The organism is Pseudomonas sp. JE3303, assembly GCF_056312565.1.
Window position 1 is genome coordinate 169,204 of the sequence record NZ_JBWGIF010000002.1, and the last position, 226,564, is coordinate 395,767.

General features: G+C 64.3%; 205 protein-coding genes and 3 pseudogenes (2 of these 208 running past the window's edge). 133 read left to right on the plus strand and 75 right to left on the minus strand.

Features of this window, described 5'->3' with window-relative positions; translation table 11 throughout:
- The 4 genes in view from hisD to AC0ZZU_RS04240 are tightly spaced (at most 2 nt apart) and all read left to right on the plus strand, a layout consistent with a single transcriptional unit that may run on beyond the window.
- Positions 1-1,253, plus strand: partial view of a histidinol dehydrogenase gene (gene hisD, locus AC0ZZU_RS04225; protein WP_476339298.1) — the 3' portion only. Its footprint begins 73 nt before the window's first position; 1,253 of the gene's 1,326 nt are visible here — the last part of the coding sequence; its start codon lies off the left edge, out of view; the stop codon is at positions 1,251-1,253.
- Between the two features lie 2 nt (positions 1,254-1,255).
- Positions 1,256-2,314, plus strand: coding sequence for a histidinol-phosphate transaminase (gene hisC / locus AC0ZZU_RS04230; protein ID WP_476339299.1), 1,059 nt, complete (start codon positions 1,256-1,258; stop codon positions 2,312-2,314).
- Complete coding sequence (locus AC0ZZU_RS04235; protein ID WP_476339300.1) at positions 2,289-3,542, plus strand: CynX/NimT family MFS transporter; 1,254 nt, start codon at positions 2,289-2,291, stop codon at positions 3,540-3,542. The genes hisC and AC0ZZU_RS04235 overlap by 26 nt, the downstream gene beginning before the upstream one ends.
- On the plus strand, positions 3,529-3,834 hold the full coding sequence (locus AC0ZZU_RS04240; protein WP_476339301.1) for a GIY-YIG nuclease family protein: 306 nt from the start codon (positions 3,529-3,531) through the stop codon (positions 3,832-3,834). The genes AC0ZZU_RS04235 and AC0ZZU_RS04240 overlap by 14 nt, the downstream gene beginning before the upstream one ends.
- Here the strand turns inward: AC0ZZU_RS04240 and yejK are convergent.
- Positions 3,815-4,822 carry a nucleoid-associated protein YejK gene (gene yejK / locus AC0ZZU_RS04245; RefSeq protein ID WP_476339302.1) on the minus strand — a complete coding sequence of 336 codons (1,008 nt, stop codon included), beginning with the start codon at positions 4,820-4,822 and terminating at the stop codon, positions 3,815-3,817. The genes AC0ZZU_RS04240 and yejK overlap by 20 nt on opposite strands.
- A gap of 394 nt (positions 4,823-5,216) precedes the next feature.
- On the opposite strand from yejK, the gene AC0ZZU_RS04250 reads away from it, so the two are divergent.
- The gene (locus tag AC0ZZU_RS04250; protein WP_158459438.1) at positions 5,217-5,498 is read left to right on the plus strand and encodes an HU family DNA-binding protein; all 282 of its coding nucleotides are present in this window, start codon (positions 5,217-5,219) and stop codon (positions 5,496-5,498) included.
- A gap of 51 nt (positions 5,499-5,549) precedes the next feature.
- Here the strand turns inward: AC0ZZU_RS04250 and rlmF are convergent, their stop codons facing one another.
- From rlmF to AC0ZZU_RS04275, 5 genes are all read right to left on the minus strand, one after another.
- Positions 5,550-6,500 carry a 23S rRNA (adenine(1618)-N(6))-methyltransferase RlmF gene (gene rlmF, locus AC0ZZU_RS04255; RefSeq protein WP_476339303.1) on the minus strand — a complete coding sequence of 317 codons (951 nt, stop codon included), beginning with the start codon at positions 6,498-6,500 and terminating at the stop codon, positions 5,550-5,552.
- A 175-nt stretch (positions 6,501-6,675) separates the two neighbouring features.
- Positions 6,676-9,522: a valine--tRNA ligase gene (locus tag AC0ZZU_RS04260; RefSeq protein ID WP_476339304.1), complete on the minus strand. Its 2,847-nt coding sequence runs from the start codon at positions 9,520-9,522 to the stop codon at positions 6,676-6,678.
- A gap of 112 nt (positions 9,523-9,634) precedes the next feature.
- Positions 9,635-9,967 carry a DNA polymerase III subunit chi gene (locus AC0ZZU_RS04265; RefSeq protein WP_476339305.1) on the minus strand — a complete coding sequence of 111 codons (333 nt, stop codon included), beginning with the start codon at positions 9,965-9,967 and terminating at the stop codon, positions 9,635-9,637.
- A gap of 5 nt (positions 9,968-9,972) precedes the next feature.
- The gene (locus AC0ZZU_RS04270; RefSeq protein ID WP_476339306.1) at positions 9,973-10,401 is read right to left on the minus strand and encodes a DNA polymerase III subunit chi; all 429 of its coding nucleotides are present in this window, start codon (positions 10,399-10,401) and stop codon (positions 9,973-9,975) included.
- Positions 10,402-10,451: 50 nt separating this feature from the next.
- A complete protein-coding gene (locus AC0ZZU_RS04275; protein WP_476339307.1) occupies positions 10,452-11,945 on the minus strand; it encodes a leucyl aminopeptidase in 1,494 nt (497 codons plus the stop codon).
- Positions 11,946-12,218: 273 nt separating this feature from the next.
- Here AC0ZZU_RS04275 and lptF (AC0ZZU_RS04280) point away from each other — a divergent pair, with 273 nt between their 5' ends.
- Both lptF (AC0ZZU_RS04280) and lptG read left to right on the plus strand, forming a co-directional pair.
- The gene (lptF, locus tag AC0ZZU_RS04280; protein ID WP_476339308.1) at positions 12,219-13,334 is read left to right on the plus strand and encodes an LPS export ABC transporter permease LptF; all 1,116 of its coding nucleotides are present in this window, start codon (positions 12,219-12,221) and stop codon (positions 13,332-13,334) included.
- Positions 13,327-14,388, plus strand: coding sequence for an LPS export ABC transporter permease LptG (gene lptG, locus AC0ZZU_RS04285; protein ID WP_476339309.1), 1,062 nt, complete (start codon positions 13,327-13,329; stop codon positions 14,386-14,388). Before lptF (AC0ZZU_RS04280) ends, lptG begins: the two co-directional genes overlap by 8 nt.
- Before the next feature lie 48 nt (positions 14,389-14,436).
- On the opposite strand, the gene AC0ZZU_RS04290 is transcribed toward lptG, so the two are convergent.
- From AC0ZZU_RS04290 to arcD (AC0ZZU_RS04340), 11 genes are all read right to left on the minus strand, one after another.
- Positions 14,437-14,925 (minus strand): RDD family protein, encoded by a 489-nt coding sequence (locus tag AC0ZZU_RS04290; RefSeq protein WP_476339310.1) that lies wholly within the window; start codon positions 14,923-14,925, stop codon positions 14,437-14,439.
- A gap of 94 nt (positions 14,926-15,019) precedes the next feature.
- Positions 15,020-15,232 (minus strand): cold-shock protein, encoded by a 213-nt coding sequence (locus tag AC0ZZU_RS04295; RefSeq protein WP_010220199.1) that lies wholly within the window; start codon positions 15,230-15,232, stop codon positions 15,020-15,022.
- A gap of 352 nt (positions 15,233-15,584) precedes the next feature.
- Positions 15,585-16,706 (minus strand): glycine cleavage system aminomethyltransferase GcvT, encoded by a 1,122-nt coding sequence (gene gcvT / locus AC0ZZU_RS04300; protein WP_476339311.1) that lies wholly within the window; start codon positions 16,704-16,706, stop codon positions 15,585-15,587.
- A gap of 87 nt (positions 16,707-16,793) precedes the next feature.
- Complete coding sequence (gene gcvP / locus AC0ZZU_RS04305; RefSeq protein WP_476339312.1) at positions 16,794-19,652, minus strand: aminomethyl-transferring glycine dehydrogenase; 2,859 nt, start codon at positions 19,650-19,652, stop codon at positions 16,794-16,796.
- A 9-nt stretch (positions 19,653-19,661) separates the two neighbouring features.
- A complete protein-coding gene (gene gcvH / locus AC0ZZU_RS04310) occupies positions 19,662-20,045 on the minus strand; it encodes a glycine cleavage system protein GcvH (protein WP_476339313.1) in 384 nt (127 codons plus the stop codon).
- Between the two features lie 271 nt (positions 20,046-20,316).
- Complete coding sequence (locus AC0ZZU_RS04315) at positions 20,317-21,825, minus strand: sigma-54-dependent transcriptional regulator (protein ID WP_476339314.1); 1,509 nt, start codon at positions 21,823-21,825, stop codon at positions 20,317-20,319.
- A gap of 95 nt (positions 21,826-21,920) precedes the next feature.
- Complete coding sequence (locus tag AC0ZZU_RS04320) at positions 21,921-22,280, minus strand: DUF5064 family protein (protein WP_476339315.1); 360 nt, start codon at positions 22,278-22,280, stop codon at positions 21,921-21,923.
- A 27-nt stretch (positions 22,281-22,307) separates the two neighbouring features.
- On the minus strand, positions 22,308-23,243 hold the full coding sequence (gene arcC, locus AC0ZZU_RS04325; protein WP_476339316.1) for a carbamate kinase: 936 nt from the start codon (positions 23,241-23,243) through the stop codon (positions 22,308-22,310).
- Between the two features lie 66 nt (positions 23,244-23,309).
- Positions 23,310-24,320, minus strand: coding sequence for an ornithine carbamoyltransferase (locus AC0ZZU_RS04330; protein WP_476339317.1), 1,011 nt, complete (start codon positions 24,318-24,320; stop codon positions 23,310-23,312).
- A gap of 10 nt (positions 24,321-24,330) precedes the next feature.
- Complete coding sequence (gene arcA, locus AC0ZZU_RS04335; RefSeq protein WP_476339318.1) at positions 24,331-25,587, minus strand: arginine deiminase; 1,257 nt, start codon at positions 25,585-25,587, stop codon at positions 24,331-24,333.
- A 33-nt stretch (positions 25,588-25,620) separates the two neighbouring features.
- Positions 25,621-27,048 carry an arginine-ornithine antiporter gene (gene arcD, locus AC0ZZU_RS04340; RefSeq protein ID WP_476339319.1) on the minus strand — a complete coding sequence of 476 codons (1,428 nt, stop codon included), beginning with the start codon at positions 27,046-27,048 and terminating at the stop codon, positions 25,621-25,623.
- Between the two features lie 422 nt (positions 27,049-27,470).
- Between arcD (AC0ZZU_RS04340) and arcD (AC0ZZU_RS04345) the strand changes: the two genes are divergently transcribed.
- Entirely contained in the window at positions 27,471-28,898 is a 1,428-nt protein-coding gene (arcD, locus tag AC0ZZU_RS04345) for an arginine-ornithine antiporter (protein ID WP_476339320.1), read from the plus strand.
- Positions 28,899-28,910: 12 nt separating this feature from the next.
- Here arcD (AC0ZZU_RS04345) and AC0ZZU_RS04350 read toward each other — a convergent pair whose 3' ends face one another.
- The 6 genes and pseudogenes from AC0ZZU_RS04350 to gap form a co-directional block, all read right to left on the minus strand.
- A complete protein-coding gene (locus AC0ZZU_RS04350) occupies positions 28,911-29,330 on the minus strand; it encodes a YbaN family protein (RefSeq protein WP_476339321.1) in 420 nt (139 codons plus the stop codon).
- A 56-nt stretch (positions 29,331-29,386) separates the two neighbouring features.
- A complete protein-coding gene (locus tag AC0ZZU_RS04355; protein WP_476339322.1) occupies positions 29,387-29,980 on the minus strand; it encodes a biliverdin-producing heme oxygenase in 594 nt (197 codons plus the stop codon).
- Positions 29,981-30,182: 202 nt separating this feature from the next.
- Positions 30,183-32,779 (minus strand): annotated as a pseudogene (locus AC0ZZU_RS04360) (TonB-dependent receptor).
- Between the two features lie 117 nt (positions 32,780-32,896).
- Positions 32,897-33,859 carry a FecR family protein gene (locus AC0ZZU_RS04365; protein ID WP_476339323.1) on the minus strand — a complete coding sequence of 321 codons (963 nt, stop codon included), beginning with the start codon at positions 33,857-33,859 and terminating at the stop codon, positions 32,897-32,899.
- 94 nt (positions 33,860-33,953) lie between these two features.
- Positions 33,954-34,466, minus strand: a complete 513-nt coding sequence (locus tag AC0ZZU_RS04370; protein WP_476339324.1) for an RNA polymerase sigma factor — start codon at positions 34,464-34,466, stop codon at positions 33,954-33,956.
- Positions 34,467-34,531: 65 nt separating this feature from the next.
- A complete protein-coding gene (gap, locus tag AC0ZZU_RS04375) occupies positions 34,532-35,533 on the minus strand; it encodes a type I glyceraldehyde-3-phosphate dehydrogenase (RefSeq protein WP_476339325.1) in 1,002 nt (333 codons plus the stop codon).
- A 262-nt stretch (positions 35,534-35,795) separates the two neighbouring features.
- On the opposite strand from gap, the gene edd reads away from it, so the two are divergent.
- The 10 genes from edd to AC0ZZU_RS04425 all read left to right on the plus strand — a co-directional run bounded on the left by edd (position 35,796) and on the right by AC0ZZU_RS04425 (position 47,580).
- A complete protein-coding gene (edd, locus tag AC0ZZU_RS04380) occupies positions 35,796-37,622 on the plus strand; it encodes a phosphogluconate dehydratase (RefSeq protein WP_476339326.1) in 1,827 nt (608 codons plus the stop codon).
- Positions 37,619-38,578 carry a glucokinase gene (locus AC0ZZU_RS04385; protein WP_476339327.1) on the plus strand — a complete coding sequence of 320 codons (960 nt, stop codon included), beginning with the start codon at positions 37,619-37,621 and terminating at the stop codon, positions 38,576-38,578. The genes edd and AC0ZZU_RS04385 overlap by 4 nt, the downstream gene beginning before the upstream one ends.
- An 81-nt stretch (positions 38,579-38,659) precedes the next feature.
- Positions 38,660-39,385, plus strand: a complete 726-nt coding sequence (locus AC0ZZU_RS04390) for a response regulator (protein ID WP_476339328.1) — start codon at positions 38,660-38,662, stop codon at positions 39,383-39,385.
- Entirely contained in the window at positions 39,366-40,820 is a 1,455-nt protein-coding gene (locus tag AC0ZZU_RS04395) for an ATP-binding protein (RefSeq protein ID WP_476339329.1), read from the plus strand. The genes AC0ZZU_RS04390 and AC0ZZU_RS04395 overlap by 20 nt, the downstream gene beginning before the upstream one ends.
- Positions 40,821-40,960: 140 nt before the next feature.
- On the plus strand, positions 40,961-42,223 hold the full coding sequence (locus tag AC0ZZU_RS04400; protein WP_476339330.1) for an ABC transporter substrate-binding protein: 1,263 nt from the start codon (positions 40,961-40,963) through the stop codon (positions 42,221-42,223).
- A gap of 169 nt (positions 42,224-42,392) precedes the next feature.
- Entirely contained in the window at positions 42,393-43,301 is a 909-nt protein-coding gene (locus AC0ZZU_RS04405; protein ID WP_476339331.1) for a carbohydrate ABC transporter permease, read from the plus strand.
- Positions 43,294-44,130 (plus strand): carbohydrate ABC transporter permease, encoded by an 837-nt coding sequence (locus AC0ZZU_RS04410; RefSeq protein WP_476339332.1) that lies wholly within the window; start codon positions 43,294-43,296, stop codon positions 44,128-44,130. The genes AC0ZZU_RS04405 and AC0ZZU_RS04410 overlap by 8 nt, the downstream gene beginning before the upstream one ends.
- Before the next feature lie 4 nt (positions 44,131-44,134).
- A complete protein-coding gene (locus tag AC0ZZU_RS04415; protein WP_476339333.1) occupies positions 44,135-45,253 on the plus strand; it encodes an ABC transporter ATP-binding protein in 1,119 nt (372 codons plus the stop codon).
- An 18-nt stretch (positions 45,254-45,271) separates the two neighbouring features.
- The gene (locus AC0ZZU_RS04420) at positions 45,272-46,609 is read left to right on the plus strand and encodes a carbohydrate porin (RefSeq protein ID WP_476339334.1); all 1,338 of its coding nucleotides are present in this window, start codon (positions 45,272-45,274) and stop codon (positions 46,607-46,609) included.
- 116 nt (positions 46,610-46,725) lie between these two features.
- Entirely contained in the window at positions 46,726-47,580 is an 855-nt protein-coding gene (locus AC0ZZU_RS04425; RefSeq protein ID WP_476339335.1) for a D-hexose-6-phosphate mutarotase, read from the plus strand.
- Here AC0ZZU_RS04425 and hexR read toward each other — a convergent pair.
- Positions 47,573-48,433: a DNA-binding transcriptional regulator HexR gene (gene hexR / locus AC0ZZU_RS04430; RefSeq protein WP_191622486.1), complete on the minus strand. Its 861-nt coding sequence runs from the start codon at positions 48,431-48,433 to the stop codon at positions 47,573-47,575. The two genes, AC0ZZU_RS04425 and hexR, sit on opposite strands and share 8 nt — an antisense overlap.
- A 213-nt stretch (positions 48,434-48,646) precedes the next feature.
- Between hexR and zwf the strand changes: the two genes are divergently transcribed.
- Genes zwf through AC0ZZU_RS04445 form a run of 3 tightly spaced genes read left to right on the plus strand, consistent with a single transcriptional unit; the run spans position 48,647 to position 51,508 of the window.
- Entirely contained in the window at positions 48,647-50,116 is a 1,470-nt protein-coding gene (zwf, locus tag AC0ZZU_RS04435) for a glucose-6-phosphate dehydrogenase (protein WP_476339336.1), read from the plus strand.
- Entirely contained in the window at positions 50,103-50,816 is a 714-nt protein-coding gene (pgl, locus tag AC0ZZU_RS04440; protein ID WP_476339337.1) for a 6-phosphogluconolactonase, read from the plus strand. Before zwf ends, pgl begins: the two co-directional genes overlap by 14 nt.
- Before the next feature lie 17 nt (positions 50,817-50,833).
- Positions 50,834-51,508 (plus strand): bifunctional 4-hydroxy-2-oxoglutarate aldolase/2-dehydro-3-deoxy-phosphogluconate aldolase, encoded by a 675-nt coding sequence (locus AC0ZZU_RS04445; protein WP_476339338.1) that lies wholly within the window; start codon positions 50,834-50,836, stop codon positions 51,506-51,508.
- 85 nt (positions 51,509-51,593) lie between these two features.
- On the opposite strand, the gene leuA is transcribed toward AC0ZZU_RS04445, so the two are convergent.
- The 3 genes from leuA to xseA all read right to left on the minus strand — a co-directional run bounded on the left by leuA (position 51,594) and on the right by xseA (position 55,838).
- Complete coding sequence (gene leuA, locus AC0ZZU_RS04450) at positions 51,594-53,267, minus strand: 2-isopropylmalate synthase (protein ID WP_476339339.1); 1,674 nt, start codon at positions 53,265-53,267, stop codon at positions 51,594-51,596.
- Between the two features lie 360 nt (positions 53,268-53,627).
- A complete protein-coding gene (locus AC0ZZU_RS04455; RefSeq protein WP_476339340.1) occupies positions 53,628-54,455 on the minus strand; it encodes a peptidoglycan DD-metalloendopeptidase family protein in 828 nt (275 codons plus the stop codon).
- Positions 54,456-54,458: 3 nt separating this feature from the next.
- Positions 54,459-55,838: an exodeoxyribonuclease VII large subunit gene (gene xseA / locus AC0ZZU_RS04460; protein ID WP_476339341.1), complete on the minus strand. Its 1,380-nt coding sequence runs from the start codon at positions 55,836-55,838 to the stop codon at positions 54,459-54,461.
- 115 nt (positions 55,839-55,953) lie between these two features.
- Here xseA and AC0ZZU_RS04465 point away from each other — a divergent pair, with 115 nt between their 5' ends.
- The 3 genes from AC0ZZU_RS04465 to guaA all read left to right on the plus strand — a co-directional run bounded on the left by AC0ZZU_RS04465 (position 55,954) and on the right by guaA (position 59,733).
- Positions 55,954-56,544: a sugar ABC transporter ATPase gene (locus tag AC0ZZU_RS04465; protein ID WP_476339342.1), complete on the plus strand. Its 591-nt coding sequence runs from the start codon at positions 55,954-55,956 to the stop codon at positions 56,542-56,544.
- A 62-nt stretch (positions 56,545-56,606) separates the two neighbouring features.
- Positions 56,607-58,076, plus strand: coding sequence for an IMP dehydrogenase (guaB, locus tag AC0ZZU_RS04470; protein ID WP_476339343.1), 1,470 nt, complete (start codon positions 56,607-56,609; stop codon positions 58,074-58,076).
- A 79-nt stretch (positions 58,077-58,155) separates the two neighbouring features.
- Positions 58,156-59,733 carry a glutamine-hydrolyzing GMP synthase gene (gene guaA, locus AC0ZZU_RS04475; RefSeq protein ID WP_476339344.1) on the plus strand — a complete coding sequence of 526 codons (1,578 nt, stop codon included), beginning with the start codon at positions 58,156-58,158 and terminating at the stop codon, positions 59,731-59,733.
- Between the two features lie 138 nt (positions 59,734-59,871).
- Here the strand turns inward: guaA and AC0ZZU_RS04480 are convergent, their stop codons facing one another.
- Positions 59,872-61,005 (minus strand): methyl-accepting chemotaxis protein, encoded by a 1,134-nt coding sequence (locus AC0ZZU_RS04480; protein ID WP_476339496.1) that lies wholly within the window; start codon positions 61,003-61,005, stop codon positions 59,872-59,874.
- A pseudogene (locus AC0ZZU_RS04485) lies at positions 60,991-61,872 on the minus strand (cache domain-containing protein); the annotation flags it as partial. The pseudogene AC0ZZU_RS04485 and the gene AC0ZZU_RS04480, both read right to left, overlap by 15 nt.
- 496 nt (positions 61,873-62,368) lie before the next feature.
- On the opposite strand from AC0ZZU_RS04485, the gene AC0ZZU_RS04490 reads away from it, so the two are divergent.
- The 7 genes from AC0ZZU_RS04490 to tadA all read left to right on the plus strand — a co-directional run bounded on the left by AC0ZZU_RS04490 (position 62,369) and on the right by tadA (position 67,804).
- Positions 62,369-62,620, plus strand: a complete 252-nt coding sequence (locus AC0ZZU_RS04490) for a FitA-like ribbon-helix-helix domain-containing protein (RefSeq protein WP_476339345.1) — start codon at positions 62,369-62,371, stop codon at positions 62,618-62,620.
- An 830-nt stretch (positions 62,621-63,450) separates the two neighbouring features.
- Positions 63,451-63,684, plus strand: coding sequence for a hypothetical protein (locus tag AC0ZZU_RS04495; protein WP_476339346.1), 234 nt, complete (start codon positions 63,451-63,453; stop codon positions 63,682-63,684).
- A 104-nt stretch (positions 63,685-63,788) separates the two neighbouring features.
- On the plus strand, positions 63,789-64,079 hold the full coding sequence (locus AC0ZZU_RS04500; RefSeq protein ID WP_476339347.1) for a DUF3077 domain-containing protein: 291 nt from the start codon (positions 63,789-63,791) through the stop codon (positions 64,077-64,079).
- Positions 64,080-64,220: 141 nt separating this feature from the next.
- Positions 64,221-65,132 (plus strand): hypothetical protein, encoded by a 912-nt coding sequence (locus AC0ZZU_RS04505; protein WP_476339348.1) that lies wholly within the window; start codon positions 64,221-64,223, stop codon positions 65,130-65,132.
- Positions 65,104-65,814: a Fic family protein gene (locus AC0ZZU_RS04510; protein WP_476339349.1), complete on the plus strand. Its 711-nt coding sequence runs from the start codon at positions 65,104-65,106 to the stop codon at positions 65,812-65,814. Before AC0ZZU_RS04505 ends, AC0ZZU_RS04510 begins: the two co-directional genes overlap by 29 nt.
- 128 nt (positions 65,815-65,942) lie before the next feature.
- Positions 65,943-67,325 carry a multicopper oxidase family protein gene (locus tag AC0ZZU_RS04515; RefSeq protein WP_476339350.1) on the plus strand — a complete coding sequence of 461 codons (1,383 nt, stop codon included), beginning with the start codon at positions 65,943-65,945 and terminating at the stop codon, positions 67,323-67,325.
- On the plus strand, positions 67,325-67,804 hold the full coding sequence (gene tadA / locus AC0ZZU_RS04520) for a tRNA adenosine(34) deaminase TadA (RefSeq protein WP_476339351.1): 480 nt from the start codon (positions 67,325-67,327) through the stop codon (positions 67,802-67,804). Before AC0ZZU_RS04515 ends, tadA begins: the two co-directional genes overlap by 1 nt.
- A 140-nt stretch (positions 67,805-67,944) precedes the next feature.
- On the opposite strand, the gene mltF is transcribed toward tadA, so the two are convergent.
- Entirely contained in the window at positions 67,945-69,402 is a 1,458-nt protein-coding gene (gene mltF, locus AC0ZZU_RS04525; RefSeq protein ID WP_476339352.1) for a membrane-bound lytic murein transglycosylase MltF, read from the minus strand.
- 231 nt (positions 69,403-69,633) lie between these two features.
- Between mltF and purL the strand changes: the two genes are divergently transcribed.
- Both purL and AC0ZZU_RS04535 read left to right on the plus strand, forming a co-directional pair.
- Complete coding sequence (gene purL, locus AC0ZZU_RS04530; RefSeq protein WP_476339353.1) at positions 69,634-73,533, plus strand: phosphoribosylformylglycinamidine synthase; 3,900 nt, start codon at positions 69,634-69,636, stop codon at positions 73,531-73,533.
- Positions 73,534-73,535: 2 nt separating this feature from the next.
- The gene (locus AC0ZZU_RS04535; RefSeq protein ID WP_476339354.1) at positions 73,536-73,847 is read left to right on the plus strand and encodes an NGG1p interacting factor NIF3; all 312 of its coding nucleotides are present in this window, start codon (positions 73,536-73,538) and stop codon (positions 73,845-73,847) included.
- Between the two features lie 25 nt (positions 73,848-73,872).
- Here AC0ZZU_RS04535 and tatC read toward each other — a convergent pair whose 3' ends face one another.
- From tatC to tatA, 3 genes are read right to left on the minus strand one after another with little or no spacing between them, the layout of a single operon-like run.
- Positions 73,873-74,637 carry a twin-arginine translocase subunit TatC gene (gene tatC, locus AC0ZZU_RS04540; RefSeq protein ID WP_476339355.1) on the minus strand — a complete coding sequence of 255 codons (765 nt, stop codon included), beginning with the start codon at positions 74,635-74,637 and terminating at the stop codon, positions 73,873-73,875.
- Complete coding sequence (tatB, locus tag AC0ZZU_RS04545) at positions 74,634-74,924, minus strand: Sec-independent protein translocase protein TatB (RefSeq protein ID WP_476339356.1); 291 nt, start codon at positions 74,922-74,924, stop codon at positions 74,634-74,636. Before tatB ends, tatC begins: the two co-directional genes overlap by 4 nt.
- Complete coding sequence (gene tatA / locus AC0ZZU_RS04550; protein ID WP_476339497.1) at positions 74,924-75,154, minus strand: twin-arginine translocase TatA/TatE family subunit; 231 nt, start codon at positions 75,152-75,154, stop codon at positions 74,924-74,926. Before tatA ends, tatB begins: the two co-directional genes overlap by 1 nt.
- 143 nt (positions 75,155-75,297) lie before the next feature.
- Between tatA and gspK the strand changes: the two genes are divergently transcribed.
- On the plus strand, positions 75,298-76,263 hold the full coding sequence (gene gspK / locus AC0ZZU_RS04555; protein WP_476339357.1) for a type II secretion system minor pseudopilin GspK: 966 nt from the start codon (positions 75,298-75,300) through the stop codon (positions 76,261-76,263).
- 30 nt (positions 76,264-76,293) lie between these two features.
- On the opposite strand, the gene AC0ZZU_RS04560 is transcribed toward gspK, so the two are convergent.
- The gene (locus tag AC0ZZU_RS04560) at positions 76,294-78,354 is read right to left on the minus strand and encodes a PhoX family protein (RefSeq protein ID WP_476339358.1); all 2,061 of its coding nucleotides are present in this window, start codon (positions 78,352-78,354) and stop codon (positions 76,294-76,296) included.
- A 231-nt stretch (positions 78,355-78,585) separates the two neighbouring features.
- Between AC0ZZU_RS04560 and AC0ZZU_RS04565 the strand changes: the two genes are divergently transcribed.
- From AC0ZZU_RS04565 to AC0ZZU_RS04620, 12 genes are read left to right on the plus strand one after another with little or no spacing between them, the layout of a single operon-like run.
- Positions 78,586-80,226, plus strand: a complete 1,641-nt coding sequence (locus AC0ZZU_RS04565; protein WP_476339359.1) for a bifunctional UDP-sugar hydrolase/5'-nucleotidase — start codon at positions 78,586-78,588, stop codon at positions 80,224-80,226.
- Positions 80,223-80,648 carry a pilus assembly protein PilZ gene (locus tag AC0ZZU_RS04570; RefSeq protein WP_476339360.1) on the plus strand — a complete coding sequence of 142 codons (426 nt, stop codon included), beginning with the start codon at positions 80,223-80,225 and terminating at the stop codon, positions 80,646-80,648. The genes AC0ZZU_RS04565 and AC0ZZU_RS04570 overlap by 4 nt, the downstream gene beginning before the upstream one ends.
- A 3-nt stretch (positions 80,649-80,651) precedes the next feature.
- Positions 80,652-82,607: a type II secretion system secretin GspD gene (gene gspD / locus AC0ZZU_RS04575; RefSeq protein WP_476339361.1), complete on the plus strand. Its 1,956-nt coding sequence runs from the start codon at positions 80,652-80,654 to the stop codon at positions 82,605-82,607.
- Positions 82,607-84,055, plus strand: a complete 1,449-nt coding sequence (locus AC0ZZU_RS04580) for a GspE/PulE family protein (RefSeq protein WP_476339362.1) — start codon at positions 82,607-82,609, stop codon at positions 84,053-84,055. Before gspD ends, AC0ZZU_RS04580 begins: the two co-directional genes overlap by 1 nt.
- Before the next feature lie 2 nt (positions 84,056-84,057).
- Positions 84,058-85,260 (plus strand): type II secretion system inner membrane protein GspF, encoded by a 1,203-nt coding sequence (gspF, locus tag AC0ZZU_RS04585; RefSeq protein ID WP_476339363.1) that lies wholly within the window; start codon positions 84,058-84,060, stop codon positions 85,258-85,260.
- Between the two features lie 14 nt (positions 85,261-85,274).
- A complete protein-coding gene (gene gspG, locus AC0ZZU_RS04590) occupies positions 85,275-85,709 on the plus strand; it encodes a type II secretion system major pseudopilin GspG (RefSeq protein ID WP_476339364.1) in 435 nt (144 codons plus the stop codon).
- Positions 85,710-85,712: 3 nt separating this feature from the next.
- Complete coding sequence (gene gspH / locus AC0ZZU_RS04595; RefSeq protein WP_476339365.1) at positions 85,713-86,150, plus strand: type II secretion system minor pseudopilin GspH; 438 nt, start codon at positions 85,713-85,715, stop codon at positions 86,148-86,150.
- Complete coding sequence (locus AC0ZZU_RS04600; protein ID WP_476339366.1) at positions 86,147-86,515, plus strand: type II secretion system protein; 369 nt, start codon at positions 86,147-86,149, stop codon at positions 86,513-86,515. The genes gspH and AC0ZZU_RS04600 overlap by 4 nt, the downstream gene beginning before the upstream one ends.
- Positions 86,512-87,102 carry a prepilin-type N-terminal cleavage/methylation domain-containing protein gene (locus AC0ZZU_RS04605; protein ID WP_476339367.1) on the plus strand — a complete coding sequence of 197 codons (591 nt, stop codon included), beginning with the start codon at positions 86,512-86,514 and terminating at the stop codon, positions 87,100-87,102. Before AC0ZZU_RS04600 ends, AC0ZZU_RS04605 begins: the two co-directional genes overlap by 4 nt.
- A complete protein-coding gene (locus AC0ZZU_RS04610; protein ID WP_476339368.1) occupies positions 87,099-88,196 on the plus strand; it encodes a GspL/Epsl periplasmic domain-containing protein in 1,098 nt (365 codons plus the stop codon). The genes AC0ZZU_RS04605 and AC0ZZU_RS04610 overlap by 4 nt, the downstream gene beginning before the upstream one ends.
- On the plus strand, positions 88,193-88,579 hold the full coding sequence (gspM, locus tag AC0ZZU_RS04615; RefSeq protein ID WP_476339369.1) for a type II secretion system protein GspM: 387 nt from the start codon (positions 88,193-88,195) through the stop codon (positions 88,577-88,579). The genes AC0ZZU_RS04610 and gspM overlap by 4 nt, the downstream gene beginning before the upstream one ends.
- Complete coding sequence (locus AC0ZZU_RS04620) at positions 88,576-89,235, plus strand: hypothetical protein (RefSeq protein ID WP_476339370.1); 660 nt, start codon at positions 88,576-88,578, stop codon at positions 89,233-89,235. Before gspM ends, AC0ZZU_RS04620 begins: the two co-directional genes overlap by 4 nt.
- Before the next feature lie 3 nt (positions 89,236-89,238).
- On the opposite strand, the gene AC0ZZU_RS04625 is transcribed toward AC0ZZU_RS04620, so the two are convergent.
- From AC0ZZU_RS04625 to AC0ZZU_RS04640, 4 genes are all read right to left on the minus strand, one after another.
- The gene (locus AC0ZZU_RS04625) at positions 89,239-93,783 is read right to left on the minus strand and encodes a hemagglutinin repeat-containing protein (protein WP_476339371.1); all 4,545 of its coding nucleotides are present in this window, start codon (positions 93,781-93,783) and stop codon (positions 89,239-89,241) included.
- Positions 93,784-93,810: 27 nt separating this feature from the next.
- Positions 93,811-95,499: a ShlB/FhaC/HecB family hemolysin secretion/activation protein gene (locus tag AC0ZZU_RS04630; RefSeq protein WP_476339372.1), complete on the minus strand. Its 1,689-nt coding sequence runs from the start codon at positions 95,497-95,499 to the stop codon at positions 93,811-93,813.
- A 157-nt stretch (positions 95,500-95,656) separates the two neighbouring features.
- Positions 95,657-96,199 (minus strand): L,D-transpeptidase family protein, encoded by a 543-nt coding sequence (locus tag AC0ZZU_RS04635; protein ID WP_476339373.1) that lies wholly within the window; start codon positions 96,197-96,199, stop codon positions 95,657-95,659.
- A gap of 20 nt (positions 96,200-96,219) precedes the next feature.
- Complete coding sequence (locus AC0ZZU_RS04640) at positions 96,220-96,774, minus strand: NUDIX hydrolase (protein ID WP_476339374.1); 555 nt, start codon at positions 96,772-96,774, stop codon at positions 96,220-96,222.
- Between the two features lie 132 nt (positions 96,775-96,906).
- Between AC0ZZU_RS04640 and AC0ZZU_RS04645 the strand changes: the two genes are divergently transcribed.
- The 5 genes from AC0ZZU_RS04645 to purT all read left to right on the plus strand — a co-directional run bounded on the left by AC0ZZU_RS04645 (position 96,907) and on the right by purT (position 100,148).
- Positions 96,907-97,506, plus strand: a complete 600-nt coding sequence (locus AC0ZZU_RS04645) for a CoA pyrophosphatase (protein WP_476339375.1) — start codon at positions 96,907-96,909, stop codon at positions 97,504-97,506.
- Between the two features lie 45 nt (positions 97,507-97,551).
- Entirely contained in the window at positions 97,552-98,076 is a 525-nt protein-coding gene (locus AC0ZZU_RS04650) for a gamma carbonic anhydrase family protein (protein ID WP_476339376.1), read from the plus strand.
- Between the two features lie 2 nt (positions 98,077-98,078).
- The gene (locus AC0ZZU_RS04655) at positions 98,079-98,276 is read left to right on the plus strand and encodes a DUF1289 domain-containing protein (RefSeq protein ID WP_158464840.1); all 198 of its coding nucleotides are present in this window, start codon (positions 98,079-98,081) and stop codon (positions 98,274-98,276) included.
- A gap of 59 nt (positions 98,277-98,335) precedes the next feature.
- Positions 98,336-98,812 carry a preQ0 transporter gene (locus tag AC0ZZU_RS04660; RefSeq protein ID WP_476339377.1) on the plus strand — a complete coding sequence of 159 codons (477 nt, stop codon included), beginning with the start codon at positions 98,336-98,338 and terminating at the stop codon, positions 98,810-98,812.
- A gap of 154 nt (positions 98,813-98,966) precedes the next feature.
- Positions 98,967-100,148, plus strand: coding sequence for a formate-dependent phosphoribosylglycinamide formyltransferase (gene purT, locus AC0ZZU_RS04665; RefSeq protein WP_476339378.1), 1,182 nt, complete (start codon positions 98,967-98,969; stop codon positions 100,146-100,148).
- 28 nt (positions 100,149-100,176) lie between these two features.
- Here purT and AC0ZZU_RS04670 read toward each other — a convergent pair whose 3' ends face one another.
- From AC0ZZU_RS04670 to AC0ZZU_RS04680, 3 genes are all read right to left on the minus strand, one after another.
- Complete coding sequence (locus tag AC0ZZU_RS04670; protein ID WP_476339379.1) at positions 100,177-101,478, minus strand: MFS transporter; 1,302 nt, start codon at positions 101,476-101,478, stop codon at positions 100,177-100,179.
- A gap of 263 nt (positions 101,479-101,741) precedes the next feature.
- Positions 101,742-102,947, minus strand: coding sequence for a transporter associated domain-containing protein (locus tag AC0ZZU_RS04675; RefSeq protein WP_476339380.1), 1,206 nt, complete (start codon positions 102,945-102,947; stop codon positions 101,742-101,744).
- A gap of 10 nt (positions 102,948-102,957) precedes the next feature.
- On the minus strand, positions 102,958-103,770 hold the full coding sequence (locus AC0ZZU_RS04680) for a cytochrome C assembly family protein (RefSeq protein ID WP_476339381.1): 813 nt from the start codon (positions 103,768-103,770) through the stop codon (positions 102,958-102,960).
- A 197-nt stretch (positions 103,771-103,967) separates the two neighbouring features.
- Here AC0ZZU_RS04680 and ffh point away from each other — a divergent pair, with 197 nt between their 5' ends.
- The 11 genes from ffh (at position 103,968) to AC0ZZU_RS04735 (ending at position 113,313) form a co-directional block, all read left to right on the plus strand.
- Entirely contained in the window at positions 103,968-105,344 is a 1,377-nt protein-coding gene (ffh, locus tag AC0ZZU_RS04685; protein ID WP_476339382.1) for a signal recognition particle protein, read from the plus strand.
- 230 nt (positions 105,345-105,574) lie between these two features.
- Positions 105,575-105,826, plus strand: a complete 252-nt coding sequence (gene rpsP / locus AC0ZZU_RS04690) for a 30S ribosomal protein S16 (protein ID WP_158459523.1) — start codon at positions 105,575-105,577, stop codon at positions 105,824-105,826.
- Positions 105,827-105,831: 5 nt separating this feature from the next.
- Positions 105,832-106,368 carry a ribosome maturation factor RimM gene (rimM, locus tag AC0ZZU_RS04695; RefSeq protein WP_158459524.1) on the plus strand — a complete coding sequence of 179 codons (537 nt, stop codon included), beginning with the start codon at positions 105,832-105,834 and terminating at the stop codon, positions 106,366-106,368.
- A 3-nt stretch (positions 106,369-106,371) separates the two neighbouring features.
- Entirely contained in the window at positions 106,372-107,124 is a 753-nt protein-coding gene (gene trmD, locus AC0ZZU_RS04700; protein ID WP_158459525.1) for a tRNA (guanosine(37)-N1)-methyltransferase TrmD, read from the plus strand.
- A 42-nt stretch (positions 107,125-107,166) separates the two neighbouring features.
- A complete protein-coding gene (gene rplS / locus AC0ZZU_RS04705) occupies positions 107,167-107,517 on the plus strand; it encodes a 50S ribosomal protein L19 (protein ID WP_158459526.1) in 351 nt (116 codons plus the stop codon).
- A 187-nt stretch (positions 107,518-107,704) separates the two neighbouring features.
- Positions 107,705-108,601 (plus strand): site-specific tyrosine recombinase XerD, encoded by an 897-nt coding sequence (gene xerD, locus AC0ZZU_RS04710; protein WP_476339383.1) that lies wholly within the window; start codon positions 107,705-107,707, stop codon positions 108,599-108,601.
- A 152-nt stretch (positions 108,602-108,753) separates the two neighbouring features.
- On the plus strand, positions 108,754-109,503 hold the full coding sequence (locus AC0ZZU_RS04715; protein WP_158459528.1) for a thioredoxin fold domain-containing protein: 750 nt from the start codon (positions 108,754-108,756) through the stop codon (positions 109,501-109,503).
- An 83-nt stretch (positions 109,504-109,586) separates the two neighbouring features.
- Positions 109,587-110,891: a homoserine dehydrogenase gene (locus tag AC0ZZU_RS04720; protein WP_476339384.1), complete on the plus strand. Its 1,305-nt coding sequence runs from the start codon at positions 109,587-109,589 to the stop codon at positions 110,889-110,891.
- Positions 110,892-110,952: 61 nt separating this feature from the next.
- A complete protein-coding gene (gene thrC, locus AC0ZZU_RS04725; RefSeq protein WP_476339385.1) occupies positions 110,953-112,362 on the plus strand; it encodes a threonine synthase in 1,410 nt (469 codons plus the stop codon).
- Positions 112,363-112,513: 151 nt separating this feature from the next.
- Entirely contained in the window at positions 112,514-112,954 is a 441-nt protein-coding gene (locus AC0ZZU_RS04730; RefSeq protein WP_476339386.1) for a response regulator, read from the plus strand.
- Between the two features lie 77 nt (positions 112,955-113,031).
- Positions 113,032-113,313 carry a DUF3509 domain-containing protein gene (locus AC0ZZU_RS04735; protein WP_158459532.1) on the plus strand — a complete coding sequence of 94 codons (282 nt, stop codon included), beginning with the start codon at positions 113,032-113,034 and terminating at the stop codon, positions 113,311-113,313.
- Between the two features lie 151 nt (positions 113,314-113,464).
- Here the strand turns inward: AC0ZZU_RS04735 and AC0ZZU_RS04740 are convergent, their stop codons facing one another.
- Both AC0ZZU_RS04740 and AC0ZZU_RS04745 read right to left on the minus strand, forming a co-directional pair.
- Positions 113,465-114,346, minus strand: coding sequence for a TIGR02285 family protein (locus AC0ZZU_RS04740; RefSeq protein ID WP_476339387.1), 882 nt, complete (start codon positions 114,344-114,346; stop codon positions 113,465-113,467).
- Between the two features lie 24 nt (positions 114,347-114,370).
- Complete coding sequence (locus AC0ZZU_RS04745) at positions 114,371-115,570, minus strand: CaiB/BaiF CoA transferase family protein (RefSeq protein ID WP_476339388.1); 1,200 nt, start codon at positions 115,568-115,570, stop codon at positions 114,371-114,373.
- Positions 115,571-115,700: 130 nt separating this feature from the next.
- On the opposite strand from AC0ZZU_RS04745, the gene AC0ZZU_RS04750 reads away from it, so the two are divergent.
- From AC0ZZU_RS04750 to AC0ZZU_RS04835, 18 genes are all read left to right on the plus strand, one after another.
- A complete protein-coding gene (locus AC0ZZU_RS04750) occupies positions 115,701-116,243 on the plus strand; it encodes a YaeQ family protein (protein WP_476339389.1) in 543 nt (180 codons plus the stop codon).
- Positions 116,244-116,272: 29 nt separating this feature from the next.
- Complete coding sequence (gene recJ, locus AC0ZZU_RS04755) at positions 116,273-117,982, plus strand: single-stranded-DNA-specific exonuclease RecJ (protein ID WP_476339390.1); 1,710 nt, start codon at positions 116,273-116,275, stop codon at positions 117,980-117,982.
- A 105-nt stretch (positions 117,983-118,087) separates the two neighbouring features.
- Positions 118,088-119,194 carry an NADH:flavin oxidoreductase/NADH oxidase gene (locus AC0ZZU_RS04760; protein ID WP_476339391.1) on the plus strand — a complete coding sequence of 369 codons (1,107 nt, stop codon included), beginning with the start codon at positions 118,088-118,090 and terminating at the stop codon, positions 119,192-119,194.
- A 531-nt stretch (positions 119,195-119,725) separates the two neighbouring features.
- Entirely contained in the window at positions 119,726-120,454 is a 729-nt protein-coding gene (locus AC0ZZU_RS04765; RefSeq protein ID WP_476339392.1) for a tellurite resistance TerB family protein, read from the plus strand.
- A 128-nt stretch (positions 120,455-120,582) separates the two neighbouring features.
- On the plus strand, positions 120,583-122,205 hold the full coding sequence (locus AC0ZZU_RS04770; protein ID WP_476339393.1) for a methyl-accepting chemotaxis protein: 1,623 nt from the start codon (positions 120,583-120,585) through the stop codon (positions 122,203-122,205).
- A 4-nt stretch (positions 122,206-122,209) separates the two neighbouring features.
- Positions 122,210-122,731 (plus strand): chemotaxis protein CheW, encoded by a 522-nt coding sequence (locus tag AC0ZZU_RS04775; protein WP_476339394.1) that lies wholly within the window; start codon positions 122,210-122,212, stop codon positions 122,729-122,731.
- Positions 122,728-123,984, plus strand: a complete 1,257-nt coding sequence (locus tag AC0ZZU_RS04780) for a CheR family methyltransferase (RefSeq protein WP_476339395.1) — start codon at positions 122,728-122,730, stop codon at positions 123,982-123,984. Before AC0ZZU_RS04775 ends, AC0ZZU_RS04780 begins: the two co-directional genes overlap by 4 nt.
- Positions 123,981-124,646 carry a chemotaxis protein CheW gene (locus tag AC0ZZU_RS04785; RefSeq protein ID WP_476339396.1) on the plus strand — a complete coding sequence of 222 codons (666 nt, stop codon included), beginning with the start codon at positions 123,981-123,983 and terminating at the stop codon, positions 124,644-124,646. Before AC0ZZU_RS04780 ends, AC0ZZU_RS04785 begins: the two co-directional genes overlap by 4 nt.
- Positions 124,643-126,928, plus strand: coding sequence for a response regulator (locus AC0ZZU_RS04790; RefSeq protein ID WP_476339397.1), 2,286 nt, complete (start codon positions 124,643-124,645; stop codon positions 126,926-126,928). The genes AC0ZZU_RS04785 and AC0ZZU_RS04790 overlap by 4 nt, the downstream gene beginning before the upstream one ends.
- Positions 126,925-127,938, plus strand: a complete 1,014-nt coding sequence (gene cheB / locus AC0ZZU_RS04795) for a chemotaxis-specific protein-glutamate methyltransferase CheB (protein ID WP_476339398.1) — start codon at positions 126,925-126,927, stop codon at positions 127,936-127,938. Before AC0ZZU_RS04790 ends, cheB begins: the two co-directional genes overlap by 4 nt.
- A gap of 51 nt (positions 127,939-127,989) precedes the next feature.
- Positions 127,990-128,994, plus strand: a complete 1,005-nt coding sequence (locus AC0ZZU_RS04800; RefSeq protein ID WP_476339399.1) for a diguanylate cyclase domain-containing protein — start codon at positions 127,990-127,992, stop codon at positions 128,992-128,994.
- Positions 128,995-129,129: 135 nt separating this feature from the next.
- Positions 129,130-130,225, plus strand: a protein-coding gene (gene prfB, locus AC0ZZU_RS04805) for a peptide chain release factor 2 (protein ID WP_476339400.1) whose coding sequence is annotated in 2 segments (ribosomal slippage) — positions 129,130-129,201 and positions 129,203-130,225 — 1,095 coding nt in all. Because the reading frame shifts where the segments join, the coding sequence is not laid out codon by codon here.
- Between the two features lie 70 nt (positions 130,226-130,295).
- The gene (gene lysS / locus AC0ZZU_RS04810) at positions 130,296-131,798 is read left to right on the plus strand and encodes a lysine--tRNA ligase (RefSeq protein ID WP_476339401.1); all 1,503 of its coding nucleotides are present in this window, start codon (positions 130,296-130,298) and stop codon (positions 131,796-131,798) included.
- Positions 131,799-131,993: 195 nt separating this feature from the next.
- Positions 131,994-132,698 carry a TetR/AcrR family transcriptional regulator gene (locus AC0ZZU_RS04815; RefSeq protein WP_476339498.1) on the plus strand — a complete coding sequence of 235 codons (705 nt, stop codon included), beginning with the start codon at positions 131,994-131,996 and terminating at the stop codon, positions 132,696-132,698.
- 30 nt (positions 132,699-132,728) lie between these two features.
- Positions 132,729-133,274: a hypothetical protein gene (locus AC0ZZU_RS04820; RefSeq protein WP_476339402.1), complete on the plus strand. Its 546-nt coding sequence runs from the start codon at positions 132,729-132,731 to the stop codon at positions 133,272-133,274.
- Positions 133,275-133,297: 23 nt separating this feature from the next.
- The gene (locus AC0ZZU_RS04825; RefSeq protein WP_476339403.1) at positions 133,298-134,575 is read left to right on the plus strand and encodes a flavohemoglobin expression-modulating QEGLA motif protein; all 1,278 of its coding nucleotides are present in this window, start codon (positions 133,298-133,300) and stop codon (positions 134,573-134,575) included.
- On the plus strand, positions 134,547-135,470 hold the full coding sequence (locus AC0ZZU_RS04830) for an alpha/beta hydrolase (RefSeq protein WP_476339404.1): 924 nt from the start codon (positions 134,547-134,549) through the stop codon (positions 135,468-135,470). Before AC0ZZU_RS04825 ends, AC0ZZU_RS04830 begins: the two co-directional genes overlap by 29 nt.
- On the plus strand, positions 135,467-135,793 hold the full coding sequence (locus AC0ZZU_RS04835) for a hypothetical protein (RefSeq protein WP_476339405.1): 327 nt from the start codon (positions 135,467-135,469) through the stop codon (positions 135,791-135,793). The genes AC0ZZU_RS04830 and AC0ZZU_RS04835 overlap by 4 nt, the downstream gene beginning before the upstream one ends.
- Before the next feature lie 385 nt (positions 135,794-136,178).
- Here AC0ZZU_RS04835 and lptF (AC0ZZU_RS04840) read toward each other — a convergent pair whose 3' ends face one another.
- The 3 genes from lptF (AC0ZZU_RS04840) to AC0ZZU_RS04850 form a co-directional block, all read right to left on the minus strand.
- Positions 136,179-136,964: a lipotoxin F family OmpA-related lipoprotein LptF gene (lptF, locus tag AC0ZZU_RS04840; RefSeq protein WP_476339406.1), complete on the minus strand. Its 786-nt coding sequence runs from the start codon at positions 136,962-136,964 to the stop codon at positions 136,179-136,181.
- Positions 136,965-137,014: 50 nt separating this feature from the next.
- Positions 137,015-137,428, minus strand: a complete 414-nt coding sequence (locus AC0ZZU_RS04845) for a DUF4398 domain-containing protein (RefSeq protein ID WP_158459554.1) — start codon at positions 137,426-137,428, stop codon at positions 137,015-137,017.
- A 219-nt stretch (positions 137,429-137,647) separates the two neighbouring features.
- A complete protein-coding gene (locus AC0ZZU_RS04850; protein ID WP_476339407.1) occupies positions 137,648-137,992 on the minus strand; it encodes a pilin assembly protein in 345 nt (114 codons plus the stop codon).
- A gap of 183 nt (positions 137,993-138,175) precedes the next feature.
- Here AC0ZZU_RS04850 and ppc point away from each other — a divergent pair, with 183 nt between their 5' ends.
- The 7 genes from ppc (at position 138,176) to AC0ZZU_RS04885 (ending at position 145,322) form a co-directional block, all read left to right on the plus strand.
- The gene (gene ppc / locus AC0ZZU_RS04855) at positions 138,176-140,803 is read left to right on the plus strand and encodes a phosphoenolpyruvate carboxylase (RefSeq protein ID WP_476339499.1); all 2,628 of its coding nucleotides are present in this window, start codon (positions 138,176-138,178) and stop codon (positions 140,801-140,803) included.
- A gap of 257 nt (positions 140,804-141,060) precedes the next feature.
- Positions 141,061-141,711: an adenylate kinase gene (gene adk, locus AC0ZZU_RS04860; RefSeq protein WP_476339408.1), complete on the plus strand. Its 651-nt coding sequence runs from the start codon at positions 141,061-141,063 to the stop codon at positions 141,709-141,711.
- An 87-nt stretch (positions 141,712-141,798) separates the two neighbouring features.
- Positions 141,799-142,473, plus strand: a complete 675-nt coding sequence (gene tsaB / locus AC0ZZU_RS04865; protein ID WP_476339409.1) for a tRNA (adenosine(37)-N6)-threonylcarbamoyltransferase complex dimerization subunit type 1 TsaB — start codon at positions 141,799-141,801, stop codon at positions 142,471-142,473.
- Between the two features lie 130 nt (positions 142,474-142,603).
- Positions 142,604-142,891, plus strand: a complete 288-nt coding sequence (locus tag AC0ZZU_RS04870; protein ID WP_476339410.1) for a hypothetical protein — start codon at positions 142,604-142,606, stop codon at positions 142,889-142,891.
- A 3-nt stretch (positions 142,892-142,894) separates the two neighbouring features.
- Complete coding sequence (locus AC0ZZU_RS04875) at positions 142,895-143,764, plus strand: DUF72 domain-containing protein (RefSeq protein WP_476339411.1); 870 nt, start codon at positions 142,895-142,897, stop codon at positions 143,762-143,764.
- A gap of 31 nt (positions 143,765-143,795) precedes the next feature.
- The gene (locus AC0ZZU_RS04880; RefSeq protein WP_476339412.1) at positions 143,796-144,626 is read left to right on the plus strand and encodes an isocitrate lyase/PEP mutase family protein; all 831 of its coding nucleotides are present in this window, start codon (positions 143,796-143,798) and stop codon (positions 144,624-144,626) included.
- Between the two features lie 6 nt (positions 144,627-144,632).
- Complete coding sequence (locus tag AC0ZZU_RS04885; RefSeq protein WP_476339413.1) at positions 144,633-145,322, plus strand: extensin-like domain-containing protein; 690 nt, start codon at positions 144,633-144,635, stop codon at positions 145,320-145,322.
- Between the two features lie 2 nt (positions 145,323-145,324).
- Here AC0ZZU_RS04885 and AC0ZZU_RS04890 read toward each other — a convergent pair whose 3' ends face one another.
- The gene (locus tag AC0ZZU_RS04890; protein WP_476339414.1) at positions 145,325-145,945 is read right to left on the minus strand and encodes an energy transducer TonB; all 621 of its coding nucleotides are present in this window, start codon (positions 145,943-145,945) and stop codon (positions 145,325-145,327) included.
- A gap of 95 nt (positions 145,946-146,040) precedes the next feature.
- Here AC0ZZU_RS04890 and AC0ZZU_RS04895 point away from each other — a divergent pair, with 95 nt between their 5' ends.
- Positions 146,041-146,823: a class I SAM-dependent methyltransferase gene (locus AC0ZZU_RS04895; RefSeq protein WP_476339500.1), complete on the plus strand. Its 783-nt coding sequence runs from the start codon at positions 146,041-146,043 to the stop codon at positions 146,821-146,823.
- A 30-nt stretch (positions 146,824-146,853) separates the two neighbouring features.
- Here AC0ZZU_RS04895 and AC0ZZU_RS04900 read toward each other — a convergent pair whose 3' ends face one another.
- On the minus strand, positions 146,854-147,495 hold the full coding sequence (locus tag AC0ZZU_RS04900; RefSeq protein ID WP_476339415.1) for a TetR/AcrR family transcriptional regulator: 642 nt from the start codon (positions 147,493-147,495) through the stop codon (positions 146,854-146,856).
- A gap of 173 nt (positions 147,496-147,668) precedes the next feature.
- On the opposite strand from AC0ZZU_RS04900, the gene AC0ZZU_RS04905 reads away from it, so the two are divergent.
- Both AC0ZZU_RS04905 and AC0ZZU_RS04910 read left to right on the plus strand, forming a co-directional pair.
- The gene (locus AC0ZZU_RS04905; protein WP_476339416.1) at positions 147,669-148,769 is read left to right on the plus strand and encodes an efflux RND transporter periplasmic adaptor subunit; all 1,101 of its coding nucleotides are present in this window, start codon (positions 147,669-147,671) and stop codon (positions 148,767-148,769) included.
- A gap of 6 nt (positions 148,770-148,775) precedes the next feature.
- On the plus strand, positions 148,776-151,844 hold the full coding sequence (locus tag AC0ZZU_RS04910; RefSeq protein ID WP_476339417.1) for an efflux RND transporter permease subunit: 3,069 nt from the start codon (positions 148,776-148,778) through the stop codon (positions 151,842-151,844).
- A gap of 69 nt (positions 151,845-151,913) precedes the next feature.
- Here AC0ZZU_RS04910 and AC0ZZU_RS04915 read toward each other — a convergent pair whose 3' ends face one another.
- The 3 genes from AC0ZZU_RS04915 to plsB all read right to left on the minus strand — a co-directional run bounded on the left by AC0ZZU_RS04915 (position 151,914) and on the right by plsB (position 155,610).
- Complete coding sequence (locus AC0ZZU_RS04915) at positions 151,914-152,603, minus strand: DUF4197 domain-containing protein (RefSeq protein ID WP_476339418.1); 690 nt, start codon at positions 152,601-152,603, stop codon at positions 151,914-151,916.
- Positions 152,604-152,635: 32 nt separating this feature from the next.
- Entirely contained in the window at positions 152,636-153,034 is a 399-nt protein-coding gene (locus AC0ZZU_RS04920; RefSeq protein WP_476339419.1) for a YbaY family lipoprotein, read from the minus strand.
- Positions 153,035-153,135: 101 nt separating this feature from the next.
- Entirely contained in the window at positions 153,136-155,610 is a 2,475-nt protein-coding gene (plsB, locus tag AC0ZZU_RS04925; protein ID WP_476339420.1) for a glycerol-3-phosphate 1-O-acyltransferase PlsB, read from the minus strand.
- Between the two features lie 223 nt (positions 155,611-155,833).
- On the opposite strand from plsB, the gene AC0ZZU_RS04930 reads away from it, so the two are divergent.
- Positions 155,834-156,043 carry a cold-shock protein gene (locus tag AC0ZZU_RS04930; protein ID WP_476339421.1) on the plus strand — a complete coding sequence of 70 codons (210 nt, stop codon included), beginning with the start codon at positions 155,834-155,836 and terminating at the stop codon, positions 156,041-156,043.
- Between the two features lie 101 nt (positions 156,044-156,144).
- Here AC0ZZU_RS04930 and AC0ZZU_RS04935 read toward each other — a convergent pair whose 3' ends face one another.
- From AC0ZZU_RS04935 to AC0ZZU_RS04950, 4 genes and pseudogenes are all read right to left on the minus strand, one after another.
- Complete coding sequence (locus tag AC0ZZU_RS04935) at positions 156,145-156,519, minus strand: hypothetical protein (RefSeq protein WP_476339422.1); 375 nt, start codon at positions 156,517-156,519, stop codon at positions 156,145-156,147.
- 16 nt (positions 156,520-156,535) lie between these two features.
- Complete coding sequence (locus AC0ZZU_RS04940; RefSeq protein ID WP_476339423.1) at positions 156,536-157,348, minus strand: putative RNA methyltransferase; 813 nt, start codon at positions 157,346-157,348, stop codon at positions 156,536-156,538.
- Positions 157,348-158,499 (minus strand): succinyl-diaminopimelate desuccinylase, encoded by a 1,152-nt coding sequence (gene dapE, locus AC0ZZU_RS04945; protein ID WP_476339424.1) that lies wholly within the window; start codon positions 158,497-158,499, stop codon positions 157,348-157,350. The genes AC0ZZU_RS04940 and dapE overlap by 1 nt, the downstream gene beginning before the upstream one ends.
- Before the next feature lie 172 nt (positions 158,500-158,671).
- Positions 158,672-161,268 (minus strand): annotated as a pseudogene (locus tag AC0ZZU_RS04950) (glycosyltransferase); the annotation flags it as partial.
- Positions 161,269-161,522: 254 nt separating this feature from the next.
- Here AC0ZZU_RS04950 and tcdA point away from each other — a divergent pair.
- On the plus strand, positions 161,523-162,344 hold the full coding sequence (gene tcdA, locus AC0ZZU_RS04955; RefSeq protein ID WP_476339425.1) for a tRNA cyclic N6-threonylcarbamoyladenosine(37) synthase TcdA: 822 nt from the start codon (positions 161,523-161,525) through the stop codon (positions 162,342-162,344).
- Here tcdA and AC0ZZU_RS04960 read toward each other — a convergent pair.
- The 4 genes from AC0ZZU_RS04960 to AC0ZZU_RS04975 all read right to left on the minus strand — a co-directional run bounded on the left by AC0ZZU_RS04960 (position 162,323) and on the right by AC0ZZU_RS04975 (position 165,425).
- Positions 162,323-162,733, minus strand: coding sequence for a SufE family protein (locus tag AC0ZZU_RS04960; protein ID WP_476339426.1), 411 nt, complete (start codon positions 162,731-162,733; stop codon positions 162,323-162,325). The two genes, tcdA and AC0ZZU_RS04960, sit on opposite strands and share 22 nt — an antisense overlap.
- Positions 162,730-163,935 carry a cysteine desulfurase gene (locus AC0ZZU_RS04965; protein WP_476339427.1) on the minus strand — a complete coding sequence of 402 codons (1,206 nt, stop codon included), beginning with the start codon at positions 163,933-163,935 and terminating at the stop codon, positions 162,730-162,732. The genes AC0ZZU_RS04960 and AC0ZZU_RS04965 overlap by 4 nt, the downstream gene beginning before the upstream one ends.
- A 64-nt stretch (positions 163,936-163,999) precedes the next feature.
- Positions 164,000-165,034, minus strand: coding sequence for a 2,3,4,5-tetrahydropyridine-2,6-dicarboxylate N-succinyltransferase (gene dapD, locus AC0ZZU_RS04970; protein WP_476339428.1), 1,035 nt, complete (start codon positions 165,032-165,034; stop codon positions 164,000-164,002).
- A gap of 43 nt (positions 165,035-165,077) precedes the next feature.
- Positions 165,078-165,425, minus strand: a complete 348-nt coding sequence (locus tag AC0ZZU_RS04975) for an ArsC family reductase (RefSeq protein WP_476339429.1) — start codon at positions 165,423-165,425, stop codon at positions 165,078-165,080.
- A 777-nt stretch (positions 165,426-166,202) separates the two neighbouring features.
- On the opposite strand from AC0ZZU_RS04975, the gene AC0ZZU_RS04980 reads away from it, so the two are divergent.
- A complete protein-coding gene (locus AC0ZZU_RS04980) occupies positions 166,203-167,849 on the plus strand; it encodes a Na+/H+ antiporter (protein ID WP_476339430.1) in 1,647 nt (548 codons plus the stop codon).
- 24 nt (positions 167,850-167,873) lie between these two features.
- On the opposite strand, the gene dapC is transcribed toward AC0ZZU_RS04980, so the two are convergent.
- Genes dapC through map form a run of 3 tightly spaced genes read right to left on the minus strand, consistent with a single transcriptional unit; the run spans position 167,874 to position 172,597 of the window.
- A complete protein-coding gene (gene dapC / locus AC0ZZU_RS04985) occupies positions 167,874-169,070 on the minus strand; it encodes a succinyldiaminopimelate transaminase (RefSeq protein WP_476339431.1) in 1,197 nt (398 codons plus the stop codon).
- A gap of 22 nt (positions 169,071-169,092) precedes the next feature.
- Complete coding sequence (locus AC0ZZU_RS04990) at positions 169,093-171,792, minus strand: [protein-PII] uridylyltransferase (protein ID WP_476339432.1); 2,700 nt, start codon at positions 171,790-171,792, stop codon at positions 169,093-169,095.
- 22 nt (positions 171,793-171,814) lie between these two features.
- The gene (gene map, locus AC0ZZU_RS04995) at positions 171,815-172,597 is read right to left on the minus strand and encodes a type I methionyl aminopeptidase (protein WP_476339433.1); all 783 of its coding nucleotides are present in this window, start codon (positions 172,595-172,597) and stop codon (positions 171,815-171,817) included.
- A gap of 291 nt (positions 172,598-172,888) precedes the next feature.
- Between map and rpsB the strand changes: the two genes are divergently transcribed.
- From rpsB to ispD, 23 genes are all read left to right on the plus strand, one after another.
- The gene (gene rpsB, locus AC0ZZU_RS05000) at positions 172,889-173,626 is read left to right on the plus strand and encodes a 30S ribosomal protein S2 (RefSeq protein ID WP_158459585.1); all 738 of its coding nucleotides are present in this window, start codon (positions 172,889-172,891) and stop codon (positions 173,624-173,626) included.
- Positions 173,627-173,812: 186 nt separating this feature from the next.
- Positions 173,813-174,676 (plus strand): translation elongation factor Ts, encoded by an 864-nt coding sequence (gene tsf / locus AC0ZZU_RS05005; RefSeq protein ID WP_476339434.1) that lies wholly within the window; start codon positions 173,813-173,815, stop codon positions 174,674-174,676.
- A gap of 180 nt (positions 174,677-174,856) precedes the next feature.
- Entirely contained in the window at positions 174,857-175,600 is a 744-nt protein-coding gene (gene pyrH, locus AC0ZZU_RS05010) for a UMP kinase (RefSeq protein ID WP_158464820.1), read from the plus strand.
- On the plus strand, positions 175,597-176,154 hold the full coding sequence (gene frr, locus AC0ZZU_RS05015; protein ID WP_476339435.1) for a ribosome recycling factor: 558 nt from the start codon (positions 175,597-175,599) through the stop codon (positions 176,152-176,154). The genes pyrH and frr overlap by 4 nt, the downstream gene beginning before the upstream one ends.
- A 14-nt stretch (positions 176,155-176,168) precedes the next feature.
- Positions 176,169-176,924: a polyprenyl diphosphate synthase gene (gene uppS, locus AC0ZZU_RS05020; protein WP_158459589.1), complete on the plus strand. Its 756-nt coding sequence runs from the start codon at positions 176,169-176,171 to the stop codon at positions 176,922-176,924.
- The gene (locus tag AC0ZZU_RS05025) at positions 176,924-177,739 is read left to right on the plus strand and encodes a phosphatidate cytidylyltransferase (protein ID WP_476339436.1); all 816 of its coding nucleotides are present in this window, start codon (positions 176,924-176,926) and stop codon (positions 177,737-177,739) included. The genes uppS and AC0ZZU_RS05025 overlap by 1 nt, the downstream gene beginning before the upstream one ends.
- Positions 177,736-178,926 (plus strand): 1-deoxy-D-xylulose-5-phosphate reductoisomerase, encoded by a 1,191-nt coding sequence (ispC, locus tag AC0ZZU_RS05030; RefSeq protein WP_476339437.1) that lies wholly within the window; start codon positions 177,736-177,738, stop codon positions 178,924-178,926. The genes AC0ZZU_RS05025 and ispC overlap by 4 nt, the downstream gene beginning before the upstream one ends.
- A gap of 57 nt (positions 178,927-178,983) precedes the next feature.
- Positions 178,984-180,336: a sigma E protease regulator RseP gene (rseP, locus tag AC0ZZU_RS05035; RefSeq protein WP_476339438.1), complete on the plus strand. Its 1,353-nt coding sequence runs from the start codon at positions 178,984-178,986 to the stop codon at positions 180,334-180,336.
- Between the two features lie 76 nt (positions 180,337-180,412).
- A complete protein-coding gene (gene bamA, locus AC0ZZU_RS05040; protein ID WP_476339439.1) occupies positions 180,413-182,773 on the plus strand; it encodes an outer membrane protein assembly factor BamA in 2,361 nt (786 codons plus the stop codon).
- Between the two features lie 62 nt (positions 182,774-182,835).
- Positions 182,836-183,321, plus strand: a complete 486-nt coding sequence (locus AC0ZZU_RS05045; RefSeq protein WP_374039636.1) for an OmpH/Skp family outer membrane protein — start codon at positions 182,836-182,838, stop codon at positions 183,319-183,321.
- A gap of 2 nt (positions 183,322-183,323) precedes the next feature.
- Positions 183,324-184,382 (plus strand): UDP-3-O-(3-hydroxymyristoyl)glucosamine N-acyltransferase, encoded by a 1,059-nt coding sequence (lpxD, locus tag AC0ZZU_RS05050; RefSeq protein WP_476339440.1) that lies wholly within the window; start codon positions 183,324-183,326, stop codon positions 184,380-184,382.
- Positions 184,383-184,495: 113 nt separating this feature from the next.
- On the plus strand, positions 184,496-184,936 hold the full coding sequence (fabZ, locus tag AC0ZZU_RS05055) for a 3-hydroxyacyl-ACP dehydratase FabZ (RefSeq protein ID WP_158459596.1): 441 nt from the start codon (positions 184,496-184,498) through the stop codon (positions 184,934-184,936).
- Positions 184,933-185,709 (plus strand): acyl-ACP--UDP-N-acetylglucosamine O-acyltransferase, encoded by a 777-nt coding sequence (gene lpxA, locus AC0ZZU_RS05060; protein WP_476339441.1) that lies wholly within the window; start codon positions 184,933-184,935, stop codon positions 185,707-185,709. Before fabZ ends, lpxA begins: the two co-directional genes overlap by 4 nt.
- A 1-nt stretch (position 185,710) precedes the next feature.
- Positions 185,711-186,838: a lipid-A-disaccharide synthase gene (gene lpxB, locus AC0ZZU_RS05065; protein ID WP_476339442.1), complete on the plus strand. Its 1,128-nt coding sequence runs from the start codon at positions 185,711-185,713 to the stop codon at positions 186,836-186,838.
- On the plus strand, positions 186,839-187,468 hold the full coding sequence (gene rnhB, locus AC0ZZU_RS05070; protein WP_476339443.1) for a ribonuclease HII: 630 nt from the start codon (positions 186,839-186,841) through the stop codon (positions 187,466-187,468).
- A 90-nt stretch (positions 187,469-187,558) separates the two neighbouring features.
- On the plus strand, positions 187,559-191,083 hold the full coding sequence (gene dnaE, locus AC0ZZU_RS05075; protein WP_476339444.1) for a DNA polymerase III subunit alpha: 3,525 nt from the start codon (positions 187,559-187,561) through the stop codon (positions 191,081-191,083).
- 98 nt (positions 191,084-191,181) lie between these two features.
- Positions 191,182-192,129, plus strand: a complete 948-nt coding sequence (locus AC0ZZU_RS05080; RefSeq protein ID WP_476339445.1) for an acetyl-CoA carboxylase carboxyltransferase subunit alpha — start codon at positions 191,182-191,184, stop codon at positions 192,127-192,129.
- A 232-nt stretch (positions 192,130-192,361) separates the two neighbouring features.
- Positions 192,362-193,645, plus strand: a complete 1,284-nt coding sequence (tilS, locus tag AC0ZZU_RS05085) for a tRNA lysidine(34) synthetase TilS (protein WP_476339446.1) — start codon at positions 192,362-192,364, stop codon at positions 193,643-193,645.
- Between the two features lie 273 nt (positions 193,646-193,918).
- Complete coding sequence (locus AC0ZZU_RS05090) at positions 193,919-195,547, plus strand: CTP synthase (RefSeq protein WP_476339447.1); 1,629 nt, start codon at positions 193,919-193,921, stop codon at positions 195,545-195,547.
- Positions 195,548-195,551: 4 nt separating this feature from the next.
- The gene (gene kdsA, locus AC0ZZU_RS05095) at positions 195,552-196,397 is read left to right on the plus strand and encodes a 3-deoxy-8-phosphooctulonate synthase (protein WP_476339448.1); all 846 of its coding nucleotides are present in this window, start codon (positions 195,552-195,554) and stop codon (positions 196,395-196,397) included.
- 154 nt (positions 196,398-196,551) lie between these two features.
- Positions 196,552-197,841 (plus strand): phosphopyruvate hydratase, encoded by a 1,290-nt coding sequence (gene eno / locus AC0ZZU_RS05100; RefSeq protein WP_476339449.1) that lies wholly within the window; start codon positions 196,552-196,554, stop codon positions 197,839-197,841.
- Between the two features lie 174 nt (positions 197,842-198,015).
- Positions 198,016-198,294 carry a cell division protein FtsB gene (gene ftsB, locus AC0ZZU_RS05105; RefSeq protein WP_158459606.1) on the plus strand — a complete coding sequence of 93 codons (279 nt, stop codon included), beginning with the start codon at positions 198,016-198,018 and terminating at the stop codon, positions 198,292-198,294.
- The gene (gene ispD / locus AC0ZZU_RS05110) at positions 198,291-198,998 is read left to right on the plus strand and encodes a 2-C-methyl-D-erythritol 4-phosphate cytidylyltransferase (protein ID WP_476339450.1); all 708 of its coding nucleotides are present in this window, start codon (positions 198,291-198,293) and stop codon (positions 198,996-198,998) included. Before ftsB ends, ispD begins: the two co-directional genes overlap by 4 nt.
- A gap of 3 nt (positions 198,999-199,001) precedes the next feature.
- Here the strand turns inward: ispD and AC0ZZU_RS05115 are convergent, their stop codons facing one another.
- Entirely contained in the window at positions 199,002-199,904 is a 903-nt protein-coding gene (locus AC0ZZU_RS05115) for a LysR substrate-binding domain-containing protein (RefSeq protein ID WP_476339451.1), read from the minus strand.
- A gap of 105 nt (positions 199,905-200,009) precedes the next feature.
- On the opposite strand from AC0ZZU_RS05115, the gene AC0ZZU_RS05120 reads away from it, so the two are divergent.
- The 8 genes from AC0ZZU_RS05120 to rpoS all read left to right on the plus strand — a co-directional run bounded on the left by AC0ZZU_RS05120 (position 200,010) and on the right by rpoS (position 207,085).
- Positions 200,010-201,122: an S-(hydroxymethyl)glutathione dehydrogenase/class III alcohol dehydrogenase gene (locus AC0ZZU_RS05120; RefSeq protein WP_158459609.1), complete on the plus strand. Its 1,113-nt coding sequence runs from the start codon at positions 200,010-200,012 to the stop codon at positions 201,120-201,122.
- Between the two features lie 8 nt (positions 201,123-201,130).
- Positions 201,131-201,985, plus strand: a complete 855-nt coding sequence (fghA, locus tag AC0ZZU_RS05125; protein ID WP_476339452.1) for an S-formylglutathione hydrolase — start codon at positions 201,131-201,133, stop codon at positions 201,983-201,985.
- A gap of 71 nt (positions 201,986-202,056) precedes the next feature.
- The gene (ispF, locus tag AC0ZZU_RS05130; RefSeq protein ID WP_158459611.1) at positions 202,057-202,530 is read left to right on the plus strand and encodes a 2-C-methyl-D-erythritol 2,4-cyclodiphosphate synthase; all 474 of its coding nucleotides are present in this window, start codon (positions 202,057-202,059) and stop codon (positions 202,528-202,530) included.
- On the plus strand, positions 202,527-203,585 hold the full coding sequence (gene truD / locus AC0ZZU_RS05135; protein ID WP_476339453.1) for a tRNA pseudouridine(13) synthase TruD: 1,059 nt from the start codon (positions 202,527-202,529) through the stop codon (positions 203,583-203,585). The genes ispF and truD overlap by 4 nt, the downstream gene beginning before the upstream one ends.
- Positions 203,573-204,322, plus strand: a complete 750-nt coding sequence (gene surE, locus AC0ZZU_RS05140) for a 5'/3'-nucleotidase SurE (RefSeq protein WP_158459613.1) — start codon at positions 203,573-203,575, stop codon at positions 204,320-204,322. Before truD ends, surE begins: the two co-directional genes overlap by 13 nt.
- Positions 204,323-204,360: 38 nt before the next feature.
- The gene (locus AC0ZZU_RS05145; RefSeq protein ID WP_476339501.1) at positions 204,361-204,999 is read left to right on the plus strand and encodes a protein-L-isoaspartate(D-aspartate) O-methyltransferase; all 639 of its coding nucleotides are present in this window, start codon (positions 204,361-204,363) and stop codon (positions 204,997-204,999) included.
- A gap of 116 nt (positions 205,000-205,115) precedes the next feature.
- Positions 205,116-205,973: a peptidoglycan DD-metalloendopeptidase family protein gene (locus tag AC0ZZU_RS05150; RefSeq protein WP_476339454.1), complete on the plus strand. Its 858-nt coding sequence runs from the start codon at positions 205,116-205,118 to the stop codon at positions 205,971-205,973.
- A 104-nt stretch (positions 205,974-206,077) separates the two neighbouring features.
- Complete coding sequence (gene rpoS / locus AC0ZZU_RS05155; RefSeq protein ID WP_476339455.1) at positions 206,078-207,085, plus strand: RNA polymerase sigma factor RpoS; 1,008 nt, start codon at positions 206,078-206,080, stop codon at positions 207,083-207,085.
- 469 nt (positions 207,086-207,554) lie between these two features.
- Here the strand turns inward: rpoS and fdxA are convergent, their stop codons facing one another.
- Both fdxA and mutS read right to left on the minus strand, forming a co-directional pair.
- A complete protein-coding gene (fdxA, locus tag AC0ZZU_RS05160) occupies positions 207,555-207,878 on the minus strand; it encodes a ferredoxin FdxA (protein ID WP_158459616.1) in 324 nt (107 codons plus the stop codon).
- A 139-nt stretch (positions 207,879-208,017) separates the two neighbouring features.
- Positions 208,018-210,585, minus strand: a complete 2,568-nt coding sequence (mutS, locus tag AC0ZZU_RS05165) for a DNA mismatch repair protein MutS (RefSeq protein ID WP_476339456.1) — start codon at positions 210,583-210,585, stop codon at positions 208,018-208,020.
- A gap of 286 nt (positions 210,586-210,871) precedes the next feature.
- Between mutS and AC0ZZU_RS05170 the strand changes: the two genes are divergently transcribed.
- From AC0ZZU_RS05170 to recX, 3 genes are all read left to right on the plus strand, one after another.
- Entirely contained in the window at positions 210,872-211,354 is a 483-nt protein-coding gene (locus AC0ZZU_RS05170) for a CinA family protein (RefSeq protein ID WP_476339457.1), read from the plus strand.
- A 103-nt stretch (positions 211,355-211,457) separates the two neighbouring features.
- Positions 211,458-212,531 carry a recombinase RecA gene (recA, locus tag AC0ZZU_RS05175; protein WP_476339458.1) on the plus strand — a complete coding sequence of 358 codons (1,074 nt, stop codon included), beginning with the start codon at positions 211,458-211,460 and terminating at the stop codon, positions 212,529-212,531.
- Between the two features lie 8 nt (positions 212,532-212,539).
- Positions 212,540-213,007: a recombination regulator RecX gene (gene recX, locus AC0ZZU_RS05180; RefSeq protein WP_476339459.1), complete on the plus strand. Its 468-nt coding sequence runs from the start codon at positions 212,540-212,542 to the stop codon at positions 213,005-213,007.
- A gap of 2 nt (positions 213,008-213,009) precedes the next feature.
- On the opposite strand, the gene AC0ZZU_RS05185 is transcribed toward recX, so the two are convergent.
- Both AC0ZZU_RS05185 and AC0ZZU_RS05190 read right to left on the minus strand, forming a co-directional pair.
- Positions 213,010-214,128: an LOG family protein gene (locus AC0ZZU_RS05185; RefSeq protein ID WP_476339460.1), complete on the minus strand. Its 1,119-nt coding sequence runs from the start codon at positions 214,126-214,128 to the stop codon at positions 213,010-213,012.
- A 191-nt stretch (positions 214,129-214,319) separates the two neighbouring features.
- Complete coding sequence (locus AC0ZZU_RS05190) at positions 214,320-214,739, minus strand: quorum-sensing-regulated virulence factor family protein (RefSeq protein ID WP_158461784.1); 420 nt, start codon at positions 214,737-214,739, stop codon at positions 214,320-214,322.
- Between AC0ZZU_RS05190 and AC0ZZU_RS05195 the strand changes: the two genes are divergently transcribed.
- The 4 genes from AC0ZZU_RS05195 (at position 214,738) to AC0ZZU_RS05210 (ending at position 216,832) form a co-directional block, all read left to right on the plus strand.
- Positions 214,738-214,869, plus strand: a complete 132-nt coding sequence (locus AC0ZZU_RS05195; protein WP_476339461.1) for a hypothetical protein — start codon at positions 214,738-214,740, stop codon at positions 214,867-214,869. The genes AC0ZZU_RS05190 and AC0ZZU_RS05195 overlap by 2 nt on opposite strands.
- Before the next feature lie 71 nt (positions 214,870-214,940).
- Entirely contained in the window at positions 214,941-215,651 is a 711-nt protein-coding gene (locus AC0ZZU_RS05200; protein WP_476339462.1) for a tRNA-uridine aminocarboxypropyltransferase, read from the plus strand.
- 92 nt (positions 215,652-215,743) lie between these two features.
- Positions 215,744-216,394 (plus strand): response regulator transcription factor ErdR, encoded by a 651-nt coding sequence (gene erdR, locus AC0ZZU_RS05205; protein ID WP_476339463.1) that lies wholly within the window; start codon positions 215,744-215,746, stop codon positions 216,392-216,394.
- A 75-nt stretch (positions 216,395-216,469) separates the two neighbouring features.
- Positions 216,470-216,832, plus strand: coding sequence for a diacylglycerol kinase (locus AC0ZZU_RS05210; RefSeq protein WP_476339464.1), 363 nt, complete (start codon positions 216,470-216,472; stop codon positions 216,830-216,832).
- A 3-nt stretch (positions 216,833-216,835) separates the two neighbouring features.
- Here the strand turns inward: AC0ZZU_RS05210 and finR are convergent, their stop codons facing one another.
- On the minus strand, positions 216,836-217,762 hold the full coding sequence (gene finR / locus AC0ZZU_RS05215; RefSeq protein WP_476339465.1) for a LysR family transcriptional regulator FinR: 927 nt from the start codon (positions 217,760-217,762) through the stop codon (positions 216,836-216,838).
- 119 nt (positions 217,763-217,881) lie between these two features.
- On the opposite strand from finR, the gene fpr reads away from it, so the two are divergent.
- Entirely contained in the window at positions 217,882-218,661 is a 780-nt protein-coding gene (gene fpr, locus AC0ZZU_RS05220) for a ferredoxin-NADP reductase (protein ID WP_158461789.1), read from the plus strand.
- Between the two features lie 70 nt (positions 218,662-218,731).
- Here fpr and tsaA read toward each other — a convergent pair whose 3' ends face one another.
- The 5 genes from tsaA to rimO all read right to left on the minus strand — a co-directional run bounded on the left by tsaA (position 218,732) and on the right by rimO (position 222,672).
- Positions 218,732-219,427 (minus strand): tRNA (N6-threonylcarbamoyladenosine(37)-N6)-methyltransferase TrmO, encoded by a 696-nt coding sequence (tsaA, locus tag AC0ZZU_RS05225; RefSeq protein ID WP_476339466.1) that lies wholly within the window; start codon positions 219,425-219,427, stop codon positions 218,732-218,734.
- Positions 219,428-219,433: 6 nt separating this feature from the next.
- Positions 219,434-219,895, minus strand: a complete 462-nt coding sequence (locus AC0ZZU_RS05230; RefSeq protein ID WP_476339467.1) for a YehS family protein — start codon at positions 219,893-219,895, stop codon at positions 219,434-219,436.
- Positions 219,896-219,942: 47 nt separating this feature from the next.
- Positions 219,943-220,653 carry an rRNA pseudouridine synthase gene (locus AC0ZZU_RS05235; protein WP_476339468.1) on the minus strand — a complete coding sequence of 237 codons (711 nt, stop codon included), beginning with the start codon at positions 220,651-220,653 and terminating at the stop codon, positions 219,943-219,945.
- A 141-nt stretch (positions 220,654-220,794) separates the two neighbouring features.
- Positions 220,795-221,250: a GNAT family N-acetyltransferase gene (locus AC0ZZU_RS05240; RefSeq protein ID WP_476339469.1), complete on the minus strand. Its 456-nt coding sequence runs from the start codon at positions 221,248-221,250 to the stop codon at positions 220,795-220,797.
- Between the two features lie 84 nt (positions 221,251-221,334).
- Positions 221,335-222,672 (minus strand): 30S ribosomal protein S12 methylthiotransferase RimO, encoded by a 1,338-nt coding sequence (gene rimO, locus AC0ZZU_RS05245; protein WP_476339470.1) that lies wholly within the window; start codon positions 222,670-222,672, stop codon positions 221,335-221,337.
- A gap of 235 nt (positions 222,673-222,907) precedes the next feature.
- Between rimO and AC0ZZU_RS05250 the strand changes: the two genes are divergently transcribed.
- Entirely contained in the window at positions 222,908-224,806 is a 1,899-nt protein-coding gene (locus AC0ZZU_RS05250) for a potassium transporter Kup (protein ID WP_476339471.1), read from the plus strand.
- Between the two features lie 2 nt (positions 224,807-224,808).
- Here the strand turns inward: AC0ZZU_RS05250 and AC0ZZU_RS05255 are convergent, their stop codons facing one another.
- On the minus strand, positions 224,809-226,092 hold the full coding sequence (locus AC0ZZU_RS05255) for a virulence factor family protein (RefSeq protein WP_476339472.1): 1,284 nt from the start codon (positions 226,090-226,092) through the stop codon (positions 224,809-224,811).
- Positions 226,092-226,564, minus strand: the 3' portion of a protein-coding gene (gene mprF / locus AC0ZZU_RS05260) for a bifunctional lysylphosphatidylglycerol flippase/synthetase MprF (protein ID WP_476339473.1). The gene runs 2,170 nt beyond the window's last position; only the last 473 of its 2,643 coding nucleotides appear in the window; its start codon lies off the right edge, out of view — the gene reads right to left on this strand; the stop codon is at positions 226,092-226,094. Before mprF ends, AC0ZZU_RS05255 begins: the two co-directional genes overlap by 1 nt.

The window sequence follows — 226,564 nt, forward strand, 5'->3', positions numbered from 1 at the left end:
TGAGCTGGGAGAGCGTGTCCGATGAGGCGGTCAACCAGCGTGTCCTGGACATCATCAAGGCCGTGCGCGAGCGTGGCGATGCCGCGCTGGTGGAGTTCACCCAGCGTTTCGATGGCGTACCGGCCACCCGCATCAGCGACCTGATCCTCGACCGCGAGCGTCTTGAGCTGGCCCTGACTCGTATCACTCCTGCCCAGCGTGAAGCCCTGGAACTCGCTGCCAACCGTGTGCGCAGCTATCACGAGCGGCAGAAGCAGGACTCCTGGCAGTACACCGAGGCCGACGGCACGGTGCTGGGCCAGAAGGTCACGCCGCTGGACCGGGCGGGCCTGTATGTGCCGGGCGGCAAGGCGTCCTATCCTTCGTCGGTACTCATGAACGCCATCCCGGCCAAGGTCGCAGGCGTTGGCGAAGTCGTCATGGTGGTGCCGACCCCCCGTGGAGAGATCAACGAACTGGTGCTCGCGGCCGCCTGCATCGCCGGCGTCGACCGCGTGTTCACCGTCGGTGGCGCCCAGGCGGTCGCGGCCCTGGCCTATGGCACCGAGAGCGTGCCTCAGGTCGACAAGATCGTCGGGCCAGGCAACATCTATGTGGCCACTGCCAAGCGCCATGTGTTCGGCCAGGTCGGCATCGACATGATCGCCGGTCCTTCGGAAATCCTCGTCGTCTGTGACGGCCAGACCGATCCGGACTGGATCGCCATGGACCTGTTCTCCCAGGCCGAACACGACGAAGACGCCCAGGCCATCCTGGTCAGCCCGGACGCCGAGTTCCTCGACCGGGTCGCGGCCAGCATCGACAAGCTGATGCCTACCATGGAACGTGCAGAGATCATCCGTACGTCCATCAATGGCCGGGGCGCGTTGATTCACGTCCGTGACATGCAGCAGGCCATGGACGTGGTGAACCGCATCGCGCCCGAGCACCTGGAGCTGTCGGTGGCCGACCCGCAGGCCTGGCTGCCGCACATTCGCCACGCCGGCGCGATCTTCATGGGCCGCCACACCAGCGAAGCCCTTGGCGACTACTGCGCAGGCCCCAACCACGTGCTGCCGACTTCCGGCACCGCGCGGTTCTCGTCACCGTTGGGCGTGTATGACTTCCAGAAGCGTTCGTCGATCATCTTCTGCTCCGAGCAGGGTGCCTCCGAGCTGGGCCGGACCGCCTCCGTCCTGGCCCGTGGCGAGTCGCTGACCGCCCACGCCCGCAGCGCCGAATACCGCATTCTCAACGACAAGAAAGGGAACTGAGCATGAGTCGATTCTGGAGTCCCTTCGTCAAGGACCTGGTGCCCTACGTGCCGGGCGAACAGCCCAAGCTGGCCCGGCTGGTGAAGCTCAACACCAACGAGAACCCCTATGGTCCGTCGCCCAAGGCGCTGGAAGCCATGCGCGCCGAGGTCAACGACAACCTGCGCCTGTACCCGGACCCGAACAGCGACCGCCTCAAGCAGGCCGTGGCGGACCATTACGGCGTGAAACCTGCGCAGGTGTTCCTGGGCAACGGCTCGGACGAAGTGCTCGCGCACATCTTCCACGGCCTGTTCCAGCAACAGGGCCCGCTGCTGTTCCCTGACATCAGCTATAGCTTCTACCCGGTGTACTGCGGCCTGTATGGCATCCCGTTCGAGCAGGTGCCACTGGACGAGCAGTTCCAGATCCGCGTCGAGGACTATCGCAAGCCCAATGCCGGGATCATCTTCCCCAACCCCAACGCACCCACCGGTTGCCTGCTGGCGCTGGACGCCATCGAGCAGTTGCTCGAGGCCAACCGGGATTCGGTGGTGGTGGTCGATGAAGCCTATATCGACTTTGGTGGCGAGACGGCCATCAGCCTCGTGGACCGCTACGACAACCTGCTGGTCACCCAGACCCTGTCCAAGTCGCGCTCGCTGGCGGGGCTGCGGGTAGGGCTGGCGGTCGGGCATCCGGACCTGATCGAGGCGCTGGAGCGGATCAAGAACAGCTTCAACTCCTACCCCCTCGACCGCATGGCGATCGTCGGCGGCGCAGCGGCGTTCGAGGATCAGGCGTATTTCGAAGCGACCTGCCGCAAGGTGATCGACAACCGCGAGGTAGTGGTCAAGGAGCTGACCGCGCGTGGTTTCGAGGTGCTGCCTTCGGCGGCCAACTTCATCTTCGCCCGCCATCCCCAGCAGGATGCAGGCGAGCTGGCAGCCCGACTGCGTGAACAGGGCGTGATCGTGCGGCACTTCAAGCAGGCGCGGATCGCCCAGTTCCTGCGGATCACCATCGGTACGCCTGAGATGAACCAGGCGCTGCTGGATGCGTTGGCTACCGATGGCCGATGAACTCCTGATCGACGCCGAGGCTGACGACGAAGCGGTCCAGCGCCAGCCTCTGCTGGTGCGCCAGCCCTGGCTGTTGCTGCTGGGCCTGGTTCTGGTGGCGCTGAACCTGCGCCCGGCGCTGTCGAGCATGGCGCCGCTGCTGGGGCAGGTCTCCTCGAGCCTGGGCCTGAGCGCTGCGCAAGCCGGGCTGCTGACGACCCTGCCCGTGCTCTGCCTTGGGCTGTTCGCGCCGCTCGCGCCTATCCTGGCCCGTCGCTTCGGCAGCGAGCGGGTCATCCTTGGCATCCTGCTGACACTGGCTGCAGGGATCCTGGTGCGCAGCACGCTGGGCGTCGCAGGGCTGTTCCTGGGCAGCATCCTCGCCGGCGCCAGCATCGGCGTGATCGGGGTGCTGCTGCCGGGCATCGTCAAGCGTGACTTCCCCCAGCACGCCGGTACGCTGACCGGCGTCTACACCATGGCCCTGTGCCTGGGTGCAGCGATGGCCGCCGGTGCCACGGTGCCGCTGGCCCAGCACTGGGACGACAGCTGGGCGGTCGGGCTGGGCTTCTGGGTGCTGCCGGCGTTGCTGGCGATGCTGTTCTGGTTGCCCCAGGCGCGCCAGGGCCATGGGGCGCACCGCGTGGCCTATCGCGTGCGTGGCCTGCTACGCGACCCACTGGCCTGGCAGGTGACGCTGTACATGGGCCTGCAGTCATCGCTGGCCTACATCGTCTTCGGCTGGCTGCCCTCGATCCTCATCGGACGTGGCTTGAGCCCGACCGAAGCGGGCCTGGTGCTGTCGGGCTCGGTGATCGTCCAATTGGTGAGCTCGCTTAGCGCACCCTGGATTGCCACCCGTGGCAAGGACCAGCGCCTGGCCATCGTGATCGTCATGCTGGTCACCCTGGCAGGGTTGTTCGGATGCCTCTACGCGCCGCTGGAGGGGTTGTGGGGCTGGGCGGTGCTGCTGGGCCTGGGGCAGGGCGGGACATTCGCCCTGGCGCTCACCTTGATCGTGCTCAGGTCCGGGGACGCGCACGTGGCCGCCAACCTGTCGAGCATGGCGCAGGGGTTTGGCTACACGCTGGCGTCCATGGGGCCGTTCGCGGTGGGGCTGGTGCACGACCTTACAGGTGGCTGGGATGCCGTCGGCTGGATTTTCGCGGTGTTGGGCGCAGGCGCCATCGCGTTCGGGCTCAAGGCCGGGCGGGCATTGCATGTGCAGGTCGTCAGTGAGCGGGTCTGAGGCCATTGCCGCCATTGAGCCCAAGGCCTGGTTCGTCTACCTGGTAAGGGCGGCCAACGGCTCGCTGTATTGCGGCATCAGCGATGACCCCAGGCGCCGCTTCGCCGCCCACCAGAAGGGCCGCGGTGCGCGTTACTTCAAGACCAGCCCCGCACAGGCGCTGGTCTACGTCGAGCAATGGCCTGACAAGGCCGAGGCGCTGCGCCAGGAGCGCCTGGTGAAGAAGCTGCGCAAGACCGCCAAGGAGGCGTTGGTCGCCTCCTGGCCGGGGTTCAGTCCTGACGGCGCTTGAGCTGGTCGATCAGCTGGGTCGGCAGTCCCTTGATCACCAGGGTGCCGGCTTCTTCGTCGTACTCCACCTTCGAGCCCAGCAGATGCGCCTCGAAGCTGATCGATAGCCCTTCGGCCCGCCCGGTGAAGCGGCGGAATTGATTGAGCGTGCGCTTGTCGGCCGGGATCTCCGGCGACAGGCCGTAGTCCTTGTTGCGGATATGGTCGTAGAAGGCCCGCGGGCGCTCCTCGTCGATCAGCCCGGACAGTTCGGTGAGGGTCACTGGCTCGCCGGCCTTGGTCTGGCTGGTGGCATAGTCGACCAGGACCTGGGTTTTTTCGCGGGCAGACTCTTCGGGCAGGTCCTCGCTTTCCACGAAGTCACTGAAGGCCTTGAGCAGGGTGCGGGTTTCGCCTGGGCCGTCCACGCCCTCCTGGCAGCCGATGAAGTCACGGAAGTATTCCGATACCTTCTTGCCGTTCTTGCCCTTGATGAACGAGATGTACTGCTTGGAACTCTGGTTGTTCTTCCACTCTGACAGGTTGATGCGCGCGGCCAGGTGCAGTTGGCCCAGGTCGAGGTGGCGCGAGGGGGTCACGTCCAGCTCGGCGTTTACCGCTACGCCCTCGCTGTGGTGCAGCAGCGCAATGGCCAGGTAGTCGGTCATGCCTTGCTGGTAGTGGGCAAAGAGCACATGGCCGCCCGTGGACAGATTGGATTCTTCCATGAGCTTTTGCAGATGTTCGACCGCGGTACGGCTGAACGCGGTGAAGTCGCGCTCCTCATCCAGGTACTGCTTGAGCCAGCCGCTGAACGGATGCGCGCCAGATTCGGCGTGGAAGAATCCCCAGGCCTTGCCCTGCTTGGCGTTGTAGCTGTCGTTGAGGTCGGCCAGAAGGTTTTCGATGGCGTCGGACTCGTTGAGCTCACGGTCGCGTGCGTGCAGCACGGCGGGGGTGCCATCGGGTTTCTTGTCGATCAGGTGGACGATGCAATGACGGATCGGCATGGGATTCTCGGCTGAAAGGGGCCCCTGCGGGGCCGCGCTGCAAAGTCCGCCAGTTTACCCCAGGGCGAGGGCGGTACAGTGGATGGATGTTGGCAGAAATGCCGGTTGTAGATTTTTTGACCAGTTTTACCGTTTTTTTCGGCCAAACCCCCGAAAAACCTACACAAAAGCGAGGTCGGCTGCGGATATTTGTCTGTTCCTGTGTTAGCTTTGCCCGGTCTTGTGCCCCCTTGTGGCGCATTGCTGGCAGCTGCTGAGCGTCAGGTCGAACCAATTGCGGATTTGCGTATCTTACATACGCGATCGCCAAGGCCCGTCGGACTATCGTGGTGCGGGCCAGAGACCTACGTAGCAGCTGCTTATCTACTGAATTTGATAGGGAAGGAACACCACCATGGCATTGACCAAAGACCAACTGATTGCCGACATCGCCGAAGCGATCGATGCGCCGAAGACCACCGCGCGCAACGCCCTGGAGCAACTGGGCCAGATCGTCGCTGACCAACTGGAAAACGGCGCTGAAATCACTCTGCCAGGCATCGGCAAGCTGAAAATCTCCGAGCGTCCTGCCCGTACCGGCCGCAACCCTTCGACTGGCGCCGCCATCGAAATCGCCGCCAAGAAAGTCGTCAAGTTCGTTCCTGCCAAGGTCCTGACCGACGCCGTCAACAAGTAAATTGTTGAAGCTTCGCTGAAGCCGCGCCCGGCTCGACCGGGCGCGGCTTTTTCATGCCTTGCGTTTTTGCCCGAGCCAGTCCTGGCGTTGGGCGCTGTCCTGGAAGCTCCAGGCGACCATGCGGCTCTGTTTCTGCCCTTGGCCCATCTCCACCACACGCTGGGCCTTGACCCCGGCCTTCTTCAGCGCGGCCTCGATACCCGGCAGGTTGCTGGCCTTGGACACCAGGCTGGTGAACCACAGCACCTGGCTGCCCAGCTGGGCGCTCTCGCCGATCAGCTGCGTGACGAAGCGGATCTCGCCCCCCTCGCACCAGAGCTCGTTGTTTTGCCCGCCAAAATTGAGCACCGGCAGCTTGCGCTTCGGGTCGGCCTTGCCCAGCGCCTTCCATTTGCGCTGGCTGCCCCGGGTGGCTTCTTCGCGCGAAGCGTGGAAGGGCGGGTTGCACAGGGTCAGGTCGTAGCGTTCATCGTCCTTGAGCAGGCCGAGCAGGATGTGCTTGCGGTTGTCCTGCTGGCGCAGGGTGATGGCTTTGTCCAGGCCGTTGGCCTGGACGATCGCCTTGGCCGCGCCCAGGGCGATGGCATCGATGTCCGAACCGAGAAAGCGCCAGCGGTAGTCGCTGTGGCCGATCAGCGGGTAGATGCAGTTTGCCCCTACGCCGATGTCCAGCGCGCGCACCTGGGGGCCTCGGGGAATCTCGCCGCCGTTGTCCTCGGCCAGCAGGTCGGCCAGCACGTGCAGGTAGTCGGCGCGGCCAGGGATGGGCGGGCAGAGGTAGTCGGCGGGAATGTCCCAGTGGGCGATCCCGTACTGCGCCTTGAGCAAGGCGCGATTGAACACGCGCACGGCTTCGGGGTTGGCGAAGTCGATGCTGGGCTTGCCGTAGGGGTTGGTGATCATGAAGCGGCCGAGGTCGGGGAGGCTCTTGATCAGCGCGGGAAAGTCGTAGCGGCCTTGATGGCGGTTGCGGGGATGCAGGGTGGGCTTGGTGGTGGTCATGGGGAGTCCGGGGAGCGTGTGGACCTTGGGGCCGCTTTGCGGCCCATCGCGGCACAAGGCCGCTCCCACAGGTTGGGCGGTATCTGCTATCTGGAGCAAGCCACCACAACCAGTGGGAGCGGCCTTGTGCCGCGATCGAGGGCGTCGCCCTCGCCAGTCACACCGCGATCAAAAATTACAGCGCGGCAATCCGTGCATGCTGCTCGGTGAAGTTGGCCAACGCCTGTTCAGCTTCGGCAAGCTTCGCGCGCTCCTTGTCGATCACGGCCGGTGGGGCCTTGTCGACAAAGGCGGCGTTGGACAGCTTGCCGCCCACGCGCTGCACTTCACCCTGGAGACGCTGGATCTCCTTGTTCAGTCGCGCAAGCTCGGCATCCTTGTCGATCAGGCCTGCCATCGGTACCAGCACCTGCAGGTCGCCGACCAGGGCGGTGGCGCTCAGTGGTGCTTCGTCCTGCTCGCCCAGCACGGTGAAGGATTCGATCTTCGCCAGCTTCTTGAGCAGCGCTTCGTTCTCCTGCAGGCGGCGCTGGTCTTCGCTGCTGGCGTTTTTCAGGTACAGCGACAGTGGCTTGCCAGGGCCGATGTTCATCTCGCCGCGGATGTTGCGCACGCCAAGCATCAGCTCCTTGAGCCACTCGATATCGCCTTCGGCGGCGGCATCGATGCGGCTTTCATCGGCCACCGGCCAAGGCTGCAGCATGATGGTCTTACCCGTGCTGCCTGCCAGCGGCGCCAGGCGCTGCCAGATTTCCTCGGTGATGAACGGCATGAACGGATGCGCCAGGCGCAGCGCGACTTCCAGCACACGCACCAGGGTGCGGCGAGTGCCGCGGGCGCGTTCAACCGGGGCGTTCTCGTCCCACAGTACCGGCTTGGACAGTTCCAGGTACCAGTCGCAGTACTGGTTCCAGATGAACTCATAGAGCGCCTGGGCGGCCAGGTCGAAGCGGAACTGCTCCAGCTGGCGCGTCACTTCGGCTTCGGTGCGCTGCAGCTGCGAGATGATCCAGCGATCAGCCAGCGACAGCTCGTAGGCCTCGCCGTTCTGGCCGCAGTCCTCGCCCTTGTCCAGCACATAGCGGGCAGCGTTCCAGATCTTGTTGCAGAAGTTGCGGTAGCCTTCGACGCGGCCCATGTCGAACTTGATGTCGCGGCCGGTCGAGGCCAGCGAGCAGAAGGTGAAGCGCAGGGCGTCGGTGCCGTAGCTGGCGATCCCCTCGGGGAACTCGGCCTTGGTCTGCTTGGCGATCTTCTCGGCAAGCTTGGGCTGCATCATGCCGCTGGTGCGCTTTTCGAGCAGCGCGTCGAGGGTGATGCCGTCGACGATGTCCAGCGGGTCGAGCACGTTGCCCTTGGACTTGGACATCTTCTGGCCCTGGCCATCACGCACCAGACCATGCACGTAGACTGTCTTGAACGGTACCTGCGGGGTGCCGTCCTCGTTCTTCACCAGGTGCATGGTCAGCATGATCATCCGGGCGACCCAGAAGAAGATGATGTCGAAGCCGGTGACCAGCACGTCGGTGGAGTGGAAGGTCTTGAGGAACTCGGTCTGCTGTGGCCAGCCCAGGGTGGAGAAGGTCCACAGGCCCGAGCTGAACCAGGTGTCGAGCACGTCGTTGTCCTGGTTCAGGACGACATCCGCGCCCAGGTTGTGCTTGGCGCGGACTTCTTCCTCGCTGCGCCCGACATAGACCTGGCCGGCCTCGTCGTACCAGGCCGGAATGCGGTGGCCCCACCACAACTGGCGGCTGATGCACCAGTCCTGGATGTCACGCATCCAAGAGAAATACATGTTCTCGTACTGCTTGGGCACGAACTGGATCTGGCCGTCTTCGACAGCGGCGATCGCAGGTTCGGCCAGCGGCTTGGTGGACACGTACCACTGGTCGGTCAGCCACGGCTCGATGATGGTGCCAGACCGGTCGCCCTTCGGCACTTTCAATGCGTGGTCGTCGACGCTGACCAGCAGGCCCGCCGCGTCCATGTCGGCAACGATCTGCTTGCGCGCGACAAAGCGGTCGAGGCTGGCGTACTGGGCGGGCAGGGTGGTGTCGAGGGTGTCGTTGACACTGCCGTCGAGGTTGAACACCTGGGCGTTGGCCAGCACCAGGGCATTCTTGTCGAAGATGTTGAGCAGCGGCAGGTTGTGGCGCTTGCCGACTTCGTAGTCGTTGAAGTCGTGGGCCGGGGTGATCTTCACGCAGCCGGTGCCGAACTCGGGGTCGCAATACTCATCGGCCACGATCGGGATGCGACGGCCAACCAGCGGCAGCTCGACAAACTTGCCGATCAGTGCCTGGTAGCGCTCGTCGTTCGGGTTGACCGCGACGGCGGCATCACCGAGCAGGGTTTCCGGACGGGTGGTGGCGACCACAAGGTAATCCAGGCCTTCGGCGGTCTTGGCGCCGTCGGCCAGCGGGTAGCGCAGGTTCCACAGATGGCCCTTCTCGTCGTGGTTTTCCACTTCGAGGTCGGAAATCGCCGTGTGCAGCTTGGTGTCCCAGTTGACCAGGCGCTTGCCGCGGTAGATCAGGCCGTCCTCGTGCAGGCGCACGAAGGCTTCCTTGACCGCCTCGGACAGGCCGTCGTCCATGGTGAAGCGCTCGCGGCTCCAGTCCACGGACGAGCCCAGGCGGCGGATCTGCCGGCTGATGTTGCCGCCCGACTGCTCCTTCCATTCCCAGACCTTGTCGAGGAACTTCTCGCGGCCCAGGTCATGACGGCTCTGCCCCTTGGCCTCGAGCTGACGCTCGACCAGCATCTGGGTCGCGATACCGGCATGGTCGGTGCCCGGCTGCCACAGGGTATTGCGGCCCTGCATGCGGCGGAAGCGGATCAAGGCGTCCATGATCGCGTTGTTGAAACCATGGCCCATGTGCAGGCTGCCGGTGACGTTCGGCGGCGGGATCATGATGGTGTAGGAGTCGCCTGCACCTTGTGGGGCGAAATAGTTCTCGGACTCCCAGGTGTTGTACCAGGAAGTTTCGATGGCGTGCGGCTGGTAGGTCTTATCCATGCGCGGCGGGACCCTATGGCATTAATTCAGGAAAGCCGGGAAGTATAGCGAAGGAGCAGGCTGCAAGCGACAGCCTGGTATCAGGGTGGGGCGTCAGGCCCCCTGCAACCGCTCAGGGCTTGAGCAGGCGCTCGAGGCGAGCGGCGAGGCGGCGCTTGATCTCGGTTTCGATATGCGGGGTGAAGTCGTTGATCACGTCCTGCATGATCAGCTGCGCGGCGGCGCGCAGTTCGCTGTCCAGGTGCAGCAGGGTGTCCTGGCGGCGGGTCTGGGGATCGTCGGCGGGCGCCTCGGTCATCGCTGGCTCCTCGAGCAAAAGAGGAATCTCCTCCACCGTTTCGGTCAGCAGGGGAGGTTGCAGGTCGGCGTCGCCCAGCAATTGGCGGATCGACTCGAGGTCATCGAGCAGGTGGGCGGATTGGGGCATGGCAGTGGGCTTGTCCATCTTCGTCAAAGTCGCTGTAAGCGGTGGTCCTGCAGAGCATAGCCCTGTTCACGATAGAAACGGAACCGCTCGCGCGCGGCCTGGCGGATGCCGGGCTCCTCCACGACGATCTCGGCGACCCGCTCGAACTGGCCGACAAACGCCGGCACGTCGGGGCCGAGGTTGATCAGCAGGTCACTGTGCCGTCCTGCATCCAGGCCGATGCCCAGCGCGACCGTCGCATCCTCATGAGTCTCGGCATGATCGTGGGGCACGAAGGCTTCGCCCCTGAATCGCCACAGCAGTGCGTCCAGCTCATCACGCTGGGCGGCATCATGGCAGTGCAGGTAGACCCGGTGGCCAAGGCGCCAGGCCTTCTCGCACAGCTTGCAGGCGAACTCCAGCCGCGCCGGCAACGAGTCGGTGGGCAGAATATAGAAGTCGACTTTGCTCATCGTTCAAGGAATGCCGGCCGGCACCGCCAAGGCAGCGCCGGCACTGCGCATCAGGCGCCAGCGCGATCGAGCAGGTACTGGGTCAGCAGGGGCACCGGGCGGCCAGTGGCGCCCTTGTCCTTGCCGCCGCTGGTCCAGGCGGTGCCAGCGATGTCCAAGTGGGCCCAGTCATAGGCCTTGGCAAAGCGCGACAGGAAGCAGCCCGCGGTGATGCTGCCGGCCTTCGGCCCGCCAATGTTGGCGATGTCGGCGAAGGGGCTGTCCAGTTGCTCCTGGTATTCGTCGAACAGCGGCAGTTGCCAGGCGCGGTCGTCGGCACGCTTGCCGGCGTCGAGCAGTTGGCTGACCAGTTCGTCATTGTTGCCCATCAGGCCCGAGGTGTGGCTGCCCAGGGCAACGATGCAGGCGCCGGTCAACGTGGCGATGTCGATTACCGCCTGCGGCTTGAAACGCTCGGCGTAGGTCAGTGCGTCGCACAGCACCAGGCGGCCTTCGGCGTCGGTGTTGAGGATTTCGACGGTCTGCCCGCTCATGGTGGTGACGATGTCGCCAGGGCGGGTAGCGCCGCCGCTCGGCATGTTTTCGGCACAGGCCAGCAGGCACACCAGGTTGATCGGCAGCTGCAGCTCGAGGACCGCGCGCAGGGTGCCGAAGACGCTGGCGGCGCCGCCCATGTCGTACTTCATCTCGTCCATGCCGGCGCCAGGCTTGAGGCTGATGCCGCCAGTGTCGAACGTGATGCCCTTGCCGACCAGCACGATGGGCTTGTCACCCTGCTTGCCGGCCTGGTAGTTGAGCACGATCAGACGTGGTGGCTGGTCGCTGCCCTGGCCCACGGCGTAGAAGGCGCCCATGCCCAGGTCCTTGATCTGCTTCTCGTCGAGCACCTCGACCGTCAGCGCCGCGAACTCGTCGCCCAGGCCCTTGGCCTGCTCGGCAAGGAAGCTCGGGTGGCAGATGTTCGGCGGCAGGTTGCCCAGGTCACGGGTAAGGCGCATGCCGCTGGCGATGGCGGTGGCGTGCCTGACGGCGCGCTCGACCTCGGCTTGCCCGGCCTTGTCGGCGAGCAGGGTGATCTTTTTCAGCGCGCGGGGCTCGGCCTTCTTGCTCTTGTAGCGGTCGAAGACGTATTCGCCGTCCTGCAGGGTCTCGGCCAGCAGGCGGTACTTGCCGTAGTGGCCGTCACGGCCGGTGACCGCGATATCGTCGATGGCCAGCACGGCATCGGTACCGCCCAGGGTTTTCAGCACACCCGCCACGCTCGTCACCAGCTTGCGCCAGCTGCGGTCGCCCAGGGCTTCTTCCTTGCCGCTGCCGACCAGCAGGACGCGCTCGGCCTTCAGGCCCGGCAGGTTGTGCAGCAGCAGGGTCTGGCCCGGCTTGCCGGCCAGGTCGCCGCGCTTGAGCAGCGTGCCCAGGGCACCACCGGTGGCTTCGTCGACAGCCTTGGCCGTGGCGCCGAGCTTGCGGCCCTCGCCGACGGCGATGACCAGGGTAGCGGTCTTGATGGATGCCGCGGCTACGCTTTTTACAACCAGTTCCATGTAGAGGTCCCCGAAAGTTCTGTCAGTTGGCGCTGTCTGTGCAGGGCCTGGCCGCGCGTGCGGGCCAGTGGAAAAGCGCCCAGTTTGAGCCCCTCGCGGCCCTGGTGACAAGCCCGGCCTGCATGCGCGTGCGGCGCCAAGTGACAGGCGCGGCCAATCACAGGATAATGCGCGCACTTTACATGGAGGTTCGCCTCGGCGAACCAGCAATGGTCTTGGCTGTCTGTACCCTTTGTTTGGCTGTCCGAGCCTGACAACCCAGGAGTGTCTGGTTTGATCGTCTTCCGTTATCTGTCCCGCGAGGTCCTGGTGACCTTGAGCGCCGTCAGCGCCGTGCTGCTGGTCATCATCATGAGCGGGCGCTTCATCAAATACCTGGCCCAGGCGGCCCAGGGCATCCTTGATCCGGGCGTGCTGTTCCTGATCATGGGCTATCGCCTGCCGGGCTTCCTGCAGTTGATCCTGCCGCTGGGACTGTTCCTCGGCATTCTGCTGGCGTACGGCCGGTTGTACCTCGAAAGCGAGATGACCGTGCTGTCGGCCACCGGCATGAGCCAGCAGCGGCTGCTGGCCATCACCCTGGCCCCGGCCACGCTGGTCGCGCTGCTGGTGGCCTGGCTGAGCCTGAGCCTGGCCCCGCAGGGCGTGTCCCAGGTAGCGCAGATCATCAACCAGCAGGACGCGCTGACCGAGTTCGACACGCTGGTGCCGGGCCGCTTCCAGACCTTGCGGGACGGCACTCGGGTGACCTACACCGAGGACCTGTCGGACGACCGCGTCAACCTGGCTGGGGTGTTCATCTCCGAGAAGCGCTTCAACCAGGACAAGACCAAGGACCGCGCGCCTTCGGTACTGGTCGCCGAGAAGGGCCACCAGGAAGTCCAGGCTGATGGCAACCGCTACCTGATTCTCGAGAACGGCTACCGCTACGACGGCAACCCGGGCCAGGCCGGCTACCGCGCCATCAAGTACGACACGTATGGCGTGCTGCTGCCCAAGCCCGAGGTCAGCGAAGAAGTGACCGAGCGCGAGGCCATCCCGACCTCGCAGCTGTTCGGCGCGACCGACCTGCGCGAACGCGCGGAGCTGCAGTGGCGCCTGTCGCTGCCACTGCTGGTGTTCATCGTGACCCTCCTGGCGGTACCACTGGCCCGGGTCAACCCGCGCCAGGGCCGCTTCCTCAAGCTGCTGCCCGCGATCCTTCTGTACATGGCCTACCTGACAATGCTGATTTCCGTTCGCGGCGCCCTCGAGAAGGGCAAACTGCCGATGTCCATCGGCATATGGTGGGTGCACGGCCTGTTCCTGCTCATCGGACTGGTCCTGCTGTACTGGGAACCCCTGCGCCTCAAGCGCGCCGCGCGCCGTGCCGAGGTGACCCATGGTTAAGCTGGACAACTACATCGGCAAGAGTGTGCTGATGGCGATCCTGGCGGTGCTGGGGATCATTCTAGGCCTGGCCTCGCTGTTCGCCTTCATCGACGAGATGGGCGACATCAGCGACACCTATACGCTGCTGGACGCCGGCAACTTCGTGCTGTTGACCGCGCCACGCCGCCTGTACGACATGCTGCCGATGGCGGCCCTGATCGGCTGCCTGATCGGCCTGGGCAGCCTGGCCAGCAGCAGCGAGCTGACCATCATGCGCGCGGCCGGGGTTTCCATCGGCCGTATCGTCTGGGCGGTCATGAAGCCGATGCTGGTGCTGATGATCGTCGGCCTGCTGGTGGGCGAATACCTGGCTCCCGTCACCGAGAACAAGGCCCAGGCCGAGCGTTCGCTGGCGCAGGGCGGCGGTGAGGCGCAGAGCTCCAAGCGCGGCATGTGGCACCGCCAGGGCGAGGAGTTCGTGCACATCAACTCGGTGCAGCCCAATGGCCTGCTACTGGGTGTTACCCGCTACCGTTTCGACGAGCAGCGGCACATGGTCACCTCGAGCTTCGCGCGCCGGGCGCAGTACCAGGAAGACCACTGGATGCTCAGCGACGTCAGCACCACGCACTTCCGGGGCGACCATACCGAAGTGGTGAACGCGCCTGAAGAACGCTGGGACGTGTCGGTGAGCCCGCAGTTGCTCAACACCGTCATTCTGGCCCCTGAGTCGCTGTCGATCACGGGTCTGTGGGACTACATCCACTATCTTTCCGACCAAGGCCTGAACAATGCCCGCTACTGGCTGGCATTCTGGACCAAGGTCCTGCAGCCAGCGGTTACCGCCGCGCTGGTGCTGATGGCGATCTCCTTCATCTTCGGGCCGCTGCGTTCGGTGACCCTGGGCCAGCGAGTATTCACCGGCGTCCTGGTGGGCTTTGTATTCCGCATCGCGCAGGATCTGCTCGGACCCTCCAGCCAGGTGTTCGGCTTCCCGCCGTTGCTGGCCGTGGTGATCCCGGCAGGGATCTGTGCATTGGCCGGGGTATGGTTGTTGCGCAGGGCTGGCTGACTGCACGGCATGCTCATGAAAAACCGACCTCTGGGTCGGTTTTTGCATTCAGGCCTTTCGCTTCGGCACCCGCACCAACTGGGTTTCGGAATAGATGTCATGCCATGCGCGCTTGCGCTTGTCAGCGATCGACCACGCAAACCCGAGCCCCAGGCAGGCCCACGAGCCAATCGCCACCACGAAGCGCAACAGCGCCTGCCACAGGCTGATCGCCGTGCCGTCAGCGTTCTGCACGCGAATGCCCCATACCTGCATGCCCAAGGTCTGTCCGCCATGGGTCCAGAACTTGGCAAAGAAACCAAACAGCACGAACAGCAGCACGGTGGACAACAAGGGGTCTGCATCCAGGGCACCGGCGTCGGTCAGCGCGCGCATGCGCTCGGCGCCGATCACGGCCATCTGGACGAGCTTGTAGACCCCTGCGGTCACGATCAGCAGCGCGGTACACAGCAGCAAGTCATAGAACATCGCAGCGAGGCGGCGCCCCAGTCCGACGGCAGGGAACTCGCCCTTGGGGTGCAGCATTTGCTTGGGCATGCGATACGGTTCCTTGCACAAAACGCCCATTCTACGAAATCGCAGGCACAAAAAAGCCCCTGTCGTTGCCGGCAGGGGCTTTTTCTCGGGAAAATCAGGCTTCCGCGATAACTTCGTCAGCCTGCATGCCTTTTTGGCCCTGCACGGCGATGAAGGTGACTTTCTGGCCTTCTTTCAGGCTCTTGAAGCCGTTGCCCTGGATGGCGCGGAAGTGCACGAACAGATCCGGACCGCTTTCAGGAGTGATGAAACCAAAACCTTTCTCGTCGTTAAACCACTTGACGGTACCGCTCTGACGTTGGGACATTGTCTTATTTCCTTTGGAACTCAAGTAATAACAGCAGAAGTAATAACAGCTTCTTCCTGAAAGGGAAGACTACTGGCTGGGTTGCAGGAAAGTAAGAGACGTCGAACGGGTTGTAGCAAAACTCGGCGCTACTGCCCAGGTCACGAACCGTAGCGACCCATGCAAACACAGTGGAGTGACTCTACGCTAACTTCATCGACAAAGACAACCCCTGGGAATGGATGCTTCAAGGGCTTTTTTTCAAGTGTCAAAGAATTGCCGCACACGGCGTGGCGCCTGCGTTTGCGCCATGTTCGAAAAGTATTGGGGCAGGTTCGCAAACGAATATGCAAGCCTGCCCCGCAGCGGTGCATCAGCCGCGATAATAACGTTGTGCGACAAATGGCATCCGGCTGACTTTCAAGGCAACTCGTTTACCCCGAACCAATGCCCACAATGGTGTATCAATGGCGGCATGTTCGCTGTTCACATACCCCATCGCAATAGGGCCGGATAGTGTAGGGCCGAAGCCGCCGCTGCACACTTGGCCAACAACCTGGCCTTGCTCATCGACGATCTCGGCGCCTTCGCGCACAGGCGTGCGTTCCTGAGGCAACAATCCGACGCGTTTGCGCGCAACGCCGTTTTGTTGCTGGGCAAAGATCGTCTCCGCACCCGGGAAGCCCCCAGGACGGGCACCATCGGCGCGGCGCGCCTTGGACAGCGCCCAGAGCAGGCTGGCCTGCACCGGAGTGGTCTGGCTGTCCATGTCGTGGCCATACAGGCACAGCCCGGCTTCGAGGCGCAGCGAGTCACGCGCGCCCAGGCCGATGGCGGCCACTTCAGGCTCGGCCAGCAGGCGACGGGCCAGGGCGTCGGCGCCGGCGGCAGGCACGGAGATCTCGAAGCCGTCTTCGCCGGTGTAGCCCGACCGGCTGATATAGCATTCCTGGTCCAGCAGCACGACCTTCCTGAACTGCATGAATGTCATCCCGGCAACTTCCGGCGCCAGGCGCTGCAATACCGAAGCCGCCGCAGGCCCCTGCAGGGCCAGCAGGGCGCGTTCCTCGAACAGTGGCACGATCTCGCATTGCTCGCCGACGTGCTGGCGCAGGTGGGCCAGGTCCTGGTCCTTGCAGGCCGCGTTGACCACCAGGAACAGCTCGTCGTTGCCCAGGTTGGCGACCATCAGGTCATCGAGGATGCCGCCACTCTCGTTGGTGAACATGGCGTACCGCTGCATGCCCACCGGCAGGTCGATGATGTCGACCGGCACCAGGGACTCAAGGGCCTTGGCGGCCTGGGGGCCGGTCAGGCGGATCTGGCCCATGTGCGACACATCGAACAGCCCGGCGCTCTCGCGGGTATGCAGGTGTTCCTTCATGACGCCCAGCGGGTACTGGACCGGCATCTCGTAGCCGGCGAACGGGACCATGCGCGCGCCCAGCTCCAGGTGCAGGCCGTGCAGCGGGGTCTTGTGCAGTGTTTCGGACATCGTTGACTCCTAAGGTTTGCGAACCGACGGAATATCTGGCCAGGCCAGGCCAGGCCGGCATGCCGGGCCTGGCCCTTGCTGACGGACTCAGGCGTCCTGGTAGCTCTCGATCGACGGGCAGGCGCAGACCAGGTTGCGGTCGCCGAACACGTTGTCGACCCGGCCTACCGGCGGCCAGTACTTGCTCTCCACCAGGCTCGACAGTGGATACACCGCCTGCTCGCGGCTGTAGCCATGACGCCACTCGCCCACCAGCTCCGCGGCGGTGTGCGGAGCGTTTTTCAGCGGGTTGTCATCCTTGTCGAGGCTGCCGCTCTCGACCGCGCGGATCTCTTCGCGGATGCGGATCATCGCGTCGCAGAACCGATCGAGCTCTTCCTTGGCCTCGCTCTCGGTCGGCTCGATCATCAAGGTGCCGGCCACCGGGAACGACATGGTCGGCGCATGGAAGCCGAAGTCGATCAGGCGCTTGGCGACGTCATCGACGCTGATGCCGCTGCTGTCCTTGAGCGGGCGCAGGTCGAGGATGCATTCATGCGCCACCAGGCCGTTGCCACCGGTGTACAGCACAGGATAATGCTCCTCCAGGCGGCGCGCGATGTAGTTGGCGTTGAGGATGGCCATCTGCGAGGCCCGCTTGAGGCCGGCACCACCCATCATGCGAATGTACATCCAGGTGATCGGCAGGATGCTCGCGCTGCCGAACGGTGCGGCGCAGACTGCGCCCTGGGTGTTTTCCAGCTGCGCGTGACCGGGCAGGAAGGGCGCCAGGTGCGCCTTGACGCCGATCGGGCCGACGCCTGGACCGCCACCGCCGTGGGGGATGCAGAAGGTCTTGTGCAGGTTCAGGTGCGAAACATCGCCGCCGAACTTGCCAGGAGCGCAGAGGCCGACCATGGCATTCATGTTGGCGCCGTCGATGTACACCTGGCCACCGTTGTCGTGGATAACCGCGCAGATGTCGCCGATCGCTTCCTCGAACACGCCGTGGGTCGAGGGATAGGTGATCATCAGGGCCGCCAGGTGCTCGCGGTGCTCGATGGCCTTGGCGCGCAGGTCGTCGAGGTCGACGTTGCCGCGTGCATCGCAGGCGGTGACCACCACGCGCATGCCGGCCATCTGCGCGGTCGCGGGGTTGGTGCCGTGGGCCGAGGAGGGGATCAGGCAGATGTTGCGGCGTGCTTCGCCACGGCTCTGGTGATAGGCGCGGATCGCCAGCAGGCCCGCGTACTCGCCCTGCGAGCCGGCATTGGGCTGCAGCGACACGGCGTCATAGCCGGTGGCGGCGCAGAGCATCGCTTCCAGTTCCTGGGTCAGCTGCTGGTAGCCCTGGCTTTGCTCCGCGGGGGCGAAGGGGTGCAGGTTGCCGAACTCGGCCCAGGTGACCGGTATCATCTCGCTGGCGGCATTGAGCTTCATGGTGCACGAGCCCAGCGGGATCATGCTGCGGTCCAGTGCCAGGTCCTTGTCGGCCAGGCGGCGCAGGTAGCGCATCAGCTCGGTTTCGCTGTGATAGCGGTTGAACACCGGGTGCTCGAGGATCGCCGACTGGCGCAGCAGGGTAGTGGGCAGGTGCGCCTGAACGGTGGCCCCGAGCGCAGCGAAGTCAGGCAGCGCATCATCGGCGGCGAACAGCTGCCAGATCGCTTCGACATCGGCCTGGCTGCTGGTTTCATCCAGCGACAGGCCCAGGTGGCTGGCGTCGATCTGGCGCAGGTTGAGGCCCTGGCTGCGCGCTTTATCGTGCAGCGCAGCGGTGGCGGTCCCGGTCGCCAGGGTCAGCGTGTCGAACCAGGCCTGGTTGACGACGCTGACGCCCAGCGCCTTGAGGCCTTCGGCCAGGATGCTGGTCAGCGCGTGGGTGCGCTCGGCGATGCCCTTGAGGCCCGCCGGACCGTGGTATACGGCGTACATGCTGGCGATGTTGGCCAGCAGCACTTGCGCGGTGCAGATGTTGCTGGTGGCCTTCTCGCGGCGGATATGCTGCTCACGGGTCTGCATGGCCAGTCGCAGGGCAGTCTTGCCGAAGCGGTCAATCGAGACGCCGACCAGTCGGCCCGGCATGTCGCGCTTGAACGCGTCGCGGGTTGCGAAGTACGCCGCGTGCGGGCCGCCAAAGCCCAGTGGCACGCCAAAGCGCTGGGCGCTGCCGATGGCCACGTCGGCCTCGAACTCACCGGGTGGCGTCAGCAAGGTCAGGGCCAGCAGGTCGGCAGCGACGGCAACTAGCGCGTTGCTGGCGTGGAAGCGCTCGACCAGCGCGCGGTAGTCGAACACCTCGCCGCCACTGGCCGGGTATTGCAGCAGTGCGCCGAAGAACGCGCTGGTGTCGGTCAACGCATGCTCGTCGCCCACCACCACCTCGATACCCAGCGGCTCGGCCCGGGTGCGCAGCACGTCGAGGGTCTGTGGGTGGCAGTGGCTGGAGGCAAAGAATGCGTGGCTGTTCCTGTTCTTGCTCAGGCGCTTGCAGAAGGTCATGGCCTCGGCGGCTGCGGTGGCTTCATCTAGCAGCGAGGCATTGGCGATGGGCAGCCCGGTCAGGTCGCTGATCAGGGTCTGGAAATTCAGCAGCGCTTCGAGGCGGCCCTGGGAAATCTCTGGCTGGTAGGGCGTGTAGGCAGTGTACCAGGCTGGGTTTTCCAGCAAGTTGCGCAGGATCGGTGCGGGGGTATGACAGTTGTAGTAGCCCTGGCCGATGAAGCTCTTGAACAACTGGTTCTGGCCGGCGATGGCCTTGAGCGAGGCCAGGGCGTCGGCTTCGCTCTGGCCATCGCCGAGCTCCAGCACGCTGGTGCCCTTGATGCTGTCGGGAATGACGGCGGCGGTCATGGCATCGAGGGTATCGAAGCCCAGGGTCGCCAGCATGTTCTGCTCGTCGCCCGCGCGCGGGCCGATGTGACGGGCGATGAATTCGTTGGCGGTGCCAAGGTTGGTGGTGGTCATGGCGGATCCTCAGGCGTCGGCGTTGGCTTTGATCAGGCGGTCGTAGGCATCCTGGTCGAGGAGCCTGGCCACGGCATCGGCATCTGCCGGGATGAAGCGCAGGAACCAGCCTTCGCCGAGCGGGTCTTCGTTGACCAGCTCGGGGTTGCTGTCGAGCTGTTCGTTGACCGCGACCACCTCACCCGCCAGTGGCATGTACACCCCGCTGGCGGCCTTGACCGACTCGACGGTCGACACTTCGGCGCCCTGCTCGTAGTGCTGCAAGTCAGGCAGTTGCACGAACACCACGTCGCCCAGGGCGTTCTGGGCGAAGGCGGTGATGCCCACGGTGACGCTGCCATCGGATTCGACGCGCAGCCATTCGTGATCTTCGGTGTAACGCAACTCGCTCATGGAAAGTCCTCTAGGGAACGCAGAGAGGCGCGACAGGGTTTCGCGCGCTTGATGGCGATATCCCAAGCAATAACGCGGCCATGTGCGAAATTCCCAATGAAAACGGGCCATTGCGAACTCTTGAGGCAGACAGTAACCGTGGTGGTGTAACGAAATCGCTACAGCGTGTTCGCGAACAGAAAAGCGGATGGGGATCAGAGCCTTGCGCAGCAGCGTCGAAACCACTCCGTATCGAAATCAATACGATGTATTGATTTCGATACGTGTTCGCTCAGGATTTTGACGAGATGCCGTATTTGCGCAGACGATGGGCGATCGCGGAGTGCGATGTCTGCAGGCGGCCGGCCAATTGCCGCGTCGAGGGATAGCTCAAGTAGAGCCGTTGCAGCAGCTCGCGCTCGAAGCTTTCCACCGCCAGTTCGAGACTGGACACTTCGCCATCCTGGCCACGCGCTACCGACGTACCGGCGATATCCAGGTCGCCGATATCCACCAGGTTGGTCTCGCAGATGGCGGCGGCGCGGAAGATCACGTTCTGCAACTGGCGCACATTGCCCGGCCATGGATTGCCCAGCAGGGCTGAGTGCACGCCCGGCGCCAGGCGGCAGAGCGGGCGCTGGATCTGCGTGCAGGCCTGCTGCATGAACCGGTGGGCCAGCAGCAGGATGTCCTGGCCGCGTTCGCGCAGGGGCGGGACCTGCAGGTTCAGTACGTTCAGGCGGTAGAACAGGTCTTCGCGGAAAGTGCCTTCGGCGACCATTTTCTCCAGGTCACGGTGGGTGGCGCTGAGGATGCGCACATCCACCTTGACCTCGCGGTCGCCGCCCACCCGGCGAAAGCTGCCATCGCTGAGAAAGCGCAACAGCTTGGCCTGCAGGTACGGCGACATCTCGCCAATCTCGTCGAGGAATACCGTGCCCTGGTTGGCCAGCTCCATCAGCCCCGGCTTGCCGCCGCGCTGGGCACCGGTGAAGGCGCCCGGGGCATAGCCGAACAGCTCGCTCTCGGCCAGGCTCTCTGGCAGCGCCGCGCAGTTCAATGCCAAAAAGGGCGCGGCATGGCGGCTGCTGATGGCATGGCAGGCACGGGCGACCAGTTCCTTGCCGGTGCCGGTTTCGCCATGGATCAGCAGCGGTGCATCGAGCGCGGCGACGCGCAGGGCGCGAGCCTTCAAGGTACGGATGGCCGGCGATTCGCCCAGCAGCGAGTCGAAGCCTTCGGCGTGATCGTGGTGCAGCGCCGACAGCCGTTCGCCCATGCGGTTGGGCGGATACAGGGTCAGCAGCCCCCCTGCGTTGGTGATCGGCGTGGCGTCGAGCAGCAGGCTCTGGCCGTTGAGCTGCATCTCGCGCATCGGCAGGTGGAAACCATTGTCACGCAGCGCCTGCAGCAGCCCTGGGTCGGCGAACAGCTCGCCCACCGAGCGCCCCGCCGACTCCCGCCCGCACAGGGCGATCAATGCCGGGTTGGCCAGCAGCACCGTGCCGGCGCTGTCCACGGCCAGCACCGGATCGCTCATGGCCGCGAGCAAGGCATCGAGTTGCAGGTGACGGCGCTGGCCGGGCAGGATGTCGACCACCTCCACCGACTGCACGCCCTGGACGTCGAACAGCGCATCGTGCAGTTCTTCGAGCACCGCCGGGCTCAGGGTGGGCGCGTCGATGTAGACGTTGGGCGGCACCATTTCGACGGCGTCCAGGTTGAGGTTGCGCGCGCCGAGCAGCGCCAGTACTTCCTGGGTAATGCCGACTCGGTCGATGAAGCTGACGTGGATGCGCATGGGATAGCGGGCGGTCCGGGGAAAGAGCGCAAGTATGCCTTGGAATACCACCCGTACAAACACCGCCCCCACAAAACCGAGCCAGGTGTTCGGCTTTATTCCAGGTGCTCTGGCTTCACCGGGTCGCCGGACTTGACGTCGAGCTGCTTGCGCACGTCCTCGAACATCTCGTCGTAGTACTTGTGCATCGAACCAATGCTGGCGGTCTTGGGCAGGCCGTATTTCTGGGCGATGCGGGTGGCGTGGCGGGCGAAGTCGAAGGCCTGGTCCTTGGCTAGGAAGAAGCTTTCGTCGACGTCCTTGTTCTCCACCGAGCCATGCAGGCGAAACTGCATGCCTTTGCCCTCCTTGGGATCCTGGAGGACTTCATAGTCGATGCACAGGTTGTAGCTATGGTCGCCCTTGCTCAGCGCATGGCGCTCGATGTGCAGGTGTCCGGGTTCGAACTGGGCCATGATGCATTCTCCGCAAGTTGAACAGGCTCAACGGTAACTGATACCGGCCCGGGCAGTATTGATCCGAGTGCCAGCGGTGCCCTTGACGATCTCTTCGATGTCCGGCAGTGAGCCGATCACCGCGACCTTGCCGGTGTTGCGGGCAAAGCCACAGGCTGCCTGCACCTTGGGCCCCATGGAACCGGCCGCGAAGCCGAGTTTTTCCAGCTCGTCCGGGTGAGCCTGGGCAATGGCCTTCTGGCTGGGCTTGCCATAGTCGATGAAGGCGGCGTTGACGTCGGTGGCGATCACCAGCAGGTCGGCGTCGAGCTGCTCGGCCAGCAGAGCGGAGCAGAGGTCCTTGTCGATCACCGCCTCGATGCCTTGCAGGGTCCGCTTGCGCTCAGGATCGTACATGGTCGGGATGCCACCGCCGCCCGCGCAGATCACCACGCTGCCCTTTTCCAGCAGCCAGGTGATCGGCCGGATTTCGAAAATGCGTCGCGGTTTGGGACTGGCAACCACGCGGCGGTACTTGTCACCGTCGGGCTTGACCACCCAGCCTTTTTCCTTGGCCAGGCGCTCGGCCTCTTCCTTGGCATAGACCGGGCCGATGAACTTGGTCGGGTCCTTGAAGGCCGGATCGTTGGCGTCCACCTCGACCTGGGTCAGCAGGGTGGCGAAGGGCACTTCGAACGCGAGGAGGTTGCCCAGCTCCTGTTCGATCATGTAGCCGATCATGCCTTCGGTCTCGGCGCCGAGCACGTCCAGCGGATAGGCCTCTTCGGGTTTATAGGACTGCGCCTGCAGCGACAGCAGGCCCACCTGGGGACCATTGCCGTGGGCGATGACCAGCTCGTTGCCGGGATGGATCCTGGCGATCTGTTCGCAGGCGACACGGATATTGGCCCGCTGGTTCTCGGCCGTCATCGGCTCGCCGCGGCGCAGCAGGGCGTTGCCACCCAAAGCTACAACGATACGCATGGTGAATGTCCTTCAGAAGTTGAGGGCTCCCACAGGGTTTGAAATCGCTCCCGGCGACGGCTGTAGTCAAAGATCCGCCAGCGTCGACACCAGGATCGCCTTGATCGTGTGCATGCGGTTTTCCGCCTGCTCGAAGGCAATACAGGCGGGTGACTCGAACACCTCGTCGGTCACTTCGATGCCATTGGCCAGGTTCGGGTACTGCTCGGCAATCTGCTTGCCCACCTTGGTCTCGGCATTGTGGAACGCCGGCAGGCAGTGCATGAACTTGGTCCTGGGGTTGCCACTGGCCTTCATCAGGTCTGCATTCACCTGGTAGGGCAGCAGCTGCTGGATGCGTTCGCCCCAGGCCTCGACGGGCTCGCCCATCGACACCCAGACGTCTGTGTGAATGAAGTCCACGTCCTTGACCGCCGCTCTCGGGTCTTCTGTCAGGGTTATGCGGGCGCCGCTTTCCTCGGCGTATGTGTTGCAGCGCTTGACCAGGTCGTCGTGGGGCCACAATGCCTTGGGCGCGGCAATGCGTACGTCCATGCCGAGCTTGGCGCCGATCAGCAGCAGCGAGTTGCCCATGTTGTTGCGTGCGTCGCCAAGGTAGGCGTAGCTGATGTCGTGCAGCGGCTTGTCGCTGTGCTCACGCATGGTCAGCACGTCGGCGATCATCTGGGTAGGGTGGTATTCGTCCGTCAGCCCGTTGAACACCGGGACACCTGCGTACTTGGCCAGCTCTTCGACGATCTCCTGCTTGAACCCACGGTACTCGATCGCGTCGTACATGCGCCCCAGCACCCGGGCAGTGTCCTTCATGCTCTCCTTGTGACCGATCTGCGACGAGCCGGGATCGATGTAGGTGACGTTGGCGCCCTGGTCATAGGCAGCCACCTCGAAGGCGCAGCGGGTGCGGGTCGAGGTCTTCTCGAAGATCAGGGCAATGTTGTTGCCCTTGAGGTGTTGCTGCTCGGTGCCGGTGTACTTGGCCCGCTTCAGGTCCCGGGACAGGTCCAGCAGGTAGCGCAGCTCACGGTTGGTGTGGTGTTCGAGAGTGAGCAGGTTTCGGTTGTGAATGTTGAACGCCATGATGGCTCTCCTAGTAGTCGATCGGGTCGCGGACAATCGGGCAGGTCATGCAGTGGCCGCCGCCACGTCCGCGCCCGAGTTCACCGGCGCTGATGGTGATGACCTCGATCCCGGCCTTGCGCAGCAGGGTATTGGTGTAGGTATTGCGGTCGTAGCCGATGACCACGCCCGGCTCCACTGCCACCACGTTGTTGCCGTCGTCCCATTGCTCGCGCTCGGCGGCGAAACTGTTGCCGCCGGTTTCCACCACGCGCAGCTGTGTAAGCCCGAGCACCTCGGCGACCACTTCGATGAACGGCTTGTGCTCGCGGCGCACATCGATGCCGTAGGGCTTGCTCTCGTCGGGACGGATGATGAAGGGCACGATCTCGCGGACCACTTCGGGGAAGACCGTGACCAGGTCGCGGTCGCAGAAGCTGAACACGGTGTCCAGGTGCATGGCCGCGCGGGACTTGGGCAGGCCGGCAACCACCACTTTTTCCACCGCCCCCTTGGCGAACAATGACTGTGCGAGTTGGCCGATCGCCTGGCGCGAGGTCCGCTCGCCCATGCCGATCAGCACCACGCCATTGCCGATCGGCATGACGTCACCGCCTTCGAGCGTGGCCTGGCCGTGATCCTTGTCGGGGTCGCCGTACCAGACCTCGAATTCGGCCTGGGTGAACTGCGGGTGAAACTTGTAGATGGCGCTGGTGAGCAGGGTTTCCTGGCGCCGCGCTGGCCAGTACATGGGGTTGAGCGTCACGCCACCGTAGATCCAGCAGGTGGTGTCGCGGGTAAATTGGGTGTTCGGCAGGGGTGGCAGGATAAAGCTGGAATGGCCGAGATAGTCGTTGTACATCTTGACCACTTCGGCGCCCTCGCTGACGGGCAGGTCCTGGCCGGCCACGCCGCCGATCAGAAACTCCGCCAGATGGCGCGGCGGCAAGCCTTCGAGCCAGCTGCGCACCTCGTTGGTGAGGCCGACGCCGACGGTGTCCGGGGTGATCTTCCGGTCGAGGATCCACTTGAGCGCATCGGGATGCTGCACGGTCTCGGTCAGCAGGTTGTGCATCTCCAGCACGTCGATGCCACGCTCGCGCATCTTGGTGACAAAGTCGAAATGGTCGCGCTTGGCCTGGTTGACCCAGATCACGTCATCGAACAGCAGCTCGTCGCAGTTGCTCGGGGTAAGGCGCTGGTGAGCGAGCCCCGGCGAGCAGACCATCACCTTGCGCAGCTTTCCGGCTTCGGAGTGCACGCCGTACTTCACTTTTTCCGCGGACATGGTTCTTTCCTCCAATGTGCGTGAAACAAAGGATCACAGGGTCAGGAAACCGTCATACAGGCCGTAGGCCGCCACCAGGGCGCCGAGCACGACGCCAGCGAAGATCAGCTTCTCCACGGGGGTGAACACCGGTTGTCCAAGCTCGCGCTTGGCCTTGGCGAACAGGATGGCGCCCGGGGCATAGAGCAGGGCCGACAGCAGCAGGTACTTGACGCCGCCGGCGTACAGCAGCCACACCGCGTAGACCAGCGCGACGCCAGCGATGAACAGGTCCTTGCGCCGCTCGGCGAAGGCCGTTTCATAGGTTTCGCCACGTACCGCCAACAGCACCGCATAACCGGCCGACCACAGGTATGGCACCAGGATCATCGAGGTGGCGAGGTAGATCAATGACAGGTAGGTGCTGTTGGAGAACAGCGTGATCACCAGGAATATCTGCACCATGGCGTTGGTCAGCCACAGGGCATTGGACGGCACCTGGTTGGCGTTCTCGCGGCGCAGGAACTCCGGCATGGTGTGGTCCTTTGCGGCGGCGAAGATGATCTCCGCGCACAGCAGCACCCATGACAGCAGCGCACCGAGCAGCGAGATGATCAGCCCGACGCTGATCAATACCGCGCCCCATTGGCCGACCACATGTTCCAGCACCGCCGCCATCGACGGGTTCTGCAGCCCGGCCAGTTCCGGCTGGGTCATGACCCCCAGCGACAGCACGTTGACCAGCACCAGGAACAGCAGCACGGTGATGAAACCAATGACCGTGGCCTTGCCCACGTCGGAGCGCTTTTCGGCGCGCGAGGAGAAGATGCTCGCACCCTCGATGCCGATGAACACCCATACGGTGACCAGCATCATGTTGCGCACCTGGTTCATCACGCTGCCCAGTTCCGGCGTGCCCACTGCCCAGATATCGGCGGTGAAGATATCGAGCCGGAAGGCGAAGGCGCAGATCAGTGCGAACAGGACAAGCGGCACCACCTTGGCGATGGTGGTGACCAGGTTGATGAACGCTGCTTCCTTGATGCCTCGCAACACCAGGAAGTGCACGCCCCAGAGCAGCAGCGAGGCGCCGATCACCGCCACGAGGGTATTGCCTTGGCCAAACACCGGGAAGAAGTAGCCCAGCGTGCTGAACAGCAGCACGAAGTAGCCGACGTTGCCCAGCCAGGCGCTGATCCAGTACCCCCAGGCCGATGAGAAACCCATGTAGTCGCCGAAACCCGCCTTGGCGTAGGCGTAGACACCGCCATCCAGGTCAGGCTTGCGGTTGGCCAGTGTCTGGAACACGAAGGCCAGGGTCAGCATGCCAACTGCGGTGATAGCCCAGCCGATCAGCACCGCGCCAACGCCCGCGCTGGCCGCCATGTTCTGCGGCAGCGAGAATATTCCGCCACCAATCATCGAACCGACGACAAGTGCAACCAGTGCACCCAACTTCAGTTTTCCGGGAGAGTCAGACATTGGTTAACTCCATGCCAGGAGAGTGTTGACGCCAGAGTAGATCCGACGCTTTGGTCATTCGCTGAGTTGAATCAGTTCACGACGTCATGAAGGGGGCTTCATGAAACTCCCGGAGAGTGCCGACAGCAGTGCTGCAAGCCATAGGGGCTGGCATCTCCACATCTTTTCGGAGTAGACGCTCCGTGTGGCCTGCGAGCTTTGAAGCTAGTAGTTTTTTAAGGTTTCGCAACTTTTTGCCGACAAAAGTCCTTTTGAACGGCCTTTGTAAACTCGGCCACAATTGTCTGCTGGATGAAGTTGCGCCCATAGATAAGTCGGCTATTAGAAAGTAGTTCTTTAATTTCTCCAGTTGATAAGAAGTGCGCGGAAGTTGGACGCAGCAGATCGTTTTTTAGAGGCGGCATACCTGCAGGGGGAGGCTCATGAACACGTCTGGACAAAAGCTGCGTCTCGGTGCGCTTATCGCCCTGGTAGTCGGGTCGATGATCGGTGGTGGGATCTTTTCATTGCCGCAGAATATGGCGGCGCGGGCCGATGCCGGCGCGGTGCTGATCGGCTGGGGCATCACAGCGGTGGGCATGCTGGCGCTCGCCTTCGTGTTCCAGACCCTCGCCAACCGCAAGCCCGAGCTCGACTCCGGAGTGTATGCCTACGCCAAGGCAGGCTTCGGCGAATACATGGGTTTTTCGTCGGCCTGGGGCTACTGGATCAGCGCCTGGCTGGGCAACGTCGGTTACTTCGTCCTGCTGTTCAGCACCCTGGGCTTCTACTATCCGTTGTTTGGCGAGGGCAACACGCCCTTGGCCATCGGCTGCGCCTCGGTGCTGCTGTGGTCTGTGCACTTCGTCGTACTGCGGGGCATCAGGGAGGCGGCGTTCATCAACCTGGTGACCACCATCGCCAAGGTGGTGCCGCTGCTGATCTTCATCGTCATTGCCGCCTTCGCCTTTCGCGCCGATATCTTCACCCGGGATATCTGGGGGCTGAGCAACCCCACGTTCGGTAGCGTGCTGGAACAGGTGCGCAACATGATGCTGGTGACAGTGTTCGTGTTCATCGGCATCGAGGGGGCCAGCGTATATTCGGGGCGCGCGGAGCGGCGCTCGGATGTCGGCAAAGCCACGGTGATCGGGTTTCTCGGCGTGCTCGCCTTGCTGGTACTGGTCAACGTGTTGTCGTTGGGAGTCATGACCCAGCCGGAGCTGGCGGGGCTGCCGAACCCCTCGCTGGCCTCGGTGCTCGAGCATATCGTCGGGCCGTGGGGCGCCTTGCTGATCAGTGTCGGGCTTGGCGTGTCGCTGTTGGGCGCGTTGCTGTCCTGGGCGCTGCTGTGCGCCGAAATCCTCTTCGCCACGGCCAAGGACAAGACCATGCCGCGTTTTCTCACCCGCGAGAACGCCAACCACGTGCCGGTGAATGCGCTGTGGCTGACCAACAGCATGATCCAGGGTTTCCTGCTGATTACCCTGGTTTCGGCCGGCACCTACACCAGCCTCATCTACCTGGCGTCATCGATGATCCTGGTGCCGTATTTCTGGTCGGCCGCCTATGCCGTGTTGCTGGCGATGCGTGGCGAGGACTATGCCGGGCAGCCCGGCGCACGGCGCAAGGACCTGCTGGTGGCGGGGATCGCACTGATCTATGCGCTGTGGCTGCTGTATGCCGGCGGGCTCAAGTACTTGCTGCTCTCGGCGTTGCTCTATGCGCCTGGGGTGATCCTGTTCGCCCGGGCAAAGCGGGAGCGGGGTGAGGCGTTGTTCACAAGGTGGGAAAAAATGATCTTCGCTGCGGTGTTGGCAGGGGCGGGGGTGGCGGCGTATGGATTGTATTCGGGTATGTTGCGGTTATAGGCCCACTGCAGCTCATGCCTGCTGCTGCAGTTCGGCAGGGCGGGCGGCGGGTATTCGCTCGGGACGCGACCAGATCCACAGGTTGCCCATGGCCATGCCGCCGATTGCCAGGAACACCGGCCAGCGGTGGTCGAGAAACATCAGCATCACGCCCGCACAGAACAGCATGCTCAACGTGGCGCTGACCTTGGCGCGGCGCTGGATGATCTTGCCGTTGCGCCAGTTGTGCAGGATCGGCCCGAACAGCCTGTGGTGCTCGAGCCAGGCGCTCAGACGCGGCGAGCTGCGCGTCGCGGCCCAGGCGGCAAGAAGGATGAATTCGGTGGTGGGCAGTCCTGGAATGACGATGGCGACAAGGCCTGTCCCCAGGCTGACATAGGCCAGCAGAGCGAACAGCAGACGGGACAGTTTGGAGGCGGCTGGTCGGGTCATGGGCTCTTTGACAGGTTGTTCAGGGTCGGCCGCCCAAAGGGACGGCCGCACGAGTATCAGGCAAGCTCGGCGTTCGCAGCGTAGGCATGCTTGAGCAGCTCGGTGAACCGCTCGAAGGCGGCCACCGCACCCTGTTCGGCAGCGGCGTGCTCCTCGGGGTTCAACTCCAGGCTGTCGAGAATGCGGGTGAACTGCTTCCAGCCCTCGGCGCGGCCACCGGCCGGTTCGCCCAGGTGGCGCGCACCGAAGCTGTCCGACAGGCCCAGGCCGACGGCACGCTTGATCAGGAACGCAGCGCCCAGTTTGGAGCCTTCGGAGACGAAGATCCAGCCCAGCGCCTCACCCAGGCTGGGGTTTTGAAGAGCGCCAGACACGGCGGAGGGCACATCGGTGTCCAGGTCGGCGAGGTCCAGGCGGGCCTGTTCGGCCCGGCAACGCTGGGCCAGGTCAGGGACGATGGCGATCAGCCGCGGGTCGGTGTACAGCGCCTGCAGTTCGGCCTGGAACAGGTACTGGGCGACCACGAACCGGGCAAAGCTTTCGCGGGTATCGAACGGCGCGTGAGACTTGACCAAGGCATCCAGTTCGCTGTGCGGGGCGTGGGTCAGCTGGTTAAGGCGCTGTGAGCGCAGGGGAGTGGGGGTCGGCATGATCGGTCCTTGGAAAATGGTCGGGTCTAGTAACGAGACGAAGGAGGGTAGGGGGGGCAGTAAAAAATGTGGGGGACGGGTTGGGGGTGTGATGCCTACCAGGTGCTTGTCTCGGGTTTTGCAGCGCCGCACAAATCGAGCGCCGCGTGCGCTTGGGGCCCTGTGGCGCCCGCTTCGCGCGGGCGCCAAACATCTCAAGGCGTCAGATATCCCACACCACGTTCACCGCGAAATTGCGCCCTGGCATGGTCAGGCGGTCGAGGTTGGCGGGCTGGGTCACACCGGCCTCCCCCTGGCCGTCGTAGCCGCGTACCGAGTCCCACTGCCAGTATTTCTTGTCGGTGAGGTTGTAGAGGCCGGCGTTGACGGTGATGCCGTCAGTCACCTGGTAATAGCCGGTCAGGTCGAGCACGCCATAACCAGGGGTGCGGAACTGGCTGCTGCTGCCGTCAGGCGCGAAGAAGGTGGTGTCGTCGACACGGTCCTTGCGCTTGACCAGGGTCCAGCTCAGCAGGCCGCCGTAGTGCTGCTGCTCATAGCCCAGTCCGACCACGGCGGTCAGCGGGTTGACGGTATTCAGCGGCTGGCCATTGTCATCGTTGCGGCCGTGGGCGTAGGCGATCGAGCCCTGGGTATACAGGCCCTGCGGCGCACCGAAATGGTCGAGATTCAGGCGGCCCTTGAACTCGGCACCCTTGATGGTGGCGTGCTTGATGTTGTTGGCCCGGAAGGTCGGTTCGAGATTGGCCGATTGCACGGCGTCCTCGTCGATGAAGTCGCGGTATCTGTTGTAGAACACCGCTACGTCGAAGTTGCCGGCGTCGAAATTGCCGCGCAGGCCCGTCTCGTACGTCTTGCTCTTTTCCGGCTCAAGCCCTGGATTGCCCTCGACGCGGTAATCGACGGTCGGGTTCTCGAAGCGTCCGTACATCGATTTGGCGGTCGGGGTGCGGAAGCCTTCGGCGTACTGGCCGTATCCGGTGTAGTGGTCATTGAATGCGTAGGTCACGCCGAGCTTGGGCGAGACGCGGTGCCATTTCTTGTCCGAGTCGTCGATGTCGGTGACAGTGCCCGAAGTACCCTGCAGCCCCCGCAGGAACTCGTCGGTCATCTTCGGCTCCAGGCGCGTGTAGTCGTAGCGCGCGCCTGGCAGGAAGGTCCAGTCGTTCCAGCGGATCTCGTCCTGCGCGAACAGGCTGTAGGTGTTGATGGTCGGGTCCGGGAAGTCGCTGACCAGGGCCTGGCCGTCCCGGACGCTGTCCTGGCCGATGGCCGTGCAGGTGCCACCAACGTTGAGGCAGGTGCCGATGCCGCTGCGCGAACCGGTCACCTTCTCGTGCTTCAACGTGGTGCCGTAGGTCAGCAGGTGGTCGGTTGAACCGAGGGTGAAGGCTTTGTCCAGCTGCGCATCGAAGACCCAAAGGCGATCCTTGTACGTGGTCTGGCGATCACGCTGTACCTGCCTGCCCGAGGCTACGTAGAGTTCCTCGGTGCGCTGGTCGGTCTTGGCAATCTGGTAGTTGAGGCTCCACTTCACGTTGTCTGCAAGCAGGCTGTCGAGGGCCAGTTCGTGGTTGATACCGAAACGCTCGCGGGTGACGGTGTCATTACCTGTCCGCATGCGGTAGGAGTTCGTGCCACCGAAGCCGGGAATGAACGGCCCGCCCACCGCACTCAACAGATTCTGGTCACGATCATCCTTGTAGCGCTCATAGGTGAAACCCAGACGCGCATCCTCGGCGTAGTTCCAGCCAAGCTTGGCCAGCACGTTGGTGGTGCGCGCATCCGCAGGGTTCGCCTCGGTTCGCGACAAGCCGTCGCCGCTGTGCTCACCGTAGGATTCGGTCTCGTGGCCGTTGCGCTGGCTCAGGTGCAGCAGGCCGTCGAAGTCGCCCTGGCGGCCAGCGACGGTGGCGGAGGTCAGCCAGCTTTCATCGGCCGAGCTATAGCCCGTTTTGAGACGTGCACCCACATCCTTCCCAGGCTTGATGATGTCCTCCGGGTCGAGGGTGAAATAGCTCACCGCACCGCCGATGGCGTTGCTGCCGTAGAGCACCGATGCCGGGCCCCGCAGGATTCCACGCGCTTGACGATTTCCGGGTCGACGTAGTTGCGCTGGGTCTGGGCGTAGGGGCCGTAGAAGAAACTGTCGGGAATGGCCACTCCATCGACCTGGGTGAGCACGCGCTCGCCGTCGATGCCGCGGATGTTGTAGCCGTTCAGGCCGCTGCGCTGGCCCGTGCCGCCGACCGATACACCCGGCTCGTAGCGCACCAGCTCCTGGATCGTGTTGACGTTCTGGCGGTCGAGCTGTTCGCGGGTCTGCACCGACACGGTGCTCGGTACCTGGCTGACGTCCTGGGCGCTGCGGGTAGCGCTGACGGTGACCTGCTGCAAGGCGATGGTGCTGCCGGCCAGCTGGCGTTCCAGCACCACATTGCCATTGCCGATCATGCGATAACCCAGTCCCGTGCCCTGCAACAGTCGACCCAGGGCCCGCTCCGGTGCCAGCGAACCCTGTACGCCCGGCGATGACACGCCCTGGGCGAGGCCGGCAGGGAAGCCGACCTGCCAGCCCGTGACCTGGGTGAAGGCATTGACGGCCTCCACCAGCGGCCGTTGAGTGATTGCAAAACGGTAATCCCCCATCCGCGGGCTGCTTGCCTGGGCGGGCTCGGCAGCCAGTGCCGGCAAGCTGAACGCGCTGCTGGCGAGCAGCGCCAGCGTCAGCAGGGACAAGGTGCAACGCTGGCTCGGACGGTCGATGGAAGGGGACTGGCGGGTTGTACCTGTTGGCATCGGCGGGGGCTCCCTGTCGCGCTCTGTTATAGGTAATGACTGATCAAAAACGAGAATCAGTTGCATTGGCTATAACGAGACGAGCGGGGTACCGCGATCGCGTAAAAAAACTTCAGGTCAGTTGAGGATGACCACGGCGGGGTACTCGTGCAGTTGCGCCGAGGTGATGTTGGCCAGTGCGCGCAGGGTCTCCAGCGGCTGGTCGAGGCGGTAGTTGCCGGTGACCGCCACCTGATCGAGATGCGCATTGCGGTTGATGATCCAGCCGGGGTAGTAACGCCGCACTTCGGCCAGTACCTGGCTCAACGGACAATTCTCGAATACCAGGCGGCCGTCGACCCAGGCCAGGTCCTTGCTCGCGTCCACGCGACCGCGCGCACTGAAACCCTGGGGTCCGATGCTGATGCTGTCGCCCGCGCTCAGGCGGATGCGCTGGTCGCTGGACGAGCGCAGGTCAACATCGCCGCGGCGCACCCGCACCTGGGCTTCGCCATCGAGATAGCGCACGGCAAAGTCGGTGTCGCGCACCTCGGCGCGCACCGGCCCGGCTTCCACTGCAAGCGGCCGTTGGCTGCCCCCGGCGACTTCGAAATACGCCTCGCCTTGCAACAGGCGCGCAGTACGCTGTTCGCCCTTGAGATCGCTGGCAAACGCCGAATCGGTGTTGAGCAGCACCTTGGAGCCGTCTTCCAGTTGCAGGCGCTGCCGCTCTCCAACCACAGTCAGGTGATCGGCCTGCAGGCGCACCGGCAGGTTGCCGAAAGTGAATAGCCCCACGAGCAGCACTGCGGCGGTGGCCAAGGGTTTCCAATGGCTGCGCAGTCGCCCGCGGGCCGAGGCGCGGCGGCGCTGCTCAAGGTGCTGGGCGCCATGGCGCAGCGACGTGCCGTTCCACAAGGCTTCAGCCTCGACATACGCGCTGGCGTTGGCCGGGTCTGCCTCGAGCCAGGCTTCGAAGGCCATGGTGTCGCAGGCATCGGCGCATTGCAGGCGGATCAGCCAGTCCAGCGCCTCGTCCATGGCCCGGGCGCGGGCGTCAGGCCCGGCAGGTGAAGGGCGAGGGGCGGAGCGTTGGGTCACGGGGGATCCTTGCGAGGGGTGTTTTTTCCGAAATCATCAAGGCTGCGCCAGGGCAAGGCAAGCGTTTTGCCACACCATGTGTCGGGCGGTCGCATCACCTGAGGCGCTCGGCCACTCCCAGGCAGATCGCCATGATCAGCTTCAGTTCCTTCTGCACCGTACTGGCCGAGACCTTCAGTTGATCCGCGATTTCCAGGTAGCTTGCGCCATGCAGGCGGCTGAGGATGAAGATGCGCTGCTGGCGCGGACTCAGCTGGCCAAGGCTGACGCTCAGGTGCTTGAGCAGTTGTTCGGCATGCGCGGCATCTTCGCTGCTGCCCAGGGGCGCCGCCACGTTGTGCAGCACCTGCTCGGGCACATCGTCGAGCAACGTGCGGGCCTGCACGCGGCGCGCGCGCAGGTGGTCCAGCGCCAGGTTGCGCGCGGTCTGGAATACGAACGGCTCCAGGTGCTCGACCGGCCGCTCGCCCAGGGCCCGGGTGACGCGCAGGTAGGTTTCCTGCAGCAGGTCCTCGGCCGTGCTGGGATTGTCGACCATGCGCTGCAGCGTGCGCAGCAGGCTGAGACGCTGGTTGATGAAGACTGTGTCGAACCGGGACTGACTCACGAGGATACCTGACCTAGGGCAAGCGAATGATAATGCTTATCATCCGCGCCCGGGGTCAAGCAGATTCAGCGGGCGTTGCAGAGCGCCAGGCAGTTGTCCAGCATCCGGTTCGAGAACCCCCACTCGTTGTCATACCAGGCCAGCACCTTGAGCATGCGGCCATTGGCGCGGGTGTGGTTGGCGTCAAAGATCGACGAAAGCGGATTGTGGTTGAAGTCGCACGACACCAGCGGCAGGGCGTTATAGCCCAGCACGCGGGAATGCCGGCTCGCGTCCAGGAACAACCTGTTCACCTCCTCGCTGGTCACCTCGCGCCGCAGGTTGACCGTCAGGTCGACCAGCGACACGTTGATTACCGGCACGCGCACAGCCATCCCGGTAAGCTTGCCGGCCAGCTCCGGCAGCACCAGGCCCACCGCTTCGGCAGCGCCGGTCTTGCTGGGGATCATCGACTGGGTCGCCGAGCGCGCCCGGTAGGGGTCGCTGTGGTACACGTCGGTGAGGTTCTGGTCGTTGGTGTAGGCGTGGATCGTGGTCATCAGACCTTGCTCGATGCCGTACTCGCGGTGCAGCACCTGGGCCAGCGGGGCCAGGCAGTTGGTGGTGCACGAGGCGCTGGAGATGATCTGGTGGGAAGCCCGCAGGGTATCGTGGTTGACGCCATAGACCACCGTGGCATCGGCGCCCTTGGCGGGGGCGGAGATAATCACCTTGCCCGCGCCGGCCGTGAGGTGCGCGGCCGCCTTGCTGCGCTCGGTGAACAGCCCGGTGCACTCGAACACCACATCGATCGCCAGCGCCTTCCAGGGCAGTTCGGCAGGGTTGCGGATGGCACTGACCGCGATACGGTCACCGTTGACCGTCAGGCTTTCGTGGTCGGCCTCGACGCTGGCGTCGAAGGCGCCGTGCACGCTGTCATGCTTGAGCAGGTGGGCGTTCATGGCGCTGTCGCCCAGGTCGTTGATGGCGACGACCTGCAGGTCCTGGCGGTAGCCTTGGGTATAGAGTGCCCGCAGGACGTTGCGTCCGATGCGGCCGAATCCGTTGATGGCAATACGAAGGGTCATGGCGTTACCTCTGGCCGGGGGTGAAGTCCGTGACAAAAGAAACAGCTTCACTGAAACGGTTTTGTTGTTGGAATTACAAGATTATTCCCAATGAGATAGAAAACAAGCCTTTTTGATGGCAGTATTTTGTTTAATCTACAACGAGCGATCGGCCGGGCCGCCCCACTCGCTGCGTTCTTGGCTTCTCATGAGCCTAGGACGCAATCGTTTGGAAGGGAAACACCCGCAGAGATCGCCCCACCGCTAGCCTGGAGTCCAGTACATGCATCCGCGCATCCTTGAGGTCACCGAACGGCTGATCGCCCGCAGCCGTCCTACCCGTGAACGCTACCTTCAGCTGATACGGGGCGCGGCCAGCGATGGACCCATGCGCGCCCAGCTGCAATGCGCCAACTTCGCCCACGGCGTGGCGGGCTGCGGGGCCGATGACAAACAGAGCCTGCGGCTGATGAACGCGGCCAACGTCGCCATCGTCTCGGCGTACAACGACATGCTCTCGGCGCACCAGCCGTACCTGCACTTTCCCGAGCAGATCAAGCAGGCGCTGCGCGAGATCGGGTCGGTCGGGCAGTTCGCCGGCGGCGTGCCGGCCATGTGCGATGGCGTGACGCAAGGCGAGCCGGGCATGGAGCTGGCCATCGCCAGCCGCGAGGTGATCGCGATGTCCACCGCCATCGCCCTGTCGCACAACATGTTCGATGCGGCATTGATGCTGGGAATTTGTGACAAGATTGTTCCGGGCCTGCTGATGGGCGCCCTGCGCTTCGGTCACCTGCCGATGCTGTTCGTGCCGGGCGGGCCGATGCCTTCGGGCATTTCCAACAAGGAAAAGGCCGACGTACGTCAGCGCTACGCCGAAGGCAAGGCCAGCCGCGAAGAGCTGCTGGAGTCGGAGATGAAGTCCTACCACAGCCCTGGCACCTGTACTTTCTACGGCACCGCCAACACCAACCAGTTGCTGATGGAAGTGATGGGCCTGCACCTGCCGGGCGCTTCTTTCGTCAACCCGTACACCCCCCTGCGCGATGCCCTGACCGCCGAGGCGGCGCAGCAGGTCACTCGCATGACCAAGGCCAGCGGCAACTTCATGCCGATCGGCGAGATCGTCGACGAGAAGTCCCTGGTCAACTCCATCGTCGCGCTGCATGCCACGGGTGGCTCGACCAACCACACCCTTCACATGCCCGCCATCGCACAGGCCGCCGGCATCCAGCTGACCTGGCAGGACATGGCCGAACTGTCGGAGGTGGTGCCGACCCTGTCTCATGTCTATCCGAACGGCAAGGCTGACATCAACCACTTCCAGGCCTCCGGCGGCATGGCCTTGCTGATCCGCGAGCTGCTCGACGCAGGCTTGCTGCACGAAGACGTCAACACCGTGGCAGGCCATGGCCTGCGCCGTTATACCCAGGAGCCGTTCCTCGACAACGGCAAGCTGGTCTGGCGTGAGGGTCCCACCGCAAGCATCGACGAGAACATCCTGCGCCCGGTGGCGCGGCCGTTTTCGCCCGAGGGCGGGCTGCGGGTGATGGAGGGCAACCTGGGCCGTGGCGTGATGAAAGTCTCGGCCGTGGCGCCCGAGCACCAGGTCGTGGAGGCACCGGCACGGGTATTCCACGACCAGCAGGCGCTGGCCGATGCCTTCAAGGCCGGCGAACTGGAGCGGGATTTCGTGGCAGTGATGCGCTTCCAGGGCCCACGTTGCAACGGCATGCCAGAGCTGCACAAGATGACGCCGTTCCTTGGCGTGCTGCAGGACCGCGGCTTCAAGGTGGCGCTGGTCACCGACGGGCGCATGTCGGGCGCGTCGGGCAAGATCCCGGCGGCGATTCACGTCTGCCCTGAGGCTTTTGATGGCGGCCCGCTGGCGCGGGTGCGAGATGGTGATATCGTGCGCGTGGACGGCGTCGAAGGGACGCTGCAGGTGCGGGTGACGGCCGAGGAACTGGCCAGCCGCGACCTGCCCGCCGCACCACTGGGCAATGACCTGGGCTGTGGCCGCGAACTCTTCGGCTTCATGCGCATGGCCTTCAGCTCGGCCGAGCAGGGAGCCAGCGCCTTTACCTCGGGCCTGGAGACGCTCAAATGAAAGCTGCGCTGGTAGGTGATATCGGTGGTACCAATGCACGCTTCGCCCTGTGGCGGGGCAACGCGCTGCACGCCGTGCAGGTGTTCGCGACCGCCGACTATCCCTGCCCGGAACAGGCCATCGAGGCCTACCTGCACGAGCAGGGCATCGCCCGCGGCGAGCTGGCGGCGGTGTGCCTGGCGGTGGCCGGCCCGGTGGACGGCGACGAGTTCCGCTTTACCAACAGCCATTGGCGCCTGAGCCGCGAGGCCTTCTGCCGGACGCTTCAGGTCGGCCAACTGCTGCTGATCAATGACTTCTCGGCGATGGCCCTGGGCATGACCCGCCTGCAGGAGGGCGAGTATCGCCAGGTGTGCACTGGCGTGGCGGACACCGCGCGGCCGGCACTTGTCATCGGGCCTGGCACAGGGCTGGGCGTCGGCAGCCTGCTGCGCCTCGGCGCAGAGCGCTGGCTGGCATTGCCAGGGGAGGGCGGGCATGTCGACCTGCCGGTGGGCGATGCCCGCGAGGTAGCGATTCTCCAGCAGATCCAGGGCCAGATCGGCCATGTCAGTGCCGAGACGGTCCTCAGCGGTGGCGGGCTGGTGCGCTTGTACCAGGCGGTCTGCGCGCTGGACGGCGAAGTCGAAAGGCACGCCACCCCCGCGCAGGTTACCGATGCCGCGTTGGCCGGCGAGCCGGTGGCGCTCGCGGTCATCGAGCAGTTCTGCCGTTTTCTCGGCCGAGTAGCTGGTAACAATGTCCTTACGCTCGGCGCGCGCGGCGGTGTGTATATTGTCGGCGGCGTGATCCCGCACTTCACAGAGCTGTTCCTGCGCAGCGGTTTTGCGCAGAGCTTTGCCGACAAGGGCTGCATGAGCGGTTACTTCGAGGGCATCCCGGTGTGGCTGGTCACCGCCGAATTTTCAGGCCTGTTGGGCGCGGGGGTGGCGCTGCAACACGTCCTGGAGCATTGAAACCAAAGCATTGAAGCCAGAGCACTGACGCCGGAGCAACAGCGGGCAACAGACCCGCGTCGACCAGGGGATGGGAATTTTTTGAGCACTGCCGCCAGATCGATCCTGCTGGTCGACGACGACCAGGATATCCGCGAACTCTTGCACACCTACCTCAGCCGCGCGGGCTTTCAAGTGCGCGCCGAGGCCGATGGCCACGGCTTTCGCCAGGCGCTGGAGTCTTCGCCGTGCGACCTGGTGATCCTCGATGTGATGCTGCCCGGCGAAGACGGCTTCAGCCTGTGCCGCTGGGTGCGCCAGCATCCCCGCCTGGCGCAGGTGCCGATCATCATGCTTACCGCGAGCTCTGATGAAGCCGACCGGGTGATCGGCCTGGAGCTGGGGGCCGACGACTACCTGGGCAAGCCATTCAGTCCCCGCGAGTTGCAGGCGCGTATCAAGGCCCTGCTGCGCCGGGCCGGATTTGGTCAGGCGCCGGTCAACACCGATGTACTGACCTTCGATGAGTGGCGCCTGGACACGGTCAGCCACCGGCTGTTTCACCGCGACGGCGAGGAGGTGATCCTCTCTGGAGCCGACTTCGCTCTGCTCAAGCTGTTTCTGGATAATCCCCAGCAGATTCTCGACCGCGACACCATCGGCAATGCCACCCGTGGGCGCGAGCCCATGCCGCTCGACCGCATCGTCGACATGGCGGTCAGCCGCCTGCGCCAGCGACTGCGCGATATCGACAAGCCGCCACGGCTGATCCGCACCGTGCGCGGCAGCGGCTACCTGCTGGCGGCCCATGTCGTCCCCGCGCCCTGAGCCTCGCTGGCGCCTGCTGCCGCGCTCGCTGCTCGGGCGCATGCTGCTGCTGACCCTGCTGGTGGTGCTGCTGGCGCAGGGGCTGTCGAGCCTGATCTGGGTGTCGCAGTTGCGCGCCAGCCAGTTGCAGGGCCTGCAGGCCAGTGCGGCAAGCCTGGCTCATTCGATGAGCGCCAGCGTCAGCTATTTCCGTTCACTGCCGGTGGCGTACCGGCCCATGGTCCTCGACCAGTTGCGCAGCATGGGCGGCACGCGTTTCGTGGTGTCGCTCAACGACAAGCCGCTGGAGATGCAGGTATTGCCGGTCACTGCGCGCAAGCAGGCGGTGACCGAGGTGTTCGAGCAGGTGCTGCACGAGCATCTCGGCGAGCAGATCGATGTGTCGGTCGAATTCGTAAGCCCCAGGGAGCTGCGCATCTTCAACAGCGGCCTGCGCCTGGATGAGCTGCCGCGCTCCTGGGCGCACTACTCGCTGACCCTCGAGCCGCTCGATCCACCGGTGCTGGTGATACAGATCCGCCTGGGCGAGGGCGAGTGGCTGTACATCGCCTCGCTGATGCCCGAACCCTACACCAGCCTTGAAGCCGAGCGCCTGCCGCGCCAGCAGCTGGGTTTCATCGTGCTCACCAGTGGCTTCCTGCTGCTGTTCATCGGCCTGCTGGTGCACTGGCAGAGCCGCCCGCTCAAGCGCCTGGCGCGCGCCGCCCGGGAACTGTCGCTGGGTGCGGACGTGGCGCCGGCCAGTGAAGGGGGCGGCAGCGAAGTGGCGGACGTGGCGCGCGCCTTCAACAGCATGCGCGAGCGTATCAGCCGCTACCTGACCGAGCGCAGCCAGCTGTTCAGCGCGATCTCCCATGACCTGCGCACGCCCATCACGCGCCTGCGCCTGCGCGTCGAGCTGCTCGAGGACGAGCAGTTGCAGGCCCGTTTCGGCCGCGATCTCGACGAGCTGGAACTGCTGGTCAAGGGCGCCCTGCAGTGCGTGAAGGATACCGACATCCACGAGAACATCGAGCCGGTGGACCTCAACCAGCTGCTGGAAATTCTCGCCGAAGCCTATCTCCGGTGTGGGCGCCTGACTCTCGAAGGCCGCGCCGTGGCGCCTTATCCGGGCAAGCCACTGGCGCTGCGGCGGTGTATTGGCAACCTGATCGACAACGCCATCAAGTATGGCGAGCGCGCCCACTTGCGCATCCTCGACAGCGACAGCGGCTTCGTCCTGCAGGTCGACGATCAGGGCCCCGGAGTGCCCGAGCAGCGCCAGGAGCAGGTGTTCGAACCGCACTTTCGCCTGGCCGGCCAGCAGCAGGGCTATGGCCTGGGACTGGGCATCGCGCGCAACATCGCCCACAGCCACGGCGGCGAGGTGAGCCTGCTCAACCTGCGCCAGGGTGGCCTGAGGGTCACCCTGAGCCTGCCGCGCACCCCGGATTGAATGGCGAATGTCACAGGATGGTGACAATCGCGCGTCCCTTCGTTACCTGCCCGCACGAGGCAGGTGGTTAGACTTCGATGCAAGCGCAAGCAGCCATGACTTGCCTCTGCATAACAACAATAAATACAAGGTCCGTTTCGATGAATGCGATCACTCGTCTCGCCGCTGTCATTTCCCTCGCCTCCCTGTTCCCTCTCCATGCCATCGCTGACGGTAACGGCACGGTCGAAGTGCTGCACTGGTGGACCTCCGGCGGTGAAGCCGCGGCCGTCCAGACCCTCAAGGCCCAGGTCGAGAAAGACGGCTTTACCTGGAAGGACAACGCCGTCGCGGGCGGCGGTGGCGCGGCGGCGATGACCGTGCTCAAGAGCCGTGCGGTTGCCGGCAACCCGCCCGCCGCCGCGCAGATCAAGGGTCCCGACATCCAGGAGTGGGGCGCCCTGGGCCTGCTCACCGAACTCGACGACGTGGCCAAGGCCAACAACTGGGACACGCTGCTCCCCGCCAAGGTCGCCCAGATCATGAAGTACGACGGCCATTACGTGGCCGTGCCGGTGAACATCCACCGGGTCAACTGGCTGTGGATCAACCCCCAGGTGTTCGAGAAGGCCGGCGCCAAGGTGCCGGCTACCCTGGATGAACTCTTCACCGCCGCCGACCAGCTCAAGGCCGCCGGCTTCCAGCCGCTGGCCCATGGCGGCCAGCCCTGGCAGGACAGTACCGTGTTCGAGAGCCTGGTACTGAGCATGCTCGGGCCCAAGGGCTATCACGCAGCCTTTGTCGACCTGGATGAAAAGACCCTGACCGGCGAGCCGATGATCAAGGTGTTCCAGGCCCTGCAGCGCCTGGGCGGCTACATGGACCCCAACCGCGCCGGCCGCGACTGGAACATCGCCGCTGCCGACGTCATCAACGGCAAGGCCGGCATGCAGATCATGGGCGACTGGGCCAAGAGCGAGTGGACCGCCGCCGGCAAGGTCGCGGGCAAGGACTACCAGTGCGTGGCGTTCCCCGGGACCCAGGGCAGCTTCACCTACAACATCGACTCGCTGGCGATGTTCAGGCTCAAGGACGACAGCGACATCAAGGCACAGAACGACTTGGCCAAGGTGGCACTGGAGCCGCAGTTCCAGACCGTGTTCAATCAGAACAAGGGCTCGCTGCCGGTGCGCCAGGACATGGACATGAGCGTCTTCGACGCCTGCACCCAGCAGTCGGCCAAGGACTTCAAGGTGGCCGAGCAGGGCGACGGGCTGCAGCCGAGCATGGCGCACAACATGGCCTCGTCGCTGGCGGTGCAGGGGGCCATCTTCGATGTGGTCACCAACTTCCTCAACGACCCAAAGGCCGATCCGGCCAAGGCGGTCAGGCAGCTGAACTCGGCGATCAAGTCGGCCAAGTAAGTCGCGCCAGGCAACTGACCTGTGGGAGCTGGCTTGTCCTGCGATCGACCGCAAAGCGGTCGCAGATCCTCCCGCCTCGATCAGCCTGATACCACCCGAGCTCAGCGTTTACGACCCCTGCGGGGCCGATCGCGGGACAAGCCCGCTCCCACATTCGAGAGCAGATTCCATGACAACAATTACCGCACCCCTGCGGGCCTCCCCCCTGGATGCCCTGCAACGCTGGCTACCCAAGCTGGTACTGGCACCGAGCATGCTGATCGTCCTGGTCGGCTTCTACGGCTACATCCTCTGGACCTTCGTGCTGTCGTTCACCAATTCCAGCTTCATGCCCAGCTACAAATGGGTAGGCCTTGACCAGTACGTCAAGCTGATGGGCAACGACCGCTGGTGGGTCGCGAGCAAGAACCTGATGGTGTTCGGCGGGCTGTTCATCGGCATCAGCCTGGTGATCGGCGTGCTGCTGGCCGTGCTGCTCGACCAGCGCATCCGCCGCGAAGGATTCATCCGCACGATCTACCTCTACCCCATGGCCCTGTCGATGATCGTCACCGGCACCGCGTGGAAATGGCTGCTCAATCCGGGACTGGGCCTGGACAAGCTGCTGCGTGACTGGGGGTGGGAGGGCTTTCGCTTCGACTGGCTGGTCGACCCCGAGCGGGTGGTGTACTGCCTGGTGATCGCCGCCGTGTGGCAGGCCTCGGGCTTTGTCATGGCGTTGTTCCTGGCAGGCCTGCGCGGCGTCGACTCGTCCATCGTGCGGGCTGCCCAGGTCGACGGCGCAAGCCTGCCGCGGATCTACCTGCGCATCGTGTTGCCCAGCCTGCGGCCAGTGTTCTTCAGCGCCGTGATGATTCTGGCGCACATCGCCATCAAGAGCTTTGACCTGGTCGCGGCCATGACCGCAGGAGGCCCTGGCTACGCCTCCGACCTGCCAGCAATGTTCATGTATTCGTTCACCTTCAGCCGGGGGCAGATGGGCATGGGCTCGGCCAGCGCCATCCTGATGCTGGGCGCGATCCTGGCAATCCTGGTGCCCTACCTGTATTCGGAACTGAGGAACAAGCGCCATGACTAGCCGCCGCTGGATTTCCCCAGGCCGTATCGCCATCCATGGCACCTTGCTGCTCGCCTGCGCGCTGTACCTGATCCCGCTGATCGTGATGCTGCTGACCAGCTTCAAGGCGCCCGATGACATCCGCACCGGCAACCTGCTGAGCTGGCCCCAGATGTTCACCGGCATCGGCTGGCTCAAGGCGTGGGATGCCGTAGGTGGCTACTTCTGGAACTCGGTGAAGATCACCGTGCCCGCCGTGCTGGTCTCCACGCTGCTGGGCGCACTCAATGGCTACGTACTGTCGATGTGGCGTTTTCGTGGCTCGCAGCTGTTCTTCGGGCTGCTGCTGTTCGGCTGCTTCCTGCCGTTCCAGACGGTGCTGCTGCCTGCGTCGTTCACCCTGGGCAAGCTCGGCCTGGCCAGCACCACCACCGGCCTGGTGCTGGTGCATGTGGTGTACGGGCTGGCCTTCACCACGCTGTTCTTCCGCAACTACTACTGCAGCGTGCCCCAGGCGCTGGTGCAGGCGGCGCGGCTCGATGGGGCGGGGTTCTTCACCATTTTCGGCAGGATCCTGCTGCCGATGTCGGTGCCGATCATCATGGTCTGCCTGATCTGGCAGTTCACCCAGATCTGGAACGACTTTCTCTTCGGCGTGGTGTTCGCCAGCGGGGACGGCCAGCCGATCACCGTGGCCCTGAACAACCTGGTCAACACCAGCACCGGGGTCAAGGAATACAACGTCGACATGGCGGCGGCGATGATCGCGGGGTTACCGACACTGGTGCTCTACATCGTGGCTGGCAAATATTTCCTGCGCGGGCTCACCGCCGGCGCGGTCAAGGGGTAGGCACATGGCTCGTCTTCAATTGCGCAACGTCAACAAGACCTACGGCAGCGGCCTGCCGGACACGCTCAAGGCCATCGACCTGGCCATCGATTCGGGAGAGTTCCTGATCCTGGTCGGGCCATCGGGCTGCGGCAAGTCGACCCTGATGAACTGCATCGCGGGCCTCGAGCAGATCAGCGGTGGCGAGATCCTGGTCAACGGCGCCGACATCAGTGGCATGAGCCCCAAGGACCGTGACATTGCCATGGTCTTCCAGTCGTACGCGCTCTATCCGACCATGAACGTGCGCGACAACATCGCGTTTGGTTTGAAGATCCGCAAGATGCCCCAGGCGGCTATCGACGAAGAGGTGTCGCGGGTGTCACGCCTGCTGCAGATCGAGCATCTGCTGGGCCGCAAGCCCGGGCAGCTGTCCGGCGGCCAGCAGCAGCGCGTGGCCATGGGCCGGGCACTGGCGCGGCGGCCCAGGATCTACCTGTTCGACGAACCGCTGTCGAACCTGGACGCCAAGCTGCGGGTAGAGATGCGCACCGAGATCAAGCTGATGCACCAGCGCCTGAAGACCACAACGGTGTACGTCACCCACGACCAGATCGAGGCCATGACCCTGGGTGACAAGGTGGCGGTGATGAAGGACGGTGTGATACAGCAGTTCGGCACGCCCCAGCAGATCTACAACGACCCGGCGAACCGGTTTGTCGCAAGCTTCATCGGCTCGCCGCCGATGAACTTCATCCCGGCGCGCCTGACCCGCCAGGACGGACGCCTGCTGGCATTGCTCGACAGCGGCCAGGCGCGCTGCGAGATGCCGCTCGGGACTGGCGCCGCCGGGCTGGAATCACGCGAGGTGATCCTCGGCATCCGCCCGGAGCAGATCGTCCTGGCGGCGGGCGAGAGCAATGGCCCGCCGTGCCTGCGCGCCGAAGTACAGGTCACCGAGCCCACCGGGCCGGACTTGCTGGTGTTCGTCACCCTGAACCAGACCAAGGTCTGTTGCCGCCTGGCGCCCGATATCAGCTGCCGCGCCGGCGAGAACCTGACCCTGCAGTTCGACCCTGCGAAGGTATTGCTGTTCGACGCGGTGAGCGGCGAGCGGCTGGATTCAACACAACCACAACAATAATAAAGCGAGGATACTACGATGGCGTATCGCAAAAGCCTGGGGTCGCTGACCCTGCTGGCGGCCCTGGGCGTTGCCGGACAGGCGCAGGCTGCCGAGGCCTTTTCTGCCGATTCCAAGTGGATGAGTGGCGACTGGGGCGGCACCCGCACCGAGCTGCTCGACAAGGGATACGACTTTACCCTGGACTACGTCGGCGAGGTGGCGAGCAACCTCAACGGCGGCTACAACGACGACCGGACGGCGCGCTACAGCGACCAGTTCGCCCTGGGCATGCACCTGGACCTGCAGAAGATCCTTGGCTGGCAGGACGCCGAGTTCAAGCTCGCGATCACCGAGCGAAGCGGCCGCAACCTGTCCAACGACCGCATCGGTGACCCGCGCGCCGGGCACCTGAGCTCGGTGCAGGAGGTCTGGGGTCGCGGCCAGACCTGGCGTCTGACCCAGATGTGGATCAAGCAGAAATACTTCGACGGCGCGCTGGATGTGAAATTCGGCCGCTATGGCCCGGGAGAGGAGTTCAATACCTTCCCCTGCGACTTCCAGAACCTGGCGTTCTGCGGCTCACAGGTAGGCAACTGGGTCGGCGGCATCTGGTACAACTGGCCCGTCAGCCAGTGGGCACTGCGGGTGCGCTACAACCTCACGCCGGATTTCTTCGTCCAGGCCGGCGCCTTCGAGCAGAACCCTTCCAACCTCGAGACCGGCAACGGCTTCAAGCTCAGCACCAGCGGCACCAAGGGCGCCATCCTTCCGGTGGAGATGGTCTGGTCGCCCAGGCCTGGCGGCCTGCCGGGAACCTACCGGCTCGGCTACTACTACAGCACCGCCAAGGCCGACGACGTGCATGACGATCTCGATGGCCAGCCGCAAGGCGTCACCGGTAATGCCTTCAAGTCCCACTCCAGCAAGCATGGCTGGTGGGTGGTGGCACAGCAGCAGGTGACCGCTCACGACGGCGATGCCAACCGCGGCCTGAGCCTGTTCGCCAACTTCACGGTGCATGACAAGGCCACCAACGTGGTCGACAACTACCAGCAGGTTGGCCTGGTCTACACCGGCGCCTTCGACGCGCGGCCCAAGGATGACATCGGGTTCGGCATTGCCCGCATCCACGTCAACGACGATGTGAAGCGGCGAGCCGAGCAGCTCAATGCCCAGAGCGGTATCACCCGCTATGACGATCCAGGCTTCGTACCCGTGCAGCGCAGCGAGTACAACGCAGAGCTGTACTACGGCTTCCACGTCACCAATTGGCTTACCGTGCGGCCCAACCTGCAATACATCAAGCGCCCGGGCGGTGTGGACCAGGTGGATAACGCCCTGGTCGCGGGGTTGAAGATTCAGTCGTCGTTCTAGGACGTTTTGTTGTAGATTTACGCCCTCTTCGAGACTGCAGTAATGCCAATCGCGGGCAGGTCGGGACGCCGACCTGCCCGCGATTGGCATCACACAAATAACAAGAGTTACCCCCAATGCCCGAACATCCGCTCCACCGCTTCTTCACCCCGCAACGGCCCAGGCCGACCTTCGAGTGGGAGCGTTACCAGCAGCGCGATGTGCTGATCATCGACCATCCTCGCTGCCAGGCCGCGTTCAGCCGCCAGGGCGCGCAGTTGCTGCACTTCCAGCCAGAGGGCGAGCGCCCATGGCTATGGTGCGCCGAGCAGTGGCCGCAAGTCGGCGCGATCCGTGGCGGGGTGCCGGTATGCTGGCCCTGGTACGGCCGGCATCCCAGCGAAGACCTCTGGCCCGCGCATGGCTGGGCGCGGCTGCTGGACTGGAAACTGCTCGACTTCAGCGAAGACGAGGAGGGCGTGACCCTGAAATGGCAATTGCAGCTGTGCGATTGGCAGGTCGACCTGCACGCACGCCTGGGCCAACGGATGGAGCTGCGCTTGAGCACCGAGCATCAGGACAGCGAACCTTGCCAGTTGAGCCATGCTCTGCTTGCCTACTGGCGTATCAGCAACGTCTCCGAGATAGCGCTGTCTGGCCTGGAGAACGTGGAGGGTTATGACCGTCTCAACCGCCAGGCCTGCCGTCAGAACGAAGCATTGAAGGTCAAGGGTGGCTGTCAGCGGGTGTATCCCGGCACCGCGGAAGTGCAGCTACACGATCCCGCCTGGCAGCGCCAACTGTGCATCGATACCGGTAACAGCGATGACACCGTGGTCTGGCATCCTGGCAATCGTCCCTTGCTCGGGGTCAGCGGCCGCGAGACCCAGGGCTTTGTCTGCGTCGAGGCCGCCAGCGGCTGCGACGACGGCTTGAGCCTGGCACCGGGAGAACAGGCACACCTGCACTTGCAGGCGCACCGTCTCAGCTGAGCTCGTCGTCGATCGGGTAGCGGCTGGCGTTGAGGCTTTCCTTGATCTTGCGCAGGTGCGGTTGGAAATCCACGCCACGGCGCAGGGTCATGCCGGTGGCCAGCACGTCGAGCACAGTCAGCTGGATGATGCGCGAGGTCATCGGCATGTAGATGTCGGTGTCTTCGGGCAGTGGAATATGCAAGCTCAGGCTGCATGCCTTGGCCAGCGGCGAGTTGGCGGCGGTAAGGCCCAGCACCGAAGCGCCGTTGTCTCGCGCCAGCCGCGCGACCTCGACCAGTTCGCGGGTACGCCCGGTGTACGAAATGATCACGAACAGGTCACCGGTGTGCGCCACCGAGGCCAGCATGCGCTGCATCAGCACGTCGGCGTGGGCCGACACGGCCAGGTTGAAACGAAAGAACTTGTGCTGCGCATCCAAGGCTACCGGCGCCGAGGCGCCCAGCCCGAAGAAGTGGATCTGCCGTGCCTGGATCAGCATGTCGACGGCGCGGCTGATCTGCTGCGGGTCCAGTTGCTGGCAGGCACTGTCGAGCGAGGCGATGGCGCTGCCGAAGATCTTCTGGGTATAGGAGGCCGGATCATCGTCGGCTTCCACCGCCCGGCTGACGTAGGCGGCCCCGCTGGCCAGGCTTTGCGCCAGCTGCAGCTTGAGCTCGGGGTAGCCGCTGACGCCAAACGAGCGGCAGAAGCGGTTGACGGTAGGCTCGCTGACCTTGGCGGCCTGGGCCAGGGCGGCAATGCTGAAACGGGTAGCTTGTTGCGGGTTGAGCAGGATGACTTCGGCGACTTTGCGTTCGGCCTTGTTCAGCTCTTCGAGGCGTCCCTGGATCTGTTCCAGGAGGTTTCGCACGCGGTCCATGGGGGTGTCCTTGGGTCGGGAAGACAGCCGGCTGTCATTGGCAGCAGGCTTTTTTGCACAGTGGCCTATCGTACTGATGGCCCGGATGGTACACCACACGAAAATGGCGGCTGTCGGATATGTTGTGGTTTTTACTACATTATCGCTTGAAAACCGTGATTGAAACCGGTATTCCTAGTCCAACTTTATAAAAGAACCAACATCATGGCTGCGATCAGCGTTGAACCTTGCACGTTTGCCCTGTTTGGCGCCCTCGGCGACCTGGCATTGCGCAAGCTGTTTCCTGCTCTCTATCAGCTCGACCGTGCCGGCCTGCTGCATTCGGACACCCGCTTGCTGGCGCTGGGTCGCGAGGCGGGCAGTGCCGAGGCGCACCTGGCGACCATCGACGCGCACTTGCGCCTGCACGTATCCGCCGCCGATCTGGAGGCACACGCGCTGGAGCGATTCCTTGGGCGCCTGAGCTACCTGCATGTGGATTTTGTCCAGGTCGAGGGCTATCAGGTCCTGGCGGAACAGGTAGCGGGCGAGCTGCCCCTGATCGCCTACTTCGCCACCGCCGCGGCGGTCTATGGCGCGATCTGCGAAAACCTCGACAAGGTCGGCCTGGCGCCGCGCACCCGTGTCGTTCTTGAAAAGCCCATCGGTCACGACCTCGAATCGTCGCGCCGGGTCAACGACGCCGTTGCGCGGTTCTTTCCCGAGAACCGCGTGTATCGCATCGACCACTACCTGGGCAAGGAGACGGTGCAGAACCTCATCGCACTGCGCTTTGCCAACAGCCTGTTCGAAACCCAGTGGAACCAGAACTCCATCTCCCACGTGGAAATCACCGTGGCGGAAAAGGTCGGCATCGAAGGGCGCTGGGGCTATTTCGACAAGGCCGGGCAGCTGCGCGACATGATTCAGAATCATCTACTGCAGCTGCTCTGTCTTATCGCCATGGATCCGCCCAGCGACCTGTCGGCCGACAGTATTCGCGACGAGAAGGTCAAGGTGCTCAAGGCGCTGGCGCCGATCACCGGGGAAGGCCTGAGCAACCGGGTGGTCCGTGGCCAGTACATTGCGGGCTACAGTGAAGGCCGGCCGGTGCCGGGCTACCTGGACGAAGACAACGCCAATGCGCAGAGTGACACTGAAACCTTCGTCGCGCTGCGGGCCGATATCCGCAACTGGCGCTGGGCCGGGGTGCCGTTCTACCTGCGCACCGGCAAGCGCATGCCGCAGAAACTCTCGCAGATCGTCATCCACTTCAAGGAGACGCCGCACTACATCTTCGCCCCGGAACAGCGCCTGCAGATCGGCAACAAGCTGATCATCCGCCTGCAGCCGGACGAAGGTATCTCCTTGCGGGTGATGACCAAGGAGCAAGGACTGGACAAGGGCATGCAACTGCGCAGCGGGCCCTTGCAGCTCAACTTTTCCGACACCTGGCGCAGCGCGCGGATCCCGGATGCCTACGAGCGCCTGTTGCTCGAAGTGATGCGCGGCAACCAGAACCTGTTCGTGCGCAAGGACGAGATCGAATATGCATGGAAATGGTGCGACCAGCTGATCGCCGGCTGGAAAGCCGCCGGCGATGCCCCCAAGCCGTACGCGGCTGGATCCTGGGGGCCGATGAGCTCGATTGCACTGATCACCCGAGATGGGAGGGCGTGGTATGGCGATATCTGAACTGCAATTTCCGGACACCGTGAAGGTGCATGAACTGACGGGTCCAGCGCAACTGGCCGCCGAACTGGCCACGGATGTGGCCCAGCGCCTGCGCCAGGCCATTGCCGCGCGAGGGCAGGCGACCGTCGTGCTGTCTGGCGGCCGCAGCCCGGTGCCGTTTCTCGAGCAGCTTTCGCGTGCAACGCTTGACTGGTCCAAGGTCGTGGTGACGCTTGCCGACGAGCGCTGGGTACCGGTCGAGCATGCCGACAGCAACGCTGGCCTGCTCAAGCGTCATCTGCTCGTAGGGGAGGCGGCCAAGGCGCGCTTCTTCAGCCTCTACCGTGCCAGCGCAACGCTCGAGGCCGCGGCCGAGGAGGCCGACCAGGCACTCGCCGACCTGCCTGCGATCGATGTACTGGTGCTGGGCATGGGCGATGATGGCCATACGGCGTCGCTGTTCCCCAACAGCCCCAACATCGATGCGGGCCTTGTGCCGGGCGCGAGCCGCCGCTGCCTGCCGATGCTCGCCCCGAGCGTGCCGCACCAGCGCCTGAGCATGACGCGCTCGCTGCTGGCCACCGCCGCTTTCACGGTGCTGTCCGTGCAAGGCCCCGGCAAGCTCGATACCCTGCGCGCCGCACTGGCAGGCACCGACCTCGCCGAAATGCCGATTCGCGCCTTTCTTCAAGACCCCCTGGACATCTACTGGTGCCCATGAGCCAAGGATCCGCTGTCATGACCACGCTTGAACGCCAAACGCCGCTGCTCAACATGGCCGAAAAAGCCTCCCGGATCGATGCGATCTGCGCTCAGGCGCGCATCCTGCCGGTGATCACCATCGCCCGCGAGCAGGACATCCTGCCCCTGGCCGATGCCTTGGCCGCAGGCGGCATCCGTACGCTTGAAGTGACCCTGCGCTCGGAGCACGGCCTCAGGGCCATCGAAGTGCTGCGAAACAAACGCCCGGAGCTGTGCGTTGGTGCCGGTACCGTGCTCGACCGCACCATGTTCAGTGCCGTGCAAGCCGCCGGTGCGCAATTCGTGGTGACGCCGGGTATCACCCAGGACATTCTGCAGGCGGGCGTTGAAAGCGACATTCCACTGTTGCCGGGCATCAGCACCCCGTCGGAAATCATGATGGCCTATGCCCTGGGCTACCGCCGCTTCAAGCTGTTCCCCGCCGAGATCAGCGGCGGCGTCGCGGCGATCAAGGCCTTCGCCGGCCCGTTCGGCGATCTCCGGTTCTGCCCGACTGGCGGCGTCAACCCAGGGAACGTGCGCAGCTACATGGCACTGCCGAACGTGATGTGCGTAGGCGGCACCTGGATGCTGGACAATAGCTGGATCAAGAACCAGGCCTGGGCCCGGATCGAAGCGTGCAGCGCGGAGGCGTTGGCATTGCTGGACTGAATCGGCCGAGGCAGCCGCCTTGCCGCGATGATCAAAAAAAACCCGCATCCTTGGATGCGGGTTTTTTTACACCTGCGTCATTCGATCAGGCAGCTTTTGCCGTCTGCTGGCTCAGCGACCGGTTGAGCGCACTGAACAGCGCCTTGAAGCTCGCCGTGGTGATGTTTTCATCAATGCCCACGCCGTGCACCGGGCGGCCACCGGCAACGCGCAGCTCGATATATGCTGCGGCCTTGGCGTTGGTACCCGCGCCAATCGCATGCTCGTTGTAGTCCATGATCTCCACGGCGATCGGCAGGCCGGCCACCAGGGCTTCCAGGGCGCCGTTGCCCTTGCCGCGCCAGTGCAGGGTGGTCTCGCCTTCGCTGGAAACCTCGACTTCAACGGCGCTGTGGCCGTTTTCTTCCTGCAGGCGATGGCTGACCAGCGCATACGGGGCATTGGCCTGCAGGTATTCGCGGTGCAGCAGGCTGTGGATCTGTTGTGCGGTCATCTCCAGGCCCAGGCGGTCGGTTTCACCCTGGACCACCTGGCTGAATTCGATCTGCATGCGGCGGGGCAGGCTGATGCCATATTCCTGCTCGAGCAGGTAGGTGATGCCGCCCTTGCCCGACTGGCTGTTGACGCGGATCACTGCCTCGTAGCTGCGGCCGATGTCGGCCGGATCGATCGGCAGGTACGGGACTTCCCAGAGGGTGTCTTCCTTCTGCTGGGTGAAGCCCTTGCGGATGGCATCCTGGTGCGAGCCGGAGAACGCGGTGTGGACCAGGTCACCGACGTACGGATGACGCGGGTGCACCGGCAGCTGGTTGCATTCTTCGACCACCTTGCGCACGCCGTCGATGTCGGAGAAGTCCAGTTGAGGATCGATGCCCTGGGTGTAGAGGTTCAGTGCCAAGGTCACCAGGTCGACGTTGCCGGTACGCTCGCCGTTGCCGAACAGGCAGCCTTCGGCGCGGTCGGCACCGGCCATGAGGCCCAGCTCGGTGGCGGCGACGCCAGTACCACGGTCGTTGTGGGTGTGCAGGCTGATGATCACGCTGTCACGGCGGCTGACGTTGCGGCAGAACCACTCGATCTGGTCGGCGTAGATATTCGGGGTGGCCACTTCAACGGTCGCGGGCAGGTTCAGGATCACCTTGTTCTGCGGGGTCGGGTTCCACACCTCGATCACCGCGTCGCACACTTCCTTGGCGAACTCCAGCTCAGTGGCGCTGAAGGTCTCTGGCGAGTACTGGAAGGTCCACTGGGTTTCCGGCTGCTGCGCGGCGTACTTGACGAACAGCTTGGCGGCGTTGACCGCGATGTCCTTCACGCCTTGCTTGTCCTGGTTGAAGACGATGCGGCGGAACGACGGGCAGGTCGCGTTGTACAGGTGGACGATGGCCTTCTTGGCGCCACGCAGCGACTCGAAGGTCCGCGCGATCAGGTCTTCACGAGCCTGGGTGAGCACCTGGATGGTGGTGTCGTCCGGAATGTGCCCGTCTTCGATCAGGCTGCGCACGAAGTCGAAATCGGTCTGCGAGGCAGACGGGAAGGACGCTTCGATTTCCTTGACCCCCACCTGCACCAGGGTCTGCCAGAAGCGCAGCTTCTTCGCCGAGTCCATCGGCTCGATCAGCGACTGGTTGCCATCACGCAGGTCGGAGCTGCACCAGATCGGCGCCTGGGTGATGGTCTTCGACGGCCAGGTGCGGTCGGGCAGGTCGATGGTCGGGAAGGCGCGGTACTTCTTCGAAGGGTCTTTGAGCATGGTCATCGAAACAATCCTTGAGTGTGCGGCCTTGATCGGGCCTGCCGAACGAAAACGAGATGAAAAGGCGAGGCGACGCGATTCACCCTGGTAGTCGTGCACTGACCAGGCAGAGGCTGCGGTGTTGACGAAGCAGGATGAGGGTTGTAGAGGTTTTCATGCCCTCAACCCTAACCAGTGGGGTGAGGGATGGCAAGTGGATGAAAAAAATTGAGAGGAATGCTTAAAAAAAGCTGTAAAGCGAGATTTTATCGCTGAGTTTTAGGGCTTATACATAATTAATTGCAAGGTCTTTGGGGACGGCGCAAGGCATAGAATCTGTGCTGCCCCATTCGCTGGCTTGCCAGCGAATGGGGCGACTCGGTCTCAGGGCTGGAACGCACCGATAAAGATCGCCGGATCCACCCGCGCATCGTTCAAGCTGACATTCCAGTGCATGTGCGGTCCCGTCGCCCGCCCGGTCGAACCGACCCGGCCAACCACCTCGCCCCGGCGCATCTGCTGGCCCGGCTGCACATCGATTTTCGACATGTGGCAGAACATGCTGATGAAACCCTGCCCATGGTCGACGAACACCGTCCTGCCATTGAAAAAGTAATCCCCCACCAGGATCACCTTGCCATTGGCCGGCGTCTTGATCGGCGTCCCAGCGGGTACCGCGAAGTCCAGCCCGGCATGCGGATTGCGCTCTTCGCCATTGAAGAAACGGCGCACGCCGAACTTGCTCGACAGCGGCCCGGTGACCGGCTTGTCGAGCATCAGGTTGCTCGGCAGCACCGGGCTGAAGCTGCGGTAGGCCTTGATCTGCTCGGCCAGTTCGCGGTCGATGCGCTTCAGGTCGGCAGGATCCGGATTGACCTGGCGCTTGTTCTTCAGGGTGATGCGCTGTTCAGGATATTTCTTGCTGCCCACGCTGAAATTCAAGACGCGCGCGCCTTCGCTGAGGCTGGCAGTACCGGGCTTCTGGGTCAGTGGCAGGCCGACGATGGCAAGCCAGGTGTCCTGTTCCTTGACTACCAGCACCGGCTTGCCATCGAAACGCGCGCTGGGCGCCTGGGCGGCGGGGCCCAGGTCGACCACGGCAACGCCGCCGGGCACCGGCTTGTTGAGCTGGCGAGTGATGTAGCTGGCCTGGGCGCTGGTGCCGGCCAACAGCAGAGAGAGAGCGAGCAGGGGAGCGAACAGACGGGGCATGCTTCAGTCCAGTAGAGAGAGGGTGACCGGAGTCTGGTGGTTGTCTTCGACGCGTACCTTGAGCTCACCTTCGTTGAGGCGTGCGGTCAGGCGCTGGCCATTGCGTGTCTGGGCGGCGCTGCGGATTGCCTGGCCGCGATCATCGAGCAGGATGCTGTAGCCGCGCGCCAGGGTCGCCAGCGGGCTGACCACCTGCAGGGTCTGCAGCTGCGCCTGGAAGCGCTGGCGCCTGTCCTTGAGCACATCGCGCATCGCCCGCGGCAAGCGTTCGGCAAGGCTGTCCAGGCGTTGGTTCAACAATTTGAGCGCGCGGCCCGGGTGCTGGGCGGCCAGGCGGGTGTCGAGGCGGCCAAGGCGTTCGTGGCGCTGGGCCATGCGCTGCATGAAGGCGCGGCGCAGGCGCATGTCCAGATCGTCCAGGCGCTGGGCCTGCTGGCGCAGCCGCTCGCCGGGGTGGCGCAGGCGCCGGGCCAGGCTGTCCAGGCGCAGGCGGTCGTGGGTCAACCGGTTTTGCATGCGCAGCAGCAGGCGGCGTTGCAGGCCCTCGAGGCGAAGTTGCAGGCCGCTGCTGTCGGGCGCGAGCAGCTCGGCGGCGGCCGACGGGGTCGGGGCGCGGACATCGGCGACAAAATCGCTGATCGACACGTCGGTCTCGTGGCCCACGGCGCTGACGATCGGTGTGACGCAATCGGCCACGGCGCGTGCCACGGCCTCTTCGTTGAAGCACCAGAGGTCTTCCAGCGAACCGCCGCCCCGGGCCAGGATCAACGCATCGTAGCCACGCGCGTCGGCCAGGCGCAGCGCGCGGACGATCTGCCCGATGGCTTCGCGGCCCTGCACGGCGGTGGGGATCAGGAACAGCTCGACCTGCGGCGCGCGGCGGCCGAACACGCTGATGATGTCGCGGATCACCGCGCCGGTGGGCGAGGTGATGATGCCGATGCGCTGCGGATGCGCCGGCAGCGCGCGCTTGCGCTCGGTGCTGAACAGCCCCTCGGCGCTGAGCTTGTCCTTCAAGGCCTCGAACGCCAGGCGCAACGCACCGTCGCCGGCCGGCTCCAGCGTGTCGAGAATCAGCTGGTAGTCGCCACGTCCCTCGAACAGCGAGACCTTGCCGCGCACCCGCACCGCCAGCCCGTCGCGCAGGGCCTGCCGGACCCGCGTGGCGTTCTGCCGGAACAGCGCGCAGCGCACCTGGGCGCCGCTGTCCTTGAGGGTGAAGTAGATGTGGCCCGAAGCGGGGCGCGCGAGGTTGGAAATCTCGCCCTCGACCCACACGCTGCGGAACACGTCCTCAAGCAGCACGCGGGCGCGGCCGTTGAGCTGGCTGACGGTCATGACCTCGCGGTCCAGGCCGAGTCTTTCGAAAGGGTCTTTGATCATGCGGGGATCATAAAGGATTTGCCGCAGCGCGGGTGGCTTGCTGATCGTTCGCTACCTGGCCTCTTGACGCAGCAGGTAGAATCGTCCTTTACCGCAGTTTTCAGGCCGTTTCTCCATGAGCACCCAGAGCATCATCGTTCCCAAGCATTCCACTGTCATCGCGCACGAGGCCCGTGCCCGGGCGATCCTGCGCTGGCTGGTGCGCGAGAAGGTCATCGAGGAGCAGCTCAGCACCTGCGGGCGTACCGGCAACCGCATGGCCTATGCCCTGGCCCAGGGTGCGCGCAAGGTGGCGCTGCATCCCGAGCGGCTGCCGTTCGGCAACCCCGTCAACGGCCTCGAGGTGGTGACCAACCGCTGCATCTTCACCCCGCTCGAAGGCTTTCTCGAAGAGGCCGGCTGCCCGGAATGCCGCCGTGAGGTCGGCGAGCCGCTGTTCGAAAGCCTGGAAGAGTGGATGCCCGGCCAGACCGACAACTTTACCTGCCCGCTGTGCGGCTTCGAGGATGACATCAACGGTTTCCTGTTCCTGCAGCCGTGCGCCTTCTCCAACCTGGGGTTCATCTTCAACAACTGGGGCGATGCCGGTTTTACCCCGGCCTTCATCGAGGCGTTTGCCGACTGGCTGGACCAGCGCGTCGCCGTCGTGCAGGTAAAACTGCCAGGTGCCGACCGAAGGGCCGCTTTAACCGTTCTTTTGCATTGAGTGCCGTGCCCTGCATGAGTATAATGGCGCGCTTCCATTTTTCCCGCCCGGGAGCATCCGCGATGCTGCGTATCAGCCAAGAAGCACTGACCTTCGACGATATCCTCCTTGTACCTGGTTATTCCGAGGTACTCCCCAATGAAGTCAGTCTCAAGACCCGTTTGACCCGTGGCATCGAGCTGAACATTCCGCTGGTTTCCGCCGCCATGGACACCGTCACCGAAGCCCGCCTGGCCATCGCCATGGCCCAGGAAGGCGGCATCGGCATCATTCACAAGAACATGACCATCGACCAGCAGGCCGGCGAAGTACGCAAGGTCAAGAAGTTCGAGGCTGGCGTGGTGAAGGACCCGATCACCATCGATGCGGACGCCACCGTGCGCGACCTCTTCGAACTGACCCGCCTGAACAACATCTCCGGTGTACCGGTGCTGGAAAACGGCGACCTGGTCGGTATCGTGACCTCCCGAGACGTGCGTTTCGAAACCCGCCTGGACGTCACCGTTCGTGAAGTGATGACGCCCAAAGAGCGCCTGGTCACCGTGCGCGAAGGCGCCGACAAGAACGAAGTCCGCGAGCTGCTGCACAAGCACCGCCTGGAAAAAGTCCTGATCGTCGACGGCCAGTTCAGCCTCAAGGGCATGATGACCGTCAAGGACATCGAGAAGGCCAAGGCCTACCCGCTGGCCAGCAAGGACGACCAGGGCCGCCTGCGTGTCGGCGCTGCCGTCGGTACCGGCAAGGACACCGGCGAGCGCGTTGCCGCGCTGGTTGCCGCTGGCGTCGACGTGGTGGTGGTCGATACCGCCCACGGTCACTCCAAGGGTGTGATCGACCGCGTTCGCTGGGTCAAGGAAACCTACCCGCAGGTCCAGGTCATCGGCGGCAACATCGCCACCGGCGCTGCGGCCAAGGCCCTGGCTGAAGCGGGCGCGGATGCCGTCAAGGTCGGTATCGGCCCTGGCTCGATCTGCACCACCCGTATCGTCGCCGGTGTCGGCGTGCCGCAGATCAGCGCCATCGCCAACGTCGCCGCCGCCCTCGAAGGCACCGGCGTTCCGCTGATCGCCGACGGCGGCATCCGCTTCTCCGGCGACCTGTCCAAGGCCATCGTCGCGGGCGCCTCGTGCGTGATGATGGGTTCGATGTTCGCCGGTACCGAAGAGGCCCCGGGCGAAGTCGAGCTGTTCCAGGGCCGCTCGTACAAGGCCTACCGCGGCATGGGCTCGCTGGGCGCAATGGCCCAGGCCCAGGGTTCCTCGGACCGTTACTTCCAGGACTCCTCGGCCGGTGCCGAGAAGCTGGTCCCGGAAGGTATCGAAGGCCGCGTCCCGTACAAGGGCGCCCTGGCCGCGATCATTCACCAGCTGATGGGCGGCCTGCGCTCCTCGATGGGTTACACCGGCAGCGCCACCATCGAAGAAATGCGCACCAAGCCCGAGTTCGTGCGCATCACCGGTGCCGGCATGGCCGAGTCCCATGTGCATGATGTGCAGATCACCAAGGAAGCGCCAAACTACCGCGTAGGTTAAGGCTTCCGGCATTACCTTGAAGCGGGGCTGTTGACGACAGCCCCGCGTCGTTTCCGATTTCCACTGACGAGATTGAGTCATGGCCCTCGACATTCACGCTCACCGCATCCTGATCCTCGATTTCGGTTCCCAGTACACCCAGCTGATTGCCCGCCGCGTGCGCGAGATCGGCGTGTATTGCGAACTGCACCCGTTCGACATGGACGATGAAGCGATCCGCGAATTCAACCCGCGCGGCATCATCCTGGCCGGTGGCCCCGAGTCGGTCCACGAAGCCAACAGCCCTCGCGCACCACAGGCGGTGTTCGACCTGAACGTTCCCGTGCTGGGCATCTGCTACGGCATGCAGACCATGGCCGAGCAGATGGGCGGCAAGGTTGCCGGTTCCGACCTGCGCGAGTTCGGTTACGCCCGTGTCGACGTCGTCGGCAAGAGCCGCCTGCTCGACGGCATCGAAGACCACATCGACGATGACGGCGTGTTCGGCCTCGACGTGTGGATGAGCCACGGTGACAAAGTCACCCAGATGCCAGAGAACTTCCACGTACTGGCCAGCACCCCGAGCTGCCCGATCGCCGGTATGTTCGACGACACCCGCGGCTACTACGGCGTGCAGTTCCACCCTGAAGTGACCCACACCAAGCAGGGCGGGCGCATCCTGTCGCGCTTCATCCTCGACATCTGCGGTTGCGAGGCCCTGTGGACCGCATCCAACATCGTCGAAGATGCCATTGCCCACGTCCGTGAGCAGGTTGGCTCGGCCAACGTCCTGCTCGGCCTGTCCGGCGGCGTCGACTCCTCGGTGGTCGCAGCCCTGCTGCACCGCGCCATCGGCGACCAGCTGACCTGCGTCTTCGTCGACAACGGCCTGCTGCGCCTGCACGAAGGCGAGCAGGTCATGGCCATGTTCGCCGAGAACATGGGCGTCAAGGTCATCCGCGCCAACGCCGAAGCCCAGTTCCTGGGCAATCTGGAAGGCGAGTCGGACCCTGAGAAGAAGCGCAAGATCATCGGCCGCACCTTCATCGACGTATTCGATGCCGAAGCCAGCAAGCTGGACAACATCCAGTTCCTCGCCCAGGGCACCATCTACCCCGACGTGATCGAGTCGGCTGGCGCCAAGAGCGGCAAGGCCCACGTGATCAAGTCGCACCACAACGTCGGCGGCCTGCCAGAGGAAATGAACCTCAAGCTGGTCGAACCGCTGCGCGAGCTGTTCAAGGACGAAGTCCGCAAGCTCGGCCTCGAACTCGGCCTGCCGTACGACATGGTCTACCGCCACCCGTTCCCGGGCCCGGGCCTGGGCGTGCGCATCCTCGGCGAAGTGAAGAAGGAATATGCCGACATCCTGCGCCGTGCCGACCACATCTTCATCGAAGAACTGCGCAAGGCCGACTGGTACCACAAGACCAGCCAGGCATTCGTCGTGTTCCAGCCGGTCAAGTCGGTTGGCGTGGTAGGTGATGGCCGTCGCTACGCATGGGTTGTCGCACTGCGCGCCGTCGAAACCGTGGACTTCATGACCGCTCGCTGGGCGCACCTGCCTTACGAGCTGCTGGAGACTGTCAGCGGCCGCATCATCAACGAGATCGAGGGTATTTCCCGCGTGACGTACGATGTGTCGAGCAAGCCGCCGGCGACGATTGAGTGGGAGTAAGTCTGATTCTTGACTGTTTGAGTTGTAACTATTCTCAATAGTCACGAGGATTTCTACGTCATTGATGGCGTTGACCGTGGTGTGCAGCGCAGGCATCAGCTTCGTTGAACTGATGCCTGTTTGCCCCAGTGTTTAGGGCTAGTGGGTGCCGCGGCTCAATCCGCCCAGACGGGTTGAGATCGACTGCATGCCTTTGCCCAGTTCCCGTAGGGCGCTCGCATCCCGGGCGCCTTCTTCACTGGCCGCATGGATGCGAACCGCCAGCTCGTTGATTTCCTGAGTCACGTGGCTCTGCTCTTGGGCGGCAACGGCGATCTGCTGGGCGCGCTGGACGATGTCATCGAAACTGCCCACCGTAGTGCCCAATGTGGCGGACACGCCGACTGCCTGCTGCACTGACTCGCGAGTGCGTTGAGCGCCGTTCTGCATGGTTGTGACGGCAGAATTCGATGCCTGGCGCAGCTGGGTGATCATCTCCTGAATTTCATTGGCAGACGTTTGTGTGCGGCCTGCGAGTGTGCGCACTTCATCTGCCACCACCGCAAAGCCACGGCCTTGCTCACCGGCTCGTGCGGCCTCGATAGCAGCGTTGAGCGCCAATAGATTCGTCTGCTGAGAGATCGATTTGATTACCTCCAGCACGCCGCCAACGCGCTCGATGTCTTCACCCAACTGAGTCATGGCGGTGGCCGCGCCTGAGATGTCGGTCGCCAGGCTTTCGATGGATTCACCGTTGCGGTTGACCTGGTCCTGACTCTTTTGCGCTTCTGCCAGTGAGCCGCGGGCCGTGTCCGAGCAGTCTGTGGTGTTGCGTGCGACCTCATTGGCGCTGGCCGACATTTCAGTGATGGCGGTGGCGAGCAGGGTGTTGTCCATGCGTTGAGCCTCTGCCCGTTCAGCCAGGCCACTGGACAGTTGCGCCAGTTCGTTGGCCTGGACTTCCAGTGACACCGACTCATCGGCAATGTGTCGCAGCATGGCCTGCAGAGAGCCAGCGTAATGGTTGACGGCAATGCGCAACGCGCCGAGTTCATCGGACCGCAGAATCTCTAGCTGAGCGCCTGCCTGACCGCCTTGGCCCAGACGTTCGATTTGCGCAGTGGTTTCCTCAAGCTGAGTGAGCAGCCGTTTGCCAGCCAGCCATGCGAGCCCCAGCAGAATGCCCAGCAGCGGCAGCAAGAACAGCAAAATCTGCCCGGTCAGCTTGTTCGCGAGTCCGACCACGTGGGCCTCGGGCGTGACCAGCCCAATGCGCCACCCGGTGCCTTCCATGGTTTCCAATGTGATGTAAGCCGGTCCATCCAGGCGCGCATCGTTTTCCAGATACAGCGTTGTCGTGCCGGCCCGCTTGCTCGACAGGCTGTCGGCGACGGGCTTCAACCACGGTTGTTCCTGGCTCAACCCGGCAATGGTCGGCAGGCCCTTGGTGCTCTTTGCATCGGGAAAATACAGCAGGTTCCCTGAAGGGTCGACCGCAAAAGCGTAGCCGCCGGTGACATTGCCATTGGCCTTGAGAAACGCTGCGAGGCCGTCAAGCTTGAGGTCGATAGTGGCGACACCGGCAAACGCGCCCTGTGCGCGGTATGGCACGCTACACGTCGTCATTGCCACGCCACTGACCGGGTCCTGGTAAGCATCTGACCAGACGCAACGTCCCAATGGCGCGGATTTCGCTCCGGTGTACCAGGACTCAGCCTGATACGGCGGGGTTTGCGCGGCGTTGTACTCGTCCGAATAATCCAACCCATTGCTGACGTTGCGTGCCCAGAAAAAACTCCGGCGATCAGTTCCGGCAGTAAAACTGTTGGGTTCTGGCCACAGCCCGCCGCCTGCAATGGCGGCATCGCCTTGGCTGTCGATCACGTTAGGCAGACTGGCCTTGAGTAGGATTTCGTCGTGGGGAAGGGTTTCGGCCAGGTGCGCCATCGCCGCCACGGTGCCCTCGATGCGATTCACTTGCAGGGCTAACTGGCGGGTAATCGCACTCGCCGATTGTTCCGCGGCCTCGGTTCCTGCAGCGACTAACTGAGGCTTGCCGCCCAAGGTCATGACTGAGTAGATCGCCAATGCCGTGAGAACCAGCAGCGTCAGGATCCCCAGCGTCATTCGCCCTGAGATGCGGTCGGGAAGTAGCGGCATGGTGAAGCTCCACAAAATTAAGATTGGCTGCAGTTAATTACGGCAGCCAAGCCCAGGGGTTGAGGCGCTACGTGATGTTTTGAGTGATTAGACGACCGGTGGCTAGGGAAACTCTGATTCCGAGTCACAGGAAAGGCCGCCTTGGTGCGGGCTTTTCTGTGTCCAAAATGCATATGTCGCCACCTTTACGCCCCTTTGGAGCATCCGCCTCACCGGTGTCTCGCTACAATACCGGCTTCTGTAAGTGCTCGGCTTGGCCGGGCACGGGGGCGAGAGTGTGGCCGAGCCTGCGGCCGGCGCGGTGCGGCGGGTAGGGCAGCACTTCCGTCCATTAAGATTTCTGTTACAACGTCGCCACCGCCAGCAACAGCATGCCCAGCAGCGGCATGCCATTGCCCCAGGGAGGCGGGTTCCCACGTCAACGCGTGGCGTTAGTTGTGAGGGCGCTTGCATTTCGCTAGGGTACAAGAGCCTACAGCGAAACAGGTTCTGAAAGATGCCATCTGTTACCGTTCGAAATGTACCCGATGAAGTGCAGCGCGCCATCCGCGCGCGGGCCGCTCGACACGGTCGTAGCATTGAGGCCGAGCTCCGCGACATCCTGGAGTCCGCAGTGAAACCACAGGCCAATATCAAGCTGGGTTCGGTACTGGCCGAAGTTGGCCGAAAAGCCAAGCTGACCGGCGACGAGTTCTCCACCTTCGAGAGCCGCGACAAGGCTCCCGCCCGCGTAGCGAGCTTTGAGTAATCCTTCGATACGGTATAGAACCCGTTCATGGATACCCTATTCATAGTTCCTGAGTCACCGGCGAGTTCGGCCATGGCCTCTTCGCTAGCGTAGTCTCCGGCAGTCTTGTACTGCATCAGATCTGCGAACCTGACCGAGCGACGTTTTACCTACATGACAGCCAGAAACTACAGACTTTACCCATATCTTGTAGGACATCTCCGAGTTGTGGTGCGCTCGCCTAAACTTGCTTGCGGTGCTCTGTAGCCCGGTCTAGTCTCGGCCAGTTGTTGTGCGATCCGCATTATGGCGGCTGTACGTGGGGCACTTCGGTGCGCCGGGTTTTTCCGTCTTGTCTACCGGTCTGTCAACCCGCGTGCAGCTGCCACCCTCTGTTAGAACAGCAGATCTCTGGTAGCTCCAACCATAGGCTGCGTGCATAAAACCTCGGTTGAATGCATCGTCGGGGTCCGGCATTCCGATAATGCTTCGAGTGAGATGTGGACCGAGTGGATTGGCCAAACCAACGCGTAATAAACGCTAAAGCTTAAGACTTTGCCTATATCTTGTAGGACATTTCCGAATTATCCTGCCACGGCCTCTGGGCGCTTGCCGTGGTCTTCTTGCCGGTCTAGTCTCGGTCCGTCGTTGCTTATCAACGACCGGTTTTGACAGACCGTGAGTTAAACCGACGCATGCGCCCGTGTTATGGCGGCTGTATGTGGGGCACTTCGGTGCGCCGGTCTTTCCGTCGTTTTCTCCCGGTCTGTCAACCCGCGTACAGCTGCCACCCTTCTGTTTGACAGCAGGTGTGTGGCGGCTCTTGACCGCGAAAGCGACGGAGTTACTGAATGTTGAAGATCGTCCCCGACCCACCCTTTGAAACTGATCCACCTCCCTCCATCGAAGCCCTGCTTCTCCAAACCTCGGAGTACCTGGTCTGCGCCCTGACCGTTGCGCAGCAGACGGTACTGCTCCATCCCAAACCTGCCGGACAGGTCATGACCTTGGCCGCGATGCATGAGATTGAAAATGCTCACACGTTGGTCGAGATGGCGCTGAGTCGGGTGCGGGCGGTGCACTGATTCAGAACCGAGTTGGATTTATCGCGGTGGTTCGGCGTTCCGACGAGCCCGCTCCTACGGGGTACGCGTGCGCCAGTTCAGCGGCGCACGTCTGGAGGTTAGGTATGAGCAGCAACATGAAGCTGAAAGAACTGAAGACTTCTGGCATCGGCACTTTCGGTGAAGGCGTCGGCGGCAAGATCGCGGACCGGTTGTTCAAGGTCCAGCCGGGGCACGATGCGGAATATGCGCTGGAGCAGGCGTCGGTGCTGTTGGACTGCGTCTACAAGATGACACTCGATGCCGGGGTCGATGGCAATGGCCAGATGGTATGGGGTGCGCATTACCTCAGCGGCATGGCCAAGGCACTGGTGGAGGACGTAGCGCACGGGATGATGACGGGACCTGTGCGGTAAGCCTTTCGCTTCACTTGAAGACGGTAGCTTTTGTAACGGTTTCTCGCAAAACTACCGTTTTCTTATCGATTTCTCGCAACGCAGAACGGTTTCACGCAGTAGAACCCTAAATTCAACGATTTTTGATGACTCGGAGATCGAATGAACGAGCTGCCCGTGGAGCCGGTTGGCGCCGCATGGCTGGCGCGCTTTTTCGATATCCAGCCGATGAGCAGGCTACGTGTCATGAGCCGTATCGGTGGGCGTCGCGCCACTGAAGTCGTCGATGGGTTCAAGCTTGAGACCTTCGTGGAGAAAGCGCGCCCAGCTGACGAACCGGCTGCACATTTGCAGTTTTATCTACGTCATGAAGTGCCACAACTGGAATTTCTGTCGCGCCAGTTCCAGCGTAGCGGGCCTTCGTTCATCCAGGCTTGGGTCGATGCCGAGCCCTCTGGCCAATACGCTCGAAGGGCAGCATTCCTGTACGAGTGGTTGATGGACGACGAGCTGGCCGTCCCCCAGCGTCTTGCGGGGACGTATGTCAATGCCATCGACAGCTCACGGCTGGTCGCCGCCACTTCTTCGCACGCCACTAAGCAGCCACGATGGCGTGTGCGGGATAACCTGCCTGGGACTCGCCATTTCTGCCCGACGGTGGTCAGGACCGATGCGCTCGAGCGGGCTTCGGCTCTGGACGTGCGAGCGCTGCTTGATGAGCTTACCGCAGAGTTTGGCGAGGATTTGCTCTTGCGTGCGGCACCATGGATGACGCTACTAGAGAGCAAGGCAAGCTTCGCAATCGAAGGGGAAGGCGATCGCTCGAGTCGAATACAACGCTTTGCGGATGTGATGGCACGACAGACCGGGCAGGGCGCAGTACCTCTGACCGCGTCGCTGATCGCCAGCTTGCAGCAAGACATCCTGGGTGAACGAACCACGATCACCCAGTATGGCCTGAGGCAGTCTCCCGTTTTTGTGGGTGAGATCATCCGCTACCAGGAGGTCGTCCACTGTCTCGCCCCCTGCCGAAGATATCGCGTTGATGCTTGCGGGCCTGCAGCGTTTCCTTGAACGTACTCAGGGCCAGTCGCCGGTCATGCGCAGCGCCGTGGCTGCATTCGGCTTCGTCTATATACATCCCCTTGCCGACGGTAATGGCCGCATCCATCGATTCCTGATCAATGATGTGCTGCGCCGCGACGGTGTGGTTCCGGATCCCGTGATCCTTCCCGTCTCCGCAGTCATTACCGATGACATCGGGGAGCGGCGGGCTTATGACAGGGTGCTGGATCAAGTGTCGAAGCCATTGATGGAGGCTGTCAGGGCACACGTGCAATTCGAGCCGACCCGAACCACCTACGCAGATGGCGTGGTGTCCAATTTTCGGTTCGATGGCGACGAGCTTGCCAGGCCATCCTGGCGGTACCCGGATCTGGGACGGCATGTCGAATTCCTTTCTGGCATCTTGCGGCGGACATTGACCGAGCAGATGCGCGAGGAATCACGTTATCTGCGAGGCCATGCCCTGGCCCGCGCCGCGTTGAAGGAAGTGGTGGAAATGCCGGACCCGCAGGCAGACCGCCTGCTGCGTTCGATCGAGCAGAACAAAGGCGCGCTGAGCAATGTCCTTGCCAAGGAAATGCCAGTGTTGCGCCAACCTGGGGTCTGGGAGGACCTTGTAGGCGCCGTGCAGAAGGTCTACCAGCGTTTGGAGCAGGTGGATACCGATGTTACCCGTCGCTATCGCCCATAGCGCCCAGACCTGACCTTCGCAACAACTCTTCACTTAATATTTCCCATTCGCAGGTGTATCGTATTCGCCCCTTCATCGCCACCGCCCCCGCGGCTGGCTGATTTCCGCAATACGAGGTACCTGTTCAGATGTCCTTTACCCGTCGACAAATGCTCAAGGGGCTGACCGGCCTGATGGTGGTTGGCCTGGGCGCCGGGGGCGCGGCCCGCTACTGGCTGGGCAAGGTGGAGGACGAAAACGCAGGCCACGACTACGAGCTGATCGCGGCACCCCTGGAGGTCGAGCTGGTGCCGGGCTTCAAGACCGAGGCCTGGGCGTTCGGGCCGTCGGCACCGGGTACGGAGCTGCGAGTACGGCAGGGGACGTGGCTGCGGGTGCGCTTCATCAATCACTTGCCGGTGGCCACCACCATCCATTGGCATGGCATCCGCCTGCCGCTGGAGATGGACGGCGTGCCGTACGTCTCGCAACTGCCGGTGCTGCCGGGCGAATACTTCGACTACAAGTTTCGCGTGCCGGATGCGGGCAGCTACTGGTATCACCCGCATGTGAGCAGCTCTGAAGAGCTGGGCCGGGGGCTGGTGGGGCCGCTGATCGTCGAGGAGCGCGAGCCGACCGGTTTCCGCCATGAGCGCACCCTGAGCCTGAAAAACTGGCACGTGGACGAGCAGGGCGGCTGGCTGCCATTCAGCATCCCGCGCGAAGCGGCCCGCAATGGCACGGCCGGGCGCCTGATCACCATCAATGGCGAGCCCGAGTCGGTGACCGAGCTGCCGGCGGGGCAGGTAGTGCGGGTGCGGCTGTTGAACCTGGACAATACCTGGACCTATCGCATCAACCTCAGGGGCAACTTCGAGGCGATGGTCTATGCGCTGGACGGCAACCCGATCACGCCGCGGCCGCTGGGCAAGGAATACTGGCTGGGGCCGGGCATGCGTATCTGCCTGGCGATCCGTATCCCGCAGGCCGGCGAGGAGGTGTCCTTGCGCGATGGCTTCGTACGCCTGGGCACGTTGCGTTCGGTCGCAAGCCAGGAGGCGCCAGGCGAATGGCCGCCCGCGCTGCCGCCCAATCCCATCGCCGAGCCGGACCTGGCCAATGCCGAGAAGCTCAACTTCAATTTCGAGTGGGTGGGCAAGGTGTCGGTCAACACCGGCAACGGCAAGCCGCCCAGCCTGTGGCAGATCAATGGGCAGGCGTGGGACATCACCGACAAGACCTGCGCCGACCGGCCCATCGCGACCCTGGAAAAGGGCAAGAGCTATATCTTCGAACTGAAGAACATGACCCAGTACCAGCACCCGATCCACCTGCACGGCATGAGCTTCAAGGTGATTGCCTCCAATCGGCACAAGATCGTCGAGCCGTGGTTCACCGACACCTACCTGTTGGGCAAGAACGAACGTGCCCAGGTGGCGCTGGTGGCGGATAACCCGGGTACCTGGATGTTCCACTGCCATGTGATCGACCACATGGAAACCGGCCTCATGGCCGCGATCGAGGTGGTGTGATGCGCCCGCAGATCATCGATCGCAGCCGCGACCAGGAATTCATGCGCATGGCGCTGGAGCTGGCGGCCGAAGGTGCGACCCTGGGCGAGGTGCCGGTGGGCGCGGTGCTGGTGCAGCATGGGCAGGTGATCGGGCGTGGGTTCAACTGCCCCATCAGCGGCAGTGATCCAAGCGCGCATGCCGAGATGGTGGCGATACGGGCGGCGGCGCAGGCTGCCAGCAATTATCGCCTGCCGGGCAGCACGCTCTATGTGACGCTGGAACCTTGCAGCATGTGCGCGGGGTTGATCGTGCATTCGCGGGTGAGCCGCGTGGTCTACGGCGCACTCGAGCCCAAGGCGGGAGTGGTGCAGAGCCAGGGGCAATTCTTCGAGCAGGGGTTTCTCAACCATCGGGTGATGTTCGAGGGTGGGGTGCTGGCGGAGGAGTGCGGGCGGATCCTGAGCGACTTCTTCAAGGCCAGGCGCGCCAAGGCGTAGCTTTCTTTCAGGGCCGCTTCGCGGCCCATCGCGGCACAAGGCCGCTCCCACGGGTACAGCGCAGGCCTGAGTTCAGTGCAGTACCTGTGGGAGCGGCCTTGTGCCGCGATGGGGCGCGAAGCGGCCCCAATCGAGTCTACCTACATCGGCGGCGACTGCTCTGCCGGCTTGTCCTTGTTCACCCCCGGCACATGCAGGTTGCCTTCGGCCACTTGGCCCTCCACCTGCGGCTGGGTCACCCAGGTGAGGATGTCGTAGTAACGGCGGATGTTGGCCACGAAATGCACCGGCTCACCGCCACGGGCATAGCCGTAGCGGGTCTTGCTGTACCACTGCTTCTGCGACAGGCGAGGCAGCATCTTCTTCACGTCCAGCCACTTGTTCGGGTTCAGGCCTTCGCGCTTGGCCAGGGTGCGGGCATCCTCCAGGTGGCCGCTGCCGACGTTGTAGGCGGCCAGGGCGAACCAGGTCCGGTCAGGCTCTTCGATGCTGTCCGCCAGTTGCTCCTTCACCAGCATGAAATACTTGGCACCCCCCTTGATGCTCTGCCGGGCATCCAGGCGGTTGGCCACGCCCATGGCCTGGGCGGTGCGCTGGGTGAGCATCATCAGGCCGCGTACGCCGGTCTTGGAAGTGACCTCCGGCTGCCACATGGATTCCTGGTAGCCGATCGCGGCCAGCAGGCGCCAGTCGACCTTTTCTTCCTTGGCCGAGACGTGGAAATGCTTTTCATACTTGGGCAGGCGCTGCTGCAAGTGTTGGGCAAAGGTGTAGGCGCCCACGTAGCCAAGTACATCGACATGGCCGTAATAACGATCCTTGAGCCGCTGCAGGGTGCCGTTCTTCTGCGCCTTGTCGAGAAAATCGTTGATCTCGTTGAGCAGGCTGTTGTCCTCGCCCGGTGCCACGGCCCAGCGCTGATCGCGGGCGTCGCCCAGGTCGAAGGCCACGCGCACGTTGGAGAAGTACACCTGGTTCATGGCCAGCTCGTTGGAGTCGACCAGGGTCAGGTCGATCTGCCCTTCATCCACCATGCGCAGCAGGTCCACCACCTCGACCGCGTCGGACTCTTCGTATTCAAGCGCCGGATACTGCTTCTTCAGCTCGGCCAGCTGCTCGGCGTGGCTGCTGCCCTTGAGCACCATGATCTTCTTGCCGACCAGGCCCTTGGCGCTGGTGGGGCGGGGGCGGCCGTTGCGGTAGATCACCTGCGGGGTGACCTGGAGGTAGGAATGCGAGAAGCGCGCCTGGGTCAGGCGGTGTTCGCTGCTGACCAGGCCGGCCGCGGCCAGTACCGGGCCTGCAGGCTTGCCGAGCTGGTCGAACATATCGTCGATGTTGTCGGCGGTCTCGATCTTCAGGTCGACGCCCATATCGTCGGCAAAACGCTTGACCAGTTCGTACTCGAAGCCGGTCTCGCCATTGCGGTCCTGGAAATAGGTGGCCGGGCTGTTGCGGGTGACGACGCGCAGCACACCGTCCTCCTTGACACGCTCCAGGGTGCTGGGTTTTTCAACACAGGCACCGAGCATCAGGAAGAGACCGGTTGCGAAGAGCCATCTGGCGCAGCGCTGGCGCAAAGCAGTGTGGGCGAACATAGGTTGCAGTATACGCAAAGCACAGGCCCCGCCATATCTCGACAACGGCCAGGTTGTCTGGTAGCACATTTTGCGATAAGCGCCAGACGGCCCCCGCGGCAGAGGCTTTTTTTGACCCCGAAGTCCAGTTACGCCGCTGCTCGGGATTGCCCTGTGGCGGGTGCCGAAACCCGCGATTTAGGCTAGAATGCACGGCCTCTAAGCACACCCCTTCCTGAGGCTGTCCCGACGATGTTGATCCTGCGCGGCGCTCCTGCCCTTTCTGCCTTTCGCCACGGTAAATTACTCGAGCAACTGAGCCAGAAAGTCCCCGCTGTTACTGGCTTGTATGCTGAATTCGCCCATTTCGCCGAAGTCGATGGCGATCTGTCCGACGACCAACAGCAGGTGCTGGGCCGTCTGCTCAAGTACGGCCCGAGCGTGCCGGTGCAAGCACCCAGCGGCCGCCTGTTCCTGGTCGTGCCGCGCCTGGGCACGATTTCGCCCTGGTCGAGCAAGGCCAGCGACATTGCCCACAACTGCGGCCTGGCCAACGTCCAGCGCCTGGAGCGCGGCATTGCCTACTACGTCAGCGGTGAGCTGAACGAAGCCGACGCCGCCAGCGTCGCGGCCCTGCTGCACGACCGCATGACCCAGCGCGTGCTGGCCCAGCTCGAAGAGGCCGCGGGCCTGTTCAGCCACGCCCAGCCCAAGCCGCTGACCGCCGTGGACGTGCTCGGTGGCGGCCGCGCCGCCCTGGCGCAGGCCAACGCCGACCTGGGCCTGGCCCTGGCCGACGACGAGATCGACTACCTGGTCAGCGCCTTCCAGGGGCTCAAGCGCAACCCGCACGACATCGAACTGATGATGTTCGCCCAGGCCAACTCCGAGCATTGCCGTCACAAGATCTTCAACGCCAGTTGGGACATCGACGGCCAGGAGCAGGAAAAAAGCCTGTTCGGCATGATCAAGAACACCTACCAGATGCACAGCGAAGGCGTCTTGTCCGCTTACAAGGACAACGCTTCGGTGATCGTCGGCAGCGTGGCCGGCCGCTTCTTCCCGAATCCCGATACCCGCCAGTACGGCGCGGTGCAGGAGCCGGTGCACATCCTGATGAAGGTCGAGACGCACAACCACCCGACCGCCATTTCGCCGTTCTCCGGTGCCTCCACCGGCTCCGGCGGCGAGATCCGCGACGAAGGTGCCACCGGCCGTGGCGCCAAGCCCAAGGCCGGCCTGAGCGGCTTCACCGTTTCCAACCTGCAGATCCCGGGCTTCGAACAGCCGTGGGAGCAGGCCTACGGCAAGCCTGAGCGCATCGTCACCGCGCTGGACATCATGATCGAAGGCCCGCTGGGCGGCGCCGCGTTCAACAACGAATTCGGCCGTCCGGCGCTGACCGGCTACTTCCGGACCTTCGAGCAATCGATCAACACCCCGCACGGCGAAGAAGTGCGCGGTTACCACAAGCCGATCATGCTGGCCGGCGGCCTGGGCAACATCCGCGAGGATCACGTGCAGAAGGCCGAGATCACCGTCGGCGCCAAGCTGATCGTGCTCGGCGGCCCGGCCATGCTGATCGGCCTGGGTGGTGGCGCGGCCTCTTCTGTCGCCACCGGCGCGAGCTCCGCGGACCTGGACTTTGCCTCGGTACAGCGCGAAAACCCGGAAATGGAACGCCGCTGCCAGGAAGTCATCGACCGTTGCTGGCAGCTGGGCGACGCCAACCCGATCGCCTTCATCCACGACGTGGGTGCCGGTGGCCTGTCCAACGCCTTCCCCGAGCTGGTCAACGACGGTGGCCGCGGTGGCCGCTTCGAGCTGCGCAACGTGCCCAACGACGAGCCGGGCATGGCCCCGCACGAGATCTGGAGCAACGAATCCCAGGAACGCTACGTCATGGCGGTCGATGCCGCCGACTTCGAGCGTTTCAAGGCGATCTGCGAGCGCGAGCGCTGCCCGTTCGCGGTCGTCGGCGAGGCGACCGCCGAGCCGCACCTGACCGTCACCGACCGCCACTTCGGCAACAGCCCGGTGGACATGCCGCTCGACGTACTGCTCGGCAAGCCGCCGCGCATGCACCGTTCGGTCACCCGCGAAGCCGAGCTGGGCGATGACTTCGACCCAAGCGCGCTGCAGCTGGCCGACTCCGTCGAGCGTGTACTGCGCCATCCAGCCGTGGCCAGCAAGAGCTTCCTGATCACCATCGGCGACCGCAGCATCACCGGCCTGGTTGCCCGCGACCAGATGGTCGGCCCGTGGCAGGTTCCGGTCGCAGACTGCGCCGTCACCGCCACCAGCTTCGATGTCTACACCGGCGAAGCCATGGCCATGGGCGAGCGTACTCCGCTGGCCCTGCTCGACGCCCCGGCGTCCGGGCGCATGGCGATCGGCGAGACCCTGACCAACCTGGCGGCGGCGAGCATCGGCAAGCTGTCCGACATCAAGCTGTCGGCCAACTGGATGTCCGCTGCCGGCCACCCCGGTGAAGACGCCCGCCTGTACGACACCGTCAAGGCTGTCGGCATGGAGTTGTGCCCGGAGCTGGGCCTGACCATTCCGGTCGGCAAGGACTCCATGTCGATGAAGACCCAGTGGAGCGACGAGGGCGCGCAGAAGAGCGTCACCTCGCCGATGTCGCTGATCGTCAGCGGCTTCGCCCCGGTCGTCGACATCCGCAAGACCCTGACCCCGCAACTGCGCATGGACAAGGGCGAGACCGACCTGGTGCTGATCGACCTGGGCCGCGGCAAGAACCGCATGGGCGCCTCGATCCTGGCCCAGACCCATGGCAAGCTCGGCAGCCAGGCGCCGGACGTCGACGACGCCGAGGACCTCAAGGCCTTCTTCGCCGTGATCCAGGGCCTCAACGCCGACGGTCACCTGCTGGCCTACCATGACCGTTCCGACGGCGGCCTGATGACCACCGTGCTGGAAATGGCCTTCGCCGGTCACTGCGGCCTGGACCTCGAGCTGGACACCCTGACCAGCAAGGCTGAGAAAATCGGCGCGATCCTCTTCAACGAAGAGCTCGGCGCGGTGATCCAGGTTCGCCAGGACGCTACGCCAGACGTGCTGGCCCAGTTCAGCGCAGCGGGCCTGGGCGAAGATTGCGTCGCGGTGATCGGTCAGCCGATCAACAACGGCGAAGTCGTCGTGCGCCTCAATGGCGAGGAGCTGTTCAAGGGCGATCGCCGCCTGCTGCAGCGCCAGTGGGCCGAGACCAGCTACCAGATCCAGCGCCTGCGCGACAACGCCGACTGCGCCGATCAGGAGTTCGACGCACTGCTGGAAGAAGACAACCCGGGCCTGAGCGCCAAGCTCGGCTTCGATGTCAACGACGACATCGCCGCGCCGTACATCAAGAAGGGCGTGCGCCCGCAAGTGGCGATCCTGCGCGAGCAGGGCGTCAACGGCCAGGTGGAAATGGCGGCAGCCTTCGACCGCGCCGGCTTCGACGCGATCGACGTGCACATGAGCGACATCCTCGCCGGCCGTGTCGACTTCGAGACCTTCAAGGGCCTGGTCGCCTGCGGCGGCTTCTCCTACGGCGACGTACTGGGCGCCGGCGAAGGCTGGGCCAAGTCGGCCCTGTTCAACAGCCGCGCCCGTGATGCCTTCCAGGCCTTCTTCGAGCGCAACGACAGCTTCGCCCTTGGCGTGTGCAACGGTTGCCAGATGATGTCCAACCTGCACGAGCTGATCCCCGGCACCGAGTTCTGGCCGCACTTCGTGCGTAACCGCTCGGAGCAGTTCGAGGCGCGCGTGGCCATGGTCGAGGTGCAGAAGTCCAACTCGATCTTCCTGCAGGGCATGGCCGGCTCTCGCATGCCGATCGCCATCGCCCACGGCGAAGGCCATGCCGAGTTCGCCAACGAACAGGCATTGCTGGAAGCCGACGTGTCCGGCTGCGTGGCCCTGCGCTACGTCGACAACCACGGCAAGGTGACCGAGGCCTACCCGGCCAACCCGAACAGCTCGCCGCGTGGCATCACCGGCCTCACCAGCCGCGACGGCCGTGTGACCATCATGATGCCGCACCCTGAGCGCGTATTCCGCGCCGCGCAGAACTCGTGGCGTCCGGAGGAGTGGCAGGAAGACGGCGCCTGGATGCGCATGTTCCGCAATGCGCGGGTCTGGGTGAACTAAAGGTGTACAAGCTCGCCTTCTTCGTCCCGCCAAGCCATGTCAAAGGGGTCAAGGCCGAAGTGTTCGCCGCAGGTGGCGGACGCATCGGCAACTACGACCACTGCGCGTGGCAGGTGCTCGGCCAAGGCCAGTTTCGCCCGTTGGACGGCAGCCAGCCGTTTCTCGGGCAGGCCGGTGTGGTCGAGCAGGTCGAGGAATGGCGGGTTGAACTGGTGGTGGCGGACGACCTGATCGCTCAGGTCGTCGCTGCGCTCAAGCGGAGTCATCCGTACGAGACCCCGGCGTATGAGGTCTGGAAGCTGGCCGAGTTCTAGACCTCACTGACGCCATCGCGGCGGATCATTCAACAGACATCTCGCGGTTCTGCACCGCTCCCTCCTGCTTGCGCAACCCGCCGCACGCCACCAACCCTACCTCGAACAGCAGCCACATCGGCACCGCCAGCAACGTCTGCGAGAACACGTCAGGCGGCGTCAGTATCATCCCCACCACAAAGCACCCGACGACCACATAAGGCCGGCTGCGGCGCAGCGTGGCCACATCCGTGAACCCCGCCCACACCACGATGAACGTCGCCACCGGTATCTCGAACGCCAGCCCGAACGCCAGGAACAGCGCCAGGATGAAGTCCAGGTACAGGCTGATGTCGGTCATCATCGCCACCCCGTCCGGGGTCACGCTGGCAAAGAAGCCGAACATCATCGGAAACACCACGAAAAACGCGAACGCCATGCCGGCATAGAACAGCACGATGCTCGACACCAGCAGCGGTACCGCGATGCGCCGCTCCCGGCGGTACATGCCCGGGGCGATAAAGCCCCACGCCTGGTGCAGCAGCACTGGCATGGCAACGAACAAGGCGCACATCAACGTCAGCTTGAAGGGCGCGAGGAAGGGCGAGGTCACGCTGGTGGCGATCATGCTGGCGCCCTCGGGCAGGAAACGCCTCAAGGGTTCGGATATCTGCGTGTAGAGCGCCTGGGCGAACGGGAACAGGCCGACGAAGACCAGGGCAATGACCAGCAGGCAGCGCACCAGACGCTTGCGCAGGTCGCGCAGGTGTTCGGTAAGCGGCATCCGCGCGTTTTCGACAGCGGCCGTCATGAGGCATTCTCCTTGGCGCTGGCCACCGGGACGGCATCATTGGCAGGGGGTGCCCGCAGGCTGATGCCCTGGCGGATTTCCTGCTCCAGGCGATGCAACGGCGCACTGTCGAACCTGGGCGCATCGAGTTCGCGTTCTACCTGGGCGCGCAGTGCGTTCATTGCCCGGCGCGCCTGCCCCAGCCCGCGGCCGACCGTGCGGGCTGCCACCGGCAGGCGCTCCGGCCCCAGCACCAGCAAGGCCACTACGCCCACAAGCAGCAGTTCGGTGAAGCCTATCTCGAACATCAGGCCTGGCGATCCGCTTGCGCCTGGTGCAGAGGCTGCGCGGTCAGCGGAGCCGGTTGTTCCACTGGTGCAGGCTGGGCGGGTTCGTCAGCATTGCCGCCCATGGACTTGCGAAAGCCCTGGATCGCCTCGCCAACATCGCTGCCCAGGCCCTTGAGCCGCTTGGTGCCAAACAGCAGGAACACGATCAACAGCACGATCACCAATTGCCAGATACCGATGCCACCCATGGGAAACAACTCCAAGCTCATGAAAAGGAAGGCCAATCCTGCCTGCGCTTTATGACGTGAACGTGACTCGCGGACGGTTTTGCCATGCGCCTGCAACATCCACGGTGTTGACTGGCGCCTCGACGCAGAAAGAGGGCGCACAGATGGGTGGCAGACAACAGCGCGGCGCCGCGCTGCTGATGGTGATGGTGGTGCTAGCGATGCTTGCCGCCGGATTGACCTGGCTGGTGCAGGACGGCCGCCAGCAGGTAGACAGCGTGCGGCTGCTGCAGCAGCGGGTACAGGTGCGGGCGATGGAGCAGGCCGGGCTGGCATTTGCCGAACAGGCGCTGCGCGATCCAGCCTGGCGGGTCAGCCCATTGTTCTGGCAGGCCTTGCGCGGCCAGCCGCTGGCCTATGATTTCGGCGATGGGGCGGCGCAACTGCGGGTGCGCGACCTGCACACCTGTTTCAACGTCAATGCGCTGCTGGGCGAGGACGGTGAGATGGCCGAGCGGCAGTTGAAACACCTGCTCGGCGATGACCTGGCCGCCGAGCGCTTCACCGATGCCTTGGCCGACTGGCTCGACAATGACCACCAGACGCGCCTGCACGGCGCGGAAGACGACCAGTACCTGCGCCAGTCACCGGCGCGCCTGGCCGCCAACCAGGCAATGCTCGACACCAGCGAACTCAACCTGCTGCTCGACCGGGACGTCACTCGCCAGGCACGCTACCCGGCCCTCTGCGCCTTGCCTGAAACCACCGGCTGGCGCCTGAACGCCAATGCCCTGGGCCTCGAGCACCTGCCTCTGCTCGATGCGCTGTACGAGGGCCGGTTCGCGCGGTCCTTGCTCAGCCGTATCGTCAGTGGCCGCCCGGCGTCGGGCTACGTGGATGCCTCGGCGCTGCGCCAGGCATTGGGAGCGGTGGATGATGAGACCTTCGAGCGGCTCAGCGCCGGGCTCATGCTCAACAGTGGGCATTTCCTGCTGCAACTGGAGTTCGAGGAGGAGGGGCGGCAGATGCGCAGCGAGTTCGAGGTCGAGGCGCTGGGGGTGGTGCAGTGGCACGCGCGGGTGCCGGCGCAGCAAGTTCGGGTGAAAAGCCGCGAGCCGCTGCCCTGGTAAGGCAACGGCTCGCGCTCGGAGCGCAGGGGATCAGGCGATGCCGATCTCGCCGCCGTCATCACGCTGGATTACCACGGTGGAGGCTCGTGGCCGCACGGTGGTGCCGGCAGGTGTCACGGCGGTCGCGACATCGGTGGACGGCCAGTTGCCCGGGTGCTGGATGTTGACGAACAGCGACTTGTTGTCGGGCGCAAAGGCGATGCCCGTGACCTCGCAACCGTTCGGGCCGACGAAGAAGCGCCGCAGGTCGACCTGGTTCTGCGCGTTGACCGGAATCTGCGTGCCGTTGGCATCGACCAGGTCGGTGGGGATCACGGCCAGCATCTGGTCGTTGGTGTAGCTGGTAAGGGTCGACTCGCCGTTGTCGGTCTGGAACCACAGGATGCCCCGGCTATCGAAGCTCATCCCGTCAGGGCTGGCGAACTGGTTGAGTTCGGTCAGGCCGGAGCGGTTGATGTCGGCGGTGCCGGCCGCGTTGGCGCCGAAGACGAAGATGTCCCAGGTGAAGCTCAGGTGATCGTCGCTGTCGTGCCAGCGGATGATATGGCCGTGGCGGTTCGGACCGCGCGGGTTGGCGGCATCGACTTTTTCAGGAGTGCGGGCGCTGTTGTTGGTCAGGGTCAGGTACACGTCGCCGTTGAGCGGGTTGACCGTGGTCCACTCCGGACGGTCCATCGGCGTGGCGCCGACGGCATCCGCGGCGCCACGGGTGTGCAGGATGATCCCGGCCAAGTCGCCGTACAGCGCACCCAGGGTGGTGCCGGTGGTGGTCGGGGTGCTGACGTCGAGCAGCAGCCAGACGCCGCTGCCGTCGGCATTGAAGCGGGCGACGTAGAGCTTGCCCTGGTCCATGTACTTGGCACCGGTGGCCAGGCGGTCGGCCGGGTTGGCATCGGCCTCTTCCCACAAGGCGGTGGAAACGAACTTGTAGAGGTACTCGTTGTTGGAGTCGTCACCGGTGTACCAGACCAACGGCTTGCCGACCACCGGCAGGCCAGGGCAGCAGCCTTCGTGGCGGAAACGCCCGAGCGCGGTGCGTTTGACCGCAAGAGTGCCGGCGCTGTACGGGTCGATCTCGACGATGTAGCCATAGGTGCTGGCTTCGTTGCGGTAGTCCTCCACGGCCGTGGCGCCGGTCGGGGTCACGTCGAAGCGGGCGAACTCATCGTTCACTTCCGAAGGATCGCCTGCAGCGGTCTCCCAGTCGTAGTTGCCGCTGGAGGTGGACACGCCGATGCGCTGCTGGTCGGCCGGGCGTACGCCCTTGTTGACGAAGATACCGGGCCAGTTTTCCTCGCAGGTGAGGTAGGTGCCCCAAGGGGTGAAGCCGTTGCCGCAGTTGTTGTTGGTGCCACGGGCCTGGGTCCCATCGACGGAGAACCTGGTCTTGACGTGATCGGTACCGCGCAGGGGGCCGGCGATGTCCATTACGGTGGCGGTGGTGAAGCGGCGGTTGAGCGGGTCGTTGTCGACCACCTGCCAGCGGCCGCTGACCTTGCTCAGGCGCACCACGCCAGCGCCGTGGGCGTTGATTTCCTTGCGCACCTCTTCGGCCGGGCGGTTGCCGCTGGCGTCGGTGGTCGGGCCGGCCGGGTGAAGGGCGTCGGCGTCGATGTACTCGAAGTTGATCGCCAGCAGGCCGTCGTCCGAGCTGCCGTTGATGGGGAAGAAGTGCATGCCGTCGTGGTGCATGCCCATGGCGTTGGCCTGGTCGACCGAGGTGTTGCTGCCATCCGCTTTCCACGGGCTGGCATTGCTGTTGAGCGGCGTGCCCCACGGGGCGAGCACGTAGGCACTGTAGCCAGCGGCGACGACGCAGGCGTCGGTGCGCGAGCCTGGAATCGAGGTGAAGCCGAGGGCGAGTTCCGGCAGTTCTGGTTCGGTCACTGGCGGCTCGACGACCGGGTCATCGTCCGAATCGCTGCCGCTGTCGAAGCAGCCGGTCAGGCCGGTACCGGCGATCATGGCGATCGCGGCGCCCAGGCTTCCGCGCATCACGGTGCGGCGGCTCAGATAGGCGTCCATGACACTGGCCATCGGCAGGTTGCCGCTCAGGTTCCGGTCCAGGTTGTCGCCGGTATCTCGACTCATCAGTGATTCCTTCTTTTTGATAGAGCTGTGTTGGAAGAAACCGGGACTTTAGAGCGCCAATGTGATGATTCATTGGCAGTTTTGTTAACGTGTTTTTAAAACTACAGGTTCTTAGCAGCGAATTTGTAGGATCGTTCCGCGATAGCTGTCCTATAACTGCCATCAAACTGTCACCTAAGCTCCGCAATATCCCGGCCCACAGTCAAACAGCAGGGAAGGCAGGCGGGGTCGATGGCGAGCATGCGCAGACGGGAGTTGATCAGCTGGATGGGTATCGGAGCAATGGCTCCGCTGCTGGGCGCCTGTTCCGCAATTCCTGGTACCCACTCAGGCGGCGCGCCAGCGCTGGACCTCCTCTATATCGCCGACACCCTCGATGCCCGTCAGCCTGGCCACGCCGTGGTTCCCGCCACCCGCCTGGGGCCGGTTACCCGGCTGGGCCGCGCGCCCTGGATGACGGGCAGCAGCGCCGGCGCCGGCCATGCCGAACTCGCGCCGTTGCTCGATGCCCGCCTTGCGGACAGCGCCCGCCTGGGCGGCTATGCGGTATTGGCGGCGCTGCTTGAACAACTGCGTAATGAAAGCGGCGCGGACCATTGCCTGACCCTCGAAAACGGCCAGGGCTGGAACGGCAGCGGGCTGGCCTACCTGACCCAGGGCGCCAGCGGCGTTCAAGGCAGCCAGCTGCTGGGCAGCGAAGTCCGCGTCAGCAGTGACGAGCGGGTGCTGTGGCCACAACGCAGCGCTGGGCTGTACCAGCAATCGGCGGCGATCACCCTGGGAGGCGGATTGTCTGCGGCCCATGCCCAGGCGTTGGGCATCAAAGATGTGCAGCTGTTCGAACGCGGCGGGGTACGGGTGGCCGTGGTCGGTGTCACCGACCCGTATGCCCAGGACCAGAAAGCCTCGCTCAAGCAGTGGTACGAGTCGTTGCTGCCCAGCTTCGAACAGGCGCGCCGCGAGGCAGACCTGGTGGTGGCCCTGGCCGATGTCGGCACTGGGCCGGGCCTGTGGCTGGCCGAGCGGGTGCCGCAGATCGACGCCGTGCTGTGCGCCCGTGGCCAGGACTTCTGGCCGGCGCCGGTCGAAGTGACCCAGGCCAGCGGACGCCGCGTGCCGGTGTTGTTCGGCGGTTGCCGGGGCAGCGGGGCGTTTCGTATTCGCTGCCAGCAGATGGCTGGACAGTGGCGTTTCGAGGCACGTTTCTTTCCGGCGTTCGAGCAGTCGCTTGGGCCGGCCGCGCAGGCCCGGGTGGGGCAGTTGCGTGGGCAACTGCAGCAGCAACGCGCGGGCCACGCGGCCTGGCTTGACCAACCCCTGGCCCGAGCGCCCCAAGCGCTGTGGCGTCGCGACACCCGCGCCGGCAGCTGGGATCGCCTGTTGCACCAGGCCCTGGCGGACGACAGCGGCATGCCGGTGTTGCTGCCGGGGCTGCGCTACGACGTGCCGCTGCGGGCGGGCGAAACCATCACCCGCGAGCACCTGATCAACCTCACCGGCGGCTATCCCGCACCCGTGGTCGACGCCCCGGCGCGGCAGGTCGAGCAGGTGCTGGAAAACGCCGCCGAGCAACTGTTCGGCGATCCTTTGCTGCTCGACAACAGCCAGGACCTGCCACGTTGGCAAGGCCAGGCCTGGCAGGTCAGCTACAGCGCCGTGGGCAAGCGCATCGCCGGGCTCGCCCCGGTCCAGGGCCTGTGCCGTACCTTTGGCTTGCACTTTGACGCGGGCGCGGGCGAGCCGTTGTGGCAGCGGGTGGAAAACTGGCTGGCGCGGCAACCCGCCGACTGGCAGCTGCCCGCCCTGCAGCTGCCCGAAGTGCGTTATGTCCAGGGGCATCCTGGCTGGCATCCACGGCAGGTGAGTGCTTGACCCGCGGCGCCCGGATAGCCAACGGCCTGGGGCTGACCCTGGCGGCCTGGCTCGCTGCACAGTGCCTGTTGCAGCTGAGCCGCCAGCCGGTGCCGGTCAGTGCGCCCGGCCTGGATGAAGTGGCGCTGCCAGGGTTGCTGGTGGGGCACTGGCAACCCGTCGCCCCAAGCGGCGACATCCCCCTGACCCGCCTGCCTCTGCATTATCTGGGTGGGCTCAAGGCCGACCCCTTGCGCGCTACCGTGGTAGTGCTGCGCTACGGCGAGCAAGTGCGCACGCTTGGCCGAGGCCAGCGCCTGGCGCCGGGGATCGTGCTGCAGGACATCGACGACAAGGGCCTGATTTTCGACAACCAGGGGCGGCGTGAACGCCTGCCCTGGCCGCCACGGCCCGCCGTGACCGGCTTCAAGCGCCAAGGATAAGTGATGATCGCGAGATACTGGCTGGCCGGCCTGTTGTGCCTGGCCCTGACCACCGCCCGTGCCGAGGAGCCCGAGGTGCTGGAAGAGGGCGAGACGCCGCAGTACGAGGTCAACTTCGTCGACACCGACCTGGGTGAGTTCATCGACAGCGTGTCCCGCATCACAGGCACCACCTTCATCGTCGATCCCAGGGTCAAGGGCAAGGTCACGGTGCGTACCGTGGACCGCCACGACGCCGAGTCGATCTACGACATCTTCCTGGCCCAGCTGCGCGCCCAGGGTTTCGCCGCGGTCGACCTACCCAACGGCAGCGTGAAGATCGTCCCCGACCAGGCCGCGCGTCTCGAGCCGGTGCCGGTAGAGCCAGTCGGCAAGCCGAGCCAGGGCAGCGATGGCGTGGCGACCCGGGTGTTCAATGTGCGCAATGCCGCGAGCGAGCAGATGCTGGGCATCCTCAAGCCCTTGATCGATCCGCGCGTTGGCGTGATCACGCCGTATCCGGCCGCCAACCTGCTGGTGGTGACCGACTGGCGCAGCAACCTTGCGCGTATCGACAGCCTGCTGCGCCAGCTCGACCAGGTCAGCGAGGAGCCGCTGCAGGTCATGCCCCTGCGACACGCCAGCGCCGCCGATACCAGTGGCTTGATCACCCGCCTGCTGGCCAGCGAGCAAGGCGCCGACAGCGCCCAGGTGGTCGCCGACCCGCGCAGCAATGCCTTGCTGGTGCGTGGCAGCGCCGACAGCCGCGAGCGGGTCCGGGCCCTGCTGGCCCAGCTCGACCAGCCACGGGACAACCAGCACAGTTCCAACTCCCAGGTCATCTACCTGCGCCATGCCAATGCCGCCGAGGTGGTCAAGGTACTCCGCGGCCTCAGCCAGGAGGGCGCCGCGCCCAGCGCCGAAGGGCAGGGCGAAGGCGAGGGCAAGGCACCGTTGCCGGTCAGCGACTCGGGCATCCGCCTGGAATATGAAGAAGGCACCAATGCCGTCGTCATGGTGGGGCCTGACAGCGAAGTGGCGGCTTACCGCAGCATCGTCGAGCAGTTGGACATACGCCGCGCCCAGGTGGTGGTCGAGGCGATCATCGCCGAGGTATCGGACTCGCGAGCCCAGGAACTGGGCGTGCAATGGCTGTTCGCCGACGAAAAATTCGGCGCGGGCATCGTCAACTTCAGCACCGGCGGCGCCAACATCGCCAGCATCGCAGGGGCCGCGGCCGGCGGCGACGCCGCCGACCTGGGCGACCTGCTGTCCACCGTTACCGGCGCCACCGCCGGCATCGGGCATTTCGGCGGTGGTTTCAACTTCGCCATGCTGGTCAATGCGCTCAAGAGCAAAAGCGGTTTCAACCTGCTCTCGACGCCGACCCTGCTGACCCTGGACAACGCCGAGGCATCGATTCTGGTGGGCCAGGAGGTGCCGTTTGTCACAGGCTCGGTGACGCAGAACAACGCCAACCCGTACCAGACCATCGAGCGCAAGGAGGTCGGGGTCAAGCTGCGGATCAAGCCGCAGATCAACATCGACAACACCGTGCGCCTCGACATTGTCCAGGAGGTGTCCTCGATCGCCGACACGGCCTCGGCCAGCGATGTGATCACCAACAAGCGCGAGATCAAGACCAAGGTCATGGTCGAGGACAACGGCCTGGTGATCCTTGGCGGGTTGATCAGCGACGAGGTCAGCACCAGCAACCAGAAAGTCCCGCTGCTGGGTGATATACCCGGGCTGGGACGGCTGTTCCGTTCCGATTCGAACAGGGGCGTGAAGCAGAACCTGATGGTCTTCATCCGCCCGCGCATCCTGCGCGACGGCCCAAGCCTCGCTGGACTGAGCCAGCAGAAATACCAGCGCCTGCAACAGGAGACCCCGCTGGCCCTGCCCAACCTGGACGAAGGCGCCGCGCTGCTGCAGGCGTTTCCGGCCAGCCGTGCGCGCCTCGACGGGGGTGACTGGTGATGCTGCCTTACCGCCTCGCGCGCCAGGCTGGGATGGCGATGGCTCCTGCAGCCGAGGGCTGGCAGCTGTGGCTGCGGCGCGATGCCGACAGCGACCAGTTGCACGAGCTGCTGCGCGTACATGGCCAACCGCTGGCGCTCGAATACCTGGCTCCTGAAGCGTTCGACGAGCGCCTGGGCCAGCTCTACCAGACGGGCGATGCGGCCACCGCCGCGCTGATCGAAGGGATCGGCGAGCACGTCGACCTCGATGGCCTGATGAGCGAGATGCCGCGTATCGAAGACCTGCTGGAGAGCGATGACGAAGCGCCGGTGATCCGCCTGATCAACGGGTTGTTCGGCCAGGCCCTGCGCCTGCGGGCCTCGGACATTCATATCGAGACCTTCGAGCAGAGCCTGGTGGTGCGCCTGCGCGTGGACGGCCATCTGCGCGAGGTGCTGCGCCCGCCGCGCGCGCTCTCGGCCATGCTGGTGTCGCGGATCAAGGTCATGGCGCGCCTGGACATCGCCGAGAAGCGCCAGCCCCAGGATGGCCGCATCACCCTGCGCGCGGCAGGCCGCGAGGTGGATGTGCGTGTCTCGACGCTGCCGGGCATCCACGGCGAGCGGGTCGTGATGCGCGTGCTCGACAAGCAGGCGAGCCTGCTCTCGCTGACCAACCTGGGCATGCCCGGACAAGCGTTGCAAGGGCTGCGCAGCTGCCTCGGGCGGCCCAATGGGATCGTGCTCAGCACCGGCCCCACCGGCTCCGGCAAGACCACCACGCTGTATGCCAGCCTCAACAGCCTGAACGACGGCAGCCGCAATATCCTGACTGTCGAGGATCCGGTCGAGTACGCCATCGCCGGCATCGGCCAGACCGCCATCAACCCTCGCGCCGGGCTGACGTTTGCCAGCGGCCTGCGCGCCATCCTGCGCCAGGACCCGGACGTGATCATGCTCGGCGAGATCCGCGACCAGGAGACCGCGCAGATCGCCGTGCAGGCCAGCCTGACCGGGCACCTGGTGCTCTCGACCCTGCACACCAACAGCGCCGTGGGCGCTGTGACGCGGTTGCGCGACATGGGTATCGAACCGTTTCTGATCGCCTCCTGCCTGCGCGGGGTGTTGGCCCAGCGCCTGGTGCGGCGCCTGTGCAGCTGCGCCCAGGCGCAACCGTTGCAAGCGGCCGAACGCCAGCTCTGGCCTGAGCTGGCGGACCTGGGCCAGAGCTACCACGCGGTCGGCTGCGAGCTGTGCCAGGGCAGCGGCTACAACGGGCGCCTGGGCCTGTACGAATTCATCGAGCTGGACGCTGGGCTGATAGCCCTGCTGTACGACGGTGCCAGCGAGCCGGCCATGCACCACTACCTGGACGGGCGCCGGCAAAGCCTCGTGGCCATGGCCAGCGACTGCCTGGCACGCGGCGAGACCAGCCTCGCCGAAGTGCTGCGCGCGGTGCAGGGCTGACCATGCCGACCTACCGCTACCAGGCCCTCGACCTCGCCGGCAAGCCGCACACCTCCAGCGTGCAGGCCGACAGCGAGCGCCATGCCCGGCAACTGTTGCGCGAGCAGGGCCTGTTCGCCCGCCGGTTGCAACGGGTCGAGGCGGGCGTGTCGCAGCCGCGCCGGCAGCGCCTGACCCGCACCCAGCTGTGCGAGCTGACCCGGCAACTGGCAACGTTGATCGGTGCCGGAATCCCCCTGGTCGATGCCTTGGCAACCCTGGAGCGCCAACTGCGCCAGCCGGCCTTGCAGGGTCTGCTGGTGGCGCTGCGCGGATCGCTGGCCGAAGGCCTGGGTCTGGCGCGCAGCCTCGCCCGCCAGGGTGCGCCCTTCACCGGTCTGTACTGCGCGCTGGTCGAGGCGGGCGAGCGCTCCGGGCGCCTGGCCCAAGTGCTCGCACGCCTGGCCGAGCACCTGGAGCAGGTGCAGCGCCAGCAGCACAAGGCCCGCACCGCGCTGATCTATCCCAGCGTGCTGATGGGCGTGTCGCTGGCCGTGGTGGTCGGCCTGATGACGTTTGTCGTGCCCAAGCTCACCGAGCAGTTCGCCCATTCCGGGCAGGCCCTGCCGCTGCTGACGTCGGTGCTGATCGGCCTGAGCCAGGGCCTGGTCAGCGCCGGCCCCTGGCTGCTGGGTGCCGGGGTGATGCTTGCCGTGCTGGCCAGCTGGCTGCTGCGCAAGCCCAACTGGTGCCTGCGCCGCGACGACCTGCTGCTGCGCCTGCCGCGTATCGGCAGCCTTTTGCAGGTACTCGAAAGCGCACGCCTGTCGCGCAGCCTGGCGATTCTCACCGGCAGCGGCGTGGCCCTGCTCGAAGCCCTGCACGTGGCCACGGCAACGGTCGGCAACCGCCGCGTGCGCCTGGCGCTGGAGCAGGTCAGCCAGCAGGTGCAGGGCGGCACCAGCCTGCATCGCGCGCTGGATGCCACCGCTCGGTTTCCACCGCTGCTGGTGAACATGGTGGGCAGCGGAGAGGCCAGCGGTGCCCTGGCCGACATGCTTGAACGCGTGGCCGATGACCAGGAGCGCGGCTTTGCCCGCCAGGTCGACACGGCCATGGCGTTGTTCGAACCCCTGATGATCCTGGTGATGGGTGGCGTGGTGCTGTTCATCGTGCTGGCGGTGCTGTTGCCGATCATGCAGCTCAACCAGGGCCTGACACTGTGACGAGGAGCAGCACCATGCATCGACAACGCGCGCGCCAGCGCGGTTTTACCCTCATGGAGATCATGGTGGTGATCTTCATCATCGGCCTGCTGATCGCCGTGGTCGCCCCCAGCGTGCTGGGCAACCAGGACAAGGCCATGCGCCAGAAGGTGATGGCCGACCTGGCCACCCTCGAGCAGGCGCTGGACATGTACCGGCTCGACAACCTGCGCTTCCCCAGCAACGAGCAAGGGCTCGCCGCGTTGGCGACCAAGCCCCGGCAGGAGCCGCTGCCCCGGGCCTGGCGCAGTGACGGCTATATCCGCCGTCTGCCGGAAGACCCCTGGGGCACGCCGTACCAGTACCGCATGCCGGGCGAGCACGGCCGCGTCGATATCTTCTCGCTGGGCGCCGACGGCGTGCCCGGTGGCGAAGACCTGGATGCCGACCTGGGCAACTGGGCGCTTTGAGCCATGGGCGGGCAGCGTGGCTTCAGCCTGATCGAACTGCTGGTGGTGCTGGCCATAGCCGGGCTGATGACCGGGCTCAGCGTCGCCTGGCTCGACAGCGGCAAGGCGGGCGTGCAGCAGGCGCTGACCCGGCTGGCCGCCACTACCCGCGAACAGGCGGCGCTGGCGCGGCACGCCGGGCAGTTGCGTGGCTTGCGCTGGAATGGCGAGCGGCTGGAGTTCGTGCGCCGGGTGGCCAGTGGCTGGATCGTCGAGCCGGTGTCCCTGGGTGACTGGCCCAAGGGACTGCGCCCGGACTGGCCGGCCAGCCAATCACCGCAGCTGGTGTTTACCCCTGATGGCTGGGCCGCGCCTGGCAGTGTGCTCTGGCAATGGCCGCAGGGCAGCCAGCGCTGGGCGTGGCAACGTGACGGGCAACTGCGCCTGGCGGTGAACCCGTGAAGCGCCGCCAGCAGGGCTTTACCTTGCTCGAGGTCAGCGTGGCGCTGGGCATTGCCGCCGTGCTTGCGGTGATGGCCAGCCAAGTCTTGCGCCAGCGCCTGGCAGTGCAGGACAGCGTGCAGCAGCACCGTCTCGGCGTGCTCTGTGCCCGCGAGCTGCAAGCGCGGTTCAGTGTCGAGGGTTATTGGCCGAAAACCCGCCAGGACAGTGGCGTCCTGCATCAGGGTGGGCAGGCGTGTCACTGGCAGCTGCAGCTCCGCCGCACCGGCGTGGCCCACTTGCGCCGCGGCGAGCTGCAACTGTTCGCCGACCGCGATGCACGCCTGCCGCTCGGCCAGTACAGCGTCTTCCTGGTGCGGCCATGAAGCGCCGTCAGGCCGGGCTGACCCTGATCGAGCTGATGGTGGCCATGGCCCTGACCGCCGTGCTCGGGGTGATGCTGGCGGCCTTGGTCAATGGCTGGCTGAAGGTGCGCGAGCGACTCGACAGCCCTGACGAATCCGGCGCCGTGCTGGACTTCTGCCTGGCGCTGGAGCGCCGGTTCGACAGCCCGGTCCTGCGCCGGTTATCCGAGCAACGCTTGCCGCTGGCCACCCGCTGGCTCGACTGGCAGCCCGACCGCAATCAGCTGCTTTGGGTGTCAGCGGCAGCCTGGCCAGCAGCGGAAGGCGGTTCCCGGCTGCAGCGCCAACGCCTTCGGTTCGATGCCCGGGGGCAAACGCTGCGGCTGGAAAGCTCGGCCGACCTCTATGCCGCGGGCGAGCCGCGCTGGTCGCTGCGCGAGCAGCTCAAGGGCGTGACGGCAGCGAGTTTCCTGTTCTACCAGGGCGGCCGCTGGCTGGCCTGGCCTTCTGACCAGCCCGCCCGCCCTGATCCCGGCGTGCGGGTGCAGTTTCAGCACGATGGAGCGCCATACGTATGTACCTTCGCCTTGCCCTGGGGGCGCTCATGAAACTTGACTGGCGACGGCGCCCCGCCCCGCGTCCCTGGCTGTTGCTGCGCCCGGGGCAGGGCACGGCGCCCTGGCAATGGCTGCTGATGGACGCGGGCGAGCCGCGGCGCGAAGGTGAAGGCCGCCCGCCTGCGGACGTGCAGGCGCAGGTGGCGCTTGTCGTGCCGGGCGCCTTGTGCAGCCACTTCCAGGTGCCTGCGCCGCCTGGTCTCAAGCGCGGCGAGTGGCCCGTGCTGCTCGAGGACCGCATGTTGCAAAGCCCGGAGCAGGTGCTGTGCGCCTGTCTTGATCGCCAGCCGGGGCAGTTGCAGCTGGTCTGTGTCGAGCGCGAGCCTCTGCTCGCATGGCAGGCCGTCTGTGCCGGCTGGGGGTTGCAGGTAGAGCGCTGCTGGGCCGAGTTCCAGCTGCTGCCGGTACCTGGGCCAGGCCGTGCCTGCCACTGGCAACGGGAAGAGGGCGTGGAGGTGTTGCGAGGGCGCGGCGAGGATGGCCGCGAACATTGGCTTGCCTGGCCGGGGATACTGGGTGACGAGCGCCCGGCGCCTTGGGCAGGCTGGCAACACGAGCGCCTGCATGGTCGCTGGCCCTCGCGACTGGCAGCGCTGGACAGGCAGCCGACGTTGTTCGACCTGGGCCGCAGCCGCCAGCTTGTACTGCCTCGCGCGCAGTTGCGCCTGGCCTTTGCCTGCCTCGCCTTCGCCATACTCTGGGGCGCCCTGTGGCTGAGCCAGGAGTGGCGTCAGGCCCAGCTGTATCGGAGCCAGGTGCTGGCCGTGACGGGCGAGCAGGCCTCCCCGCGCCAGGCCGCGCAAGCCCTCAAGCGCCTGCGCGAAGCCGAGCAGGAGCGTGAATTGCGCCTGCGCAAGCTCGATGGCCTGCACGCACAGCTGCAGGACTGGTTGCGCCAGCACCCTGGATGGCACGTGCATGCCGTGCGCTTCGACGGCCAGCGCTGGCACCTGGGGATTTCCGGTGAGGGCGCGGGTCCATCCTGGGAGGCCATGGCCAGCGCCGCCGATGCGCGGGTAGAGCTCAAGCCTGGCGATCAACCTGCCCAGTGGCAGGTAGTCTTCGACCTGGGCGGTGCGGCATGACTGGCGCGCTGTTGACGCGTTATCGCCGGCCGCTGGCCTGGACACTGATCGGCCTGCTGCTGTCGGTCCTCGGGATACGCGAGGGCCTGGCGCAATGGCGGGTGATGACCCAGTGGCACGTATTGGCCGAGACCGCCGCCAGCCTGCCGGACGGTCCGCCCATGAGCCTTGAGCGTTTGCGCCAGACAGCCGAGGCGCGAGCGATACGGTTGGCCGAGCTCGACACCCAAGGCAGCCGCTGGCAATTACGCGGGCACGCCAGCGACCCGATTGCCCTGCAAGGCTGGTTGCAGGCATTGCAAGGCGAAGGCGTGCGTATCTCGCAGTGGGCACTGGAGCAAGACGCCACGGGACTGAGCTTCGATGTGCAGGTACAGCCATGAGCCGCCGTGCAGCGCTGTGGTTCGTGCTGGTACTGGGCCTGACCCTGCTGGTCGAGCTGCCCGCCAGCTGGCTGGCCCGCGCATTGGCGTTGCCGGCCGAAGGCGTCACTGGCAGCGTGTGGCGCGGCCAGGCCCGCCAGGTGGCCGAGCTCGGACCAATGGAATGGCATTGGCAGCCCTGGCGGTTGCACGCCCAGGCACGTTTCGGCTACCAGGGTCAGGGTTGGGAGGTACAGCTGCGGGGATGGCCCTGGGACTGGCACGCACAGTTGCAGGCGCTGGGCGCCCGCCCCGGTGGCGTATCAGCCTATCGAGTGGCGGGGCAATGGAAAGGGACGATCCGCCTCCAGGGCGCCGGCCGGCAGTGCCGTGGCGCCGAGGGGCGGATCAGGGTGGACGACCTGGCGCTGACAGCACCCTGGTCCCTGGGGTTGGGGCAGGGCTGGCTGCAGGTCGATTGCAGCAGGGGATGGCACCTGGCGGGCCAGTTGGCCCTGGCAGGCCAGCACCAGGCGGCGCTGGATGCCGACCTGCTGGCCCGCCAGGCCCAGCTGAACGTGGAGGTTCAGGACGAGGCCGCGCTGCTGCCGGTGTTGCGCGCCGGCAACTGGCTGGACCCAGGGGCCACCCGCATGCAGCGGCGGATCAGTTGGTAGTGCTCAGGGCTGGACGCCCCCTTTCTGCTGGATGCCGGCGTTCCATTGCTCGCGGCGGTCGTGACCACTGGTCTTCAGCAGCCCCAGGTCGAGCGGGTTCTCGCCGCTGCTGGCGCCGCTGTGCTTGATGCCGTTGATCACGGCGGTGCCCAGGTCGACCGGTGCGTTGGACGCATCGATCGCCACCTCCCGGCGGTAGTCACGGCCGCTCAGCGACTGCTGGCTGACCGCGCTGCCACCGAGTTCGACAGTGCCTGCGCCGGACTGCAGCCTGGCGCCGGTCAGGCGGGTGCCGCCCCCGACTTGCAGGTCGATGCCCTCGTGCCCCTTGAGCATGCTCTGGCTGGCGACGCTGTCGTTCTGACGATGCGAAAGGTCAAGGCTGAAGGTCGGTGACAGGCCCGGCTCGACCTTGCTCAATGCCGGTCCTGCCTTTTCTCCGACCTTGGCGCCTGCCGGTCCTGCAAATGCCTTGGCGGCGTTGGTATAGCCCTGGGGATTGGTCTCCTTGCTCAGGCGGCCATCGACCTTCAGCGTCAGGCTGTCGATGCTGTCCTTGCGGCTGGCGAGCACCAGGTCGCCGCCGACCTGGCCTCCGATGCGGCTCGCCTCGACCCTCGCGCCTTCCAGGCGGGTGTCGCCAAGGCTGTTGAAGGCCACCTTGTCGGCCCGCAGCAGGCTGTTGGCGTGGGTCAGGTTGTTGCGCCGGTCGAGCTCCACCTGTACCCGGCCATGCAGGCCCTGGGTGCTGTCCTCGGCCGAGTCCGCGCGGGTCATGTTGAAGCCCGCGCCCGCCGCCACGTCCAGATTGTCACGCCGTTCGGTGTTGCTCGACGACTCGACCAGGATGCCGCCGTTGCTGGCGTTCAGGCTGATCGTCGACGCAGAGGCTTGCAGGCCTTGCAGATGCACAGCCTGGTCGTCACGCGCCTGGCTGGCCAGGGTGATGTTGCCCGATGCGTTGAAGTCGGCATTGCTGGCTGTGGCATCGTGCTCGTTGACCCGTCCAGTCTCGAGGTGCCCACCCAGGCTGCCGCTGTTGGCGCCGCCGTGCTTGGCACCGATCTCGAGCCCGCCCCCGAGCTTGCTGCCCTCGGCGGTGTGGGTGCTGCTGGCCGCCTTGACCTGCAGCAGGCCGCCGGTGTCCAGGTTGATATCGCCGGTCTTGGCCGTGCGGTCGCCTATACGCGTGCCTTCGAGCAGCATGTCGCCACCGCTGCTCAGCTGCACCTCGCCCTTGGCATCGATCTGCGCCACCCGGGCCTGGGTGTCGAGGGACTGCTGTTCGCTGTGGTCGAGATACCCGCGGGCCTCAACCCCCGTGCCGGCCGGGCTGTTGCCCCCCTTGGCCCAGCCGCTGCCGTCCAGCTTGCGTTCCTGCTGGCGCTGGCTGTCATTGGCCTGGGTCAGCTTGAGACCGCCCTTGGCCGTGATCAGCACCGAGCCGTCGCCGCCGTTGATGCGAGTGCCCTCGTACAGCCCATCGCTGCCCAGCTGCACCTGGATGCCGGTCTGGCCGTAGAGGCTGCCGGGACGAGCGGTTTCCTCGACCTTGCTGGTCTCCTGCGAGCCGCCCTTGCCGGCCAGCCGCACGCTGAGGTCGGTCCCGGTGTTGGTGTCGACCCGCACGTCACCCTCGTAGTCCAGCCGCTGCACGCTGCTGCTCTTGCTGTCGTGTGCCGCGAGCAGGGTGTGGCTGTCGGCGTCGACCTTCAACGAGCCCACATTGGACTGGTACGAGGTGCCCTCGTCGTTGACCGTCTGTGCCTTGACCACGATCGCTCCACCTTCCAGCGAGTTGACCTGCGCGGTGCTGCGGCTGTCGATGGCCTTGCGCTCGACATGACCGACGCCCAGGTCTGCCCCAACGCTGGGCGCCACCAGCGCATCTTCCACGCCGGCCTGCTGGAAGCGTGGGGCCTCCTGGCCCAGCACCAGGCTCTCGATCGGCCGGGTCAGGCCACGGTACTCCACGCTTGCGCCGAGGTTGCCCTTCCAGTTGTCGACGCTTTCCTCGCGCTCGTAGGTATCGTGCACCGCGCGGTTGTCGATGCGCTCGGCGCCCACCAGCAGTTCCCTGCCGGCCTTGATGCTGGCGGCGTCATTGACGACCTCGCGCGCGGTGATCTTCAGGTCGCCACTGGCGCTCAGCTCGCTGCGCTGGGCGGTGGATTCCTTCTCGCGCACTTCCTTGCGGTCGTGATGCCCCTCGAAGGCGCTCCCGACGCGGTCGATGCCACCGCTCACTGCCAGGCCGCCACCGCTGTCGGTAGTGACAACCCGTGACTGCTGCTCGTTGCGGGTGGCGCCGAGCGCGACGGTTTCGGCCTTGATGTCCAGGTCGCCGCCGTGCGCCTTGACCTTGGAGCCATTGACCTCCAGCTTGCCGTTGGTGCTGATGCTCACTGTCGCGCCGCCAAGCTCGCTGGGCGTCTGCGTGAGTTCGTCGAGTTGGGTGCTTGCCTGGTCGACCTTGTAGCCGATGCTGGCGGTGTATTGGCGTGACTCGGGCCTGCCGTCCTGGGCGTCCTGGGTTTGCCCGGCATGGGCACTGAAGGCGCGGTTCTGGGTCGAGGTCTTGCTGGTGAGCGTGCTCTCGGCGCTTGCGATGCCGATGTCTTTTTCCGCCTGCAGCTGCAAGTCCTGTCCGGCGGAAATCTTCGCTCCGCGAATCTGCATCTCATCGGCGCTGGCCAGGCGCAGGTTGGTGCTGGAAGACACGTCGCTGACCAGCACCTGGCGCTCGTTGCTGCTGTGCTCGCGCTTGCTGCCGATCAGGTTGAACAACTTGCTGTCGCTCTGGCGCCGCTGCGAGCTGGACGTGCCCTGTGCCGATTCGACCGACAGCAGGCCGTTGTTGCTGTAGAGCACGCCGTCTCCCTCGCTGTGGACCTCGCTGCCCTTGATCTGCACCTGGCCGGCGGTGACGTCGAGGGAGCCCCCGGAGTGGATGCGGCTGCCGTGGGCCTCGTCGCCTTGGCTGTCATCCCCGCTGCGGTCGCCGAAGAAGGTCCCGGACACCAGGTCGCCGCGGTAGTCCTTCTTGGAGCCTTCGTGCTTGAGCGAAACCGTGCCCACGTCGATGTTTCTCGCCTCGAGGGTCATGTCGGCGCGGCTTTCGATACTGCTGCCGGCCAGCTTCAGATCACCCCCTGCCTTGAGGTCGACGCGCTCGCCGGCCAGACGGCTGGAGACGGCTTGCTCCCCATAGCTGCTGGAATCGCTGTCGCCCCGCCAGAGGTGCTTGCGGTGGCGGACCCGCTCGGTGGCGCGGGTGCTGTCGAGGGCGGCAAGGATGCTCATGTTGCCCCCGCTGCTCAGCGTCAGCGTGCCGTCTGCCTCGACCTTGGAGCCGTTGATTCGGGTGTCGTTGCCAGATCTCAGGGAAATGTCGCCGTTGGCGTGCAGTTCGCTGACCAGTTGCTGGCGGTTGGTCCTGGTGCCTGTGCGGTCGTAGGTTTCGTAGGTGATGAACACCGCCTTGCTGTCCCAGCTCTCGTTGTCGTGCTTGATGGTCTCGCGCATCTGCGTGTCGAGCCGCAGGTCCTTCCCCGCCTGGGCGTCGATTCGCTCGGCCTGGCCCCGCGTGGCGTGCAGCACAAGGTCTGCGCCGGCCTTGAGCGACAGGTCGCCGCGCTCGCTGAGCAACTCGGTCCGGCCCCTCTCGCTGCCGCTGATGTGCAGGCTGCCTGCTGAACTGATCGCGATGCCATCGCGGGCCTGCAGTGTCGTGCGCCCCACCCGTACCCCGGCGCCTTCGGCGGTGCTGTTGATGCGGATGCGCCCGGCACGCATGGCGCCGAACAGACTGGCGTCGAGGCTGCCCTGAGTGCCGGGCAAGTGGTGCAGCACCTCGCCGCTCGCGGCATCGATGCGGTTGCGGCCAGCCGTGAGCGTCAAGTCGTCGCGGGCTTCAAGCGGGCCCAGGCTCTCGATGCGCGGGGCAATCAGCTCCAGGGCCCCGTCCGCATTGCTCTGGCCACCCTTGAGCACCAGCAGCGAGCCCGCGGCTTCGAGGGTATCCAGGTGCTTGAGCGTCTGTTCCTGGAGATCCGGCGTACCGACCAGGAACGCGGCGCTGGTGGTGTTGATGAAACTGCCGCCATTGAGGGTGATGCCGTTGGGGTTGGCCAGGATGTAGTCGGCAGGCCGGCCGAAGATCTCCTGCGGGCCTTCGATCAGCGATGCGTTGCGGCTGATGACTTCGTTGAGGATGGTCGAAGCGGCCTGGCCCTGGAACTGTGGGTTGGCGTTCAGCGCGCCGGCCAGTTGCGACTGGCCGGCGCCGGTGGCGTTGTTGAGCACCACGCCAGGACGGCCGACGTTGTAGTCCATGAACTGGTTATGGGACAGGCCATTGGCGTTGGGCGCGACGATGTCGATCACCGGCACACCATGGCCGTTATTGATGACCGGCGTGCCGCCGGGGCCAGCGGCGGGGTTGAGGCCGCCATTGGCAAGCGCCGCGGGCGGTGCCAGCAGGCTGACGAACATGGCCCAGCGCAGGGCATCGGGCCGCAGGCGGGGATGAGACGTGGAGGTTTTCACAGGGCTTTCTCTCTTCTTGTTGGTTGATCAGATAGTCAGTGCCCATTGCAGTACCCAGTAACCTGGATCGAGGTCCTGGCGGCGTTTGCCGCTGGCATGGAGTGGACGCTGGTAGTCCAGCGTGAGGTGGCTGCCGGGGAGGGTAAGGGTCATGCCGACGGCGGCGCCGGTCAGGCGTTGCGAAGGTTGTGTCCGGGACGCGCGGGCCCGGCCGTGATCCACGCTCAGGTGCGGGCGCAACTCCAGAGCGCCGGGAAGCGAAAGGGGCAGGGGGTAGCTCAGGGTGTTGCGCCATGCGGCGCCGCTGGTGCGTGAATCGGGAGACTCGCGAAAACCCCGGATGGCGTTGCTGCCACCTATGTAGAACTGGTCAGCGGTCGGGAGAGGGTCCGAGCTGTATTGCAGGTCGAGCTCGCTCTGCCAGCGCCAGGGGCGCCGCGGCGGTCCTTGGCGCAGATGCATCAGGTTGGCGCGGTAGCCGCGATACAGCGGCTCGAAGTCCGCCGTGGCCTGCCGGTCGGCCCTGAACCAGTCCACGCCTTGCGCCACGCCTATGTAGGCATTCCAGAGGCCACCTTCGAGCCATAGCAGGTTGAGGCCCATTTCGATGTTGCTGAGCCTGGCGCTCTGGTTGCCGGTGCGTGCGCCGTCGATGCGGTTATCGAGCTGCTTGTGGTTGAGCCGCAGGCGTGTGCTGAGCATGCCTCGTTGATTGCGCCACAGCATCCGTTCCACATCGAGCTGATACGACCGGGTGTTTCCTTCCAGAACGTGGCGCGGCTTGCGCGTGATGGCCTGGCTGTCGACCGCGATGGCGGTCAGCGCGAAGCTCCATGGCCCGTAGGGAACATCGTAGCGAAACGCAGGGCCGGCACTGCTGCCCAAGGCCCCGCCTGCGGTCTTGTGGAAAATCAGCCGGAGGCTGCCGTTTTCCGCGAAGGGGCTGTCGATCGACAGGCTGGAGTACAGCCGGTGGATGCCGAGGTAGTCGCTGCCGAGGTTGTCCAGGGTGCTGTTGAAGCGCCAGCGCCGTGCGCTCCGCTGCGGTTGCACGATCACCCGCGTGCCGCCCTCAAGCTCGCCTGGGAGCAGGTCGATGCCCACCTCAAAGCCCGGCAGCCGGTTGAGCTGATCCAGTCCCTGCTCCAGGTCGGGCAGGTACAACGGCTCGCCCAGCAGCCCCGGGAATGCACCGCGCAACGACAAGGGCTGGTCGCGGTCTGTCAGCTCGATCGACTCGACAAAACCTTCGACGATCCGGATATCCAGCGGCGCGCCGGGACTGGGCTGGCGCAGGAGCAGCGGCCGGCTGGCCGGGTAGCCTGCCTCCACGTAGCGCTGGGTGATGCCCTTGAGCAGGCCGTTGATGGCGCCCACATCCATGCAGGGACGCAGCGCCAGCCGCACCGGGCCATCAAGCACCTGCGCCGAGAGTATCCGGTTGCCGTAGAGGCGCACGCCGGAGACCGGCCAGCATTTGGCGTCTGTCGTGGCCAGCTCCCGCGCAGGCTGCGGCTCGATGTCCCGCCCGCGCCGCTCCCATTGACGCATGCGCTGCTCGTGTTCAAGCCTTTGCAACTGCCGTTGCTGGTCGCGCAGTGGCTGGCTGGCCAGGTCATCGGCCAGGGCCCGCGGGGCCATCGGCAGGCCGAGCAAAAGGCCGAGCAACAGGCAGTGAAGCCGCCAGCTGGCGCGGCGCTTGGGTAGCTTGGGCATGGCAGAATCCCGCAGTGCACGAGTGGGCTACTCGTCTGCGTGGATTCTAAAAACACCGATGGCCGGCTGGATGCGAGCGCAAGCTGAACCTTGCGTCAGGATGGTAACTATTCCGGGTAGGGCGCGTCCTACGTCCTACATGAGGCGCTGTAGGACGTCAGGGGCGGATCTCGATCATCGTCCCGTCCTTGACCAGGCTCCAGACCTCGCGCATGTCATCGTTGCGCATGGCGATGCAGCCTTCGGTCCAGTCCAGGGTGTGGAAGTACCATTCCGGGTACTCCTCGTCCATAGGGGTGCCGTGGATCATGATCATGCCACCGGGCTCGATGCCCTCGCGGCGCGCCTTGGCCGAATCGGTGATGTTGGGGTAGGACACGTGCATGGCCAGGTTGTAGCGGTCGCTCACCTTGCGCCAGTCGAGCCAGTAGAAGCCCTCGGGAGTGCGCTTGTCGCCCTCGCGTTCCTTGGCGCCCTGGGGCTGCTTGCCCAGCGAGATGCGGTAGGTCTTGAGCGGCTCGCCCCGGCTGATCAACTGCAGGCGGCGCTCGGACTTGATCACCAGCACCTTGTCGATGCTCGACATGCGCGTCGTACCCGGCTGCTGGGCATCCACCGGTTTGCGGATGATCGTTTCGGTGAAGGCCGCCTGGGACACCGAAGCCACGGCAAGGCAGAAAAGGGCAAGCAACCAGCGCATGAAATCGGGACCCCGAAGACTTAGGATTTGGACGGCGAGACGTTCATCGGCGGCAGGTACTCATTGCCAATGGGGTAATGCTGCTCGATACGGTCGCGGTAGTAGCATTCTAGGGTACGCGTGACGGTGCGGAAAGCCAGCTCGTCCCATGGAATCTCGTTTTCCTCGAACAGGCCTACTTCGAGGCTTTCGATGCCCACGGCAAAGTCCAGGTCAGCCAGTTCGGCGCGGAAGAATACGTGCACCTGGTTGATGTGTGGCAAATCGAACAACTGGTACAGGCTTGCCGGGCCCACCCGGGCGCAGGCTTCCTCGACCGTTTCGCGGCGGGCGGCCTGTTCCAGGGTCTCGCCGTTTTCCATGAAGCCGGCTGGCAGGGTCCAGTAGCCCCGGCGCGGCTCGATGGCACGCCGGCAGAGCAATACACGGCTGCCCCAGGTAGGCAGCACGCCCGCGACGATGTTCGGGTTCTGATAATGGATGGTATGGCAGTGCTCGCACACGAACCGCAGGCGGCTGTCGCCATCCGGGATGCGCTGAATCACTGGCTGGCCGCACGCGCTGCAGAATTTCATGCTTTGCTTCCTGTAGTGTCGGGCTATCTTGGCGTGCCTGACGGTTGTCCCGCAAGCCGCTTCCAAGCAGGACTTGGGTGCCTCGCGGCTTTGGTGCATCATGCAGGGCAGGCCCTGGAACGAGAGTGCGCAATGCTGGACGAGCTTCTTCGCCGAATGAGCAACCATACCCCGGCTCCCCTGGAGGCGGATCGCCGTTTTCCCGAGGCTGCGGTGCTACTGCCCATCACCCGCAGCGAAGAGCCCGAGCTGGTATTGACCCTGCGCGCGCAAGGCCTCTCCACCCATGGCGGCGAGGTGGCCTTTCCCGGCGGGCGCCGGGACCCTGAAGACCCGGACCTGGTGTTCACCGCGCTGCGTGAAGCCGAGGAAGAAATCGGCCTGCCGCCGGGGCTGGTCGAGGTGCTCGGCCCGCTCAGCCCGCTGATCTCGTTGCATGGCCTGAAGGTGACGCCGTTCGTCGGCCTGATCCCCGACTACGTCGAATACCGCGCCAACGATGCCGAGATTTCGGCAGTGTTCAGCGTGCCGCTGGAATTCTTCCGCCAGGATCCGCGTGACCACACGCACCGGATCGACTATCAAGGGCGTAGTTGGTATGTGCCAAGCTACCGCTATGGCGAATACAAGATCTGGGGACTGTCGGCGATCATGATCGTCGAGCTGGTCAACCTGCTGTATGACGCGCGCATCAGCCTGCACCAGCCGCCCGAGCGTTTCATCAACATTTGAGCAGGGTCTCACCTGCCGGCACCGCCGTATCCTGAGGAGCATTGCATGAAGTATCGCCTGGGCGACCTGCGGGTCGAAACCCATCCCACCAGCTGGACTGCGCCCAACGCCACGCTCATAGGCAAGGTGCGCCTGCAGGCGCGCGCCAGCGTCTGGTTCGGCGCCGTGCTGCGCGGCGACAATGAGCTGATCGACATCGGCGAAGACAGCAACGTGCAGGACGGCAGCGTGATGCATACCGACATGGGCTCACCGCTGAGCCTGGGGAAGGGCGTGACCATTGGCCATAACGCCATGCTGCACGGCTGCACCGTGGGCGACTACAGCCTGGTCGGCATCAACGCGGTGGTGCTCAATGGCGCCAGGATCGGCAAGCATTGCATCATTGGCGCCAACGCCCTGATCCCCGAAGGCAAGGAAATCCCCGATGGTTCGCTGGTGATGGGCTCGCCCGGCAAGGTGGTGCGAGAGCTGAGCGACGCGCAAAAGCGCATGCTCGAAGCCAGTGCCGCGTATTACGTGCACAACGCCCAGCGTTACGCACGCGACCTTGCACCGCAGGAGGACTGATCATGATTGCCCAGGACCGCCCGGTCGCCTCGCCCTGCGTCAGCATCTGCGCGCTGGACGAGCAGGACATCTGCACTGGCTGCCAGCGCACCGTGGCCGAGATCACCCGCTGGGGCCGGATGGACAACCTCGAGCGGCGGGACGTGTTGCGCCTGTGTCATGAGCGGGCGCTGGCCGCAGGGCTGATCCTGCTGCAGTGACCCTTGGCCGAGGGTGGATGCTGCAGTAACCTGTGCGGCTTGCCCGACGGTTGACGCCCATGTTCTTTCTGATTGCCTATATAAGCAGCGTAGTGCTGATCAACTACGCGTTTTCCAGCGCCCCCCATCTGGATGTGATCTGGTCTGCCTGGGGCGGGCTGGTGTTCATCCTGCGCGACATGGTGCAGACCCGTTATGGCCATGGCGCGCTGGTTGCCATGCTGGCGGCGCTGGTCTTGTCGTACGTCACTTCCGAGCCGGCCATTGCATTGGCCAGTGCTACGGCGTTCGCCATTTCCGAGCTGATCGACTGGCTGGTGTTCAGTGTTACCCGGCGGCCCTTGCGTGACCGGCTGTGGTTGAGTTCGGCGCTGAGTATTCCGGTGGATACGTTTATCTTCTTCGGGATGATCGGGGCGCTTACGCCGGTTGTGGTGGGGACGGCCATGGCTTCGAAGTTTGCTGGGGTTACGGTGGTTTGGGGGGTTATGGTCTGGCGGGGGAGGAAGGGGGCTTTGGGTAGCGGGACTCTGTAGGGGGGGCGTTTGCGGGATTCTGTCCTGGTCCGCGATGTGCATGCCTTGAGGCTTGCGCTCCTGCTCTTGCCCCTGAAGGATTTTGCTAGAATACCCGCCCTTCCAGCGGCTGCCCCCCACCCGGCCAGCCCCCGCAAGCCTTCGAGGACCTGAAATGACCCGTATCGGAACCCCATTGTCGCCGACCGCGACCCGTGTACTGCTCTGTGGCTGTGGCGAGCTGGGCAAGGAAGTGGTAATCGAACTGCAACGCCTGGGCGTCGAGGTAATCGCCGTGGACCGCTACGCCGACGCCCCCGCCATGCAAGTCGCCCACCGCAGCCACGTGGTCAACATGCTCGACGGCGCTGCCCTGCGCGCGGTGATCGAGGCCGAAAAGCCTCACTATATCGTCCCTGAGATCGAAGCCATCGCCACCGCGACGCTGGTCGAACTGGAGAGCGAAGGCTTCACCGTCGTGCCGACAGCGCGCGCCACCCAACTCACCATGAACCGCGAAGGCATCCGTCGCCTGGCGGCCGAAGAGCTGGACCTGCCGACCTCGCCGTACCACTTCGCCGACACCTTCGAGGATTACAGCAAGGCGGTCGATGACGTGGGCTACCCCTGCGTGGTCAAGCCGGTGATGAGTTCGTCGGGCAAGGGCCAGAGCCTGCTGCGCAGTGCCGATGACCTGCGCAAGGCGTGGGATTACGCCCAGGAAGGCGGCCGCGCGGGCAAGGGCCGGGTAATCATCGAAGGCTTCATCGACTTCGACTACGAAATCACCTTGCTGACCGTGCGCCACATTGGCGGCACCACGTTCCTCGCGCCGGTCGGCCACCGTCAGGAAAAGGGCGACTACCAGGAATCCTGGCAGCCCCAGGCCATGAGCCCCAAGGCGCTGGCCGAGTCCGAGCGTGTCGCCCAGGCGGTCACCGATGCACTGGGTGGCCGTGGTCTGTTCGGGGTGGAGCTGTTCGTCAAGGGTGACCGGGTGTGGTTCAGCGAAGTCTCGCCACGCCCGCATGATACCGGCCTGGTGACCCTGATCTCCCAGGACCTGTCGCAGTTCGCGCTGCATGCCCGTGCAATTCTCGGGCTGCCGATCTCGGTGGTTCGCCAGTTCGGCCCTTCGGCCTCGGCGGTGATCCTGGTAGAAGGACAGTCGCAGCAGACGGCCTTCGACAACCTGGGCGCTGCGCTGAGCGAGCCGGACACCGCGATCCGCCTGTTTGGCAAGCCCGAGGTCAACGGCCAGCGCCGCATGGGCGTGTGCCTGGCACGTGACGAGTCGATCGAAGCGGCACGGGCCAAGGCGACCCGTGCTTCCCAGGCGGTGAAGGTAGAGCTCTAAGCTCGTTCCCGCACGTTGCGCGGCGCTGCTAGAGCGCCGTGTCGCGTGTCTCCTTGAGGCACAACACCGCCACCAGGCTCAACACGGCCGCGGCCGACACATACCCGCCCACCCAGCTCAGGCCACCCATGGTCACCAGCTTCTGCGCGAAGAACGGCGCCGCCGAGGCCCCGACGATGCCGCCCAGGTTGTATGCAGCCGAGGCACCGGTATAACGCACGTGCGTCGGGAACAGCTCCGGCAGCAGCGCCCCCATCGGCGCAAACGTCACGCCCATCAGAAACAGCTCGAGCGCCAGGAAAACGGCAACTCCCGTCGTCGAGCCCGAGGTCAGCAACGGCTCCATGGTGAAGCCTGAGGCCACCGCCAGCAGTGCGCCGACGACCAGCACCGGCTTGCGCCCGTAACGGTCGCTGAGCCAGGCGGACAGCGGGGTCGCCAACGCCATGAAGACCACCGCGAAGCACAGCAATCCGAGGAACGTCTCACGGCTGTAGCCCAGGGTCGACACGCCGTAGCTGAGCGAGAACACCGTCGAGATGTAGAACAGCGCATAGCACACCACCATCGCCGCGGCGCCCAGCAGGGTCGGCCGCCAGTGCTTGGTGAACACGTCCACGACAGGCATCTTCACCTGCTCCTGGCGTGCCACGGCTTTAGCAAAGACTGGGCTCTCCTCAAGCTTGAGCCGCACATACAGCCCCACCAGCACCAGCGCGGCACTGAGCAGGAACGGAATGCGCCAGCCCCACTCGCGGAACTGCTCGTCGCTAAGGCCCAGGGCCAGGCCGAGGAACAGGCCGTTGGCCGCCAGGAAACCGATCGACGGACCCAGTTGGGGGAACATGCCAAACCAGGCGCGCTTGCCAGGCGGGGCATTTTCGGTGGCCAGCAGGGCAGCACCGCCCCATTCTCCGCCAAGTCCCAGGCCCTGGCAGAACCGCAGCAGGCACAGAATGATGGGCGCCCAGACGCCAATGCTGGCATAGCCTGGCAGCACGCCGATCAAGGTGGTCGAAACGCCCATCAGCAGCAAGGAGGCGACCAGGGTCGACTTGCGCCCGATGCGGTCGCCGAAGTGACCAAACAGCGCCGAGCCCAGCGGCCGGGCGAGAAAGGCGATACCAAAGGTCATGAATGCCGCCAGCATCTGCGCGGTGCCTGACCCCGAAGGAAAGAACACCGGGCCGATCACCAGGGCAGCGGCGGTGGCGTAGACGTAGAAATCGTAGAATTCGATGGCGGTGCCGATGAAGCTGGCGGTGGCCACGCGCGTGGGCGAGTTGACCGGGGCCGGAGTGGCATCGGCATAGCTGCTTGTGGTTATCATGCGTAAGTCCCTGACAGTCATGGTGCTCACTGGGCATGGCCTGCGCACGGCCCAGGCAGGCACGGGCACGCAGACGCCGGAGCGTATTGTTGTAGGTCGCTGGACTGGACGAATGCCCATGGGGGGTAGGGGCAAGAGGGGCACTGATCGGGGTGTGAAGCAGGGCCACAAAACGGCGTGTCAGTCGTGCGGACTGGCCGTGCGACGCCAGGTGCGGGTAGCGGGCGACACGGCAGGGCTGGGTAAGCGTGAGCCGAGTATAACTATCGGGTCACGGTCCACACCAGTACGCGGCTGGCACAATTGTCCTCTGTTTCAAGGATTTCCATGCGATAACGGCCGATTTTCAGGCATACGGCAGTCGCCGGTATGCTTTCGAGCGCTTCGGTGACCAGGCCATTGAGCGTCTTGGGCCCGCCGTCGCAGGGCAGGTGCCAGCCCAGGCTGCGATTGACATCGCGCAGGGAAGCGGCGCCTTCGATGACGAATCGGCCATCGGTCTGGGGATGGATGTGCGGGTTGTCCATGCCGTGCTCGTCCTCGAACTCGCCGACGATTTCCTCGAGAATGTCTTCGAGCGTGACGATGCCCAGCACTTCGCCGTATTCGTCGACCACCACGCCCAGGCGGCGCTGTTGCTTGTGGAAGTTCAGCAGCTGCATCTGCAATGGGGTGCTTTCGGGGACGAAGTAGGGCTCGTAGCAGGCGGCGTGAAGATTCTCGAGGGTCAGTTCGGCACGTGGCAGCAGATGGCTGATGAGCTTTGTGTTGAGGATCGCTTCGACCTGGTTGATATCGCTGTGGTAGACCGGCAGGCGCGTATGGCGGCTGATGATCAGCTGCTCGATGATCTGCTCCATGGGGTCATCGAGGTTGACGCCGTCGACATCACTGCGCGGGACAAGGATATCGTTGACGGTGATGCGGTCCAGCGACTGCAGGCCGTCCAGCAGGCCGGGGCGCAGTTCGTCACGTGGCTCGTCGCCGTTATAGACATCGCTATGTTCAGGATGCATGACCATGGCTGCGGACCGGGTGCGCCATGGGCACATCAGCAGGCGGGCGCAGCCGTCGAGCAGGCAGGCCAGCGGTTGCAGCAACACAAGCGGCGGCTTCAACAGGCTGTTGCCCAGGTTCACCAAAGCTTGCGCATTGCGCCGGGCCAACCGGCGCGGCAGGTATTCGGTCAGCACCAGCAGCCCCGCGCCAGCCGTCAGCCCCGCCAGCCAGAACCCATGCTCGCCGCTGTGGCGCTGGCCGATCAGGCAGGCCAGGCCCAGCACCAGCAGCTTGCCCAGGGTTGCGCAGAGCACCAGGGCCTGGGGCGCGGCGACAGGTTCCGGCACGTCGCCGTTGCGTGAGGCGGCAACCAGCTGCTGGCGCGCGGCATCCACGGCGCTGAACAGCATTGACCACAGCAGCGACAGCACCAGGGTGCCGATCAATGGGGCAAACGGCAGAGTATCCATGTCGGGGCCGTCAGATGTGCAGGATGAATTCGCGGACCAGCTTGCTGCCGAAATAGGCAAGCATCAGCAGGCAGAAGCCGGCAAGGGTCCAGCGGATGGCCTTGTGGCCACGCCAGCCCAGGCGGGTGCGGCCCCACAGCAGCACGCTGAACACGACCCACGCAACGCAGGCCAGCAGGGTCTTGTGCACCAGGTGCTGGGCAAACAGGTTGTCGAGGAACAGCCAGCCCGAGATCAGCGAGAGCGACAGCAGGCACCAGCCCGTCCAGAGAAAGCCGAACAGCAGGCTCTCCATGGTCTGCAAGGGCGGGAAGTTGCGGATCAGGCCCGACGGATGCTTGTGCTTGAGCTGGTGGTCCTGAAGTAACAGTAGCAGGGCCTGGAACACGGCGATGGTGAACAGGCCATACGCGAGGATCGACAGCAGGATATGCGCGAGGATGCCAGGCTCTTCGTTGATCAGCGGCACCGTGCCAGGCGGCGCGAACTGCGACAGCAAGGCCGTGACCGCGCCCAGCGGGAACAGCAGCAGGAGCAGGTTTTCCACCGGAATGCGCAGGCAGGCCAGCAGCGTCAGGGCAATGACCGCCGTGGCGATCAGGCTCGCCGCGCTGAAGAAGTCCAGGCTCAGGCCCAGCGGGGTGAGCAGCTGCCAGAACAGGGCCGTGCCCTGGGCGACGACCGCCAGTGCGCCAAGCGCGCCCAGCAGCCGTTTGTCGGCGCGGGTGCCCTTGGCCAGGCGGGTGCCCTGATAGAAAGTCGCGGCGGCGTAGAGGCAGGCGGCGATCAGGTTGGGGATCAGGCTGGGTGACAAGGAGAGCATAAGTCCTGGTAGGCAGACCCTAAAGAGGCTGAGTTTGGCATAGAACGCCTGCGCCTAGGAAGACCGGCGGCTGCGCTCATGGTGTGCGCGCGCCACAGTCTTCGTTATAATCGCCAGCTTGCCGTGCCCACGGCCTGCCGAGTCGCGGCGCAGGGCGCCTGACAAACCCCGGCTTCACGGAGCCTGAAAGGATCACCATGTTCGAAAACCTGACCGACCGCCTGTCACAGACGCTTCGCCATGTCACCGGCAAGGCCAAGCTGACCGAAGACAACATCAAGGACACCCTGCGCGAAGTGCGCATGGCCTTGCTTGAGGCCGATGTCGCCCTGCCAGTGGTCAAGGATTTCGTCAACAAGGTCAAGGACCGCGCCGTCGGCACTGAAGTCTCGCGCAGCCTGACGCCGGGCCAGGCGTTCGTCAAGATCGTCCAGGCCGAGCTCGAAGGCCTGATGGGCGCGGCCAACGAAGACCTCGCGCTCAATGCCACCCCGCCGGCCGTGGTGCTGATGGCCGGCCTGCAGGGAGCGGGCAAGACCACCACCGCTGGCAAGCTGGCGCGCTTCCTCAAGGAGCGCAAGAAAAAGTCCGTGATGGTGGTGTCGGCCGACGTCTACCGTCCGGCGGCGATCAAGCAGCTCGAAACCCTGGCCAACGACATCGGTGTGACGTTCTTCCCGTCCGACATCAGCCAGAAGCCGGTGGCCATCGCTGAGGCGGCCATCCGCGAAGCCAAGCTCAAGTTCATCGACGTGGTCATCGTCGACACCGCCGGCCGGCTGCACATCGACGCCGAGATGATGGCCGAGATCAAGCACCTGCATGCTGCGGTCAAGCCGGTCGAGACCCTGTTCGTGGTCGACGCCATGACCGGCCAGGACGCCGCCAACACGGCCAAGGCCTTTGGCGATGCGCTGCCGCTGACCGGTGTGATCCTCACCAAGGTCGACGGTGACGCCCGTGGCGGTGCCGCGCTGTCTGTGCGCGCGATTACCGGCAAGCCGATCAAGTTCATCGGCATGGGCGAGAAGAGCGAGGCGCTCGAGCCGTTCCACCCGGACCGTATCGCCTCGCGGATCCTGGGCATGGGCGATGTGCTCAGCCTGATCGAGCAGGCCGAGCAGACCATCGACAAGGACAAGGCCGACAAGCTGGCCAAGAAGCTCAAGAAGGGCAAGGGCTTCGACCTCGAGGACTTCCGCGACCAGCTTCAGCAGATGAAGAACATGGGCGGCCTGGGCGGCCTGATGGACAAGCTGCCGAGCATCGGCGGGGTCAACCTGTCGCAGATGGGCAACGCCCAGGGCGCGGCCGAGAAGCAGTTCAAGCAGATGGAGGCGATCATCAACTCCATGACCCCTGCCGAGCGGCGCGACCCTGACCTGATCAGCGGCTCGCGCAAGCGCCGGATCGCCATGGGCTCCGGCACGCAGGTGCAGGACATCGGCCGGCTGATCAAGCAGCACAAGCAGATGCAGAAGATGATGAAGAAGTTTTCCACCAAGGGCGGCATGTCCAAGATGATGCGCGGCCTTGGCGGCATGATGCCTGGCGGCGGCATGCCCAAGATGTAACCGATTCAGGTCGTCGGCCTGCAACATTGCCGATGACCGGAACCCGCCCCGGCGGGTAAACCGCTGCCTTGTACAGGCAGCCCGAAACGCAGATCAGCAGGCAGTCCTTGTGATCCATAAAAAGGGATTTGCAAAAGTCCGTATATTCCTTGAGAATATGCGGCCTTTCGGGCACCCGTGTGCCCGCTGTGCATCATGATTTGCAGCACCGACTACAGGAACGATGTTCAATGCTAACCATCCGTCTTGCTCGTGGCGGCTCCAAAAAGCGCCCGTTTTACCAACTGACCGTAACCGACTCGCGTAACCCGCGTGACGGCTCCCACATCGAACAGGTTGGCTTCTTCAACCCGATCGCCCGTGGTCAGGAAGTTCGTCTGTCCGTTAAAGAAGACCGCGTTGCTCACTGGTTGAGCGTTGGCGCACAGCCGTCTGAGCGTGTTGCTCAGCTGCTGAAGGAAGCGGCCAAGGCTGCAGCCTGAATAGTATGAGCGCGACGCCAGAAAAAGCTGATGACCTGATCGTCGTCGGCAAGATTTTTTCGGTTCACGGCGTTCGCGGCGAGGTGAAGGTCTACTCCTTTACCGATCCGATTGAAAACCTGCTGGACTACCGCAACTGGACGCTTCGGCGCGAAGGCGTGGTGAAGCAGGTAGAGCTGGTCAGTGGCCGTTCCACTCAAAAGGACCTGGTCGCCAAGCTCAAAGGCCTCGACGATCGTGATGAAGCGCGTCTTCTGAGCGGTTACGAGATTTGCATCTCGCGAAGCCTTTTGCCCAACCTGCCCGTCGACGAGTACTACTGGTACCAGTTGGTAGGCCTGAAAGTCATCAACCAGGACGAACAGCTGTTCGGCACGGTTGATCACCTGTTGGAGACCGGCGCGAACGATGTAATGGTGGTCAAGCCCGGCGCAGGCAGCCTGGACGATCGCGAGCGCTTGTTGCCCTATACGGAGCAATGCGTGCTGGCAATCGACCTGGAAGCAGGCGTGATGCGGGTCGAATGGGACGCGGACTTTTAACCGATGGGTAACCTTCGCGTAGAAGTCATCACGTTGTTCCCCGAGATGTTCTCGGCCATCACGGAGTACGGCATTACCAGCCGCGCGGTAAGACAGGGGTTGCTGCAAGTGACCTGCTGGAACCCGCGGGACTACACCACTGATCGCCACCACACGGTGGATGATCGGCCTTTTGGCGGTGGTCCGGGGATGGTGATGAAGATCAAGCCTCTGGAAGATGCCCTGGCTAGCGCCAGGCAAGCGACTGGAGCATCGGCGAAGGTGATCTATCTCTCGCCGCAAGGCCGCAAGCTGGATCAGCAGGCGGTCAAAGGCCTGGCGCAACAGGAATCTCTGATCCTGATCGCCGGTCGTTACGAAGGCATCGACGAGCGCTTTATCCAGGCTCATGTCGATGAAGAGTGGTCGATTGGCGACTATGTGTTGTCCGGTGGCGAGCTGCCGGCCATGGTTCTGATCGATGCGGTTACGCGACTGCTGCCCGGAGCTTTAGGGCATGTGGACTCGGCGGAGGAAGATTCCTTCACTGACGGTCTGCTCGATTGCCCGCACTACACCCGGCCTGAGGTGTATGCGGATCAGCGTGTTCCCGACGTGTTGCTAAGTGGCAACCATGCACACATCCGGCGTTGGCGTTTACAGCAGTCCCTTGGGCGGACCTATGAACGGCGCGTCGATCTTCTGGAAAGTCGCTCACTTTCTGGAGAAGAGAAGAAGCTGCTCGATGAATACATTCGCGAGCGGGACGATAGTTAACGTATCGATGGTAAGTCAGACGATTTACCTTAGGAGCACAGCATGACCAACAAAATCATTCAGCAGATCGAAGCTGAGCAGATGAGCAAAGAGATCCCGGCCTTCGCCCCGGGCGACACCATCGTCGTCCAGGTGAAAGTGAAGGAAGGTGAGCGCTCGCGTCTGCAGGCTTTCGAAGGCGTTGTAATCGCCAAGCGTAACCGTGGTCTGAACAGCGCCTTCACCGTGCGCAAGATCTCCAGCGGCGTTGGCGTAGAGCGTACCTTCCAGACCTACAGCCCGCAGATCGACAGCCTGGCCGTGAAACGTCGTGGTGACGTGCGTAAAGCCAAGCTGTACTACCTGCGCGACCTGTCCGGCAAAGCCGCTCGCATCAAGGAAAAACTGTCCTGAGGGCAGCTTGACCGGTAGCTTCGGCCACCATGCGAAAGAAAAGCAGCCTTCGGGCTGCTTTTTTGCGTCTGGGGAAAGGGAGTCCGGCGTGAAAGTTTTGCACTGCCTGCCAGCGAAGAGGCCCCCAGAGACAGTACAGGCCTCATTATGAAACACTAGCCCGACCATCCCCCTCAGTACCCTCAGCATGCCCGCCCTGGACCACCCCCTGATCGATCGGTTTCTCGACGCCCTCTGGCTCGAGAAAGGCCTATCCGACAACACCCGCGCCTCCTACCGCAGCGACCTGGCCCTGTTCAACGGCTGGTTGCAGGACCGTGATGTGGCATTGCCCGATGCAGGCCGCGAGCTGATCCTCGATCACCTGGCCTGGCGTCTCGACCAGGGCTACAAGCCGCGTTCCACCGCGCGCCTGCTCTCGGGCCTGCGCGGCTTCTACCGCTATCTGCTACGCGAAAAGCTGATCGGACTCGACCCCACCCTGCAGGTCGAGATGCCACAACTGGGCCGCCCGCTGCCCAAGTCTCTTTCTGAAGCGGACGTCGAGGCGCTGCTGCGGGCACCGGACCTGAGCGAGGCGATCGGCCAGCGTGACCGCGCGATGCTCGAAGTGCTTTATGCCTGCGGCCTACGGGTGACCGAACTGGTGAGCCTGACCCTCGACCAGGTCAACCTGCGCCAGGGCGTGCTGCGGGTAATGGGCAAGGGCAGCAAGGAGCGCCTGGTGCCCATGGGCGAAGAGGCGGTGAACTGGATCGAGCGGTACGTGCGCCAAGGACGTGTCGAGATGCTCAATGGGCGGCCCAGCGATGTGCTGTTTCCGAGCCAGCGCGGCGAACAGATGACCCGCCAGACGTTCTGGCACCGCATCAAGCACCAGGCGCTGGTGGCCGGGATCGACAAACCGCTGTCGCCACACACCCTGCGGCATGCCTTCGCCACGCACCTGCTCAACCACGGTGCCGACCTGCGCGTGGTGCAGATGCTGCTGGGCCACAGCGACCTGTCGACCACGCAGATCTACACCCACGTGGCACGGGCGCGTCTGCAGCAACTGCATGCCGAACACCACCCCCGTGGATGAACGAAATTCATCATCGTTCACCTGACGTGGGGAGTCGGTCAGCACCAGCCGGTTGTGTTAGTCTTGGGCGGTTTGCACCAAGGGCCGCACGATGGCCGCGCTTACCTTGCGCCCGCCACGCCCCAGGCCCTGTCCGCCTCCAAGGAGACTCCATGCGCGTGACCCAGATTTTCGCCGCCGCCGCCCTGGCGCTGGTCAGTACCTTTGCATCCGCCGCCCCGGCCCCCGTCACCGAAGGCGCCGAGCAGGCAATCCGCAAGACCTTGCAGTCGCTGGAGCTTGATGTGCCTGTGGAGAGCGTCGCCAGCAGCCCGCTCAATGGCTTGTATGAAGTGAAGCTGCAGGGCGGCCGCGTGCTGTACGCCAGTGCCGACGGCCAGTTCGTGATGCAGGGGTACCTGTTCCAGATCCAGGACGGCAAGCCGGTCAACCTCACCGAGAAGACCGAGCGCCAGGGTGTTGCCAAGCTCATCAACGGCATTCCAGCTGGCGAGATGGTGGTTTATCCTGCCAAGGGTGAAACCAAGTCCCACATCACCGTGTTCACCGACACCACCTGCCCGTACTGCCACAAGCTGCATGCCGAAGTGCCTGAGCTGAACCGCCGCGGTATCGAAGTGCGCTATGTCGCCTTCCCGCGCCAGGGTCCTGGCTCGGCGGGTGATGAGCAGCTGCAGGCCGTGTGGTGCTCGAGCGACCGCCGCGCGGCGCTGGACAAGATGGTCGAGGGCAAGGAAATCAAGGCTGCCAAGTGCGCCAATCCGGTTGGCAAGCAGTTCGCGCTGGGCCAGTCGATCGGTGTCAACGGCACCCCGGCCATCGTCCTGGAAAACGGCCAGGTGATCCCGGGTTACCAGCCGGCACCGCAGGTCGCCAAGCTGGCGCTGGCCCAGGCCAAGTAATTTGAATCAGTACGCCGTTCCCGTTGGGGAGCGGCTGTTTTTCACGGTCGGCAAGGCGCCGTCCGTATCATGGGGAGTTCACAGTGAAACCGGTCAAAGTAGGCATCTGTGGGTTGGGGACCGTCGGTGGCGGTACCTTCAATGTACTTCAGCGCAACGCCGAGGAGATCGCCCGCCGTGCCGGGCGCGGCATCGAAGTGGCACAGATAGCCATGCGCTCGCAAAACCCGAACTGCCAGATTACCGGTACCCCCATTACCGTTGATGTGTTCGACGTGGCGAGCAACCCCGAGATCGATATCGTCATCGAACTGATCGGCGGCTATACCATTGCCCGCGACCTGGTCCTCAAGGCCATCGAGAACGGCAAGCACGTCGTCACCGCCAACAAGGCGCTGATTGCCGTGCACGGCAACGAGATCTTCGCCAAGGCGCGCGAGAAGGGCGTGATCGTCGCCTTCGAAGCGGCCGTGGCAGGTGGCATCCCGGTGATCAAGGCGATTCGCGAAGGCCTGTCGGCCAACCGCATCAACTGGCTGGCCGGGATCATCAACGGCACCGGCAACTTCATCCTCACCGAAATGCGCGAGAAGGGCCGTGCCTTCCCGGACGTGCTGGCCGAAGCCCAGGCGCTGGGTTATGCCGAAGCCGACCCGACCTTCGACGTCGAAGGCATCGATGCAGCGCACAAGCTGACCATCCTGGCCTCGATCGCCTTTGGTATCCCGCTGCAGTTCGACAAGGCCTACACCGAAGGCATCACCCAGCTGACCACCGCCGACGTCAACTATGCCGAGGCGCTGGGCTACCGCATCAAGCACCTGGGCATGGCCCGCAGCACCGCCAGTGGCATCGAGCTGCGCGTGCACCCGACGCTGATCCCGGCCGACCGCCTGATCGCCAACGTCAATGGGGTGATGAATGCCGTGATGGTCAACGGTGACGCCGCAGGCTCCACGCTGTTCTACGGCGCCGGTGCCGGCATGGAGCCGACTGCCTCCTCGGTGGTCGCCGACCTGGTCGATGTGGTCCGCGCGATGACTTCCGATCCGGAGAACCGCGTTCCGCACCTGGCCTTCCAGCCCGATTCGCTGTCGGCCCATCCGATCCTGCCGATCGAAGCCTGCGAAAGCGCCTACTACCTGCGCATCCAGGCCAAGGATCACCCAGGCGTGCTGGCCCAGGTGGCGAGCATCCTGTCCGAGCGCGGGATCAACATCGAGTCGATCATGCAGAAGGAAGCGGAAGAGCAGGATGGCCTGGTGCCGATGATCCTGCTGACCCACCGGGTGATCGAGCAGGGCATCAACGACGCCATCGTTGCCCTGGAAGCGTTGCAGGACGTGGTTGGCAAAGTCGTGCGCATCCGCGTCGAACAGCTCAATTAATTCAAGTTGCCGGCCGTCGCCGCGTGCCACGGCCGGCACTCAAGACCGAAGGTTTGCATTCATGCGCTATATCAGCACCCGCGGCCAGGCACCGGCCCTGAACTTCGAAGACGTTCTGCTGGCAGGCCTTGCCAGCGACGGCGGCCTGTACGTGCCGGAAAACCTGCCGCGCTTCACCCAGGAAGAGATCGCCTCCTGGGCTGGCCTGCCGTACCACGAGCTGGCCTTCCGGGTAATGCGTCCGTTCGTTACCGGCAGCATCGCCGATGCCGATTTCAAGAAGATCCTCGAGGAAACCTACGGCGCGTTCTCCCACGCCGCGGTTGCCCCGCTGCGCCAGCTGGGCAGCAACGAGTGGGTCATGGAGCTGTTCCACGGCCCGACCCTGGCCTTCAAGGACTTTGCCCTGCAGCTGCTCGGGCGCCTGCTCGACCACATCCTGTCCAAGCGCGGCGAGCGCGTGGTGATCATCGGCGCGACCAGCGGTGATACCGGTTCCGCGGCGATCGAAGGCTGCCGCCGTTGCGACAACGTCGACATCTTCATCCTGCACCCGCATCAGCGCGTGTCGGAAGTCCAGCGCCGTCAGATGACCACCATTCTCGGTGAAAACATCCACAACATCGCCATCGAAGGCAACTTCGACGACTGCCAGGAAATGGTCAAGGCCAGCTTCGCCGACCAGGGCTTCCTGAAGGGCACCCGCCTGGTCGCGGTCAACTCGATCAACTGGGCGCGGATCATGGCCCAGATCGTCTACTACTTCCACGCGGCACTGCAGTTGGGCGGCCCGGCACGCTCGGTGGCCTTCTCGGTGCCGACCGGCAACTTCGGCGACATCTTCGCCGGCTACCTGGCCCGCAACATGGGACTGCCGATCAGCCAGCTGATCGTCGCGACCAACCGCAACGACATCCTGCACCGCTTCATGAGTGGCAACCAGTACGTCAAGGACACCCTGCACGCGACCCTGTCGCCGTCGATGGACATCATGGTCTCGTCGAACTTCGAGCGCCTGCTGTTCGACCTGCACGGCCGCAACGGCGCCGCCATCGCCGGCTTGATGGATGGCTTCAAGCAAGGCGGCGGTTTCAGCGTCGAGCAGGATCGCTGGACCGAAGCGCGCAAGCTGTTCGACTCGCTGGCCGTCGATGATGCGCAGACCTGTGAAACCATTGCCGAAGTCTTCGCCAGCACCGGCGAGGTGCTCGACCCGCATACCGCGATCGGCGTCAAGGCTGCCCGCGAGTGCCGCCGCAGCCTCGACACCCCCATGGTGGTGCTGGGCACCGCGCATCCAGTCAAGTTTCCCGAGGCGGTGGAGAAGGCGGGCGTCGGCAAGGCGCTGGAATTGCCGGCTCACCTGACGGACCTGTTCAGCCGGGAAGAACGTTGCACGGTGCTGGCCAACGACCTGAAGGCCGTGCAGGCGTTTGTCAGCCAGCATGGAAATCGCGGTAAACCGTTGTAAGAAACAGCCAGCCTGAACAGAAGCCCGTCGCATGACGGGCTTTTTTGCATTCAATCCCCAAGTACTTTCAGATTTTTCCTATAGAAAAGCCGGCTACCCCTGCCTAATGTGTTGCCCTCCGACCGTAAGCCCAGACAGGCAGGAGGTGCTCATGCACCGGCTCAACGTCCTTATCCTCCAGGATCGCCCATTCCACCTGATGCATCTGCACCAGGCATTCAATGCATTGGGTGTTTTTCGCGTACGTGTCGCCGAGGACCAGGCAAGCGCCGAGCGCATGCTGAAATGCGCCAGGAAGATCGATCTCCTGGTGCTCGACCATGGCATGGCGCGGCAGGCCGGCGTCGCGCTGCTTGAACAGCTGGCGAGCGTGCCACGCACCCGAGCGGTCCTGTTCGTAGGCCGTCCCGAACTGGGCGGGCGCGACCTTGCCGCCGAGGCTCGCCGGCTTCGGCTGTGGGTGCTGGGAGAGTTGCGCTGGCCACTGTCGATGCACGGCCTGAGAGGCCTGCTGCAACGGTTTCGCAAGGGAGCTGCCTGTGAGGTGGAAGGAGACAGGCAAACTGTCATGTTCGCGGGTCATGCTCACTGAAAGAGCGTGCCATCGCGAACTTTCCGGCGCGCTCGACGGTCAGCATGACATCTCCCCAAGCCAAGCGAGTAAGCCGGATGGAAAGAATCTGCAGATTGCTCAACGACGCCCTGACTCCGTACGAGGCCCGCCTGGGCCAAGCCGATAACCACGACCGCCTCCAGCTCAGCCTGCATGATCGCCAAGGTGCCTTGGTGTTGCAGCGCTCGGTCACTGCTGGACAGTTGCAGGACCAACGTTTGCTGGTCGACCTGGTCGATGGCTTGCACCGTGACCTGCAGATCGCCGAAGGGCGACTGATACCGTGCGTCATCGCCGCTTCGCAAAACCTTCCCCGCGTGCAGGGAACCTTTGCCTGAGTGATCCGTCAGATACTGTAACGACAGTCGTGCGGTGCTTTGCTCCGGTACTGGCTGGCTGTCCTGCGAGGCACAAACCGCTTCGTTTAACCCCGGACGTCTTCCCCAGCGTACCGGGGTTTCTTTTGCCCGACATTGCGTGACGCAGCGCCTACGGGGCGTCGAAAAAATGCCGGGCATCCTCCAGATATGCGGCACGTGCCTGCGGGTCCAGCCAGCGGGCGTACAGCCCAGGCAGCATATCGCCGCGCAGTCTGTGCAAGAGCTGGTTTACCTGGCTGATGGCCTCACGGCCCTGCTCTGTATCCGAGCAACCCACATGCAGAAACTGATAACGAGCCACCCCCTGGATCGGATAGAAGGCGTAGTCATCCAGGGACTCGCCTTGCTGCTGGATCAGGTAGCGGATCTCGTGCCAGTAGCCCAGCACCAGCTGCAGGCGCCCCAGGCGTTGCATCTGCAACAGACTGGAAACGGCCTCATTGCCATAGTGGCGGCTGATCGCGGTTTCCGGCAGGCTGCGCAAGATGTCGTCGACCTGGGTGCTGTAGCTGCGCTCGGCGACGATGCCCAGTTTCAGCCGGGTCTGGGCAAGCAGGCCCTTCAGGTCGACCTGCTGCTGCTCGAGATACGGCGCGACCACCGCCTGGTTCTGCTTGCGCACCACCAGCCCGCTGCTCATCACGCCCAGAAAGGGTTCTGAAAATTCCACGAAACGGTCGCGCTCCGCCGTCCACAGCAGGGTCGGGTCACAGGTGAAGCTGGGCTCCTGAAGCATCTGGAGGGCGCGTGCGCGATTGACCCGTGCGAGAGAGTAGTCGTAGGCGGGCATGCCCTCGATCAGCTTGGGCAGCAGCTCGTCGATCACCCCCTGGCCTTTTTCGTCACCCTCGAAGATGGTAAAGGGCGGCAGGTCGCGCAGTAGCCAGAACAGTCGGTCCTTGGCCTGCGCCACCGGGCTCGACAGCAACGGCGCCAGTCCCAGCAGCAGCGCCACGACCCAGCGGAATCGGATAAGTGTACTGATGCCCATGAGCGGCCTGTGTTCAGGCGCGGATCACACCGCGCCAGTCTCGCGCAGGCGGGCAACGGCTGCGGCGTCGAAGCCCATCTTCCGCAGCAGCGGCTCGGTATGCTCCCCCAGTTCCGGTCCGACCCACTCGGTGGTGCCAGGCGTGGCGGACAGCTTGGGCACGATGCCGGGCATCTTGAAAGGCTTGCCGTCCGGCAGCCTGGCGTCCAGAAACATTTCCCGGGCCAGGAACTGCGGATCCTTGAACATATCCTCGGCCGAGTAGATCCGGCTGGCAGGCACCTGGGCATCGTTCAGTGACTGCATCAGTTGGTCGAGCGGCAGGCTGCCCGCCCAGCGGTCGATCACGCCATAGAGTTCGTCGCGGCGCAGGTCGCGCCCGTCGTTACTGGCCAGCGCCGGGTCGCAGGCCAGGTCGTCGCGCCCGAGGGCCTGCATCAATCGCTTGAAGATGGCATCGCCGTTGGCGCCGATCTGCACGTGTTTGCCGTCGGCGCTGGTATGGATGGAGGAGGGGGTGATACCCGGCATGATGTTGCCCGTGCGCTCGCGGATGAAGCCGAACACATCGAACTCCGGAACCATGCTTTCCATCATGGCGAAGATCGCTTCGTACAGCGCGACGTCCACCACCTGTCCTTCGCCGCCGTTCACCTCGCGGTGACGCAGCGCCATCAGCGCACCGATCACGCCCCACAGCGCGGCAATCGAGTCACCGATGGAGATGCCCGTGCGCACCGGTGGGCGATCCTCGAAGCCGGTGATGTAGCGCAGCCCGCCCATCGATTCGCCGACCGCGCCGAAACCTGGCTGGTCTTTCATCGGGCCGGTCTGGCCAAAGCCCGAAAGCCGCACCATCACCAGCCGGGGATTGAGCGCATGCAGCACGTCCCAGCCCAGGCCAAGCTTCTCCAGCACGCCCGGGCGGAAGTTTTCGATCAGGATGTCGGCATCGGCCAGCAGCCGCTTGAGGATGTCGATCCCCTCGGGGTGCTTGAGATTGAGGGTCAACGACTGTTTGTTGCGGGCCTGCACGAACCACCACAGGGACGTGCCCTCGTACAGCTTGCGCCATTTGCGCAGCGGGTCACCGCCGTCCGGCGATTCGACCTTGATCACCTCGGCGCCGAACTCGGCGCAGATGCGCGAGGCGAAGGGTCCGGCGATCAGGGTGCCGAGCTCGATGACCTTGAGGCCGGCGAGGGGTTTGCTGGGCGTGGGCATGGGGCATCCGTTGCGGCTGGGCAGAGCCTCAAGTTTTATCATAGGTCGCCAGCGGCAGATACTGGTCCGGCGCATGCAAGGCCAGGATCGGGTAGACTGTACGACTTTTCTTCCGCAAGAAGCGCGTCCCATGGCCCAGCCGTCCACCACCTACAAATTCGAACTGAACCTTACCGACCTTGATCGCGGCGTGTACGAAAGCATCAAGCAGACCATTGCCCGCCACCCCTCTGAAACCGAAGAACGCATGGCCGTGCGCCTGCTGGGCTACGCGCTCTGGTACAACGAGCAACTGGCCTTTGGCCGTGGCCTGTCGGATGTCGACGAGGCCGCGCTGTGGGAAAAGAGCCTGGACGGCCGCGTGGTGCACTGGATCGAGGTGGGCCAGCCCGACGCCGAGCGTCTGACCTGGTGTTCGCGCCGTACCGAGCGCACCAGCCTGCTGGCCTATGGCAGCCTGCGCGTGTGGCAGACCAAGGTGGTCGACGCGGTCAAGGGCCTGAAGAACCTCAACATCGCAGCCGTGCCGCAAGACGTGCTGGAAGTGCTGGCTACCGACATGCCGCGGGCGATCAAGTGGGACGTGATGATCAGCGAAGGCACGGTGTTTGTCACCGATGACCGTGGCCAGCACGAAGTGCAGCTCGAATGGCTGCTCGGCGACCGCGGCTGACCTGAACCCAACGACTCTCGAAGACCCCCATGCGTATCGAATCCCGTCCCCTGCCTTCGCCCCTGCCGCTGCTGGGCAACCTGCCACCCTTGCTCACCCGCCTGTATGCCGCCCGTGGCGTACAGTCCGAGGCCGAGCTGGACAAGAGCCTGGCGCGGCTGCTGCCGTTCCAGCAGCTCAAGGGGATCGAAACGGCGGTCGACTTGCTGGTCGAGGCCCTCGAGCAGCGCCAGCGCATCCTGATCGTCGGTGACTTCGACGCTGATGGCGCCACCGCCAGCTGCGTCGGCGTCCTTGGCCTGCGCCTGCTGGGTGCGGCCCATGTCGACTACCTGGTGCCCAACCGCTTCGAGTATGGCTATGGCCTGACGCCGGAGATCGTCGAAGTCGCCTTGACGCGCCAGCCGCAGCTGCTGGTCACCGTGGACAACGGGATCTCCAGCGTCGAAGGCGTTGCCGCGGCCAAGGCGGCCGGGCTCAAGGTGCTGGTCACCGACCACCACTTGCCTGGGGCCGAGTTGCCCGGGGCCGACGCCATCGTCAACCCGAACCAGCCGGGCTGCGGGTTTCCCAGCAAGTCGCTGGCGGGCGTCGGGGTCATTTTCTATGTGCTCATGGCCCTGCGCGCCCGCCTGCGCGCCCTTGGGCACTACGCGGACAAGCCGCAGCCGAACATCGGCGAGCTGCTCGACCTGGTGGCTCTGGGTAGCGTCGCCGACGTTGTGCCGCTGGACGCCAACAACCGCATCCTCGTGCACCAGGGCCTGGAGCGTATCCGGGCCGGGCGCGCGCGGCCTGGGCTCAAGGCGATCCTGGAGGTGGCGCGGCGCGAGCATGCGCGGATCACTTCCACCGACCTGGGCTTCATCCTCGGGCCGCGCCTGAACGCAGCTGGGCGCCTGGACGACATGAGCCTGGGCATCGAATGCCTGCTTTGCGACGACCCGGCGCTGGCGCGGGAAATGGCCGTGCAGCTGGATGAGATGAACCAGGACCGCAAGTCCATCGAGCAGGGCATGCAGCGCGAGGCCCTGGCCCAGCTAAAGGATCTGCCTGTCGAGGACATGCCCTACGGCCTGTGCCTGTTCGACGCCGATTGGCACCAGGGGGTGATCGGCATCCTCGCTTCGCGCCTCAAGGAGCGCTACCACCGGCCGACCATCGCCTTCGCCGATGCGGGCGATGGAATGCTCAAGGGGTCGGCGCGCTCGGTGCCGGGGTTCCATGTGCGTGATGCGCTGGACGCCGTGGCGGCGCGGCATCCGCAGCTCATCAGCAAGTTCGGGGGCCATGCCATGGCGGCCGGGCTGTCGCTGCCTGCGGACAATTTCCCGGCGTTCGCCCAGGCCTTTGACGAGGAAGTGCGGCGCCAGCTGTGCGAGGAAGACCTCACCGGCCGCCTGTTGTCGGATGGCAGCCTGGCTGTCGAGGAGTTTCATCTGGAACTGGCCCGCGCCTTGCGCAACGCCGGTCCCTGGGGCCAGCATTTCCCTGAACCGCTGTTCCACGGGATGTTCCAGCTGGTCGAACAGCGCGTGGTGGGCGAGCGGCACCTGAAGGTCGTGCTCAAGAGCGAATGCGGGGCGGTCAAGCTCGACGGCATTGCCTTTGGCATCGATCGCGAGGTCTGGCCGAACCCGACGGTGCGCTGGGTGGAGCTCGCCTACAAGCTCGATGTCAACGAGTTCCGCGGCCAGGAAAGCGTGCAGTTGCTGATCGCGCACATCGAACCGCGCTGAACCGGCGCGGGGCAAACTGGTCTAGGCTCAGACAGACATGGCACTGGACCCCGCAACACATGAGGGTCCAGGCCGGTAAACCATTGGAGTCCCGGGAGGTCCCCCATGAGCCTGCTGCTTGAGCCCTATACCCTGCGTCAGTTGACCCTGCCCAACCGAATCGCCGTCTCGCCCATGTGCCAGTATTCCAGTATCGATGGCCTGGCCAACGACTGGCACCTGGTGCACCTGGGCAGCCGCGCTGTCGGCGGTGCCGGCCTGGTGTTCACCGAGGCCGTCGCCGTGACCGCCGATGGCCGCATCACCGCCCAGGACCTGGGCCTGTGGAACGACGAGCAGATCGCGCCACTGCAGCGGATCACCCGCTTCATCACTGCCCAGGGCGCCGTGCCCGGCATCCAGCTGGCCCACGCCGGGCGCAAGGCCAGTACCCACCGTCCGTGGCTGGGCAAGCACGGCAGCGTCAAGGTAGAGGAGGGCGGCTGGCAGCCGGTCGGGCCATCCAGAATCGCCTTCGACCCGGAGCATACCGCGCCGCTCGAGCTGGACCCGGGCCAGATCCAAGTCATCATCGATGCCTTTGTGTCAGCAGCGCAGCGCGCACTCGAGGCCGGCTTCAAGGTTGCCGAAGTGCATGCCGCCCATGGCTACCTGCTGCATCAGTTCCTGTCGCCGCTGAGCAACCAGCGGCGCGACGAATACGGCAGTTCCTTCGAGAACCGCATCCGCCTGACGCTGCAAGTCACCGAGGCCGTACGCGCGGTGTGGCCCGCCGAGCTGCCGCTGTTCGTGCGGGTGTCGGCCACCGATTGGGTCGAGGATGGCTGGAACCCGGACGAAACCGTCGAGCTGGCGCGGCGCCTGCGTGCGCTGGGGGTGGACCTGATCGACGTGTCGTCCGGCGGAACGTCGATGAACGCCGAGATTCCCACCGGCCCCGGCTACCAGACCCGCTTTGCCGAGCGTGTGCGCCAGGAGTCGGAGATCGCCACCGGCACGGTCGGCATGATCACCGAGCCGGCCCAGGCCGAGCACATCCTGCGGACCGGGCAAGCCGACATCATCCTGCTCGCCCGTGAACTGCTGCGCGACCCCTACTGGCCCCTGCACGCCGACGACGACCTGGGCGGCAACAAGGCCACCTGGCCCGCGCAATACCAGCGCGCGACCAGCCGGTCCAGCCCGATACACGAGTCTGATCTGCGCGATTGAGGGGTTGTGGGGGGCGGTGCGGTGCGGTGCAGGTTTAGAGGTAGCCGGTGCTGCGGGGTATGCGCTTGGGGCCTTGTGGCGGCCGTGCGAAGTGTGCGCTTGGGGCCTTGTGGCGTCCATGAGATCGAGCGCCGCCCGCGCGGCGCATCGCGGGACAAGCCCGCTCCCACAATTTGTTGCAACGTGCCATGGTCTGACAGTTCGGAGTCTTAGCCTTGACGGTACGGCGAAAATGTTGCGGTGAGCACACCGGCCCCCCACCCGTCTTCTGCCATGCACCAAGGCTGACAACCCAAATCCCACAGGCCATGGCACGTTGCAACAAATTGTGGGAGCGGGCTTGTCCCGCGATGCGCCGCGCGGGCGGCGCTCGATTTATGCATCACCACAAGCCCCCAAGCGCACGCCTCGCACGGCCACCACAAGCCCCAAGGCAAGCCCCCCCAAGTAACATCCCGAAGCAATCCATTAAGCTGCACTTCAGCCAATCCCCCTAATCTGATCCTTTGTTCCCCTCCAAGGAGATCTCAGATGAACACCCGTGGCTTGCTAGATCAACTGCTCAAATCCGGCCAGGACCTGTTGCAAAAGCAGCAAGGCACAGGCGGTACCAGCAAGATTCCCGGCCTGGGCGACCTGCTCGGTGGTGGCAAGGGCCAGTCGGGCGGTGGATTGGGCGGGATGCTCTCCGGTGCCGGTGGCGGCGCGCTTGCCGCCAGCGTGATGGGCATGCTGCTGGGCAACAAGAGTGCACGCAAATACGGCGGCAAGGCGGTGACCTACGGTGGCCTGGCGGCACTGGGGGTCCTGGCCTACAAGGCGTACGGCAACTGGCAGGCGCGTCAGGGTAACGGCAACCCACCCGAGCCACAGACGCTCGACCGCCTGCCACCGGCCCAGGTGGAAGAGCACAGCCAGGCGATCCTCAAGGCGCTGGTGGCGGCGGCCAAGGCCGACGGACATATCGACGAGCGTGAACGCGCACTGATCGAGGGCGAATTCAGCAAGCTCGACAACGACCGGGAGCTGCAGACCTGGCTGCACGCCGAGCTCAACAAGCCACTCGACCCGGCCGACGTCGCCCGCGCCGCGCAGACCCCCGAGATGGCTGCCGAGATGTATATCGCCAGCCACATGCTGGTCGATGAGCAGAACTTCATGGAGCGCAGCTATCTCGACGAGCTGGCCCGCCAGCTCAAGCTCGAGCCGGGCCTGCGCGAGGAACTCGAAAGCCAGGTCAGGCTCGCCGCGACGTCGTGAAGCGTCTGTCCCGGGATGTCCAAGGGCAGGGATGCCCGATATTCCCTTCAAGCGAGCGTAGATGAGCGGGGCTGTGGGCTATACTCTGCCCCATTTTCCCGCTCGTAGTGAATTCTTGAGGGTTGTCTGTGAAGAACTGGACGTTACGCCAACGGATCCTGGCAAGTTTCGCCGTGATCATCGCCATCATGCTGCTGATGATCGTGGCCGCCTACTCGCGGTTGGTGACGATCGAGTCAAGCGAGCAGGAAGTAGGCTCCGACAGCATTCCGGGGGTCTACTACAGCTCGATGATCCGCAGCGCCTGGGTCGACAGTTATGTCACCAGCCAGCAACTCGTAGGACTCAGCGATCACCGTCCGTTCACCACGGCCGACCAGGACCTCTACAAGAGCTTCGAAGACCGCCTCAAGCAGCACATGGCCAGTTACCAGGGCACCATCAGTACCCCGGAGGACCAGGCCAGCTTCGACGAGTTCGTGCGGCTCGAACAGGACTATCTCAAAGCGATCGACCAGGTCCTGACCGTGTACCGGCAAGGCGACTATGCCCAGGCCGAGCGGCTGATCACCGAAGTCCTCACGCCCGCCTGGCTTACCGGGCGCAAGCACCTGAACAGCGTCATCGAACGCAACCGCGAGACTGCCGACCAGGCCACTGATGCCATCGTCAGCGCCGTTGCCACGGCCAAGGGCAGCATGATCGTCTCGTTGGTCCTGGCCATGCTTGCCGCCGGCATCTGCGGATTGATGCTGATGCGCGCGATTACCGCGCCCATGCAGCGTTTCGTCAGGGCGCTCGACAAGCTGCGCTCGGGTGATCTCAGCGTGCGTCTGAACCTGGACCGCAAGGACGAGTTCGGCGCTATCGAGACCGGCTTCAACGACATGATGGAAGCCCTGACCGGCCTGGTGTCCCAGGCGCAGCGCTCTTCGGTGCAGGTGACCACCTCGGTGACCGAGATCGCCGCCACCTCCAAGCAACAGCAGGCCACGGCCACCGAAACGGCGGCCACCACCACCGAGATCGGCGCCACGTCACGCGAGATCGCCGCGACATCCCGCGACCTCGTGCGTACCATGACCGAAGTCACCAGCGCCGCCGATCAGGCCTCGATCCTGGCGGGCTCGGGCCAGCAGGGCTTGTCACGCATGGAAGAGACGATGCACCAGGTGATGGGCGCGGCCGACCTGGTCAATGCCAAGCTGGGCATCCTCAATGAGAAGGCCAGCAACATCAACCAGGTGGTGGTGACCATCGTCAAGGTCGCCGACCAGACCAACCTGCTGTCGCTCAACGCAGCCATCGAGGCCGAAAAGGCCGGGGAGTACGGCCGTGGTTTTGCCGTGGTCGCCACCGAAGTGCGGCGCCTGGCCGACCAGACCGCCGTGGCCACTTACGACATCGAGCAGATGGTGCGCGAGATCCAGTCGTCCGTTTCGGCAGGGGTGATGGGCATGGACAAGTTCTCCGAGGAAGTGCGCCGCGGCATGTTCGAGGTGCAGCAGGTCGGTGAACAGCTCAGCCAGATCATCCACCAGGTACAAGCCCTGGCGCCGCGGGTGCTGATGGTCAACGAGGGCATGCAGGCCCAGGCCACCGGCGCCGAGCAGATCAACCATGCCCTGGCCCAGCTTAGCGATGCCAGCACCCAGACCGTCGAGTCGCTGCGCCAGGCAAGCTTTGCCATCGACGAGCTCAGCCAGGTGGCCGCCGGCCTGCGCGGCGGTGTCTCGCGGTTCAAAGTCTGACTCGATGACCGATATCCAGCCTCGTCAGACCCCGGCGGCCGCTGCCAAGGGCGTGCTGTATCTTCTGTTCCAGCTTGCTGGTCAGCGCTTCGCACTGGATGTGCGCGAGGTGGTCGAGGTGCTGCCGCTGCGTGTGCTCAAGCCGATCGCCCAGGCCCCTCACTGGGTCGCGGGGATTCTCGCCCATCGCGGGGTGCTGGTGCCGGTCATCGACATCGGCGCGCTGGCATTCGGCGTGGCGGCTCCCCAGCGCACCAGCACGCGGCTGGTGCTGGTGCATTACCGCGCGGATCCAGAGCGGCCCGGCCTGCAACTGGGGCTGATCCTGGAACAGGCCACCAATACCTTGCGCTGCCAGCCTGGCGAGTTTCGTCCCTACGGCCTGGACAATGCCGATGCGCCTTACCTGGGGCCCGTGCGCCAGGACGCCCTGGGGCTGCTGCAACGCATCCGCGTCGATGAACTGGTGCCGGCGCAGAGCCGCGCGCTGCTGTTTCCCGCCGAGCCAGCGAAGGTATCGCCATGAGCGGCGAACAGCGGTTCTTCCGTTTTCTCAAGGAGCGCATCGGCCTGGACGTGGAGTCCATCGGTGCGCCGACGGTGGAGCGCGCGCTGCGCCAGCGTAGCGCGGCCCTTGAGGCACGCGACCTGGACGACTACTGGCTGCGCCTGCAGCAATCGAGCGACGAGCAGCAGGCGTTGATCGAAGCGGTGATCGTCCCCGAGACCTGGTTCTTCCGTTACCCGCAATCCTTCAGCGCCTTGGTAAGCCTGGCCCAGAAGCGCCTGATGGAGCTGGCGGGCTCACGCCCGCTGCGCATCCTCAGCCTGCCGTGTTCCACCGGCGAAGAGCCTTATTCGATTGCCATGGCACTGCTCGATGCGGGCGTACCGGGGAGTGCGTTTCGCATTGACGGCATGGACATCAGCCCTCTTTCCATCGCCCGCGGGCAACAGGCGGTATATGGCCGCAATTCTTTTCGCGGTGAAGCCCTCGAGTTTCGCGAGCGGCACTTCACGGATACACCCGAAGGCCATCGCCTGCGCGATCAGGTGCGCCAGCAGGTAACCCTGCAGCCTGGCAATGTCCTGGACCCCGCCCTCAAGGCCCGGGAAGGCCTGTATGACTTTGTGTTCTGCCGCAACCTGTTGATCTATTTCGACGTACCGACCCAGCAACGGGTCTTCGAAGTGCTCAAGTGCCTGGCCCACCCTCAGGGTGTGCTGTTCATCGGCCCCGCCGAAGGCAGCCTGCTGGCGCGCCTGGGCATGCGCCCGGTCGGTATCGCCCAGTCGTTCGCATACGTGCGCCAGGACGAGGCCGGGCGCGCGGCCGTGGCCCCCGTGAGCCAGACGCCGCGCCTTGCCGCCGCGACTCCGTACCTGCCACGCCAGGCCGCCACGCTGCCACGGACCATGCGCCCCTTGCCCGGCAAGGTGGTGGTCGCCCCGCGCCCCGATGGCGAAAGCGAATTGCTCAGGCAGATCGGCTTGCTGGCCGATGCCGGCAACAGCCAGCAGGCACGGGCTGCCTGCGAGCGCTACCTGCGCGAGTTTGCCCCCAAGGCACAGGTCTATTACTGGCTGGGCCTGCTCAGTGACACCGCCGGCGACGCCCAGCAAGCGTTGGGGCACTACCGCAAGGCGCTGTACCTCGAACCGCAGCACCACGAGGCCCTTGTCCACCTGGCGGCGCTGTTGGCCTCGCAGGGCGACGAGGCCGGCGCCCGCCGCCTGCAGGCCCGCGTGGCGCGGGCTGGACGCGGGGCTGATCAATGAGCACGGAGCATCAGGTGCGACTCGTTACTCATGGCGAAGACACGATAGACGACTGCTGGAACCGCATCGGCGTGCATGGCAACAAGCAATGCCCGCTGCTTGAACAGCATATCCATTGCCGCAATTGTGAAGTGTACGCCTGCGCGGCCACTCGCCTGCTCGACCGCTACGCCTTGTTGCAGGACGAACAGGCAGAGGCGCCCGAACGTGAAGACGGTGGTCCCCGGCGCTCCATGCTGCTGTTTCGCCTGGGCGAGGAATGGCTGGCGCTGGCCACGGCATGCCTTGCCGAGATTGCCCCGCTGCAACCGGTCCACTCATTGCCCCATCAGCGCTCGCGGGTGCTGCAGGGCGTGGCCAATGTGCGTGGCGCGCTGGTGCCCTGCCTGTCGTTGGCCGACTTGCTGGGCCAGGAGCGTCTGGCAAGGACCGATGAAGGCCGCCGGGTGATGCCGCGCATGCTGATCCTGGCGGCCGAAGGCGGTGCAGTGGTGCTGCCGGTGGACGAGGTCGACGGCATTCATGGCCTTGACCCGGCGCGGCTGGAGGTTGAACACAAAGCGGCGCAATTCACCGCAGCGGTCCTTCAATGGCGTGGGCGCAGCGTGCGGGTGCTGGATGAACGACAACTCTTGTCCGCCGTGAACCGGAGCCTTTCATGACCCCAGAGCAAATGCGCGATGCGTCGCTGCTGGAACTGTTCAGCCTGGAGGCCGAGGCCCAGACCCAGGTACTGAGCACGGGTCTGCTGGCCCTGGAGCGAAACCCGGCCCAGGCCGACCAGCTTGAGGCGTGCATGCGCGCGGCCCATTCCCTCAAGGGCGCGGCGCGGATCGTGGGAGTCGATGCAGGCGTCAGTGTCGCCCATGTCATGGAAGACTGCCTGGTCGCGGCCCAGGAGGGGCGCCTGGCGCTTCGGGCCGAGCACATCGACGCCCTGCTGCAAGGCACCGACCTGCTGATGCGTATCGCCACCCCGGGAGACACCCAGGGCGAGACAGCGGTGCCGGATTTCCTGGTACTGATGGCCGCACTGCTTGACCCGCGCGGCGTGCCGCCAGTCAACCTGCTGGCTGCGGCTGCGGCACCCGTGCCACCCCCGACCGTATTGCCTGCCGCACCCATGGCCGCTCCCGCTGCACCCGCTGCCGATGCGGCGGTGCCTGCGCCTCGGGGCAAACACACGACCGAAAACGGCGAGCGAGTCCTGCGGGTGACCGCCGAGCGGCTGAACAGCCTGCTCGACCTCTCGAGCAAGTCACTGGTGGAAACCCAGCGCCTGAAGCCGTACCTGGCCACCCTGCAACGCCTCAAGCGCATGCATGGGCAGGGGATGCGTGCCCTGGATGGCCTGAAGACGCAGCTTGAAGCCAGCGGGCAGGGCGCCGAGGTGCTTGAAGCACTGGTCCAGACCCAACGCCTGCTGGGCGAGACCCAGCAGATCCTGCAGCAGCAAGCCACCGACCTCGACGAATTCGGCTGGCAGGCCAGCCAGCGGGCGCAATTGCTCTACGACACCGCACTGGCCTGCCGCATGCGCCCCTTCGCCGATGTGCTGTCGGGGCAAAGCAGGATGGTGCGTGACCTGGGCCGCTCGCTGGGCAAGCAGGTGAGCCTGCAGATCGAAGGCGAGAAAACCCAGGTCGACCGCGATGTACTGGAAAAGCTCGATGCGCCGCTGACGCACCTGCTGCGCAACGCCGTGGACCACGGGATCGAATCAGCCGAGCGGCGCCTGCTGGCCGGCAAGCCCAGTGATGGGGTGATCCGCCTGCGTGCATCGCACCAGGCTGGCCTGCTGGTCCTGGAGCTGAGCGATGACGGCGCCGGTGTCGACCTTGAGCGCCTGCGCCGCAGCATCGTCGAGCGGGCGCTGTCGCCCGCCGAGACCGTGGCGCAGATGAGCGAAGCCGAACTGCTGACCTTCCTGTTTCTCCCAGGCTTCAGCCTGCGCGACAAGGTCACCGAGGTCTCGGGCCGTGGCGTCGGGCTCGATGCCGTGCAGCACATGGTCCGTGAGCTGAGGGGCTCGATCGAGCTGACCCAGGTGCCGGGGCAGGGCAGTTGTTTCCACCTGGAAGTGCCGTTGACCCTGTCGGTGGTGCGCAGCCTGGTGGTCGAGGTGGGCGGCGAAGCCTATGCCTTCCCCCTGGCGCATATCGAACGCACCCTTGACGTGCCCGCGGAGGAAATCGTGCAGATCGAGGGGCGCCAGCATTTCTGGCACGATCAGCGTCACATCGGCCTGGTCTCTGCCAGCCAGTTGCTCAACCGGCCGGCAACCCCAGGCGAGGAACAGAACATCCGCGTGGTGGTGATCCGTGAGCGCGAGCAGCTGTATGGCGTCGCTGTCGAGCGGCTGATTGGCGAACGGGTGCTGGTGGTGATGCCGCTGGATCCGCGCCTGGGCAAGGTCCAGGACATCTCGGCCGGGGCCTTGCTCGACGACGGGTCGGTGGTACTGATCATCGACGTCGAAGACCTGCTGCGCTCGGTCGAGAAGCTGCTCAGCACTGGCCGCCTGGAACGCATCGAACGTGGATCAGCGAGCGCACGTGGCGCGCCGCGCAAGCGCGTGCTGGTGGTCGACGACTCGCTCACGGTGCGCGAGCTGCAACGCAAGTTGCTGGGCAACCGCGGCTACGACGTGGCCGTGGCGGTCGATGGCATGGATGGCTGGAACGCCTTGCGGGGTGAGGACTTCGACCTGCTGATCACCGACATCGACATGCCGCGCATGGACGGTATCGAACTGGTGAGCCTGGTGCGCCGCGACCATCGCCTGCAATCGTTGCCGGTCATGGTGGTGTCCTACAAGGACCGCGAGGAAGACCGCCGACGTGGACTGGATGCCGGGGCCGACTACTATTTGGCAAAGGCCAGTTTCCATGATGATGCGTTGCTGGATGCCGTGGTGGAGTTGATTGGAGGTGCACAGGGATGAGGATCGCCATCGTCAACGATATGCCCATGGCTGTGGAAGCGTTGCGCCGGGCGCTGGCATTCGAGCCGGCGCACCAGGTGGTGTGGGTGGCCGCCAATGGTGCCGAGGCGGTGCAGCGCTGTAGTGAACTGACCCCCGACCTGATCCTGATGGACCTGATCATGCCGGTGATGGATGGAGTGGAGGCCACCCGCCAGATCATGGCCCACACGCCGTGCGCCATCGTCATTGTCACCGTGGACCGCAAGCAGAACGTGCACCGGGTGTTCGAGGCCATGGGCCACGGCGCCCTGGATGTGGTCGATACGCCAGCCCTGGGTGCAGGCGACCCGCGGGAGGCGGCGGCGCCGCTGTTGCGCAAGATCCTCAATATCAGCTGGCTCATCGGCCAGCAGCACACCAGTACCACCAGCCCGCTGGGCGCACCGCTGCGTGCCGGGGCCCAGCGGCCAGGGCTGGTGGCGATCGGCTCGTCGGCAGGCGGGCCAGCGGCCCTGGAAATACTGCTCGGGCGCTTGCCACGCGACTTTCCCGCCGCCATCGTGCTGGTCCAGCATGTCGACCAGGTCTTCGCGGCCGGCATGGCCGAGTGGCTGAGCAGCGCTTGCGGGCTTCCGGTACGCCTGGCCTGTGAGGGCGAGCCTCCGCAGCCGGGGCAGGTGTTGCTGGCCGGCACCAATCATCACATCCGCCTGTTGAAAAATGGCCTGCTGGCCTACACCGCCGAGCCGGTCGATGAAATCTACCGGCCTTCGATCGATGTGTTCTTCGAAAGCGTTGCCCGTTACTGGACCGGCGACGCCGTGGGCGTGCTGCTGACGGGCATGGGGCGCGATGGCGCCCAGGGTCTCAAGCTGATGCGCCAGCAGGGTTGCCTGACCATTGCCCAGGACCAGCAGAGCAGCGCGGTGTATGGCATGCCAAAGGCGGCCGCGGCGATCGATGCAGCGGTGGAAATCCGGCCCCTCGAGCGTATCGCCGCCCGGCTGATGGACATCTTTCCCAAATGACGACACGTATTCTTTCACGCCGCCTGCGCGGCAGTGACCTGGTGACTATGCATGAATGATCTACCGATCAACGGTTTCACGACCACCAATGAAAATTCGGCGATGGTCCTGCTGGTCGACGACCAGGCGATGATCGGTGAGGCGGTGCGTCGTGGCCTGGCCCATGAAGAGAACATCGATTTTCACTTCTGCGCCGATCCCCACCAGGCAATTGACCAGGCGATTCGGATCAGGCCGACGGTCATTCTCCAGGACTTGATCATGCCAGGCCTGGACGGCCTGACGCTGGTCCGCGAGTACCGCAGCAACCCGGCCACGCAAGACATCCCGATCATCGTGCTGTCGACCAAGGAAGACCCGCTCGTCAAGAGCGCCGCCTTTGCCGCCGGGGCGAACGACTACCTGGTCAAGCTCCCCGACACCATCGAGCTGGTCGCGCGTATCCGCTATCACTCGCGCTCCTACCTGACCCTTCTGCAGCGTGACGAGGCCTACCGCGCCTTGCGCGTAAGCCAGCAACAGCTGCTCGACACCAACCTGGTGCTGCAACGGCTGATGAACTCCGACGGCCTGACCGGACTGTCCAACCGCCGCCACTTCGATGAATACCTTGAGCTGGAGTGGCGCCGGGCCATGCGCGAGCAGACCCAGCTGTCGCTGCTGATGATCGACGTCGACTACTTCAAGTCGTACAACGACACCTTCGGCCACCTGGCCGGCGACGAAGCCTTGCGCCGGGTGGCCGAGGCCATCAGAGGGTCCTGCTCGCGGCCCACCGACCTGTCCGCGCGCTACGGCGGCGAGGAGTTCGCGCTGGTATTGCCCAACACCTCGCCGGGCGGCGCACGGCTGATTGCCGAGAAGCTGCGCCTGATGGTGCTGGCGCTGAACATCCCGCATACCGCGCCCACTGCCGATGCCAGGCTTACCGCAAGCATTGGCCTGGCGACCCAGACACCGGCCATCGGCACTCAATGCCGGCAGTTGATCTCCGCGGCGGACAAAGGGCTGTACATGGCCAAGAACCAAGGGCGCAACCAGGTCGGGATTGCCTGAAGGCTGCTGCAGGTTTCGAGCTGCAGGTTTCAAGCGCGGACAAGTCATCTTGTCGCTTGTAGCTTGGCGCTTGGAGCTTGAAGTCAGTTATAATCATCGGCTTTTCACCGAATCCCGCACGAGAGCTGCCCGCCCATGGAAATCAATCCGATCCTGAACACCATCAAGGACCTGACCGAGCGTTCCGAGTCAATTCGGGGGTATCTTTGACTACGATCAACGGCATGATCGCCTGATCGAAGTCAACCGCGAGCTCGAAGACCCGAACGTCTGGAACAAGCCTGAATACGCCCAGGAGCTGGGCCGCGAGCGTGCCACCCTGGCGCAGATCGTCGAGACCCTGGACAAGCTGTCCGGCGGCCTGGCCGATTGCCGCGACCTGCTCGACATGGCTGTCGAGGAAGACGACGAAACCGCCGTGGGCGATGTGGTCAGCGAGCTCGAAAGCCTCGAGTCGGCCCTGGCCCAGCTCGAGTTCCGCCGCATGTTCAGTGGCGAGATGGACATGAACAACGCCTACCTGGACATCCAGGCCGGCTCCGGCGGTACCGAAGCGCAGGACTGGGCCAACATCCTGCTGCGCATGTACCTGCGCTGGGCCGACAAGCGCGGTTTCGACACCACCATCATGGAGCTTTCCGAAGGTGAGGTCGCCGGTATCAAGGGCGCCACCTTGCACATCAAGGGCGAGTACGCCTTCGGCTGGCTGCGCACCGAGATCGGCGTGCACCGCCTGGTCCGCAAGAGCCCGTTCGACTCCGGTAACCGCCGTCATACCTCGTTCTCGGCGGTGTTCGTATCGCCCGAGATCGATGACAAGGTCGAGATCGAGATCAACCCGTCGGACCTGCGCATCGACACCTACCGCTCCTCCGGTGCCGGTGGCCAGCACGTGAACACCACCGACTCCGCGGTGCGGATCACCCACGTGCCGACCAACACCGTGGTCAGCTGCCAGAACGAACGTTCCCAGCACGCCAACAAGGACACCGCCATGAAAATGCTGCGGGCCAAGTTGTACGAGCAGGAAATGCAGAAGCGCAACGCCGCTTCCCAGGCCCTGGAGGACACCAAGTCCGACATCGGCTGGGGTCACCAGATTCGCTCGTACGTGCTCGACGCGTCGCGGATCAAGGACCTGCGTACCGGCGTCGAGCGCAGCGACTGCGACAAGGTGCTCGACGGCGACATCGACGAATACCTCGAAGCCAGCCTCAAACAGGGGTTGTAAGCTTCACACCCCCTGCAAGACCCTCGCCCGCGGGCGAGGGCAATGAATCCCTGATGGAAGATGTGACGACATGAGCGACCTCAAACTCGACCCGCAAGACCTGCAACAGGAAGAAAACGCCCTGATCGCCCTGCGCAAGGAAAAACTTGCTGCCGAGCGCGCCAAGGGCCAGGCCTTCCCCAATGACTTCCGCCGCGACAGCTACTGCGATGACCTGCAGAAACAGTACGTGGACAAGACCAAGGAAGAACTGGAAGCTGCAGCGATCCCGGTCAAGGTTGCCGGCCGCATCATGCTCAACCGTGGCTCGTTCATGGTGATCCAGGACATGACCGGGCGCATCCAGGTCTACGTCAACCGCAAGACCCTGCCCGAGGAAACCCTGGCCGCGGTCAAGACGTGGGACATGGGCGACATCATCGCCGCCGAAGGTACCCTGGCCCGTTCCGGCAAGGGCGACCTGTACGTCGAGATGACCACCGTGCGCCTGCTGACCAAGTCGCTGCGCCCGCTGCCGGACAAGCACCACGGCCTGACCGACACCGAACAGCGCTACCGTCAGCGCTACGTCGACCTGATGGTCAACGAAGACACCCGCCACACCTTCCGTGTGCGTTCGCAGGTGATCTCGCACATCCGCAGCTTCCTCGCCCAGCGCGACTTCCTCGAAGTCGAGACACCGATGCTGCAGACCATTCCTGGCGGCGCGGCGGCCAAGCCGTTCGAGACGCACCACAATGCGCTCGACATGGCCATGTTCCTGCGGATCGCTCCGGAGCTGTACCTCAAGCGGCTGGTGGTCGGTGGTTTCGAGAAGGTCTTCGAGATCAACCGCAACTTCCGTAACGAAGGCGTTTCGACCCGGCACAACCCCGAGTTCACCATGCTCGAGTTCTACCAGGCCTACGCCGACTACGAAGACAACATGGACCTCACCGAAGAGTTGTTCCGCGAGCTGGCGCAACTGGTCCTGGGCAGCACCGACGTGCCATATGGCGACAAGGTGTTCCACTTCGGCGAGCCGTTCGTGCGCCTGTCGGTGTTCGACTCGATCCTCAAGTACAACCCAGAGCTGACCGCCGCCGACCTGCAGGACGTCGACAGGGCCCGCGCCATCGCCAAGCAGGCCGGTGCCAAGGTGCTGGGCCACGAAGGCCTGGGCAAGCTGCAGGTGATGATTTTCGAAGAGCTGGTGGAGCACAAGCTGGAACAGCCGCACTTCATCACCGAGTACCCGTTCGAAGTGTCGCCGCTGGCGCGCCGCAACGACCACAACCCCAACGTTACCGACCGCTTCGAGCTGTTCATCGGTGGCCGCGAGATCGCCAACGCCTACTCCGAGCTCAACGATGCCGAGGACCAGGCAGAGCGCTTCCTGGCCCAGGTGGCCGAGAAGGACGCCGGTGACGACGAAGCCATGCACTTCGACGCCGATTTCGTCCGCGCCCTGGAGTACGGCATGCCGCCGACCGCCGGCGAAGGCATCGGCATCGACCGCCTGGTGATGTTGCTCACCAACTCGCCGTCGATCCGCGATGTGATCCTGTTCCCGCACATGCGCCCGCAGGCCTGAGCAGTCTGAACAAGCCGCCTTCATGGCGGCTTTTTCTTGTGCCTGTACCGGCCTCTTCGCTGGCAAGCCAGCTCCCACAGGTACAGCAGCGCTCCTGATGACCGCTCCGTACCTGTGGGAGCTGGCTTGCCAGCGAAAGGGCCGGAACAGGCACTGCAAGGACCAGAACATGATGAGGTACCCATGACCCCCGCAATCGCCCACCCAGGCGCCGCCGGCATTGCCAGCGCCGTCGCCCAGAGCGTGCAATACCAGGGCCGCAAGACCCGCCGCCAGGGCAGCGAGGAGCGGCGCCAGCAGATCCTCGATGCCGCCATGCGTATCGTCGTGCGCGATGGCGTGCGTGGCGTGCGGCACCGTGCGGTGGCGGCCGAGGCCGGAGTGCCGCTGTCGGCCACCACCTATTACTTCAAAGACATCGAAGACCTGCTCACCGACACCTTCGCCCAGTACGTCGAGCGCAGCGCGGCCTACATGGCCAAGCTCTGGGCCAACACCGAGGTCGTGCTGCGCCAGTTGCTGTCCCAAGGCGACGGCAGCCCGCAGTGGCGCGCCCGCCTGGCCGATGAAGTGGCCCGCATGACCAGCGACTATGTCACTCGCCAGCTCAGCAATCGCCGTGACTTTCTCATGGCCGAACAGGGCTTTCGCCAGGAGGCGCTGCTGTGCCCGCGCCTGGCGGAACTGGTGCGCTCCCACGAGCAGATCCTGCTGCACGGCGCCCGGCAGATGCTGCAGGTGGTAGGCTCGCGTCAGCCCGAGCAGGACGCGCTGGTGTTGACGGCGATTATCGAGCAGATGGAATATCAGGGACTGCTCAAGGACGCGAATGCGCAAGCCGATGGGCAGATGCTCTCTATCCTTACCCGTTACCTTCACCTGGTGCTGGCGGCGGCGTGAAGCGCGGCTGACCTCTTCAAGGAGAACCTGATGAAAGCCTGGCGTGTGCTGTTGAGCCTGTCGTTCCTGCTACTGGGCGGCTGTCTGGTAACCTTCAACGAACCGCTGCCGAGCAACCAGGCAGCGCCCAAGGCCTTGCTGGGCCAATGGAGCAGCAAGGACGCCTGGGGCGAGCCGCTGCGCCTGACCATCAGCCGTCTGGGCGGCAATGCCTACAAGGCGGTGGCGCGGGGCAAGGACAACAAGGCCGAGGAATATGTCTTCAGCGTCTCCCGGCATGGCAATCGCTGGTACCTCTCGGCAGGCGTGCCCAAGCGCCTGGGCGGGAATTTCCTGATCGGCGGTTTCGATGTGATCGACGGCAAGCAACTGGTGCTCTACAACCTCGACGCCGAGCAGGTTCGCCAGGCGGTGGACAAGAAGGAGCTCACCGGCCGCAGCACCGAAGTGCCCGAGGACAATGGAGAGGGCGTACTGATCGACAGCACCCCCGCACGGGTGCTGGCTTATCTGGATGATCCGGCCAATTCGGACCTGTTCATCGAAGTGGCGCGCTTCCAGCGCGCCGGCAAGTAAACGATCCGAATCCAGGAGTGTGTGTGGACGAGTACCAGCAGACAGTACGCGCGTTGTCGGACCGGATAGTCGTTGCGCAGACGCCTATCCGCGTGCTCGACGCGGTCAAGTGGGACGACAGCATCCGCCAGGGTTTCTTCGAGAACGAGGGCAGGGAGCCACCGGCGGTGGACCGTGCCTATTACCAGGCGCGGCCGTTGTCGTTCGACTCGGCTGCGGTGAAGTCCGAATTCCAGAGCATCGAGCGCGACATCACCCGCCAGCTCGGCCAGTTCAACCCGGTCGGGCAGATCATGCGGCGCATGTGCAAGGAGTACCGCATGGTCGTGCGCATGCTCGAAGCGCGCGGCACCGAGGATTTCGGGTTGATCTCGCAAGAGCTCTACGGCGCCGCCTCCGATGCGTTCCATGCCGGCGACCCGACCCTGGCCGACCTGGGCCTGATGCTCTCTGACTACCTCAACAACATCGATGGGCGAGGGGACCTGAAGGACGAGCCCAAGAGCCTGACCGCCAAGGAGGCGGTGGATATCCTGCAGAGCCGCCTGAACAAGGTGTTCGGCGAGGCCGAAGGCACCATCCGCGTGTTCGAGTCCGACGGTATCGTCGCCGACGCCGCGGCGGGCGCCGACTACATCAAGATCCGCGCCGATGCCATGTTCAACTCCCGCGATGTACGCGCCCTGGAGGTCCATGAAGGGCTGGTGCACGTCGGTACCACCCTCAACGGCTTGAGCCAGCCCATCTGCACCTTCCTGGCCAAGGGCCCGCCCTCGTCGACCGTGACCCAGGAAGGCCTGGCGATCCTCATGGAAGTCATTGCCTTCGCCTCCTATCCCAGTCGCCTGCGCAAGCTGACCAACCGTACCCGGGCCATCCACATGGTCGAGGAGGGCGCGGACTTCATGCAGGTGTACGAGTTCTTCCGTGGCCAGGGCTTCGAGATGGGTGAAAGCTATGGCAACGCCAGCCGGGTGTTCCGCGGATCGGTGCCCAATGGACTGCCCTTCACCAAGGACCTGTCCTACCTCAAGGGTTTCATCATGGTCTACAACTACATTCAGTTGGCCGTGAAGAAGGGCAAGTTGGAACAGATCCCCTTGCTGTTCTGCGGCAAGACCACGCTCGAAGACATGCGTACCTTGCGCCAGCTGGTCGATGAAGGCCTGGTGGAGCCGCCCAAGTACCTGCCCGAGCAGTTTCGCGACCTCAATGCGTTGTCGGCCTGGATGTGCTTCTCCAACTTCCTCAACCACCTGAGCCTGGATCGCATTGAAGCCGACTACGCGAACATTCTCTGAAGCCTGTCGGGGCCTGTTGCTGGCGTGCCTGCTCATGGGTGCCGCCGGTTGCAGCAGCTTGCTGTTCTATCCCGAGCCGGGCCAGCCGTTTACCCCGGAGCGGGCCAAGCTGGCATTCCGCGAACTGACCCTGACCGCCGCCGACGGCACGCGCCTGCATGCCTGGTGGCTGCCCGCCAAGCCTGGCGTCGAGGTCAAGGGCACCGTGCTGCACCTGCATGGCAACGGTGGCAACCTGGCCTGGCACCTGGGCGGCAGCTACTGGCTGCCCAAGCAGGGCTATCAGGTGCTGATGCTCGATTACCGCGGCTACGGGCTGTCCGAAGGCAAGCCCAGCCTCCCGGCGGTCTACGAGGACATTGGCGCGGCGCTGGATTGGCTGGCGCAGGCCCCCGAAGTTCAAGGCAAGCCACTGGTGCTGCTGGGACAGAGTCTAGGAGGGGCCATGGGCATCCACTACCTGGCAGCGCATCCCGAGCAGCGCCAGCGTTTCCAGGCACTGGTGTTCGATGGCGTGCCGGCCAGCTATCGAGAGATCGGCCGCTTTGCCTTGGGAAATACATGGTTCACCTGGCCCTTGCAGGTGCCGCTGTCGTGGCTGGTGCCCGACGGCGACAGCGCGATCCGTTCGGTCGAACGCCTGGACAGCCCGCCCAAGCTGTTCTTCCACAGCATCGATGACAAGCTGGTGCCCATGGCCAGCGGCATCCGCCTGTACCAGCACGCGCCGCCCCCACGCGTGCTGCAGCTGACCCGAGGCGGCCACGTGCAGACCTTCGCCGACCCGACATGGCGCCAGGTCATGCTGCGCTTTCTCGACGATCCCACCCATTTCAACGGTCTGCGGCGCCTGGGCGAAGTGCCCAACTACCCTGACGAGAACAACAAGCAATGAGTGAAGAACGCAACGCCATCCCCCTGATCCTGACTGGCGTCGGGAGTATCGTCGTGACGGTCGGGGCCCTCTGGTACTACGGCTATCTGCATTTCGCCAAGCCCCAGGATGCCTTGCTGCTGTCGGACTTCACCATGCTCAAGACCGTGCCTGGCGAGGACTACAAGGTGTCGCTGAGTCCTGCGCCGCAGGTGGCCCAGTGCATCGATGGCGTGCTGGTGTTGTTCGATACCCAGCAGAAAGGCCTGACCGGCGTGCTGGTGGACCGCAAGAAGCAGGCGGTTCGCTGCATGGGGCAGGAGACGCCGCAGCAGGTGCGGTAATGCTTGGGGTGCATGCCCTGGGGGTTTTCAGCGCCCTCGGGATCGAGCGCCGCGCGGGCGGCGCATCGCGGGACAAGCCCGCTCCCACATTTGTTGCAACGTGCCATGGCCTGACAGATTGGAGTCTTAGCCTTGTTTGTACGCCGAAGGTCTTGGGGTGAGCACACCGGCCCTCCACAGTCTTCCGCCATGCACCAAGGCTAGCAACCCAAACCCACAGGCCATGGTACGTTGCAACAAATGTGGGAGCGGGCTTGTCCCGCGATGCGCCGCGCGGGCGGCGCTCGATCTCATGGGCGCCACAAGGCCCCAAGCGCACGCCCCGCAAAAAACCATAAAAAAACCCCGCCATCTGGCGGGGTCTCTGGTTCACCAGCGGTAGCGCTTAACGCTGGCTCACCGAGCGAGGGGCAACCGGCTGGTTGTCATTGGAAATGGTGACTTCCACTCGACGGTTCTGCGCACGGCCCGAGTTGCTGGAGTTGTCGGCAACCGGGTATTCCTTGCCGTAACCCTGTGCAACCACACGCGCTGGGTCGACACCTGCGCGCAGCAGCGAGCGGCGGACCGACTCTGCGCGGCGCTCGGACAGCGACTGGTTATAGTTGGCCGAGCCGACGGAGTCGGTGTAACCCTCTACGATCACCTTGCGGTCAGGGTTTTCCTGCAGGAAGGTGGCCAGGGTGGTGATGTTCGGCAGGGCGCTGCTTTTCAGGTCGGCCTTGTTGAAGTCGAACAGCACGTCGCCGAAGGTCACCAGGGTGCCGCGGTCGGTCTGCTTGGCGTTCATGCTTTCCTGAAGCTTCTTGATCTGCGCGTCACGGGCATCCAGGCGGGCCTGGGCACGTTGGGCGGCAGCGTTCTTCAGGTTGGCCTCGGAGCCACGCAGGGCGATGGTCTGCTTGGCCACTTCGATGCGCTGGTTGGTCAGGTAGGCCAGCTGGTCGACCTTCTTGTCATCGTCGCGGTCCAGGTAGGCCTTGTCGGCCTTGTTCAGCCAGTCCTGGGCATCCTTGGTCTCGAGGGCCGCTATCTTGCTCGCCTGCGGATCGCTCTGCAGGGCGGAGAAGTTGGTGCGGGCCGACTCAAGGTTCGGGTTCGGCTGGTGCGAGCAGGCGGCCAGGCCAACGCTCAGGGCCAGCAGGGCAGGAATCATGACGTGTTTACGCATAGTGGTTCATCCTTTGATCGATAACGAATGCATGGGTCGGGTGAGCAGGCTTATTCAGCGCTGCGCATGCCTTCCTCACGCAGGTCCTGGACACCTTGGCGGGCATCTTGAACGGCCTTGTCGGCCTTGGCGGCCTGCGCCTTGCGCTCGGCGACGCGGGCGTCCCATTCGGCCTGTTCGGCCAGAAGCTTGGCTTCGTCATACTTCTTGTCGTGCATGGCGATTTCAGCTTTCTTGAACTTGTCCTGAGCCGCTTTCATTTCAACGGCCGCGAACTCGGTGCCGCCAGCACTTACCGCAGAGTTGACCGCCGACTGGGTCACGGCGTACTGCTCAGTGGGCGGGTTGCCAGCACAACCTGCGAGCACGAAGCTGCTACCCAGAGCCAGGGCGGCCAGCTTGATACTGCGCAGATGAGTGATTGACGATTTCTCGGTGCGGGTCTTCATGGTGGTCAACTCCATTGGATCACTCCTGATAAACGACGATGTCCGTGGCATTCCATCGCATTCCCTGACGGTTCCGAGCGCTTTCGGCTACTAGCGCGGCAAGGCCCGTGGTTGCAGGGTTCTACCGTGATGGCTTATTGGCTCGGACTGAAACGTTTTGCGGATAGTTCAGAAAAATCGGGCGTTCTCCGGTTTTTTTTCTGACTCAACGGTCAGCGCTGAAAGGTACGAGATTCAGTCCTCCTCCTTGCTGCGGGCATGGCTGAGGTCGTGCAGATGACGCCGCGAAAGCGCCAGGAAACGCGGCGTGGCGCCGATGTCTTCGTACAGAGGATCGCCTTCTTCGTCAGTGGCAATCACATGCTGCCCCTGGATATACGGGAAGCTCGCTTCAAGCTCCTCGAGCGCGGCACCGACCAGCTCGCCGAGCAATTCCTCGATGTGGCGCTTGGGGTACATCTCGGCCAACGCGGCCAGACGCGCTTCGGCCTCCAGGTCCAGGTGCAAGAGATGGCCGGTGGCGCTGAGGTGGCCCTTGGCGTTCTCTTCCCAGTACTGGGCAAGCTCTCGGATTTTCATGGCGACCTCTGTCGGTGTGCGCGGCGGGGAATGATTCAGGACGTTCTTTGCGGTTGACCGCGGCGCCTGCAAGACGTTTTACCGGATATGCCTGCCTTGAAAGCCGAGGCGGCAGGCGGCACTCTGTCGGCAGTGCTGTTTCGTGAGCTGGTGCGCGGCAGGCCGCGCTGGAGAGAAGGCCCGATGACCGATATTGATCTGCGCTTGCGTGAAGATGTGCATCTGTTGGGAGAGCTGCTGGGCGATACCATCCGCCAGCAGTACGGCGAGGCGTTTCTCGGCAAGATCGAGGACATCCGCCATGGGGCCAAGGCCGACAGGCGCGGAGGCGCCGAGCAGCTGGACTCGGCGCTGGATGACCTGGCCGAAGAAGACCTGCTGCCCGTTGCCCGGGCCTTCAACCAGTTTCTGAACCTTGCCAATATCGCCGAGCAGTACCAGTTGATCCGACGCCGCGATGCCGGTCAGCCAGAGCCGTTCGAGGCCCGCGTGTTGCCCGAGCTGCTGGCCCGTCTCAAGCAGGCTGGCCACAGCGGCGATGCGCTGGCCCGGCAGGTGGGCAAGCTGGATATCCAGCTGGTGCTGACCGCCCACCCCACCGAGGTGGCCCGCCGCACGTTGATCCAGAAGTACGACGCCATCGCCGCGCAACTGGCCGCCCAGGACCATCGCGATCTTGCGCCCGCGGAGCGCGAGCAGGTGCGTGAGCGGCTGCGCCGGTTGATCGCCGAAGCCTGGCACACAGAGGAAATCCGCCGCACCCGGCCGACGCCGGTAGACGAGGCCAAGTGGGGCTTCGCGGTGATCGAGCATTCGTTGTGGCAGGCTATCCCCAGCCATCTGCGCAAGGTCGACAAGGCCCTGTTCGAGGCCACCGGCCTGCGCCTGCCCCTGGAAGCTGCGCCGGTGCGCTTTGCCTCGTGGATGGGCGGGGACCGCGACGGCAATCCCAACGTCACTGCCGCGGTCACCCGCGAGGTGCTGCTGCTGGCGCGCTGGATGGCCGCCGACCTGTTCTTGCGCGACATCGACGACCTGGCCGCCGAGTTGTCCATGCAGCAGGCCAGCGCTGCGCTGCGTGAGCGGGTGGGCGACAGTGCCGAGCCTTATCGCAGCCTGCTCAAGCAATTGCGAGAACGCCTGCGGGCCACGCGCAGCTGGGCCCACGCGTCGCTGGCGGCCCCCCAGCCGCCCGGGCCTGAGGTCCTGGCCGACAGCCGCCAGCTGATCGAACCTCTGCAGCTTTGCTACCAGTCCTTGCATGAATGCGGCATGGGCGTGATCGCCGATGGGCCGTTGCTCGACTGCCTGCGCCGGGCGGTGACCTTCGGGCTGTTCCTGGTGCGCCTGGACGTGCGTCAGGATGCTGCCCGCCACAGCGCCGCGCTGTCGGAGATCACCGACTACCTGGGGCTGGGCCGCTATGAAGACTGGGACGAAGCGCAGCGTGTGCGCTTTCTTCAGGACGAGCTGAAAAACCGCCGTCCCTTGCTTCCCGCGCACTTCAGGCCTCAGGACGACACCGCCGAAGTGCTGGCGACCTGCCGCGAGATTGCCGCTGCGCCGGCCGCATCCTTGGGCTCCTATGTGATTTCCATGGCTGGGGCCGCCTCGGACGTGCTGGCGGTGCAGCTGCTGCTCAAGGAGGCCGGGCTGACCCGGCCGATGCGCGTGGTGCCGCTGTTCGAAACCCTTGCCGACCTGGACAATGCCGGACCTGTCATGGAGTGCCTGCTGCAGCTGCCAGGCTACCGCGCCAGTCTGCATGGCCCTCAGGAAGTGATGATCGGCTATTCCGATTCGGCCAAGGATGCGGGCACCACGGCGGCTGCGTGGGCCCAATACCGCGCCCAGGAAAACCTGGTGCGCATCTGCCGCGAACACCAGGTCGAACTGCTGCTGTTCCATGGCCGTGGCGGTACCGTGGGCCGTGGTGGCGGCCCGGCTCACGCGGCGATTCTTTCGCAGCCCCCGGGTTCCGTGGCCGGGCGGTTCCGCACCACCGAGCAGGGCGAGATGATCCGCTTCAAGTTCGGCCTGCCAGGCATCGCCGAGCAGAACCTCAACCTGTACCTGGCGGCGGTTCTTGAGGCGACACTGCTGCCGCCGCCACCCCCGCAGCCGGCCTGGCGCAAGCTGATGGACGAGCTGGCCGCCGATGGCGTCCAGGCCTACCGCGCGGTGGTGCGCGAGAATCCTGACTTCGTCGAGTACTTCCGTCAGTCCACTCCCGAACAGGAGCTGGGCCGCTTGCCGCTGGGCAGTCGGCCGGCCAAGCGCCGTGCCGGGGGCATTGAAAGCCTGCGGGCCATTCCCTGGATCTTCGGCTGGACCCAGACGCGGCTCATGCTGCCGGCGTGGCTTGGCTGGGAGACGGCACTGAGCAACGCCCTGGCGCGCGGGGAGAGTGCGGTGCTCGGCGAAATGCGCGAACAGTGGCCGTTCTTCCGCACACGCATCGACATGCTGGAGATGGTCCTGGCCAAGGCGGACGCCGAAATTGCCCAGGCCTACGACCAACGTCTGGTGCAACCCGGACTGCTTCCTTTAGGTGCACGATTGCGCGACCTATTGTCGCAGTCATGCCAGGTGGTACTGGGCCTGACCGGGCAGCAGGTGCTACTGGCGCACAGCCCCGAGACGCTTGAATTCATCCGGCTGCGCAACACCTACCTCGACCCGCTGCATCGCCTGCAGGCCGAACTGCTGGCCCGCTCGCGGGATCGCCAGGCCGCTCTGGACAGCCCATTGGAGCAGGCCTTGTTGGTGACGGTGGCCGGTATCGCCGCCGGGTTGCGCAACACCGGCTGAGGCCGCCTGCCCGGGGAGGGCAGGGGGTGCAGGACAGGGCAGCGAGCACGGTCAGGGGGTTGGTTGCGCCGGGTGCAACCAACCCGCGAACCCTGCGCAAGCGGGGTGGCGTTCCTGCCGGGGGATGCTTGTATGGGTGTCGGGCGCTGTGTATCTTGAGCAGCCTTTTGACCCATTTGTGGTCAATACCCGTTTTCCGGACTTGGCCCTCGCTGCCGAATCCATTGATTTGCTTACAAAAAATTGAGGAGCACAAGATGCGCGTTATTCTGCTGGGAGCTCCCGGGGCCGGTAAAGGTACTCAGGCAAAATTCATCACCGAAAAGTTCGGTATTCCACAGGTTTCCACCGGTGACATGCTGCGCGCCGCCGTCAAGGCTGGCACTCCGCTGGGCCTGGAAGCCAAGGCGGTCATGGACGCTGGCAAGCTGGTTTCCGACGAGCTGATCATCAACCTGGTCAAGGACCGCATTGCCCAGCCAGATTGCGCCAACGGTTTCCTGTTCGACGGCTTCCCGCGCACCATCCCGCAGGCTGAAGCCCTGGTTGCCGCCGGTGTCGAGCTCGATGCCGTGGTCGAGATCGCCGTGGCTGACGAAGAAATCGTCCAGCGTATCGCCGGCCGCCGTGTTCACGAGGCCTCTGGCCGCGTCTACCACATCGTCTACAACCCGCCGAAAACCGAAGGCAAGGACGACGTCAGCGGTGACGAGCTGGTGCAGCGCAAGGACGACACCGAAGAGACCGTGCGTCATCGCCTGTCGGTGTACCACGACCAGACCAAGCCGCTGGTGGAGTTCTACCAGAATCTGTCGAACGCCAATGGCGGAAAGCCGAAGTACAGCCACATCGAAGGTGTCGGCTCGGTCGAAGCGATCACCGCCAAGGTGCTGGCAGCCCTGAGCTGATCTGCCCCTGATGCACACAACGGCCCGCTTGCGGGCCGTTGTCGTTTATACTGCCGCTCCTTTTTCCCATGCCTGAGACCGCTTTCGATGACCACCTTGCTGGCCCTGGATACCGCCACTGAAGCCTGCTCCGTTGCCTTGCTGCATGAGGGGCGGGTCAGCAGCCATTATGAGGTGATCCCCCGTCAGCACGCGCAGAAGCTGTTGCCCATGATCCAGGCGCTGCTGGCCGACGCCGGTATCGGCTTGAACGCCCTCGATGCGATCGCTTTCGGCCGCGGCCCCGGGGCTTTCACTGGCGTGCGTATCGCCATCGGTGTGGTCCAGGGGCTGGCCTTCGCGCTGGATCGCCCGGTGCTGCCGGTGTCCAACCTGGCGGCTCTGGCCCAGGGCGCCTTGCGTGAACGCGGCGCACTGCAGGTGGCGGCCGCCATCGACGCGCGCATGGACGAAGTGTATTGGGGTTGCTACCAGGCCCACGACGGCGAGATGCGCCTTTGCGGCCAGGAGACGGTGATCGCCCCGGAGCGCGTGAGCTTGCCGCAGGACTGCACCGGTGAGTGGTTCGGTGCCGGTACCGGCTGGGGCTACGCCGAACGTCTGGCGGTGCAGGCTTCGGCCAGTGATGCCAGCCTGTTGCCCAATGCGCTCGACCTGTTGAGCCTGGCGGGTTTCGCATGGGCGCGGGGGGAGGCTATCGCGGCCGATCAGGCGCAGCCGGTCTACCTGCGTGACAACGTTGCCACGCCCAAGGCACGTTGAGCGCAGTTCGTCGGCTATCGCGACCCGCTATAAAACCTTTTGTCTGATCCGTGGTCCAGTTATCACGTAGGCATTAGCGAACGGATTCTGATGCTGCTAATTTGCCATCAATGATCCCGAGTAGCTTTTCATGCGTATCGACGGCTTTTCCTCACCCTCATATCCCGTCAAGCGTGCCCCGCGTAAAGCGCCGGTGCGTGACGAGGGCGTGGAAGATGCCGAGCTGGTCGGTGAGCCCGAAGTTGCCCAGCCGGCCCGAAGCAGCCGCCAGGCCAGCGGGCTGCCTGCCCGTCAGCAGGACATGATCCACCCCCGTGCCCAGGACCGGCGAACCGCCACCGCCCTGGCCAGTTACCTCAGCACCGCGGGTTTCGTGGACTGGGAGATAGAAGTGATGGGGCTGGACCTGTACATTTGACGCATGATTGCGTCCCCTCTGCCTTATTTCCTCGGTTGCCCCTCGTGGAGCGAAAACGCCTGGCGCGAGTATCTCTACCCGGCCGACGCCCGTCCCGCCGACTTTCTCGCCTTGTACAGCCAGGTCTTCAATGCTGTTGAAGGCAATACCACCTTCTATGCTCGTCCCGCCCCCTCGACTGTAGAGCGCTGGGCCCGGGTCATGCCGGCGCACTTTCGTTTCACGGCCAAATTCCCACGGGATATCAGCCATGCCGGCGATCTGCGCGAGCGGGTGGACGCGGCGTTCGACTTCATGCGCCTGCTTGCGCCGCTGGGCCAGCGGGTCGCGCCCTACTGGCTGCAATTGCCAGCAGCGTTCGGCCCCGCCAGGGTCGGCGAACTGATGCATTTCCTCGACGAGGTCGGTGCGCCGCTGGCGGTGGAGGTGCGCAACGACGCGTTCTTTGCCCGTGGCGAGCCCGAGCGCCAGCTCAACCGCCTGCTGCATGAACGCGGCGTGGAGCGCATCTGCCTGGATCCCCGCGCGCTGTTCAGCTGCACCTCCCGCGAGGCGGGCGTACTGCACGCGCAGGCAAAGAAGCCCAACGTGCCGCCGCGCCCGGCGGCGTTCAGCCAGCATCCGCAAGTGCGCTTCATCGGCCATCCGGTGCTGGAGGCCAACGAGCCGTTCCTGCTGCCGTGGCTGGACAAGGTCGCTGCCTGGGTCGAAGAAGGCCGCAGTCCCTACGTGTTCCTGCACACCGCTGACAACCTGCAGGCCGCCGCGCTCGCCAGGCTGTTTCACCAGCGATTGATGGAGCGCCTGCCCGGCCTTGCGCCTCTGCCGGAATTGCCGCGCGCGCCTGGGGTCGAACAACTGGGACTACTCTGACGACTCATTTCATCTGCCTGAGGTTGTGACCATGGATGTGCAAACCCTGCGTGCCGAAGCGTTCAAGGCGCTGCATGAGCGAGACGGCGCCTTCGTCATCCCCAATCCCTGGGACGCAGGCTCCGCCCGGTTGCTCGCGAGCCTGGGCTTCGAGGCCCTGGCGACCACCAGCGCAGGGCTGGCCTTTTCCCTGGGCCGCCCGGATGCCGAAGCCGCGATGAGCCTTGAGGAAACCCTTGCCAACGCCCAAGGCATCGTCGACGCCACGCCGTTGCCGGTGGCAGCCGATCTGGAAAACGGTTTTTCCGACCAGCCTGAAGGCTGCGCCGAGGCCATCCTGCGCGCTGCAGAGGCCGGGTTGGTGGGCGGGTCCATCGAAGACGCCAGCGGGCGAGCCGAGGCCCCTATCTACGACTTCGGCCGTGCGGTGGAACGGGTACGGGCCTCCGTCGAGGCCGCCCGCAGTCTGCCATTCCCGTTCACCCTGTGCGCACGTGCCGAAAACCTGCTGCACGGACGGCTCGACCTGGATGACACTATCAAGCGCCTGCAGGCATTTGCCGAGGCGGGTGCCGATGTGCTTTACGCACCGGGGCTGCGCAGCGTCGAGGAGATTCGCGCGGTAGTCCAGGCGGTTGCGCCAAAACCGGTCAATGTACTGATGGGCATGAGCGGTGTGCCGCTGTCCGTCAACCAGCTGCAGGACCTGGGCGTGCGCCGCATCAGCGTCGGCTCGTCCCTGGCGCGGGCAGCCTTCGGCGCACTGCAGCGTGCGGCGCTGGAGATACGTGACCAGGGCACGTTCGGCTACGGCGAGCAGGCCGTGCCGTTCAGCGAGCTCAACGACCTGTTCCGACGCTGAGGGCCCGTGCGTCCTTCACTGGTGCTGCTGCTCATCGTACTGGTGGGGGCAGGGGTAGCCTGGTACCAGGGGTGGCGTCTGCCAGACGCCTGGAACCCGCGGGCCCCATTGAACGTCGAGCAGCCGCCCAACCTGCTGACCTCCTACAAGCTGTCGCGGCTGCGGGCTGATCCGCAGCTCTGCGAGCAGGCGTTGGCAACCTCGTCGTTGCGCTACCGCAAGCAGGCCGACAGCCCGGCCTCGGCCAAGTGTCCCTTGAGCAATGTCCTGCGTGTCGAAGCGGGCCAGGCGCGTCTTTCCAGCAGCTTCCTCGCCAGTTGCCCGCTCGCGGTGGCTTATGCCCTTTTCGAGCATCACGGCCTGCAACCCGCGGCGCAACGGGCCTTTGGCCAGCGCGTCACCCAGGTCGATCACCTGGGCAGCTTTGCCTGCCGCAACGTCTATAACCGCAAGCAGGGACGGCTCAGCCAGCACGCCACGGCCAACGCCCTGGACATCAGCGGCTTTCGCCTGGCGGACGGCCAGCGCATCGTGCTATCCAGGGATTGGCGGGGGGAGGGGACGAAGGCGCAGTTCCTGCGCGAGGTGCAGAAGGCAGGCTGCGAGAGTTTCAGTTCGGTTCTGGGGCCTGACTACAATGCCGCGCACCACAATCATTTTCACCTGGACATGGGCCGCTGGCAGATCTGCCGCTGACCTCAGGCGTGGGCGCGCACGTTGTTGAGCACTACTGGGCGTGCCCAATGGTTGTCGAAGTCCAGTGCCGACTGCTGGGCGGCGAGAGTGGGCTCGTCGTAGGGTTGCGGGGCGTTGTCCAGCAGGCTCGTCTCGAACTCGGCGATCGGCAGGAACAGGGGGCGCGGCGCCGGGCCCGGGCCAGGTTCGGCAACCGCCTGGCCCTGGCTCATGACCACCGGACGCAGCCAGTTGTTGTTCAGGTCGAGCTCGCGTTGCTGCTCGATCAGCTCGACCGCGCTGAACGGCTCGGGCGCCGGGTCCAGCAGGTCCATCTCGAATTCGGCCTTGGGCAGGAACAGCGGCTCGGGTGGCGCCACCACGGTGTCGCGCACCTGGCACAGGCGCTGGGTATTTATCTGGGCCAGTACCCGGGCACCGCCGATGGGTTCGCCGCTGACCTTGTCGAATTGCTCGGCGGCCGAGGCCGCGCTGCCTGCTTCCTCACCTTGCTGCTCGGCCAGCGCCCGGGCAAAGAAGTCCTGCCACAGATGGCTGACGCCGCCCAATGCCTGGGTGTTGTGCCGGCCATAGTCGCCAACGGGCGAAAGATAGGCCGAGCCAATGGGAAGTGTGTCTGTCATGGCAGTCGCGGGGGTAGGGCTCTGGCACAATAGCGGATACTGCGTGTATCGGCCCAGGCCGGGGATTTCTTGAATTTTTTTGAGTGCGTGAACTGATGGACGAGCAAGAGCAGGTAGGCGGCATCCGGGTCGAGGCCCTGGCGCCCGAGTTTCTGGCCCAGGCCAGCGAATGGGCGCAGCGCCTGGGGTTGCCGCTGATGGATGACGAGGCGGGATTTGCCGTGCAGGTCGGCGCCGATGGCCTGCAGATCCAGCAACTGGGTCCGCAGGCGCCGGGCCCTGTGCGTGTGGACTTCGTCGAAGGCCAGGCCGCGCACCGCCGTCTGTTCGGGGGCGGCAACGGGCAGATGATCGCCAAGGCCGTGGGCATCGCCCAAGGCGTGCGCCCGCAGGTGCTCGACTGCACGGCAGGCCTGGGCAAGGATGCATTCGTGCTCGCCAGCCTGGGCTGCCAGATGACGCTTATCGAACGCCAGCCGTTGATTGCCGCATTGCTGGAGGACGGGCTGGCGCGGGCCCGTGGCGATGACGAGATCGGGCCGATCGTGGCCCGGATGAGGCTGTTGACCGGCAACGCCATCGAGCATATGCGCCAGTGGCAGGGCGAGCCGCCGCAGGTGATCTACCTTGACCCGATGTTTCCGCATCGCGAGAAAAGCGCACTGGTGAAAAAGGAAATGCGCGTGTTCCGGCCGTTGGTCGGGGATGACCTGGATGCGCCCGCGTTGCTTGAGGCGGCGTTGGCGCTGGCCACTCACCGGGTGGTGGTGAAGCGCCCGCGCAAGGCGCCGGTCATCGAGGGCGCCAAGCCGAGTCATAGCCTGGAAGGCAAGTCGAGCCGGTACGATATCTACCCCAAGAAGACCCTCAAGGCCTGAGGTGGCACACAGGGCACGGCGGCGGCCGGGTCATGCCCGGTAGGCCCGCATGAACAAGCCCACCACTTCCCGCACATGCGCCTCGGCCTCGGCGCCTTGCAGAGCCGGGGCGCAGCCCAGCAGCAAGCGATAGTCCGGCGCCCCCTTGATCAGGCAGAGAAAATGCTCGGCGGCGCGCGCGGGACTGTCGATGCGCAATAGCCCCCGCGCATCGATATCGCGCAGCAGCGCCTGCATCTCCCCCAGGACCCGCTTGGGACCCGCTTCGTAGAAGTAGTGCCCGAAACCAGGATCCTGGTTGCCCAGGGCTATGATCAATCGACTGAGCTTGACCGCCTCGTCGCTGCTGACCAACGCCTGGAAGCTGCGCGCGATGTTCAGCAGCACGTCCTCGACCGGCACCGCTTCGGGCAGTTCGAAGATCATCTCGGGCAACTGCGCCTGGCAGGTCGCCATGACGGCTGATTCGAACAATGTCTGCTTGTCGGTGAAGTGGCTGTAGACCGTGAGTTTTGAAACACCTGCCGCCGTGGCGACCGCATCCATGCTGGTGTTGGCATAGCCGAGGCTCAGGAACAGGGCCTTCGCGGCTTCGAGAATGGCCTCGCGCTTGGCCATGTCCTTTGGCCGGCCTGGGCCGTTGGTTGCGTCGTTGGGCATTGTGGTGTGCATAGGCTGGAAAAGGTCGTCCATGTTACCGGGTTGCGAAGGGGACGGCTGTAACCGGCTGCCGGTTGGTCAAAACGCTTTTTCTCGCAGGCACCGGCTTCCGCGCTCCGGTTCCCTGGATTAATATACTGGCCAGTATAAATATTCGAAATGCCCCTCGCAGAAGGTCATTCACCATGTTGCGCCATGCCTTGCCCCTTGCCCTGCCCACTCTTTTCGCGCTGTTGCTCGCCGGCTGCGGGGAGCAGCCGGCGCCGCCCGCCGCGCCGCGTCCCGCCCTGGTGGTCCAGCCCCAGCCGGCCAGCTCCACCTCCGACAGCTACCCTGGCGAGGTGCGCGCGCGCTTCGAGCCGGAGCTTGCCTTCCGCATCGCGGGCAAGGTCAGCAAGCGCCTGGTCGAGGAGGGGCAGCGGGTCAAGGCCGAGCAACCGCTGGCCGAACTCGACCCGCAGGACGTGCGCCTGCAACTGGAGGCCAACCGCGCCCAGCTCGCCGCGGCCGAGGCCAACCTGAGCCTGGTGCGCGCCGAGCGTGACCGCTACCAGAAGCTGCTCGACCGGCAGATGGTCAGCCACTCCCAGTACGACAGCGCCGAAAATCTCTACCGGGCCGGCATGGCTCGGCTCAAGCAGGCGCGGGCCGAAGCCGACGTGGCGGGCAACCAGGCCGGTTACGCCGTGCTGCGGGCGCCCCGCGACGGGCTCATCGCCAAGCGCCTGGTCGAGGTCGGCCAGGTCGTTGCCGCCGGCCAGAGCGTGTTCACCCTGGCCGCCGATGGCGAGCGCGAGGTGGCGATCGGGATTCCCGAGCAGCAGTTCGGCCGCTTCACGGTGGGACAGCCCGTGAACGTCGAGCTGTGGTCGCAGCCAGACCAGCGATTCGCCGGGCACATCCGCGAACTGTCGCCGGCCGCCGATCCGCGTTCGCGCACGTTCGCGGCGCGCATCGCCTTCACCGCCAGCACGGTCCCCGCGCAGCTGGGACAGAGCGCCCGGGTGTTCATTGCCCAGGGTGAACGGCCGGCGCTGGCGGTGCCGCTGTCGGCGGTGACCGCCGAGAACGGCCAGGCCTATGTCTGGCGGGTTTCCCCTGAGAATCGCCTGGAGCGTGTAGCGGTGCGGCTTGGGGCGTATGGCGCCGAAAGCGTGCCCGTGCTCGAGGGGCTGGAGGCCAGCGACTGGGTGGTCGCGGCCGGGGGCCATGTGTTGCAGGAAGGCCAGCAGGTGCGGCCGGTGGACCGCACCAATCGAATGGTGAACGTGGCGGCCAAGGAGTAAGTCACGATGGGATTCAACCTTTCCGCCTGGGCGCTGCGCAATCGCCAGATCGTACTGTTCCTGATGATCCTGTTGGCTGCGATGGGCGTCATGTCGTACAGCAAGCTAGGGCAAAGTGAAGATCCCCCCTTCACCTTCAAGGCCATGGTGATCCGTACCCTGTGGCCCGGCGCCAGCGCCGAGGAAGTCTCGCGCCAGGTCACCGAGCGCATCGAGAAGAAACTGATGGAGACGGGCGAGTACGAAAAGATCGTCTCGTTCTCGCGTCCTGGCGAATCGCAGGTCACCTTCATGGCCCGCGACTCGCTGCACTCGGCCGACATTCCCGAGCTCTGGTACCAGATCCGCAAGAAGGTCGCCGACATCCGCCAGACCTTGCCGGCTGGCGTGCAGGGGCCGTTCTTCAACGATGAATTCGGCACCACCTTTGGCAACATCTACGCCCTGTCGGGCGCCGGTTTCGACTACGCGGTGCTCAAGGACTATGCCGACCGCATCCAGGTCCAGCTGCAGCGGGTCAAGGATGTCGGCAAGGTCGAGCTGCTCGGCCTGCAGGACGAGAAGATCTGGATCGAGCTGTCCAACGTCAAGCTGGCTACCCTCGGCGTGCCGCTGGCCGCAGTGCAGCAGGCGCTCGAGGAGCAGAACGCGGTCAGCGCGGCCGGGTTCTTCGAGACCCCCAGCGAGCGCTTGCAGTTGCGGGTCAGCGGGCGCTTCGACAGCGTCGAGCAGATCGAGCATTTTCCCATCCGGGTCGGTGACCGGACCTTCCGCATCGGTGATGTGGCCCAGGTGCACCGCGGCTTCAACGACCCACCCGCGCCGCGCATGCGGTTCATGGGCGAGGATGCGATCGGGCTTGCCGTGTCGATGAAGGACGGCGGTGACATCCTCGTGCTGGGCAAGGCGCTGGAGGTGGAGTTCGCCCGGCTGTCCCACAACCTGCCGGCCGGCATGGAGCTGCGCAAGGTGTCCGACCAGCCCGCGGCCGTGAAGGCGGGTGTGGGCGAATTCGTCCAGGTGCTGGTCGAGGCGCTGGCCATCGTGCTGCTGGTGAGCTTTTTCTCGCTCGGGATGCGCACTGGCCTGGTGGTCGCCCTGGCGATTCCGCTGGTGCTGGCGATGACCTTCGCCGCCATGCATTACCTGGGCATCGGCCTGCACAAGATTTCCCTTGGGGCACTGGTGCTGGCGCTGGGCCTGTTGGTGGATGACGCGATCATCGCGGTGGAAATGATGGCGATCAAGATGGAACAGGGTTTTGACCGCCTCAAGGCGGCCAGCTATGCCTGGTCGAGCACGGCGTTTCCGATGCTCACGGGTACCCTGATCACCGCCGCGGGCTTCTTGCCGATCGCCACGGCTCAATCGAGCACCGGCGAGTACACCCGCTCGATCTTCCAGGTGGTGACCATCGCCTTGCTGACCTCCTGGGTTGCGGCGGTGGTGTTCGTGCCCTACCTGGGCGAGCGCCTGCTGCCGGACCTGGCCAAGCGTCATGCGGCCCGCCATGGCAGCGCCGAGGGGGCGGCCGACCCCTACGCCACGCCGTTCTACCACCGTGTGCGGCGGGTGGTGGAGTGGTGCGTGCGGCGGCGCAAGACAGTGATCCTGCTGACCATCGCTGCGTTCATCGGGAGCATCCTGCTGTTCCGCTTCGTGCCCCAGCAGTTCTTCCCGGCCTCGGGCCGTCCGGAGCTGATGGTCGACCTGAAACTGGCCGAAGGCGCTTCGCTGAGCCACACCACAGAACAGGTCACGCGGCTGGAAGGTTTGCTGAAGGCGCGGGCTGGCATCGATAACTATGTGGCCTACGTGGGCACCGGATCGCCGCGCTTCTACCTGCCGCTGGACCAGCAGTTGCCTGCGGCCAGCTTCGCCCAGTTCGTGGTGCTGGCCAGCAGCATCGAGGACCGCGAGGCCTTGCGCAGCTGGCTGATCGAGACGCTGGACGAGCAGTTCCCTGACCTGCGCGCCCGGGTCACACGCCTGGAGAACGGCCCGCCCGTGGGCTATCCGGTGCAGTTCCGCGTCACTGGCGAGCACATCGAGCAGGTACGTGCCCTGGCCCGCCAGGTGGCGGCCAAGGTGCGCGAGAACCCCCATGTGGTAAATGTGCACCTGGACTGGGAAGAGCCGAGCAAGGTGATCCTGCTCGACATCGACCAGGATCGCGCCCGCGCCCTGGGGGTCACCACGGCGCAGTTGTCGCGCTTCCTGCAGGGTTCGCTGACCGGCTCCACCGTGAGCCAGTACCGCGAGGACAACGAGCTGATCGAGATCCTGTTGCGCGGGACCCAGCGTGAGCGCAGCGAACTCGAGCGCCTGGGCAGCCTGGCCGTGCCCACCAGCAACGGGCAGAGCGTTGCGCTGTCGCAGGTGGCGACCCTGGAGTACGGCTTCGAGGAAGGCATCATCTGGCACCGCAACCGCCTGCCCACGGTCACGGTGCGCGCCGACATCTACGGCAAGGACCAGCCCGCCAGCCTGGTGCGGCAGATCCTGCCGACCCTGGATCCAGTGCGGGCGCAGCTGCCGGATGGCTACTTGCTGGAGGTCGGCGGTACCGTCGAGGACTCCGAGCGGGGGCAGAAGTCGGTGAACGCCGGGATGCCGCTGTTCATCGTCGTGGTGCTCAGCTTGCTGATGCTGCAGCTGCGCAGTTTCTCGCGCACGGTGATGGTATTCCTGACGGCGCCCCTGGGATTGATCGGGGTGACGCTGTTCCTGCTGGTGTTCCGCCAGCCATTCGGTTTTGTCGCCATGCTCGGCACCATCGCCCTGGCGGGCATGATCATGCGCAACTCGGTGATCCTGGTGGACCAGATCGAGCAGGACATCGCCGGGGGGCTGGACCGCTGGCAGGCGATCATCGAGGCCACGGTACGGCGCTTCAGGCCTATCGTGCTCACGGCGCTGGCGGCCGTGCTGGCGATGATCCCGCTGTCGCGCAGTGTGTTCTACGGCCCGATGGCGGTGGCGATCATGGGCGGGCTGATCGTGGCCACGGCGCTGACCTTGCTGTTCTTGCCGGCGTTGTACGCGGCCTGGTTCAGGGTCAGGAAGGAAGGCTGAAAGCAAGCGGCCGAAACAGGTGCTTCGGCCGTTTGATTTACCGGGGGTTCAGCTGCAAGCGCCGGATGCTCAGAGCGCGCCGAAGACCTTCTTGGCCAGGCTGGTGGCCGCGGCTGCCGGGTTTTCGCGGATGCTCGACTCTTGTTGCGCGATCATCTTGAACAGGCCATCGAGCGCTTGCTCGGTCACGTAGTTCTCGACGTTGGCGGTCTTCGCGCTGCCAATGCCCAGGCCCGCGGCCTGGCCGGCAAAGCTGTTGTACTGCTGCACCAGGCCGACCTTGTCGGTGGCCTGCTTGACGATGGGCAGGAACTTGGCGCGGATCTGCTCGCGGCTGGTCTTGTTCAGGTACTGCGTCGCCGAATCATCGGCGCCGCTGAGAATGCCCTTGGCATCGGTCACCGACATGTTCTTCACCGCATCGACCAGAATCGCCTGGGCTTGCGGCACGGCTGCTTCGGCGGCCTTGTTCATGCTCGCCTCGAGCGCTTCGACCTGCTCGCCCTTGCCGAACATCTTCATGGCCTTGGCAGCCTTGCCCAGGTTGCCCGGCAGCTCGATGCGCACCTCGGGGTTGTTGCTGAAGCCACCGGCGGTGCCCAGTTGCTTGACGGCGATCTGTGCGCCTTGGGTCAGCGCGTCCTTCAGGCCACCGGTGGCGTCTTTCTGGGTCAGGTCGCCCAGCGACAGGGCCAGGGCGCTGGCGGACAGCACCAGGCCGGCGCACAGGGTGGTGAAGCGCAGGGAAGATCGGATCATGACAGCATCCTTGTGAATGAAGTGGACGGAAATCAGCGAACCTGGTCGACCTTGACCCGCACAGGCTGCGGGTCATTGCCATCAAGTTGTACGCCATGGTGTTCGGTGTTGATGAACAGCAGCTTGCCGTCCAGCTCGATACGCGCGCTCACGGCGTAGCGATGGCCTGGCTTGACCTGCGCAGGGTCGTAGGACAGCTGGAAGGGCAACGGGACATTGCCCTTGACCGGACCAGTCTGGCTGGCCAGGGTCACGGCGGCCGTGTCCATCAGCGAAACATCCTGCAGGCTGACGCTCAACGTGGCGGTCGGCGGCAGGGCAATCCGCTGCAGGTAGAAGACTTCGCCTTGCAGCGACGCCTTGTGATCGGCGGGTGTGCTTGAACAGGCTGTCAGCAGGGATGCGCAGCACAGCAGAAAGAGTTTTCTCATGGAATCTCCGGGGTTCTTGAGAAGGGCGCGTGGCCAACCTTGGGACTTTAACGGATTTTTTCCGCCAGAGGTCTCCGGTAATCCTCGCGCCGCGCCAATGGTTACACTGTCGGCGTCTCACGGTGCAGAGCCACCTGGCGGATCGACAAGCGCAGCTCCGCTGGCAATACCCGCTTGGCCACGCCTTCGGCCAGTTCGCCAAGCTTGTCGTGATAACCCAGCTTGCCGTTGCCGTCAGGGCGCAGCACGCTCTGGCCGATCAGGGTCTGGATAAAGTGCCGGAACAGGCTCTTGTCGAAGAACTCCGGCGCATTCAGGCCATGCAGGATCGACAGCCGCTGGGCCATCATTACGCAGAGGTCTTCGAGCTCCTCGGCCGTCAGGCTGTGCTGGCCGCTGTTAAGCAGCAATGAGGTGGCCATGTAGAAGCGCTGCAAGGTCTGGGTGATGGTGCGCGCCAGCAGCGTGAGCAGCACGAACTGCCGGGAGCTGGGTGCCGGACGCAGGTAGACGCCGTTTTCGAAGCGCAGCAGGCCTTGTTCGACCAGGGCTTCCAGCCACTGGTCGATCACCTCGTCCAGCTGCTCGGGCTCCCAGCGCAGGAACAGCTCGGCCTGCAGGTAGGGGTACAGCGCGCGGATGTACTGGCCGATCAGTTCGCGGCTGATGCGCGAGCTGCTCTGGAAGAAACTCGCGAGCAGCCCGGGCAGGGCAAAGATATGCAGGATGTTGTTGCGGTAGTAGGTCATCAGTACCGCGTTGGCTTCATCCAGATAAAGGATGCGACCCAGTGCGTCCTGCTGCTCGGCCACCAGGCCCATGCCCTTGACGTGGCCGATCAGGCCCAGCGCGTCGCCTTCGGGAAGCGTGGTGTGGGACGAGTAGGGCACCTTGCGCAGCAGCGCCAGGTACAGGTCCAGTACCCGCGTGAGGGCGCTTTCGTCCAGCGCCATGCGGCTGGTCGAGAGCAGCGCCAGCGCCATCAGGTTGACCGGGTTGACGGCGGCTGCTTCGTTCATGCGGCGGGCGACGGTCTCGCCCAGGCGTGTCGTGGCCTGGTTGAGCCAGGCCGGGCGGAACTGCGGGCCGAGCTCCTGCTCGCGCCAGCCAGGCTGCTGCTGGTCGAGAAAGCCCGCCAGGCGGATCGGCTCGCCGAAGTTGACGTAGACCTGGCCGAAGCGCTGCCTCAGGGCACCGATCACCTTGAAGATGTCGAAGATCGACTCCTTCTTCTTGCTCGCCCCACGCAGTTCGCCCAGGTAGGTACGGCCTTCGAGCACCCGTTCATAGCCGATGTATACCGGCACGAAGACGATGGGCGTGCGCGAGGAACGCAGGAAGCTGCGCAGGGTAATGGCCAGCATGCCGGTCTTGGGCTGCAGCATGCGCCCGGTGCGCGAGCGCCCGCCCTCGACGAAGTACTCGACCGGGAAGCCCTTGGTGAACAGCGTGTGCAGGTACTCGTTGAACACCGCCGTGTACAGTGGGTTGCCCTTGAAGGTGCGGCGCATGAAGAACGCACCGCCGCGGCGCAGCAGGCTGCCGATCACCGGCATGTTGAGGTTGATGCCTGCGGCGACGTGGGGTGGCGTCAGGCCGTTGCGGAACAGCAGGTAGGACAGCAGCAGGTAGTCGATGTGACTGCGGTGGCAGGGCACGTAGATCACCTCGTGACCCGGCGCGATGCCTTGCACCTGCTCGATGTGGTTGACCTTGATGCCGTCGTAGATCTTGTTCCAGAACCAGCTGAGCACCACTTCGAGGAAGCGGATGGCGGTGTAGGTGTAGTCCGAGGCGATTTCATTGCCGTAGCGCAGGGCCAGGGCTTCTGCCTTGGCCAGCGGAATCTTTTCGCGCTCGGTCTCATCGCTGATCGCCTGGCGTACCAGCGGCGCGTGGACCAGGCCCTTGACCAGGTTGCGGCGGTGCGAAATGTCCGGGCCGATGACCGCGGTCTTCAGGTTGCGAAAATGCACCCGCAGCAGGCGCTGGACCATGCGCACGGTGCGCTCGTGCCCCTTGTCGTGCTGCACCAGCTCGCGCAGGTGGATGGGCGCCGAGAACTGCACGCGCGTCTTGCGCCCCAGCATCAGCACGGTCAGCAGGCGGCGCAGGCGACCGGTCACCGCCCAGCTGTCGGCGAACAGCAGCTTCCAGGGGCTCGACTCGCTTGCCGGCGTCTGCCCCCAGAACACGCTCACCGGGATGATCTGCGCATCTTCCTCGGCATGCTGGCTTATCGCGCCCACCAGGCGCTGCAGGGTAGGCGGCGCGCCGCGCTTGTCCTGACGGCCGATCCAGTCCGGCTCGGGCGTCAGGTAGAAGAAGGCGGCCGGCTCTTGCAGCTGCCCTACGGAAACGGGCAGCACCGGGCGTGGCAGTCCCGCCTTGGTGCATTCGTGGTCGAGCACGGCAAGGTCGGTAAGCGAGGGCGAGGGCAGGGCGTAGAACACCGGGCGGCTGCGGTCGAGCTGCAGGCTCAGGGACGACTGGTTGATGGTTTCAGATCGCACCCACAGGTACAGCAGGCGGCGCAACGCGCCGAAGATCAGGCGGCGCAAGGGGGAACGGGTCATACGGTGAGGGCCCTGGATGAGAAGTGTCGAGTTGCGGCTCGGGCCGAGCAGTGTGCCGTATCCGCACGGGTTCAGCAAAAACCACCCACGTCATGAAAATTCTTTATTGCCTGTCCTATACTCGGTCCGCCGCTTGCAGGAGATTTCAGCAAGCGGAGTCGGTACGGGCGGTGACCCTGTGCCTGCAAGGCGATCTTCACAATAAAAATCCGGAGTAGTTCAGATGTCGTCTCGTGAGACTGGAAGCGTAAAGTGGTTCAACGATGCCAAGGGCTATGGCTTCATTCAGCGTGAAGGGGGGGCGGATGTGTTTGTTCATTTCCGCGCGATCCGCGGTGAAGGGCATCGCACCCTGACCGAAGGTCAGCAAGTGGAATATGCCCTGGTCGAAGGCCAGAAAGGCCTCCAGGCCGAGGACGTCCTCGGCCTCTAGGAGGCTTCCGGCCTCCAGCTGCAAGCCTCAGGCAGATCGCGGGGCCTGCAGCTGAAGCTTTCGCTCTGGCTTTTGCTCTTGCTTGCAGCTTGCCGCCGCCGTCAAGTTCGCCAGGTGATCTGTTCTTCGCCGTCGGCGCTGATGCGGATCCAGCGATCGGCATCTTCCTCGCCTTCTTCCTCTATCCAGCTGCCCGGTGCGCAGCGCACTTCGACCTGCAGCGCAGCATGGGCGGCGCGTGCGCAGGCGATGTCGTCTTCCCACGGGGTCTTGTCGCTTTCCAGGAACAGGCTGTTCCATTTCCCCACAGCTTTAGGTAACCAGGTAACCGGAATGTTACCGGCCTTGCACTTCCAGGTCTGACCTTTCTGTACCCAGTCGTCGCAGGGGCCCACGGCCTCGTTGAGCCAGGCGGTCACCTGCTTGTGGTCGACGTCGGCGTCCTTGAGGTAGATCTCGATATCAGGTTGGCGCATTTAGGGCTCCGGGTGCTCAGTCTTGACGCACGAAATAGTCGTATCGCATGGAAACCGTGACTTCGAACGGCTCAGGCTGTTCGATGACCTGTGCCCGGCGCTCGGCGCTGGCGCGCCAGCCGTGCGGGGTCATGGCCAGCAGGTTGGCGCGGGCGCTGGGCTCGGCCAGTTGCAGGCGCAAGTTCAGAGTTTCGCCATGGGCATGCTGCATCCCGTCGGGGACCAGGGCCAGGTGTTTGTCGTCGGCGTAGGGGCGCACTTCATCGTAGAGCACCTGGCGCAGTTCCATCAGGTGGTCGCTGGTCGGGCCGACGCGCATCAGGCCGCCACCGGGGCTCAGCAAGCGCCGGGCCTCCTGCCAGTCGAGCGGGCTGAAGACGCTGGCGATGAACTGGCAGCTGGCATCGGCCAATGGTACGCGGGCCATGCTGGCGACCATCCAGGTCACCGACGGATCGCGGCGGCAGGCGCGCTTGACCGCTTCACGCGAGATATCCAGGGCGAAGCCTTCTGCCTCGGGCAGCGCCTTGGCGATCTGCGCGGTGTAGTAGCCCTCACCGCAGCCGATGTCCAGCCAGCGTCCCGGCTGGCGCTCGGCGGCCAGTTGCGCCAGGCGCTGGGCAACCGGCGCGTAGTGGCCGGCGTCGAGAAAGTCGCGGCGGGCCTCGACCATGGCCTGGTTGTCGCCCGGGTCACGGCTGTTCTTGTGCTGCACCGGCAGCAGGTTCAGGTAGCCCTGGCGGGCACGGTCGAAACGGTGCCCGGCCGGGCACACCACGCCGTTGTCGACGCGGGTGAGGGCAGCGCTGCACAGCGGACAGGTGAGCATCAGGCGAGCAACCGTACCAGGGTCTGGTAGTAGATCTCGGTCAGCACGTCGAGGTCGCTGGCCAGGACTCGCTCGTTGACCTGGTGGATGGTCGCGTTGACCGGGCCAAGCTCGACCACCTGGGTACCCATGGTCGCGATGAAGCGGCCATCGGAAGTGCCGCCGCTGGTCGAAGCCTGGGTTTCGCGACCTGTGACACCCTTGATGCTGGCCGACACCGCATCGAGCAGTTCGCCCGGCTCGGTGAGGAACGGCAGGCCGGAAAGGGCCCATTCGATCGTCCACTGCAGCTGGTGCTTGTCGAGAATGGCGGCGACGCGCGCCTGCAGGTCCTCGACGGTCGACTCGGTGGAGAAACGGAAGTTGAACAGCGCCGTCAGCTCGCCAGGTACCACGTTGGTCGCGCCGGTGCCTGAGTTGAGGTTGGAGATCTGGAAGCTGGTCGGCGGGAAGAAGGCATTGCCCTCGTCCCAGTGCTCGGCGGCGAGTTCCGCCAGCGCAGGCGCGGCCAGGTGGATCGGATTGCGTGCAAGGTGCGGGTAGGCGACATGGCCCTGGATGCCCTGCACGGTCAGCTTGGCGCCGAGCGAGCCACGGCGGCCGTTCTTGACCACGTCACCGACCAGCTGGGTGCTCGACGGCTCGCCGATGATGCACCAGTCCAGGCGCTCGCCGCGCGCGACCAGGCGCTCCACCACGGCCTTGGTGCCATGGTGAGCCGGGCCTTCTTCGTCGCTGGTGATCAGGAAGGTGACTTTGCCGCGATGGCCGGGATGGTCGGCGACGAAGCGCTCGCAGGCCACGACCATGGCCGCGAGGCTGCCCTTCATGTCAGCCGCGCCGCGTCCGCAGAGCATGCCTTCGGCGTCGATCAGCGCATCGAAAGGCTCGTGCTGCCAGGCCTGCACCGGGCCGGTCGGCACCACATCGGTGTGGCCGGCGAAACACAGCACCGGGCCGTCCTGGGTGCCATGGGAGGCCCAGAAATTGTCCACGTCCTCGATGCGCATCGGTTCCAGGGTAAAACCCGCATCGCCCAGGCGCTGCATCATCTGTTTCTGGCAATCGGCATCGATCGGGGTCACCGAAGGGCGACGGATCAGGTCGCAGGCCAGTTGCAAGGTTGGCGAGAGGTCGGCGGGTGCCGTCATGTAGGACTCCGGGCAAGGCAAGGCGGGAAAAAACTGGGGCGTTATCTTATAGCAAACGGCAGGGCCGCGCATTGCTGCGGGATCTGCTGTGTTTCTGCTTGCCAGCGAAGAGTCCAGCAGAAACACAGCAGATCGATGGTCCGGCAGAGTTGAGCCGAACCATCGAATCTCTCCCAATCAGCTCGCTGTCGCCTCCTGCACCCGCTCCCCAGGTTTCGGCAGCGACGACAGGAACGCCATGATCAACGCCGCCAGATAGGGCAGCGACTGCACCAGCAGCATGATCACCCAGAACCGCATGTCCGAACTCGGCAGCCCTTGCACCAGGTAGATTCCACCCGCCGCGCCCCATAGCAACAGCATGATGAACAACTCCTCCCGCGCCTCGGAGATCGCCACCAGCAATCCATGGCTGTCAGCATTCTTGGGCGTGCGGAAAAACGGCATGCTGCTGGTGAAGAATCCGTACAGCACGGCCTTGGCGATGGTGTGCGACAGGGCCAGGCCCGCCAGCGCGGCGGAGAAGGCGTCCTTGAGATTCACGCCCACGGCGCGGCGGTAAAGGAAGATGATCTTGCCCACCTTGAACACGAACAGCGCCAGCGGCGGAATCGCGAAGATCAACAGCGGTGGATCGACCCGCTGGGGCACGATGATCATCGCGGCCGACCAGAGCAGCGCACCGACGGTGAAGAAGATATTCATGCCATCGGCCACCCACGGCAGCCAGCCCGCCAGGAAGTGGTAGCGCTGGCCTCGGGTCAGCTCGCTGCCTTTGCCGCGCAACAGCTCCGCGGTGTGGTGCTTGATGATCTGGATTGCCCCATAGGCCCAGCGGAAGCGCTGCTTCTTGAAGTCGATGAAGGTGTCGGGCATCAAGCCCTTGCCGTAACTGTTGTGGGAGTAGGCTGCGGACAGGCCTTTCTCGAACACGCGCAGGCCCAGTTCGGCATCTTCGCAGATGCACCAGTCCGCCCAGCCGAGCTCTTCGAGCACCGAGCGCCGGGTCATGGTCATGGTGCCGTGCTGGATGATCGCGTCACGGTCGTTGCGGGTGACCATGCCGATATGGAAGAAACCCTTGTACTCGCTGTAGCACAGCTTCTTGAAGGTGCTCTCGTTCTGGTCGCGGTAATCCTGCGGTGACTGCACCACGGCAATCTTCGGGTCGGCGAAGTGCGGCACCATGTGCTTGAGCCAGTTGCGGTCGACGCAGTAGTCCGAGTCGATCACCGCGATCACTTCGGCGTCCTTGGCGGTATGCGGGATCAGGTAGTTCAGCGCACCGCCCTTGAAGCCTGCCAGGGGCGCGACGTGGAAGAACCTGAAGCGTTCGCCGAGCAGCTCGCAGTGGGCCTTGAGCGGCTCCCACACGGCCGGGTCCTTGGTGTTGTTGTCGATGACCAGGACCTCGAAGTCCGGGTAATCGAGAGCAGCGAGGGCGTCGAGGGTCTGCTTGACCATCTCCGGCGGCTCGTTGTAGCACGGCACATGCACCGATACCTTGGGCCGGTAGGCGGTGTCGGCCTGGACGGGCAGGAATTCGCGGCGGCGCTTGTGGGTCCAGACCGCCTCGGCGAGTTCATGGGCCTCCGTGAGCAGCACGATGAATACGCCGAGCGCCCCGAGGGCCAAGAGGAAACCCACCGTGAGGCTGAACCAGGTGCTGTATTGCTGGCTGTAGTCGTAGCCGATCCACACCAGCACCGACCCGCACAGGAACGCGGTGAAGGTGAGGAAGGTCCGGCCGCGCTGGCGCAGGGCGGAGCCGTCGATGAGCAGCAGGGTGAGGGCAAGCATCGCCAGTACTACCGAGCCGACCGCCAGCGCGCGCCACTGCGGGATCGCGACCACGGGCCCTTCGAAGTTGAATTTCTGCTGGCGCTCTGCGTTGAACACGCCCCAGTAGGCGCCCACCGAACCCTCGTCGCTGGCCTTCCACGGCTGGTCGTAGGCTTCGATGATGAAGTAGTTGTAGCCCCGGCGGTTCAACGTATTGGCCAGGGTGCGCAGATAGATGGCCTGGTCGGCCTGGGTGGCATCGGCACCGCCTCGCATGCGGCCGTTGCTCGGCCAGCCAACTTCCGACAGCAGCAGCGACTTGCGCGGGAACTGCTGCTTGAGTTCACGTGCGCGATCGAGGACGAATTCCACCGAATCGCTCATCGGCACGAATTCCCAGTAGGGCAGGATGTGCGCGGCGATCAGGTCGACATGGTCGGCAAGCTCGGGGTGTTCTTTCCAGATGTGCCACTGCTCGCTGGTGGTCACCGGCACCTTGACGGCCGCCCGTACCCGGTCCAGGTACTGCATCAGCCCTTCAGGCGTGACCTCCTCGCGGAACAACGCCTCGTTGCCGACCACCACGCGCACCACGCTGCGCGACGTGTTGGCCAGTTCGATGGCCTTGGCGATCTCGCGTTCATTGCGCTCGATGTCGGGGCTGATCCACACCCCGAGGGTCACCCGCAGGCCGAGCTCTTCGGCCAGGCGCGGGATCTGGTCCTGGGTGCCTTCGACCGTGTAGATGCGGATGCTGTCGGTCAGCTTGCTCATCTGCTCCAGGTCTTCGCGCAACTGGGCTTCGTCGGGATACTGGCCTTTTTGCGGACTCTGGCCCAGGCGGAACGGAGAATAGGAAAAGCCGGAGATCTGTTCCGGCCAGGCAGGAGCGGTGACCGGGCGGTTGATCAGTGCCCAGAACCCGGTGAACAGCGCGGCGATAGCCAGGACCACCACCAGGTTGATTCCAAATTTACGCGATGACATAGAGGGTAGAGGTTCCGAAGGCGGGAACGGACGGACACTGCAGGATGGCGAGATCTAGGTGTGTCCGGGAGACTCAAGAATTGGATTTTCTGCGTGGGCCGAAGTTCTTGGCACGTTCCGTTGTAGTCCAAAATCTATCAATTACGTGGGACATTAAAGCATTGAATGGGCCATTACCAATCCACCTGCGCGGCGTTGATGCCATCGCCCGCTGGGCGGCCTATAATGCGCGCCGGTTTTTTCGGGGTGACACTATGAGTACAGAAGATCCACGCTTTGCCGGCGTCGCCCGGCTGTACGGCGATGAAGGCTTGCAGCGCTTGCGCCAGGCCCATGTGGCAATCGTCGGTATCGGCGGCGTCGGTTCGTGGGCGGCCGAGGCCATGGCGCGCAGTGGCGTGGGCGAGATCTCGCTGTTCGACCTGGACGACGTCTGCGTGAGCAACGTCAACCGTCAGGCCCATGCCCTGGATGGGCAGGTAGGCCGGCCCAAGGTCGAGGTCATGGCCGAACGGCTGCAGGCGATCAACCCGGCGTGCAAGGTGCACGCGGTCGCGGATTTCGTCACCCGCGACACCATGAGCGATTACATCACCGAGCAGATGGACTGCGTGATCGACTGCATCGACAGCGTCATGGCCAAGGCCGCCCTGATTGCCTGGTGCCGTCGGCGCAAGATCGCCGTGGTCAGCACCGGCGGTGCGGGTGGTCAGATCGACCCGACCCAGATACAGGTCTGCGACCTCAACAAGACCTTCAATGATCCGCTGGCCTCGCGGGTACGCTCGACCTTGCGCCGCGACTACAACTTCTCGCGCAATGTCAGCCGCAACTATGGCGTGCCCTGTGTGTTCTCGTCCGAGCAGCTGCGCTACCCCAAGGGTGATGGCAGCGTCTGCCTGCAGAAGAGTTTTGTCGGGGAAGGGGTACGGCTGGACTGCTCGGGTGGCTTCGGCGCGGTGATGATGGTAACCGCGACCTTTGGCATGGTCGCCGCCAGCAAGGCGGTGGAAAAACTCGTGGGGGGCGCCCGGCGGCCATCCGAGCGCGAGGCTCAGGTGCCCGACGCCAGCTGAGTCATGCGTTGCAGCACGGCATGCAGTCCGTTGCTGCGCGACGGCGAGAGTTGCCGTTCCAGCCCCAGCTGGATGAACCAGGCGCGCATGTCCAGCTGCGCCAGGGCGGCGCTGTCCAGGCCTTGTACACGGACCAGCAGCAACGCAAGCAGCCCGCGCAGCAGGCGTGCGTCGCTGCTGGCCTTGAAGTGCCACCGACCGTCGCGCTGCCCGGCCGTCAGCCAGACCAGGCTTTCGCAGCCATGCACGCGGTTGGTCTCGACCTTTTCGTCATCGTCCAGGGGCGCCAGGCGTTCACCCCACTGCATCAGCAGGCGCGCGCGCTGTTCCCAGCCCCGGGCCTGCTCGAAGCTCTCCAGTGCCTGGCCCGCTTCAATGGACAGGCTCACCGCAGCAGCTCCAGGCCTTGGTCCAGTGCATCGAAGAAACGCTGGAGGTCGTCGCTGTCGTTGTACAGGGCCAGCGATACGCGGATCGCGCCATCGAGCCCAAGGCCTTGAAGCAGGGGCATCGCGCAGTGGTGACCAGCACGCACGGCAATCCCTTGTTCGGTCAGCAGGTGCGCGATGTCGGCATTGTGTACCCCATCGATGACAAAGCTGGCCAGGGCAGTCTGCGGCGAGCCCAGCAGGCGTACGCCCTCGCGCTCGCCGAGCCCGCGCAGCAGCTGCTGGTGCAGGTGGGCTTCATGGGCGGCTACCGCATTGGCGTCCAGGCTGCCCAGGTAATCTAGGGTCGCGCCCAGGCCGATAACACCGGCGATCGGCGGTGTACCGGCCTCGAAACCCAGCGGGGCCGGGCGAAAGCTGGCGCTATGGTAGTCCGCGATCTGCACCATCTCGCCACCGAACTGCCAATGGCGCAGGCGCTCAAGGGCCTGAGGTTGGCCGTGGATCACGCCGACCCCATCGGGGCCATAGAGCTTGTGGCTCGAGAACACATAGAAGTCGCACCCCAGTTGCTGCACATCGTGGCGCCCATGGACCACGCCCTGGGCGCCGTCGACGATGGTCAGCGCACCTTGCGCTCGGGCATGGGCCAGCAACGGCGGCAGCGGCTGCCAGGTCCCCAGGACGTTGGACAGCTGGCTGACAGCCAGCAGGCGCGTACGCGGGCCGATCAGCTGCAACGCCTGCTCAAGGTCGATGCGCCCCTGCATATCCAGGGGTAGCACGACCAGGCGGGCACCCCGGCGCCGCGCCAGCTGCTGCCAGGGCAGCAGGTTGGCATGGTGCTCCAGGGCGCTGATGGCAATCTCGTCGCCGGCCTCGAACAGGTATTCAAGACCGTAGGCCAAGAGGTTCAGCGCCGATGTAGCGCCATGGGTGAAGATGATCTGCTGCGCATCGGTGGCGTTCAGCCAGGCGGCGGTCTTGTCGCGGCTGGCTTCGAAGGCCTGGGTCGACAGGGCGCCAGGCAGGTGCTGGGCACGGTGCACGTTGGCTGCGCCATGGGCGTAGTAATGACTGAGGGCGTCAAGCAACGCCTGGGGTTTCTGCGTAGTGGCGGCGTTGTCCAGGTAGGTCTGGTGCTGCCGCTGCAGGGCGTCGATGGCGGGGAAGTCAGCGCGCCAGGGGGAAGGTTGCAACATGATCTTGGGACCTGAAATCGGGCCTGGCAGTAGGCCAGGCCCGATATTACCACTTCAGCCGGTGTTAGTTATGGGCGTGAAGGGCTTCGTTCAGCTCGATAGCCGACTTGTGGGTCTTGCACTCCACTGCGCCGCTGACCGAATTGCGGCGGAACAGCAGGTCGGTCTGGCCGGCCAGGTCGCGTGCCTTGACCACCTTGACCAGTTGGTTCTGCTCGTCGAGCAGCTGCACCTTGGTGCCCGCGGTGATGTACAGGCCCGCTTCGACGGTGTTGCGGTCACCCAGCGGAATCCCGATACCGGCGTTGGCGCCGATCAGGCAGCCTTCGCCGACCTTGATCACGATGTTGCCGCCGCCCGACAGGGTACCCATGGTCGAGCAGCCGCCGCCCAGGTCCGAACCCTTGCCGACGAACACGCCAGCCGATACGCGGCCTTCGATCATGCCCGGGCCTTCGGTGCCGGCGTTAAAGTTGACGAAGCCCTCGTGCATGATCGTGGTGCCTTCGCCGATGTAGGCGCCCAGGCGCACACGGGCGCTGTCGGCGATACGCACGCCGGCCGGGACCACGTAGTCGGTCATCTTCGGGAACTTGTCCACCGAGAACACTTCCAGCAGCTCGCCCTTCAGGCGCGCCTCGAGCTGTTGCTCGGCCAGTTCGCCCAGGTCGATGGCGCCCTGGCTGGTCCAGGCAACGTTGGGCAGCAGCGGGAAGATGCCGGCCAGGCTCACGCCATGCGGCTTGACCAGGCGATGCGACAGCAGGTGCAGCTTGAGGTAGGCCTCTGGCGTCGACGTCAGCGTGGTGTCTTCGGCCAGCAGGGTGGCGACCACCGGCTTGTGGCTTTCGGCCAGGCGAGTCAGCAGCGCGGCCTGGGTGGCATCGATGTGCTTCAGGGCATCGGCCAGTTGCGAGGCCTGGGCCGGGCTGAACGAGATCGCCTGGTTGCCGCCTTCGTAGCCCAGGATCGGCGTCACGGCATCGACCAGCTCGGCAGGCGGGTTGAGCAGGGGTTGCGCGTAGAAGACTTCCAGCCAGGTGCCCTGGCGGTTCTGGGTGCCGACACCGAAGGCCAGGCTGAACAGAGTAGTGGACATGCAGTTACCTCTTGCGAATAGGGGGTGGAAGCGGGGGGCAGGGTCAGCTCAGGGCTGCCGCGTACAGGTCCGGCTTGAAGCCGACCAGGGTGCGGCCGCCGAGGTCGAGTACCGGGCGCTTGATCATCGAAGGTTGCGCGAGCATCAGCTCGACCGCCCTGGCCTGGTCGAGACCGGCCTTGCTGGCGTCGTCGAGCTTGCGGAACGTGGTACCGGCGCGATTGAGGACGACTTCCCAGCCGTGTTCCGCGCACCAGCGGTTGAGGCTGTCACGGTCGATGCCTTGGGTCTTGTAGTCGTGGAACGCGTAGTCGATGGCATGTTCTTCAAGCCAGGTGCGTGCCTTTTTCATCGTGTCGCAGGCTTTGATGCCGTAGAGAGTGTGAGCCATTGAATTTACTGAGGAAGACTGGGTTTCAGGCTTTCTCGAGATCTCCCGGAAATTCGATGCCCGATTATGCGGCATCGGTAGGTTGAGCGCCACGGGTGTGGGGTGAGGCCTTGGTGCATGTCTTGAGTTCAGTGGTGGTGCGCGGAGCGAGCGGCCTGTGTGCGGCGCATCGCGAAGCGTGCGCTTGGGGCCTTGTGGCGCCCATGAGATCGAGCGCGTGTGCGCTTGGGGCCTTGTGGCGCCGCATGAATCGAGCGCCGCCCGCGCGGCGCATCGCGGGACAAGCCCGCTCCCACAATTTGTTGCAACGTGCCATGGCCTGTGGGATTTGGGTTGTCAGCCTTGGTGCATGGCAGAGGACGGGTGGGGGGCGGTGTGCTCGCCGCAACATTTTCGCCGTACAGTCAAGGCTAAGACTCCGAACTGTCAGGCCATGGCACGTTGCAACAAATGTGGGAGCGGGCTTGTCCCGCGATGCGCCGCGCGGGCGGCGCTCGATCTCCAGGGCGCCACAAGGCCCCAAGCGCACGCTTCGCGCGGGCGCCACAAGGCCCCAAGGCATGCACCTCATAGCCCCCAAGCAAAACCCCACCCGTGCAACTCTCACCCACCCCGAATGTCCATTCTTGGCAACACCATGTTACAGATCCCGATACCAGCTGCGACTTTCGTGCAGCGGCCAGCCTGCCTCAATCCCATTAACATATTGTTTCAAATGGCAATGTCCATCCCAGCAGCGCCACCACCCCACTCCCGATGCAGAGGAAACCCCGCCGCATGCAATCTGCCTACACCGTCCTCATCCTGCTGATGCTGGTAAGCGTCTCCAAGCTGGTCGGGCGGGTGCTCCCCCTGCCATTGCCATTGGTACAGATCGGCGCCGGGGCGCTGCTGGCCTGGCCGAACCTTGGCTTGCATGTGGCCCTGGACCCGGAGTTGTTCCTGTTCCTGTTCCTGCCGCCGCTGCTGTTTGTCGATGGCTGGCGCATGCCCAAGCGCGAACTGTGGCGACTGCGCGGGCCGGTGCTGACGCTGGCTGTAGGTCTGGTGCTGTTCACCGTCGTCGGGGCCGGGTACTTCATTCACTGGATCTTGCCGAGCATTCCGCTGCCGGTGGCATTTGCGTTGGCAGCCATTCTTTCGCCCACCGATGCCGTGGCAGTCTCTGCGATTACCCAAGGCCGACTGCCGACGCCCCTGATGCACATGCTTCAGGGCGAGGCCCTGCTCAACGACGCATCGGGCCTGGTGACGTTCAAGTTCGCCCTGGCGGCGGCGATCACGGGTGTGTTCTCCCTGACCGAAGCCAGCCTGACCTTCGTGCTGGTGGCACTGGGCGGCCTGGCGGTGGGGGTGGCCCTGAGCTGGCTGGTCGGCCGCCTGCGGATGTGGATGATTGCCCGCGGCTGGGATGATCCGGCGACCCATGTGGTGTTCATGCTGCTGCTGCCGTTCGCGGCCTATGTGCTGGCCGAGCGCCTGGGCACGTCGGGCATCCTCTCGGCGGTGGCGGCCGGCATGATGCAGAGCTGGCTCGACCTGTTGCCGCGCCAGACCAGCACACGCCTGCTCAACCGCAGTGTCTGGTCGCTGCTGGAATTCGCCTTCAACGGCCTGATCTTCCTGCTGCTGGGCTTGCAGCTGCCGGACATCGTGAAGGCCGTGGCCAGCCACGAGACGTCGCTGTGGCCGACGCTGGCCTATCGCTGCCTTGATGTACTCGCGATCTTTGGTGTGCTGATCCTTCTGCGCTTTGTCTGGGTGCAGAGCATCTGGCGGGCGATCGGAGTGATCCGCCGCTGGAGGGGCAAGCCCGAACTGGTGCTGGTGCCTACCGCGCGCTCCTGCTGGCTGCTGACATTGGGCGGCGTGCGCGGAGCGGTGACCCTGGCGGGTGTGATGTCGGTGCCTTTGCTGATCGCGGCTGGTGCGCCGTTTCCCGAGCGTGACCTGCTGATCTTCATCGCTGCCGGCGTGATCCTGCTGTCGCTGGTGTCAGCCTGTGTGGCACTGCCTCTGTTGCTGCGTGGGGTGGACAAGAGCCCGGACGAAACCCTCCAGCAGGAGGTTCAGGAAGCATGGAAGCGCACCGCCGAAGCAGCCATCCATGCGCTGGAGGCAGAAGAAGTGGTCGAGGCCGGTGCGCCCCAGGATGCCGCTCAGGCGGCAATGGCTGCCGAGCTCAAGGGGCGGCTGATGGCCGAGTATCGCGAAGAGCTGGAGAGCTACAACGACAGCGATGAAGCCCGCGCCCTTGCCGAGCAGATGGACCAGCTCGAACGCCGCCTGCGCCTCAAGGCCGTGCGCGCCCAGCGCCTGGAACTCTACAACCTGCACCGCCAGCACCTGGTCGGGGACGATGTAGTGCGCAAGGTGCTGGGTGAGCTGGACATGAGCGAGGCGAACCTCGGGCACGGCCGGTAGAAGCGTCGCAGGCGCGGGTGGTTCTCAGCGATCCTGCAGGAACGCCCGGATCCGCTGCGCGGCCTCGATGCACTCGGCCAGCGGGGCGACCAGTGCCATGCGTACTCGCCCGGCCCCGGGGTTGACGCCGTCAACCTCACGCGACAGGTACGAACCCGGTACGACGGTCACATGCTGCGACTCGAACAGGTCACGGCAGAATTCGGCATCGTCACCGGGGACCTTCGCCCACAGGTAGAAACTGCCATCGGGACGCTGCACGTCCATCACCGGCTGCAGGATCTCCAGCACCGCGTCGTACTTGGCCCGGTACTGGTCGCGGTTGGCGCGCACGTGGGCTTCGTCCTGCCAGGCGGCAATGCTCGCCAGCTGGGTCTGTACCGGCATGGCGCAGCCATGGTAGGTGCGGTACAGCAGGAATGGCTTGATGATCCGAGCGTCACCCGCCACGAAGCCCGAACGCAGGCCTGGCAGGTTGGAGCGCTTGGACAGGCTGTGGAATACCACGCAACGGGCAAAATCGCTGCGGCCCAGCTCGGCACAGGCACTGAGCAGTCCCGGTGGCGGGTTTTCCTCGTCGAAGTACAGCTCGCTGTAGCACTCGTCGGCGGCGATCACGAAGTCATGCTCGTCGGCGAGGGCGATCAGCTTTTTCAGGGTGTCCATTGGCACCAAGGCGCCCGTGGGGTTGCCTGGGGAACACAGGAACAGGATCTGGCAACGCTGCCACACCTCGGCGGGCACGGCGTCGAAATCGGGGTTGAAGCCGTTGCTGTCCAGGCAGGGCAGGTAGTGCGGGGTCGCACCGGCCAGCAGTGCCGCGCCTTCGTAGATCTGATAGAACGGGTTGGGGCTGATCACCAGCCCGTCGTCGGCGCGATTGACCACCGCCTGGGTAAAGGCAAACAGCGCTTCACGGGTGCCGTTGACCGGCAGCACATGGCGATCGGCGTCGAGCCAGCCGGCCGGCACGCCAAAACGGCGCTCGCACCAATGGCCGATGGCCTGGCGCAAGGCGGGCAGGCCCAGGGTGCTGGGATACACCGCAAGCTTGTCCAGGTTGTCGGCCAGGGCCTTGGCCACGAAGGCCGGCGATTCGTGCTTCGGCTCGCCGATCGACAGGGCGATGGCGCGTTTGTCCGCCGCGGGCGTCACGCTGCCAAGCAGGGCGCGCAGTTTCTCGAAGGGGTAGGGCTGAAGCTGGGTCAAGGCATGATTCATCGGCGCGGGGTCTCGTCAAACGTTAAAAAGTCACGCGGGCAGGGTTGGCATCGCTGCTCTGGCAGGCCTGCAGCTGCTGCACGATGGCCTCTTGCAGGCGGGCGCACAGCTGCGGATCGGACAGCGGCTGGTTGTCGGCGTCGGTGATGAAGAACACGTCTTCCACACGCTCGCCCAAGGTGGCGATCTTGGCGTTCTGCAGCGACAGGTCGAACTCCAGGAAGATCCTGCCGATGCGCGCCAGCAGGCCGGGGCGATCGGGTGCGGTCAGTTCGAGGATGGTCACCGGCCGCTGGGCATCGTTGTGGATCGTTACCTGGGGCGCGAAGGTAAAGTGCTTGAGCTGGCGCGGCACCCGGCGCTGGATGATCGTCGGGTAGTCCTCGGGGTTGCGCAGCGCCTCGGTCAGTCCATCGCGGATCTGCCTGACCCGCACGGGGTTGTCGCCGATCGAGCCGCCGTCATTGTCGAGCACGATATAGGTGTCGAGGGTGAACTGGCTGCTCGAGGTGATGATGCGGGCATCATGGATATTCAGGTTGAGCTGCGACATGGCCGCCACCGTCACCGCGAAGAAATCATGCTGGTCCGGGGCGTAGATGAAAATCTGCGTGCCGCCCTCGAACTCGCGCTGGGTGGTTTCCTTGATCAGCACCAGCGGGCCGCCGTCGGCCGGCTGCTGCAGGATCGCGTCAGTGTGCCAGGCGACGTCCGCGGCGGTATGGCGCAGGAAATAATCATCTCCCAGCTGCGACCACAGCTGCTCGACGTCGTCCGGGTCGGTGCCCTCGCGAATGAGCGTGTCGAGCGCGGCGCTCTGGGTCTGGCGGATCTGCTCCTCGCGGTCCAGCGGGTTCTCGAGGCCACGGCGCAGTGCGCGCTTGGTCTCGGTGTAGAGCTGGCGCAGCAGGCTCGCGCGCCATGAATTCCACAGGCTGGGGTTGGTGGCGTTGATGTCGGCCACGGTCAGCACGTAGAGATAATCCAGATGGGTCTCGTCGCCGACCAGCAGGGCGAAATCGTTGATCACCTGCGGATCGGAAAGGTCCTTGCGCTGGGCGGTGGTCGACATGCCCAGGTGGTTCTGCACCAGCCAGACGATCAGCCGGCTGTCCCAGGCGGGCAACTGGTGACGCTCGCAGAACGCTTGCGCGTCGACCGCGCCGAGCTCCGAGTGGTCGCCCTGGCGGCCTTTGCCGATGTCGTGGTACAGCCCGGCCAGGTAGATCAGCTCAGGCTTGGGCAGGCGGCCCATGAGCTTGCTGGCGAGCGGGAATTTCTCCGATACCGGCGTGTACTGCAGCTTGCGCAGGTGCTTGATCAGGTTGAGCGTATGCGCATCGACGGTATAGATGTGGAACAGGTCGTGCTGCATCTGCCCGACGATCAGCCCGAACTCGGGCAGGTAGCGTCCAAGGATGCCGTAACGGTTCATCCGGCGCAGGTTGCGGTGGATACCGATCTCGCACTTGAACAGCTCGATGAACAGACTGGTGTTGCGGATATCGTTGCGGAAAGTGTCGTCGATCAGGTGACGATGCTCGCGCAGCAGGCGCACGGTATCGGCCCGCACGCCCTTGATCTCCGGATGCTGGGCCATCAGCACGAAGATCTCGAGCATGGCGAACGGCGTGCGCTTGAACACATTCGCCTTGACCGCCTCGATGTAGCCATCATGCAGGCGGAAGCGGGCGTTGAGCGGCTGGGTGCTGCCGTTGTCGTCGGCGAGGATGACTTCCTCGAAGTGCTGGATGATCAGGTCGCACAACTGGCTGATGCTCATCACCACCCGGTAGTACTGCTGCATGAACTGCTCGATGGCACGCTTCGGGCTCTCGTCGCTGAAGCCCAGCAGCCCGGCGATGCTGCGCTGGTGGTCGAACAGCAGGCGGTCCTCGGAGCGCCCCGCAAGCATGTGCAGCGCGTAGCGCACTTTCCAGAGAAATTCCTGGGACGAGGCGAGCAGCTCGTTTTCGCTCTCCAGCAGAAACCCTTCGCCTGCCAATGCATGCAGGTTGAGGGTGCCGTACTGGCGGCGGGCGACCCAGAGCACCGTCTGGATGTCGCGCAGGCCGCCCGGTGAGCCCTTCACGTTGGGCTCAAGGTTGTATTCGGTGTCGTTGTACTTGTGGTGCCGTGCCTTGAGCTCGGCGCGCTTGGCAAGGAAGAATTCCTTGCTGGGCCACACGTGCTCGGTGCTGGTGGCCTCGAGCATGCGCTGGCGCAGGGCCTCGGGGCCCGCGATGGTTCGACTTTCCATCAGGTTGGTGATGACCGTCAGGTCGGCGCGGGCCTGCTCGACACACTCCTCGACGGTGCGCACGCTCTGGCCCACTTCCAGGCCGATGTCCCACAGCAGGGTGAGAAAACCTTCGATGGCCTCGCGATAAAGCTCGTGCTCCGCACTGCCGAGCAGGATCAGCAGGTCGATGTCCGACCCCGGGTGCAGTTCGCCGCGGCCGTAACCGCCGACGGCGACCAGGGCGATGCCGGTCTTGTCATGCCAACCGAATTGCTTCCATGCCTGCTGCAGGATGTTGTCGACGAACCAGGCGCGGTCCTCGATCAGCCGGCGGATCTCGCGGCCGCTGCGAAAGCGCGCGTCAAGCACCTCGCCAGCCCGGCGGATAGCCTTCTTGAAGGCCGGGATGGGACTTGCCTTGAGGGCCAGTTCCGCCTGGAACTGGCCGCGGTCGAACAGATCGGGATCCACCTGGGGCATCTAATCGCGTTCCTGGAAAAGGTCAGGCCGACGTGCGGGCAATGGTGTCGTCTTTGCGCAGGGTGAAGATTTCGTAGCCGGTCGCCGTGACCACCAGGGTGTGTTCCCACTGGGCCGAGAGCTTGCGGTCCTTGGTGATCGCGGTCCAGCCATCGCCCAGCACCTTGGTGTCGGCCTTGCCCTGGTTGATCATCGGCTCGATGGTGAAGGTCATGCCTTCCTTGAGCTCCATGCCGGTGCCGGCACGGCCGTAGTGGAGGATCTGCGGCTCTTCGTGGAACACCTTGCCGATGCCGTGGCCGCAGAACTCGCGCACCACCGAGAAACCATTCTTCTCGGCATGCTTCTGGATCACCTCGCCGATGTCGCCCAGGCGGCAGCCCGGCCTGACCAGCTCGATGGCCTTGTACAGGCACTCCTGGGTGACGCTGGACAGGCGCTCGGCCCAGACCGGCACGCTGCCGACGTGGAACATGCGGCTGGTGTCGCCGTGGTAGCCGTCCTTGATCACGGTCACGTCGATGTTCAGCGTGTCGCCATCCTTGAGCGGCTTGTCACCGGGGATGCCGTGGCACACCACGTGGTTGATCGAGGTGCAGATCGACTTGGGAAAACCCTTGTAGTTGAGCGGCGCGGGAATGGCCTTCTGCACATTGACGATATGGTCATGGCAAAGGCGGTCGAGCTCTTCGGTGGTGACACCGGGCTTGACGTGCTCTGCGATCATTTCCAGGACTTCGGCGGCCAGGCGGCCGGCGATGCGCATCTTCTCGATGTCTTCGGCGGTTTTGATGGTTACGGTCATTACAGGCTCTCTACGGCGCCGCGCGGGGCGCAAACAAACAGGAAAGGCCCGATTCTAGCAGAGCAGGGTAGCGATCTGGGCGACAATGCACGGGCCGCTGACCAGATGCGGTGATCCGTGTTCCGTTTGCGGGCGCTCTGTGGTATAACATGCGCCGCTTTCGGGGATGACCCCGCGAGCCCTAACCCACACACGTGTCGACACGATGGCCTGGGTGCCCCGGTTCCGCTGGAACCGCGGGTTGGTCATTGGGATACGTGGAGGCCCAACCCGACTTATCAAGGAACTATCATGTCCCAAGTCAACATGCGCGATATGCTGAAGGCCGGTGTGCACTTCGGCCACCAGACCCGTTACTGGAACCCGAAAATGGGCAAGTACATTTTCGGCGCGCGCAACAAGATCCACATCATCAACCTGGAAAAAACCCTGCCGATGTTCAACGACGCTCTGTCGTTCGTCGAGCGCCTGGCCCAGGGCAAGAACAAGATCATGTTCGTCGGCACCAAGCGTTCCGCCGGCAAGATCGTCGCCGAGCAAGCTGCTCGCTGCGGTTCGCCATACGTTGATCACCGTTGGTTGGGCGGCATGCTGACCAACTACAAGACCATCCGTGCATCGATCAAGCGCCTGCGCGACCTGGAAGTCCAGGCCGAAGACGGCACTTTCACCAAGCTGACCAAGAAGGAAGCGCTGATGCGCTCCCGTGATCTGGAAAAACTGGATCGCAGCCTGGGTGGTATCAAGGACATGGGCGGCCTGCCTGATGCCCTGTTCGTGATCGACGTCGACCACGAGCGCATCGCGATCACCGAAGCCAACAAGCTGGGCATCCCGGTCATCGGCATCGTCGATACCAACAGCAGCCCTGAAGGTGTTGACTACGTGATCCCAGGTAACGATGACGCCATCCGCGCCATCGAGCTGTACATGACTTCGATGGCTGACGCTGTCATCCGCGGCCGCAACCATGTTGCCGGCGGCACCGAAGTCTTCGCTGAAGAAGCGGCAGCACCTGCAGCCGAGTAATTGACGCCTGGCGTCTACTTGGCACGCAAAAAGGGGGCTTCGCCCCCTTTTTGCCACCTTGAAATCCTGCTGTCAGCAAGGGTCCCGCATCATGGGCCTGCTGAGATGAAATCAGCGGATTCGCAGAATTGAACGCCCGTGATGAGCGGGTGGAATGGTTGAAAAACTTTCCAAGAGGATTTTGAAATGGCAGCAATTACTGCAGCGCTGGTCAAAGAACTGCGCGAGCGTACCGGCGAAGGCATGATGGATTGCAAGAAGGCCCTGGAAAAGGCCGGCGGCGACATCGAGAAAGCCATTGACGACATGCGTGCCTCGGGCGCCATCAAGGCCGCCAAGAAGGCTGGCAACGTCGCAGCTGAAGGCGCTATCGCCATCAAGGCAGACGACAAGTCCGCGGTTCTGCTGGAAGTGAACTCGCAGACCGACTTCCTGGCCCTGCAAGACGACTTCAAGAACTTCGTCGCTGAAAGCGTCGAGCAAGCCTTCGCCGAGAAGCTGACCGATGCCGCTCCGCTGATCGCTTCCCGTGAAGCTGCTCGTGAAGCGCTGGTTGCCAAGGTTGGCGAGAACGTCAACATCCGTCGCCTGGTGCGCGTTGAGGGTGACGTTGTCGGTACCTACCTGCACGGCAACAAGATCGGTGTCGCCGTTGTCCTGAAGGGCGGCGACGTCCAGCTGGCCAAGGAAATCGCCATGCACGTGGCTGCCAGCAACCCAGAGTTCCTGCTGCCGTCGGAAGTCTCGGCCGAAGCCATCGAGCGCGAGAAGGGCGTATTCCTGACTCTCAACGAAGAGAAGATCAAGGGCAAGCCTGAGAACATCGTCGAGAACATGGTCAAGGGCCGTATCTCCAAGTTCCTGGCCGAAGCCAGCCTGGTTGAACAGGCCTTCGTCATGAACCCGGAAATCAAGGTCGGCGAGCTGGCCAAGAAAGCCGGTGCCGAAATCGTTTCGTTCACCTACTTCAAGGTAGGCGAAGGCATCGAGAAGCCGGTCGACAACTTCGCTGAAGAAGTTGCTGCCCAGCTGGCTGCTGCCAAGCAGTAAGACAGACCCGTCTGTCGCCACAAAGAGGCTGCCCGCTCACGCGCGCAGCCTCTTTGTCAAACCGGAGGCAGGTTTATCGAACCTCTCTCCGCTGGCGCTGAAGCAGCGCCACGCTACAGTTAGCTGGCTATACGCAGCCCGCGCAGAATTTTATTGAAAACGCCGCAGGAGAGACTCGCAATGGCTCAGCAGGTGAGTGGTCGCCAACCTCGCTATAAACGCATTTTGCTCAAACTTAGCGGCGAAGCCCTGATGGGTTCGGAAGAGTTCGGGATCGACCCGAAGGTACTGGACCGCATGGCCCTCGAAGTGGGTCAGCTGGTCGGTATCGGTGTCCAGGTCGGCCTGGTGATCGGTGGTGGCAACCTGTTCCGTGGTGCGGCGCTCAGCGCAGCCGGCATGGACCGGGTCACCGGCGATCACATGGGTATGCTGGCAACCGTGATGAACGGCCTGGCGATGCGCGATGCGCTGGAGCGCTCGAACATCCCCGCCCTGGTCATGTCCGCGATTTCCATGGTCGGCGTTACCGATCATTACGACCGTCGCAAAGCTATCCGTCACCTTAACTCCGGTGATGTGGTAATTTTCTCCGCCGGTACCGGCAACCCGTTCTTCACCACCGACTCGGCTGCCTGCCTGCGCGGTATCGAAATCGATGCCGACGTTGTGCTGAAGGCGACCAAGGTCGATGGTGTGTACACTGCCGATCCATTCAAGGACCCGCACGCCGAGAAGTTCGACCATCTGACGTACGATGAAGTACTGGACCGCAAGCTTGGCGTGATGGACCTGACCGCAATCTGCCTGTGCCGCGACCACAAGATGCCATTGCGGGTATTCAACATGAACAAGCCTGGCGCCCTGCTGAACATCGTGGTGGGTGGCGCTGAAGGAACCCTGATCGAGGAAGGCCAAGCATGATCAACGAAATCAAGAAAGACGCCCAGGAGCGGATGAACAAGTCGCTGGAGTCCCTTCAGCATGCATTCGGTCGTATCCGCACCGGTGTGGCGCACCCAAGCATCCTGGAAGGCGTCATGGTGCCTTACTACGGCTCGGACACCCCTATCAAGCAAGTGGCCAACATCACGGTCAAGGATTCGCGCACCCTGCAGGTCGTTGCCTTCGAGCGCAACATGCTCGGAGCGGTCGACAAGGCGATCGGCAGCGCTGGCCTGAACCTGAACCCGACCAACCTGGGCGAGATGCTGCTGATCACCATGCCGGCGCTGACCGAAGAGACCCGCAAGGGCTTCACCAAGCAGGCGCGTGACGCTGCCGAAGACGGCCGCATCGCAGTCCGCAACATTCGCCGTGACGCCTTGAGCCAGCTCAAGGACCTGGTCAAGGAGAAGGAGATCAGCGAGGACGAAGAACGTCGCGCCGCCGATGACATCCAGAAGCTGACCGACAAGTTCGTGGCCGACATCGAAGTTGCTGTGAAGGCGAAGGAAAAGGACTTGATGGCCGTCTGAGGTCAGAACTTTTCATGGATAAGACCAAGCTGGCGGCATCGTCTTCGGTGCCGCGTCATGTCGCGATCATCATGGACGGTAACAATCGCTGGGCGAAGAAGCGCCTGCTGCCCGGCGTTGCCGGGCACAAGGCCGGCGTCGATGCGGTACGCGCGGTGATCGAAGTGTGTGCCGAGGCCAAGGTCGAGGTACTGACCCTGTTCGCCTTCTCCAGCGAGAACTGGCAGCGCCCGGCCGATGAGGTCGGTGCGCTGATGGAGTTGTTTTTCTCGGCCTTGCGCCGTGAGGCCAGGCGCCTCAATGACAACAACATCAGCTTGCGCATCATCGGTGACCGCTCGCGCTTTCACCCTGAGCTGCAGGCTGCCATGCGCGAGGCCGAAGCGCTGACCGCGGGCAATGGCCGGTTCATCCTGCAGATCGCCGCCAACTACGGTGGTCAGTGGGATATCGCCCAGGCTGCACAGCGCCTGGCGCGTGAAGTCCAGGCTGGGCACCTGCGCCCGGAGGACATCACTCCCGGATTGCTGCAGACCTGCCTTGCCACTGGCGACCTGCCGTTGCCCGACCTGTGCATCCGCACCGGGGGCGAGCGCCGTATCAGCAATTTCCTGCTATGGCAGCTTGCCTACGCCGAGCTGTATTTCTCCGACCTTTACTGGCCGGACTTCAAACACGAGGCCATGCGCAATGCCCTGGCCGATTTCGCTTCACGCCAGCGCCGCTTCGGGAAAACCAGCGAGCAGGTTGAAGCTGGAGCTCGTGCTTAATGCTTAAACATCGCATCATTACCGCGCTGATCCTGTTACCGATCGCACTGGGTGGTTTCTTCCTGCTCAACGGCGGGGATTTCGCACTCTTCATCGGCTTTGTGGTGACCGTCGGCGCCTGGGAATGGGCGCGGCTCGCCGGCCTGATGACCCAGCCATTGCGCTGTGCCTACGCCGCCGTGGTGGCCGGGGCATTGATGCTGCTCTACCTGATGCCCGACCTTGCACCCTGGGTGCTGGGTGCCTCGGTGATCTGGTGGGCGCTGGCCACCTGGCTGGTGCTGACCTACCCGCGCAGCAGCGAATTGTGGGCCAGTGCCGCGTGCCGCCTGCTGATCGGCCTGCTGGTACTGCTGCCAGCCTGGCAAGGCCTGGTGCTGCTCAAGCACTGGCCACTCGGCAACTGGCTGATCCTCTCGGTGATGGTGCTGGTGTGGGGCGCCGACATCGGCGCCTACTTCTCGGGCAGGGCTTTCGGCAAGCGCAAGCTGGCACCTCAGGTAAGTCCGGGCAAGAGCTGGGAGGGCGTCTATGGCGGCCTTGCGGCCAGCCTGCTGATCACCCTGGTCGTCGGCCTGACGCGCGACTGGAGCATCGGCGCGCTGTTGCTGGGCCTCATGGGCGCGGCGGTAGTGGTGATGGCTTCGGTGGTCGGTGACTTGACCGAAAGCATGTTCAAGCGCCGCTCGGGGATCAAGGACAGCAGCAACCTGTTGCCCGGCCATGGCGGCGTGCTGGACCGCATCGACAGCCTGACGGCTGCGATCCCGCTGTTTGCCGTGCTGCTCTGGGCGGCGGAATGGGGTGTCATGTGAGTGATGTCCAGCGCATTACCGTGCTGGGGGCCACCGGCTCCATCGGCCTGAGCACCCTGGATGTCATCGCCCGACACCCCGAGCAGTACCAGGTGTTCGCGCTGACCGGCTATTCACGGCTGGACGAGTTGCTGCAGCTTTGCCTGCTGCACCGTCCGGCGTTTGCCGTGGTGCCCACTGCCCAGGGCGCGGCCCAGCTGCGCGAAGGGCTGCGCAGCGCGGGCAGCGCCACCGAGGTGCTGGAGGGCGAGGCAGGGCTGTGCCAGGTGGCTGCCGCCGCCGAGGTGGACGCAGTCATGGCTGCCATCGTAGGCGCTGCCGGCTTGCGGCCGACCCTTGCCGCGGTCGAGGCCGGCAAGAAGGTGCTGCTGGCCAACAAGGAAGCCCTGGTAATGTCGGGCGCGCTGTTCATGGATGCGGTGCGCCGCAGTGGCGCGGTACTGCTGCCCATCGACAGCGAGCACAACGCGATTTTCCAGTGCCTGCCGGGTGACTACGCCCGTGGGCTGGCCGAGGTCGGGGTGCGGCGCATCCTGCTGACCGCTTCGGGCGGGCCATTCCGCGAAACTCCACAGTCGGAGCTGGCGCACGTCACGCCCGAGCAGGCCTGTGCGCACCCGAACTGGTCCATGGGCCGGAAGATTTCGGTCGACTCTGCCAGCATGATGAACAAGGGCCTCGAACTGATCGAAGCCTGCTGGCTGTTCGATGCGGTGCCCGCCAATGTAGAAGTGGTGGTGCACCCGCAAAGCGTGATCCATTCGCTGGTCGACTATATAGACGGCTCGGTGCTGGCTCAGCTGGGCAACCCGGACATGCGCACCCCGATTGCCAACGCCCTGGCCTGGCCAAGGCGGATCGACTCCGGGGTGGCACCGCTCGACCTGTTTGCCATCGCGCGGCTTGATTTCCAGGCTCCCGACGAGCAGCGCTTTCCATGCCTGCGCCTGGCACGGCAGGCTGCCGAGGCGGGTCATAGCGCCCCGGCGATACTCAACGCTGCCAACGAGGTGGCCGTCGAGGCGTTTCTCCAGCGGCGCATCCGCTTCCCGGAGATCGCGAGTATGATCGAACAAGTGCTCGACCAGGAGCCCGTGGTGCCGCTACCTTCGCTCGCTGCGGTGTTCGCCGCCGACCAGCGTGCGCGCGAGCTGTCCCGGGAATGGTTGAGTCGTCACGGCCGCTGATGCCCATCGCCCGCGTGCGTTGCGCCAGGCACCGCTGAACGTCATCTGGAGAAAGACATGACTGCGCTCTACATGATCATCGGCACCCTGGTCGCACTGGGCGTGCTGGTTACCTTCCACGAATTCGGCCACTTCTGGGTGGCCCGTCGCTGCGGCGTCAAGGTCCTGCGGTTTTCCGTGGGCTTTGGTACGCCGCTGCTGCGCTGGCACGACCGCCAGGGCACCGAGTTCGTGATCGCCGCCATTCCCCTGGGCGGCTACGTCAAGATGCTCGACGAGCGCGAGGGCGAAGTGCCCGCCGCGCTGGCCGACCAGTCGTTCAATCGCAAGACCGTGGGCCAGCGCATCGCCATCGTCGCGGCGGGGCCTGTCGCCAACTTCCTGCTGGCGATCCTGTTCTTCTGGCTGCTCGCGATGATGGGCACCCAGCAGATCCGCCCGATCATCGGGGCAGTCGAGCCGGACAGCCTGGCCGCGACCGCAGGCCTGACGGCGGGGCAGGAAATTGTTTCCATTGATGGCAAGCCAACCAATGGCTGGTCGGCGGTCAACCTGCAACTGGTGCGCCGCCTGGGCGAGAGCGGTACCTTGCAGGTGGGTGTGCGGGAGGAGGGCGCCACTGCCGAGCGCCAGCATCAACTGGTGCTCAAGAGCTGGCTCAAGGGTTCCGACGAGCCTGACCCGATCCAGTCGCTGGGCCTGCGCCCATGGCGCCCCGCGATCACGCCAGTGCTTGCCGAGATCGACCCCAAGGGTCCGGCGGCTGCCGCTGGTCTGAAATCAGGCGATCGGCTGGTGGCCCTTGATGGCCAGGCGCTCAACGACTGGCAGCAGGTGGTCGACAGCGTGCGCGGGCGCGCCGACAGCAAAGTCCAGATACGTATCGAGCGAGATGGCCAGATGCTGGATATCCCGGTGACCCTGGCCAGGCGTGGCGAGGGCAAGACCGCCGGCGGCTACCTGGGCGCCGGGGTCAAGGGTGTGGAATGGCCAGCCAATATGCTGCGCGAGGTCAGCTATGGCCCGCTGGACGCCGTGGGTCAAGGCCTTTCGCGGACCTGGGACATGAGCATCCTGACCCTTGAATCGCTGAAGAAAATGCTCTTCGGCGAGCTCTCGGTAAAAAACTTGAGCGGACCGATAACCATTGCTAAAGTGGCGGGCGCTTCAGCCCAGTCCGGCGTTGGGGATTTCCTGAATTTCCTTGCCTACCTGAGCATAAGCCTGGGAGTTCTTAACTTGCTGCCCATACCAGTACTGGATGGGGGGCATTTGCTGTTTTACCTGATCGAATGGGCGCGCGGTCGTCCGGTGTCGGATCGGGTGCAAGGTTGGGGGGTCCAGATCGGTATCAGTTTGGTCATCGGGGTAATGTTGCTCGCCTTGATCAACGATCTGGGTCGTCTTTAACGCTTAGCTCAATTGCAAACCTGCCGCCCCCTTGGCGGCGGGTTGTTTATTGCCAGTTGGAATAAAAAAGGACTTCATGAAACGTCTGCTGCTAACTGCGGTCCTCTCCGCACTGATGATCGCTGAAGTTCACGCCGAGTCCTTCACCATCTCCGATATCCGCGTCAACGGTCTGCAGCGGGTTTCCGCCGGCAGCGTGTTCGGCGCGCTGCCCCTGAACGTTGGCGACCAGGCGGATGACAGCCGCCTGGTGGAGTCCACCCGTTCGCTGTTCAAGACCGGGTTCTTCCAGGACATCGAGCTGAGCCGTGATGGCAACGTCCTGATCATCAACGTGGTCGAGCGCCCATCGGTGTCGAGCATCGAGATCGAAGGCAACAAGGCGATCAGCACCGAAGACCTGATGAAAGGCCTGAAACAGTCGGGCCTGGCCGAAGGCGAGATCTTCCAGCGTGCCACCCTCGAAGGCGTGCGCAACGAGCTTCAGCGCCAGTACGTGGCCCAGGGCCGCTACTCGGCCGAGGTCAACGCCGAGGTGGTACCGCAGCCACGCAACCGTGTCGGCCTGAAGATCAACATCAACGAAGGCACCGTTGCCGCGATCCAGCACATCAACGTGGTGGGCAACAATGTCTTCGACGATGATGAGCTGGCGAGCCTGTTCGAGCTCAAGACGACCAACTGGCTGTCGTTCTTCAAGAACGATGACAAGTACGCCCGCGAAAAGCTCTCCGGTGACCTGGAGCGCCTGCGTTCCTACTACCTGGACCGCGGCTACATCAACATGGACATCGCCTCTACCCAGGTGTCGATCACCCCGGACAAGAAGCACGTCTACATCACCGTCAACATCAACGAGGGTGAAAAGTACACCGTCCGCGACGTGAAGCTGTCCGGTGACCTCAAGGTGCCCGAGGACCAGGTCAAGTCGCTGCTGCTGGTGCAGCCTGGCCAGGTGTTCTCGCGCAAGGTGATGACCACCACCTCCGAGCTGATCACCCGCCGCCTGGGCAACGAAGGCTATACCTTCGCCAACGTCAACGGCGTGCCTCAGCCGAACAACGAGGATCACACCGTCGACATCATGTTCGTCGTGGATCCGGGCAAGCGTGCCTACGTCAACCGTATCAACTTCCGCGGCAACACCAAGTCCGAGGACGAGGTGCTGCGCCGTGAAATGCGCCAGATGGAAGGCGGCTGGGCTTCGACCTACCTGATCGACCAGTCCAAGACCCGCCTCGAACGCCTTGGTTTCTTCAAGGAAGTGAACGTCGAGACCCCGCCGGTGCCAGGCACCGACGACCAGGTCGACGTCAACTACAGCGTCGAAGAGCAGGCCTCCGGCTCGATCACCGCCAGCGTCGGTTTCGCCCAGAGCGCCGGCCTGATCCTGGGTGGCTCGATCAGCCAGAACAACTTCCTCGGTACCGGCAACAAGGTCTCCATCGGCCTGACCCGAAGCGAATACCAGACCCGGTACAACTTCGGCTTCGTTGACCCCTACTGGACCGCCGACGGCGTCAGCCTGGGCTACAACGCCTTCTACCGCAGCACCGACTACGACGACCTCGATGTCGACGTGGCAAGCTATGCGGTCGACAGCCTGGGTGCAGGTGTCAGCGTCGGCTACCCGATCAGCGAGACCTCGCGCCTGACCTTCGGCCTGACCGTGCAAAATGACGAGATCAAGACCGGCCGCTACACCGTCGACGAGATCTTCGACTTCGTCAAACAGGAAGGCGACAGCTACCTGAACTTCAAGGCGTCGGCCGGCTGGTCCGAGTCGACCCTGAACAAGGGCGTGCTGGCTACCCGTGGTCACTCCCAGAGCTTCACCGTCGAAGCGACCACGCCGGGCAGCGACCTGTCGTTCTTCAAGCTCGACTACCGTGGCCAGCTGTTCAAGCCGATCAACAACGACTACACCCTGCGCCTGCATACCGAGCTGGGCTATGGTGATGGTTTCGGCTCGACCTCGGGCCTGCCGTTCTACGAGAACTACTACGCGGGTGGCTTCAACTCTGTGCGTGGCTTCAAGGACAGCAGCCTGGGTCCGCGCAGTACGCCTAGCCGCGGTGCGGGCGTCACTGGTAACGAGGGCACTCTTGCCGACCCGGACCAAGATCCGTTGCCGTTCGGTGGCAACGTGCTCGTGCAGGGCGGCGTCGAGCTGCTGTTCCCGCTGCCGTTCGTCAAGGACCAGCGTTCGCTGCGTACCTCGGTCTTCTGGGACGTGGGCAACGTGTTCGACACCAACTGCGGCTCCAAGCCGGACTGCGAGAAAGTCGGCCTGGGTGGCCTGGCCAGCTCCGTTGGCGTCGGTGTGACCTGGATCACCGCCCTCGGCCCGTTGAGCTTCAGCCTGGCGATGCCGGTCAAGAAGCCGGACGAAGCCGATACCCAGGTGTTCCAATTCTCTCTGGGCCAGACCTTCTGAGGTCTGCCCCATGCTAACGACAACGGATTTTCCAGGAGTGCATCGTGCGTAACTTGATCAAAATGGCCGTCGTGGCCGCAGCGCTGGTCGCTACCCCGGCTTTCGCCGAAATGAAGGTTGCGGTGCTGAACTACCAGATGGCCCTGCTCGAGTCGGATGCAGCCAAGAAGTACGCGGTTGATGCCGAGAAGAAGTTCGGCCCGCAGCTGACCAAGCTGAAGACCCTCGAAAGCAGTGCCAAGACCATTCAGGACCGCATCCTGAAGGGCGGTGACAAGATGAACCAGCAGGAGCGCGAGCGCCTGGAGCTGGAGTTCAAGCAGAAAGCCCGTGACTTCCAGTTCCAGTCCAAGGAGCTGAACGAAGCCAAGGCCGTTGCCGACCGCGACATGCTCAAGCAGCTCAAGCCCAAGCTGGACGGCGCCGTCGAGGAAGTGATCAAGAAAGGCGGCTTCGACCTGGTGCTGGAGCGCGGTGCGGTAATTGATGTCAAGCCTCAGTACGACATCACCCGCCAAGTCATCGAGCGCATGAACCAAGCTCGCTGATCATGACCGTGACCACGATTACGCTCGGCCAATTGGCCGAGGCACTCGGAGCTACCCTCAAGGGCTCCGAGGCGCTTGAAATCACTGGCCTGGCCACCTTGCAGCAGGCCGGGGCAGGGCAGTTGAGCTTTCTTGCCAACCCCCAGTACCGCAAGTACCTGGCGGATACCCATGCCGCGGCGGTGCTGCTCAAGGCTGCCGACGCCGAGGATTTCGCCGGCAACGCGCTGATCGTTCCCGATCCGTACCTGGCCTACGCCCGCATCTCCCACCTGTTCGATCCCAAGCCCAAGGCTGTGGTGGGGATTCATCCCAGCGCCGTGGTTGCCGAAGACGCCCAGGTGGATGCCCTTGCTTGCGTGGGCCCCTTTGCGGTGATCGAGAGTGGTGCGAAGATCGGCCCTGGCGTGACCATCGGTGCCCACTGCTTCATCGGTGCGCGCTGCGTGATCGGCGAGGGCGGCTGGCTGGCGCCCCGCGTCACCCTGTATCACGATGTGCGCATCGGTGAGCGCGTGGTGATTCAGTCGGGCGCGGTCATCGGGGGCGAGGGCTTCGGCTTTGCCAACGAGAAGGGTGTCTGGCGCAAGATCGCGCAGATCGGTGGTGTGATCATCGGTGATGACGTGGAAATCGGCGTCAATACTGCCGTTGACCGCGGCGCCCTGGCGGACACTCGGATCGGTGACGGCGTCAAGCTCGACAACCAGATCCAGATCGCCCATAACGTGCAGATCGGCGACCACACGGCCATGGCGGCCTGTGTGGGTATTTCCGGCAGCACCCGTATCGGCAAGCATTGCACCATTGCCGGCGGTGTCGGCATGGTCGGTCACATCGACGTCTGTGACGGCGTGTTCGTTTCCGGGATGACCATGGTGACCCGTTCGATTACCGAGCCGGGCGCCTATTCTTCCGGTACGGCCATGCAGCCATTGGCCGATTGGCGCAAGAGTGCCGCGCGGATTCGCCAGCTGGATGAAATGGCCAAGCGCCTTCAGCAGTTGGAAAAACGTGTCGAGACCGTGACCTCAGGTGGCCAGCCTTCATCAGAAGGCTGATACCATTTCCTGAGCAAGAGTGAACAGTCGCTAGCTGGCCTCTCCGGATTTGCAAAAAGGAGCGCCTGGTCAGCAGCTGCGCTCACTATTCTTACTACAGGCTTCCCCCCGAAATGATGGACATCAACGAGATTCGCGAATACCTGCCTCACCGTTACCCGTTCCTGCTGGTGGACCGGGTAGTGGAGCTGGACTTCGAGGCCCAGAGCATTCGTGCCTACAAGAATGTCAGCATCAACGAACCGTTCTTCAATGGCCATTTCCCTGGTCACCCGGTCATGCCGGGCGTCCTGATCATCGAGGCCATGGCCCAGGCGGCCGGTATTCTTGGGTTCAAGATGCTCGATGCCAAGCCGGCAGACGGTACCCTGTACTACTTCTGTGGCTCCGACAAGCTACGCTTCCGCCAGCCGGTCGTGCCGGGTGATCAACTGATCCTCGAAGCCCAGTTCATCGGGCGCAAGAGCACCATCTGGAAGTTTGCCTGCCGGGCGCTGGTCGATGGCAAGCCGGTATGCTCGGCTGAAATCACCTGCGCGGAACGCAAGCTATGAATTTGATTGATCCTCGGGCGATCATCGACCCCTCGGCCAGGCTGGCCGAGGGTGTCGAGGTCGGCCCTTGGTCGATCGTTGGCCCCGGTGTCGAGATCGGGGAGGGCACCGTCATCGGTCCGCACGTGGTGCTCAGGGGGCCGACCCGGATCGGCAAGCACAATCGTATCTACCAGTTTTCCTCGATTGGCGAAGATACCCCTGACCTCAAGTACAAGGGTGAACCTACCCGCCTGGTGATTGGCGATCACAACGTCATCCGCGAAGGTGTCACGATTCATCGCGGCACCGTGCAGGACCGTTCCGAGACCACTCTCGGCGATCACAACCTGATCATGGCCTATGCCCACATCGGGCACGACAGTGTCATCGGCAACCACTGCATCCTGGTCAACAACACTGCGTTGGCGGGTCACGTGCATGTGGGCGACTGGGCGATCCTCTCGGGTTTCACGCTGGTACACCAGTACTGCCATATCGGCACGCACAGCTTCTCGGGCATGGGCACGGCGATCGGCAAGGACGTCCCGGCGTTCGTGACCGTGTTCGGCAGCCCGGCCGAGGCACGCAGCATGAATTTCGAAGGCATGCGCCGCCGTGGTTTCAGCGATGAAGTCATCCAGGCCCTGCGCCGCGCCTACAAGATCGTCTATCGCCAAGGCCTGACCGTGGAAGAGGCGATCACTGAGCTTGCCGAACTCGCTGGCCAGCACAGCGAAGTCGACATGTTCCTGCAGTCGATCCAGAACTCCGCTCGCGGCATCACCCGCTGACATGGCCCAACTCTGTGTAGCCCTGGTCGCGGGTGAGGCCAGCGGCGATATTCTGGGTTCCGGTCTCATGCGTGCCCTGAAGACGCGCCATCCAGACGTGCGTTTCATCGGTGTCGGTGGCCCGCTGATGGAGGCCGAGGGCCTGCAGTCCTACTTCCCGATGGAACGCCTCGCGGTCATGGGCCTGGTCGAGGTACTGGGCCGCCTGCGTGAACTGCTCAAGCGGCGCAAGGACCTGATCCAGACCCTGTTGGCCGAGAAGCCGGACGTCTTCATCGGTATCGACGCGCCGGACTTCACTCTCAACATCGAGCTGCAACTGCGCAAGGCCGGCATCAAGACCGTGCACTACGTCAGCCCGTCGGTGTGGGCATGGCGGCAGAAGCGCGTGCTGAAGATCCGCGAAGGCTGCGACCTGATGCTCACGCTGCTGCCGTTCGAAGCCAGGTTCTATGAAGAACAGGGCGTACCGGTGCGGTTTGTCGGCCACCCGCTGGCCGACACCATCCCGCTCGATGCCGACCGGCAGGCCGCACGTGCCGCTCTCGGTTTGTCCGAGGGGCCGCTGGTGGCCTTGATGCCGGGCAGCCGCGGTGGCGAAGTCGGGCGCCTGGGCGCTTTGTTCCTGGATACGGCCGAGCGCTTGCGCACGCTGGTGCCGGGTGTACATTTCGTGTCGCCCTGCGCCAACCCGACACGGCGTGCCCAGCTGGAGCAGATGCTGGAAGGGCGCGACCTGCCTGTGACCCTGCTTGATGGCCAGTCGCACCAGGCACTTGCTGCGTGTGACGCGGTCCTCATCGCCTCGGGCACGGCAACGCTGGAAGCCTTGCTGTTCAAGCGTCCGATGGTGGTGGCCTACCGTTTGGCGCCGCTGACCTTCTGGATTCTCAAGCGCATGGTAAAAAGCCCCTACGTGTCATTGCCCAACCTGCTCGCCCAGCGTCAGCTGGTGCCTGAGCTGCTGCAGGACGCGGCCACCAGCGAGGCCCTGGCCCAAGCCTTGGCGCCGCTGGTGACCGATGGCGCGCAGCAGACCGAAGGCTTCGACCAGATTCACCGTACCCTGCGCCGCGACGCCTCCAACCAGGCGGCCGAGGCGGTACTGGCACTGCTGGGGGACCGCTAGATGCAGATAGGACTGGACTTCAACCTGGTCGAAGACCTGGTCGCCGGGGTCGATGAAGTGGGGCGTGGACCGCTCTGCGGCGCCGTGGTCACCGCAGCCGTCATCCTTGATCCCGCGCGCCCGATCCTGGGCCTGAACGACTCCAAGAAGCTCACCGAGGCGCGGCGCGAGCTGCTGTTCGAGGAAATCTGCGAAAAGGCCCTGAGCTTCTGCATTGCCCGGGCCGAAGTGGAGGAAATCGACAAGCTGAACATCCTCCACGCGACCATGCTGGCCATGCAGCGCGCGGTCGAGGGATTGTCGATCACCCCGAAGCTTGCGCTGATCGACGGCAACCGTTGCCCGAAACTCGCGGTGCCTTCGGCGCCGGTGATCAAGGGCGACAGCAAGGTGCCGGCGATCGCCGCGGCCTCTATCCTGGCCAAGGTCAGCCGCGACCGGGAGATGAGCGCTTTCGAGTTGATCTACCCCGGCTATGGCATCGGCGGGCACAAGGGCTATTCCACGCCTGTGCACCTCGAAGCCCTGGCGCGCCTGGGCCCGACGCCCATTCATCGGCGCTCGTTCGCGCCGGTGCGGGCAGCCTATGAGGCCCGTGAAGGCATGATCGGCTCACTGCTCGAGTTCTGACTTCATCCCGCCGTCGAAGGGCGGCTGCTGTTTTGTTCGGGGCCCGGTACAATCCGGGCCTTGTTGTCTTGTGCTGCTATAGGATCATCCATGTCGGTTTCCTTCGTTCACCTTCGCGTGCATTCCGAGTTCTCGCTGGTCGACGGCCTGGTGCGGATCAAACCGCTGGCCAAGGCCTTGGCCGGGATGGGCATGCCGGCGGTGGCGATCACCGACCAGAGCAACATGTGCTCGCTGGTGAAGTTCTACAAGACGGCCATGGGCGCAGGCATCAAGCCGATCTGCGGCGCCGACCTGTGGCTGGCAGGCCCGGACCCCGACGCGCCGCTCTCGCGCATCTGTTTGCTGGCGATGAATGCCAAGGGCTACCGTAACCTCACCGAGCTGATCTCCCGAGGTTGGGTCGAAGGCCAGCGCAATGGCCTGGTGATTCTCGAGCGCGAGTGGGTCGCGGCTGCCAACGAAGGGTTGATCGCCCTGTCCGCGGCACGGGAAGGCGATATCGGCATGGCCTTGCTCGGCAACGACCCCGAGGAGGCCGAGTCGCTGCTGCGCGACTGGATGGCCATGTTCGGGGATCGTTTCTACGTCGAGGTGCAGCGCACCAACCGTGCCGGCGACGAGCAATACCTGCATGCCGCCGTGGCCCTGGCCGACAGGCTGGGCGCTCCACTGGTCGCCACCAACGATGTGCGCTTTCTCAAGCAGACCGACTTCGACGCCCATGAAACCCGCGTCTGCATTGGCGAGGGCAGGGTGCTTGACGACCCGCGCCGCCCGCGCAACTTCAGCGACCAGCAGTACCTCAAGAGCGCGGAAGAAATGGCCGAGCTGTTCAGCGACCTGCCCGAGGCGCTGGAAAACACGGTCGAGATCGCCAAGCGCTGCAACATCGAAGTGCAGCTGGGCAAGCACTTCCTGCCTGATTTCCCGACACCCAACGGCATGGGTATCGATGACTACCTGCGTCATGTGTCCCACGAAGGCCTCGAAGAGCGCCTCGCGGTGCTGTGGCCCAGGGAGACCACGCCGGACTACGAGGAAAAGCGCCAGGTCTACCTGGACCGCCTGAAGTTCGAGCTGGATATCATCATCCAGATGGGCTTCCCCGGTTACTTCCTGATCGTCATGGACTTCATCAAGTGGGCCAAGAACAACGGCGTGCCGGTGGGCCCAGGCCGGGGTTCGGGTGCGGGCTCGCTGGTCGCCTACGTGTTGAAGATCACCGACCTCGACCCGCTGGCCTACGACTTGCTGTTCGAGCGCTTCCTCAACCCGGAACGGGTCTCGATGCCCGACTTCGACGTCGACTTCTGCATGGACGGCCGTGACCGGGTCATCGAGTACGTGGCCGACGCCTATGGCCGCAACGCGGTCAGCCAGATCATCACCTTCGGCACCATGGCTGCCAAGGCGGTGGTGCGGGACGTGGCGCGAGTGCAGGGCAAGTCCTACGGCCTGGCCGACCGCCTGTCGAAGATGATCCCCTTCGAAGTGGGCATGACCCTCGAGAAAGCCTACGAGCAGGAGGAAGTGCTGCGCGACTTCCTCAAGAGCGACGAGGACGGCCGCGAGATCTGGGACATGGCGCTCAAGCTCGAAGGCGTCTGCCGGGGTACCGGCAAGCACGCTGGCGGCGTGGTGATCGCGCCGACCAAGCTGACCGACTTCTCGCCGATTGCCTGCGATGAAGAGGGCGGCGGCCTGGTGACCCAGTTCGACAAGGATGACGTCGAAGCGGCGGGCCTGGTGAAGTTCGACTTCCTCGGTCTGCGTACGCTCACGATCATCAAGTGGGCGATGGAGACCATCAACCGCGAGCAGGCCAAGCAGGGCCTCGATGACCTGAACATCGACTTCATCCCGCTCGATGACAAGCGGACCTTCGAGCTGTTGCAGCGCGCCGAGACCACGGCCGTGTTCCAGCTCGAATCGCGCGGCATGAAGGAGCTGATCAAGAAGCTCAAGCCCGACTGCCTCGAAGACCTTATCGCACTGGTGGCACTGTTCCGCCCGGGCCCGCTGCAATCGGGCATGGTGGACGACTTCATCAACCGCAAGCACGGCCGCGCCGAGCTGGCTTATCCGCACCCCGACTACCAGTACGACGGCCTGCAGCCGGTACTGGCGCCCACCTACGGCATCATCCTGTACCAGGAACAGGTGATGCAGATCGCCCAGGTGATGGCGGGCTACACCCTTGGCGGCGCGGACATGCTGCGCCGGGCCATGGGCAAGAAGAAGCCCGAGGAGATGGCCAAGCAGCGCGGCGGCTTCATCGAGGGTTGTGCGAACAACGGCATCGATGGGGAGCTGGCGGGCAACATCTTCGACCTGGTGGAAAAGTTCGCCGGCTACGGCTTCAACAAGTCCCACTCGGCCGCCTATGGCCTGGTCTCGTACCAGACCGCCTGGCTCAAGACCCACTTCCCGGCGCCGTTCATGGCCGCGGTACTGTCTGCCGACATGCACAACACCGACAAGGTCGTGGTGCTGATCGAAGAAGTGCGCAACATGAAGCTGCGCCTCGATGCGCCGGACGTGAACAACTCCGAGTACAAGTTCACCGTCAACGAGGATGGCCGGATCGTCTACGGCCTGGGCGCCATCAAGGGCGTAGGCGAGGGCCCGGTAGAGGCGATCGTCGAGGCGCGCGCCCAGGGCGGCCCGTTCAGCGACCTGTTCGACTTCTGCGACCGTGTCGACCTCAAGCGCATCAACAAGCGCACCCTTGATGCACTGATCCGCAGCGGCGCGCTGGACCGTCTCGGGCCGTTCTTCTTCGACGAGATCAAGGCCTACCAGGCCAATATCGACACCAATCGCGCGGTGCTGCTGTCTGCCCTGGAAGAGGCGATCAAGTCCGCCGAGCAGACAGCGCGGACCGCCGACAGCGGCCATGCCGACCTGTTTGGCGGGCTGTTCGTGGAAGCGGACGCCGATGTCTATGCCAACCACCGCAAGGCGCGCGAACTGACCCTCAAGGAACGCCTGCGCGGCGAGAAGGACACCCTCGGCCTGTACCTCACCGGTCACCCGATCGATGAATACGAAGGCGAGATCCGCCGCTTTGCCCGCCAGCGCATCATCGACCTCAAGCCCGCGCGTGATACCCAGACGGTCGCCGGGATGATCATTGCCCTGAGGGTGATGAAGAACAAGAAGGGCGACAAGATGGGCTTTGTCACCCTTGACGACCGCTCGGGAAGGATCGAGGCCTCGCTGTTCGCCGATTCCTTCATGGCCGCCCAGGCCCTGCTGCAGACTGACGCGATGGTGGTGGTCGAGGGCGAGGTCAGCAACGATGATTTCTCCGGTGGCCTGCGCCTGCGGGTCAAGCGGGTGATGAGCATGGAGGATGCACGCACCAACCTTGCCGAGAGCCTCCGACTCAAGGTGAGCCGCGATGCGCTCAAGGGCGACCGGCTGAACTGGCTGGGCGAGCTGTTCACCCGCCATCGCGGCGCCTGCCCGATCACGCTGGAATACACCGGCAGCGATGCGCGGGCCATGCTGCAGTTCGGCGAAACCTGGCGAATCGACCCGGCTGATGGCTTGATTCAGGCCCTGCGTGACCAGTTCGGGCGTGAGAACGTCTTTTTGCAATATCGATGAATTTTTAATCTCGACCTGAATGCGCCTAATCCCTTAAGGTAGGGCGCCAAACGGATCAACCGGCCGGCCGCCTGGCCGTCGACCCTAGACGGATGCCTATGAACCCGAATTTCCTGGATTTCGAACAGCCGATCGCCGACCTGCAAGCCAAGATCGAAGAGCTTCGCCTGGTTGGTAACGACAATTCGCTGAACATCGGCGATGAGATCGGCCGTCTGCAAGACAAGAGCAGCGCCCTGACTGAAAGCATCTTCGGCAGCCTGACCAGCTGGCAGATCGCCCGCCTGGCCCGTCACCCGCGCCGCCCGTACACCCTGGACTACCTGCAGCACATCTTCACCGAATTCGAAGAGCTGCACGGCGACCGTCATTTCTCCGATGACGCCGCGATCGTTGGCGGCACCGCACGCCTCGACGGCCGCGCGGTCATGGTCATCGGCCACCAGAAGGGCCGCGAAGTACGCGAGAAGGTTCGCCGCAACTTCGGCATGCCGCGCCCCGAGGGTTATCGCAAGGCTTGCCGCCTGATGGAAATGGCCGAGCGTTTCAAGATGCCGATCCTGACCTTCATCGACACCCCGGGCGCCTACCCGGGCATCGACGCCGAAGAACGCAACCAGAGCGAAGCCATCGCCTGGAACCTGCGCGTCATGGCGCGCCTGAAGACCCCGATCATCGCCACCGTGATTGGCGAAGGTGGTTCGGGCGGTGCGCTGGCCATCGGTGTCTGCGACCAGCTGAACATGCTGCAGTACTCCACCTACTCGGTGATTTCGCCTGAAGGCTGTGCGTCGATCCTGTGGAAGACCGCCGAGAAGGCCCCTGATGCCGCCGAAGCCATGGGCGTGACCGCCGAGCGCCTCAGCAGCCTGGGTATCGTCGACCAGGTCATCGGCGAGCCGCTGGGCGGCGCGCACCGCAACCCTGCGGTCATGGCCGAGAGCATCCGTGCCGAACTGGTCCAGCAGCTCGACATGCTGGGCAAGTTCGACCATGAAGCACTGCTCAAGCGCCGCTACGACCGCCTGATGAGCTACGGTCTGTAATCGCCTATCAGGGATGGGGCTTGCCCGGCCCATCCCTGTGGTGGCTGGCTTGTCCGGCCTATTGCTGTGGGAGCTGGCTTGTCCTGCGATCGGCCGCATAGCGGCCGTAAAACCTGCAAGCGACCTGTCAGGCTGATCGCATTCACCGGTTTACGACCGCTACGCGGTCGATCGCAGGACAAGCCAGCTCCCACAGGCAGAGCGGACCTTGCGTCGTCCACCGAGGTCCTCCATGATCAACCTCTCCCCCTGGCTCGGCACCCCTGCCTGGTACGTCGCCTTCTCCGGTGGCCTCGACTCCACTGTCCTGTTGCATCTCCTCGCCAATTACCGTTTGCAACATCCAGCCCCTCCTTTGCGCGCATTGCACATCCACCACGGCCTGCAACCCGCCGCCGATGCCTGGCCTGCCCATTGCCAGCAGGTGTGCGACACGCTGGGCATCGAGCTGCAGGTCATCCACGTCCAGGTACCACCCGGCGCCAGCCTCGAGCAGGCTGCCCGCAACGCCCGCTATGCGGCATTCGTCGACGCGATGGTCCCGGGCGCGGTGCTGTTCACCGGCCAGCACCGCGACGACCAGGCCGAAACCCTGCTGCTGCACCTGCTGCGGGGCGCTGGCGTGCGCGGCCTGGCCGGTATGCCAGGCGAACGGTCGCTGGGGCAGGGCAGCCTGGTCCGCCCGCTGCTAGGCCTGTCGCGGGCGCAGTTGCAGGACTACGCCAAGGCACACGGCCTGCGCTGGATCGATGACCCGTCCAACGACGATACCGTGCATGCCCGCAATTACCTGCGTCATCACGTGGTCCCGGTGCTGCAGCAACGCTGGCCCCAGGCGGCGCAGAACCTTGCGCGCAGCGCCGAGCACTTCGGCGAAGCGCTGGGGCTGCTCGACGAACTGGCCGGTGCCGACCTCGCCCAGGCCAGCACCGCGAGCCCCTTCGATTGGCTGAAGCTGGACTCGCTGCAGCTTCCCGCACTGTCCGCGCTCTCCCCGGCCCGCCAGCGCAACGCCTTGCAGCATTGGCTGGCCCCGCGCACCCGGCTGCCCGACAGCCGGCACTGGGCGGGCTGGGAAGCGCTGCGCGACGCCGCCCCGGACGCCCAGCCGCTGTGGCGCCTGACCGACGGGCTGCTGCAGCGCAGCCATCAGCGTATCTGGTGGCTGGCCGGGGAGTGGCTGCAGTCTCCCGCTGGTCAGGTCCCTTGGCCCGATCCCCGCACGCCCCTGGAACTGCCATGCAACGGCAGCGTGCGGCTCAGCGGCAATCTGCCTCAGGGGCCGCTTTGCATCGGCTATCGTCAGGGTGGCGAAAGCTTGCAGATGGGTGGGCGAGGGCGGCGTGACCTCAAGCGCCTGCTCAATGAACTGCAGGTGCCGCACTTTGCCCGCGGCCGTCTGCCACTGCTGTTTCAGGGGGATCGGCTGCTGGCAGTGGGCAATCTGCCTGCGCTGAGCCAGGGTGAGTGGCAGCTGCACTGGGCGCCGCCGACCAGCGCGCAAGGTTTGAGATGAAAGGCACATTCGGGTAGACTACGCTCCCTTCTTGATACAGCTTCTGTGCTTTCATCGAAATCACGGGAGTTGCCGATTACCAAGCAGTTTTTTGCTGGGCGATTTTCTAAAAATGTTTAGCGAGCTCCATGCCGGGTCAACGACCCCCGGTCTGTCCAGACGCGGCAGTTTTTCAAGGTGCACTGTGATTGACGCTGGTGATCGGGGGCTTCGGCCTTCCTTCGCTTACCTCGGCGGCGCTGGCCGCTTTAACGCAGACTTCTAGGGTTTTTCATGACGCGCTACATATTCGTCACGGGCGGTGTTGTTTCTTCATTGGGGAAAGGCATTGCCTCGGCCTCCCTGGCGGCCATCCTGGAGGCGCGGGGGCTCAAGGTCACCATGCTCAAGCTGGATCCGTACATCAACGTCGATCCAGGCACCATGAGCCCGTTCCAGCACGGTGAAGTGTTCGTCACCCACGACGGGGCGGAAACCGACCTTGACCTGGGCCACTACGAGCGGTTCATCCGCACGACCATGACCCAGAACAACAACTTCACCACTGGCCGCGTCTACGAGCACGTGCTGCGCAAGGAGCGCCGTGGTGACTACCTGGGCGCGACCATCCAGGTCATCCCGCACATCACCGACGAAATCAAGCGCCGCATCATCAAGGGTGCCGGCGATGCCGACGTGGCCATGGTCGAGATCGGCGGCACCGTGGGCGACATCGAGTCGCAACCGTTCCTCGAGGCCATCCGCCAGCTGCGTTTCGAAGTCGGCGCCAAGCGCGCGATGCTGATGCACCTGACCCTGGTGCCGTACATCGCCACCGCCGGCGAGACCAAGACCAAGCCTACCCAGCACTCGGTCAAGGAGCTGCGCTCCATCGGCCTGCAGCCTGACGTGCTGGTGTGCCGTTCCGATCACCCGATCGACAACTCCTCGCGCCGCAAGATCGCCCAGTTCACCAACGTTGAAGAACGTGCGGTGATCGCGCTGGAAGACGCCGACACCATCTACAAGATCCCGGGCATCCTGCATTCCCAGGGCCTGGACGATTTCGTCGTCGAGCGTTTCGGCCTGCAGTGCGGCAGCGCCGACCTGTCCGAGTGGGACGCGGTGGTCGATGCCAAGCTCAACCCCGAGCAGGAAGTCACCATCGCCATGGTCGGCAAGTACATGGAGCTGCTCGACGCCTACAAGTCGCTGATCGAAGCGATGAGCCATGCCGGCATCAGCAACCGCACCAAGGTCAACCTGCGCTACATCGATTCCGAAGACATCGAGAACCAGGGCACCGGCCTGCTCGAAGGCGTCGACGCGATCCTGGTGCCGGGCGGTTTCGGCCTGCGCGGTGTCGAAGGCAAGATCACTGCCGTGCAGTACGCTCGTGAGAACAAGGTGCCGTACCTGGGCATCTGCCTCGGCATGCAGGTGGCGGTCATCGAGTTCGCCCGTAACGTGATGGGCTGGAAAGACGCCAACTCCACCGAGTTCGACCGCAACAGCGGCCATCCGGTAGTCGGCCTGATCACCGAGTGGGCCGATTCCACCGGCGCCGTCGAGACCCGCACCGAAGCATCCGACCTGGGCGGCACCATGCGCCTGGGCGCCCAGGAATGCCAGATCTCCAGCGGCTCCAAGGTACATGCCTGCTACGGCAAGGACGTGATCGTCGAGCGTCACCGCCACCGCTACGAGGTCAACAACAACCTGCTGCCGCAGATGATGGACGCTGGCCTGCAGGTGTCCGGCCGCTCCGGTGACGGCGCCCTGGTCGAAGTGGTCGAGTCCAAGGACCATCCTTGGTTCGTCGCGTGCCAGTTCCACCCGGAATTCACCTCCACCCCGCGTGACGGTCATCCGCTGTTCAGCGGCTTCGTCAAGGCGGCACTGGCGCAGAAGAACAAGGCCTGAATCCATGACCCAGAAGATCATCCGCGTCGGTAACATCGAGATCGCCAACGACAAGCCGTTCGTGCTGTTCGGCGGCGTGAACGTGCTGGAATCCCGTGACCTGGCCATGAAGGTCTGCGAAGAGTACGTGCGCGTTACCGAGAAGCTCGGTATCCCGTATGTGTTCAAGGCAAGCTTCGACAAGGCCAACCGCTCCTCCGTCACCTCCTTCCGCGGCCCGGGCCTGGAAGAGGGGATGAAGATCTTCGAAGAGATCAAGCAGACCTTCAAGGTCCCGGTGATCACCGACGTGCACGAGCCTCACCAGGCCGAGGCCGTCGCCAAGGTCTGCGACATCATCCAGCTGCCTGCCTTCCTGTCGCGCCAGACCGATCTGGTGGTGGCAATGGCCAAGACCGGCGCAGTGATCAACATCAAGAAGGCGCAATTCCTCGCGCCCCAGGAAATGAAGCATATCCTGGCCAAGTGCGAGGAAGCCGGTAACGATCAACTGATCCTCTGCGAGCGTGGTTCGAGCTTCGGCTACAACAACCTGGTCGTGGACATGCTCGGCTTCGGCATCATGAAGCAGTTCGAGTACCCGGTGTTCTTCGATGTGACCCACGCCCTGCAGATGCCGGGTGGCCGTTCGGACTCGGCCGGTGGCCGCCGTGCGCAGGTCACCGACCTTGCCAAGGCAGGCATCAGCCAGGGCCTGGCCGGCCTGTTCCTCGAGGCCCACCCGGATCCGGACAACGCCAAGTGCGATGGTCCGTGCGCCTTGCGCCTGGACAAGCTGGAGCCGTTCCTGACCCAGCTCAAGCAACTGGATGACCTGGTTAAGAGTTTTCCGACGGTAGAAACCGCATAAAAGCTCTTTTCTCGGGTAAAGTACCGCCCGTTCCACCCCTGACCTGCGGGTCAGGGGCTGCCTTCACCCGGCCTGCCCTTTGCAAATCCGCCCGGTGAACGGCCCGAATTTCCCAAGCTGCGTTGTTTTCGTCAATTTCGGAGTGCTTACAACAATGGCAAAAATAGTCGACATCAAAGGTCGTGAAGTTCTCGATTCGCGTGGCAACCCCACCGTGGAAGCCGACGTACTGCTCGACAACGGCATCATCGGCAGCGCTTGCGCGCCGTCCGGTGCTTCCACCGGCTCGCGCGAAGCGCTCGAGCTGCGTGATGGCGACAAGAGCCGTTACATGGGCAAGGGTGTACTGAAGGCCATCGGCAACATCAATGGCCCGATCCGCGACCTGCTGCTGGGCAAGGATCCTTCGGACCAGAAAGCCCTCGACCGCGCCATGATCGAACTGGACGGCACCGAGAACAAGGCCAAGCTGGGCGCCAACGCCATCCTCGCCGTGTCCCTGGCTGCCGCCAAGGCCGCTGCCCAGGACCAGGACCTGCCGCTGTACGCGCACATCGCCAACCTGAACGGCACTCCAGGCGAGTACTCGATGCCTGTGCCGATGATGAACATCATCAACGGCGGCGAGCACGCCGACAACAACGTGGATATCCAGGAGTTCATGGTCCAGCCAGTCGGCGCCAAGACCTTCTCCGATGGCCTGCGCATGGGCACCGAGATCTTCCATCACCTCAAGGCCGTGCTCAAGGCCCGTGGCCTGAACACCGCAGTGGGTGACGAAGGTGGCTTCGCGCCAAACCTTGCTTCCAACGAAGACGCCCTGTCGGCGATCGCCGAGGCAGTGGCCAACGCCGGCTACACCCTGGGCACCGACGTGACCCTGGCCCTGGACTGCGCCGCGAGCGAGTTCTACGAAGACGGCAAGTACAACCTGTCTGGCGAAGGCAAGTCGTTCGATGCCGAAGGCTTTGCCGACTACCTCAAAGGCCTCACCGAGCGCTTCCCGATCATCTCGATCGAAGACGGCCTGGACGAGTCCGACTGGGCTGGCTGGAAGATCCTCACCGACAAGATCGGCGAGAAGGTGCAACTGGTCGGCGACGACCTGTTCGTCACCAACACCAAGATCCTCAAGGAAGGCATCGACAAGGGCATCGGCAACTCGATCCTGATCAAGTTCAACCAGATCGGCTCGCTGACCGAAACCCTCGAAGCCATCCAGATGGCCAAGGCCGCCGGCTACACCGCGGTGATCTCGCACCGTTCGGGTGAAACCGAAGACTCCACCATCGCCGACCTGGCCGTGGGTACTGCTGCCGGCCAGATCAAGACCGGTTCGCTGTGCCGCTCCGACCGCGTGTCCAAGTACAACCAGCTGCTGCGCATCGAAGAGCAACTGGGTGCCAAGGCGGTATACCGTGGTCGTGCCGAGTTTCGCACCTGAGCAAGAGATGGTAAAAAGACAGCAGCTGCGGCAGGCTGAACCTTCGTCCGATTGAAGGTTCAGAACCCTCTTGCAGGTTTCTGTCAATGAAGCCTGGCCTCGGCCAGGCTTCGTGCTATCCGAAGCCTGCATCTGGAAGCTTCGGTGCGGCGGTCTTTAACCCTGGATAACGTGATGCGCAGTCCCTATTGGTTGTTTCTCATCCTGCTCCTGCTATTGGGTGGCCTGCAATACCGCCTCTGGGTTGGTAATGGCAGCCTGGCGCAAGCGGCCGATCTGCAGAAGCAGATTGCCGAACAGCACACCGAGAACGAGCGGCTGCTCGAGCGCAACCGCGTGCTCGACGCTGAGGTCCTGGAGTTGAAGAAAGGCATGGAAACCGTGGAAGAGCGGGCCCGCCACGAGCTGGGGATGGTGAAGGAGGGCGAGACCCTCTACCAGCTGCCACAATGACCCAGACCTTGCCGGCCTTCTGGGCCGTTATTCCTGCTGCGGGTGTTGGTGCCCGCATGGCTGCCGACCGTCCCAAGCAGTACCTGCAACTGGGCGGGCAGACCCTTCTCGAGCACAGCCTCGACTGTTTTCTCGATCACCCCTCGCTCAAGGGGGTGGTTGTCAGTATTGCTGACGAAGACCCGTACTGGCCCGGCCTGCGTTGCGCCCGTGACTCGCGCATCCAGCGCGCCGCGGGCGGTGAGCAGCGTGCCGACTCGGTGCTCAACGCACTCTTGCTGTTGCATGCCCGCGGCGCTGCGGACAGCGACTGGGTGCTGGTGCACGACGCCGCGCGTCCGAACCTGGCACGCAGCGACCTGGACAAGCTGTTGTCGGAACTGGCCGATGACCCGGTAGGTGGCCTGCTGGCGGTCCCGGCGCGCGATACCTTGAAACGGGCTGATGCCAATGGCCGCGTCAGCGCCACCGTTGACCGCAGCACCATCTGGCAGGCCTATACGCCGCAGATGTTTCGCCTTGGGGCCCTGCACCGGGCGTTGGCCGAGTGCCTGGTGTCCGACGTGGTGGTGACCGACGAGGCCTCGGCCATTGAATGGTCCGGGCAGGCGCCGCGCCTGATCGAGGGACGCAGCGACAACATCAAGGTCACCCGTCCCGAAGACCTTGAGTGGTTGCGTCAGCGCTGGGCGATGCGGGGGTAAGGATCAGGGTGGCGCGCCGCTGTATTCCGGCAGTTGTCCCAAGCCTTCCTTGAGATAATCCACCAGCCGTCTTACCTTCGGCGACAGGTGCCGCTGCTGCGGATAGAGCGCCCAGACCGCGGTATTGGGCGGCTGGTGCGCCTCCAGCAAGGACACCAGCGCGCCGCTCTGCAAGTGCTCGCGCACGTAATAGTCCGGCAGCTGGCACAGACCCACGCCCTGCAACGCCGCATCCAGCACGGCCTGGCCACTGTTGCAGCGCCAGTTGCCCTGCACTCGCTGACTCAACTCACGCCCTTGCTGCTGCAATGACCAGACATCCGAGCTCCCGACCAGGCAATTGTGCCGGGCCAGCTCCGACAGGCTATGCGGCCGCCCATAGCGCTCCAGGTACGAAGGCGAGGCGCACAGGTACATGCGCCTGGGCGCCAGGCGAGTGGCCACGAGCCGTGAATCCTGCAGGCGCCCCAGGCGAATCGCCAGGTCCATGCCTTCATGCAGGAGATCGAGCGATCGGTTGCTCAGTTCGACGTCTATGCGCAGTTGCGGATACAACGCCATGAAGCGCGTCACCAGCGGCACGATGAAGCGCTCACCGTAGGCCACCGCGCAGGTCATGCGCAGCAGGCCCTTGGGTTCACTGGCCAGGTCGCCCATGGCGCGCAGTGCTTCCTCGTGGCCATCCTGCAGGCGCTGGCAGTGCTGAAGGAAGGTCTGCCCGGCTTCACTCAAGGTAACCCGCCGCGTACTGCGGTACAGAAGGCGCGTCTGCAGGCGCTCTTCCAGGCGGGCGATCTGGCGGCTGACGTGCGAAGAGGAAACACCCAGGCGCTCCGCAGCCGCCGTGAACTGGCCTGACTCGGCCACGGCGACGAATTCATCGATACCTTCCCACCGATTGCTCATTGATTGTCCCAGTACAGCAATAATGTTTTGAGTCTGGCCGGATTATTCATCAAAAGAAGGTGAATTACACTGTGGGACTGCATTCCTACATCCTGGAGACCTTTGATGATCAAGTCCCGTGCCGCTGTCGCCTTCGAGGCCAAGAAACCCCTGGAAATCGTCGAAGTCGACGTCGCCATGCCCAAGGCTGGCGAAGTCCTGCTGCGCGTGGTCGCCAGCGGTGTCTGCCATACCGACGCCTACACCCTGTCGGGCGCTGATCCCGAGGGCATCTTCCCCTCGATCCTCGGCCACGAAGGCGGCGCGATTGTCGAGGCAGTGGGCGAGGGCGTCACCTCGGTGGCGGTCGGTGACCATGTGATCCCGCTGTATACCCCTGAGTGCGGCCAGTGCAAATTCTGCCGCTCCGGCAAGACCAACCTGTGCCAGGCGATCCGCGCCACCCAGGGCAAGGGCCTGATGCCTGACGGCACCACGCGCTTCTCCTACAAAGGTCAGCAATTGTTCCACTACATGGGCACCTCGACCTTCTCGGAATACACCGTGCTGCCGGAAATCTCCGTCGCCAAGATCCAGAAGGAAGCTCCGCTCGAGAAGGTCTGCCTGCTCGGCTGTGGCGTGACCACCGGCATCGGCGCGGTGCTCAACACCGCCAAGGTCAAGCCGGGCGACACCGTGGCCATCTTCGGCCTGGGTGGGATCGGCCTGTCGGCGATCATCGGCGCAGTGAAGGCCAAGGCGTCGCGGATCATCGCGATCGACATCAACCCGGCCAAGTTCGAGATCGCCAAGCAGCTCGGCGCCACCGACTGCATCAACCCCAAGGAATACGACCGTCCGATCCAGGAAGTGATTGTCGACTTGACCGACGGCGGCGTGGACTTTTCCTTCGAGTGCATCGGCAATGTCCAGCTGATGCGTGCAGCGCTGGAATGCTGCCACAAGGGTTGGGGCGAGTCGGTGATCATCGGCGTCGCCGGTGCGGGCCAGGAAATCGCAACCCGGCCGTTCCAGCTGGTGACCGGCCGCGTCTGGCGCGGTTCGGCATTCGGTGGCGTGCGTGGCCGCAGCGAGCTGCCAAGCTACGTGGCCATGGCTGAAACCGGCGAGATCCCGCTGGACACCTTCATCACCCATACCATGGGCCTGGAGGACATCAACAAGGCCTTCGACCTGATGCACGAAGGCAAGAGCATCCGCAGCGTGATCCACTTCTGAGGTCAGTCATGAGCCTGGAAAACATCTCTTGCCAGAAAAGCTTCGGCGGCTGGCACAAACGCTACAGGCATGCTTCGCAGACACTGGGCTGCGACATGGTGTTCGCCGTGTACCTGCCGCCTCAGGCCGAGCAGGGCGAGAAGCTGCCGGTGCTCTACTGGCTCAGCGGCCTGACCTGCACGGACGAGAACTTCATGCAGAAGGCTGGCGCCCATCGGCTTGCCGCGGAGCTGGGGCTGATCATCGTGGCCCCGGACACCAGCCCGCGTGGCGAGCAGGTGCCCGGGGACCCGGACGGCGCGTGGGACTTCGGCAAGGGGGCTGGCTTCTATCTCAATGCCACCCAGCAGCCGTGGGCCAAGCACTACCGCATGCACGACTACGTGGTGGACGAGTTGCCCGCATTGATCGAGGCGCACTTCCCGGCGTCGGATCAGCGCAGCATCAGTGGCCACTCCATGGGCGGGCATGGCGCGCTGGTGTCGGCGCTGCGCAACCCCGGTCGCTACCGCTCGGTGTCAGCGTTCTCGCCCATCTGCAATCCTCTGGATTGCCCGTGGGGCGAGAAGGCATTTTCCCGTTACCTGGGAGACGACCGTGCGCGCTGGCGCGAATGGGATGCCAGCGTGCTGCTGGCCGAGACCCCGGCCGGGCAGTGTCCGCCGCTGCTGGTGGACCAGGGCGACCGCGATGACTTCCTGGTCACCCAGCTCAAGCCCGAGGCACTGGAGCAGGCCGCGAAGAAGGGTGGCCATGAGCTGACCCTGCGGTTGCAGCCAGGCTATGACCACAGCTACTGCTTCATCGCCAGCTTCATCGACGAGCACCTGCGCCATCACGCTGTGGCGCTGGGGCGCCTGTAGGCGGACAAAGCCCGCCCAAGGCGGGGCAAAGCAGGTAGAATCACGCCCTGACTCAATCAGGGCGTTTTTCTATGCGTATTGGCCACGGCTACGATGTGCACCGCTTCACGGATGGCGATTTCATTACCTTGGGCGGCGTGCGCATTGCGCACAAATCCGGCCTGCTTGCCCACTCCGACGGCGATGTCGTATTGCACGCCCTGAGCGACGCACTGCTGGGCGCCGCGGCGCTGGGTGATATCGGCAAGCATTTCCCCGACACCGATCCGCAGTTCAAGGGCGCCGACAGCCGCGTGTTGCTGCGCCATGTGGTCAAGGTGGTCCTGGCCAAGGGCTGGAAGGTTGGCAATGTCGACGCCACCATCGTTGCCCAGGCGCCGAAAATGGCCCCGCACATCGAAACCATGCGCCAACTGATCGCCCAGGACCTGAACGTCGAACTCGACCAGGTCAACGTCAAGGCCACCACCACCGAGAAGCTGGGCTTCGCCGGCCGCGAGGAGGGTATCGCCGTGCACGCGGTTGCCCTGCTGCTGCCAGCATGACCGAATTCGAACTGCTGGGGCCGCGTGCCAGCGGCGAAGCGCTGGGCACCGCCGTGCTCAAGGCGGTCGCCGAAGACTTCCAGGTCGACGAGGTGCTGGATATCCCGCTGTCGGGCCAGGGCGAGCACCTGTGGCTGTGGGTCGAAAAGCGCGAGCTCAATACCGAAGAAGCGGCCCGACGGCTGGCGCGGGCGTCAGGCGTGCCGCTGCGCAACATCAGCTATGCCGGCCTCAAGGACCGTCAGGCGTTGACCCGACAATGGTTCAGCCTGCATCTGCCCGGCAAGGCCGACCCTGACCTGTCGCGTGCCGAAGACGCCAGCCTGCGCATCCTCAAGCAGGTGCGCCACTCGCGCAAACTCCAGCGTGGCGCCCATTCCGCCAACGGCTTCACCCTGCGCCTGACCGCCCTGGCCGCAGATCACCAGGCGCTGGATGCCCGCCTGGCGCAGATCAAGCAGCAGGGTGTGCCAAACTACTTCGGCAGCCAGCGCTTCGGCCATGCCGGCGGCAACCTCGTCGATGCCCGCGACTGGGCCGCCCGCGCAGCCCTGCCCGAGCAGCGCAATGTGCGTTCGCGCCTGCTCTCGACCGCGCGCAGCCATGTCTTCAACCAGGTGCTCGCGGCGCGGGTTGCCGAGGGTAGCTGGGACACGGCGCAGGTCGGCGACCTGCTGGCGTTCACCGATAGCCGCAGCTTTTTCCCCGCGGGTGAGCAGGAATGTTCCGATCCTCGCCTGGCGATTCTCGACTTGCACCCGACGGGTCCGCTGTGGGGCGAAGGTCCTGCGCCCACCCAAGGCCTGACAGCTGAAGTGGAACAGCGAATCGGCGATGAAAATGCGGCACTTTGCCAGTGGTTGGCCCGGGCGGGCATGGGTCACGAACGCCGCATACTGCGGCTCCCTATTGGCGAGCTGACGTGGCATTATCCGGAGCCTGATATCCTGCAACTGCAATTCGTCCTGCCGGCCGGATGCTTCGCCACCGTCGTGGTGCGCGAGCTTGTAGACCTGGTGCCTGCAGGGCAGACGGACAGCCCATGCGTATTCTGATTTCGAATGACGACGGTGTTACCGCACCCGGACTTGCCGCGCTGCATGCCGCGCTGGCGGACTATGCCGATTGCGTGGTCATTGCCCCGGACCAGGACAAGAGCGGCGCCGGCAGCTCGCTGACGCTTGATCGGCCGCTGTGCCCGCAGACCCTGGCCAACGGTTTCATCAGCCTCAACGGCACGCCCACCGATTGCGTGCACCTGGGGCTGAACGGCCTGCTTGAGCCGACCCCCGAGATGGTGGTGTCGGGCATCAACCTGGGCGCCAACCTGGGCGATGACGTGCTCTATTCGGGCACCGTCGCCGCCGCGCTTGAGGGGCGCTTCCTGGGAGGCACCTCGCTGGCCTTCTCGCTGGTCTCGCGCCTGCCGGACAACCTGCCGACAGCGGCGCACATCGCCCGTCGCCTGGTGGAGGCGCAGTCGCGTCTCGAGCTGCCTGCGCGCACCGTGCTGAACGTGAACATCCCGAACCTTCCGCTGGAGCACATCCGTGGTATCCAGCTGACGCGCCTGGGGCATCGGGCACGGGCCGCCGCGCCCACCCGGGTAGTCAATCCGCGGGGCAAGGAAGGCTACTGGATCGCGGTGGCCGGGGATGCCGAGGATGGCGGGCCTGGCACCGATTTCCATGCAGTGATGCAGGGCTATGTGTCAATCACCCCGTTGCAGCTCGATCGTACCTTCAGTGACGCGTTCGAGCGTTTCGACGGCTGGCTGGAGGGGCTGTTGTGAAGCGTGAACAGGACGACCTGCTGCGCCGTGGCATCGGCATGACTTCCCAGCGCACCCGCGAGCGCCTGATCCAGCGGCTGATGGAGGAGGGCGTGTCGAGCACCCAGGTACTCGACGTGCTGCGCCGTACGCCGCGCCATCTGTTCGTCGACGAAGCCCTGGCGCACCGCGCCTATGAAGACACCGCGTTGCCCATCGGCCACAACCAGACCATCTCGCAACCCTTCATGGTCGCGCACATGAGCGAGTTGCTGCTCGAAGCCGGCCCGCTGGACAAGGTGCTGGAGATCGGTACGGGTTCTGGCTACCAGACCGCGATCCTCGCCCAGCTGGTCGAACGGGTGTTCTCGGTCGAGCGGATCAAGGTCCTGCAGGACCGCGCCAAGGAGCGCCTGGTCGAACTGAACCTGCGCAACGTGGTGTTTCGCTGGGGCGATGGCTGCGAGGGCTGGCCGGCGCTTGCGCCCTATAACGGCATCATCGTCACCGCGGTCGCGCCAGAGGTACCCCAGGCCCTGCTGGATCAGCTCGCCCCAGGAGGGCGCATGGTGATTCCGGTGGGCGCGTCGGGTGAGCTGCAGCACCTGATGCTCATCGTGCGCGAAGAGCAGGGTTTCTCGCGGCGAGTGCTGGGCGCCGTACGATTCGTGCCTCTGCTCAACGGGCCCCTGGCCTGACCGGCGCCGTTAATATTTACTGCGGCTGCGAATTCTCCAAGCGTTGCCCTGTCTATCTGGCGGGGCCATTGAAACAATATTGCATTTCGTAAAGTCACCATGAGAGGAAGCGGCGGGTGGGGCACACAATCATTCAGCAGCGCAGGGATCGATCAAGCTTCAGGCTTCTGGTGATTGCACTGGCCACGGGCATGCTGCTGGCCGGCTGCTCCAGCACCCCGTCGGGCGGTGCGCGGATAGTAGACCGCAACAGCGCGGCGCCCAAGCGTCCAACGGTGACTTCCGGACAATATGTTGTCCGGCCGGGGGACACGTTGTTCTCCATCGCCTTCCGCTACGGCTGGGACTACAAGGAGCTGGCGGCACGCAATGGCATTCCTGCGCCCTACACCATCCGGCCAGGCCAGCCGATACGCTTCAGCACCGGGGCGGGAGGGAGCACCACGGTGGTCTCCGGGCCTTCGTCATCGAGCACGACGACCGTCATTCGTCGGCCAGTGGCCACTACGTCCACCCCTGTTTCCAGCGCCAGCAAATCGGCGTCAAAAGTAGCCATTGCCACGCCAGCCGCTTCAGCTCAGGTGCCCGCTGCAGAGCGATCCGCCGGGGGATGGGTGTGGCCAGCAAACGGCGTGGTAATTGGCAAATTTGCTTCAAACGGCAGTTTGAATAAAGGCGTTGATATCGCGGGTGATTTGGGACAGCCTGTTTTTGCTGCTGCAAATGGATCAGTGGTTTACGCCGGGAGTGGCTTGCGGGGCTACGGCGAGCTGATCATCATCAAGCACAGCGATACCTATGTCAGTGCCTACGGCCACAACCGCAGGCTTTTGGTTCGGGAGGGGCAGCAAGTCAAGGTTGGTCAGACTATTGCCGAGATGGGGTCCACAGGCGCGGATCGGGTGAAGCTGCATTTCGAGATTCGCCGCCAGGGTAAACCCGTCGATCCACTGCAGTTTCTGCCAAGCCGTTGATTTGTTCCTGACCTGTTCCTGGCATGGAGGGGACAGGCTTCAGCGCTGCCAGGGAACTAGGCGCCGCTTGAGTCTGAGTTCGAACTCAGCAAAGGACTATAACAATGGCTCTCAGTAAAGAAGTGCCGGAGTTTGACATCGACGATGACGTTCTCCTGATGGAGACGGGCATCGTTTTGGAAACGGATGTGGTGTCAGACGAACCTGCTGTACCTTCGGTTCGGACCAGGGCCAAACAAGGCTCGTCGCTCAAGCAGCACAAGTACATCGACTACACTCGTGCACTTGATGCTACGCAGCTTTATCTCAATGAGATCGGTTTTTCGCCTCTTCTGTCGCCGGAAGAGGAAGTGCATTTCGCGCGGCTGTCGCAACGGGGTGACGCGGCTGGGCGTAAACGCATGATCGAAAGCAACCTTCGCCTGGTGGTGAAGATTGCGCGGCGATATGTAAATCGGGGGCTGTCCCTGCTCGACCTGATCGAGGAAGGCAACCTGGGGCTGATCCGCGCCGTGGAGAAGTTCGATCCCGAGCGTGGGTTCCGTTTCTCGACCTATGCGACCTGGTGGATCCGCCAGACCATCGAGCGGGCGATCATGAACCAGACCCGCACCATTCGCTTGCCAATCCATGTGGTCAAGGAGCTCAACGTCTACCTGCGGGCGGCGCGTGAACTCACCCAGAAGCTCGACCATGAACCCTCTCCCGAAGAAATCGCCAGCCTGCTGGAAAAGCCGGTTGCCGAGGTCAAGCGCATGCTCGGGCTCAACGAGCGTGTCTCTTCGGTGGACGTGTCCTTGGGCCCGGATTCCGACAAGACCCTGCTTGATACCCTGACCGACGACAGGCCTACCGATCCTTGCGAGCTGCTACAGGACGATGACCTGTCCCAGAGTATCGATCAATGGCTGGGAGAGCTGACCGACAAGCAACGCGAAGTGGTGATCCGCCGCTTTGGGCTGCGCGGGCATGAAAGCAGTACCCTTGAAGATGTAGGACTGGAAATCGGCCTTACCCGCGAGCGGGTGCGGCAGATCCAGGTCGAGGGCCTCAAGCGCCTTCGCGAGATTCTTGAAAAGAATGGTTTGTCCAGCGAGTCGCTGTTCCAGTAACGGCACCTGCTGCGCAAGACGCCTCGATGAAATCGGGGCGTTTTTGTTTCCGGAGGAAGCGTTTCATCCGCTACCTTGGTTGCATTCCTTGTAAGTGTTCGCTTACTCGTCGTGTAAGTCATTGCAGCGAGGATGAGTAAATCATTGGCGTTTTCAGTCGCGTATTTTTACTAAGTTGCTGATTCTTGGCGGATTTTAGGAAATGGGTAGATGTGGCTCTGGAAGCTTCTTGAGAGGTTTTGCGGTTGTTCGGGGCGGTGAAAACGCTAGTATCTGAACTGTGTCTACGGACTGACACGGGCTTTCAAGGATGACGGCCAGGGACATCGCAGGATGCGATTCATCAGGATGATGAGCAAGGACTACAGGGACTACGGAAAAAAAATGTGGGCGGGTCATACCGCCCCTTTTTTTTGTCTGCAGGAAATGAAAAAGGCCCGCGAGGGGCCTTCAAGTGAAACGCCGGAACTCAGCGTTCCAGGTCGGCGATCTTGCCGGGCTTGCCATCCCACTCTTCAGCGTCTGGCAGTGCGTCCTTCTTCTCGGTGATGTTTGGCCAGATCTCAGCCAGCTCGGTGTTCAGCTCGATGAAGTTCTCCATGCCGGCAGGCACCTCATCTTCCGAGAAAATGGCTTGGGCAGGGCACTCAGGCTCGCACAGTGCACAGTCGATGCACTCATCCGGGTGAATGACCAGGAAGTTCGGGCCTTCGTAGAAGCAGTCCACCGGACACACTTCTACGCAGTCGGTGTACTTGCACTTGATGCAGTTGTCGGTGACGACGAAGGTCATTTCTAATTCTCTCCTCAGGCTACGGCAGCGTGCCCATCCTTACAGGGCAGCGCGGTGTACAGGTGTGGCTGCAGGCCAGGCTAGGAGCCTGCAGCACCGGCAAACCGCGCGGGATTCTATCAGCTTGTGTGTCGGCGCGTTATAACAGAGTCTTCAGTGCATAGAGCATTTCGATAGCTTGACGCGGTGTCATGTTGTCGATGTCCACCTTGCCAAGCTTGTCGATGACCGGATGCGGCAGGTTGGCAAACAGGTCACTCTGGTGCGGGACATTGGGCGCGCCCCCGGCAACAACCGGTGCATCCTGCGGCAGGCTGGCGGTTTCCAGGCGGCCCAGGTGCTCGCGTGCACGCTGGATCACCGGTCCCGGGACGCCAGCTAGCTGCGCCACGGCCAGGCCATAGCTCTGGCTGGCAGGCCCAGGGAGCACATGGTGCAGGAAGACGATGCGTTCCTTGTGCTCGGTAGCGTTCAGGTGGACGTTGGCCACCAGTGGCTCGCTCTCCGGCAATACCGTGAGCTCGAAGTAATGCGTGGCGAACAGCGTGTAGGCGCGCAGCTTGGCCAGGCGCTCGGCGGCGGCCCAGGCCAGCGACAGGCCGTCGAAGGTACTGGTGCCGCGGCCCACTTCGTCCATCAGCACCAGGCTGCGGTCAGTGGCGTTGTGCAGGATGTTGGCGGTTTCGCTCATCTCGACCATGAAGGTCGAGCGGCCGCCCGCCAGGTCATCGCTGGAACCGATGCGGGTGAAGATACGATCGACCAGGGACAGCTCGCAGCGCGCTGCCGGCACGAAGCTGCCGATATGCGCCATGAGCACGATCAGCGCCGTCTGGCGCATGTAGGTCGACTTACCGCCCATGTTGGGGCCGGTGATGATCAGCATGCGCGTGCTGTCGTCGAGCGTCAGGTCGTTGGCCACGAACGGTGTGGTCAGCACCTGCTCGACGACCGGGTGCCGGCCTTGCTCGATGCGCAGGCAAGGCTCGTCGACAAAGCTTGGGCAGTTCAGGTCCAGGGTCAGCGCACGTTCGGACAGGTTGCTCAGCACATCCAGCTCGGCCAGCGCCGCAGCGGTGTCCTGCAGGGGGGCGAGGTGACCGATGAGGTTTTCGAGCAGCGCGTCGTAGAGCATCTTTTCGCGCGCCAGGGCGCGGCTCTTGGCCGACAGCGCCTTGTCCTCGAACGCCTTGAGCTCGGGAGTGATGAAGCGCTCGGCGCCCTTGAGCGTCTGTCGCCGGATATAGTCGCCTGGCGCCTGCTCGGCCTGCTTGCTCGGCAGCTCGATGAAGTAGCCGTGCACGCGGTTGTAGCCCACCTTCAGGTTGGCAAGGCCGGTGCGGGCCTTTTCCCGCGCTTCCAGGTCAATGAGGAACTGGCCGGCGTTCTCGCTCATGGCCTGCAGTTCGTCCAGCTCGGCGTCATAGCCGGTCTTGAGGACACCACCGTCGCGGATCACTGCGGGTGGATTGTCGATGACCGCACGTTCGAGCAGGCCGGACAATTCCGGATAGGTACCGGCGATGGCGGCCAGGCGCGCGAGGTGCGGCGCCTCCAGTTCGGCCATGCCGTTCTGCAGCTCGGGCAGGGCGCCCAGAGCATCGCGCAGGCGCGCCAGATCGCGTGGGCGAGCGTTGCGCAGGCCGATACGGGCGAGAATGCGCTCGATATCGCCAATGTCCTTGAGCTGCGGTTGCAGCTTTTCGAAACGGTAGCCGTCGAGCAGGCAGCGGATCGAACCCTGCCGGGCCTGCAACACCTTGAGGTCGCGCAGCGGGCGGTTCAGCCAGCGGGTCAGCAGACGGCTGCCCATGGCGGTCTGGCAACGGTCGATCACCGACTGCAGGGTATTGTCGCGCCCGCCAGCCAGGTTGATGTCCAGCTCCAGGTTGCGGCGGCTGGCGCCATCGAGCACCACGGTATCGTCCAGGCGCTCGTGACGCAGGCTGCGCAAGTGGGGCAGGGCAGTGCGCTGGGTCTCCTTGGCGTAGGTCAGCAGGCATCCGGCGGCGCCGATGGCCAGGGTCAGCTTCTCGCAGCCGAAGCCCTTCAGGTCCTGGGTCGCGAATTGCTGGCACAGGCCCTTGCGTGCCGAATCGCGGTCGAAGTCCCATGGCGCACGGCGGCGGCTGCCCCGGCGTTTCTCGGCTGGCAGGCCCTGCGGCCAGTCATCCGGGAACAGCAGTTCCACCGGATTGATACGGTCCAGCTCGGCCAGCAGGTTTTCCCAGCCCTTGATTTCCTGCACCGTGAAATTGCCGCTGGTGATGTCCAGCACCGCCAGGCCGAACAGGCGTTCGTCACCGAGCAGGGCCGCGATCAGGTTGTCGCGGCGCTCGTCGAGCAGCGCCTCGTCACTGACCGTACCCGGCGTGATGATACGCACGACCTGACGCTCGACCGGCCCCTTGCTGGTGGCCGGATCACCGATCTGCTCGCAGATCACCACCGACTCGCCAAGCTTGACCAGCTTGGCCAGGTAGCCCTCCGCCGAATGGAACGGGATGCCGCACATGGGGATCGACTGGCCCGCCGACTGACCGCGGGCGGTCAGGGTGATATCCAGCAGTTTCGCGGCTTTCTTCGCGTCTTCGTAGAAGATCTCGTAGAAATCGCCCATGCGGTAGAACATCAGCTGGTCTGGGTGCTGGTTTTTCAGCCGCCAGTATTGTTGCATCATCGGGGTATGTGCGGAGAGGTCAGACATTCAGGGCCTTACAGCGGTGTGTGTCTAATAGACGATTGCGGATGGGGGCGGATTCTACAGGTTTTGAGGGGGGGTGGGGGCTGTGGTGGGTCGGGGATCGAGCGCCGCTTGCGTGTTGCATCGCGGAGCGTGCGCTTGGGGTCTTGTGGCGCCCGTACGAAGCGTAGGCTCCACGCGGCCGGCGCTCGATCCCATGCGGCGCTGCACATCCCAAGACATACACCATCCCACCCTCACACAGAACCACAATGCTAGGGTAACCCCACCCCCCCCACGGAGCCCCCTCATGGACCCGATCACCCTTCTTTCCACCCGCCTCGGTGAACATCTACGCAATCTGGATGCCCAAGTAAGCACGGCCGAATCATGCACCGGTGGTGGCATCGCCGAGGCGATCACCCGCGTTCCAGGCAGCTCGGCCTGGTTCGAGGCAGGTTATGTCACCTACTCCAACGCCCAGAAGACCCGCCAGCTGCAGGTCGCCCCGGCCCTGTTCGATTCGGTCGGGGCCGTCAGCGAGGAGGTGGTGCGGGCAATGGCCAGCGGCGCCCAGGCAGCCAGCGGCGCACGCTTTGCCGTGGCCGTCAGCGGTGTCGCCGGACCCGATGGAGGCTCGCCGGCCAAACCCGTCGGCACCGTGTGGCTCGCCTGGGCCGACGGTCCGCAGGTGCGCTGCGAGCGCCGTCAGTTCGACGGCGACCGCGAGGCCGTGCGCCGACAAACGGTGATCGCCGCGCTAGAAGGCTTGTTACAGCTTGGCGTGGAGTAAATGGTGAACGGGGGTAGGCGGAAACGAATCCCTGTGGAATAATACTGGCTACTTATACAGTTATTCAGGCCGCAAGGCCCCAGTCAATTACGTGAGGACTTCAATGGACGACAACAAGAAGCGCGCCTTGGCTGCGGCCCTGGGTCAGATCGAACGTCAGTTCGGCAAGGGCGCGGTCATGCGCATGGGCGACCACGAGCGCCAGGCAATTCCTGCCATTTCAACCGGCTCCCTGGGCCTGGATATCGCGCTTGGCATTGGCGGTCTGCCGAAAGGCCGTATCGTAGAAATCTACGGTCCGGAATCGTCGGGCAAGACGACCCTGACCCTCTCGGTCATCGCCGCAGCCCAGCGCAGTGGTGCTACCTGCGCCTTCGTCGACGCCGAGCATGCCCTGGACCCGGAATACGCCGGCAAGCTGGGCGTCAATGTCGACGACCTGCTGGTCTCGCAGCCGGACACCGGTGAACAGGCCCTGGAAATCACCGACATGCTGGTGCGCTCCAACGCGGTCGACGTCATCATCATCGACTCGGTGGCAGCCCTGGTGCCCAAGGCCGAGATCGAAGGCGAGATGGGCGACATGCACGTGGGTCTGCAGGCCCGCCTGATGTCCCAGGCGCTGCGTAAAATCACCGGTAACATCAAGAACGCCAACTGCCTGGTCATCTTCATCAACCAGATCCGCATGAAGATCGGCGTGATGTTCGGCAGCCCGGAAACCACCACCGGTGGTAACGCGCTGAAGTTCTACGCCTCGGTACGTCTGGACATCCGCCGTACCGGCGCGGTCAAGGAAGGTGACGAGGTGGTCGGCAGCGAAACCCGCGTCAAGGTCGTGAAGAACAAGGTTTCCCCGCCGTTCCGCCAGGCTGAGTTCCAGATTCTGTACGGCAAGGGCATCTACCTCAACGGCGAGATCATCGACCTGGGCGTGACCCATGGCTTTGTCGAGAAGTCGGGCGCCTGGTACAGCTATCAGGGCAACAAGATCGGCCAGGGCAAGGCCAACTCGGCCAAGTTCCTGCAAGAGAACCCAGCCATCGGTGCCGAAATCGAGAAGCTGATCCGTGACAAGCTGCTCAACGCCGGTGCTGTAGCTGCCGCTGGGGCCGCAGCCAAGGCCGCCGCCGGTAACAAAGCCGACGACCTGGCTGACGCCGACGCCGGTTATTGATTGACCCCATGCCCGCCGTTCTCGACACCCCCGTCGCCGTTCGGCGGACAGCCATGGACCTGCTCGCGCGACGCGAGCATGGTCGCGTCGAGCTGACGCGCAAATTGCGTCAGCGAGGCGCCACCGACGAGTTGATCGAGCCTGCGCTCGATCGCCTTGCCGAAGAAGGCCTTCTCAGCGAGGCCCGCTACCTCGAAAGCTTCATCTCCTACCGTTCAAATTCCGGCTACGGCCCTGCACGGATTCGCGAAGAGCTGAGCCAGCGTGGACTCGACCGTGGCGACATTGACCAGGCCCTGCGTGACAGCGGGATCAACTGGTCAGCCCGGCTCCAGGACGTCTGGCAGCGCAAATACGACGGGCTTCGTCCGATTGATCCGCGCAGCCGCGCACAGCAAACGCGTTTTCTCGCTTACCGTGGCTACGGGCTGGACATGATCGGCCGCCTCTTGAGCGGCCGAGGGCTGGACGATTAGCTTCATGTCACCCTGAGCGCTTCCCGGGCGCGCTGGGTAGTGTGCATGGGCTGGGGCTTGGCCCAGTTTTCCGGCAGGTTGATGAAGTCGACCAGTTCCCGCAGGCGACCCTGGTCGCGGCCGTTGAATGCAAAGGTCAGGCGCGTCAGGTGGCGGAAATTGGCTTCATCATGTTCGGCGCCCGTATCGGCGTGCTGGTGATACTTGCCGCTCAGGCGCAGGTCGGCGAAGCCATCCTGCAGGTCATGCAGTGCCGCATCGCTGAGTGGATGTTGCATGCGCATCACGAACTGATTCTTCAGCCAGCGGCTTGAGTGATAGTTGCTGTAGAACTGGTTGATCTCGTCCACGGCTTCCTCCGCACTATGGACCAGGCGCAGCAGCTTCATGTCGCTGGGCAGGATGTAGCGGTTCTCTTCAAGTTGACGGGTGATGAAGTTCAGGCAGTCCTGCCAGAAGCTGCCGCCGGGCGAATCCAGCAGTACCACCGGCACCAGTGGGCTTTTGCCGGTCTGGATCAGGGTCAACACCTCCAGAGCCTCATCCAGCGTGCCGAAGCCGCCAGGGCAGAGCACCAGCGCGTCGGCCTCTTTCACGAAAAACAGTTTGCGAATGAAGAAAAAGTGGAAAGGCAGCAGCTTGTCGGTGCCATCCACCGTGGCATTGGCATGTTGCTCGAAGGGCAGGGTGATATTGAAGCCCAGGCTATGCTCGGCCCCGGCGCCTTCATGGGCGGCAGCCATGATCCCGCCGCCTGCGCCTGTGATGACCATCAGGTCGGATCGCGCCAGGCTTGCGCCCAGTTCCCGGGCCAGGGCATACATCGGATGTTCGAGTGGTGTACGGGCAGAGCCGAACACAGTGACCTTGCGGCGGCCTTTATAGCGTTCCAGCGAACGGAAGGCATGGTCGAGCTCGCGCAGGGCCTGAAGGGTGATCTTGGCATTCCAGCGATTACGGTCATCGTGGGCCATGCGCAAGACGGTCAGCATCATGTCCCGATAGAGGGGGAGGTTGGGGCTGTCGGGTGCGACCAGTCGCAGTTGCTCGTCAATCTTGCTCAGGTCGATTCCGCTGTCCCTGAAATGGTTGAACAGTAGCTCGTTGGGTTGATAGGGCATTCAACGTCTCCTTCTGCAGCAAACCTCCGGACGGGACCGATAACCTGTCCCGGCCGCGCCCTGTGCGGGCTGGAAAAAAACGGGGAGTGTTGATATCAATCTAGACCTTGACGGCTGTTCGTGCAGAACGGTTGAGCCTGGCTGTTCGCCTGGCCGGGTCGAAGACCGGGCCAGGGTAATCAAGCAGCTGATTATCTCTTCTTGCCACCGGCGACACAGCTGGCAGCGTCGAACGGCTGGTCCATGACCGGACGGTTGCTCTTGTAGACGGTAAAGCGGTAGACCAGCACCGCGCCACGTGACAGCAACTGGCGGAACCCGTTGTTGCGGCATACGCTGTCGCCCAGCTGGCTGCGAACCTGGTCCGGGTTGGCGAGCATTTTCTGGGCGTGGCTCTCGCGCACGCTGAGGTGATTGATCAAGGCTTTGCCTTCGACCGTGTAGCCTTGATCCATGATGTCTTCATTGATCGCACGGGGGGTGCCGACGCTGCTTTCCTTGGCGACCTTCTGCAACGTTTGGGTGAGCTCGTATTCCTGCTTGGACGCCGCCTGGGCAGCCAAGGGCAAGGCGAGCAGCAGGCTCAGGGTCGGGATGATAAGGCGCAGCATGGATCTCTCCTGGTTCGATGACTGGCGCTTTGACCCGCGCCTGTCGGCAGTGTTCCATGGTTCGAACACCGGTTGTGCCATTATAAGTGAGCTGTCGGCTTCGCTGCACGGCAAATGCCCGGCCCTCTGATAGACTGCCGGCCTGTTTTCCTGCCGAGTCACCGTAGTGCCCATCCCATCTGTCCAGCGTGGCTGCACGCCATGAGCCATGCCGTGTCACGCCTGCGCGCCGAGCGCCTGGCCCGCAGCGTCAAACCCTTTATCGCCCGAGGTTCGCGGGCCGAACGCTGTCCGCGCTGCCGGGTGATCGTCAGCCACTGCCTGTGCGCCTGGCGGCCGACCGTGGGTGCCGAGTCGGGCATGTGCCTGCTGATGCACGATACCGAGCCGTTGAAGCCGACCAACACAGGCTGGCTGATCGCTGACCTGATCGACGATACCTCGGCCTTCGGCTGGCAGCGCACTGAAGTCGACGAGCGCCTGCTGGCATTGCTCGACAACCCGCAGTGGCAGCCTTATATCGTGTTCCCTGGCGAGTTCGTCGCGCCGCAGCGCGTGGTGACCGAGGTGAGCCGCGAGCCAGGCAAGCGCCCGCTGTTCATTCTGCTCGATGCCACCTGGACGGAAGCGCGCAAGATGTTTCGCAAGAGCCCGTACCTGGATCGCTTCCCGGTCCTGAGCCTGCAGCCCGAGCAGATGTCACGCTACCGCCTGCGTCGGTCCAAGCGCGATGACCACTTCTGCACCGCGGAGGTGGCCGCCATGTGCCTGGAGTTGGCCGGCGACCAGCACGCTGCCCAGGCGCTGGACGCATACCTCGATGTGTTCAGCACTCACTACCTGAGCGCCAAGCGGCATTGGCCGCTGGATGAGCACGACAGTGTTCATCAGCGTTTGCACACCTTCCTATAGTACAAGGGGCAGGGGGCAGGGATTGGTTCATACTGTTGCCTCCGGGAGCAGCTTGCCGCTCGCCGCTTGCTGAAAAAAGGATCTGAAGATCGATGGCCACATACGAAATCCTGATAGCCGATGACCACCCGCTGTTTCGCAGCGCATTGCGCCAGGCCGTTACCCTCGGGCTTGGGCCGGATGTACGCCTGGTGGAAGTGGCGAGCATCGCCGAGCTGGAAGTCCGCCTGACCGAGAAGGCCGACTGGGACCTGGTGCTGCTGGACCTGAACATGCCCGGCGCTTACGGGTTCTCCGGCCTGGTACTGCTGCGCGGGCAATATCCGCAGGTGCCGGTGGTCATGGTCTCGGCGCAGGAAGAGGCGGCGGTGGTGGTCAAGTCGCGCGAGTTCGGCGCCAGTGGTTTCATTCCCAAGTCGAGCGACTTGAAGGTGATCCAGGACGCGGTGCAGAAGGTATTGGACGGCGAGGTGTGGTGGCCGCCCCAGGCGTTCGAGAAAGTCGATGTCTCGCCTGAGGCCAAGGCCGCCAGCGAGGGCCTGGCCAGCTTGACACCGCAGCAGTTCCGGGTGCTCACGATGGTCTGCGAAGGCCTGCTGAACAAGCAGATCGCCTACGAGCTGAGCGTGTCGGAAGCTACCATCAAGGCCCACGTCACCGCGATCTTCCGCAAGCTCAATGTGCGCACCCGCACCCAGGCGGCGCTGCTCTTGCAACAACTGGAATCGGTTTCCCAGGGTTAAGGCATTTTGCCTTCACGCTTTTTTGACTCCGCGTGCATTACTCTGCAGCGCTTTAACGGGGTGAAGTGACTTTCCATGTCGCCATTCAAGGGCCAGACCGGCCTAAAACGAATCTTCAACGCCGCTGGGTATTCGCTCGATGGCCTGCGCGCTGCCTTCAAGGGCGAGGCTGCGTTTCGTCAACTGGTGTTGCTCAACGTCTTGCTTGTCCCGCTGGCCTTCTGGTTGCCGGTCACTCGCGCCGAACGGGCGATCCTGATTGCCGTGAGCATGCTCGGCCTGATCGTCGAACTGTTCAATTCGGCGGTGGAGGCGGCCATCGACCGCATCTCGCTTGATCGCCATCCGCTCTCGAAGAATGCCAAGGACATGGGCAGTGCCGCGCAATTGGTGGCCCTGACCATGATCGCGCTGGTATGGGGCGTGATCCTGCTCTGAGCCTCAGGCGATCGGCGGCAGGACGATCTCGTCGCTGCGCCGCACCCCTGCGGTGAAGCTGCGGCACAGTTCCAGAAATTCGCGCATGGCCGATGTCTGGTACTTCTGCTTGTGCCAGATGAAATAGAACTGCCGCGCCAGGTCGAGCTCGGGGGTTTCCACCGGCACCAGGCTGCCGCGACGGAACGCATCGCGCAGGGCCAGGCGAGAGATGCAGCCGATACCCAGCCCCGACTCCACGGCACGCTTGATCGCCTCCGTGTGCTCCAGCTCAAGACGAATGTTGAGATTGGCCCGGTGATGACGCATGGCCTGGTCAAAGGTCAGCCGTGTGCCCGAGCCCTGCTCGCGCAGGATCCAGGCCTCGCGGGAAAGCGCCTCGATATCCGCATGGCCTGTCTTCGCCAGCGGATGCTGAGGCGCGCAGAACACCACCAGTTCATCCTCGACCCAGGATTGCACTTCCAGGTCGGGGTGGTTGCAGTCGCCTTCGATCAGACCCAGGTCAATTTCATAGTGGGCTACCTGATGCACGATGTGCGCAGTGTTCTGCACATGCAGCTTGACCTGGCTCTCGGGGTGTTTCTGCATGAAGCTGCCGATCAGCAGCGTGGCCAGGTAGTTGCCGATGGTGAGGGTGGCACCGACCGCGAGCGAGCCGAAGGCAGACTTGCCGTTGAGCAGGTCTTCGATCTCCTTGGCCTGGTCGAGCAGGGCGACTGCCTGGGGCAGCAACTGGTGACCCAGCGCATTCAGACTCAGGCGCTTGCCCGCGCGATCGAACAATTGGCAGCTTGATTGACGCTCAAGTTCGGTGATCGAGGTGCTCGCCGCTGATTGAGACAGCGCGAGCATGCCGGCAGCCCGCGACACGCTCTGGTGCTGGGCGACGGCGACGAATACCTGGAGTTGTCGTAGAGTAAATCGCATATCTATATAACCGATAACACATATCTTGATAATTCATTTAACAGATATTGTCGCTGCCTCTACACTATCGCGCAATCGCGCTCTTGGTCAGCGCAGCGTTTTTTTTCAGGAGCCCGTACATGAGCAACATGAACCACGAACGTGTCCTCAGTGTTCATCACTGGAATGACACCCTGTTCAGCTTCAAGTGCACCCGCGATCCCGGCCTGCGCTTCGAGAACGGTCAGTTCGTGATGATCGGCCTGCAACAGCCTAACGGCCGCCCGCTCATGCGTGCCTACTCGATCGCCAGCCCCAACTGGGAAGAGCATCTGGAGTTCTTCAGCATCAAGGTGCCGGACGGCCCGCTGACTTCCCAGCTGCAGCACCTGAAGGAAGGCGACGAGGTCATCATCAGCAAGAAGCCTACCGGCACCCTGGTGCTTGACGACCTCAATCCGGGCAAGCACCTCTACCTGCTGAGCACCGGCACTGGCCTGGCGCCTTTCATGAGCGTCATCCAGGACCCGGAGACCTACGAGCGCTTCGAAAAAGTGATCCTGGTCCACGGTGTGCGCTACGTCAACGAAGTGGCCTACCGCGAGTTCATCACCGAGCACCTGCCGCAGAACGAGTTCTTTGGTGAGTCCCTGCGTGACAAGCTGATCTACTACCCGACCGTCACCCGCGAGCCGTTCGAGAACCAGGGCCGCCTGACCGACCTGATGCGCAGCGGCAAGCTGTTCAGCGACATCGGCCTGCCACCGATCAACCCGCAGGACGACCGCGCAATGATCTGCGGTAGCCCGAGCATGCTCGACGAGACCAGCGAAGTGCTCGACAGCTTCGGCCTGAAGATCTCGGCGCGCATGCGCGAGCCGGGCGATTACCTGATCGAGCGTGCATTCGTCGAGAAGTAAGCGGCCAGATCGCGTAAGAAACCTCTCAATGGGGCCGCACAGCGGCCCCATTGCGTTTTCGCAGTTCAGATCAACCTTCGAGCACCACTTCCAGCACCCGGATCCGGTCCGGCTGCGGGTAGTGCCAGCGTACCTGCACATCCCAGAACTTCACGCCATATACCCGCTCCGGCGCCGGTACCTGATACGCCGGCCGCGGATCCTGTGCCAGGCACTGCTCGATCAGCTCTACCAGCGGCTCCTCCAAGCGCAGCGCGTGTTCGCGGGCCTGGGCTAGTGCAGTCTCGCTCCACTCCACGGCAATGGGCTCGGGCGCTTGGCTGGCCATCTGGTTGCGGGCGTCGGCAATGCTGTCCGCGTACGGAACATACGGCTTGATATCGAGCACCGGCGTACCGTCAAGCAAGTCGATCCCCGAGAGCAGCAAGCGCCCCGGCTCGACGCCCTCGAGGCGTACCACCGATTGACCGATGCCATTGGGCCGGTGCGTGGCGCGCGTGGCGAATACCCCCATCGACTTGTTGCCGCCCAGGCGCGGCGGGCGCACCTTCAGTCGTGGCTTGTCTTCCAGGGCCTGGTGGAACAGGAACAGCAGCCACACATGGCTGACCTGCTCGAGGCCCGCCACGGCATCACCCTGATCGAACGGCGGCAGCAGTTCCAGCACGCCGCGGGCCGCCGGTGCCAGTTGCGGCTGCCTGGGAATGGCGAACTTTTCCTTGAAGCAGGAACGAACGATACCGACCGGCGAAACGCTATGGCTCATTACGGCTCAGCCGCGCACGCGCAGGGTCAGGCCCTTGAGGAAATTGCGCAGAAGCTGGTCGCCGCAGGGGCGGTAGTTCTCATGGCCGACCTTGCGGAACAGCGCGCTGAGTTCCGGCTTGGACACCGGGAAGTTCGCGGCCTTGAGCACCGCGTGAAGGTCGTCTTCCTTCAGCTCGAATGCAACCCGCAGCTTCTTGAGAATGCTGTTGTTGGTCACGGGGACTTCAACCGGCTGTGGCGGGCGGCTGTTGTCACGGCCGCGCTTGTGGATCACCAGGCCATCGAGGAAGTGGGCCATGACCCGGTCAGGGCAGCGCACGAAGCCCGGCTCTTCTTCTTTCTTCAGGTAGGTGAGCACGTCCTCCAGAGGGACCTCGAGCCCCGAGAGGCCGATGATCTCGACCACCTGGGCATCGTTGACGTTGATCATGTAGCGCAGGCTACGCAGTACATCGTTGTGAGTCATAAACCAATCCTGTTCGAGAGCCGCGCCTGCGTGGCGCGGCCGTATTGCTAGAATCTTTCGGTGCCTGCCACGTAGCGCCACTGGCCCAGTGGCAGCTTGCCCATGCTGACGCCGCCCAGGCGGATCCGGCGCATGCTGGTCACCTCGAGTCCCAGGCTTGCGCAGAGTTCGGCGATCTGGCCGGGCAACGGGTTTTTCACCGCCAGGCGAAGGTGGGTCTCGTTCTGCCAGCTGGCCTTGGCCTTGGGCAATTCACGGCCCTTGCGCACCACGCCACGGGCCAGGCGTTCAAGCGCCTGGGGGGAGGCTTCGCCACGTACCTCGACGATGTATTCCTGCTCGAGGCGCGCAAGGTCGGAGTTGATCTTGCGGGTGACCTTCCAGTCCTGGGTGAAGATCTGCAGGCCGCTCGCGCCAGGCTGCAACGGCGCAATGCACTCCTGGCGCAGGAAATGCCCATGCAGTGGGCGCACGGTCTGGACATGGGTCTGTGCCAGATTGGTCATGTTCATGCTGTCGCGGGCCGCTTCGACACCCAGTTCCACCGGCTGGTTGAGCAGCAGGGTCACAGGTTCCAGGGCATCGGCGCGTGCGCCTGGCAACAGCTCGACACGTTGGCCTTCGACCTTGAACTGCGGCTGCTCGACCACCACGCCATCCACCGAGACCCAGCCCCCCTCGATATACAACTCGGCTTCACGGCGGGAGCAGCCGAGCTGTTCGATAAGGCGTTTGGAGAGGCGGACGGGTTCAGACATGAGGGCGGTCGCAGTGCAGGGAATAAGGCGCCCATTGTACCTGTCCAGGCTGCTTTGAGGCCGGGAACCTGCACGGTTTCCACGCTTTATCGGCTGGCTGGGCATTTTCGGACGATGCTCACGCCTTCCTGCACCGTGGTCCTAGGGTTCTGTAGGAATGAGCCTCAGGTGGAGTAGGGGGTACGGCTGACCCAAGCCATCCGTTTCCGAGCGGCCTGTCACTTCGAACCCTTGGCGCAGGTAGAAGCCCAGTGCATGGGTGTTCTGCTCGTTGACGTCCAGGCTGCGGGCGTCGAGTTCCCGGACAGCATGGCGCAGCAGGCGCTTGCCAATACCCCGGCCGTGGTCCTGGGGCGCGACGAACAGCATGTCGAGGCGTCCGTTGGCGACTCCGGCGAAGCCGCAGATACGCGTGCCTTCCTTGCAGCAGACCAGCATGACCGCATCCAGGTATCGGCTCAGCACGTGGTCGCGCAGTACCTGGATGTAATAGTCGGGCAGGAACTCATGGGTAGCGCGCACCGAGGCTTCCCAGACTCGGGTCAGTTCGGGGTAGTCGCTCGCATGGGGCGTCTGCAGGGTCAGCGGGCAGGACATCGGCGCATTCCTCCAAGGACATGGTGAGAAACCATAGATGCAAAAAGCCCCGCCAGTGGGCGGGGCCTGTTGTCAGGAGAAGCCTCAGACAGGCTCGGCCCACAGGTCATACTCATCGGCATCGACTACCCGGCAGCGCACCTTGTCGCCTGGCTTGAAGCCGTGGTCGCCATCGATGAACACACTGCCGTCGATTTCCGGGGCGTCGAAGAAGCTGCGGCCCACGGAGCCCTGCTCCTCGACTTCGTCGATCAATACCTCGATCTCGCGACCGATGCGCTGCTGCAGGCGCGCGGCGCTGATCGCCTGCTGGTGAGCCATGAAGCGGTCCCAGCGGTCCTGCTTGATCTCGTCCGGCACCTCGGTGAGGCCCAGGTCGTTGGCCGGAGCGCCTTCGACCGGCGAGTACTGGAAGCAGCCGACGCGGTCGAGCTGTGCTTCGCTGAGCCAGTCGAGCAGGTACTGGAAGTCTTCTTCGGTCTCGCCCGGGAAGCCGACAATGAAGGTCGAACGGATGATCAGCTCAGGGCACTGCTCGCGCCACTTCTTGATGCGCGCCAGGGTCTTGTCTTCGAACGCAGGACGCTTCATCGACTTGAGCACTTTCGGGCTGGCATGCTGGAACGGAATGTCCAGGTACGGCAGGATCTTGCCAGCGGCCATCAGCGGGATCACGTCGTCGACGTTCGGGTATGGGTACACGTAGTGCAGGCGAACCCAGGCACCCAGGCTGCTCAGCGCCTCGCACAGCTCGAGCATGCGGGTCTTGACCGGACGGCCGTTCCAGAAGTCGGTCTTGTACTTGACGTCGACGCCATAGGCGCTGGTGTCCTGGGAAATCACCAGGATCTCCTTGACGCCGGCCTTGACCAGGCGCTCGGCTTCGCTCAGCACTTCACCGACCGGGCGGCTCACCAGCTTGCCGCGCATCGATGGGATGATGCAGAAGCTGCAGCTGTGGTTGCAGCCTTCGGAAATCTTCAGGTAGGCGTAGTGGCGCGGGGTCAGCTTGATACCCTGGGGCGGCACCAGGTCGATCAGCGGGTTGTGGTCGGTGCGGGGTGGCACCACCTGGTGCACCGCATTGACCACCTGCTCGTATTGCTGGGGACCGGTGACCGAGAGCACGCTTGGGTGCACATCACGGATGCTGCCTTCCTCGACGCCCATGCAGCCGGTGACGATGACCTTGCCGTTTTCCTTGATGGCTTCGCCGATCACTTCAAGGGATTCGGCCTTGGCGCTGTCGATGAAGCCGCAGGTGTTGACCACCACGACATCGGCGTCCTCGTAGGTGGGCACGACTTCGTAGCCTTCCATGCGCAGCTGGGTCAGGATACGTTCGGAGTCGACCAAGGCCTTCGGGCAGCCGAGTGATACGAATCCTACCTTTGGCGTGGTGGGCGTAGGGGTGGTGGACATGACTAACCTCGGTATTGAATAAGGCTGCCCGGTGTCGATGACGGGGCAGTCCTGATGGGCGCTGTGCGCGCCTCTGATCAAAAAGTGCGCAATTCTAGCGAGCGCACTGCCACTTGACCAGCAGAAAAGCGACGAACGCTGCGCTATGCTTCGCGGCGTCAGGCCTGGCGGTTGCAGGCCTCGCGATATCGATGTGAATTGTTCCGGGCCTGCGGGCCGTTCGTGGGAGTGGTCGATGGTTCAGGCAAGCAGTCAGGCCGATAGCGGGCACAAGGCGGCCAAGCCGGTGAGCCTGCTCGTGGCAGCTGTCGGGGTGGTCTATGGCGATATCGGCACCAGCCCTTTATATACCCTCAAGGAAGTCTTCTCGGGCAGCTATGGCGTTCCGGTGAATCATGACGGGGTGCTGGGCATTCTCGCGCTGATCTTCTGGTCGCTGATCTGGGTGGTTTCGTTCAAGTACATGGTGTTCATCCTGCGCGCCGACAACCAGGGCGAAGGCGGGACCATGGCGTTGACCGCCCTGGCACGGCGGGCGTCGGCGCCGTACCCCAGGCTGCGCATGCTGATGGTGGCCTGCGGGTTGATCGGGGCAGCGCTGTTCTACGGCGACAGCATGATCACTCCGGCGATTTCAGTACTCTCGGCGGTGGAAGGCATGGGGCTGGCCTTCGAAGGTATCGATCACTGGGTAGTGCCGATCGCGGTGGTGGTGCTGGTGGCGCTGTTCCTGATCCAGAAGCATGGCACCGCGCGCATCGGGATTCTGTTCGGGCCGGTGATGGTCACCTGGTTCCTGGTGCTGGCGGCCCTTGGCGTGCATGGGATCATGCAGAGCCCCGAAGTACTCAAGGCGCTGAACCCGGCATGGGCGGTGCGCTTTTTCATCGTTCATCCGGGCATTGGCGTGGCGGTGCTCGGTGCCGTGGTGCTGGCGCTGACCGGCGCCGAGGCGCTGTACGCCGACATGGGCCACTTTGGCCGCAAGCCGATCGCCCGCGCGTGGTTTGCCCTGGTGCTGCCAGCGCTGGTGCTCAACTACTTCGGCCAGGGCGCGATGCTGTTGCAGAACCCAGAGGCTGCGCGCAACCCCTTCTACCTGCTGGCGCCGAGCTGGGCGTTGCTGCCACTGGTGGGCCTGGCCACCCTGGCCACGGTGATTGCCTCGCAGGCGGTGATCTCCGGGGCCTTTTCGCTGACTCGGCAGGCGATCCAGCTAGGCTATATCCCGCGCATGCAGATCCAGCACACCTCGAGCCACGAGCAGGGGCAGATCTATATCCCTGCGGTGAACTGGGCACTGATGGTCGGCGTGGTGCTGCTGGTGCTGGGGTTCGAGTCTTCCGGTGCGCTGGCCTCGGCATACGGCGTGGCAGTGACCGGGACCATGTTGATGACCACCTTGCTGGTGTCGCCGGTCATGCTGCTGCTGTGGAAGTGGCCGCCGGTGCTGGCGGTGCCGGTATTGATCGGCTGCCTGCTGGTCGATGGCCTGTTCTTCGCCGCCAACGTGCCGAAGATCGTGCAGGGCGGGGCGTTTCCGGTACTGGCGGGGATCGTGCTGTTCGTCCTGATGACGACCTGGAAGCGCGGCAAGCAGATCCTTGTGGAGCGTATCGACGAGGGCAGCCTGCCGTTGCCGTTGTTCATCAGCAGCATCAGCGTGCAGCCGCCTCACCGCGTCGAAGGCACCGCGATCTTCCTCACCGCCCGGCCAGACGCCGTGCCTCATGCGCTGTTGCACAACCTGCTGCATAACCAGGTCCTGCACTCACAGGTGGTGCTGTTGACCGTGGTCAACGAGGACCGGCCAAGGGTGCCCCCGCAGGAGCAGTTCGAAGTCGAATCCTACGGCGAGGGCTTCTTCCGGGTACTGCTGCATTTCGGCTTCATGGATGAGCCCGACGTGCCTGCGGCGCTCAAGTTGTGCCACTTGAACACGTTGGATTTCAGTCCCATGCGCACGACTTACTTCCTTAGCCGCGAGACGGTGATCGCCTCGCGCCTGGAAGGCATGTCCCGCTGGCGCGGGGCGCTGTTCGCCTTCCTGCTGAAGAATGCCAACGGCAACCTGCGCTTCTTCAACCTGCCGCTGAACCGGGTGATCGAGCTGGGGACGCAGGTGGAGATCTGAACTCAGGAGCTGCTCTTGCCCTGGCGGCTTTCGATCTCGCCGATCAGGCGCTTGGCCAGGGCAGGGTAGTCCTCGTCGAAATGGTGGCCGCCCGGCAGCTCGACCCGCTCGCCCACGGCGGTGCGCTCGGTGCACCCGCTCTCGTCGGTTTCTTCCGTGCCGTAGATGCACACGACCTTGGACGCTGGCAGCCTGGCCATTTCCGGGCCGGTCGGCGCTTCCTTGCCGGCATTGCCCAGCCAGCCCTCGACTTCGATCTCGAAACTGCCGCTGCGGGCGAAGGCCAGCAGGATCACGGCGTCGACCCGTTGCTGGTCTTCGTCCGGCAACCGGTTGTAGATCGCCGGCAAGACATCCGCGCCGAAGGAATACCCCGTGAGCACGAAGCGTTTGGTGCCCCATTTCCGACGGTAGTGATGCATCAGCTCCGACAAGTCCGCGGCGCTTTGTTCTGGCGTCTTGTGCTGCCAGTAGTAACGCAGCGTGTCGATGCCCACCACCGGATAACCGAGCTTGGCCATCTCGCCTGCCACGTCGCGGTCCAGGTCTCGCCAGCCGCCGTCGCCTGACAGGAACAAGGTGACGGTATCAGTGGTTTGCCCTGCGGGCACTTCCACCACGGGAATGTCCAGCGCGCTGGCGTCTTGTCCGACCAGGGCCTGAGTCAGCTGGCCCTTGAGCACCTGGGGCAGGTGAATGTCGTAGTCGCTGATGCTGGTCTCGGCATTGGCCTGGTCCCGCACGAAGGCGGCGCTGGCGTCATCCGGATTGTCGTTCCAGGCCACGCTCCAGTGGCCGTGGGGCGCACTCTTTGGCAGCGCTGCCGTGCAGTCGGGCTGCTCCAGGGTGAAGCCCACGGAAATGGCGCGGGCGTGATCGCTTCGTTGTCCCGCCAGCCAGCGCCAGGCCTGGGCTGCGCCAGGGCCGATGCCGGCGACCAGGGTGGGCGCTCCAGCCAGGTGCTCGATGGCCTGCTGCACCACCTGTTGCTGCTTGAGACAGTCATTACCCGGCAGCACTACCTGGACCAGCTGGGCCTGGCCGGCCTGGCTCAGGCCGAGCAGTTGACGGTCGCTGAGGTGCTGGCCGGTCGGTACGGCAATCGCGACCCGTGCCTTGGCCTGGATACCTGGGGTGACCAGGGTCAGGCTGCTGCCATCATCGAGTGTAAGGTGCTCCAGGTCAGCGGGCGGCGCTGGCCGGGTCCATAGCCAGAAACCGAGGGCCGCGGCGAGCAGGGCAAGCAACAAAGGGAGCAGTAGATACAGCCAGTAGCGTCGAGTCATCAGCGTTTTACCAATCCAGTCAGGCCACCGGCAATCAGTGCGGCGGTGTCAGCCAGTGCAACCAGCGGGTCGAGCCCGGCCGGCACGGCCATGTATCGAGGTTCCCAGTCCGGCTGGAACTTGTCCTTGAAGCGCCGCAGGCCCTGGAAGTTGTAGAGCTGTTCGCCGCGCTGGAACACCATCGAGCCCAGGCGCTGGGTCAGTGGCGCGCCGCGACGTGGCTGCAGGCCCGAGAGCGGCACCATGCCCAGGCTGAAGCGGGCGTAGTCATGGCTCTTGTAGTGCAGGATCAGGCCGATCATCAGAAACTCCATGGTCAGCTTCGGTGCCTGCGGATGAGCGCGCATCAGGTCCAGGCTGGCCAGTTCACGGCCCTGGGTTTCCAGCAGGTTGGCAAACGCCACGGGACGGCCCTGGAAACGGATCAGGGCGATACGGAAATGCGCCAGGTACTCGGGACTGAAGCGGCCCA

Excerpts from the sequence above, each read along its gene's own strand:
- hisC (WP_476339299.1), top strand. The coding sequence starts at position 1,256 with ATGAGTCGATTCTGGAGTCCCTTCGTCAAGGACCTGGTGCCCTACGTG.
- AC0ZZU_RS04235 (WP_476339300.1), top strand. The coding sequence starts at position 2,289 with ATGCGTTGGCTACCGATGGCCGATGAACTCCTGATCGACGCCGAGGCT.
- yejK (WP_476339302.1), bottom strand. The coding sequence starts at position 4,822 with ATGCCGATCCGTCATTGCATCGTCCACCTGATCGACAAGAAACCCGAT.
- AC0ZZU_RS04250 (WP_158459438.1), top strand. The coding sequence starts at position 5,217 with ATGGCATTGACCAAAGACCAACTGATTGCCGACATCGCCGAAGCGATC.
- rlmF (WP_476339303.1), bottom strand. The coding sequence starts at position 6,500 with ATGACCACCACCAAGCCCACCCTGCATCCCCGCAACCGCCATCAAGGC.
- AC0ZZU_RS04260 (WP_476339304.1), bottom strand. The coding sequence starts at position 9,522 with ATGGATAAGACCTACCAGCCGCACGCCATCGAAACTTCCTGGTACAAC.
- AC0ZZU_RS04265 (WP_476339305.1), bottom strand. The coding sequence starts at position 9,967 with ATGGACAAGCCCACTGCCATGCCCCAATCCGCCCACCTGCTCGATGAC.
- AC0ZZU_RS04270 (WP_476339306.1), bottom strand. The coding sequence starts at position 10,401 with ATGAGCAAAGTCGACTTCTATATTCTGCCCACCGACTCGTTGCCGGCG.
- AC0ZZU_RS04275 (WP_476339307.1), bottom strand. The coding sequence starts at position 11,945 with ATGGAACTGGTTGTAAAAAGCGTAGCCGCGGCATCCATCAAGACCGCT.
- lptG (WP_476339309.1), top strand. The coding sequence starts at position 13,327 with ATGGTTAAGCTGGACAACTACATCGGCAAGAGTGTGCTGATGGCGATC.
- AC0ZZU_RS04290 (WP_476339310.1), bottom strand. The coding sequence starts at position 14,925 with ATGCCCAAGCAAATGCTGCACCCCAAGGGCGAGTTCCCTGCCGTCGGA.
- AC0ZZU_RS04295 (WP_010220199.1), bottom strand. The coding sequence starts at position 15,232 with ATGTCCCAACGTCAGAGCGGTACCGTCAAGTGGTTTAACGACGAGAAA.
- gcvT (WP_476339311.1), bottom strand. The coding sequence starts at position 16,706 with ATGTCCGAAACACTGCACAAGACCCCGCTGCACGGCCTGCACCTGGAG.
- gcvP (WP_476339312.1), bottom strand. The coding sequence starts at position 19,652 with ATGACCACCACCAACCTTGGCACCGCCAACGAATTCATCGCCCGTCAC.
- gcvH (WP_476339313.1), bottom strand. The coding sequence starts at position 20,045 with ATGAGCGAGTTGCGTTACACCGAAGATCACGAATGGCTGCGCGTCGAA.
- AC0ZZU_RS04315 (WP_476339314.1), bottom strand. The coding sequence starts at position 21,825 with ATGCGCATCCACGTCAGCTTCATCGACCGAGTCGGCATTACCCAGGAA.
- AC0ZZU_RS04320 (WP_476339315.1), bottom strand. The coding sequence starts at position 22,280 with ATGGCCCAGTTCGAACCCGGACACCTGCACATCGAGCGCCATGCGCTG.
- arcC (WP_476339316.1), bottom strand. The coding sequence starts at position 23,243 with ATGCGTATCGTTGTAGCTTTGGGTGGCAACGCCCTGCTGCGCCGCGGC.
- AC0ZZU_RS04330 (WP_476339317.1), bottom strand. The coding sequence starts at position 24,320 with ATGGCGTTCAACATTCACAACCGAAACCTGCTCACTCTCGAACACCAC.
- arcA (WP_476339318.1), bottom strand. The coding sequence starts at position 25,587 with ATGTCCGCGGAAAAAGTGAAGTACGGCGTGCACTCCGAAGCCGGAAAG.
- arcD (WP_476339319.1), bottom strand. The coding sequence starts at position 27,048 with ATGTCTGACTCTCCCGGAAAACTGAAGTTGGGTGCACTGGTTGCACTT.
- arcD (WP_476339320.1), top strand. The coding sequence starts at position 27,471 with ATGAACACGTCTGGACAAAAGCTGCGTCTCGGTGCGCTTATCGCCCTG.
- AC0ZZU_RS04350 (WP_476339321.1), bottom strand. The coding sequence starts at position 29,330 with ATGACCCGACCAGCCGCCTCCAAACTGTCCCGTCTGCTGTTCGCTCTG.
- AC0ZZU_RS04355 (WP_476339322.1), bottom strand. The coding sequence starts at position 29,980 with ATGCCGACCCCCACTCCCCTGCGCTCACAGCGCCTTAACCAGCTGACC.
- gap (WP_476339325.1), bottom strand. The coding sequence starts at position 35,533 with ATGACCCTTCGTATTGCCATCAACGGATTCGGCCGCATCGGACGCAAC.
- edd (WP_476339326.1), top strand. The coding sequence starts at position 35,796 with ATGCATCCGCGCATCCTTGAGGTCACCGAACGGCTGATCGCCCGCAGC.
- AC0ZZU_RS04385 (WP_476339327.1), top strand. The coding sequence starts at position 37,619 with ATGAAAGCTGCGCTGGTAGGTGATATCGGTGGTACCAATGCACGCTTC.
- AC0ZZU_RS04395 (WP_476339329.1), top strand. The coding sequence starts at position 39,366 with ATGTCGTCCCCGCGCCCTGAGCCTCGCTGGCGCCTGCTGCCGCGCTCG.
- AC0ZZU_RS04400 (WP_476339330.1), top strand. The coding sequence starts at position 40,961 with ATGAATGCGATCACTCGTCTCGCCGCTGTCATTTCCCTCGCCTCCCTG.
- AC0ZZU_RS04405 (WP_476339331.1), top strand. The coding sequence starts at position 42,393 with ATGACAACAATTACCGCACCCCTGCGGGCCTCCCCCCTGGATGCCCTG.
- AC0ZZU_RS04410 (WP_476339332.1), top strand. The coding sequence starts at position 43,294 with ATGACTAGCCGCCGCTGGATTTCCCCAGGCCGTATCGCCATCCATGGC.
- AC0ZZU_RS04415 (WP_476339333.1), top strand. The coding sequence starts at position 44,135 with ATGGCTCGTCTTCAATTGCGCAACGTCAACAAGACCTACGGCAGCGGC.
- AC0ZZU_RS04420 (WP_476339334.1), top strand. The coding sequence starts at position 45,272 with ATGGCGTATCGCAAAAGCCTGGGGTCGCTGACCCTGCTGGCGGCCCTG.
- AC0ZZU_RS04425 (WP_476339335.1), top strand. The coding sequence starts at position 46,726 with ATGCCCGAACATCCGCTCCACCGCTTCTTCACCCCGCAACGGCCCAGG.
- zwf (WP_476339336.1), top strand. The coding sequence starts at position 48,647 with ATGGCTGCGATCAGCGTTGAACCTTGCACGTTTGCCCTGTTTGGCGCC.
- pgl (WP_476339337.1), top strand. The coding sequence starts at position 50,103 with ATGGCGATATCTGAACTGCAATTTCCGGACACCGTGAAGGTGCATGAA.
- AC0ZZU_RS04445 (WP_476339338.1), top strand. The coding sequence starts at position 50,834 with ATGACCACGCTTGAACGCCAAACGCCGCTGCTCAACATGGCCGAAAAA.
- leuA (WP_476339339.1), bottom strand. The coding sequence starts at position 53,267 with ATGACCATGCTCAAAGACCCTTCGAAGAAGTACCGCGCCTTCCCGACC.
- AC0ZZU_RS04455 (WP_476339340.1), bottom strand. The coding sequence starts at position 54,455 with ATGCCCCGTCTGTTCGCTCCCCTGCTCGCTCTCTCTCTGCTGTTGGCC.
- xseA (WP_476339341.1), bottom strand. The coding sequence starts at position 55,838 with ATGATCAAAGACCCTTTCGAAAGACTCGGCCTGGACCGCGAGGTCATG.
- AC0ZZU_RS04465 (WP_476339342.1), top strand. The coding sequence starts at position 55,954 with ATGAGCACCCAGAGCATCATCGTTCCCAAGCATTCCACTGTCATCGCG.
- guaB (WP_476339343.1), top strand. The coding sequence starts at position 56,607 with ATGCTGCGTATCAGCCAAGAAGCACTGACCTTCGACGATATCCTCCTT.
- guaA (WP_476339344.1), top strand. The coding sequence starts at position 58,156 with ATGGCCCTCGACATTCACGCTCACCGCATCCTGATCCTCGATTTCGGT.
- AC0ZZU_RS04480 (WP_476339496.1), bottom strand. The coding sequence starts at position 61,005 with ATGGAAGGCACCGGGTGGCGCATTGGGCTGGTCACGCCCGAGGCCCAC.
- AC0ZZU_RS04490 (WP_476339345.1), top strand. The coding sequence starts at position 62,369 with ATGCCATCTGTTACCGTTCGAAATGTACCCGATGAAGTGCAGCGCGCC.
- AC0ZZU_RS04495 (WP_476339346.1), top strand. The coding sequence starts at position 63,451 with ATGTTGAAGATCGTCCCCGACCCACCCTTTGAAACTGATCCACCTCCC.
- AC0ZZU_RS04500 (WP_476339347.1), top strand. The coding sequence starts at position 63,789 with ATGAGCAGCAACATGAAGCTGAAAGAACTGAAGACTTCTGGCATCGGC.
- AC0ZZU_RS04505 (WP_476339348.1), top strand. The coding sequence starts at position 64,221 with ATGAACGAGCTGCCCGTGGAGCCGGTTGGCGCCGCATGGCTGGCGCGC.
- AC0ZZU_RS04510 (WP_476339349.1), top strand. The coding sequence starts at position 65,104 with ATGCTTGCGGGCCTGCAGCGTTTCCTTGAACGTACTCAGGGCCAGTCG.
- AC0ZZU_RS04515 (WP_476339350.1), top strand. The coding sequence starts at position 65,943 with ATGTCCTTTACCCGTCGACAAATGCTCAAGGGGCTGACCGGCCTGATG.
- tadA (WP_476339351.1), top strand. The coding sequence starts at position 67,325 with ATGCGCCCGCAGATCATCGATCGCAGCCGCGACCAGGAATTCATGCGC.
- mltF (WP_476339352.1), bottom strand. The coding sequence starts at position 69,402 with ATGTTCGCCCACACTGCTTTGCGCCAGCGCTGCGCCAGATGGCTCTTC.
- purL (WP_476339353.1), top strand. The coding sequence starts at position 69,634 with ATGTTGATCCTGCGCGGCGCTCCTGCCCTTTCTGCCTTTCGCCACGGT.
- tatC (WP_476339355.1), bottom strand. The coding sequence starts at position 74,637 with ATGACGGCCGCTGTCGAAAACGCGCGGATGCCGCTTACCGAACACCTG.
- tatB (WP_476339356.1), bottom strand. The coding sequence starts at position 74,924 with ATGTTCGAGATAGGCTTCACCGAACTGCTGCTTGTGGGCGTAGTGGCC.
- tatA (WP_476339497.1), bottom strand. The coding sequence starts at position 75,154 with ATGGGTGGCATCGGTATCTGGCAATTGGTGATCGTGCTGTTGATCGTG.
- gspK (WP_476339357.1), top strand. The coding sequence starts at position 75,298 with ATGGGTGGCAGACAACAGCGCGGCGCCGCGCTGCTGATGGTGATGGTG.
- AC0ZZU_RS04560 (WP_476339358.1), bottom strand. The coding sequence starts at position 78,354 with ATGAGTCGAGATACCGGCGACAACCTGGACCGGAACCTGAGCGGCAAC.
- AC0ZZU_RS04565 (WP_476339359.1), top strand. The coding sequence starts at position 78,586 with ATGGCGAGCATGCGCAGACGGGAGTTGATCAGCTGGATGGGTATCGGA.
- gspD (WP_476339361.1), top strand. The coding sequence starts at position 80,652 with ATGATCGCGAGATACTGGCTGGCCGGCCTGTTGTGCCTGGCCCTGACC.
- AC0ZZU_RS04580 (WP_476339362.1), top strand. The coding sequence starts at position 82,607 with ATGCTGCCTTACCGCCTCGCGCGCCAGGCTGGGATGGCGATGGCTCCT.
- gspF (WP_476339363.1), top strand. The coding sequence starts at position 84,058 with ATGCCGACCTACCGCTACCAGGCCCTCGACCTCGCCGGCAAGCCGCAC.
- gspG (WP_476339364.1), top strand. The coding sequence starts at position 85,275 with ATGCATCGACAACGCGCGCGCCAGCGCGGTTTTACCCTCATGGAGATC.
- gspH (WP_476339365.1), top strand. The coding sequence starts at position 85,713 with ATGGGCGGGCAGCGTGGCTTCAGCCTGATCGAACTGCTGGTGGTGCTG.
- AC0ZZU_RS04605 (WP_476339367.1), top strand. The coding sequence starts at position 86,512 with ATGAAGCGCCGTCAGGCCGGGCTGACCCTGATCGAGCTGATGGTGGCC.
- AC0ZZU_RS04610 (WP_476339368.1), top strand. The coding sequence starts at position 87,099 with ATGAAACTTGACTGGCGACGGCGCCCCGCCCCGCGTCCCTGGCTGTTG.
- gspM (WP_476339369.1), top strand. The coding sequence starts at position 88,193 with ATGACTGGCGCGCTGTTGACGCGTTATCGCCGGCCGCTGGCCTGGACA.
- AC0ZZU_RS04620 (WP_476339370.1), top strand. The coding sequence starts at position 88,576 with ATGAGCCGCCGTGCAGCGCTGTGGTTCGTGCTGGTACTGGGCCTGACC.
- AC0ZZU_RS04630 (WP_476339372.1), bottom strand. The coding sequence starts at position 95,499 with ATGCCCAAGCTACCCAAGCGCCGCGCCAGCTGGCGGCTTCACTGCCTG.
- AC0ZZU_RS04635 (WP_476339373.1), bottom strand. The coding sequence starts at position 96,199 with ATGCGCTGGTTGCTTGCCCTTTTCTGCCTTGCCGTGGCTTCGGTGTCC.
- AC0ZZU_RS04640 (WP_476339374.1), bottom strand. The coding sequence starts at position 96,774 with ATGAAATTCTGCAGCGCGTGCGGCCAGCCAGTGATTCAGCGCATCCCG.
- AC0ZZU_RS04645 (WP_476339375.1), top strand. The coding sequence starts at position 96,907 with ATGCTGGACGAGCTTCTTCGCCGAATGAGCAACCATACCCCGGCTCCC.
- AC0ZZU_RS04650 (WP_476339376.1), top strand. The coding sequence starts at position 97,552 with ATGAAGTATCGCCTGGGCGACCTGCGGGTCGAAACCCATCCCACCAGC.
- AC0ZZU_RS04655 (WP_158464840.1), top strand. The coding sequence starts at position 98,079 with ATGATTGCCCAGGACCGCCCGGTCGCCTCGCCCTGCGTCAGCATCTGC.
- AC0ZZU_RS04660 (WP_476339377.1), top strand. The coding sequence starts at position 98,336 with ATGTTCTTTCTGATTGCCTATATAAGCAGCGTAGTGCTGATCAACTAC.
- purT (WP_476339378.1), top strand. The coding sequence starts at position 98,967 with ATGACCCGTATCGGAACCCCATTGTCGCCGACCGCGACCCGTGTACTG.
- AC0ZZU_RS04670 (WP_476339379.1), bottom strand. The coding sequence starts at position 101,478 with ATGATAACCACAAGCAGCTATGCCGATGCCACTCCGGCCCCGGTCAAC.
- AC0ZZU_RS04675 (WP_476339380.1), bottom strand. The coding sequence starts at position 102,947 with ATGGATACTCTGCCGTTTGCCCCATTGATCGGCACCCTGGTGCTGTCG.
- AC0ZZU_RS04680 (WP_476339381.1), bottom strand. The coding sequence starts at position 103,770 with ATGCTCTCCTTGTCACCCAGCCTGATCCCCAACCTGATCGCCGCCTGC.
- ffh (WP_476339382.1), top strand. The coding sequence starts at position 103,968 with ATGTTCGAAAACCTGACCGACCGCCTGTCACAGACGCTTCGCCATGTC.
- rpsP (WP_158459523.1), top strand. The coding sequence starts at position 105,575 with ATGCTAACCATCCGTCTTGCTCGTGGCGGCTCCAAAAAGCGCCCGTTT.
- rimM (WP_158459524.1), top strand. The coding sequence starts at position 105,832 with ATGAGCGCGACGCCAGAAAAAGCTGATGACCTGATCGTCGTCGGCAAG.
- trmD (WP_158459525.1), top strand. The coding sequence starts at position 106,372 with ATGGGTAACCTTCGCGTAGAAGTCATCACGTTGTTCCCCGAGATGTTC.
- rplS (WP_158459526.1), top strand. The coding sequence starts at position 107,167 with ATGACCAACAAAATCATTCAGCAGATCGAAGCTGAGCAGATGAGCAAA.
- xerD (WP_476339383.1), top strand. The coding sequence starts at position 107,705 with ATGCCCGCCCTGGACCACCCCCTGATCGATCGGTTTCTCGACGCCCTC.
- AC0ZZU_RS04715 (WP_158459528.1), top strand. The coding sequence starts at position 108,754 with ATGCGCGTGACCCAGATTTTCGCCGCCGCCGCCCTGGCGCTGGTCAGT.
- thrC (WP_476339385.1), top strand. The coding sequence starts at position 110,953 with ATGCGCTATATCAGCACCCGCGGCCAGGCACCGGCCCTGAACTTCGAA.
- AC0ZZU_RS04730 (WP_476339386.1), top strand. The coding sequence starts at position 112,514 with ATGCACCGGCTCAACGTCCTTATCCTCCAGGATCGCCCATTCCACCTG.
- AC0ZZU_RS04735 (WP_158459532.1), top strand. The coding sequence starts at position 113,032 with ATGGAAAGAATCTGCAGATTGCTCAACGACGCCCTGACTCCGTACGAG.
- AC0ZZU_RS04740 (WP_476339387.1), bottom strand. The coding sequence starts at position 114,346 with ATGGGCATCAGTACACTTATCCGATTCCGCTGGGTCGTGGCGCTGCTG.
- AC0ZZU_RS04745 (WP_476339388.1), bottom strand. The coding sequence starts at position 115,570 with ATGCCCACGCCCAGCAAACCCCTCGCCGGCCTCAAGGTCATCGAGCTC.
- AC0ZZU_RS04750 (WP_476339389.1), top strand. The coding sequence starts at position 115,701 with ATGGCCCAGCCGTCCACCACCTACAAATTCGAACTGAACCTTACCGAC.
- recJ (WP_476339390.1), top strand. The coding sequence starts at position 116,273 with ATGCGTATCGAATCCCGTCCCCTGCCTTCGCCCCTGCCGCTGCTGGGC.
- AC0ZZU_RS04760 (WP_476339391.1), top strand. The coding sequence starts at position 118,088 with ATGAGCCTGCTGCTTGAGCCCTATACCCTGCGTCAGTTGACCCTGCCC.
- AC0ZZU_RS04765 (WP_476339392.1), top strand. The coding sequence starts at position 119,726 with ATGAACACCCGTGGCTTGCTAGATCAACTGCTCAAATCCGGCCAGGAC.
- AC0ZZU_RS04775 (WP_476339394.1), top strand. The coding sequence starts at position 122,210 with ATGACCGATATCCAGCCTCGTCAGACCCCGGCGGCCGCTGCCAAGGGC.
- AC0ZZU_RS04780 (WP_476339395.1), top strand. The coding sequence starts at position 122,728 with ATGAGCGGCGAACAGCGGTTCTTCCGTTTTCTCAAGGAGCGCATCGGC.
- AC0ZZU_RS04785 (WP_476339396.1), top strand. The coding sequence starts at position 123,981 with ATGAGCACGGAGCATCAGGTGCGACTCGTTACTCATGGCGAAGACACG.
- AC0ZZU_RS04790 (WP_476339397.1), top strand. The coding sequence starts at position 124,643 with ATGACCCCAGAGCAAATGCGCGATGCGTCGCTGCTGGAACTGTTCAGC.
- cheB (WP_476339398.1), top strand. The coding sequence starts at position 126,925 with ATGAGGATCGCCATCGTCAACGATATGCCCATGGCTGTGGAAGCGTTG.
- AC0ZZU_RS04800 (WP_476339399.1), top strand. The coding sequence starts at position 127,990 with ATGAATGATCTACCGATCAACGGTTTCACGACCACCAATGAAAATTCG.
- lysS (WP_476339401.1), top strand. The coding sequence starts at position 130,296 with ATGAGCGACCTCAAACTCGACCCGCAAGACCTGCAACAGGAAGAAAAC.
- AC0ZZU_RS04820 (WP_476339402.1), top strand. The coding sequence starts at position 132,729 with ATGAAAGCCTGGCGTGTGCTGTTGAGCCTGTCGTTCCTGCTACTGGGC.
- AC0ZZU_RS04835 (WP_476339405.1), top strand. The coding sequence starts at position 135,467 with ATGAGTGAAGAACGCAACGCCATCCCCCTGATCCTGACTGGCGTCGGG.
- lptF (WP_476339406.1), bottom strand. The coding sequence starts at position 136,964 with ATGCGTAAACACGTCATGATTCCTGCCCTGCTGGCCCTGAGCGTTGGC.
- AC0ZZU_RS04845 (WP_158459554.1), bottom strand. The coding sequence starts at position 137,428 with ATGGAGTTGACCACCATGAAGACCCGCACCGAGAAATCGTCAATCACT.
- AC0ZZU_RS04850 (WP_476339407.1), bottom strand. The coding sequence starts at position 137,992 with ATGAAAATCCGAGAGCTTGCCCAGTACTGGGAAGAGAACGCCAAGGGC.
- ppc (WP_476339499.1), top strand. The coding sequence starts at position 138,176 with ATGACCGATATTGATCTGCGCTTGCGTGAAGATGTGCATCTGTTGGGA.
- adk (WP_476339408.1), top strand. The coding sequence starts at position 141,061 with ATGCGCGTTATTCTGCTGGGAGCTCCCGGGGCCGGTAAAGGTACTCAG.
- tsaB (WP_476339409.1), top strand. The coding sequence starts at position 141,799 with ATGACCACCTTGCTGGCCCTGGATACCGCCACTGAAGCCTGCTCCGTT.
- AC0ZZU_RS04870 (WP_476339410.1), top strand. The coding sequence starts at position 142,604 with ATGCGTATCGACGGCTTTTCCTCACCCTCATATCCCGTCAAGCGTGCC.
- AC0ZZU_RS04875 (WP_476339411.1), top strand. The coding sequence starts at position 142,895 with ATGATTGCGTCCCCTCTGCCTTATTTCCTCGGTTGCCCCTCGTGGAGC.
- AC0ZZU_RS04880 (WP_476339412.1), top strand. The coding sequence starts at position 143,796 with ATGGATGTGCAAACCCTGCGTGCCGAAGCGTTCAAGGCGCTGCATGAG.
- AC0ZZU_RS04890 (WP_476339414.1), bottom strand. The coding sequence starts at position 145,945 with ATGACAGACACACTTCCCATTGGCTCGGCCTATCTTTCGCCCGTTGGC.
- AC0ZZU_RS04895 (WP_476339500.1), top strand. The coding sequence starts at position 146,041 with ATGGACGAGCAAGAGCAGGTAGGCGGCATCCGGGTCGAGGCCCTGGCG.
- AC0ZZU_RS04900 (WP_476339415.1), bottom strand. The coding sequence starts at position 147,495 with ATGCACACCACAATGCCCAACGACGCAACCAACGGCCCAGGCCGGCCA.
- AC0ZZU_RS04905 (WP_476339416.1), top strand. The coding sequence starts at position 147,669 with ATGTTGCGCCATGCCTTGCCCCTTGCCCTGCCCACTCTTTTCGCGCTG.
- AC0ZZU_RS04910 (WP_476339417.1), top strand. The coding sequence starts at position 148,776 with ATGGGATTCAACCTTTCCGCCTGGGCGCTGCGCAATCGCCAGATCGTA.
- AC0ZZU_RS04915 (WP_476339418.1), bottom strand. The coding sequence starts at position 152,603 with ATGATCCGATCTTCCCTGCGCTTCACCACCCTGTGCGCCGGCCTGGTG.
- AC0ZZU_RS04920 (WP_476339419.1), bottom strand. The coding sequence starts at position 153,034 with ATGAGAAAACTCTTTCTGCTGTGCTGCGCATCCCTGCTGACAGCCTGT.
- plsB (WP_476339420.1), bottom strand. The coding sequence starts at position 155,610 with ATGACCCGTTCCCCCTTGCGCCGCCTGATCTTCGGCGCGTTGCGCCGC.
- AC0ZZU_RS04930 (WP_476339421.1), top strand. The coding sequence starts at position 155,834 with ATGTCGTCTCGTGAGACTGGAAGCGTAAAGTGGTTCAACGATGCCAAG.
- AC0ZZU_RS04935 (WP_476339422.1), bottom strand. The coding sequence starts at position 156,519 with ATGCGCCAACCTGATATCGAGATCTACCTCAAGGACGCCGACGTCGAC.
- AC0ZZU_RS04940 (WP_476339423.1), bottom strand. The coding sequence starts at position 157,348 with ATGCTCACCTGTCCGCTGTGCAGCGCTGCCCTCACCCGCGTCGACAAC.
- dapE (WP_476339424.1), bottom strand. The coding sequence starts at position 158,499 with ATGACGGCACCCGCCGACCTCTCGCCAACCTTGCAACTGGCCTGCGAC.
- tcdA (WP_476339425.1), top strand. The coding sequence starts at position 161,523 with ATGAGTACAGAAGATCCACGCTTTGCCGGCGTCGCCCGGCTGTACGGC.
- AC0ZZU_RS04965 (WP_476339427.1), bottom strand. The coding sequence starts at position 163,935 with ATGTTGCAACCTTCCCCCTGGCGCGCTGACTTCCCCGCCATCGACGCC.
- dapD (WP_476339428.1), bottom strand. The coding sequence starts at position 165,034 with ATGTCCACTACTCTGTTCAGCCTGGCCTTCGGTGTCGGCACCCAGAAC.
- AC0ZZU_RS04975 (WP_476339429.1), bottom strand. The coding sequence starts at position 165,425 with ATGGCTCACACTCTCTACGGCATCAAAGCCTGCGACACGATGAAAAAG.
- AC0ZZU_RS04980 (WP_476339430.1), top strand. The coding sequence starts at position 166,203 with ATGCAATCTGCCTACACCGTCCTCATCCTGCTGATGCTGGTAAGCGTC.
- dapC (WP_476339431.1), bottom strand. The coding sequence starts at position 169,070 with ATGAATCATGCCTTGACCCAGCTTCAGCCCTACCCCTTCGAGAAACTG.
- AC0ZZU_RS04990 (WP_476339432.1), bottom strand. The coding sequence starts at position 171,792 with ATGCCCCAGGTGGATCCCGATCTGTTCGACCGCGGCCAGTTCCAGGCG.
- map (WP_476339433.1), bottom strand. The coding sequence starts at position 172,597 with ATGACCGTAACCATCAAAACCGCCGAAGACATCGAGAAGATGCGCATC.
- rpsB (WP_158459585.1), top strand. The coding sequence starts at position 172,889 with ATGTCCCAAGTCAACATGCGCGATATGCTGAAGGCCGGTGTGCACTTC.
- tsf (WP_476339434.1), top strand. The coding sequence starts at position 173,813 with ATGGCAGCAATTACTGCAGCGCTGGTCAAAGAACTGCGCGAGCGTACC.
- pyrH (WP_158464820.1), top strand. The coding sequence starts at position 174,857 with ATGGCTCAGCAGGTGAGTGGTCGCCAACCTCGCTATAAACGCATTTTG.
- frr (WP_476339435.1), top strand. The coding sequence starts at position 175,597 with ATGATCAACGAAATCAAGAAAGACGCCCAGGAGCGGATGAACAAGTCG.
- uppS (WP_158459589.1), top strand. The coding sequence starts at position 176,169 with ATGGATAAGACCAAGCTGGCGGCATCGTCTTCGGTGCCGCGTCATGTC.
- AC0ZZU_RS05025 (WP_476339436.1), top strand. The coding sequence starts at position 176,924 with ATGCTTAAACATCGCATCATTACCGCGCTGATCCTGTTACCGATCGCA.
- rseP (WP_476339438.1), top strand. The coding sequence starts at position 178,984 with ATGACTGCGCTCTACATGATCATCGGCACCCTGGTCGCACTGGGCGTG.
- bamA (WP_476339439.1), top strand. The coding sequence starts at position 180,413 with ATGAAACGTCTGCTGCTAACTGCGGTCCTCTCCGCACTGATGATCGCT.
- AC0ZZU_RS05045 (WP_374039636.1), top strand. The coding sequence starts at position 182,836 with ATGGCCGTCGTGGCCGCAGCGCTGGTCGCTACCCCGGCTTTCGCCGAA.
- lpxD (WP_476339440.1), top strand. The coding sequence starts at position 183,324 with ATGACCGTGACCACGATTACGCTCGGCCAATTGGCCGAGGCACTCGGA.
- fabZ (WP_158459596.1), top strand. The coding sequence starts at position 184,496 with ATGATGGACATCAACGAGATTCGCGAATACCTGCCTCACCGTTACCCG.
- lpxA (WP_476339441.1), top strand. The coding sequence starts at position 184,933 with ATGAATTTGATTGATCCTCGGGCGATCATCGACCCCTCGGCCAGGCTG.
- lpxB (WP_476339442.1), top strand. The coding sequence starts at position 185,711 with ATGGCCCAACTCTGTGTAGCCCTGGTCGCGGGTGAGGCCAGCGGCGAT.
- rnhB (WP_476339443.1), top strand. The coding sequence starts at position 186,839 with ATGCAGATAGGACTGGACTTCAACCTGGTCGAAGACCTGGTCGCCGGG.
- dnaE (WP_476339444.1), top strand. The coding sequence starts at position 187,559 with ATGTCGGTTTCCTTCGTTCACCTTCGCGTGCATTCCGAGTTCTCGCTG.
- AC0ZZU_RS05080 (WP_476339445.1), top strand. The coding sequence starts at position 191,182 with ATGAACCCGAATTTCCTGGATTTCGAACAGCCGATCGCCGACCTGCAA.
- tilS (WP_476339446.1), top strand. The coding sequence starts at position 192,362 with ATGATCAACCTCTCCCCCTGGCTCGGCACCCCTGCCTGGTACGTCGCC.
- AC0ZZU_RS05090 (WP_476339447.1), top strand. The coding sequence starts at position 193,919 with ATGACGCGCTACATATTCGTCACGGGCGGTGTTGTTTCTTCATTGGGG.
- kdsA (WP_476339448.1), top strand. The coding sequence starts at position 195,552 with ATGACCCAGAAGATCATCCGCGTCGGTAACATCGAGATCGCCAACGAC.
- eno (WP_476339449.1), top strand. The coding sequence starts at position 196,552 with ATGGCAAAAATAGTCGACATCAAAGGTCGTGAAGTTCTCGATTCGCGT.
- ftsB (WP_158459606.1), top strand. The coding sequence starts at position 198,016 with ATGCGCAGTCCCTATTGGTTGTTTCTCATCCTGCTCCTGCTATTGGGT.
- ispD (WP_476339450.1), top strand. The coding sequence starts at position 198,291 with ATGACCCAGACCTTGCCGGCCTTCTGGGCCGTTATTCCTGCTGCGGGT.
- AC0ZZU_RS05115 (WP_476339451.1), bottom strand. The coding sequence starts at position 199,904 with ATGAGCAATCGGTGGGAAGGTATCGATGAATTCGTCGCCGTGGCCGAG.
- AC0ZZU_RS05120 (WP_158459609.1), top strand. The coding sequence starts at position 200,010 with ATGATCAAGTCCCGTGCCGCTGTCGCCTTCGAGGCCAAGAAACCCCTG.
- fghA (WP_476339452.1), top strand. The coding sequence starts at position 201,131 with ATGAGCCTGGAAAACATCTCTTGCCAGAAAAGCTTCGGCGGCTGGCAC.
- ispF (WP_158459611.1), top strand. The coding sequence starts at position 202,057 with ATGCGTATTGGCCACGGCTACGATGTGCACCGCTTCACGGATGGCGAT.
- truD (WP_476339453.1), top strand. The coding sequence starts at position 202,527 with ATGACCGAATTCGAACTGCTGGGGCCGCGTGCCAGCGGCGAAGCGCTG.
- surE (WP_158459613.1), top strand. The coding sequence starts at position 203,573 with ATGCGTATTCTGATTTCGAATGACGACGGTGTTACCGCACCCGGACTT.
- AC0ZZU_RS05145 (WP_476339501.1), top strand. The coding sequence starts at position 204,361 with ATGACTTCCCAGCGCACCCGCGAGCGCCTGATCCAGCGGCTGATGGAG.
- rpoS (WP_476339455.1), top strand. The coding sequence starts at position 206,078 with ATGGCTCTCAGTAAAGAAGTGCCGGAGTTTGACATCGACGATGACGTT.
- fdxA (WP_158459616.1), bottom strand. The coding sequence starts at position 207,878 with ATGACCTTCGTCGTCACCGACAACTGCATCAAGTGCAAGTACACCGAC.
- mutS (WP_476339456.1), bottom strand. The coding sequence starts at position 210,585 with ATGTCTGACCTCTCCGCACATACCCCGATGATGCAACAATACTGGCGG.
- AC0ZZU_RS05170 (WP_476339457.1), top strand. The coding sequence starts at position 210,872 with ATGGACCCGATCACCCTTCTTTCCACCCGCCTCGGTGAACATCTACGC.
- recA (WP_476339458.1), top strand. The coding sequence starts at position 211,458 with ATGGACGACAACAAGAAGCGCGCCTTGGCTGCGGCCCTGGGTCAGATC.
- recX (WP_476339459.1), top strand. The coding sequence starts at position 212,540 with ATGCCCGCCGTTCTCGACACCCCCGTCGCCGTTCGGCGGACAGCCATG.
- AC0ZZU_RS05185 (WP_476339460.1), bottom strand. The coding sequence starts at position 214,128 with ATGCCCTATCAACCCAACGAGCTACTGTTCAACCATTTCAGGGACAGC.
- AC0ZZU_RS05195 (WP_476339461.1), top strand. The coding sequence starts at position 214,738 with ATGGATCTCTCCTGGTTCGATGACTGGCGCTTTGACCCGCGCCTGTCG.
- AC0ZZU_RS05190 (WP_158461784.1), bottom strand. The coding sequence starts at position 214,739 with ATGCTGCGCCTTATCATCCCGACCCTGAGCCTGCTGCTCGCCTTGCCC.
- AC0ZZU_RS05200 (WP_476339462.1), top strand. The coding sequence starts at position 214,941 with ATGAGCCATGCCGTGTCACGCCTGCGCGCCGAGCGCCTGGCCCGCAGC.
- erdR (WP_476339463.1), top strand. The coding sequence starts at position 215,744 with ATGGCCACATACGAAATCCTGATAGCCGATGACCACCCGCTGTTTCGC.
- AC0ZZU_RS05210 (WP_476339464.1), top strand. The coding sequence starts at position 216,470 with ATGTCGCCATTCAAGGGCCAGACCGGCCTAAAACGAATCTTCAACGCC.
- finR (WP_476339465.1), bottom strand. The coding sequence starts at position 217,762 with ATGCGATTTACTCTACGACAACTCCAGGTATTCGTCGCCGTCGCCCAG.
- fpr (WP_158461789.1), top strand. The coding sequence starts at position 217,882 with ATGAGCAACATGAACCACGAACGTGTCCTCAGTGTTCATCACTGGAAT.
- tsaA (WP_476339466.1), bottom strand. The coding sequence starts at position 219,427 with ATGAGCCATAGCGTTTCGCCGGTCGGTATCGTTCGTTCCTGCTTCAAG.
- AC0ZZU_RS05230 (WP_476339467.1), bottom strand. The coding sequence starts at position 219,895 with ATGACTCACAACGATGTACTGCGTAGCCTGCGCTACATGATCAACGTC.
- AC0ZZU_RS05235 (WP_476339468.1), bottom strand. The coding sequence starts at position 220,653 with ATGTCTGAACCCGTCCGCCTCTCCAAACGCCTTATCGAACAGCTCGGC.
- AC0ZZU_RS05240 (WP_476339469.1), bottom strand. The coding sequence starts at position 221,250 with ATGTCCTGCCCGCTGACCCTGCAGACGCCCCATGCGAGCGACTACCCC.
- rimO (WP_476339470.1), bottom strand. The coding sequence starts at position 222,672 with ATGTCCACCACCCCTACGCCCACCACGCCAAAGGTAGGATTCGTATCA.
- AC0ZZU_RS05250 (WP_476339471.1), top strand. The coding sequence starts at position 222,908 with ATGGTTCAGGCAAGCAGTCAGGCCGATAGCGGGCACAAGGCGGCCAAG.
- AC0ZZU_RS05255 (WP_476339472.1), bottom strand. The coding sequence starts at position 226,092 with ATGACTCGACGCTACTGGCTGTATCTACTGCTCCCTTTGTTGCTTGCC.